General features: G+C 63.1%; 227 protein-coding genes, 2 tRNA genes and 3 pseudogenes (2 of these 232 running past the window's edge). 107 read left to right on the top strand and 125 right to left on the bottom strand.

All coding sequences use genetic code 11. The features are described 5' to 3' along the window. From ACQKI2_RS03305 to ACQKI2_RS03295, 3 genes are all read left to right on the top strand, one after another. A protein-coding gene (locus tag ACQKI2_RS03305; protein ID WP_427378304.1) for a GFA family protein crosses the window boundary here: on the top strand, nt 1–252 show its 3' portion. 198 nt of this gene lie to the left of the window's left edge; 252 of the gene's 450 nt are visible here — the last part of the coding sequence; its start codon lies beyond the left edge, outside the window; it ends in the stop codon at nt 250–252. A gap of 63 nt (nt 253–315) precedes the next feature. Next, nucleotides 316–1,101, top strand: a complete 786-nt coding sequence (locus tag ACQKI2_RS03300; protein WP_427378303.1) for a hypothetical protein — start codon at nt 316–318, stop codon at nt 1,099–1,101. After that, nucleotides 1,098–1,691 carry an NAD(P)H-dependent oxidoreductase gene (locus ACQKI2_RS03295; RefSeq protein ID WP_427378302.1) on the top strand — a complete coding sequence of 198 codons (594 nt, stop codon included), beginning with the start codon at nt 1,098–1,100 and terminating at the stop codon, nt 1,689–1,691. Before ACQKI2_RS03300 ends, ACQKI2_RS03295 begins: the two co-directional genes overlap by 4 nt. Here ACQKI2_RS03295 and ACQKI2_RS03290 read toward each other — a convergent pair. The 4 genes from ACQKI2_RS03290 to rpsO form a co-directional block, all read right to left on the bottom strand. Continuing rightward, nucleotides 1,688–2,515 carry a CAP domain-containing protein gene (locus tag ACQKI2_RS03290; RefSeq protein ID WP_427378301.1) on the bottom strand — a complete coding sequence of 276 codons (828 nt, stop codon included), beginning with the start codon at nt 2,513–2,515 and terminating at the stop codon, nt 1,688–1,690. The genes ACQKI2_RS03295 and ACQKI2_RS03290 overlap by 4 nt on opposite strands. Before the next feature lie 62 nt (nt 2,516–2,577). Next, nucleotides 2,578–3,264, bottom strand: coding sequence for a uridine kinase (gene udk, locus ACQKI2_RS03285; RefSeq protein ID WP_427378300.1), 687 nt, complete (start codon nt 3,262–3,264; stop codon nt 2,578–2,580). Nucleotides 3,265–3,357: 93 nt separating this feature from the next. After that, nucleotides 3,358–5,499, bottom strand: a complete 2,142-nt coding sequence (gene pnp, locus ACQKI2_RS03280; protein WP_427378299.1) for a polyribonucleotide nucleotidyltransferase — start codon at nt 5,497–5,499, stop codon at nt 3,358–3,360. A 72-nt stretch (nt 5,500–5,571) separates the two neighbouring features. After that, complete coding sequence (gene rpsO, locus ACQKI2_RS03275) at nt 5,572–5,841, bottom strand: 30S ribosomal protein S15 (RefSeq protein WP_035601109.1); 270 nt, start codon at nt 5,839–5,841, stop codon at nt 5,572–5,574. A 292-nt stretch (nt 5,842–6,133) separates the two neighbouring features. Between rpsO and ACQKI2_RS03270 the strand changes: the two genes are divergently transcribed. Both ACQKI2_RS03270 and ACQKI2_RS03265 read left to right on the top strand, forming a co-directional pair. Next, nucleotides 6,134–6,502 carry a hypothetical protein gene (locus tag ACQKI2_RS03270; protein ID WP_427378298.1) on the top strand — a complete coding sequence of 123 codons (369 nt, stop codon included), beginning with the start codon at nt 6,134–6,136 and terminating at the stop codon, nt 6,500–6,502. A 23-nt stretch (nt 6,503–6,525) separates the two neighbouring features. Next, nucleotides 6,526–6,999, top strand: a complete 474-nt coding sequence (locus tag ACQKI2_RS03265) for a DUF2721 domain-containing protein (RefSeq protein WP_427378297.1) — start codon at nt 6,526–6,528, stop codon at nt 6,997–6,999. Between the two features lie 456 nt (nt 7,000–7,455). Here ACQKI2_RS03265 and ACQKI2_RS03260 read toward each other — a convergent pair whose 3' ends face one another. The 3 genes from ACQKI2_RS03260 to ACQKI2_RS03250 form a co-directional block, all read right to left on the bottom strand. Next, complete coding sequence (locus tag ACQKI2_RS03260; RefSeq protein WP_427378296.1) at nt 7,456–7,590, bottom strand: hypothetical protein; 135 nt, start codon at nt 7,588–7,590, stop codon at nt 7,456–7,458. A 78-nt stretch (nt 7,591–7,668) separates the two neighbouring features. After that, on the bottom strand, nt 7,669–8,565 hold the full coding sequence (locus ACQKI2_RS03255) for a hydroxymethylglutaryl-CoA lyase (RefSeq protein WP_427378295.1): 897 nt from the start codon (nt 8,563–8,565) through the stop codon (nt 7,669–7,671). A gap of 9 nt (nt 8,566–8,574) precedes the next feature. Continuing rightward, nucleotides 8,575–9,408, bottom strand: a complete 834-nt coding sequence (locus ACQKI2_RS03250; protein ID WP_427378294.1) for an enoyl-CoA hydratase — start codon at nt 9,406–9,408, stop codon at nt 8,575–8,577. A gap of 121 nt (nt 9,409–9,529) precedes the next feature. On the opposite strand from ACQKI2_RS03250, the gene hisI reads away from it, so the two are divergent. Together hisI and ACQKI2_RS03240 are read left to right on the top strand one after the other, a co-directional pair. Next, on the top strand, nt 9,530–9,925 hold the full coding sequence (hisI, locus tag ACQKI2_RS03245) for a phosphoribosyl-AMP cyclohydrolase (RefSeq protein WP_427378293.1): 396 nt from the start codon (nt 9,530–9,532) through the stop codon (nt 9,923–9,925). A 28-nt stretch (nt 9,926–9,953) separates the two neighbouring features. Next, nucleotides 9,954–10,853, top strand: a complete 900-nt coding sequence (locus tag ACQKI2_RS03240) for an N-acyl homoserine lactonase family protein (protein ID WP_427378292.1) — start codon at nt 9,954–9,956, stop codon at nt 10,851–10,853. Here ACQKI2_RS03240 and ACQKI2_RS03235 read toward each other — a convergent pair. From ACQKI2_RS03235 to ACQKI2_RS03225, 3 genes are all read right to left on the bottom strand, one after another. After that, complete coding sequence (locus ACQKI2_RS03235) at nt 10,850–12,490, bottom strand: DUF389 domain-containing protein (RefSeq protein WP_427378291.1); 1,641 nt, start codon at nt 12,488–12,490, stop codon at nt 10,850–10,852. The genes ACQKI2_RS03240 and ACQKI2_RS03235 overlap by 4 nt on opposite strands. Nucleotides 12,491–12,574: 84 nt before the next feature. Further along, on the bottom strand, nt 12,575–14,275 hold the full coding sequence (locus ACQKI2_RS03230) for an acyl-CoA dehydrogenase family protein (RefSeq protein WP_427378290.1): 1,701 nt from the start codon (nt 14,273–14,275) through the stop codon (nt 12,575–12,577). 119 nt (nt 14,276–14,394) lie between these two features. Then, entirely contained in the window at nt 14,395–15,201 is an 807-nt protein-coding gene (locus tag ACQKI2_RS03225) for an SDR family NAD(P)-dependent oxidoreductase (RefSeq protein WP_427378289.1), read from the bottom strand. A gap of 179 nt (nt 15,202–15,380) precedes the next feature. On the opposite strand from ACQKI2_RS03225, the gene ACQKI2_RS03220 reads away from it, so the two are divergent. Continuing rightward, on the top strand, nt 15,381–17,864 hold the full coding sequence (locus tag ACQKI2_RS03220) for a TonB-dependent receptor plug domain-containing protein (protein WP_427378288.1): 2,484 nt from the start codon (nt 15,381–15,383) through the stop codon (nt 17,862–17,864). A 135-nt stretch (nt 17,865–17,999) separates the two neighbouring features. Then, on the top strand, nt 18,000–18,827 hold the full coding sequence (locus ACQKI2_RS03215) for an alpha/beta fold hydrolase (protein ID WP_427378287.1): 828 nt from the start codon (nt 18,000–18,002) through the stop codon (nt 18,825–18,827). A 4-nt stretch (nt 18,828–18,831) separates the two neighbouring features. On the opposite strand, the gene ACQKI2_RS03210 is transcribed toward ACQKI2_RS03215, so the two are convergent. Further along, the gene (locus tag ACQKI2_RS03210) at nt 18,832–19,794 is read right to left on the bottom strand and encodes a cyclase family protein (protein WP_427378286.1); all 963 of its coding nucleotides are present in this window, start codon (nt 19,792–19,794) and stop codon (nt 18,832–18,834) included. 66 nt (nt 19,795–19,860) lie between these two features. Continuing rightward, nucleotides 19,861–20,808: a glutathione S-transferase gene (locus ACQKI2_RS03205; protein WP_427378285.1), complete on the bottom strand. Its 948-nt coding sequence runs from the start codon at nt 20,806–20,808 to the stop codon at nt 19,861–19,863. Between the two features lie 150 nt (nt 20,809–20,958). Between ACQKI2_RS03205 and ACQKI2_RS03200 the strand changes: the two genes are divergently transcribed. The 3 genes from ACQKI2_RS03200 to ACQKI2_RS03190 are packed head-to-tail and all read left to right on the top strand — an operon-like array spanning nt 20,959 to nt 22,832. After that, nucleotides 20,959–21,843: a methylated-DNA--[protein]-cysteine S-methyltransferase gene (locus tag ACQKI2_RS03200; protein ID WP_427378284.1), complete on the top strand. Its 885-nt coding sequence runs from the start codon at nt 20,959–20,961 to the stop codon at nt 21,841–21,843. A gap of 60 nt (nt 21,844–21,903) precedes the next feature. Beyond that, nucleotides 21,904–22,362: a hypothetical protein gene (locus tag ACQKI2_RS03195; RefSeq protein WP_427378283.1), complete on the top strand. Its 459-nt coding sequence runs from the start codon at nt 21,904–21,906 to the stop codon at nt 22,360–22,362. After that, complete coding sequence (locus ACQKI2_RS03190; protein ID WP_035601029.1) at nt 22,359–22,832, top strand: VOC family protein; 474 nt, start codon at nt 22,359–22,361, stop codon at nt 22,830–22,832. Before ACQKI2_RS03195 ends, ACQKI2_RS03190 begins: the two co-directional genes overlap by 4 nt. 12 nt (nt 22,833–22,844) lie before the next feature. Here ACQKI2_RS03190 and ACQKI2_RS03185 read toward each other — a convergent pair whose 3' ends face one another. From ACQKI2_RS03185 to ACQKI2_RS03175, 3 genes are all read right to left on the bottom strand, one after another. After that, complete coding sequence (locus tag ACQKI2_RS03185; protein WP_427378282.1) at nt 22,845–23,747, bottom strand: metallophosphoesterase family protein; 903 nt, start codon at nt 23,745–23,747, stop codon at nt 22,845–22,847. A 1,063-nt stretch (nt 23,748–24,810) separates the two neighbouring features. Further along, nucleotides 24,811–24,887, bottom strand: a tRNA-Arg gene (locus tag ACQKI2_RS03180). Between the two features lie 55 nt (nt 24,888–24,942). Then, the gene (locus tag ACQKI2_RS03175; protein WP_427378281.1) at nt 24,943–26,235 is read right to left on the bottom strand and encodes a cystathionine gamma-synthase family protein; all 1,293 of its coding nucleotides are present in this window, start codon (nt 26,233–26,235) and stop codon (nt 24,943–24,945) included. A gap of 109 nt (nt 26,236–26,344) precedes the next feature. Here ACQKI2_RS03175 and ACQKI2_RS03170 point away from each other — a divergent pair, with 109 nt between their 5' ends. After that, nucleotides 26,345–27,136, top strand: coding sequence for a thermonuclease family protein (locus ACQKI2_RS03170; RefSeq protein WP_427378280.1), 792 nt, complete (start codon nt 26,345–26,347; stop codon nt 27,134–27,136). Nucleotides 27,137–27,140: 4 nt separating this feature from the next. Here the strand turns inward: ACQKI2_RS03170 and ACQKI2_RS03165 are convergent, their stop codons facing one another. Beyond that, nucleotides 27,141–28,028 carry an RNA polymerase factor sigma-32 gene (locus ACQKI2_RS03165; RefSeq protein WP_427378279.1) on the bottom strand — a complete coding sequence of 296 codons (888 nt, stop codon included), beginning with the start codon at nt 28,026–28,028 and terminating at the stop codon, nt 27,141–27,143. 188 nt (nt 28,029–28,216) lie between these two features. Here ACQKI2_RS03165 and ACQKI2_RS03160 point away from each other — a divergent pair, with 188 nt between their 5' ends. Next, nucleotides 28,217–28,702 carry an MmcB family DNA repair protein gene (locus ACQKI2_RS03160; RefSeq protein WP_427378278.1) on the top strand — a complete coding sequence of 162 codons (486 nt, stop codon included), beginning with the start codon at nt 28,217–28,219 and terminating at the stop codon, nt 28,700–28,702. After that, entirely contained in the window at nt 28,699–29,139 is a 441-nt protein-coding gene (locus ACQKI2_RS03155; protein ID WP_427378277.1) for a hypothetical protein, read from the top strand. Before ACQKI2_RS03160 ends, ACQKI2_RS03155 begins: the two co-directional genes overlap by 4 nt. 4 nt (nt 29,140–29,143) lie before the next feature. On the opposite strand, the gene ACQKI2_RS03150 is transcribed toward ACQKI2_RS03155, so the two are convergent. Next, nucleotides 29,144–30,211, bottom strand: coding sequence for a citrate synthase/methylcitrate synthase (locus ACQKI2_RS03150; RefSeq protein ID WP_427378276.1), 1,068 nt, complete (start codon nt 30,209–30,211; stop codon nt 29,144–29,146). Between the two features lie 83 nt (nt 30,212–30,294). On the opposite strand from ACQKI2_RS03150, the gene ACQKI2_RS03145 reads away from it, so the two are divergent. Further along, complete coding sequence (locus tag ACQKI2_RS03145; protein ID WP_427378275.1) at nt 30,295–31,422, top strand: citrate/2-methylcitrate synthase; 1,128 nt, start codon at nt 30,295–30,297, stop codon at nt 31,420–31,422. A 1-nt stretch (nt 31,423) separates the two neighbouring features. Here ACQKI2_RS03145 and tkt read toward each other — a convergent pair whose 3' ends face one another. Next, nucleotides 31,424–33,496: a transketolase gene (gene tkt, locus ACQKI2_RS03140; protein WP_427378274.1), complete on the bottom strand. Its 2,073-nt coding sequence runs from the start codon at nt 33,494–33,496 to the stop codon at nt 31,424–31,426. Between tkt and ACQKI2_RS03135 the strand changes: the two genes are divergently transcribed. The 4 genes from ACQKI2_RS03135 to ACQKI2_RS03120 all read left to right on the top strand — a co-directional run bounded on the left by ACQKI2_RS03135 (nt 33,482) and on the right by ACQKI2_RS03120 (nt 34,981). Then, entirely contained in the window at nt 33,482–33,796 is a 315-nt protein-coding gene (locus tag ACQKI2_RS03135) for a DUF4164 family protein (RefSeq protein ID WP_427378273.1), read from the top strand. The genes tkt and ACQKI2_RS03135 overlap by 15 nt on opposite strands. After that, nucleotides 33,783–34,094 carry a cell division protein ZapA gene (locus ACQKI2_RS03130; RefSeq protein ID WP_427378272.1) on the top strand — a complete coding sequence of 104 codons (312 nt, stop codon included), beginning with the start codon at nt 33,783–33,785 and terminating at the stop codon, nt 34,092–34,094. The genes ACQKI2_RS03135 and ACQKI2_RS03130 overlap by 14 nt, the downstream gene beginning before the upstream one ends. Nucleotides 34,095–34,181: 87 nt before the next feature. Next, nucleotides 34,182–34,391: a twin transmembrane helix small protein gene (locus ACQKI2_RS03125; protein WP_427378271.1), complete on the top strand. Its 210-nt coding sequence runs from the start codon at nt 34,182–34,184 to the stop codon at nt 34,389–34,391. A 17-nt stretch (nt 34,392–34,408) separates the two neighbouring features. Then, a complete protein-coding gene (locus ACQKI2_RS03120) occupies nt 34,409–34,981 on the top strand; it encodes a cob(I)yrinic acid a,c-diamide adenosyltransferase (protein ID WP_427378270.1) in 573 nt (190 codons plus the stop codon). Nucleotides 34,982–34,984: 3 nt separating this feature from the next. Here ACQKI2_RS03120 and ACQKI2_RS03115 read toward each other — a convergent pair whose 3' ends face one another. The 6 genes from ACQKI2_RS03115 to argH form a co-directional block, all read right to left on the bottom strand. After that, nucleotides 34,985–35,947 carry an MBL fold metallo-hydrolase gene (locus ACQKI2_RS03115; protein WP_427378269.1) on the bottom strand — a complete coding sequence of 321 codons (963 nt, stop codon included), beginning with the start codon at nt 35,945–35,947 and terminating at the stop codon, nt 34,985–34,987. Between the two features lie 67 nt (nt 35,948–36,014). Beyond that, entirely contained in the window at nt 36,015–38,669 is a 2,655-nt protein-coding gene (locus tag ACQKI2_RS03110) for a DUF4175 domain-containing protein (protein ID WP_427378268.1), read from the bottom strand. After that, a complete protein-coding gene (gene lysA, locus ACQKI2_RS03105; protein WP_427378267.1) occupies nt 38,648–39,922 on the bottom strand; it encodes a diaminopimelate decarboxylase in 1,275 nt (424 codons plus the stop codon). Before lysA ends, ACQKI2_RS03110 begins: the two co-directional genes overlap by 22 nt. A 12-nt stretch (nt 39,923–39,934) precedes the next feature. Further along, the gene (locus tag ACQKI2_RS03100; protein WP_427378266.1) at nt 39,935–40,165 is read right to left on the bottom strand and encodes a hypothetical protein; all 231 of its coding nucleotides are present in this window, start codon (nt 40,163–40,165) and stop codon (nt 39,935–39,937) included. Continuing rightward, on the bottom strand, nt 40,165–40,404 hold the full coding sequence (lptM, locus tag ACQKI2_RS03095; RefSeq protein WP_427378265.1) for an LPS translocon maturation chaperone LptM: 240 nt from the start codon (nt 40,402–40,404) through the stop codon (nt 40,165–40,167). The genes ACQKI2_RS03100 and lptM overlap by 1 nt, the downstream gene beginning before the upstream one ends. Nucleotides 40,405–40,408: 4 nt before the next feature. After that, nucleotides 40,409–41,806, bottom strand: a complete 1,398-nt coding sequence (gene argH, locus ACQKI2_RS03090) for an argininosuccinate lyase (protein WP_427378264.1) — start codon at nt 41,804–41,806, stop codon at nt 40,409–40,411. Nucleotides 41,807–41,853: 47 nt separating this feature from the next. Here argH and ACQKI2_RS03085 point away from each other — a divergent pair, with 47 nt between their 5' ends. Continuing rightward, nucleotides 41,854–42,447 (top strand): TlpA family protein disulfide reductase, encoded by a 594-nt coding sequence (locus tag ACQKI2_RS03085; RefSeq protein WP_427378263.1) that lies wholly within the window; start codon nt 41,854–41,856, stop codon nt 42,445–42,447. Here the strand turns inward: ACQKI2_RS03085 and ACQKI2_RS03080 are convergent. From ACQKI2_RS03080 to ACQKI2_RS03055, 6 genes are all read right to left on the bottom strand, one after another. After that, nucleotides 42,444–43,187: a hypothetical protein gene (locus tag ACQKI2_RS03080; protein WP_427378262.1), complete on the bottom strand. Its 744-nt coding sequence runs from the start codon at nt 43,185–43,187 to the stop codon at nt 42,444–42,446. The two genes, ACQKI2_RS03085 and ACQKI2_RS03080, sit on opposite strands and share 4 nt — an antisense overlap. Before the next feature lie 73 nt (nt 43,188–43,260). Then, a complete protein-coding gene (locus ACQKI2_RS03075; RefSeq protein ID WP_427378261.1) occupies nt 43,261–43,743 on the bottom strand; it encodes a thermonuclease family protein in 483 nt (160 codons plus the stop codon). A 117-nt stretch (nt 43,744–43,860) separates the two neighbouring features. Further along, nucleotides 43,861–44,739: a 3-hydroxybutyryl-CoA dehydrogenase gene (locus ACQKI2_RS03070; protein ID WP_427378260.1), complete on the bottom strand. Its 879-nt coding sequence runs from the start codon at nt 44,737–44,739 to the stop codon at nt 43,861–43,863. A 105-nt stretch (nt 44,740–44,844) separates the two neighbouring features. Then, entirely contained in the window at nt 44,845–45,600 is a 756-nt protein-coding gene (locus ACQKI2_RS03065) for a TMEM175 family protein (protein WP_427378259.1), read from the bottom strand. Nucleotides 45,601–45,732: 132 nt separating this feature from the next. After that, nucleotides 45,733–46,662, bottom strand: a complete 930-nt coding sequence (locus ACQKI2_RS03060; RefSeq protein ID WP_427378258.1) for an electron transfer flavoprotein subunit alpha/FixB family protein — start codon at nt 46,660–46,662, stop codon at nt 45,733–45,735. Then, entirely contained in the window at nt 46,662–47,408 is a 747-nt protein-coding gene (locus ACQKI2_RS03055; protein ID WP_427378257.1) for an electron transfer flavoprotein subunit beta/FixA family protein, read from the bottom strand. Before ACQKI2_RS03055 ends, ACQKI2_RS03060 begins: the two co-directional genes overlap by 1 nt. 406 nt (nt 47,409–47,814) lie before the next feature. Here ACQKI2_RS03055 and ACQKI2_RS03050 point away from each other — a divergent pair, with 406 nt between their 5' ends. Continuing rightward, nucleotides 47,815–48,009: a KTSC domain-containing protein gene (locus tag ACQKI2_RS03050; RefSeq protein ID WP_427378256.1), complete on the top strand. Its 195-nt coding sequence runs from the start codon at nt 47,815–47,817 to the stop codon at nt 48,007–48,009. A 5-nt stretch (nt 48,010–48,014) separates the two neighbouring features. On the opposite strand, the gene ACQKI2_RS03045 is transcribed toward ACQKI2_RS03050, so the two are convergent. The 6 genes from ACQKI2_RS03045 to ACQKI2_RS03020 form a co-directional block, all read right to left on the bottom strand. Then, on the bottom strand, nt 48,015–49,268 hold the full coding sequence (locus ACQKI2_RS03045) for a bifunctional folylpolyglutamate synthase/dihydrofolate synthase (protein ID WP_427378255.1): 1,254 nt from the start codon (nt 49,266–49,268) through the stop codon (nt 48,015–48,017). Continuing rightward, on the bottom strand, nt 49,265–50,245 hold the full coding sequence (locus ACQKI2_RS03040; RefSeq protein WP_427378254.1) for an acetyl-CoA carboxylase carboxyltransferase subunit beta: 981 nt from the start codon (nt 50,243–50,245) through the stop codon (nt 49,265–49,267). The genes ACQKI2_RS03045 and ACQKI2_RS03040 overlap by 4 nt, the downstream gene beginning before the upstream one ends. A 30-nt stretch (nt 50,246–50,275) precedes the next feature. After that, a complete protein-coding gene (trpA, locus tag ACQKI2_RS03035; RefSeq protein WP_427378253.1) occupies nt 50,276–51,103 on the bottom strand; it encodes a tryptophan synthase subunit alpha in 828 nt (275 codons plus the stop codon). 2 nt (nt 51,104–51,105) lie between these two features. Further along, nucleotides 51,106–51,426: a divalent-cation tolerance protein CutA gene (cutA, locus tag ACQKI2_RS03030; protein WP_427378252.1), complete on the bottom strand. Its 321-nt coding sequence runs from the start codon at nt 51,424–51,426 to the stop codon at nt 51,106–51,108. Beyond that, nucleotides 51,423–52,634 carry a tryptophan synthase subunit beta gene (gene trpB, locus ACQKI2_RS03025; RefSeq protein WP_427378251.1) on the bottom strand — a complete coding sequence of 404 codons (1,212 nt, stop codon included), beginning with the start codon at nt 52,632–52,634 and terminating at the stop codon, nt 51,423–51,425. Before trpB ends, cutA begins: the two co-directional genes overlap by 4 nt. Before the next feature lie 84 nt (nt 52,635–52,718). Further along, nucleotides 52,719–53,360, bottom strand: coding sequence for a phosphoribosylanthranilate isomerase (locus ACQKI2_RS03020; RefSeq protein WP_427378250.1), 642 nt, complete (start codon nt 53,358–53,360; stop codon nt 52,719–52,721). Between the two features lie 217 nt (nt 53,361–53,577). Between ACQKI2_RS03020 and ACQKI2_RS03015 the strand changes: the two genes are divergently transcribed. From ACQKI2_RS03015 to ACQKI2_RS03005, 3 genes and pseudogenes are all read left to right on the top strand, one after another. Further along, a complete protein-coding gene (locus ACQKI2_RS03015) occupies nt 53,578–54,021 on the top strand; it encodes an SH3 domain-containing protein (RefSeq protein ID WP_427378249.1) in 444 nt (147 codons plus the stop codon). Nucleotides 54,022–54,203: 182 nt separating this feature from the next. After that, nucleotides 54,204–55,223, top strand: a complete 1,020-nt coding sequence (locus tag ACQKI2_RS03010) for a DUF2804 domain-containing protein (RefSeq protein WP_427378248.1) — start codon at nt 54,204–54,206, stop codon at nt 55,221–55,223. Between the two features lie 11 nt (nt 55,224–55,234). Beyond that, nucleotides 55,235–55,660, top strand: a pseudogene (locus tag ACQKI2_RS03005) (integrase core domain-containing protein); the annotation flags it as partial. A gap of 109 nt (nt 55,661–55,769) precedes the next feature. Here the strand turns inward: ACQKI2_RS03005 and ACQKI2_RS03000 are convergent. The 9 genes and pseudogenes from ACQKI2_RS03000 to ACQKI2_RS02960 all read right to left on the bottom strand — a co-directional run bounded on the left by ACQKI2_RS03000 (nt 55,770) and on the right by ACQKI2_RS02960 (nt 69,339). Then, nucleotides 55,770–56,474, bottom strand: a pseudogene (locus ACQKI2_RS03000) (IS6 family transposase). Nucleotides 56,475–56,550: 76 nt separating this feature from the next. Beyond that, entirely contained in the window at nt 56,551–57,396 is an 846-nt protein-coding gene (locus ACQKI2_RS02995) for a hypothetical protein (protein WP_427378247.1), read from the bottom strand. A 213-nt stretch (nt 57,397–57,609) separates the two neighbouring features. Then, on the bottom strand, nt 57,610–58,161 hold the full coding sequence (locus ACQKI2_RS02990) for a hypothetical protein (protein WP_427378246.1): 552 nt from the start codon (nt 58,159–58,161) through the stop codon (nt 57,610–57,612). A 41-nt stretch (nt 58,162–58,202) separates the two neighbouring features. Beyond that, nucleotides 58,203–59,507: a hypothetical protein gene (locus ACQKI2_RS02985; RefSeq protein WP_427378245.1), complete on the bottom strand. Its 1,305-nt coding sequence runs from the start codon at nt 59,505–59,507 to the stop codon at nt 58,203–58,205. After that, nucleotides 59,504–60,790 (bottom strand): hypothetical protein, encoded by a 1,287-nt coding sequence (locus ACQKI2_RS02980; RefSeq protein ID WP_427378244.1) that lies wholly within the window; start codon nt 60,788–60,790, stop codon nt 59,504–59,506. Before ACQKI2_RS02980 ends, ACQKI2_RS02985 begins: the two co-directional genes overlap by 4 nt. A gap of 29 nt (nt 60,791–60,819) precedes the next feature. Further along, on the bottom strand, nt 60,820–61,791 hold the full coding sequence (locus ACQKI2_RS02975; RefSeq protein ID WP_427378243.1) for an OmpA family protein: 972 nt from the start codon (nt 61,789–61,791) through the stop codon (nt 60,820–60,822). A gap of 373 nt (nt 61,792–62,164) precedes the next feature. Further along, the gene (locus ACQKI2_RS02970; protein ID WP_427378242.1) at nt 62,165–65,419 is read right to left on the bottom strand and encodes a carboxyl transferase domain-containing protein; all 3,255 of its coding nucleotides are present in this window, start codon (nt 65,417–65,419) and stop codon (nt 62,165–62,167) included. Between the two features lie 5 nt (nt 65,420–65,424). Beyond that, a complete protein-coding gene (locus ACQKI2_RS02965) occupies nt 65,425–67,050 on the bottom strand; it encodes an acyl-CoA synthetase (protein ID WP_427378241.1) in 1,626 nt (541 codons plus the stop codon). Nucleotides 67,051–67,077: 27 nt separating this feature from the next. Further along, the gene (locus tag ACQKI2_RS02960) at nt 67,078–69,339 is read right to left on the bottom strand and encodes a TonB-dependent receptor (RefSeq protein WP_427378240.1); all 2,262 of its coding nucleotides are present in this window, start codon (nt 69,337–69,339) and stop codon (nt 67,078–67,080) included. A 194-nt stretch (nt 69,340–69,533) separates the two neighbouring features. Here ACQKI2_RS02960 and ACQKI2_RS02955 point away from each other — a divergent pair, with 194 nt between their 5' ends. After that, the gene (locus ACQKI2_RS02955) at nt 69,534–70,142 is read left to right on the top strand and encodes a TetR/AcrR family transcriptional regulator (protein ID WP_427378239.1); all 609 of its coding nucleotides are present in this window, start codon (nt 69,534–69,536) and stop codon (nt 70,140–70,142) included. A 116-nt stretch (nt 70,143–70,258) separates the two neighbouring features. On the opposite strand, the gene ACQKI2_RS02950 is transcribed toward ACQKI2_RS02955, so the two are convergent. The 4 genes and pseudogenes from ACQKI2_RS02950 to ACQKI2_RS02935 all read right to left on the bottom strand — a co-directional run bounded on the left by ACQKI2_RS02950 (nt 70,259) and on the right by ACQKI2_RS02935 (nt 73,234). Further along, nucleotides 70,259–70,567: a hypothetical protein gene (locus tag ACQKI2_RS02950; protein ID WP_427378238.1), complete on the bottom strand. Its 309-nt coding sequence runs from the start codon at nt 70,565–70,567 to the stop codon at nt 70,259–70,261. A 47-nt stretch (nt 70,568–70,614) separates the two neighbouring features. Next, on the bottom strand, nt 70,615–71,397 hold the full coding sequence (gene istB, locus ACQKI2_RS02945) for an IS21-like element helper ATPase IstB (protein WP_427378237.1): 783 nt from the start codon (nt 71,395–71,397) through the stop codon (nt 70,615–70,617). Beyond that, nucleotides 71,387–72,953, bottom strand: a pseudogene (istA, locus tag ACQKI2_RS02940) (IS21 family transposase). Before istA ends, istB begins: the two are co-directional and overlap by 11 nt. Nucleotides 72,954–73,146: 193 nt before the next feature. After that, nucleotides 73,147–73,234, bottom strand: a tRNA-Ser gene (locus ACQKI2_RS02935). Between the two features lie 117 nt (nt 73,235–73,351). Between ACQKI2_RS02935 and msrA (ACQKI2_RS02930) the strand changes: the two genes are divergently transcribed. Beyond that, entirely contained in the window at nt 73,352–74,002 is a 651-nt protein-coding gene (gene msrA / locus ACQKI2_RS02930; RefSeq protein ID WP_427378236.1) for a peptide-methionine (S)-S-oxide reductase MsrA, read from the top strand. Nucleotides 74,003–74,025: 23 nt separating this feature from the next. Here the strand turns inward: msrA (ACQKI2_RS02930) and ACQKI2_RS02925 are convergent, their stop codons facing one another. Beyond that, nucleotides 74,026–75,087, bottom strand: coding sequence for a hypothetical protein (locus tag ACQKI2_RS02925; protein WP_427378235.1), 1,062 nt, complete (start codon nt 75,085–75,087; stop codon nt 74,026–74,028). Between the two features lie 80 nt (nt 75,088–75,167). Here ACQKI2_RS02925 and gluQRS point away from each other — a divergent pair, with 80 nt between their 5' ends. The 5 genes from gluQRS to ACQKI2_RS02900 all read left to right on the top strand — a co-directional run bounded on the left by gluQRS (nt 75,168) and on the right by ACQKI2_RS02900 (nt 80,685). Beyond that, nucleotides 75,168–76,013, top strand: coding sequence for a tRNA glutamyl-Q(34) synthetase GluQRS (gluQRS, locus tag ACQKI2_RS02920; protein ID WP_427378234.1), 846 nt, complete (start codon nt 75,168–75,170; stop codon nt 76,011–76,013). Continuing rightward, the gene (locus ACQKI2_RS02915) at nt 76,010–76,942 is read left to right on the top strand and encodes a DMT family transporter (RefSeq protein ID WP_427378233.1); all 933 of its coding nucleotides are present in this window, start codon (nt 76,010–76,012) and stop codon (nt 76,940–76,942) included. Before gluQRS ends, ACQKI2_RS02915 begins: the two co-directional genes overlap by 4 nt. Nucleotides 76,943–77,009: 67 nt before the next feature. After that, nucleotides 77,010–78,596: an alkaline phosphatase gene (locus tag ACQKI2_RS02910; protein WP_427378232.1), complete on the top strand. Its 1,587-nt coding sequence runs from the start codon at nt 77,010–77,012 to the stop codon at nt 78,594–78,596. Nucleotides 78,597–78,636: 40 nt separating this feature from the next. Beyond that, nucleotides 78,637–79,389 carry an alpha/beta hydrolase gene (locus ACQKI2_RS02905; RefSeq protein WP_427378231.1) on the top strand — a complete coding sequence of 251 codons (753 nt, stop codon included), beginning with the start codon at nt 78,637–78,639 and terminating at the stop codon, nt 79,387–79,389. A 195-nt stretch (nt 79,390–79,584) separates the two neighbouring features. Then, nucleotides 79,585–80,685: a Zn-dependent alcohol dehydrogenase gene (locus ACQKI2_RS02900; protein ID WP_427378230.1), complete on the top strand. Its 1,101-nt coding sequence runs from the start codon at nt 79,585–79,587 to the stop codon at nt 80,683–80,685. Nucleotides 80,686–80,810: 125 nt separating this feature from the next. Here ACQKI2_RS02900 and ACQKI2_RS02895 read toward each other — a convergent pair whose 3' ends face one another. From ACQKI2_RS02895 to ACQKI2_RS02885, 3 genes are read right to left on the bottom strand one after another with little or no spacing between them, the layout of a single operon-like run. Then, nucleotides 80,811–81,860 (bottom strand): quinone-dependent dihydroorotate dehydrogenase, encoded by a 1,050-nt coding sequence (locus ACQKI2_RS02895; protein WP_427378229.1) that lies wholly within the window; start codon nt 81,858–81,860, stop codon nt 80,811–80,813. Beyond that, complete coding sequence (locus ACQKI2_RS02890) at nt 81,861–82,202, bottom strand: DUF952 domain-containing protein (RefSeq protein ID WP_427378228.1); 342 nt, start codon at nt 82,200–82,202, stop codon at nt 81,861–81,863. Between the two features lie 44 nt (nt 82,203–82,246). Then, nucleotides 82,247–84,205, bottom strand: a complete 1,959-nt coding sequence (locus ACQKI2_RS02885) for a hypothetical protein (protein WP_427378227.1) — start codon at nt 84,203–84,205, stop codon at nt 82,247–82,249. 175 nt (nt 84,206–84,380) lie between these two features. Between ACQKI2_RS02885 and ACQKI2_RS02880 the strand changes: the two genes are divergently transcribed. Then, nucleotides 84,381–85,622: an argininosuccinate synthase gene (locus ACQKI2_RS02880; protein ID WP_427378226.1), complete on the top strand. Its 1,242-nt coding sequence runs from the start codon at nt 84,381–84,383 to the stop codon at nt 85,620–85,622. Nucleotides 85,623–85,674: 52 nt separating this feature from the next. Here the strand turns inward: ACQKI2_RS02880 and ACQKI2_RS02875 are convergent, their stop codons facing one another. The 8 genes from ACQKI2_RS02875 to rpmB all read right to left on the bottom strand — a co-directional run bounded on the left by ACQKI2_RS02875 (nt 85,675) and on the right by rpmB (nt 94,578). Beyond that, nucleotides 85,675–86,334: a hypothetical protein gene (locus tag ACQKI2_RS02875; RefSeq protein ID WP_427378225.1), complete on the bottom strand. Its 660-nt coding sequence runs from the start codon at nt 86,332–86,334 to the stop codon at nt 85,675–85,677. A gap of 402 nt (nt 86,335–86,736) precedes the next feature. Then, nucleotides 86,737–88,722 (bottom strand): cobaltochelatase subunit CobT, encoded by a 1,986-nt coding sequence (cobT, locus tag ACQKI2_RS02870; RefSeq protein ID WP_427378224.1) that lies wholly within the window; start codon nt 88,720–88,722, stop codon nt 86,737–86,739. Between the two features lie 27 nt (nt 88,723–88,749). Beyond that, entirely contained in the window at nt 88,750–89,733 is a 984-nt protein-coding gene (gene cobS, locus ACQKI2_RS02865) for a cobaltochelatase subunit CobS (RefSeq protein WP_427378223.1), read from the bottom strand. Between the two features lie 189 nt (nt 89,734–89,922). After that, the gene (locus tag ACQKI2_RS02860; protein WP_427378222.1) at nt 89,923–90,741 is read right to left on the bottom strand and encodes a hypothetical protein; all 819 of its coding nucleotides are present in this window, start codon (nt 90,739–90,741) and stop codon (nt 89,923–89,925) included. 118 nt (nt 90,742–90,859) lie between these two features. Beyond that, the gene (locus ACQKI2_RS02855; RefSeq protein ID WP_427378221.1) at nt 90,860–91,669 is read right to left on the bottom strand and encodes a class I SAM-dependent methyltransferase; all 810 of its coding nucleotides are present in this window, start codon (nt 91,667–91,669) and stop codon (nt 90,860–90,862) included. A gap of 84 nt (nt 91,670–91,753) precedes the next feature. Further along, complete coding sequence (msrA, locus tag ACQKI2_RS02850; protein ID WP_427378220.1) at nt 91,754–92,368, bottom strand: peptide-methionine (S)-S-oxide reductase MsrA; 615 nt, start codon at nt 92,366–92,368, stop codon at nt 91,754–91,756. A 100-nt stretch (nt 92,369–92,468) separates the two neighbouring features. Then, nucleotides 92,469–94,130: an amidohydrolase gene (locus ACQKI2_RS02845; protein WP_427378219.1), complete on the bottom strand. Its 1,662-nt coding sequence runs from the start codon at nt 94,128–94,130 to the stop codon at nt 92,469–92,471. Nucleotides 94,131–94,293: 163 nt separating this feature from the next. Next, complete coding sequence (gene rpmB, locus ACQKI2_RS02840) at nt 94,294–94,578, bottom strand: 50S ribosomal protein L28 (protein WP_035597484.1); 285 nt, start codon at nt 94,576–94,578, stop codon at nt 94,294–94,296. A 267-nt stretch (nt 94,579–94,845) separates the two neighbouring features. Here rpmB and ACQKI2_RS02835 point away from each other — a divergent pair, with 267 nt between their 5' ends. Both ACQKI2_RS02835 and ACQKI2_RS02830 read left to right on the top strand, forming a co-directional pair. After that, a complete protein-coding gene (locus tag ACQKI2_RS02835; protein WP_427378218.1) occupies nt 94,846–95,733 on the top strand; it encodes a DUF3108 domain-containing protein in 888 nt (295 codons plus the stop codon). 84 nt (nt 95,734–95,817) lie between these two features. Continuing rightward, on the top strand, nt 95,818–96,435 hold the full coding sequence (locus ACQKI2_RS02830; protein WP_427378217.1) for a glutathione S-transferase family protein: 618 nt from the start codon (nt 95,818–95,820) through the stop codon (nt 96,433–96,435). A 22-nt stretch (nt 96,436–96,457) separates the two neighbouring features. On the opposite strand, the gene ACQKI2_RS02825 is transcribed toward ACQKI2_RS02830, so the two are convergent. After that, nucleotides 96,458–97,486: an RluA family pseudouridine synthase gene (locus tag ACQKI2_RS02825; RefSeq protein ID WP_427378363.1), complete on the bottom strand. Its 1,029-nt coding sequence runs from the start codon at nt 97,484–97,486 to the stop codon at nt 96,458–96,460. 94 nt (nt 97,487–97,580) lie between these two features. On the opposite strand from ACQKI2_RS02825, the gene ACQKI2_RS02820 reads away from it, so the two are divergent. Beyond that, nucleotides 97,581–99,266 carry an alkaline phosphatase D family protein gene (locus ACQKI2_RS02820; protein ID WP_427378216.1) on the top strand — a complete coding sequence of 562 codons (1,686 nt, stop codon included), beginning with the start codon at nt 97,581–97,583 and terminating at the stop codon, nt 99,264–99,266. A 2-nt stretch (nt 99,267–99,268) separates the two neighbouring features. Here ACQKI2_RS02820 and ACQKI2_RS02815 read toward each other — a convergent pair whose 3' ends face one another. The 3 genes from ACQKI2_RS02815 to ACQKI2_RS02805 all read right to left on the bottom strand — a co-directional run bounded on the left by ACQKI2_RS02815 (nt 99,269) and on the right by ACQKI2_RS02805 (nt 101,099). Next, on the bottom strand, nt 99,269–100,027 hold the full coding sequence (locus ACQKI2_RS02815; RefSeq protein ID WP_427378215.1) for an SDR family NAD(P)-dependent oxidoreductase: 759 nt from the start codon (nt 100,025–100,027) through the stop codon (nt 99,269–99,271). 115 nt (nt 100,028–100,142) lie between these two features. After that, nucleotides 100,143–100,310, bottom strand: coding sequence for a YdcH family protein (locus ACQKI2_RS02810; protein ID WP_084324251.1), 168 nt, complete (start codon nt 100,308–100,310; stop codon nt 100,143–100,145). 102 nt (nt 100,311–100,412) lie between these two features. Next, a complete protein-coding gene (locus ACQKI2_RS02805) occupies nt 100,413–101,099 on the bottom strand; it encodes a GGDEF domain-containing protein (protein WP_114106854.1) in 687 nt (228 codons plus the stop codon). 133 nt (nt 101,100–101,232) lie between these two features. Here ACQKI2_RS02805 and purE point away from each other — a divergent pair, with 133 nt between their 5' ends. From purE to ACQKI2_RS02770, 7 genes are all read left to right on the top strand, one after another. Then, nucleotides 101,233–101,727, top strand: coding sequence for a 5-(carboxyamino)imidazole ribonucleotide mutase (purE, locus tag ACQKI2_RS02800; RefSeq protein WP_427378214.1), 495 nt, complete (start codon nt 101,233–101,235; stop codon nt 101,725–101,727). Further along, nucleotides 101,724–102,803, top strand: a complete 1,080-nt coding sequence (locus tag ACQKI2_RS02795; protein ID WP_427378213.1) for a 5-(carboxyamino)imidazole ribonucleotide synthase — start codon at nt 101,724–101,726, stop codon at nt 102,801–102,803. The genes purE and ACQKI2_RS02795 overlap by 4 nt, the downstream gene beginning before the upstream one ends. Before the next feature lie 4 nt (nt 102,804–102,807). Continuing rightward, nucleotides 102,808–103,563 (top strand): creatininase family protein, encoded by a 756-nt coding sequence (locus ACQKI2_RS02790; RefSeq protein WP_427378212.1) that lies wholly within the window; start codon nt 102,808–102,810, stop codon nt 103,561–103,563. A 97-nt stretch (nt 103,564–103,660) separates the two neighbouring features. Next, on the top strand, nt 103,661–104,392 hold the full coding sequence (locus tag ACQKI2_RS02785) for an ABC transporter ATP-binding protein (protein ID WP_427378211.1): 732 nt from the start codon (nt 103,661–103,663) through the stop codon (nt 104,390–104,392). Continuing rightward, entirely contained in the window at nt 104,389–105,147 is a 759-nt protein-coding gene (locus tag ACQKI2_RS02780; RefSeq protein ID WP_427378210.1) for an ABC transporter permease subunit, read from the top strand. The genes ACQKI2_RS02785 and ACQKI2_RS02780 overlap by 4 nt, the downstream gene beginning before the upstream one ends. A gap of 2 nt (nt 105,148–105,149) precedes the next feature. Further along, on the top strand, nt 105,150–107,045 hold the full coding sequence (locus ACQKI2_RS02775) for a Gldg family protein (protein ID WP_427378209.1): 1,896 nt from the start codon (nt 105,150–105,152) through the stop codon (nt 107,043–107,045). Beyond that, the gene (locus tag ACQKI2_RS02770) at nt 107,042–108,097 is read left to right on the top strand and encodes a DUF4340 domain-containing protein (protein ID WP_427378208.1); all 1,056 of its coding nucleotides are present in this window, start codon (nt 107,042–107,044) and stop codon (nt 108,095–108,097) included. The genes ACQKI2_RS02775 and ACQKI2_RS02770 overlap by 4 nt, the downstream gene beginning before the upstream one ends. Here the strand turns inward: ACQKI2_RS02770 and ACQKI2_RS02765 are convergent, their stop codons facing one another. Continuing rightward, a complete protein-coding gene (locus ACQKI2_RS02765; protein WP_427378207.1) occupies nt 108,098–108,748 on the bottom strand; it encodes a DUF1223 domain-containing protein in 651 nt (216 codons plus the stop codon). 104 nt (nt 108,749–108,852) lie between these two features. Next, nucleotides 108,853–111,618: an aconitate hydratase AcnA gene (acnA, locus tag ACQKI2_RS02760; protein ID WP_427378206.1), complete on the bottom strand. Its 2,766-nt coding sequence runs from the start codon at nt 111,616–111,618 to the stop codon at nt 108,853–108,855. Between the two features lie 171 nt (nt 111,619–111,789). Between acnA and ccmA the strand changes: the two genes are divergently transcribed. Genes ccmA through ACQKI2_RS02735 form a run of 5 tightly spaced genes read left to right on the top strand, consistent with a single transcriptional unit; the run spans nt 111,790 to nt 114,469 of the window. Beyond that, nucleotides 111,790–112,371 carry a heme ABC exporter ATP-binding protein CcmA gene (ccmA, locus tag ACQKI2_RS02755; protein WP_427378205.1) on the top strand — a complete coding sequence of 194 codons (582 nt, stop codon included), beginning with the start codon at nt 111,790–111,792 and terminating at the stop codon, nt 112,369–112,371. Further along, nucleotides 112,368–113,033, top strand: a complete 666-nt coding sequence (ccmB, locus tag ACQKI2_RS02750) for a heme exporter protein CcmB (RefSeq protein WP_427378204.1) — start codon at nt 112,368–112,370, stop codon at nt 113,031–113,033. Before ccmA ends, ccmB begins: the two co-directional genes overlap by 4 nt. A 23-nt stretch (nt 113,034–113,056) precedes the next feature. Then, nucleotides 113,057–113,785 (top strand): heme ABC transporter permease CcmC, encoded by a 729-nt coding sequence (gene ccmC, locus ACQKI2_RS02745; protein WP_427378203.1) that lies wholly within the window; start codon nt 113,057–113,059, stop codon nt 113,783–113,785. Nucleotides 113,786–113,789: 4 nt separating this feature from the next. After that, entirely contained in the window at nt 113,790–113,948 is a 159-nt protein-coding gene (locus ACQKI2_RS02740) for a heme exporter protein CcmD (RefSeq protein WP_114106842.1), read from the top strand. Beyond that, complete coding sequence (locus ACQKI2_RS02735; protein WP_427378202.1) at nt 113,945–114,469, top strand: redoxin family protein; 525 nt, start codon at nt 113,945–113,947, stop codon at nt 114,467–114,469. Before ACQKI2_RS02740 ends, ACQKI2_RS02735 begins: the two co-directional genes overlap by 4 nt. Nucleotides 114,470–114,491: 22 nt before the next feature. On the opposite strand, the gene ACQKI2_RS02730 is transcribed toward ACQKI2_RS02735, so the two are convergent. Then, nucleotides 114,492–115,106: a MarR family winged helix-turn-helix transcriptional regulator gene (locus ACQKI2_RS02730; protein WP_427378201.1), complete on the bottom strand. Its 615-nt coding sequence runs from the start codon at nt 115,104–115,106 to the stop codon at nt 114,492–114,494. 148 nt (nt 115,107–115,254) lie between these two features. Between ACQKI2_RS02730 and ACQKI2_RS02725 the strand changes: the two genes are divergently transcribed. Further along, nucleotides 115,255–115,806: an NUDIX domain-containing protein gene (locus tag ACQKI2_RS02725; protein ID WP_427378200.1), complete on the top strand. Its 552-nt coding sequence runs from the start codon at nt 115,255–115,257 to the stop codon at nt 115,804–115,806. A gap of 42 nt (nt 115,807–115,848) precedes the next feature. On the opposite strand, the gene ACQKI2_RS02720 is transcribed toward ACQKI2_RS02725, so the two are convergent. Both ACQKI2_RS02720 and ACQKI2_RS02715 read right to left on the bottom strand, forming a co-directional pair. Next, nucleotides 115,849–116,595 (bottom strand): inner membrane-spanning protein YciB, encoded by a 747-nt coding sequence (locus ACQKI2_RS02720; RefSeq protein ID WP_427378199.1) that lies wholly within the window; start codon nt 116,593–116,595, stop codon nt 115,849–115,851. 70 nt (nt 116,596–116,665) lie between these two features. Continuing rightward, on the bottom strand, nt 116,666–117,526 hold the full coding sequence (locus ACQKI2_RS02715; protein WP_427378198.1) for an EamA family transporter: 861 nt from the start codon (nt 117,524–117,526) through the stop codon (nt 116,666–116,668). Between the two features lie 315 nt (nt 117,527–117,841). Here ACQKI2_RS02715 and ACQKI2_RS02710 point away from each other — a divergent pair, with 315 nt between their 5' ends. The 4 genes from ACQKI2_RS02710 to ACQKI2_RS02695 all read left to right on the top strand — a co-directional run bounded on the left by ACQKI2_RS02710 (nt 117,842) and on the right by ACQKI2_RS02695 (nt 121,395). Then, nucleotides 117,842–118,702, top strand: coding sequence for a hypothetical protein (locus ACQKI2_RS02710; protein WP_427378197.1), 861 nt, complete (start codon nt 117,842–117,844; stop codon nt 118,700–118,702). Between the two features lie 165 nt (nt 118,703–118,867). After that, nucleotides 118,868–120,607: an N-acyl-D-amino-acid deacylase family protein gene (locus ACQKI2_RS02705; RefSeq protein WP_427378196.1), complete on the top strand. Its 1,740-nt coding sequence runs from the start codon at nt 118,868–118,870 to the stop codon at nt 120,605–120,607. A gap of 153 nt (nt 120,608–120,760) precedes the next feature. Beyond that, nucleotides 120,761–121,168 carry a hypothetical protein gene (locus ACQKI2_RS02700; RefSeq protein ID WP_427378195.1) on the top strand — a complete coding sequence of 136 codons (408 nt, stop codon included), beginning with the start codon at nt 120,761–120,763 and terminating at the stop codon, nt 121,166–121,168. Between the two features lie 11 nt (nt 121,169–121,179). Further along, a complete protein-coding gene (locus ACQKI2_RS02695) occupies nt 121,180–121,395 on the top strand; it encodes a helix-turn-helix transcriptional regulator (RefSeq protein WP_427378194.1) in 216 nt (71 codons plus the stop codon). 2 nt (nt 121,396–121,397) lie between these two features. Here ACQKI2_RS02695 and ftsY read toward each other — a convergent pair whose 3' ends face one another. From ftsY to ACQKI2_RS02645, 10 genes are all read right to left on the bottom strand, one after another. Then, nucleotides 121,398–122,642 (bottom strand): signal recognition particle-docking protein FtsY, encoded by a 1,245-nt coding sequence (gene ftsY, locus ACQKI2_RS02690; protein ID WP_427378193.1) that lies wholly within the window; start codon nt 122,640–122,642, stop codon nt 121,398–121,400. Beyond that, nucleotides 122,639–123,928, bottom strand: a complete 1,290-nt coding sequence (gene mtaB, locus ACQKI2_RS02685) for a tRNA (N(6)-L-threonylcarbamoyladenosine(37)-C(2))-methylthiotransferase MtaB (protein ID WP_427378192.1) — start codon at nt 123,926–123,928, stop codon at nt 122,639–122,641. The genes ftsY and mtaB overlap by 4 nt, the downstream gene beginning before the upstream one ends. A 56-nt stretch (nt 123,929–123,984) precedes the next feature. Beyond that, nucleotides 123,985–124,440 (bottom strand): hypothetical protein, encoded by a 456-nt coding sequence (locus ACQKI2_RS02680; RefSeq protein ID WP_427378191.1) that lies wholly within the window; start codon nt 124,438–124,440, stop codon nt 123,985–123,987. A 74-nt stretch (nt 124,441–124,514) separates the two neighbouring features. Then, nucleotides 124,515–125,324 carry a diaminopimelate epimerase gene (gene dapF, locus ACQKI2_RS02675; protein WP_427378190.1) on the bottom strand — a complete coding sequence of 270 codons (810 nt, stop codon included), beginning with the start codon at nt 125,322–125,324 and terminating at the stop codon, nt 124,515–124,517. 54 nt (nt 125,325–125,378) lie between these two features. Then, nucleotides 125,379–125,795: a hypothetical protein gene (locus tag ACQKI2_RS02670; RefSeq protein ID WP_427378189.1), complete on the bottom strand. Its 417-nt coding sequence runs from the start codon at nt 125,793–125,795 to the stop codon at nt 125,379–125,381. Nucleotides 125,796–125,826: 31 nt separating this feature from the next. Continuing rightward, the gene (locus ACQKI2_RS02665) at nt 125,827–126,879 is read right to left on the bottom strand and encodes a MaoC family dehydratase (protein ID WP_427378188.1); all 1,053 of its coding nucleotides are present in this window, start codon (nt 126,877–126,879) and stop codon (nt 125,827–125,829) included. A gap of 48 nt (nt 126,880–126,927) precedes the next feature. Beyond that, nucleotides 126,928–127,248, bottom strand: a complete 321-nt coding sequence (locus ACQKI2_RS02660) for a hypothetical protein (RefSeq protein WP_427378187.1) — start codon at nt 127,246–127,248, stop codon at nt 126,928–126,930. 33 nt (nt 127,249–127,281) lie between these two features. Further along, nucleotides 127,282–127,629 (bottom strand): ArsC/Spx/MgsR family protein, encoded by a 348-nt coding sequence (locus ACQKI2_RS02655; RefSeq protein WP_427378186.1) that lies wholly within the window; start codon nt 127,627–127,629, stop codon nt 127,282–127,284. 164 nt (nt 127,630–127,793) lie between these two features. Then, a complete protein-coding gene (locus ACQKI2_RS02650; RefSeq protein ID WP_427378185.1) occupies nt 127,794–128,495 on the bottom strand; it encodes a hypothetical protein in 702 nt (233 codons plus the stop codon). Between the two features lie 141 nt (nt 128,496–128,636). Further along, on the bottom strand, nt 128,637–129,515 hold the full coding sequence (locus ACQKI2_RS02645) for an HpcH/HpaI aldolase/citrate lyase family protein (protein WP_427378184.1): 879 nt from the start codon (nt 129,513–129,515) through the stop codon (nt 128,637–128,639). 92 nt (nt 129,516–129,607) lie between these two features. On the opposite strand from ACQKI2_RS02645, the gene ACQKI2_RS02640 reads away from it, so the two are divergent. Next, nucleotides 129,608–130,735, top strand: coding sequence for a serine hydrolase domain-containing protein (locus ACQKI2_RS02640; protein WP_427378183.1), 1,128 nt, complete (start codon nt 129,608–129,610; stop codon nt 130,733–130,735). Nucleotides 130,736–130,851: 116 nt separating this feature from the next. On the opposite strand, the gene rarD is transcribed toward ACQKI2_RS02640, so the two are convergent. Together rarD and ACQKI2_RS02630 are read right to left on the bottom strand one after the other, a co-directional pair. Beyond that, a complete protein-coding gene (gene rarD, locus ACQKI2_RS02635; protein ID WP_427378182.1) occupies nt 130,852–131,763 on the bottom strand; it encodes an EamA family transporter RarD in 912 nt (303 codons plus the stop codon). A 130-nt stretch (nt 131,764–131,893) separates the two neighbouring features. Then, nucleotides 131,894–132,895 (bottom strand): TonB-dependent receptor domain-containing protein, encoded by a 1,002-nt coding sequence (locus ACQKI2_RS02630; protein ID WP_427378181.1) that lies wholly within the window; start codon nt 132,893–132,895, stop codon nt 131,894–131,896. On the opposite strand from ACQKI2_RS02630, the gene ACQKI2_RS02625 reads away from it, so the two are divergent. Together ACQKI2_RS02625 and ACQKI2_RS02620 are read left to right on the top strand one after the other, a co-directional pair. Next, entirely contained in the window at nt 132,876–133,163 is a 288-nt protein-coding gene (locus ACQKI2_RS02625; RefSeq protein ID WP_427378180.1) for a sulfotransferase, read from the top strand. The genes ACQKI2_RS02630 and ACQKI2_RS02625 overlap by 20 nt on opposite strands. A 60-nt stretch (nt 133,164–133,223) precedes the next feature. Next, nucleotides 133,224–134,240, top strand: a complete 1,017-nt coding sequence (locus ACQKI2_RS02620; RefSeq protein ID WP_427378179.1) for an aldo/keto reductase — start codon at nt 133,224–133,226, stop codon at nt 134,238–134,240. 138 nt (nt 134,241–134,378) lie between these two features. Here ACQKI2_RS02620 and ACQKI2_RS02615 read toward each other — a convergent pair whose 3' ends face one another. After that, the gene (locus ACQKI2_RS02615; RefSeq protein WP_427378178.1) at nt 134,379–136,886 is read right to left on the bottom strand and encodes a DNA translocase FtsK 4TM domain-containing protein; all 2,508 of its coding nucleotides are present in this window, start codon (nt 136,884–136,886) and stop codon (nt 134,379–134,381) included. Nucleotides 136,887–137,091: 205 nt separating this feature from the next. Further along, nucleotides 137,092–138,450: an ammonium transporter gene (locus ACQKI2_RS02610; protein ID WP_427378177.1), complete on the bottom strand. Its 1,359-nt coding sequence runs from the start codon at nt 138,448–138,450 to the stop codon at nt 137,092–137,094. A 219-nt stretch (nt 138,451–138,669) separates the two neighbouring features. On the opposite strand from ACQKI2_RS02610, the gene ACQKI2_RS02605 reads away from it, so the two are divergent. Then, nucleotides 138,670–139,905: an FAD-dependent monooxygenase gene (locus tag ACQKI2_RS02605; RefSeq protein WP_427378176.1), complete on the top strand. Its 1,236-nt coding sequence runs from the start codon at nt 138,670–138,672 to the stop codon at nt 139,903–139,905. A gap of 11 nt (nt 139,906–139,916) precedes the next feature. Here the strand turns inward: ACQKI2_RS02605 and ACQKI2_RS02600 are convergent, their stop codons facing one another. From ACQKI2_RS02600 to ACQKI2_RS02585, 4 genes are read right to left on the bottom strand one after another with little or no spacing between them, the layout of a single operon-like run. Further along, nucleotides 139,917–140,222 carry a gamma-butyrobetaine hydroxylase-like domain-containing protein gene (locus ACQKI2_RS02600; protein WP_035597392.1) on the bottom strand — a complete coding sequence of 102 codons (306 nt, stop codon included), beginning with the start codon at nt 140,220–140,222 and terminating at the stop codon, nt 139,917–139,919. After that, nucleotides 140,219–140,467 (bottom strand): Trm112 family protein, encoded by a 249-nt coding sequence (locus ACQKI2_RS02595; RefSeq protein ID WP_427378175.1) that lies wholly within the window; start codon nt 140,465–140,467, stop codon nt 140,219–140,221. The genes ACQKI2_RS02600 and ACQKI2_RS02595 overlap by 4 nt, the downstream gene beginning before the upstream one ends. An 8-nt stretch (nt 140,468–140,475) precedes the next feature. Next, complete coding sequence (locus tag ACQKI2_RS02590; protein ID WP_427378174.1) at nt 140,476–141,120, bottom strand: LON peptidase substrate-binding domain-containing protein; 645 nt, start codon at nt 141,118–141,120, stop codon at nt 140,476–140,478. A gap of 41 nt (nt 141,121–141,161) precedes the next feature. After that, nucleotides 141,162–142,049 (bottom strand): tetratricopeptide repeat protein, encoded by an 888-nt coding sequence (locus ACQKI2_RS02585; RefSeq protein ID WP_427378173.1) that lies wholly within the window; start codon nt 142,047–142,049, stop codon nt 141,162–141,164. A 178-nt stretch (nt 142,050–142,227) separates the two neighbouring features. Between ACQKI2_RS02585 and ACQKI2_RS02580 the strand changes: the two genes are divergently transcribed. Both ACQKI2_RS02580 and ACQKI2_RS02575 read left to right on the top strand, forming a co-directional pair. Beyond that, the gene (locus tag ACQKI2_RS02580; RefSeq protein ID WP_427378172.1) at nt 142,228–142,890 is read left to right on the top strand and encodes a LolA family protein; all 663 of its coding nucleotides are present in this window, start codon (nt 142,228–142,230) and stop codon (nt 142,888–142,890) included. A 243-nt stretch (nt 142,891–143,133) separates the two neighbouring features. Continuing rightward, a complete protein-coding gene (locus tag ACQKI2_RS02575; RefSeq protein WP_427378171.1) occupies nt 143,134–143,943 on the top strand; it encodes an exodeoxyribonuclease III in 810 nt (269 codons plus the stop codon). On the opposite strand, the gene ACQKI2_RS02570 is transcribed toward ACQKI2_RS02575, so the two are convergent. Next, nucleotides 143,933–144,619 (bottom strand): response regulator transcription factor, encoded by a 687-nt coding sequence (locus tag ACQKI2_RS02570; protein WP_427378362.1) that lies wholly within the window; start codon nt 144,617–144,619, stop codon nt 143,933–143,935. The genes ACQKI2_RS02575 and ACQKI2_RS02570 overlap by 11 nt on opposite strands. Nucleotides 144,620–144,717: 98 nt before the next feature. On the opposite strand from ACQKI2_RS02570, the gene ACQKI2_RS02565 reads away from it, so the two are divergent. Continuing rightward, nucleotides 144,718–145,224 (top strand): L,D-transpeptidase family protein, encoded by a 507-nt coding sequence (locus ACQKI2_RS02565; RefSeq protein ID WP_427378169.1) that lies wholly within the window; start codon nt 144,718–144,720, stop codon nt 145,222–145,224. Here ACQKI2_RS02565 and ACQKI2_RS02560 read toward each other — a convergent pair. Next, nucleotides 145,221–145,892 (bottom strand): YggS family pyridoxal phosphate-dependent enzyme, encoded by a 672-nt coding sequence (locus tag ACQKI2_RS02560; protein ID WP_427378168.1) that lies wholly within the window; start codon nt 145,890–145,892, stop codon nt 145,221–145,223. The two genes, ACQKI2_RS02565 and ACQKI2_RS02560, sit on opposite strands and share 4 nt — an antisense overlap. Nucleotide 145,893: 1 nt before the next feature. On the opposite strand from ACQKI2_RS02560, the gene ACQKI2_RS02555 reads away from it, so the two are divergent. Continuing rightward, the gene (locus tag ACQKI2_RS02555; RefSeq protein ID WP_427378166.1) at nt 145,894–146,514 is read left to right on the top strand and encodes a thiamine phosphate synthase; all 621 of its coding nucleotides are present in this window, start codon (nt 145,894–145,896) and stop codon (nt 146,512–146,514) included. Between the two features lie 68 nt (nt 146,515–146,582). Here ACQKI2_RS02555 and ACQKI2_RS02550 read toward each other — a convergent pair whose 3' ends face one another. Both ACQKI2_RS02550 and ACQKI2_RS02545 read right to left on the bottom strand, forming a co-directional pair. Then, a complete protein-coding gene (locus tag ACQKI2_RS02550) occupies nt 146,583–147,035 on the bottom strand; it encodes an NtrZ family periplasmic regulatory protein (protein ID WP_035597381.1) in 453 nt (150 codons plus the stop codon). A 73-nt stretch (nt 147,036–147,108) separates the two neighbouring features. Next, a complete protein-coding gene (locus tag ACQKI2_RS02545) occupies nt 147,109–148,302 on the bottom strand; it encodes a porin (protein WP_427378165.1) in 1,194 nt (397 codons plus the stop codon). Between the two features lie 122 nt (nt 148,303–148,424). Here ACQKI2_RS02545 and ACQKI2_RS02540 point away from each other — a divergent pair, with 122 nt between their 5' ends. The 4 genes from ACQKI2_RS02540 to holA are packed head-to-tail and all read left to right on the top strand — an operon-like array spanning nt 148,425 to nt 152,966. Next, on the top strand, nt 148,425–148,847 hold the full coding sequence (locus tag ACQKI2_RS02540) for a DUF3576 domain-containing protein (protein WP_427378164.1): 423 nt from the start codon (nt 148,425–148,427) through the stop codon (nt 148,845–148,847). A 50-nt stretch (nt 148,848–148,897) separates the two neighbouring features. Beyond that, nucleotides 148,898–151,465: a leucine--tRNA ligase gene (gene leuS / locus ACQKI2_RS02535; protein ID WP_427378163.1), complete on the top strand. Its 2,568-nt coding sequence runs from the start codon at nt 148,898–148,900 to the stop codon at nt 151,463–151,465. After that, entirely contained in the window at nt 151,462–151,935 is a 474-nt protein-coding gene (locus ACQKI2_RS02530) for a hypothetical protein (RefSeq protein ID WP_427378162.1), read from the top strand. The genes leuS and ACQKI2_RS02530 overlap by 4 nt, the downstream gene beginning before the upstream one ends. Continuing rightward, entirely contained in the window at nt 151,935–152,966 is a 1,032-nt protein-coding gene (gene holA, locus ACQKI2_RS02525) for a DNA polymerase III subunit delta (protein WP_427378160.1), read from the top strand. Before ACQKI2_RS02530 ends, holA begins: the two co-directional genes overlap by 1 nt. A gap of 20 nt (nt 152,967–152,986) precedes the next feature. Here the strand turns inward: holA and ACQKI2_RS02520 are convergent, their stop codons facing one another. The 9 genes from ACQKI2_RS02520 to hemE all read right to left on the bottom strand — a co-directional run bounded on the left by ACQKI2_RS02520 (nt 152,987) and on the right by hemE (nt 162,674). After that, on the bottom strand, nt 152,987–153,970 hold the full coding sequence (locus ACQKI2_RS02520) for a ParB/RepB/Spo0J family partition protein (protein WP_427378159.1): 984 nt from the start codon (nt 153,968–153,970) through the stop codon (nt 152,987–152,989). Next, entirely contained in the window at nt 153,967–154,773 is an 807-nt protein-coding gene (locus ACQKI2_RS02515) for a ParA family protein (RefSeq protein ID WP_035597362.1), read from the bottom strand. The genes ACQKI2_RS02520 and ACQKI2_RS02515 overlap by 4 nt, the downstream gene beginning before the upstream one ends. Then, nucleotides 154,766–155,389, bottom strand: a complete 624-nt coding sequence (rsmG, locus tag ACQKI2_RS02510; protein WP_427378158.1) for a 16S rRNA (guanine(527)-N(7))-methyltransferase RsmG — start codon at nt 155,387–155,389, stop codon at nt 154,766–154,768. Before rsmG ends, ACQKI2_RS02515 begins: the two co-directional genes overlap by 8 nt. 2 nt (nt 155,390–155,391) lie before the next feature. Then, nucleotides 155,392–157,257, bottom strand: a complete 1,866-nt coding sequence (gene mnmG, locus ACQKI2_RS02505) for a tRNA uridine-5-carboxymethylaminomethyl(34) synthesis enzyme MnmG (RefSeq protein WP_427378157.1) — start codon at nt 157,255–157,257, stop codon at nt 155,392–155,394. A gap of 64 nt (nt 157,258–157,321) precedes the next feature. After that, on the bottom strand, nt 157,322–158,647 hold the full coding sequence (mnmE, locus tag ACQKI2_RS02500) for a tRNA uridine-5-carboxymethylaminomethyl(34) synthesis GTPase MnmE (RefSeq protein WP_427378156.1): 1,326 nt from the start codon (nt 158,645–158,647) through the stop codon (nt 157,322–157,324). A 13-nt stretch (nt 158,648–158,660) separates the two neighbouring features. Further along, nucleotides 158,661–159,950 (bottom strand): transcription termination factor Rho, encoded by a 1,290-nt coding sequence (gene rho / locus ACQKI2_RS02495; RefSeq protein WP_427378155.1) that lies wholly within the window; start codon nt 159,948–159,950, stop codon nt 158,661–158,663. Between the two features lie 142 nt (nt 159,951–160,092). Further along, the gene (locus ACQKI2_RS02490) at nt 160,093–160,536 is read right to left on the bottom strand and encodes a CopD family protein (RefSeq protein WP_427378154.1); all 444 of its coding nucleotides are present in this window, start codon (nt 160,534–160,536) and stop codon (nt 160,093–160,095) included. Nucleotides 160,537–160,550: 14 nt separating this feature from the next. Then, entirely contained in the window at nt 160,551–161,624 is a 1,074-nt protein-coding gene (gene hemH, locus ACQKI2_RS02485; protein ID WP_427378153.1) for a ferrochelatase, read from the bottom strand. Nucleotides 161,625–161,639: 15 nt separating this feature from the next. Beyond that, the gene (hemE, locus tag ACQKI2_RS02480; RefSeq protein WP_427378152.1) at nt 161,640–162,674 is read right to left on the bottom strand and encodes a uroporphyrinogen decarboxylase; all 1,035 of its coding nucleotides are present in this window, start codon (nt 162,672–162,674) and stop codon (nt 161,640–161,642) included. A gap of 341 nt (nt 162,675–163,015) precedes the next feature. Between hemE and ACQKI2_RS02475 the strand changes: the two genes are divergently transcribed. From ACQKI2_RS02475 to dnaQ, 5 genes are read left to right on the top strand one after another with little or no spacing between them, the layout of a single operon-like run. Further along, a complete protein-coding gene (locus ACQKI2_RS02475) occupies nt 163,016–163,858 on the top strand; it encodes a pyruvate, water dikinase regulatory protein (protein WP_427378151.1) in 843 nt (280 codons plus the stop codon). After that, nucleotides 163,855–164,451 carry a Maf family protein gene (locus tag ACQKI2_RS02470; protein ID WP_427378150.1) on the top strand — a complete coding sequence of 199 codons (597 nt, stop codon included), beginning with the start codon at nt 163,855–163,857 and terminating at the stop codon, nt 164,449–164,451. The genes ACQKI2_RS02475 and ACQKI2_RS02470 overlap by 4 nt, the downstream gene beginning before the upstream one ends. Then, entirely contained in the window at nt 164,448–165,260 is an 813-nt protein-coding gene (gene aroE / locus ACQKI2_RS02465) for a shikimate dehydrogenase (RefSeq protein ID WP_427378149.1), read from the top strand. Before ACQKI2_RS02470 ends, aroE begins: the two co-directional genes overlap by 4 nt. Then, nucleotides 165,257–165,865: a dephospho-CoA kinase gene (gene coaE / locus ACQKI2_RS02460; RefSeq protein WP_427378148.1), complete on the top strand. Its 609-nt coding sequence runs from the start codon at nt 165,257–165,259 to the stop codon at nt 165,863–165,865. Before aroE ends, coaE begins: the two co-directional genes overlap by 4 nt. Further along, on the top strand, nt 165,862–166,560 hold the full coding sequence (gene dnaQ / locus ACQKI2_RS02455; protein ID WP_427378147.1) for a DNA polymerase III subunit epsilon: 699 nt from the start codon (nt 165,862–165,864) through the stop codon (nt 166,558–166,560). Before coaE ends, dnaQ begins: the two co-directional genes overlap by 4 nt. A gap of 7 nt (nt 166,561–166,567) precedes the next feature. Here the strand turns inward: dnaQ and secB are convergent, their stop codons facing one another. Continuing rightward, the gene (gene secB, locus ACQKI2_RS02450) at nt 166,568–167,065 is read right to left on the bottom strand and encodes a protein-export chaperone SecB (RefSeq protein WP_035597329.1); all 498 of its coding nucleotides are present in this window, start codon (nt 167,063–167,065) and stop codon (nt 166,568–166,570) included. A gap of 149 nt (nt 167,066–167,214) precedes the next feature. Here secB and ACQKI2_RS02445 point away from each other — a divergent pair, with 149 nt between their 5' ends. The 3 genes from ACQKI2_RS02445 (at nt 167,215) to ACQKI2_RS02435 (ending at nt 169,651) form a co-directional block, all read left to right on the top strand. Further along, complete coding sequence (locus tag ACQKI2_RS02445) at nt 167,215–167,829, top strand: Tim44/TimA family putative adaptor protein (RefSeq protein ID WP_427378146.1); 615 nt, start codon at nt 167,215–167,217, stop codon at nt 167,827–167,829. Between the two features lie 120 nt (nt 167,830–167,949). Further along, complete coding sequence (gene mltA, locus ACQKI2_RS02440) at nt 167,950–169,113, top strand: murein transglycosylase A (protein ID WP_427378145.1); 1,164 nt, start codon at nt 167,950–167,952, stop codon at nt 169,111–169,113. Between the two features lie 4 nt (nt 169,114–169,117). Then, nucleotides 169,118–169,651, top strand: a complete 534-nt coding sequence (locus ACQKI2_RS02435) for a Smr/MutS family protein (protein WP_427378144.1) — start codon at nt 169,118–169,120, stop codon at nt 169,649–169,651. Nucleotides 169,652–169,703: 52 nt separating this feature from the next. Here the strand turns inward: ACQKI2_RS02435 and ACQKI2_RS02430 are convergent, their stop codons facing one another. Both ACQKI2_RS02430 and ACQKI2_RS02425 read right to left on the bottom strand, forming a co-directional pair. Beyond that, on the bottom strand, nt 169,704–170,375 hold the full coding sequence (locus ACQKI2_RS02430) for a DUF1013 domain-containing protein (RefSeq protein ID WP_035597320.1): 672 nt from the start codon (nt 170,373–170,375) through the stop codon (nt 169,704–169,706). Nucleotides 170,376–170,514: 139 nt separating this feature from the next. Further along, entirely contained in the window at nt 170,515–171,489 is a 975-nt protein-coding gene (locus ACQKI2_RS02425; RefSeq protein ID WP_427378143.1) for an NAD(P)H-quinone oxidoreductase, read from the bottom strand. Between the two features lie 93 nt (nt 171,490–171,582). Between ACQKI2_RS02425 and ACQKI2_RS02420 the strand changes: the two genes are divergently transcribed. Together ACQKI2_RS02420 and ACQKI2_RS02415 are read left to right on the top strand one after the other, a co-directional pair. Further along, the gene (locus ACQKI2_RS02420; protein WP_427378142.1) at nt 171,583–171,768 is read left to right on the top strand and encodes a DUF1192 family protein; all 186 of its coding nucleotides are present in this window, start codon (nt 171,583–171,585) and stop codon (nt 171,766–171,768) included. Between the two features lie 66 nt (nt 171,769–171,834). Then, nucleotides 171,835–172,377, top strand: a complete 543-nt coding sequence (locus ACQKI2_RS02415) for a DUF1465 family protein (RefSeq protein ID WP_427378141.1) — start codon at nt 171,835–171,837, stop codon at nt 172,375–172,377. 34 nt (nt 172,378–172,411) lie between these two features. On the opposite strand, the gene ACQKI2_RS02410 is transcribed toward ACQKI2_RS02415, so the two are convergent. Continuing rightward, nucleotides 172,412–173,020, bottom strand: coding sequence for a TetR/AcrR family transcriptional regulator (locus ACQKI2_RS02410; RefSeq protein ID WP_035597307.1), 609 nt, complete (start codon nt 173,018–173,020; stop codon nt 172,412–172,414). 151 nt (nt 173,021–173,171) lie between these two features. On the opposite strand from ACQKI2_RS02410, the gene ACQKI2_RS02405 reads away from it, so the two are divergent. Beyond that, nucleotides 173,172–173,795, top strand: a complete 624-nt coding sequence (locus ACQKI2_RS02405; protein ID WP_035597304.1) for a carbonic anhydrase — start codon at nt 173,172–173,174, stop codon at nt 173,793–173,795. 76 nt (nt 173,796–173,871) lie between these two features. On the opposite strand, the gene ppa is transcribed toward ACQKI2_RS02405, so the two are convergent. From ppa to ACQKI2_RS02360, 9 genes are all read right to left on the bottom strand, one after another. Beyond that, the gene (gene ppa, locus ACQKI2_RS02400) at nt 173,872–174,408 is read right to left on the bottom strand and encodes an inorganic diphosphatase (protein ID WP_427378140.1); all 537 of its coding nucleotides are present in this window, start codon (nt 174,406–174,408) and stop codon (nt 173,872–173,874) included. 131 nt (nt 174,409–174,539) lie between these two features. After that, entirely contained in the window at nt 174,540–175,802 is a 1,263-nt protein-coding gene (locus tag ACQKI2_RS02395; RefSeq protein WP_427378139.1) for a hypothetical protein, read from the bottom strand. Nucleotides 175,803–175,903: 101 nt separating this feature from the next. Further along, a complete protein-coding gene (gene arsC, locus ACQKI2_RS02390) occupies nt 175,904–176,323 on the bottom strand; it encodes an arsenate reductase (glutaredoxin) (RefSeq protein ID WP_427378138.1) in 420 nt (139 codons plus the stop codon). Then, on the bottom strand, nt 176,320–177,351 hold the full coding sequence (gene arsB / locus ACQKI2_RS02385) for an ACR3 family arsenite efflux transporter (RefSeq protein ID WP_427378137.1): 1,032 nt from the start codon (nt 177,349–177,351) through the stop codon (nt 176,320–176,322). The genes arsC and arsB overlap by 4 nt, the downstream gene beginning before the upstream one ends. Nucleotides 177,352–177,357: 6 nt before the next feature. Next, the gene (locus tag ACQKI2_RS02380; protein ID WP_427378136.1) at nt 177,358–177,855 is read right to left on the bottom strand and encodes an ArsI/CadI family heavy metal resistance metalloenzyme; all 498 of its coding nucleotides are present in this window, start codon (nt 177,853–177,855) and stop codon (nt 177,358–177,360) included. Between the two features lie 25 nt (nt 177,856–177,880). After that, the gene (locus ACQKI2_RS02375) at nt 177,881–178,234 is read right to left on the bottom strand and encodes an ArsR/SmtB family transcription factor (protein ID WP_427378135.1); all 354 of its coding nucleotides are present in this window, start codon (nt 178,232–178,234) and stop codon (nt 177,881–177,883) included. A gap of 44 nt (nt 178,235–178,278) precedes the next feature. Further along, complete coding sequence (locus ACQKI2_RS02370) at nt 178,279–178,890, bottom strand: 2OG-Fe(II) oxygenase family protein (RefSeq protein ID WP_427378134.1); 612 nt, start codon at nt 178,888–178,890, stop codon at nt 178,279–178,281. A 204-nt stretch (nt 178,891–179,094) separates the two neighbouring features. Then, a complete protein-coding gene (locus tag ACQKI2_RS02365; RefSeq protein WP_427378133.1) occupies nt 179,095–179,706 on the bottom strand; it encodes a hypothetical protein in 612 nt (203 codons plus the stop codon). A gap of 701 nt (nt 179,707–180,407) precedes the next feature. After that, nucleotides 180,408–181,304, bottom strand: a complete 897-nt coding sequence (locus tag ACQKI2_RS02360; RefSeq protein ID WP_427378132.1) for a class I SAM-dependent methyltransferase — start codon at nt 181,302–181,304, stop codon at nt 180,408–180,410. Between the two features lie 177 nt (nt 181,305–181,481). Between ACQKI2_RS02360 and ACQKI2_RS02355 the strand changes: the two genes are divergently transcribed. Beyond that, on the top strand, nt 181,482–181,967 hold the full coding sequence (locus tag ACQKI2_RS02355) for an Hsp20 family protein (RefSeq protein ID WP_427378131.1): 486 nt from the start codon (nt 181,482–181,484) through the stop codon (nt 181,965–181,967). A 51-nt stretch (nt 181,968–182,018) separates the two neighbouring features. Here the strand turns inward: ACQKI2_RS02355 and ACQKI2_RS02350 are convergent, their stop codons facing one another. Further along, a complete protein-coding gene (locus tag ACQKI2_RS02350) occupies nt 182,019–183,044 on the bottom strand; it encodes a glutathione S-transferase family protein (protein ID WP_427378130.1) in 1,026 nt (341 codons plus the stop codon). Nucleotides 183,045–183,174: 130 nt separating this feature from the next. Here ACQKI2_RS02350 and ACQKI2_RS02345 point away from each other — a divergent pair, with 130 nt between their 5' ends. Beyond that, on the top strand, nt 183,175–184,224 hold the full coding sequence (locus ACQKI2_RS02345) for a glycosyltransferase (protein ID WP_427378129.1): 1,050 nt from the start codon (nt 183,175–183,177) through the stop codon (nt 184,222–184,224). On the opposite strand, the gene ACQKI2_RS02340 is transcribed toward ACQKI2_RS02345, so the two are convergent. From ACQKI2_RS02340 to ACQKI2_RS02330, 3 genes are all read right to left on the bottom strand, one after another. After that, complete coding sequence (locus ACQKI2_RS02340) at nt 184,225–184,674, bottom strand: riboflavin biosynthesis protein RibD (RefSeq protein ID WP_427378128.1); 450 nt, start codon at nt 184,672–184,674, stop codon at nt 184,225–184,227. Then, the gene (gene gpmA, locus ACQKI2_RS02335) at nt 184,671–185,384 is read right to left on the bottom strand and encodes a 2,3-diphosphoglycerate-dependent phosphoglycerate mutase (protein WP_427378127.1); all 714 of its coding nucleotides are present in this window, start codon (nt 185,382–185,384) and stop codon (nt 184,671–184,673) included. The genes ACQKI2_RS02340 and gpmA overlap by 4 nt, the downstream gene beginning before the upstream one ends. Before the next feature lie 78 nt (nt 185,385–185,462). Next, nucleotides 185,463–186,605: an AGE family epimerase/isomerase gene (locus ACQKI2_RS02330; protein ID WP_427378126.1), complete on the bottom strand. Its 1,143-nt coding sequence runs from the start codon at nt 186,603–186,605 to the stop codon at nt 185,463–185,465. A 127-nt stretch (nt 186,606–186,732) separates the two neighbouring features. Between ACQKI2_RS02330 and ACQKI2_RS02325 the strand changes: the two genes are divergently transcribed. From ACQKI2_RS02325 to ACQKI2_RS02275, 11 genes are all read left to right on the top strand, one after another. Further along, a complete protein-coding gene (locus ACQKI2_RS02325; protein WP_427378125.1) occupies nt 186,733–187,311 on the top strand; it encodes a hypothetical protein in 579 nt (192 codons plus the stop codon). A gap of 134 nt (nt 187,312–187,445) precedes the next feature. Then, entirely contained in the window at nt 187,446–189,611 is a 2,166-nt protein-coding gene (locus ACQKI2_RS02320; protein WP_427378124.1) for a prolyl oligopeptidase family serine peptidase, read from the top strand. A 116-nt stretch (nt 189,612–189,727) separates the two neighbouring features. After that, nucleotides 189,728–190,324: a GNAT family N-acetyltransferase gene (locus tag ACQKI2_RS02315; RefSeq protein WP_427378123.1), complete on the top strand. Its 597-nt coding sequence runs from the start codon at nt 189,728–189,730 to the stop codon at nt 190,322–190,324. A 211-nt stretch (nt 190,325–190,535) separates the two neighbouring features. Then, the gene (locus ACQKI2_RS02310) at nt 190,536–191,189 is read left to right on the top strand and encodes a type VI secretion system-associated protein TagO (protein WP_427378122.1); all 654 of its coding nucleotides are present in this window, start codon (nt 190,536–190,538) and stop codon (nt 191,187–191,189) included. A gap of 15 nt (nt 191,190–191,204) precedes the next feature. Then, entirely contained in the window at nt 191,205–192,692 is a 1,488-nt protein-coding gene (ffh, locus tag ACQKI2_RS02305) for a signal recognition particle protein (RefSeq protein WP_427378121.1), read from the top strand. Further along, the gene (locus ACQKI2_RS02300) at nt 192,689–192,976 is read left to right on the top strand and encodes a hypothetical protein (RefSeq protein WP_427378120.1); all 288 of its coding nucleotides are present in this window, start codon (nt 192,689–192,691) and stop codon (nt 192,974–192,976) included. Before ffh ends, ACQKI2_RS02300 begins: the two co-directional genes overlap by 4 nt. Beyond that, nucleotides 192,973–193,284: a chorismate mutase gene (locus ACQKI2_RS02295; RefSeq protein ID WP_427378119.1), complete on the top strand. Its 312-nt coding sequence runs from the start codon at nt 192,973–192,975 to the stop codon at nt 193,282–193,284. Before ACQKI2_RS02300 ends, ACQKI2_RS02295 begins: the two co-directional genes overlap by 4 nt. Before the next feature lie 35 nt (nt 193,285–193,319). Beyond that, entirely contained in the window at nt 193,320–193,721 is a 402-nt protein-coding gene (gene rpsP, locus ACQKI2_RS02290) for a 30S ribosomal protein S16 (RefSeq protein ID WP_203235488.1), read from the top strand. A gap of 160 nt (nt 193,722–193,881) precedes the next feature. After that, nucleotides 193,882–194,736, top strand: coding sequence for a beta/gamma crystallin-related protein (locus ACQKI2_RS02285; protein WP_427378118.1), 855 nt, complete (start codon nt 193,882–193,884; stop codon nt 194,734–194,736). A gap of 45 nt (nt 194,737–194,781) precedes the next feature. Next, entirely contained in the window at nt 194,782–195,285 is a 504-nt protein-coding gene (gene rimM, locus ACQKI2_RS02280; protein WP_427378117.1) for a ribosome maturation factor RimM, read from the top strand. Between the two features lie 96 nt (nt 195,286–195,381). Next, nucleotides 195,382–196,848: a beta/gamma crystallin-related protein gene (locus ACQKI2_RS02275; protein WP_427378116.1), complete on the top strand. Its 1,467-nt coding sequence runs from the start codon at nt 195,382–195,384 to the stop codon at nt 196,846–196,848. Here the strand turns inward: ACQKI2_RS02275 and ACQKI2_RS02270 are convergent. Further along, nucleotides 196,845–197,597, bottom strand: coding sequence for a glycosyltransferase family 2 protein (locus tag ACQKI2_RS02270; RefSeq protein ID WP_427378115.1), 753 nt, complete (start codon nt 197,595–197,597; stop codon nt 196,845–196,847). The genes ACQKI2_RS02275 and ACQKI2_RS02270 overlap by 4 nt on opposite strands. A 150-nt stretch (nt 197,598–197,747) precedes the next feature. Between ACQKI2_RS02270 and ACQKI2_RS02265 the strand changes: the two genes are divergently transcribed. From ACQKI2_RS02265 to cysK, 6 genes are all read left to right on the top strand, one after another. Then, a complete protein-coding gene (locus ACQKI2_RS02265) occupies nt 197,748–199,553 on the top strand; it encodes a monovalent cation:proton antiporter-2 (CPA2) family protein (protein ID WP_427378114.1) in 1,806 nt (601 codons plus the stop codon). 32 nt (nt 199,554–199,585) lie between these two features. Next, nucleotides 199,586–200,341: a tRNA (guanosine(37)-N1)-methyltransferase TrmD gene (gene trmD, locus ACQKI2_RS02260; RefSeq protein WP_427378113.1), complete on the top strand. Its 756-nt coding sequence runs from the start codon at nt 199,586–199,588 to the stop codon at nt 200,339–200,341. After that, the gene (gene rplS / locus ACQKI2_RS02255; RefSeq protein ID WP_427378112.1) at nt 200,328–200,879 is read left to right on the top strand and encodes a 50S ribosomal protein L19; all 552 of its coding nucleotides are present in this window, start codon (nt 200,328–200,330) and stop codon (nt 200,877–200,879) included. The genes trmD and rplS overlap by 14 nt, the downstream gene beginning before the upstream one ends. Before the next feature lie 124 nt (nt 200,880–201,003). Further along, complete coding sequence (gene leuC, locus ACQKI2_RS02250; protein WP_427378111.1) at nt 201,004–202,401, top strand: 3-isopropylmalate dehydratase large subunit; 1,398 nt, start codon at nt 201,004–201,006, stop codon at nt 202,399–202,401. Nucleotides 202,402–202,428: 27 nt separating this feature from the next. Next, on the top strand, nt 202,429–203,391 hold the full coding sequence (bioB, locus tag ACQKI2_RS02245; protein WP_427378110.1) for a biotin synthase BioB: 963 nt from the start codon (nt 202,429–202,431) through the stop codon (nt 203,389–203,391). A gap of 94 nt (nt 203,392–203,485) precedes the next feature. Continuing rightward, on the top strand, nt 203,486–204,469 hold the full coding sequence (gene cysK, locus ACQKI2_RS02240; protein ID WP_427378109.1) for a cysteine synthase A: 984 nt from the start codon (nt 203,486–203,488) through the stop codon (nt 204,467–204,469). A 3-nt stretch (nt 204,470–204,472) separates the two neighbouring features. Here the strand turns inward: cysK and ACQKI2_RS02235 are convergent, their stop codons facing one another. After that, nucleotides 204,473–206,185, bottom strand: coding sequence for a hypothetical protein (locus ACQKI2_RS02235; RefSeq protein ID WP_427378108.1), 1,713 nt, complete (start codon nt 206,183–206,185; stop codon nt 204,473–204,475). A gap of 263 nt (nt 206,186–206,448) precedes the next feature. Here ACQKI2_RS02235 and ACQKI2_RS02230 point away from each other — a divergent pair, with 263 nt between their 5' ends. The 8 genes from ACQKI2_RS02230 (at nt 206,449) to ACQKI2_RS02195 (ending at nt 212,339) form a co-directional block, all read left to right on the top strand. Beyond that, a complete protein-coding gene (locus ACQKI2_RS02230) occupies nt 206,449–207,087 on the top strand; it encodes a glutathione S-transferase family protein (protein WP_427378107.1) in 639 nt (212 codons plus the stop codon). Continuing rightward, the gene (locus ACQKI2_RS02225) at nt 207,084–207,932 is read left to right on the top strand and encodes a VOC family protein (RefSeq protein ID WP_427378106.1); all 849 of its coding nucleotides are present in this window, start codon (nt 207,084–207,086) and stop codon (nt 207,930–207,932) included. Before ACQKI2_RS02230 ends, ACQKI2_RS02225 begins: the two co-directional genes overlap by 4 nt. 11 nt (nt 207,933–207,943) lie before the next feature. Then, nucleotides 207,944–208,573, top strand: coding sequence for a 3-isopropylmalate dehydratase small subunit (leuD, locus tag ACQKI2_RS02220; RefSeq protein WP_427378105.1), 630 nt, complete (start codon nt 207,944–207,946; stop codon nt 208,571–208,573). A gap of 179 nt (nt 208,574–208,752) precedes the next feature. Then, complete coding sequence (locus ACQKI2_RS02215) at nt 208,753–209,004, top strand: hypothetical protein (protein ID WP_427378104.1); 252 nt, start codon at nt 208,753–208,755, stop codon at nt 209,002–209,004. A gap of 63 nt (nt 209,005–209,067) precedes the next feature. After that, nucleotides 209,068–210,120 carry a 3-isopropylmalate dehydrogenase gene (gene leuB, locus ACQKI2_RS02210; protein ID WP_427378103.1) on the top strand — a complete coding sequence of 351 codons (1,053 nt, stop codon included), beginning with the start codon at nt 209,068–209,070 and terminating at the stop codon, nt 210,118–210,120. 81 nt (nt 210,121–210,201) lie between these two features. After that, nucleotides 210,202–211,392: an amidohydrolase family protein gene (locus ACQKI2_RS02205; protein WP_427378102.1), complete on the top strand. Its 1,191-nt coding sequence runs from the start codon at nt 210,202–210,204 to the stop codon at nt 211,390–211,392. A gap of 54 nt (nt 211,393–211,446) precedes the next feature. Further along, on the top strand, nt 211,447–211,809 hold the full coding sequence (locus tag ACQKI2_RS02200; RefSeq protein ID WP_427378101.1) for an ArsR/SmtB family transcription factor: 363 nt from the start codon (nt 211,447–211,449) through the stop codon (nt 211,807–211,809). Next, nucleotides 211,806–212,339: an SRPBCC family protein gene (locus ACQKI2_RS02195; RefSeq protein WP_427378100.1), complete on the top strand. Its 534-nt coding sequence runs from the start codon at nt 211,806–211,808 to the stop codon at nt 212,337–212,339. The genes ACQKI2_RS02200 and ACQKI2_RS02195 overlap by 4 nt, the downstream gene beginning before the upstream one ends. Here the strand turns inward: ACQKI2_RS02195 and ACQKI2_RS02190 are convergent. Next, nucleotides 212,336–212,707: a nuclear transport factor 2 family protein gene (locus ACQKI2_RS02190; protein WP_427378099.1), complete on the bottom strand. Its 372-nt coding sequence runs from the start codon at nt 212,705–212,707 to the stop codon at nt 212,336–212,338. The genes ACQKI2_RS02195 and ACQKI2_RS02190 overlap by 4 nt on opposite strands. A gap of 125 nt (nt 212,708–212,832) precedes the next feature. Here ACQKI2_RS02190 and ACQKI2_RS02185 point away from each other — a divergent pair, with 125 nt between their 5' ends. Beyond that, a complete protein-coding gene (locus ACQKI2_RS02185; protein ID WP_427378098.1) occupies nt 212,833–213,873 on the top strand; it encodes an aspartate-semialdehyde dehydrogenase in 1,041 nt (346 codons plus the stop codon). Here ACQKI2_RS02185 and ACQKI2_RS02180 read toward each other — a convergent pair. Both ACQKI2_RS02180 and ACQKI2_RS02175 read right to left on the bottom strand, forming a co-directional pair. After that, complete coding sequence (locus ACQKI2_RS02180) at nt 213,842–214,417, bottom strand: hypothetical protein (RefSeq protein ID WP_427378097.1); 576 nt, start codon at nt 214,415–214,417, stop codon at nt 213,842–213,844. The genes ACQKI2_RS02185 and ACQKI2_RS02180 overlap by 32 nt on opposite strands. 73 nt (nt 214,418–214,490) lie before the next feature. After that, nucleotides 214,491–214,988: a prolyl-tRNA synthetase associated domain-containing protein gene (locus tag ACQKI2_RS02175; RefSeq protein ID WP_427378096.1), complete on the bottom strand. Its 498-nt coding sequence runs from the start codon at nt 214,986–214,988 to the stop codon at nt 214,491–214,493. Between the two features lie 62 nt (nt 214,989–215,050). Between ACQKI2_RS02175 and ACQKI2_RS02170 the strand changes: the two genes are divergently transcribed. Beyond that, nucleotides 215,051–215,785, top strand: a complete 735-nt coding sequence (locus tag ACQKI2_RS02170) for a DUF6065 family protein (protein ID WP_427378095.1) — start codon at nt 215,051–215,053, stop codon at nt 215,783–215,785. 32 nt (nt 215,786–215,817) lie between these two features. Continuing rightward, nucleotides 215,818–216,246: a hypothetical protein gene (locus ACQKI2_RS02165; RefSeq protein ID WP_427378094.1), complete on the top strand. Its 429-nt coding sequence runs from the start codon at nt 215,818–215,820 to the stop codon at nt 216,244–216,246. A gap of 166 nt (nt 216,247–216,412) precedes the next feature. On the opposite strand, the gene hisE is transcribed toward ACQKI2_RS02165, so the two are convergent. Both hisE and ACQKI2_RS02155 read right to left on the bottom strand, forming a co-directional pair. Further along, nucleotides 216,413–216,775: a phosphoribosyl-ATP diphosphatase gene (gene hisE / locus ACQKI2_RS02160; RefSeq protein WP_427378093.1), complete on the bottom strand. Its 363-nt coding sequence runs from the start codon at nt 216,773–216,775 to the stop codon at nt 216,413–216,415. A 58-nt stretch (nt 216,776–216,833) separates the two neighbouring features. Continuing rightward, the gene (locus tag ACQKI2_RS02155) at nt 216,834–217,574 is read right to left on the bottom strand and encodes an SDR family oxidoreductase (RefSeq protein ID WP_427378092.1); all 741 of its coding nucleotides are present in this window, start codon (nt 217,572–217,574) and stop codon (nt 216,834–216,836) included. A 104-nt stretch (nt 217,575–217,678) separates the two neighbouring features. On the opposite strand from ACQKI2_RS02155, the gene ACQKI2_RS02150 reads away from it, so the two are divergent. Next, nucleotides 217,679–218,535 carry the 5' portion of an AraC family transcriptional regulator gene (locus ACQKI2_RS02150; protein ID WP_427378091.1) on the top strand. 55 nt of this gene lie beyond the right edge of the window, so the window shows 857 of its 912 coding nt (coding positions 1–857); its start codon is at nt 217,679–217,681; the stop codon falls past the right edge of the window.

Below are 218,535 nucleotides of genomic sequence, written 5' to 3'. Positions count from 1 at the left end.
GGCAATCGCGTCACCTATCGCTTCTGCCCCGAATGCGGCTCCACCGTGGCCTATACGATTGAAAACTGGCCGGGCGTGACTGCCATCCCCTATGGCGCCTTTGCCGGAACAGATATGCCCGCCCCCAGATTTTCCGTTTACGATGATCGCCGCCATGGCTGGGTGGAAATCGTGGGCGAAACCATTCAGCGCTCAACCTCCGGCGCGGCCAGGAAACAGCCAAGCCTCGACATTCTCCGAAAGCCGGATTGAACCGGCTTGCCAACCCCGCCCGAATACCGGAGCATCTGCGGGCTGATTGCACAGGGGGCCGGTATGGCGCAGGGACACATTTACCGGATGGGAACATGCCTGCTCTCAGGCGCGCTTCTGCTGGCCGGGTGCGCAACACCCCTGCCGCCGGACAAGGCTTCTCGGCTTTTGGAAACAGATGGCAAACCCTGCCCCGGCGCAGAACAGTTTGATGTTGCCAGCATCAAGGAAAAGAACGCAGCAGAGGCCGCCCAGCGGGAAGCCTGGATCTCTGAATACACACTTGAAACGCCGCTGCCCCCCGGGGCAGACGAAGCCGAAACACGCATCCGCGTGCGCGTACCGCCAACGGGCATGTGGGCACTCGATACACGTGTCACCCTATGGAAATCAGCCGATGGCGCCTGGCAGATTGCAACCAACAATATTGATTTTCGCGCGTCGCCGCCACCTCCTCCGCCGCCGCCGCCGCCGATGGATGCGGACGGCAACCTGCTGCCCGGCTTTGAGGATTGGACACCCGAGCCGCCACCGCCGCCCCGGCCACCCTATATCACCTCAGTGCTGGACGCGGACAATACGGCGACCCTTGAGACCATCCTGGCCGATCCCTGCTTCATCAACGGACCGGACAGCCTGCCCTATTCTGTTCCGCTGAACGAAATCGACGAGTATGGCCGCGAAGAATGGCTCTGCCCGCCGGATTCGGCCTATTATATGGCCGAGGTGAAGCAGGCTGGCCTGCCAACGCGCTATGTCTCCCATTCCTGCTATATGGATTTCGCTGTCTCCAAACTCCTGACAGCAGCTGCCTATATGAGCCCCTCGCCTGATCCGGAGACGGAATGACCGCACGCATCTTCCTCTGGGTCGGCCATCCGCGCGAAACCTCGCTCAGCCATGGCATGGCGGATGCCTATGCGCGCGGCGCTGAGGCCCACGGCGCCGAAATCCGCCGGATGCACCTTGCTGACATGACTTTCGATCCGGACCTCACCGAAGGCTACACTTCCCGCAAGACGCTGGAGCCCTGCCTTGAGGAATGGCGCGAGAACATCCTCTGGGCAAACCATCTCTGCTGGGCCTATCCCCAATGGTGGGGCGGCATGCCCGCCAAGATGAAAGGCGTGATCGACCGGGCCTATCTCCCGGGCTTTGCCATGCGCTATCATGAGAATGATCCGTGGTGGGACAGGCTGCTCGCGGGACGCTCCGCCGATGTGCTGATGACGGCGGATGGCCCAGCCTGGTTTGACCAGCTTGCCTATGGCCGCCCGGCCAAGCTGCAGGTGGAGAATCTCGTCTTAAAGTTCGCCGGCATCAAACCGGTCCGTACCCTGCAGGTCGGAATTGTGAAAACGGCAAAGCCCGAAAAAATCCAGCAGTGGCTGAAACAGGCGGAGGCGCGTGGGCGCGCCGCCGCGAAACGCCTTGCCTAAGGCGTGATCGTCACCGCCGGTCCCGGAAAGCGCATCCAGTAGTAAGACAGCGGATCATCGCCCGGCTGGGTCGCATAGGCGGCCAGGCGCGCATCCCCACCCGGCCGCAAGCCACCGGCAGGCGGCTCCAGCGCGCCCGAGGGCGCCACCATGTCATACCGGATGAACCGCCAACCCTCGAGGCCCACAGGCCGCCCCGTGAGGGCGCGCGCGCCGCTCACCCTCAGTGGCGCGGCTTCCGGCAATGTGCCCGAAACCCGCATGAACAGCTGCGTCACCCAGACACCACTTTCCGTGCGCACCACGCCGAAGGCCACATGCGTTGCCTTGGGATGGAGGATGTTCTCGCGGTGGCTAGGGCTGTCCATCAGGTTCCGGTGCAGGCGCTTGACCGCAAAATTTGCCCCGATACGCGCGCCCGTCCGGGAGACGGTCGCCACATTCTCCGCAGAAAAATCAGCCAGGGCCGTGCGGTCCAGCGCCGCGATCCGCTCGCCCGGCCCCCGTCCATCGGGGCCGACATGGCCAAAAAATCCGTTCACCGCCATATCCAGGCTGTGCAGCCGCGCCGCATCCCGCAGGTCCGTGCGCAGCTTCAGCGCCGGCAAGCCCGCCGCCTTCCGCTCCGCATTGATCAGCTCCAGGAAGCGGCTTTCCAGCGCCTCATCAAAGGCATATCCAGCCGGTGGATTGGCAAGGCAGGGCCGCGCCATCTCGACATAAGAAGCAACCGCCACGGGCCGTCCCTCGATCCGCAAATCACAGGCCAGCGCCGGAAGCGGCAGCAGAAACAGGAAAGCCAGGCTGGCGATCACACGGCGCATGAAGCCTTCCTATCACGGAAGGCTGCCGGCTTCACCCCGGCACTTCACAAGCGCCGCAGCGCTCAGATCACCCCGGCCGTCTGCAGGCGCGAGAGCACGGGCGCCAGCATCCGCTCGATCGCTTCGGCTGACGGCTTCACATGCCCATAGGCGGGCACGCCTTCATCGGCGATCACCAGGTCGGCCTCGAACATCGCCGGATAGGTAAAGCGGTAATGGGCTGCCCGCACGGTGGACATGTATTGCTGCAGCACCGAGTCCACCGTCCGCCCGCGCTCGATCACATCCCGGCGGATGCGGCGGGCCAGGCGCAGGTCGTCCGGCGTGTCGACATAGACCGACAGGTCGATGAGATTGCGGATCTTCGGCATCGACAGGGCATGGATGCCCTCAAGGATCAGCACAGACGCCGGCTCGATCCGGCGCGTCTTCTTCGAGCGGTCATGCCGGTCATAATCATAGATCGGCTGGTCCACCCCCTCCCCTGCCTTCAGCGCCTTGAGGTCCGAGACGAGGTGGTCAACTTCCTTGGATTTGGGGTCGTCATAGTTGATGCCCGCCACCAGCGCCTCGCGCTCGGCCGCCGTTTGCGGCTCACCATAATGGCTCATCGGATGGTAATAGGCGTCTTCCCCAAACATCACCGCCTGGCCCGGCCCCAGCCGCTCCAGCAGCGCCACCGCCAGCGTCGACTTGCCCGAGCCTGACCCGCCCGACATCGCAATCAGGAAATTCTTTTTCTTGGTCATGACAGCGCGCCCTCTTCTATGACCGGTCTTTCCATGAAAAAGGGCCGCCCATCAAGGAGCGGCCCTCATTCAGTCAGCAGAGAGGTGAGAAGATTACTCTTCTTCGCCCTCGGAGCCCGCATCTTCAGCGAGTTCCTTGCCGGTCTCCTGGTCAACGACCTTCATGGAGAGGCGGACCTTGCCGCGCTCATCGAAGCCCATCAGCTTCACCCACACCTTGTCGCCTTCCTTGACCATGTCTTTCGGGTGGCCAATGCGCTTGTTGGCCATCTGCGAGACGTGGACGAGGCCGTCCTTGGGACCGAAGAAGTTCACGAAGATGCCGAAGTCTTTCATCGAGACGACCTTGCCTTCGTAGATCTCGCCGACTTCCGGCTCGGCCACGATGCCCTTGATCATCTTGATCGCCGCGTCGATCGACTTGCGATCAAGCGCGGAGATCTGGACCGTGCCATCATCATCGATGTTCACCTTGGCGCCGGTTTCATCCACGATGCCGCGGATAACCTTGCCGCCCGAACCGATCACATCACGGATCTTGTCGGTGGGAACCTTCATGATTTCCATCTGCGGGGCGTTCTCCGAAAGCTTGCCGCGCGAAGCGGTCAGCGCTTTCGACATTTCGCCAAGGATGTGCATCCGGCCGCCTTTGGCCTGCTCAAGGGCCTTGCCCATGATGTCCTTGGTGATACCAGCCACCTTGATGTCCATCTGCAGCGAGGTGATGCCCTTCTCGGTGCCAGCCACCTTGAAGTCCATGTCGCCGAGATGATCTTCGTCGCCGAGAATGTCGGAAAGCACCGCAAACTCGCTGCCTTCCAGGATCAGGCCCATGGCGATGCCCGAAACCGGACGGGTCACCGGCACGCCGGCATCCATCATCGCGAGCGAGCAGCCGCAGACCGTTGCCATCGAGGACGAGCCATTGGACTCGGTGATCTCGGAGACAAGTCGGATCGTGTACGGAAATTCTTCATGCTTGGGCAGAACAGCCTGCAGCGCGCGCCAGGCGAGCTTGCCATGGCCGATCTCGCGGCGGCCTGCGCCACCCATACGGCCCGTCTCCCCGACCGAATAGGGCGGGAAGTTGTAGTGCAGCATGAACTTTTCTTTTTTCGTGCCGTCCAGGCCATCGACATATTGTTCGTCGTCGGAGGTGCCGAGCGTGGCAACGCAGATCGCCTGCGTTTCGCCGCGCGTGAACAGCGAGGAACCGTGCGTACGCGGCAGGAAGCCAGCTTCCGCTACGATCGGGCGGATCTGGTCCAGCTTGCGTCCGTCGATGCGCTCGCCGGTTTTCAGGATATCGCCGCGAACCACAGAGGCTTCGGCTTCCTTGAACACGGTTTTGAACACTTCGCCGGTCATCACGCCGGGGGCTTCCTCGGTGCCGAGAAGAGCAGCTTTCGCCTTGTCCCTGGCCGCGCCGATAGCAGCATAACGCTCGCCCTTTGCGGTGATCTTGTAGGCTTTCGAGAGGTCAGCGCCGACCGTGTCGAGCACGGCTTTCAGGGCAGCCGAATGATCCGGCGGCTCATAGGCGAAGGGCTCTTTGGCGGCTTTTTCGGCCAGCGCGATGATCGCATCAATCACCGGCTGCATGGCTTCATGGCCGGCCACAACAGCGCCCAGCATCACGTCTTCGGAAAGTTCGTAGGCTTCCGATTCCACCATCATCACAGCGTCGGCGGTGCCGGCGAGCACGAGGTCAAGCTCGGACTCTTCAACTTCCGCCACGGTCGGGTTGATGATGTACTGGCCATCCTTGTAGCCAACGCGCGCAGCGCCGATCGGGCCCATGAAGGGCGCGCCGGAGAGCACGAGCGCAGCAGAAGCGCCGATCATGCCGACGATATCGGCATCATTTTCGAGGTCATAGGACAGGGTCGTGACGACCACCTGAACCTCATGCTTGAACCCATCGACGAACAGCGGGCGGATCGGACGGTCGATCAGGCGCGAGGTCAGTGTTTCTTTTTCGGTGGGGCGGCCTTCGCGCTTGAAGTATCCGCCGGGGATCCGGCCGGAGGCGAAGTATTTTTCCTGGTAATTCACGGTCAGCGGGAAGAAGTCCTGACCCGGTTTTGCTTCCTTCGCGAACACGGCGGTCGCGAGGACAATGGTGTCGCCGTATTGCACCATCACGGCGCCATCAGCCTGACGTGCCACCTGGCCCGTCTCGATTGTCAGTGTGCGGCCAGCCCATTCCAGCGACACGGATTGCTTGTTGAACATTCGTCTTGTCTTTCTTTCACATACGAAAAGCCCGCCGCGGCCCCAATGCCCGGCGGGCTTGTTTTTCGGAGCCTAGCGGCGGATGCCGAGCTCCGTGATGAGTTTCGTGTAACGATCCTCATTCTTGCCCTTGACGTAGTCGAGGAGCTTCCGGCGCGTGGCAACCATGGTCAGGAGGCCGCGGCGGGAGTGGTTATCTTTCTTGTTGGTCTTGAAGTGATCGGTCAGGTTGTTGATCCGCTCTGTGAGGATCGCAACCTGCACTTCCGGGGAGCCGGTATCGCCTTCTTTGGTGGCGAACTTCTTGATCAGCTCCTGCTTCTTTTCAGCAGTAATCGACATCGGCATAGCCTTCTGGTTCAAGCATCCCAAAGGGATGCGGGTTTCAATAAACGCCTGAATTGGCGGGTTTTTTGGGAACGGCCCTTGTCAAGTTGGCCACGGCCGGGATGTCGTCCAGCAGGGTCAGCAGGCAGGCCTCCGCCCCAAAAACGGGCTTATGACCTATTTGAAGGGGAATGGAAAGTGGCGATTGTGCAAGCATTTGCCCTGCCGGGGCGCCTCTGCGGGCAAATTCCGCTGGATGCCAGCCATGCGGCGCATTAGCGTCGCTGCATCGAATCGGAGGTTATGAATGAAAATCTGGTCCCTGGCGGCGCTGGCCGCTCTTTTTACTGTCTCCGCCTGCGAAACCCTGAGCGAAAGCTATTTGATCGAACGGGACGACCTGATCAATGACAGCGGCATTCACGTCTATAGCGACCTGATGGAAAGCCCCTGGGATGGCAGCCGTTACTGGCAGTTCCGGGCATCCAATTCCGCCAGCTTACCCTTCTGTGTTCAAACCGCGCTTGAGAGCGTCAGCTACTCCAACGGGTACGACATGGGCCAGGTCTATTATTTGGCCCCAGGCACCAGCATAGACATCGGCTATGTCCATGCGCCGGCTGACTTCCAGTTGCACACCCGCACCTGGGATCCCGATGTAAACGGCAATTGCTGAGCCCTGCCGGCGAGCGAACCCGAATGACCCCCACGCCCCTCCCCGAAGAAGTCGCCCACATCATCCAGCTCGCCATTGCCCCGGTGTTCACGCTGGCGGGTATCGGCGCGCTGCTGAATGTGATGGCAAACCGGCTTGCCAGGGTGGTGGACCGCTGGCGCGCGCTCGAGGCCGCCCTGCCGGAGACCGAACCGCTCACCCGCAGCCTCTACCATTCCGAGCTCTCCGTGCTGGACAAGCGTATGGAGCGGATCCACCGCGCCATTTCGCTCTCCACGGCGGCCGCGCTGCTGATCTGTGTGGTGATCATCCTGCTGTTCACCGGCCAGCTGGTGCCGATCCCGGTTGCCCAGGCTGTCTCTATCCTGTTCGTCACCTCAATGCTGCTTCTCTCGGTGGCGCTCATTTCCTTCCTGATGGAAGTCCGCATCGCCAGCCGCACCCTCCGCGTCACCCGCGCGGTTCTGGAAGCGGGAAAGCCTGGAAAACGGGGATAGGCACCGCGCCTATCCAACACGCCCCGCCCCCCATGTCATCCCAGCCAGGGCCGCGCAGCGGCCGCAGAGCCGGGACCTTCTCTCCGCTCTGGCGCCATCCTCCAGAAGGTCCCGGATCGGCCCTCCAGGCCCTCCGATGACACGGAACAAGGGAACCTTATCCAACCGGGTACGCATCCGGCCAAACTCCCCCACATCTTCCCCACAGGGGCCGGACAGACCCAGGGACAGCGCCCGCCAGTCCGGACACTGACATTCCAGGAGACACGCCCATGGCGAGACGAAAACGCGAGCGCCGGCTGGACTATGCGCAGATCAGCCATCCCGAGGACCGCGCCGCCCTCCTGAGGCTCAGCGGCGCGCCCGCCTGGCTGATCGCCCGCGCGCAGCGGGAGGATCGTCCAAACGCCCTGCGCGCCCTTGGCAATCCCCAGCGGCGCCGGAAAAAGGCGTGCCCTATTTCTCGCCGGCGGCCTTGCCCATCTGACGCAGGATCCAGACCGTGATCCCGATCATCACCAGCACCAGAGCGCCAAAGCCTGCCAGCGCGCCCACCGCCAGGGGATCAATCGTCAGATTACCGATCTGCATGTGAGGCCTCCTCCTGCATCCAGGTTCTGATGGGAGGATACGGAAAGCCTGCCTCTCGGGAAACCCGCGTAAAACTACCTAGGCTGGGAAAACCCCCGCCCGGCTGAGCGCGCTGGCAACAGGATGGCCCAGCACGCCTTCGAGCCATTTTGCCGTCTCGATCAGACAGGCCAGATCCAGCCCCGTGTCAAATCCCGCGCGCTCCAGCATCCAGACGACGTCTTCGGTGGCCACATTGCCCGTCGCTGCCGGCGCAAAGGGGCAGCCGCCAATGCCGCCGCAGCTGGCATCGACTACGTCAATGCCCGCCTCCACAGCGGCAAACACATTCGCAAGGCCCGCCCCGCGCGTATCGTGGAAATGCATCCGCAGGAACACATCGGGCGCCTCGATCCGCACCCGGTCAATTGCGCGGCGCACGTCCCAGGGCGTGGCCGCCCCGATCGTGTCGCCCAAGGCGAGTTCGGCGACGCCAGCCCTTTGGGCCTGCGCGGCGAGGCTGCCGACGACGGCGATATCCACATCGCCCGTATACGGATCGCCGAAAGCCACCGAAATGGTTGCCGTCAGCGGGAGGCCCGCCTCATGCGCCAGCGGGGCGCACTTCGCCAGCATATCGGCGCTCTCCTGCGGGCTCATGCCCTGATTGCGGCGCCCGAAAGCCTCGCTGGCCACCAGCACGAAATTGATCTCATCGGCCTTCGCCTCGATCGCGCGGCGCATACCGGTCTCATTCAGCGCAAGGGCGATGTGGCGCGTTGGCCGTGTCCGGTCGACCCCGGCGAATACGGCCGGGGAATCGGCCATCTTGGGCACGGCCTTGGGGCTGACGAAGCTGCCCGATTCCATCCGCCGGACACCCGCCGCCTCCAGCCGCGCAATGAATTCCAGCTTCTGCGCGACGCTCAGATTGGCCGGATCATTCTGCAGCCCGTCACGCGGGCCTACTTCCACAATGTCGATACGGCGGGTCATCACGTGTTCCTATCTGCCTGTAAATGCCGGGGCGCGGCACTCCACAAAGCTCGCCACCCCTTCCTTGAAATCATGCGTCGCAAAGCTTGCTTCCATCTCGCCATCTGCCACTTCCAGCGAGGCGGCGTAAGACTGGAAATAGCTCTCGCGCACCTGCCGCTTCATGATCGCCACGGAGCGCGGCGACACCTGCGTGGCCAGATGCCGGGCAAGATCGTGGACATACCCCATCAGCTCATCCCCCGGCATCGCCTTGTTCACCAGGCCAATCCGCTCGGCCTCCGCCCCGTCAAACTTGCGCGCCGTGAACAGAAGATCGAGCGCGTTGGCCTCCCCCACAAGGCGCGGCAGCTGCCAGGCAATGCCATGTTCGGCAATCAGGCCGCGCTGGGCAAAGGCGGTGGTAAACTTCGCGTCGCTTGCCGCATAGCGCATGTCGGCAAACAGGGTGAGGATGAGGCCAATCCCGGCGCAGGGCCCATTGATCGCCGCGATGATCGGCTTGGGGCAGGCAAACATATGGCCAAAGCGGCCGGGGAACATCTTCTCCAGCTCTGACGGCGCCTGAGGCTTCGGGGCGGCAGGCCGGGTCTCGTTATAGTCCGCCCCGGCGCTCGCCTGGATCGACTGGAGCCCGTTCATGTCAGCCCCCGCGCAGAAGCCGCGCCCGGCGCCCGTCAGGATGATCACACGCACGCCCTCGTCCGACCCGCCGGCCCGGATGGCCGTCTCCACCTCAACCTGCATCGTGCCGGTCCAGGCATTCAGCCGCTCCGGACGGTTCAGCGTGATGGTCAGCACACCGTCCGACAGCTCGCTGAGAATCTCCTGATATGCGCTCATGACTTGTCTCTCCCCTGTGGTCTTTGTGCCAGTCTAGACACCTATCCCACGAATGGGCAGACGCAAAACCGCCTTCGCCTGCGCCTTGACTTGCGCGCTGCCATGAGCGACCGCTGCGGCGATGACCGCCTTCCCTCCCCCCCTCTCCGGCAGCGCGCAGGACGAAACCGCCGAGCTGCGCCCGCGCTTCGACGAGAGCGGCCTCATCGCCGCGATTGCGCAGGACGCGGTTACAGGAGAGGTGCTGATGCTCGCCTGGATGAATGCCGAGGCGCTGCAGAAAACCATAGAGACCGGCCGGGCCACCTACTGGTCGCGCTCACGCGGCGAAATCTGGGTCAAGGGCGAAACCTCTGGCCATATTCAGGAAGTCACCGAAATCCGCGTCGATTGCGACCAGGATGCCGTGCTGCTGAAAGTGCGCCAGACCGGCGGGGCCTGCCACACCCACCGGGAGAGCTGTTTCTACCGGCGCGTGGACGGGTCTGCGCTATCCTTCCCCGGCGAGGCAGACTAGGCTTCCCCGAAAACCGGAGGAATTCGCCATGCCCCTGCCCACATCGCTCACCCAATTCCTGCTTGCCGGCACGGCCGCAGCCATCCTCTCCGCCTGCGCCCCACCTGCCGAAGCCCCGGCAGCAGAGGCGCCCCCGCCCGCCGCCGAAACCGCAGAGGCAGCCGCCCCGGCGCTCTATGTCGATGTGCTCGATTGCGGCACCATCGCGATCTCCGATCTCGATGCCTTCTCTTCAGCGGGCGACTATGCCGGCCAGGCCGACGAGTTCACCAACACCTGCTATCTGGTCAACCACCCCGATGGCCGCCTGCTCTGGGACCTTGGCTTGCCCTCCCAGCTCGTCGGCCAGCCACCCTTCACCCAGCAGATCTTCACTGTCTCGGTCGATCGCTCGATCACGGATCAACTCGCTGATCTTGGAGTGGCGCCGTCAGAGCTCACCTATGTCTCGATCTCGCATGCCCATTTCGACCATATCGGGCAGGCTGATCAGGTCCAGGGCGCCACCTGGCTCGTGAACCAGACCGAGTATGACTACATGTTCCCGGCCGATGGCTCGCCCCCTGCAGACCCCTCACTGACGGCGAACTTCGCCCTATTCCAGGCGATGAACAAACAGATCATCAGCGACGGTCATGATGTCTTCGGCGATGGCAGCGTCGTGATCTTCGAAACACCCGGTCATACGCCGGGGCACACGTCCCTGCAGCTGACCCTGCCGGAAAGCGGGCCGGTGCTGCTGACGGGCGACCTCTATCACCGCTCCGAAAGCCGCGCGCTGGGCCGCGTGCCGCGCTTCAATTCCAATGAAGAGAACACGCTGGCCTCAATGGCCATCTTCGAAGCCCGCGCCACAGACCTTGGCGCCAAGGTGATCATCCAGCATGAGCCGGCGGACATCGACGCGCTCGGCGGCGTTATTCGCTAGGGCGCGGGCTCTTCCTCCGCAGGCAGAGCAGCGGGCCGGATGAAAATCCGGTCCTCCCGGGCGGCAAACTCGCCCCGCCGGAACTCGCCGGCGATGCTTGCCGTCAGGCCGGCCTCCTCCAGCACAGCGGTAATCCGCGCTGCGCGGCGATGCCCCAGCGCGCGCTCGTCAAAGGTCTGGGCGGCCAGCGCGTTCGGCAGATAGGCTACCACCTCCACCTGGCCCGCCCCCCAGCGCTGCAGGGCCCAGACCTGATCGGCCAGCATATCGGCAGCGCGCGGGGCGAGCGCATCGTCATTAGGCGCAAACGGAATGGGCAACAGCGCCAGCGGGGGTGGCACAACAGAGATCGTCCAATCGGCATAATTCCGCGTCAGCCCGTCCTCAAGGCTGCGCCAGGCCGGCAGGGTTACGCCTTCGGTCGGCGCAGCCGCGAACACGGCGGAACGCGCCTGCGCGTCGATGTCTGCGGCGGAGAGGTTGAAGGGAAAGGCCGCGCGCAGCTCCCGCTCGGTCCGGCGTTCCTGGGCCAGCGCTTCGAACTGGGACATCTGCGCCCGCAGCGGCGCGCCCAGCGAAGACTCCGCCGCCTGAAGGAACCGGGCTGTCGCCGTATTATTGTTGTCGTCCACCTGAATCTGGTCGATCGACACTTTCACCGTCCGGCGAAACCGCTCTGCCAGCCGCTCTGCCAGCGCCGCTTCGGCGCCCGCCACACGGTCATTTGTCAGCACGGTCGCCTGCAGCACGATCTGATGCTCCCCACGCCGGGGGAACGCCACATCCATATCGGAAAGCCGCGCTTCCCTCCCCTCGAACGGGAGCAGCACTATATCCCGCGCCACATCCCGCACGCGGGTCTCATAGGCAATATCGCGCAGGGCAAGGCCCAGCGGGATCGACAGGGCGACGAACACGCCGACGATCAGCCCCGTCTGCCAGAAATTGTGCTTTGGGCTATGGCGCTCGCCAAACCCGTAAAAGCGGGACAGGACCGTCACCGACAGCGCAATCGCCAGAAGGTTTGTCATGTAGAGAAAGAACGCGCCGCCCGCCAACTGGAACTGCGCCGTTGCAAGGCCATACCCCACCACGGCAAGCGGCGGCATCAGGGCGGTGGCAATCGCCACGCCCACAATCGTCTCGCCCTTGCGGTGGATCACGGCATAGCCCCCGGCCAGCCCCGAGAACACGGCAACCAGAAGATCAAAGAAATTCGGCCGCGTCCGCGCCAGGATCTCCGGCGTCACATCCGTCAACGGAGAAAGAAAGACGATCAGAAAGGACGTTCCCAGCGCCAGACCCGTACCGATAGCCAGCGACACAATCGCCTCGCGCAGCGCCTTCAGTTCCAGGATCGAGAGCGAGAAGCCCATCAGCATGATCGGCCCCATCAGGGGAGAGATCAGCATGGCGCCGATGATGACCGCCGGGGAGGACAGAAGCAGACCCAGAATGGCGATCCCGCAGGACATTGCCGTCATGAAGAGGTAACGCCCGGAGACGCCGCCTTCCTCATGGACGTGATCGACCACTTCCATATGATCGATGCGGCGGATGCCCCGCCAGCGGGCAACTCGCAGACGGCGATACCATTCCGGGCGCCGGGGCGGCTTGTGCTCAGCAGTATCGGTCATATCCCGTCCTCGTCAGAGAGTCCGCCCAGGCATGGTTTGCGCTAAGGCCGCCGGCACGCTCAGTGCGTGGCGGCAAAAGCAGGTTCAGTTGCCACCCTCGACCAGGCGGCGGGCGATGACCATCGCCTGCACTTCGCCCGCGCCCTCGAAGATGTTCAGAATACGTGCGTCCTGCAGAATGCGGCTGATCGTGTATTCCAGCGCAAAGCCGTTGCCGCCATGGATCTGCACGGCATTGTCCGCCGCCGCCCAGGCAACCCGCGCGGCCAGCAGTTTTGCCATACCGGCCTCAAGGTCACAGCGCTTGCCGTTATCCTTCTGGCGGGCGGAGAAATAGGTAAGCTGGCGCACGCCGACGAGTTCGGCCGCCATCATCACCAGCTTGTTGGAGACGCGCGGAAACTTGAAGATCGCCTGGCCAAACTGCTGCCGGTCCAGCGCATAGCGCAGGCCCGTCTCGAAGGCGTTCTGGGCCACGCCCACAGCGCGCGCGGCCGTCTGGATACGGGCGCTCTCGAAGGTGGCCATCAGATGCTTGAAGCCCTGCCCTTCAACGCCGCCCAGCAAATTCTCGGCCTTCACCTTGAACCCGTCAAAGCCGATCTCGTATTCCTTCATCCCGCGATAGCCGAGCACTTCGATCTCGCCGCCGGTCATCCCCTCCGCCGGGAACGGGTCGGCATCGGTGCCGCGCGGCTTTTCGGCCAGCAGCATCGAGAGGCCCGAGAAATTATTCGTCGCCGGATCAGTCCGCGCCAGCAGCGTCATCAGGTCGGCGCGCACAGGATGGGTAATCCAGGTCTTGTTGCCCGTGACGATATAGTCGGCGCCATCGGCAGACTTCACCGCGCGTGTGCGCAGCGAGCCAAGGTCAGACCCGGTATTGGGCTCGGTAAACACCGCCGTCGGCAGGATCTCGCCGCTGGCGATCTTCGGCAGCCATTTTTCTTTCTGCGCCGGCGTGCCCCCGATCAGGATCAGTTCAGCAGCAATTTCCGACCGCGTACCGAGCGAGCCTGTGCCGATATAGCCGCGCGAAAGTTCCTCGGAGACAACGCACATCGCCGTCTTGCCCATGCCAAGGCCGCCAAACTCTTCCGGAATCGTCAGCCCAAAGACGCCCAGCTCCGACATCTCCTCAACCACATCCATCGGGATATAATCGTTGCGCAGGTGCCAGCCATGGGCATGCGGCTTGATCCGGTCAGCGGCGAACTTCGCGAACTGATCGCGCACCATTTCCATCGTCTCGTCGAGACCGGTCGCCTCTACCGTATTGCGCGACAGGGCGTCGGGCAGCAGCGCCGCCGCCGCCGAGAGAACCGCCTGGCTCTTCCCCTCGATGATCAGCTTGCGGATGACGGGCACAGCGAACAGCGCGTCGGCCGCCTCCAGGCTGCCGAGTTCATGTGGGCGGATCGTCTCGCCCTGGTTCATCGGAATGCCGCCGATGATCTGGGCGCAATACTCGCTGAACAGGATCTGGGAGAGCAGCGCCTCGGCTTCGCCAAACTTGCCGTCTGCCTCCAGCCGCGCGGCCCATTCGGACACCTGGCGCAGCGTTTCCACATAGGTGACGAGCCAGGAGAGGCCATGGGCCAGGTGCTGGTTGCGCTCGAAGGCGCCGCGATCGGGTTTCCCGTCAGCGCCGGCCAGCAGGCCCCGCGCGCCAGCAATTGCGGCGGCCGCATAGGTGTCCAGCGCGGTGACCGCTTCGGCCAGCACGCCCACGAGCCCCCGAAAAACCGTGCCTTGGCCCTGTTCCAGCGTATCTGTTGCACCCATCGCGTCTCTCCCTCAAATCTGTTGCCGCCTCATGTCGCCGAATAGGATAGGGCGGCAAGCGCTTTCTGGCATATCCATGTTGTGCGGCGCAACATCGCGCCGGAGTCCATCTCCCGGCCTCAGCCTTCCAGTTTACGGTAGCGCGCGGTCTGGGAATGCGCCAAGGCCCGCCCTGCCGGCTCCGGCAGCAGGCGTGTCAGCGTCGCCACCGCCTTGTTGAACAGGCCGGGCACCACCACCGGCTGCCCCCGGTTGACGGCATCAATCCCGGCTTTCACTACAGGGGCGGCCTCCATCCACATCCATTTTGGCATCTTGTTGGTCGTCTCCCGCATGCCGTTCACATCGTGAAACTCACTCCAGGTGAAGCCGGGACACAGCGCCGTGCAATGGACATCCTTGTGCCCCAGCGTCTGGCATTCGGCCGCCACGCTTTCGGAAAACTTGATCATCGCGGCCTTCACGCTGCCGTATAGCGTGTGTCCGGCGCTGCCGGGCGCATACCCGGCGAGCGAGGCGACATTGATGATCCGCCCGAACCCGCGCGCCGCCATGCCCGGCAGTACCCGGTGCGTCAGCTCAACCGGCGCCAGATACAGAACCTGCAGGAAATCGGCCTGATCGGCCCATGTCGTGGAGAGAAACGTGCCGGGAAGTCCATAGCCGGCATTGTTCACCAGCGCGTCGATCTCCCGGCCCTGCAGCGCGGCAATGATCCGGGGCGGCGCGCCGGGATTGGACAGATCCTCCGGAATGACCTCCACCAGCACGCCGTAACGGGCATGCAGCTCGGCCGCCAGAACCTGCAACCGGTCCGCCCGCCGCGCCGTCAGCGCCAGATTCCAACCCAACGCTGCGTACTGCGTCGCAAACTCAGCACCTATGCCGGAAGACGCACCCGTGATGAGGCAAAGTCGCCTATTCATGCCCATTTTTAATGCTCGCCTCGTGAGTTGTGTCAGAAATGCAACAAAAGCATAACTAAAGCATGGCGTTAGCGCGGCCTGCTTGTTGATTCTGCGCCGCCCTCACCTTACGGTCAGTTCAGGTTTCCACAACCGCCCGCCGGCAAGCCGGCACACACGCACACGGAGTGACCAATCCCATGCAATTCAAAGCAGCTCTTTCGGCGGCCGTTGCCGTCCTCGCACTTTCCGCTGCTGCCGCGCCGGTCTGGGCGCAGGAGCAGGAAGGCGAATCCGCCCGCACCCTCGATACCGTCGTCACCGTCGGTACCCGCGTTGCCAACCGCTCAGCCCTCGACACCGCCTCCGCGGTAGACGTGGTGTCTGCAGAGACGATCCAGAATATTGGCGTCGGCGAGCTTAACCAGGCGCTCTCTGTCAACCTGCCTTCCTACAACTTCCCCCGCCCGGCCCTCACCGACGGCACCGACTCTGTCCGCCCCGCCGCCCTGCGCGGCCTGGCGCCCGACCAGACCCTCGTACTCGTCAATGGCAAGCGCCGTCACTCGGCCGCCCTCGTGAACGTCAACGGCTCGATCGGCCGCGGCGCTTCGGCGGTTGACCTCAACACGATCCCGTCGCTGGCTGTCGGCGGCGTGGAAGTTCTGCGCGACGGTGCCTCGGCCCTTTACGGCTCTGACGCGATTGCCGGCGTGGTCAACGTCCGCCTGCGCGAAGCCAATACCGGCGGCGCGATCCAGGCGAGCTATGGCTGGCGCGAAACCGAATACACCGTGCCCGTCATCGCCCCCACCGCTGCCGGCGTGCCCAACCCCGGCACCACCGCCACCCGCGAACGCTCGGACGGCCATGTGCTGACCGTCGCCGGCTGGAAAGGCTACACCCTCGGCGAGGACGGCTTCCTCACCATCACCGGTGAATATAAAGACCAGAACCACACCGAGCGCTCCGGCTATGACAGCCGCCAGCAATATCCCACGGTGTTCCCGGAGGGTGAGGCGATCATCAATCGCTGGAATGGCTGGACCGGTGAGCCCGACCTCGAACAGCTGAGCTTCTTCGCCAATGCCGGCTACACGCTTGCCAATGGCGTCGAGCTTTATGGCTGGGGCAGCTTCCAGGACCGCGAAACGGTCTCCGCCGGCTTCTTCCGCCGCGCCAATGATGCCCGCAACGTCATCGAAATCTATCCGAACGGCTTCCTGCCCAAGATCAACCCGACGACTACGGACTATTCTGCTCTCGGCGGCGCCCGCTTCAACTGGGCTGGCTGGGATGTCGATGCCTCGCTCGGCTATGGCTCCAACAAGATGGAGTTCCAGATCATCGACACCCTGAACCGGTCCATCGGGCCTACATCGAAAACATCCTTTGATGCCGGTGGATTTGAGAGCTCACAGCTGGTTGGCAACATTGGCTTCGTCAAAGGCTTTGCCGTGGACGGCCTTGCCTCCGATCTCAACGTCGCCTGGGGTGTGGAAGCCCGCCGGGAAACCTATGAGATCTTTGCCGGCGAGCCCGACTCCTATCGCAATGGCGGCGTGCTGCTGAACGGCTCTCCGACGGCATCGGGCGCGCAGGTGTTCCCCGGCTTCCGCCCGGAAAACGAGCGCGATGAAGACCGCACCGCGGTCGGCGTCTATCTCGACCTTGAAGCCAACGTCACCGACAAGCTGCTCGTCTCCGGCGCCATGCGCGGCGAGTCCTATTCGGACTTCGGCGAAGCCCTCACCGGCAAGCTGGCCGCCCGTTATGATCTGACCGAAAGCTTCGCGGTCCGCGGCTCGATCCAGAACGGCTTCCGCGCCCCGTCGCTCCAGCAGCAATACTTCACGACCACATCGACCAACTTCATCAGCGGCGTGCCCTTCGACATCACCACCTTCACCGTGGACGATCCGGTGGCTGTGGCTCTGGGCGCAACCCCGCTCGACGCTGAAAAATCGGTCAACTATGCCCTCGGCTTCGTATTCCGGGCCGGCGCCTTCAACCTTACCGTCGATGGCTACCGGATTGATGTCGAAGACCGCATCGTGCTGTCGGAAAACCTCACCGCAACCAACGTCCAGGCTTACCTGCAGGGGCTCGGCTTCGTCGGTTCGGGCGGCGGCCGCTTCTTCCTGAACGGCGTCGATACCGAAACCACGGGCGTCGACATCATCGCCAACTATGCCTTCCCGGAAACAGAAATCGGCACCTTCCGCGGCACGCTCGGCGCCAACTTCAACAAGACCGAAGTGACGAAAGTTCCGGCCGTTCCGCAACTGGCGGCGCTTGATCCGGCACCCGTCCTCTTTGGCCGCGTCAACGTGCTGACGCTCGAAGAAGGCGCGCCGAAGGACAAGTTCACCGGCCAGCTGGACTGGGAACGCGGCCCGTTCGCCGCAACGCTCCGGGCGATCCGCTATGGGGAAGTGCTTGTTCCGGGCACCACGGCAGCAACCGATTACACGCTGGACCCGAAAACGGTTGTGGACCTGGAAGCCCGTTACAACTGGAACGACCGGGTCACCCTGGCCCTCGGCGCAGATAACATCTTCGACGAGTATCCGGATGCAGCGCCCGCTGCGCTCAACAGCACCGGCAACACGCCCTTCTCCACCTACTCGCCCTTCGGCTATTCGGGCCGCTTCGTCTACACGAAAGCCACCCTGAAGTTCTAAGGCGCGATCCTTCCGCTTACCAACAAACGCCGCCCTTCGGGGCGGCGTTTTTCATTGCCCTGAGGGCAGCGCTTGATCTCTTCAGGCCCGCCCCTACTGTCCGGCGCCAGCACACCAGTCTCGGGGGAAGACAGCATGGCCCGCATTCGCGCCAACGGCATTGAACTGGAATATGACACGCTGGGAAATCCCGCCGATCCGGCCATCCTCCTGATCATGGGCTTTGCCTTCCAGATGACACGCTGGCCCGATGCCTTCCGCCAGGGGCTTGCCGATGCCGGTTTTCACGTCATCCGCTTTGACAACCGGGATATTGGCCGTTCCCAGGAAATGGGCGGCTTTTCCAGCTACACCCTGAACGATCTTGCCGCCGATGCCGCCGGTCTGCTCGGGGCTCTCGGGATCGGCCGTGCGCATATTGTCGGCATGTCGATGGGCGGCATGATTGCCCAGCTGATGGCGCTCGACCATCCCCACAAGGTTTCCAAACTGGTCGCCATGATGACCTCCTCCGGCGCGCCCAACCTGCCCCCGCCCACGCAGGAAGCGCTCGCCGCGCTGACCGCCGTGCCCATGCAGCGCACCCCCGAGGCCATCGCCGACATTGCCGTAAAAGCCCAGCACGCCATCGGCTCGGCGCCCCACCTGCGCAACAGCGCAGACACCATCCGCCGCGCCGCGATTGAAGACTTCCACCGCTCAGACCGGCCCTTCGGCGTCATCCGCCAGTTCACGGCCATTCAGGCCCAGCCGCGCTGGCATGAGCGCCTCGGCGCCGTCTCCCACCCCACGCTCGTGCTGCATGGCGCGAACGATCCGCTGGTGCGGCCCGCTGCGGGCGAAGACATTGCCCGCCGCATTCCCGGCGCCCGGTTCAAGGCCCTGCCCGGTTGGGGCCATGATCTCGCCGACGCCATGTCGGAAACTCTCGCCGCCGAGATCACGGCCTTTCTGAAGGAATAATCCGTCAGCGGATGGCCACCGGATTGATGATCGCCTGCACCGCGCCTTCCAGGCGCGGCGTGCCCAGCGTGAAGAAAAACTCCGTCACGCCGTCTTCGGCCAGCTCATGCGTCACCATGTTTTCGAGGATGTAGACCCCGTTCTTGGCCAGCAGTGTCAGGTGAACATCAAACGGCCGGGCTTCCTTCTCGAACGGGATCACTTCCAGCGCCCAGGTGTCGGCCCCCACCGCCACCGCGCCCAGATCGGCCAGATATTGCGCGCCCTCCACTCCGGGGCCCGGCTCCACCGGAGAAAGCTCTGCAGAGCCTTCCTGCGATTTCATCGTGCCGGTATGGAAGAGGACCACATCCCCCTGCGTGATCGTAACGCCCGCAGCGGCCATCGCCGCATCAATCTCCGCCTTGTTGAAGGCCGTGCCCGCCGGCACCGGATTGCCAAACTGCTTGGTCATGTCCAGCAGCACGCCCCGCGTTGCCATCGGCGGCAGGTCATGCGTGCCGAACTGGGTGAGGCCGGCGGTGGTTACAAAGTCCGCCACCGGAACACCGTTATAATAGCGATGGTCGATGCCCATATGGCCAAGCCCGTCTATCTGGCTGCCGATGCCGATATAGGTGTTGACGAGATCATCATTGCCAACAGCCTTGTTCTCGCCCAGCGGCGTGCCCGAACCGTCCGACAGCTGAAGGATCGTCATGGAGAAGCTGCGCGGGCCATAGGCCGGTGTCTTGCGCCCGGTCACCTGCCCCAGGGCATAGGTCTTGCCCGTGGTGATCAGCTTGGCCGCCTCGGCCGTCTTCTCCGGCGAGAGAAGGTTCATCGCCCCGATCCGGTCCTCCGCGCCATAGCGGGAGGGATACCAGACTTCTTTCGCATCCGCCTGCGCGCCCGGCGCGGCCTCGTCCGCCGCCATATGCCCACACGCGGCCACCAACAGCACCGACGCCATCAGGAACTTCTTCATCGCTTCCTCCCGTTATGAAATCTTTGGGAGAAAGCCTAGCGCCGGATCGCGCCTGCGCAACCCGTATCAGGCCCGGCGCACCAGGAAGCCCGCCCGGGGGAAATGCACATGCGTTGTCTCGGTTTCCGGGGTCACACGCTGCAGGATCACGCGCTGGCTGTCAGCATGCACCAACTCGCCCTCCACCCAGTCCTGGCCATAATCGTCGGGCGCCACCGCCACCCGCTCGCCCGGCGCAAAGCCCTGCGGCTCGTTGCGCGTGGTTGCCGCCACAAGGCGCGGGGCGGCATCCTTGGCGATCGCCACGGCCTGGGCCGGCGTAATCGTCTCTGGCGTCTGCCCTTCCACTTCGGTCAGCCGGTCATACCAGGCCCGCGTCAGCGGCGCGCTCTCGAAACAGGCGTCGGCAAAGGCAGGCACGGCCTGCTTCATCCACCACACATTCATATACGCATGTACGTCCACAAAGCCGGGCTTGGCGCCGATCAGGTAAAGCCCGCCCCCTGCGCCCTTGGCGCCCGCCAGCCGCTCCTCCAGCAGCATCAGCCGCGCCCGCCACTGGTCGCGCATCATCGGCGCCACCGCCTGCATCGCCGGAATATTGAACGGCCGCCCGGAAAGCTGCTCCCGGTCCTTGATGAACGCCTCGGGCACATTGTCCCCGATCTCGCCGAAGATCACCGCCACGGAAGACTGGAACCAGCGCCCATCCGTCCACCCGGCCACCATCTGGGAGAGGCCCTCATGGCCCGGCAGTTTCAGCGCTACCATCGGATAGCGGATATCCAGCTCCCGCAAGATGATCGCCGTATCGCAATAGATATCCGCGCCGATCTGCAACACCGGAATGCGCCGGTATCCGCCCGTCAGCGGGATCAGGCCGGGCTTGGGCATGATCGAAGGCTGCTCAACCCGCGCATAGGCCAGGTTCTTGAGGCGAAGCGTCAGGCGCACCTTCTCGGCATAAGGCGATGCAGGATATTCGTGCAGGATAATGCTGCGGGCGTCCGCCATGATAACCGTTTGCCTCCCGAGGCTGTTTTTAGGGCGCACTCTGCGCGCGTTCCTGTTTACAGAAAAGTGTAAATTCCGCCCTTAACCCGGCGATAGGAATCGGCAAGAATCGGGTGGCGCCCCCGCCGCCCCTCCGTCAAACTCTCCGCCATGGCTGACACGCTCTCCCCCCTCGACGACCGCGCCCGCGCCTATGCCCGGATGGCCAAGGCCCTGGAATGGCTGGGCGATACCTGGCAGGATTGGCCGGGCCTTGACGCGGCTGCCCGCGCCATGGGCCTCTCCCCGCATCACTTCCAGCGCGAGTTTACCCGCTGGGCCGGCATCAGCCCCAAACAGTTCCAGGGCGCCCTTGCCCATGCCGCTGCCGGGGATCTCCTGCGCCAGGGCGCCAGCGTACTGGACGCAAGCCTTGAGGCTGGCCTCTCCGGCCCCGGCCGCCTGCACGATCTGTTCATTGCTCATGAGGGCCTCACTCCCGGCGAGGCCAAGGCCGGCGGCAAGGGCGCAGACCTCATCCTCGGCAAGGCGCCCACCCCCTTCGGCATGGGCGCCTGGCTGATCGGCCCGCGCGGCCTCATCGCGCTCGGCTTCATTGACGAGGACGCCGCCCCCCGCACCGGCTTTGAGCATCAGGGCCGGCGGGAAGAAGACGCCTTCGCCAATCTCGCCGGCCGCTACCCCGCCGCCTCGATCCGCCGGGATGATGCCACCGCCGAGCGGATGGCGCGCGACGTGTTCGAGGATGGCGCCCCCCTGCCCGTCTGCCTCTATGGCACGCCCTTCCGCCGCCAGGTCTGGCGCGCGCTGCTGGATATTCCGGCCGGCGAAACCTGCACCTATGGGCGCCTGGCCGCCGCCATCGAGGCGCCAAAGGCCTCACGCGCGGTCGGCGCAGCGGTCGGCGCCAACCCGATCAGCTGGTTCATCCCCTGTCACCGGGCCCTTGCAGCCGATGGCCGGCTACATAACTATCATTGGGGTGTGGCGCGAAAGCGCGCCATGCTGGTATACGAACGCGCCCATCTGGCCTGATCCTCAACGGGGCCAGCCAGCTTCGGGCGCCCAATTCTGGCCCTGAAGCGGACCTGACCCATGTGGCTCTACTTTCTTCTGATCTTTGCCATCCTGGCCTGGGGCGCCCACCTCGGCTGGCGGTGGAAACAGACGCGGGAATTTGCGCCCCAGCTGCTCGCCCTGCGCCAGCAATCGGGTGAGTTGCCCCCCGGCATTGACGAGAAAGAGTTCACCGATCTCTATCTCCGCGCCGAGGGCCCCCGCGCCGCCACCTATATCTATGTCTGCGCCGCGCTGCTGACCCTCGGCCTCGCCCCGCTGATCGCCGTATTCAACATGATCTGGGACACGTTCTGGCAGCTCTCAGGCACCTCCCCGGTCTTCGAGCGCGGCACTCTGATCCACACCTTCAGCACCTTCCTCGCCTTCATGGGAGTAACCGTGCTGCTCCTCGCCGCTGCCCTGCGCCGCTACTACACCCTGACACCGCCAAACCTCCGGCAGGTCATCCGTAATCTGAAGGACGCTTATTCATGAGCCCTGAATTCCTCCACACCATGATCCGCGTCGGCGACATTGACGCGGCCAAGCGCTTCTTCTGCGACGGGCTCGGCCTGACAGAGGTGACCCGCTACGACAATGAAGCAGGCCGGTTCACCCTCGTCTTCCTCGCCGCCCCGGCAGACATCGAGCGGGGTGGCGGCGTGCCCGAAGGCGCCTCGCCCACCTCGCTCAATATCCCGATGGTGGAACTCACCCATAACTGGGACGAAAAGGAATATTCCGGCGGGCGCAATTTCGGCCACCTCGCCTATCAGGTGGAGGACATCTACGCCGCCACCCAGCGCTTTGCCGATCTTGGCGTCACGATCAGCCGCCCGCCCAGAGATGGCCGCATGACGTTCATCCGCTCGCCCGACGGCATTTCCGTGGAACTGCTCCAGAAGGGCAAGCCGCTGGCCCCGCAGGAGCCCTGGGCCAGCGCGCCAAATATCGGGGCCTGGTAGCGCCCCCGAGGCCTATTCCGCAGCCGGAAGATCAAAGCTGTAGGCGTGACGCGCCAGCGGCTGCAGATTGCCCACCTCATAGGTGTCAACGACAACCCGGCCGCCTTCGGTCACCGTGAACACGCGGTACATCGGCGTATGGCGGGTTTCGTCCGGAATCTTGGTGCGCTCCAGGGCCGGAATGTGCAGATAGTGCACATGGCCGATCTGCTTTGAATGGTCCACGCGGTCCATATCCATATGCAGATCGCCGGAGATCACCGCCGCCAGGTTCGGCTCTGCCACCACCTCGGCAAAGCGGGGATTGGCGATGCCCTTGTCGGCATTTTCCGGGTACACACCCACTTGCGCGCCATGAACGATCAGCATCACCGGCTTGGGCGCTGCGGCCTGCACCGCCCCCAGCATCCAGTCGATGCCCTCATCGGTGAACTCCCGGCTGAAATCAGGCGAAGCGTAAACCATTACAACCGGCCCCTGATCCTGCACATAGCGGCGGCTGTCGAATGTGGCCTTGCCTTCGTTCCAGAGATTGGCAAATTCCAGGAAACGCTCTTCGGTCGAGCCGTATTCCTCATTCCCCATGATCGGATAGAAAGGCAGCGTCAGCGCCTGCAGCACGGGCGTGGCGGCCTCATACTGCAGCAGCGTTCCCTTATGCGCGATATCGCCCACGCCGACGACAAAATCCATCCGCTCACGGCCCGCCAGCGCGTTCACATCCGCCACCGCGCCCGCCATATTGGGAAACTCCGCCAGCGGCTTGGGCTCAGCATCCCCAAGCACCGCAAAGCGCAGCGCCACAGCCTCCTCTGCGGCCGGCACCGGCGTCGCGCAGGCGGCCACCAGTGACAGCGCCGCCATCTGCGCGGCGACAAGAAGATGCCTCAGGGGCTGCGTGCGGAATCGGATCATCAACTCTCTCCCGAAAGATTGGCCTGGCAGGCAGTGGGCCCACCCGGCAAACTTCAAACCCGTCCCATGCCCCATCGCGACGAAGGTTTTATGACATTTGCCGCCAATTAAGATGACGGTTTTGTGTCAATCCCATCCGCCCAGGGACAATCCCCTTCGCTCCCCCACGAGCGGGAGAGGCGGCGGAGGATCCGCGTTTGCCCCGCAAACGCCCGGCGCGGGCCATTGCGGAGCAATGGGAGGTGAGGGCCTGCAACATTGGATAAGCGCGCGCCCTATCCAACACGCCCCGCCCCCTCCGAGAGACCGCGCAGCGATTTGTACGTGCCTCTCACACCCCCCATGTCATCCCGGCCAAGGCCGCGCAGCGGCTGCAGAGCCGGGACCTTCTCTCCGCTCCTGCGCCATCCTCCCCAAGGTCCCGGACCGGCCCTGCGGGCCGTCCGGAATGACACGCGCGGAGAAAACTTATCCGCCCGGGTCCCCGCCTCCCCCACATTACACGCATCCTTCCCTTGAGGAGCCGCGCCGGTACCGTTCGGTTTGGGGGGAGGTCGCCCCGGAGGATGGGGAGTGTGGGAGTTTACGGCCCACGCTTCTCTAGGGACGTTGATCCAGGCAAGCCGGACCAAAAAGCCGGTAGAGAATCCCGACTGGCCCGCCTTGGTGTTTATCCAAGGTCACGAGAGTGAGGGTAAGTGGTCAAGGCCTGGCAGCGCCGAAGTCATCCCGAAAACTGCCCGAAACTCCGGGGGCAGTGCGCGGCGGGCGAGGTGCCCACACCGCAAACATCTTTTCTATCCGGGCGCCGCGGCGCCCGCCGCGCAGGCTCCACCTTGAGGGCCACCCGAACCACCCCAACCCCGGATGGCCCCGCCAGTCCGGATACAGACGTATGGAGTCAAGACCCCACATCCTGCCCCTTCGTCACCCTCGATGGCCTTCAGCCATCGAGGGTGACGAATCATAACCAGCGCCCAAGGCCAGACGCCCTCACAAGCAACGCGAAGGCGCAGGTGCCCCGGCCCGCAGGCCGGGATCAGCACCGAGCAATGAAAGAAGATGGTGATCCCGGCGCGATTCGAACGCACGGCCTACAGATTAGGAATCTGTCGCTCTATCCTGCTGAGCTACGGGACCAGCCGATGCCTCCCCTATCCGAAAATGCTGGCGCGTTGAAGCGGAAATGCGTGGGTCAGGCATGTTCCAGCGCCTGTTGCAGGTCAGCCAGAAGGTCATCCGGGGCCTCGATACCCACCGAAAAGCGGATGAGCCCGTCTGTAAAGCCGATCCGGGCGCGCACATCGGCGGGCACGGCCGAATGCGTGGTCGAGCCGGGATGGCACATCAGGCTCTCGGTGCCGCCCAGGCTGACCGCCAGCTTGATCAGCTTCAGATGGTCCAGAAGGCGGAAGGCCGCCTCCTTGCCGCCCTTCACATCGAAGGAAAAGGTCGCCCCGGCCGCCTCGCACTGCTCATCGAACACGCGCTTCTGGGGGTCGCCCGCCTCCAGGAAGCCCGGATACATCACCTGGGAAACCTTCGCATGACCCTTCAGATAGTCCGCGCAGACCCTGGCATTGGTGAAGGCCCGCTCCATGCGCAGCTGCACCGTCTCCAGAGACCGCGTCAGCAGCCAGCAGGTATGAGCGTCCAGCATCGTTCCGAGATAGTTCCGCATACGGCGGATCTTCGTCAGCATCTCCTCATTCCCGACAATCCCGCCGGCAATGAGATCGGAATGCCCGCCGACATATTTCGTCAGCGAATAGAGCGCCAGGTCTGCCCCATGCTTCAGGGGCTTATGGCCGATCGGGCCCATCATGGTGTTGTCGCACATCAGGATCGGGCGGCGGCCGGTCTCCGTTTCGAGGATACCTGCCACGCGGGCGCAGGCGGCGATGTCCACAAGCGCGTTTGTGGGATTGGCCGGAGACTCGGTGAAGATCACGGAGACGGGGCCATGCCGGCGCACTGCCTCGCGGGCCGTGGCCAGGATCTGTTCCTGCGTCGACCAGGCGTCAAACTCGGCCGATTGCACGCCCCACCCCGGCATGAAGCTCCGGACAAAGACTTCCGAAGCCCCGTAAAGCGGGCTGGAATGCAGGATCGTGGTTCCCGGTTCGGCGCAGGCAAACAGCGCCGTGGTGATGGCCGACATGCCGGACGAAAAGGACAGCGCCGCCTCCCCGCCATCATAGAGGGTCAGCCGGTCCTCCAGCACTTCCATATTGGGATTGTTGAAGCGGGTGTAGATGAGGTCGGCCTCCTCCGGGTCCCCCTCCTCCCACCGCCCGGCGAGCCGGCGGAACAGCGCCTCCCCATCGCGGGCAGATTTGAAGGCGAAGGTCGAGGTCATGAAGATCGGCGGCTTGATCGAACCTTCAGACATGAAAGGGTCATAGCCAAATCCCATCACCAGAGATTCCGGGCTCAGCGTGTGGCCGGCGATCTCCCGCTTGCGATAGGGCTTCAGGGGCTTTGACATGGGGTTCCTCCCGTATACTTATCGTAGGGGAAAGCTTACCGGCGAGAAGTCTGCCTTAGCAAGGCGAAGTCACTTGCCTCCCGCCTGCCTGCCGGGTGATAGTTGGCCGATGGACGAGGCAGGGCGACGGACGCCGATCCGCAATTTCGTGATCTTCGCCGCCGCGCTGATGGTGGCCGCTTGCGGCCGCGCGCCCTCTGATCCCCTCGACGGGCTGGCGGTGGGCGAGCGGGGCCGCGTCGTGCGGGTGATCGATGGCGACGCGCTGGTGCTCTCGACCGGGCAGAGCGTTCGCCTGATTGGCATCGAGGCGCCGGCCGGACCCAGCCGGGGCCGCGACGGCGAGGCGGGCTTTGAGGAGTCCAAACGGGTGCTGGAAGATCTGGCCCTCGGCCGTGAGGTGGAGCTGCGCTATGGCGGCCTCACCCGCGACCGGTATGACCGGGCCCTCGCGCATGTCGTCACCACAGATACGCTGGGGCCAAAATACTGGCTGAATGCGGAGATGGTGAAACGCGGCGCCGCGCGGGTGCGGGTCTATCCTGATACGGCGGCGGCAAACGACCTGCTCCTGCCGCTTGAAGTTGCTGCGCGCGAGGCGAAAGCCGGCCTCTGGAAAGCGCGCCTCTGGGCCATTATCGAGGCCGGCTCGCTGCCCGATACGTTCCAGGGCTTCCAGGTGGTAGAGGCGGTCACCAGCGGCATGCAGGGCTCCGATTTCCGGGGCGTTTCCTGCGACGTGCTGCTGGAACGCTCCCTGCTGGTGCTGGAAATAGAGAGCGCCGCCGCCGCGCTTTGCCAGATGGACCCGGAGACACGTATCCGCGCAAGAGGGTATGTCCGCAACCTCCGTATGGAGATCACTCATCCGCTGAATGTGGAAATACTGGAGGAACCCTGACAGGTCAGGCGTCGGGAACGAGACCGGCAGTTTCCGGATCGCCCGCAATCTCTTCCAGCGCGCGCTTCAGTTTCAGGAGAGCAGTATGCTCGATCTGGCGCACGCGCTCCTTGGAAACACCAATCTCCTCGCCCAGCGCCTCAAGCGTCATCGGCTCATCCGAGAGGCGCCGGCGCGTGATGATGTAGGTCTCGCGCGGCGTCAGCGTCTTCATGGCCTCATCGATCCAGCCATGCCGGCGCTCTGTGTCGCGGCTGCGCATCACGGCCTCTTCCGGCGGCAGACTTTCATCGGCGATCATGTCCTGCCACTGCGCGTCCCCGTCCATCGTCAGGGGCGCATTGAGAGAGCGGTCTGATCCCGAAAGGCGGGCGGACATTGTCTCCACATCCCGCAGCGGCACGCCCAGATGGCTGGCCACCCATTGGCGGTTCTCGGCCGTCATCGTCCCGTCGCCAAGATCGGAGATACGCGCCCGTAGCCGGCGCAGGTTGAAGAACAAGGATTTCTGCGCAGAAGTCGTCCCGGTGCGGACGATAGACCAGTTGCGCAGCACATAATCCTGAATGGAAGACCGGATCCACCAGCTGGCATAGGTGGAGAAGCGCACTTCGCGCTCGGGTTCAAACCGGGCCGCTGCCTGCATCAGGCCGACATTGCCCTCCGATACCAGATCGGCCATCGGCAGGCCGTAATGGCGAAACTTCGCGGCCATGGAGATGACGAGGCGCATATAGGCCGTGGTCAGCTCATGCAGCGCAGCCTCGTCTGCCCCTTCGCGCCAGCGCCGGGCGAGCGCAGCTTCATGCGCCGGATCGAGCAACGGTGCTTTCATCGCCGTCTTCACGAACTGCCGGTCCGCCGGGCTTGTCGATGAATATGCATTTGGCACGCGAAACCTCCTGCAGGCCGGATATGCTTCTCTCCCCGGCCTCTACGTCCCGCATTACCGGCTGGATCACTGGCGGGCCTTGATTTTCGCCCATTCCGCCCAAGCAGGCCTGCGGCCACCTCCGCTTGACGGCAAAACCCTGCCGGGCATAGGGTGCCCAAAAAGGAACAATACCGGAACGCGCCGCCATGGCCGATACCTCCAATGAAGAGCTGCCCCTGCGCCGCGCCGCCGAAATCTGCCGCGGCACGCTGCGGCTGATGGCGCAGCTGGGCTATTACGGCGTCACGGAGATGACCCTGGCCAACAATCGCCGGGCCGATATCGCCGCGATTGGCCCGGCCGGGGATATCTGGATGATCGAGATCAAATCCAGCGTTCAGGACTTCAAATCCGACGCCAAATGGCGGGAGTATATGGAGTATTGCGACCGGCTGACCTTCGCGGTTGGCGCAGACTTCCCCCAGGAGCTGATCCCGCCCGACACCGGCCTGATCATTGCCGATGCCTTCTATGGGGCGGTAATCCGGGAAGCACCGGAAACCCGCCTTGTGCCGGCCCGGCGCAAGGCGGTGACCCTGCGCTTTGCCCGTCTGGCCGCTGCCCGGCTGACCAGCGCCGCTGATACGGGCTGGACGCCGGGCGAGGACACGCTTACCTCGCCCGTGTCATGAGCCTTGCCTATCCCGTTGCCCGCTCCCTTGAAGATGCCCTGAAGCCTGGCGCGCCCACTGCGCGCAGCCGGCGGGAAGCAATGGTCCTGGCCAGAGGGCTCGCACTGGAGGGGCTGGAGACCAGCTGGCTGCACCTGGCCGAGGCCGAAGCCGATGCTCTGTTCAAGGCTATCGGCGCCGATGGCCCGGCCGGCCATCTGCAGCGCTATGAAGATACCTCCGGCCACACCGTCGTGGCGGTGAATTGGTGGAAGCTGGTGGACCCTAGCGATGTCCGCCCGGCGGAGAAGCGCGCCTTCGAGCCCTCCCCGCCGCCACCGGCGGAAGAAGATCACACCGACGACCTCTATTTCCGCCGCGGCCGCACCAAGACCCGCCGCCCCAAGCCAGCCGATCCCAATCAGCTGGACCTGTTCAGCAAGAATCTGAAGGGCTGATGGCTCAGGCCGCCGCCGGCACCGGGCCCCGATAGACAGAGCGCGGGCGCACCAGCCGCCCTTCTCCAATCTGCTCGCGCGCATGCGCCGTCCAGCCCAGCACCCGGCCGCAGGCAAAGACCGCCGTAAATGCTTCGCGGGGAAGGCCGAGCGCTTCCAGCAGCAGCGCCGTATAGAACTCCACATTCGTTTCCAGCCGCCGCTTGGGATATTTCGCTGCCAGCCGGCCAAGTATGGCCTGTTCAATATGTTCGGCAAATTCGAGCCGGCCAGTCGTTCCCGGCAGGCGCGCGACAGCCGCTTTGAGAGCATCCGCCCGGGGATCGCGCACCCGGTAAACCCGGTGGCCAAATCCCATGAGCCGGTCGCCGCGATTGAGCGCGCCCTCAATCCAGCGCTCCGCATTGGCCGGCGACCCGATGGCGTCTATCATGTCCAGCACCGGGCCCGGCGCGCCGCCATGCAGCGGGCCCTTGAGCGCCGAGATGCCGGCAACGGCAGCCGAGACAAGCCCGGCTCGCGTTGACGCGACAACGCGCGCCGCAAATGTAGACGCATTCAGCCCGTGATCGCAGACCGTCACAAGATAGGCATCCAGCGCGCGGGCCTCGGCCTGCCCGGCCTGATTTCCCGTCAGCATCCGGAGGAAATCGGCTGACTGGGACAAGCCTTTGTCTGGCGCGATAGCGCCTTCTCCCCTTCTCCGCCGGACCGCAGCGGCCGTCAGCACCGGCCCGGCGGCGGCCAGCCGGATGGCGGTTTCAAGGCTCTCATCGTCTGGCAATAGCGCCCATCCCGCGCGAAGATATGACACCACATCCAGACCAGCCGGAAGATCAGCCACCAGATCAAAAACCTCTTCGCGCGCAGCGCCAATCCGCGCGCCAAGTTCCGCAACATCCGGCAGATCGTCAAAGAACCCCTGCCACAACAGATGCGCCACATCTTCAAACGCCATGGACGCCGCGAGCATCTCAACCGGCCAGCCGCGAATGATCAGGCGACCGTTCTGTCCGTCCACATCTGACAGGACGGTCTCGGCCGCAACAATATTTTCAAGCCCGGAATCCATGACGGGATCTCCCTCTACATCTATAAACCCATTTCGGCAGGGATCTTGGCATCGTCAATCTTGATCAATATAATCAACATATCATGTGGATTGCACGCACGGACGCTCTGAGCCTTCTGGGGGTAAAGCCCCAGACCCTGTATGCCTATGTCAGCCGGGGTTTGATTGCGTCCAGGCCGGATGCGGATGATCCCCGCGCCAGCCTCTATTCTGCCGCCGATATAGAAACATTGCTGAAGCGCCGCCGCAGCGGACGGGGCCGCGAGGCCATTGCCCGCGCAGCGATTTCCTGGGGCGAACCGGTGATGGAGACGGCCATCACCACAGTGCGCAGAGGCAAGCTGATTTATCGTGGCCGCGACGCGGTGCGCCTCGCGGCAGAGGCAACACTTGAAGAAGCCGCCGCCCTTCTCTGGGATGCCGGCCCCCTGCCGGCCCAGCGCGCCGCAGAGACGCGGCCAGCAACCCTATGCGGAAAGGCCGGCGCGCTGGCATTTCTGGCGGCCCGCGCCGCCGCCGACCCACCGAGTTTTGGACGCGGCCCCGCAGCATTGGCCACTGAGGGCGCGGCGCTCCTCTCGGGTTTCTGCAACGCGATTACCGGCACAGGCGGGCGCGGCTTCTTCCATCAGCGGCTTGCCCGGCATTGGGGCCTCTCGCCGGGCGGGACGGACATGCTGCGGCGGGCTCTGGTGCTTGTCGCCGATCATGAGCTCAATCCGTCCACCTTCGCAGCGCGCGTTGCCGCCTCAACGGGCGCGCCGCTGGCTGCCTGCGCGCTCGCCGGCTGCGCCACCCTGACAGGGCCGCTGCATGGCGAAGCCTCCGCGCGCGCCCTTGCCTATCTGAAACGCGCCCTTGAAGCCGGGCCAGATGCTGCGCTCACGGATATTTCAGCACGCGGCCAGCATATCCCCGCCATGGGGCACGCCCTCTATCCGGAGGGAGATCCGCGCGCAGCCGCCCTGCTCCGATGGATGAAGCCGGCGGCGGAGCTTCGCCGCGCCATCCGCGCAGCCGAAGCCACAGCGGGCGACGCAGCCAATATCGACATGGCGCTGGCCGCGCTGACCGTTCATCTGGTCCTGCCGGATGACGCGCCGTTCCTGATCTTTGCCAGCGGCCGGATGGCCGGATGGATTGCGCATGCCATGGAGCAGCGCGCCAGCAATCGCATCATCCGCCCACGGGCAAATTATACCGGCGGCTAGATCAGAGACGCTCTTTGATCGCGGCGACGGCAGCTTCCGCCGTGATGCCGAAATGCTGGTAGAGTTTCTGGTAAGGGGCGCTCGCGCCGAAGCTGTCCATGCCGACAAAACCGCCCTCGGCGCCGATCCAGCGGTCCCAGCCGAAACGGACCCCTGCCTCGATGGCAACCTTCGGCAGATCCTTACCCAGCGTTTCGGCGCGGTAGGCGGCGTTCTGCAGGCCGAACAGCTCCATCGACGGCATCGAGACAACGCGCACGGCGATCCCCTCTTCGGCCAGCAGAGCCTGCGCCTTCAGCGCAATCTCGACTTCCGAGCCGGTCGCGATCAGCACGCCGCGTTCCTTGCCCTTACCGGCGGGCGACAGCACATAGCCACCCTTCGCGGAGAGATTCTCGTCCGTATGCGTCTTGCGGGCGGGGGCAACGTTCTGGCGGGTCAGCGCCATGGTCGAGGGGCCTTCATTGCGGTGCAGCGCCAGTTCCCAGCACTCGGCGGTCTCCACCCCATCGGCCGGGCGGAACACCACCATGTTCGGCATCGCGCGCAGCGAAGCAACATGCTCCACCGGCTGGTGCGTCGGGCCGTCTTCGCCAAGGCCGATGGAATCATGGGTCATCACATGGATGACCTGCGTGCCCATCAGCGCGCCGAGGCGGATGGCGGCGCGGCTGTAATCGGCAAAGACCAGGAAGGTGCCCGAATACGGAATGATGCCGCCATGCAGGGCCATGCCATTCATCGCTGCGGCCATCGCATGCTCACGCACGCCGTAGTGGATGTAGCGGCCATCCCAGCTTTTCGGCGTCATCGGCGCAGTGTGGCTGGTCTTGGTATTGTTGGAACCGGAAAGGTCTGCCGAACCGCCGACCATTTCCGGAACAAGGCCGGTGATCACTTCGAGCGCTTCACCGCTCCACACGCGGGTTGCCTTGGAGGCGCCGCCCTCGGCCACGGCCTTCTTGTGCTTGATCACGGCCTTGCCGAGATTCTTCGGCAGACGGCCTGTGATCGCGGCATTGAACTCGCCCTTGTGGGGGCTCGCCGTCAGGCGCTTCTTCCAGGCGGCATGGTCAGCCTGCGAGCGCTCGCCCGCTTTCGCCCAGGCTTTCTCGATCGCTTCAGGCACTTCAAACGGCGCATGCGGCCAGTTCAACGACTTGCGGATGCCGCCGATTTCGTCAGCGCCGTAAGGGCCGCCATGGGCCTTGCCGGTGCCGGCAAGCTTCGGCGCGCCGAAACCGATGATCGTTTTGACCGCCAGGAAAACCGGTTTCTTCTGCTTGGTGGCCCATTTCAGAGCCGCTTCGACGTCTTTCTCATCATGGCCGTCCACGCGGCGGCTGACCCAGCCGGAGGCTTCAAACCGGGCGCACTGGTCGGTGGAGTCCGACAGGTCGGTCGAGCCGTCGATGGTGACGGCATTGTCGTCAAACAGCACGATCAGCTTGTTCAGCTTCATATGGCCGGCCAGCGTGATCGCTTCCTGGCTGACGCCTTCCATCAGGCAGCCGTCCCCGGCAATCACCCAGGTGCGGTGATCGACCAGATCATTGCCAAACCGGGCGTTCAGGTGGCGCTCGGCAATGGCCATGCCGACGGCGGTGGCGATCCCCTGCCCCAGTGGGCCGGTGGTCGTCTCGACGCCGGGGGTGACGAAATTCTCCGGATGGCCCGGCGTATTGGCGCCCAGCTGGCGGAAATTGCGGATGTCATCGCGGCTGACCGAGGCGTAGCCCGTCAGGTGCAGCAGGGAATAGATCAGCATCGACCCGTGGCCGGCCGAAAGCACAAACCGGTCGCGATCTGCCCAATTGGGGTCTTTCGGATCAAACTTCAGGAATTTGCGGAAGAGGACGGTCGCAGCGTCCGCCATGCCCAGCGGCAGGCCGACATGGCCTGATTTGGCGGCTTCGACGGCGTCCATGGACAGGGCTCGCACGGCATTTGCCATGTCGCGATTGGTGACAGCCATTCTGCTGATCTCCCGAAGTTTTGAGTTCGAGGCTGCTAGGCCAGACTTGCTGGCCTCCGTCAAGGCGCTTGGCGGCGCAAACCAATGCAGATACTTCATAATCTGATGAATGACATGGACTCGGCAGCCACGCGCCTGGATGCGGCCCTGAAGCGCCTTGAAGTGGCGCTCGAAGCCCATTTGACCCGTGCTGGCGATCCAGCCGCCCTGAAAGCCGAGATAGCGGCCCTGGTTGAAGATCGCGCCCGTCTGGCCGAAGAACTCGACAGGACCCTGGCACGGGAGCAGGAACTTCAGACGCTCGCCGATGAGGCGAGTGACGCCCTCGGCGCCGCCATCCTGGAGGTGCGCGCCGCCCTCAGCCCGGAGGAAGAGGAGGCCGGCGATGGCCAAGGCTGACATCCGCATCCGGGGCCGCAGCTTCTCCATCGCCTGCACGCCCGGCCAGGAAATGCGGGTTCAGCGCCTGGCCGAACAACTTGATGTGCGGCTGGCCGGCATTTCCTCGGCGGTCGGCGATATCGGGGATGACCGCCTGCTCTTGATCGCGGCCCTCGCCTTGCTGGATGAGCTGGACGCAGCCCGCCAGGCGGCGCCATCTTCAGCCGCTGATGCACGGGCCGCAGGGTTGATTACCGCCATGGCGGCCAAGGTGGAGGCGCTGGCCGCCCGGCTTGAGAGTGGCGGCCCCCTATGACCCAGGATACCGCGACCCGATGCAGCAGGGCGCGCCCGCGCCAAGCGGACTAGTATCCATCCCACCTAGGATGAAAGGCGAAACGCCATGCAACAATTCCTGACCATCGGCTTCTATGCCGCCTTGATCGCCGTCGCCGTGGTTCTGGTAATCGGTGTCGCCAATCTTGCCCGCCGGGATGGCAATCAGGTGAGCCGGTCCAACAAGCTGATGCGGATGCGCGTCATCTTCCAGGCCATTGCCATTGCTTTCCTGGTCCTCATCGGTATCGCTGCCGGCGCCATCAAGTTCGGTTGAACAAGGAGAGCCAGGCCATGGTTCGCATCGACAAGATCTACACCCGCACCGGGGACAAGGGCGAAACCCGCCTTTCCACGGGCGAACCGGTTGCGAAATGGCACCCCCGCGTGGCCGCCTATGGCACCGTCGATGAGCTGAACGCCGCGCTGGGTGTTGCCGCGCTGGAAGCAGAAGGTGAGATGCTGGCGCGCCTGCGCCGCATACAGAACGATCTTTTCGACCTTGGCGCAGACCTTGCCGCGCCCGACCGGGGCCGCGTTCTGGAATGGACCCCGCTGCGCATCATCGCCACCCAGGTCACCCGGCTTGAAGAAGAGATTGACGCGATGAACGCCTCAATCGCCCCGCTCGACAGCTTCATCCTCCCGGGCGGCTCGCGCCTTGCTGCGCAGATGCATGTCGCCCGCACGCTCTGCCGCCGCGCCGAGCGCGCCATTGCCGAGCTCGGCAGCCTTGAAAACGAGCCGGTGAACCCTGAAGCCCTCGCCTTCATCAACCGGCTGTCGGACTGGCTGTTCGTGGCGGGCCGTGCCGCCAATAATGACGGCGCCGATGACGTCAAATGGGTGCCGGGCGCCAACCGCTAGGCGTCAACGCCGCTGCGCGTCCCGCACCTCCGCCATCAGGGCAAACAGGTCCATCACCGGTGTCACCTTGCCGTCGCCGCGATATTCCCGGTAGAGACTGTCCACATTGACCGCAATCCGCTCCGCGTCGCCCCAGCCGGCATAGTCGCCCAGCGCAATATCCAGCGCCGCTTCCCGTGCGCTCAGGCCCGCATCAAAACGCGCCCGCGCTTCGCGGTCCACATAGGCGAGGTACTCCGCCACGCGCCGCACACCCGCCTTGTCCGTTACCGGACCATGCCCCGGCACGATCACATCAACATCCATCGCAATGATTTCGTTACAGGCGCGGATCCAGTTTGCCACAGGCCCCGCCCACATCAGCGGCGTGCCATTGATGAAGAGAATGTCCCCGGTGAACACCGCCCTGTCTCCGGGCACATGCACCAGCACATCGCCGCCCGTATGCGCCGGGCCCACCTCGATCAGGCGAACCGCCTTGTCGCCCACCTTCAGTTCCATGGCGCCGGAGAAGGTTTGCGTGGGCCCACGCTCATCGACATTCTCGAAATCGAACGGGGCGAATATGTCTGCGAAATAAGCGCCGGCGGGCCCCAGCTGCGCGCCCATCTTCTTGATCTGCGCCAGCATGGCGGGCGGCACTTCTGCCATTTCCCGGGCACTCGCCTCACTCGCGATAATCTCCGCCTGCGGACAACAGCCATTGCCATGGCAATGATCGCCATTGGCGTGCGTGTTGACGATCGTGCCAATTTTCTCCGCGCCAATGCCCGTGGCATCAGCCATCGCGTCCAGCATCTCGCGCGTCAGCGCCATGTCGAACAGCGTATCGACCAGAAGCGAGGCCTCCCCATCCCGGATGAGCCCGGCATTCGACCAGCCCCAGCCCCCGTCCGGCTGCAGCCAGGCATAAAGCCCGTTGCCGATGTCCTTGAGACCCCTGGTATATTCCCAACGCGCCGCCATTGTATTTCCTCCCGGCCTTGTTTTGCCGGAAGCAGACCATGGCCGCCTCGCCGCGGCAAGCGCCCGATCAGAAACGCTCCAGCAGCCGGCGGAGATATTCGCGTTCTTCCTCATCCTCTGCCTCGCCATAGCGGCGGCGGAGTTCATCGAGAATATCCTTGGCGCGCTGACGTTCGGATTCGGACGGTATCTCGACGCCCTGCCCGTCATTGCCTGCGCCCGTCAGCGGCCGCCCCAGCGGGTCGTTGGAGTTTTGCCCCTGCTCGCCCCGCCTGTTTGCCCGCATCTGGTCAATCTGCTCGGCCATCTCGCGGGAGAGTTCCGAGAGCATCTGCGTGGCCCGTTCCTGATCCATCACCGCGCGGCCTTCATTGCCGCCCTGAAGGGCGCGCTCGGCGCGGCGCTGCGCTTCCAGAATTGCGCGCAAGGCGTCTTCATCCAGGCCCGCGCCGGGCTGGCCTGCCCCGTCTTCGCCCGTCTGGCCACTGTTCCCGCCGCGCCGGGCCAGTTCTTCCACCAGACGGCCAAGTTCAGCCTGACGCTCCGCCAGCGTGCCGCCCCGGCCAGCGCCGGGTGTGCCATTGCCTTGACCTGGGCCGCCATCCTGCTCCTGCCCTTCCCCTGTGCCTTCCCCCTGATCGGTGCCTTCGCCGGGCTGTTGCCCGCTCTGGCCCTGCTGCTCACCGCGCTGCTGGGCAAGGGTGTCATCATTGAGCTGACGTTGCTCGCGGAGGATTTCAGACAGGCGCCGCATGGCGTCGGTCAGTTCCTGTTCTTTAGGCGGAAGGTCGCTATCCTCGCCATCGGCCTGCTCGCCCGGCATCCCATCGCCCTGGCCTTGCCCCCGCTGGAATTCGAGATTTTCGAGCAGGTTGGTGATGTCGGAGAGAAGCTGGCGCGCTTGTTCGGCGGCGCCCGTTTCGGTCAGATCCTGCAGCGCATTCAGCATGTCCTCGAAATCCTGCCCGCCAAGGGAATCGCCGCCCGCCTGCGCCTGGCCATCCTGCTGCTGCTCCGGCGCGTCCAGCCCGCCAGCCATCGCCTCGGCCATCTTCGCGGCAAGATATTCGTTGGCGGCGTCGCGGAAGGCTTCCATCAGCCTGCGGATTTCCTCTTCCGGTGCCCCTTCCCGCAAGGCCCGCTCAAGCGCCGCGCGGGCTGCTTCCAGCCGCGCCCGCGCATCAGCCACACTGCCATGCTCCAGCTTCAGCGCGATAGCCCAGAGCAGCGGCTCCACCGCGTCTGCTTCCGCCTTCGTGCCGGCCGTCTGCAATGTGCCAAGCGCCATGCGCAGACCCATGAAGGCACCCAGGTCATTGATGAACATTTCGCCGCGATAGGTCACCGAATCCAGCATCAGCGCGGCCTGGCGCACGCCCTCCGGCGCCGCGTCCAGCCGCCCGGTGGCCGCCGTGTTGATCGCGCCATCGGTCAACGCCTGATCATTCCTGGGCATCTCGGCATATGGGCGGGGCTCGCGCAGCACGGTTACGCGCGCCTCCTGCGCCGCCTGCGCCAGCGGATCAAGGAACAGCTTCTCGGGCAGGATAAACGGCAGCGACTCGCTGAAACCCTCCTGCCCCGCCCCATCCCTGGCAACCAGCCGCACATCCACCGGCAGGCCCGCCCAGCGGTGACGGGTAAGATCCAGCTGCGCGGTAGCCGACAGCTCCCTGGCGCCCGGCGCGCCCGGCATCGGCACGGGCACACGGTCCTCCGCCTCCGGAGCAGCCGGGTGCGGCACGCGCAAGCGGATCGCCAGTTCCACAGCGGTCACGCCATAATCATCGCCCGCCTTCCATTTGAACTCCACCTGATCCCTCTGGCCGGGTGCAGGCGGGCTGTCGAAAGCGATCAGCGGAACTTCATCGGGCAGCACAATGAAATTCCACCGTGCCCGCTCGCCCCACCAGTTCACAGTCAGGCGCGTGTCACCTTCTATCCGGGCGCGGGCCTCGAAAGCGCCCTCCGGCGTCTGGGCAAAACGCATCGTCTTGCGCTTGTCGCCGCGCAGAATGAGTTTCGGCGCCGAGGGCGCCTGCGTGCGCAGCGTAATTTCAGAGCCGACCGGCACGCGCACATCCTTCATGCCCGCCTGCAGGAAGACCGGCGCCCGGCCTGTATGTTCGGGCGGCGTCACCCAGGCTTCTACAACCATTTTGTCGGCGCCCGCCAGCGCGCCAAGATCCGGGCTCAGCGCCCGTGAAATCCGCCCCGGCGCCGCCGGTCCCGCAACCAGTGCCAAGGCCACCACAACCACCGGCACGATATAGCGCACGCGGTAAGGATCGAGCGCCGCCCATTCCGCCGCCAGACGCGGCAGACGAAGATTTCCGATTTCCGCAACCAGCCGCGCCCGGTGCGCCCGCCAGAGGCTTGCCGGCCCCGCAGATGGGTCAGCTGGCCGGTCGGTCAGCGAGGAAACGGGCCGCAACTCAGACTGCCCGTCGAGCGCGCGGATCACCTCGGCCTCAGCCGGCCGCCGATACCGCCGCCAGGACATCCAGCAAAGACCAATGCCGGCAAGGATCAGAAGCGGCAGGATCACCGCCGCCAGAAAACTGCTCAGCTGGTCAAAGCCGCCCGCCAGCGCGATGGCCAGAAAGCCGGCAATAAAGACAAAGGCTGGCCACCAGGCGCGGCCCAGCGCCAGAAGCGTCAGCCGGCGGCGCGTCGCCGCCAGCTTCTTCCCCAGCGTGTTCAGGCCTTCGCCTTGATCCAATCGGGCACCTCTTCCAGCATCGTCATTTCGTCGAAATCCGGCCGCCGGCGCACCACGCTATAGTGATCGCCACTGACCAGAACTTCCGGAACCAATGGACGGGCATTGTAGGCCGAAGAGAGCACAGCGCCATAGGCGCCTGCAGACATGAACGCCAGCCGCTCGCCTGGCGCCACCTCCGGCAGGTTGCGGGCAGTGGCAAATTTGTCGGTCGACTCGCAGATCGGCCCCACCACGTCATAGGTCGTTTCCGCAGTCCCTGGTGCAGGTTCGGCCAGGGGGCGGATGTCGTGATGCGCCCCGTAGAGCGCCGGCCGGATCAGGTCGTTCATACCCGCATCAATGATCAGGAAAGTCCGGTCCGGGGCCTGCTTTTCATAGAGGGCGGTGGTCAGCAGCACGCCCGCATTCCCGGCAATCACCCGGCCCGGCTCCAGGATCACCTCAAAACCATGGCCTGCCGTGACGTCTGAAATCATCGCCGCATAGGCCGACGGCGCCGCCGGCGCGTCGGTTTCGCGGTAAGGGATGCCCAGCCCGCCGCCCACATCAATGCGGGCGATGTCATGCCCCTGCTCCCGCAGGCGCAGGGCGAGGCCAACAACTTTCTCGAACGCTGCCCGCATCGGGCCAAGCTCGCCGATCTGGCTGCCGATGTGCACGTCAACCCCGACCACACGAATGCCCGGCAGCTTGCCCGCTTCAGCATAAAGCGCTTCGGCCTCGCCCCAGGGCACACCGAACTTATCGCCGGATTTGCCCGTCGAAATATTCGGATGCCCGCCAGCCGCCACATCAGGGTTCACGCGCAGCGCAATCGGGGCCGTGCGCCCCAGATCACTCGCCACCTTCGACAGGAGGCGAAGTTCACCCGCGCTCTCGACATTGAACTGGTGAATGCCCGCTTCGAGCGCCAGCTTCATCTCAGCCGCCGTCTTGCCGACGCCGGAGAAGACGATGCGCGCGGCCGGAATGCCCGCCTTCATCGCCCGCTGCATCTCGCCGCCGCTGACCACATCGGCCCCGCAGCCTTCCGCCGCCAGCGTTGCCAGAACGGCCAGGTTGCCATTGGCCTTCACCGAATAGGCAATCAGCACTTTCTGACCGCTGAACGCCTCGGCGATCACCCGCGCATGGCGCTCCAGCGTGGCATTTGAGTAGACATAAACCGGTGTGCCCACCTCGTCCGCAATGCGGCCAAGATCGACGCCCTCACAGTGGAGGCGGCCTCCGGCATAATTGAAATGATGCATATAGGCTCCAGGTCAGGAGAGGTCGCCAAGTCCGCCTTCGTCGACATCCCCGGCAGGCTTGTTCTCGGGAACTTCGCCGCCCCACTCGTTCACGCGGGGCTCGTCTGGCGATGGCGGTGGCGGCACATCGACCACCGGCAGTTCCTCGGCAACCGGTTCGGGCTCAGGCGCGGCAGGCGCGGTCTGGCAGGCCGTCAGGAACGCGCCGGCGATTGCCGCCAGCAGGAATGCTCTGGTCTTCATCAGCCGCCTCCCGGCCCGCCGAGGAGTTCATCCTCTGCTTCAGGCGTCTGTTGCTGCGAAGGGCGGTCGGGCAGCTGCGGCAGGTCGCGCGTTTCCCCATCGGGAAGCGTGGCGGGGTCCATATCGCTGGAAGGATTTCCAATCAGCGGGCCGGGCCGCTGAAGCGGGCCCTGCAAGCCGCAGGCCGACAGGCTGGCCGTGAGAAGGGCAATCGCCGCGAGGGCAAGAATACGTTTCATGGGACTACTCCACTCGAAGTCTCTGTTTCCACTGTGCCACCTGTTCGGCCACGCGAACAGGGCTTGTGGCGCCATATGAGGTACGCGAAGCAGCTGACGCTTCCACGCTGAGCACGCTGAAGATTTCCTGCGTGATGGCACCATGCACCGCCTGCATCTCCTTCAGGGGCAGGTCGGCAAGATCAACCCCCTCTGCCTCGGCCCGCGCCACGATACGGCCGGTGACATGGTGCGCGTCGCGGAACGGCATCCCGAGTTCCCGCACCAGCCAGTCGGCCAGGTCCGTCGCCGTAGAAAAGCCCTTCGCCGCCGCCGCCCGCATCACATCGGGTTTGAAGCTGATGGTTTCGATCATGCCGGTCATTGCCCGGATGCACAGATTGAACGTGTCAAAGGCGTCGAAAGTGAGGCGTTTGTCGTCCTGCAGATCCTTGGCATAGGCCAGCGGCAGCGCCTTGATGGCACCCTGCAGCGCCGCATACTGGCCGGTGATCAGCGAGGCTTTTGCCCGGATCAGTTCGGCCGCGTCGGGATTGCGCTTCTGCGGCATGATCGAAGAGCCCGTCGACCACTGGTCGCTGAGGCGCGCAAAGCCGAATTGCGGGCTGGTCCAGAGCACAATTTCCTCGGCCAGGCGCGAGAGATGGGTTGCCGCGATCGACAGGCTCGCAAGGGCCTCCAGCGCGAAATCGCGCGCCGAAACGGCGTCCAGCGAGTTGGCCATCGGCCGGGCAAAGCCCAGCGCCTCGGCCGTCATGTCCCGGTCAATCGGAAACCCCGTCCCGGCCAGCGCCGCCGCCCCCAACGGGCATTCGTTGAGGCGCACCGCGCAATCATGCAGCCGCGACCGGTCCCGCTCCAGCATCTCGACATAAGCCAACAGGTGGTGGCCGAGCGTCACCGGCTGGGCCGTCTGCAGATGGGTGAAGCCGGGCATGACCGTGGCGGTGTTCTCATCCGCCCGGCGCACCAGCGCCGCCTGAAGCCCCGCCACCAGCTGCCCCGTCTCGTCCAGCGCCCGGCGCGTCCACAGGCGGAAGTCGGTGATCACCTGATCATTGCGGGAGCGCGCGGTATGCAACCGCCCGGCCGGCTCGCCGATCAGCTCCTTGAGGCGCGCTTCGACATTCATGTGAATGTCTTCCAGCTCGCGCCGGAAGGGGAACGTCCCTGCCCGCATCTCTTCCAACACCTGATCCAGCCCCGCCTGGATCGCCTCATTGTCGGCAACGCTCAGGATGCCCATTTCGGCCAGCATGTCGGCATGCGCGCGGCTGCCCGCCACATCCTCTTCCGCCATCCGCCGGTCGATATCCAGCGAGGCGTTGATCTCTTCCATGATGGCCGAAGGTGTCGCGGCAAATCGCCCGCCCCACATCATCTGGCCTTTGTCATCCGCCATTGCCATATCCTCGTATCTGTAACTGACGCCAGTGAGGGGCCCATCCCATGACCCGCTACGCCTATATCGGCCTCTTCTTGGTCGGCCTTGCAGCGATTGTCTACGTGCTGATGAGCGCTGCGACAGGAAAGCCTGCCGGAAACCCCTATCAGGGCTTCGCCAAAGGCGAGATGGCGAAGCTGGATTTCGGCAGCGCGGGCCAGCCAATCCCTGCCGGCACCTTCACCGATACCGACAATACGCAACAGACGCTCGAAATCTTCAAGGGCAAGACCATCCTGGTCAATTACTGGGCCACCTGGTGCCCGCCCTGCGAGAAGGAGATGCCCGCCCTCGGCGCGCTGCAGACCGCCCGCGCCGGTGACACGTTCGAAGTCGTCGCGCTCAGTGTCGATTCTCCCGAAGACGCCGAGTATGCCAAGCGCCGCCTGACAGAGCTTGGCGCTGCCAACATCGCCTTCCGGCACGCCCCGATGGATAATGGCGACGTGATCTATGGCGCCGGCGTTCGCGGCTTCCCCACCACGATCCTCTACGGCCCCGACGGGATCGAGATCGCCCGCCTGGCAGGCGATGCCGACTGGGCATCGGCTGAAGCCGTGCAGTTCATCGATGCGGCCATCAGGAACGCGGCCCGCTAGGGCAATACCGCCAAGGCGACTTTCACCCGCGCAAACTGCTCGGACATCCGCACCTCCGGCGGCGGCGTGCGCCCGGGCAGCGGGCCAACGGCGGGCCACATCAGCACCAGAATATCGAGCTCCAGCCGCAGATCGCCATACACCGTCTCATCCAGCGGCGAGATCAGGTCTCGCGCGGCCAGCGCATAGCCATAGGCGGCCTGATAGGCCTCCAGGTCGATGATCTCACCATATTTCACACCGGCCTCATACGCCTCCGCAGAAAGCCGCATCAGAAAGGTGACGGTCTCCTTCGGCGCCACGCCAGACACCTCGATCACGCCGGCAAGATTGGATTCTGCCCCGGCAAACAGCGGCGTGATTTCCTCCTCCGGCAGATCAAGATCCAGCGCGCCCTGGATTGCCTCGATCCGTGCGGGCTCAAATCCCAGCGACTGCAGCGCGCCGGAATCAAGCGCCGCCATCTGCTGTCTGAGATCGCCAAGCTGCATCTTGGCTGCGTCCCGCTCTCCGGCCCGGAACACCCTGTCGGCGGCGATCAGGCGCCCCGCCAGGAACGCGGCCTGCTGCGGCGGCGACCAGCCTGCCGCCTCATCGGCCTTCACCGCCTTTTGGGTGGCCGGATTGGCCACCATCGGATCGAAAGCCGCAGGCCTGCCTTGCGGCGGTTGCTCGTCACACGCCACAACCATCAATGCCAGCCCGGCCCCTGCCGTCAGCCTCAGCAAACCTTGAATCATTCGGTGCCTCGTCCTTGCAACCGCCTGCGAGGCTAATCGCGGGCCCGGTGTTTACAAGTGCCTTGAGAAAAGTTCACGGAGCCGCGCCGCTACCCCGCCCGCCACACCAGTCGGGCTTGGGCGCGCCGCCATCATAATCCCAGGCTTTGTGGGTCCCGCTCGCCACCAGCAGCCTGGCAAGGTCTTCGCCGTCCAGCGAAAGGGTCACCACATTGCGCCCATACCTGTCCCGGCCCATGATCCGGCTGACGCTCACCGCCCGCCCGCGCGTCAGTTCCACAGCCGCCGCCTTGGCATCGTAGCCAAGCTCCCGCTCGGCTTCGCATTTCGCTCCACCTCGCTGTTTCATGGAACCTGTCTCCGGCGCGTCCACGCCGTGCAGGCGGAACTTCGTGCCGTCTGAAAGGCGTCCGGAATCTCCATCCGACCAATAGACCGTTCCGCCAAGCTCGGTGGCGGCCTGCGCATTCTCGGACGCAAACCGCGCCCCGAGCAGCGCCATCAGGATGAACACCATCGCCCCGGCAATCGGCACAATACGTGTGCGGACAAACATAACTCAGCCTCCGGAATACCCGAAGCAGAGCCTGCCGAAAGGATGTTAACCGGACGTTTAGAAACCTGTCCGGAAAGCTGGGATCTCTAACAAAAACGGTTAATCTGGTAACCAGATCTACCGGCTGGGCACCGGGGCATCGCCCGAATAGTCATAGAAGCCTTTGCCGGACTTCTTGCCAAGCCAGCCTGCTTCCACGAACTTCACCAGCAGCGGGCACGGGCGATACTTCGTATCGGCAAGCCCGTCATGCAGCACCTGCATGATCGACAGGCAGGTATCGAGGCCGATGAAGTCCGCCAGTTGCAGCGGGCCCATCGGATGGTTGGCGCCCAGCTTCATCGCCGTATCGATGGACGCCACCGAGCCCACCCCTTCATACAGCGTATAGACCGCCTCGTTGATCATCGGCATCAGGATGCGGTTCACGATGAAGGCCGGATAGTCTTCGGCATTGGTCGTCGTCTTGCCGATGGTCTTGGTGTAACCGATCACGGCTTCATAGGTGTTCTGCTCGGTGTTCAGGCCACGGATCACCTCGACCAGCTTCATCAGCGGCACGGGGTTCATGAAGTGCAGGCCGATGAACCGCTCCGGGCGATCCGTCACGGAAGCCAGGCGGGTGATGGAGATCGAGGAGGTGTTCGTCGCCAGTAGCGCATGGGCAGGCACCACCTCGCAGAGCGCGCGGAAGATCTGCTCCTTCACTTCCCGCTTCTCGGTGGCCGCCTCGATCACCAGGTCAGAGGCTTCATGGGCTTTCACCGAAGCCGACGGGCGAATGCGTTTCAGCGCCGTCTGCATCTGGTCCAGGGTGATCATCTCGCGCGCCACCTGGCGCGACATGTTGCGCTCGATGGTCTCCATCCCGGCTTTCAGCGCCGTTTCGGAAACATCGCTCAGCACGACATCATAGCCTGCAAGCGCGCTCACATGGGCAATCCCGTTGCCCATCTGGCCTGCGCCGATCACGCCGACTGTCCGAATCTCTGTCATATCCTGCTGCATCCCTGATTTTGATTTTTGCGAATGGTTATACCCCATTGTGCAGTGCGTCAAAGTCTGCACGCAGACTTGGCATTCCGCGCAAACTCTACAGGGTCAGCCTTCGGCGGGCGGAGCGGAGGGGGTATTGGGCTCCCCTGCCCCGTCTGCTGGCACTTTGATGCGGCTCTGTACCAGAAATACCAGCGGGCCGATCAGCATGAACAGGAAGCCAGCAGCCGGCCCCGCGGGGGTCAGCCATGCGACAGCTCCGGTAAGAACCGCCACACCCGCCTGACATCCATAATGCCAGATCGACTGCCGGGTTATCACCTTCTCCAGCTCCGAAAGGCCTAGTTGAGGGGCGCGGGAGAGCGCATGGAAATACATCAGGCTGATAATGACGAAGATCAGCCCGTATCCGAACGCGAAGTAGGACATCAAGCGGCCCGCTTCGTGAAACCCTATTCCCGCGGCCTGAAGCGCGCTCCAGTCGCCCGACAGGCTCAGCAGGAAGCCGAAGAGGCTGTCGAAGACGAACCGCAGAGGATAGGCAACAAACAGAACCAGAAGAAGCAGAACACAATTCAAGAAGATGATCCTGCCATCTGCCACCCCGTACCGCCGGAAAAAGGTAAAATGGGCATTCCAGATCAGCACGAGTAACGCAAAACCCGCCGCAACGGGGATGATCGTCAGGAGATGCGCCGAAACCTCGGAGAAGGTCGTCGGCCGGGTTGCGGTCGACACAAGCATCCCGAAGGCCAGCGCAAAAACGATATCCGACAGGTTTTCGATCCGGGTGACCGGGCCGCCGCGCCAGCGAAACCTCGGATCATGGTCCAGATCCCTCCCAACAAGTTCCCGGATCATCAGGCGCCCTCCAAGATTACCGGGAGAGTGAGGCAGAACTCTGGAACGATCAATGGCCGCCTGCCCAAAGAAAACGCCCCGGACCATCAGGCCAGGGGCGTTTGCATTTGTCTGGGCCTGCTCGAGGCCGGATCAGAGCGCGTTGGTCAGTTCCGGAACGAGGGTGAAGAGATCGCCCACCAGGCCATAATCGGCCACCTGGAAGATCGGGGCTTCTTCGTCCTTGTTGATCGCCACGATGATCTTGGAGTCCTTCATGCCAGCAAGGTGCTGGATGGCGCCCGAGATACCGACGGCAATGTAGAGTTCCGGGGCAACGATCTTGCCGGTCTGGCCGACCTGATAGTCGTTGGGCGCATAGCCCGCGTCCACAGCCGCGCGCGAAGCGCCAACAGCGGCGCCCAGCTTGTCGGCCAGCGGGAAGATGACTTCCTGGAATTTCTCGGACGAGCCGAGCGCGCGGCCACCGGAGACGACGCGCTTGGCACCGGCGAGTTCCGGACGATCCGACTTGACCATCTCTTCGGAGACGAACTCGGATTTGAACGGGCCAGCCGGGGCGGCCACGTCTTCCACCGAAGCCGAGCCATCATTGCCGGCCGCCGGGAAAGCTGTGCCGCGCACGGTGATGACTTTCTTGGCGTCGGCCGATTTCACGGTCTGGATGGCGTTACCGGCATAGATCGGACGCACAAAGGTCGAGGCGTCTTCGATGCCGATGATCTCGGAGATCTGCATCACGTCGAGTTTCGCGGCGATGCGCGGGGCGACGTTCTTGCCCGTGGTGGTCGCGGCCAGGAACACGGCGTCATAGCCCGCCATCAGCGGCACAACGAGGGCTTCCATCGCTTCGGCGGTCTGCTTGCGCAGGCTCTCGCCTTCGGCTTTCAGCACCTTGCGCACGCCGGAAATCTTGGCGGCTTCCGGGGCAACGGCGCCGGCGTTTTCACCGGCCACCAGCACGTCCACATCGCCGCCGAACTTGGCAGCGGCGGTGACAACCTTGTGCGTCGCGTCGGACAGCGCGCCATGGCTATGTTCTGCAATTACGAGGACGGCCATTACACAGCTCCCGCAGTCTTGAGTTTCGAAACCAGCGTTGCGACGTCTTCAACCTTGATACCGGCGCTGCGCACCGGCGGCTCGGACACTTTCACAACCGTGAGGCGCGGCGAGATATCGACGCCGTAAGCGTCCGGCGCTTTTTCGTCGATCGGCTTCTTCTTCGCCTTCATGATGTTGGGCAGCGACGCATAGCGCGGCTCGTTGAGGCGCAGGTCAACGGTGACAACTGCCGGCAGGGTGAGTTTCACGGTCTGCAGGCCGCCATCGACTTCGCGGGTCACTTTCAGCGCGTCGCCGTCTTTCTCGACCTTGAACGCGAAGGTGCCCTGCGGCCAGTCGAGCAGCGCGGCCAGCATCTGGCCGGTCTGGTTGGAATCGTCGTCGATCGCCTGCTTGCCGACCAGAACGAGGTCAGGCTTTTCTTCTTCGGCGACCTTGGCCAGCAGCTTGGCAACGGCCAGCGGCTCAACCGTGGCGTCGGTCTTGATCAGGATGCCGCGGTCAGCGCCCATGGCGAGGGCGGTGCGGATCGTTTCCTGTGCCTGCTGGGGCCCGATGGAGACAACCACGATCTCGGTGGCAACGCCTGCTTCTTTCAGGCGAACAGCCTCCTCGACGGAGATTTCGTCGAAGGGGTTCATGGACATCTTGACGTTGGCGAGATCGACCCCGGTCTGGTCCGGCTTCACGCGGACCTTCACGTTATAATCAATCACGCGCTTGACGGGCACGAGGACCTTCATGCGGGCGCTCCCAGGTTGGCTACGGTTCTTGGCACTTTAAAGTGCGCTGTCCCTACATATAGGGCGCCCTCGGCGCAAGGCTTGACGCTTACGTCAGGGTCAAATTGGCGCGGCCGCATAGGGGTGAGTCGTCATGACTCATTGACATTGGTCGCCTGAGTTGAACTTGAGCGCGAATCATTCCACCCTACCCTTACGTAAATGGAGGCCAACATGGCAAAGAATACTGGAAGCGGGCATCGCAAAGGGGCCGTCACCGCAAGAACACAGTACCAACGGCCAGACGGACAATGGCAAAAACGCGACGAGCGAACAGGCCATTTTATGGAAACGAAAAGTTCCGAGGGTCCATTCAAAGGCGTCGCCAAGGAACCAGATGGGCGCGACACGCCCAACTCGTAGTTAGATGCCTTACCTCAATTCCACTGCCATAAGACACGTCTCTTACAACGCTCAATTGAGGCGAATGACAATTACATTCACCTCGGGAAGTTCCTACGACTATTGTGGCGTGCCAGAGCAAATCTATCTCGGTCTGATAAGTGCAGCATCAGCCGGGCGATATTTTAATGACCACATTGATGGTCGCTATCACTGTTAGCTGCCCTACTCCGGCGCTTCCCCATTCGCGCCGAGCACTTCGCCCGCCAGGTAGAGCGAGCCGCAGATCAGCACGCGGTCTGCCCCGCTTGCGCCGGCGGCGCGCAGGGCGTCTTCAAGGCTCGCGCAGGCAGTCACCTTCAGCCCCGCTTTTGAGGCGGCCTGCGCCAGTTCGGCGGGCGGCGAGGCCTGGTGCCCTGGCGCGTTCGGGCAGGTGAAAACGTCCACCCCCAGCGGCGCAAACGGCACGAAAAATCCCGCCGAATCCTTGCTCGCCAGCATCGCCGTCACCAGCGCGGTCTTGCCGCCCAGAGCGGAGAGATAAGCCGCAATCGCCCGCGCCGCATGCGGATTGTGCCCGCCATCGAGCCACACGGGCCGCCCGCCGGCCAGCGCCGTCACCGGCCCATCCTTCAGCCGCTGCATCCGCGCGGGCCAAACCGCCTTGCGCGCACCCTCAAAGATCGCCGCCTGGCTGATCCGCGTGGAATTCCCGAAAAGCTGCATCGCCATCGCCGCCAGCGCGGCATTGGCCCGCTGGTGGGGCCCGGTCAGCGCAATGTCTTCCGGCATCGCGTCAATAAAGTAGGGCTGCAGCCGGTAAAGCGGCGCGCCCACTTCGGCGGCCCGCGCGGCAATCACGGCGCCGGCCACATCCTGCTGGATCGCCGTCAGCGCCGGGCGGCCCGCCTTGATGATGCCCGCTTTCTCCCCCGCGATCCCGGCAAGGTCGGTTCCCAGGAAGGCGGCATGATCATAGTCCACCGGCGTAATCACCGAGAGCGCCGGCGCGCCGATCACATTCGTCGCGTCAAACTTCCCGCCCAGCCCTACTTCCAGGATCAGCAGGTCTGCCGGCACTTCGGAAAAAGCGAGCAGCGCGGCCGCCGTCGTCGCCTCGAAATGCGTGATCTCTCCGCCCTCGATCGCCGCATAGGTCCGGTCCAGCCAGCCGATCAGCGCCGCGTCCTCAACCAGCTTTCCCGCCAGCCGGATGCGCTCATTGAACCGCACCAGATGCGGCGAAGTGAACACATGCACGCTCAGGCCAGCGGCTTCCGCCATCGCGCGCATAAAGGCGCAGGTGGACCCCTTCCCGTTCGTGCCCGCCACATGGATCACCGGCGGCAGGCGGTCCTGCGGACGGCCCAGCCGCTCAAGCGCACGTTCAATGCGCCCGAGCGAGAGCTCGATAACATCTGGATAAAGGCCTTCGAACCGCTTCAGGGCCGCGTCGAGGGCCGGCGAATTGCCGCTCAATCAGCTTTGCCCTTTGCCTCGGGCGGCTTTTCCGCATGCGTGCGCGGCGGTGTCAGCTGCAGGGCCGAGCGATCCTCCCGGCGGCGCGACATCGGCAGCAGATGGCCCAGCACGCGCGCCACAGTCGCCTTCAGCTTGCGCCGGTCGACCACGATATCCACCTGGCCTTTTTCGCGCAGGAACTCCGACCGCTGGAAGCCCTTGGGCAGGCTCTCGCGGATCGTCTGCTCAATCACGCGCGGCCCGGAAAATGCAATCATCGCGCCCGGCTCGGCAATGTGCACATCGCCCAGCATCGCATAGGAGGCCGACACGCCGCCCGAAGTCGGGTCCGTCAGGATCACGACATAGGGCAGTTTCGCATCGGCCAGATCATTGATCGCCAGCGTGGTGCGCGGCATCTGCATCAGGCTCAGCGTGCCTTCCTGCATCCGCGCCCCGCCCGAAGCGGTACACACGACAAAGGCCGACTTGCGCGCCAGGGCGAGCTGCGCCGCAGTGATGAAGGCCTCACCGGCCGCCATGCCGAGCGATCCGCCCATGAAGTCAAAATCCTGCACCAGCACGACCGCGGGCACGCCGCCAATCTTGCCATAGGCGGCCACCATGCAGTCTTCCTGCAGCAGCGGCGCCCCGCCCTCTTCGGTTTCCTTCAGGTCTCGATTCTGGACTTTGGCCTTGGCCGCCTTCAGGCGCGCGGGATAGGGCTTGTCATCCTTGAATTTCAGCGGGTCCAGCGGCACAGGCGGCAGCGAGATCGGCTCCCAGCGCTCATCATCAAACAGGATACGGAAGCGCATGCGCGGCGAAATGCGCAGATGCGCGCCCGCCGGCGTCACATACCAGCTCTGCTCAAGATCGCTGCGATAGATCAGCTCGCCCGATGCGGGACATTTAACCCACAGATCGTCCGGCGTGTCCTTCTTGGACATCATCGTCTTGAGGCCGGGCGGCGTTACCTTGTTGATCCAGTTCATCTGAAGATGTCTCCCGATTTCCCGGCGGTATCAGCCTTTGGCCACGCTCGCGAGCGCTTGGCGCAGTTCTCCGGCAAGCTCGCCCATTGCGGGCGCTGCCGTCTCAAACTTTCCAGTTTCATGCGCATCCTGCGCCTTTTCCACAAAAGCCGAACCAACCACCACCCCGTCGGCGATCTTAGCCATTTCTGCGGCTTGCGCACCATTTTTTACACCGAAGCCGACACAAACCGGCAATCCGGAAACCCGGCGCACCATGGCCACCTTCCCTGCAATCGCTGCAGGATCGGCGCTTCCAGCCCCGGTCACGCCGGTGACGGCAACAAAGTAAATGAAGCCCGAGGCACCGTCGGCCACCTTCGCGGCGCGGCCCTCATCGGTCGTCGGCGTCGCCAGGCGGATCACCGAGAGGCCGAGGCGTCCATAGATTTCCCGCAGGCTGGCATCCTCTTCCGGCGGCAGGTCGACAATGATCGTGCCATCGATGCCGGCTTCTGCGGCCGCCTTGGCAAAAGCCTCATAGCCCATTGAATGGATCGGGTTGGCATAGCCCATCAGGATCAGCGGGGTCGTCTGATCATCCTTCCGGAAGCGCGCAGCCAGCGCCAGCACATCGGTCAGCTTCGTTCCATTCGCCAGGGCGCGCAGCCCGGCCCGCTGGATCGCGGGGCCATCCGCCATCGGATCAGTGAAGGGCGCGCCCAGCTCGATGATATCGGCGCCCTTGTCGCGCAGCGCGCAGAGCGCCTTGAAGCTCTCCTCAAGGCTCGGGTCGCCCGCCATCAGATAGGTGACAAGCGCAGCGCGGTTTTCGCCCTTCGCCCGTGCGAAGGCGGCTTCAATTCTTTCCCGGCCCATGGTCAGCTTTCCGTATTCTCAATCGCCCACGCTTCGTAGGCGGAACTTACATGTGACAGCGGCATCGCCACGATGGCCGGCACATCATAGGGGTGCAGGCGCTGGACCATATCGTCGATCTTCGCCCAATTGGCTTCTGGCGCCTTGAGCCAGAGGATGAATTCGAAAGACTGCTCGATCACGCCCTTCCAGCGATAGGAGGACGTAACCGGCCCCTCCAGGTTTGCGCAGGCCGCCAGGCGCGCCTCAAGCGCTGCATCGGCAATATCCTCCGCCACACGCCGGGAAGGACAGGTAATCCGGATAAGGAGCAGCTTGCTCATACATCCACCCCCAGCGCCTTCGCCACGGAGAACACATCCTTGTCGCCACGCCCGCACATATTGAGGATCAAGAGGCCATCCTTGCCCAGCTCTTTCGCCACCTCGCCCACGCGCGCAATCGCGTGCGAGGGCTCCAGGGCCGGAATGATGCCCTCAAGCCGCGTGCAGAGCTGGAACGCGGCAAGCGCCTCATCATCCGTGCACGACAGGTATTCTGCCCGGCCCATATCGCGCAGGAAAGCATGCTCCGGCCCGATGCCGGGATAGTCGAGGCCCGCAGAGATCGAATGCGCATCAATGATCTGGCCGTCATCAGTCTGCAGCAGGTAAGTGCGGTTGCCATGCAGGATGCCCGGCTTGCCGCCATTGAGGGCCGCAGCGTGTTCGCCCGTCTCGATGCCATGGCCAGCCGCTTCCACGCCGATCAGGCGCACGCCTTCATCCTCAATGAAGGGATGGAACAGGCCAATGGCGTTGGACCCGCCCCCAATGCACGCCATCACGGCGTCCGGCAGGCGCCCTTCCCGCTCCAGGATTTGTGCGCGCGCTTCCTTGCCGATGATCGACTGGAAGTCGCGCACCATCTCCGGATAGGGGTGGGGACCAGCGGCCGTGCCGATGCAGTAGAAGGTGTCGTCCACATTCGTCACCCAGTCACGCAGGGCTTCGTTCATCGCGTCCTTGAGGGTGCCCGTTCCGGAAGACACCGGAACAATTTGCGCGCCCAGAAGGCGCATGCGGAACACGTTGGGCTTCTGACGCTCAACGTCCGTCTCGCCCATGAACACCACGCAGTCGAGGCCAAAGCGGGCGCAGATGGTCGCCGTCGCCACGCCGTGCTGGCCCGCGCCCGTCTCGGCAATGATCCGCTTCTTGCCCATCCGCCGCGCCAGCAACACCTGCCCCAGGCAGTTATTGATCTTGTGCGCCCCGGTGTGGTTCAGCTCATCGCGTTTGAAATAGATCTTCGCCCCGCCGAAATGCCCGGTCAGGCGCTCCGCGAAGTAGAGCGGTGATGGGCGGCCCACATAATGGGTCCACAGGTCGTCCATCTCTGCCTTGAAGGCCGGGTCCTGCTTGGCCGCGCGATATTCCCGCTCCAGGTCGAGGATCAGCGGCATCAGCGTCTCGGCCACATACCGCCCGCCAAACTCGCCAAACCGGCCATTTGCATCCGGCCATTGATCCCAGGTATTGCGCAGGTCCATCACTCTATCCTTTGATCCCCGCTGCGCGATGGATCGCGCTCAGGGCATTCCGCTTTTGGTCCCCCGCTGCGCGATGGGACGCGCTCAGGGCTGTTCCGGTAGTCCCTTCGCCGCGCGGATGAACGCGCGGACGAGTTCCCTGTCCTTTAGCCCCCGGATACGTTCAACACCAGAGGACACATCAACGCCCGGCGCCCCGGTCTGCCGAATGGCTTCGGCAACGTTGTCAGGCGTCAGGCCGCCCGCCAGCAGCCAGGGCTTCGGCGCCGTCCAGCCCTTGAGGATCGACCAGTCGAACGCCTGTCCATGGCCGCCGCCAAAAGCGGCCCCGTCTGGCGCCTTGGCGTCCACAAGCAGTCCGTCAATGTCCGGAAATGTCCCGATCTGTCCAAGATCTGACCGCGCGCGCACCCCGAACGCCTTCCAGATGTCCCGTCCCGTCAGGCTTTTGATCTCTTTTGCCCGCTCCGGCGTTTCCTGCCCGTGCAATTGCAGGATCGGGAAGCCCAGCTTGGCAATCTGCATCACCAGCGCGTCATCGGGATCCGCCATCAGCGCCACCGGCACCGCCCTCCCCAGCCGCAGCATCAGCGTCGCTGCCGCCTCCGGCGTCACATAACGCGGGCTTTGCGGCACGAAGTTGAACCCGATCCAGTCCGCCCCCTCGCGGGCCGCGAACGCCACCATATCCGGGTCCCGAAGCCCGCAGATCTTCACCGTCACCATAAGAGCCCGTTACGCCAGCGCGCGCCTCCCGTCCACGGGCCTCTACGCCGCCCCGCCTTACTTATGCCCGAGATATGTCAGCGCGCGCTGCACTTGGTCAGCCCGCAGCAAAGCCCTGACATGGCTCACCCCTAGGCCTTTCCCTGCTGGCCTTATCCCCAACGGAAGCCAGATCACATGGCCACATTCCCGGCCCAGACTGACAGGAGTTATCCCCATGCTGACACGCCGTCTCAGCGCCCGCCTCGCGGCCAGCACCCTGGCCGCCCTCATCGCCTTCAGCGCCGTTGCCCATGCCCAGCCCGCTCAGCCTCCCGAAGGGCCACGTTACATCAAGTCGGAAAAGGTCAATGTTCGCGGTGGCCCCGGCACCGGCAATTCGGTTATCGAAGTCCTGCCGCTCGGCGCCGAAGTCCAGATTTATGCCGTCACCGGCGACTGGGCCCGCATCTCCCCGCCCGGCAAGCCGGAGAAATGGGTTTACTCCCCCCTTCTTCAGCCGGAGAAACCCCAGCCGAAGCCCCAGAAAGGCCAGCCCCAGCCGGAAAAGGCCAAGATGGGACCCGACCAGAAGGAACAGTCCGGCCCCAAGGGCCAATCCAAACCCAAACAGGACGAACCTTCCAAGGACTCCAAGGATCAGCCCTCAAAACCGCGCTGATCCCCCCAATACGGGGAGGCAGACCGCAACACGGCGCGTCTGCCTCCCTCTTGCCTGACACAGATCTCTTTCCAGCACCGGCACGCAATCTGCGCTCTCATCTGGACCTGGCCGCAGGGCCGGCTCAGAAGAAGAGCCGCAAAATCAATCCGCACAGCGGAAGACCGGGGGATAAATCGATCATGCAGTACAGGATGCAGGAAGGACCGCTTCTGGACGCGCGAGGCCATCTGGCCGAATGCGGCTGGGCCACAAGCGAAGTGCGCCGCTATGACCGCGCCGCGATCCGGGCCAGCCGCCTGCGCATCAAGGAATGGGACTATTACTGCATCCTCACCCCCGATTACGGCCTTGCGCTGACCGTCGCCGACAATGGCTATCTCGGTTTCCTCGGCGTTTCCTGGATGGACCTGAAAGCGGGCACGGCTGTCAATGAAGCCGGCGTGATCCCCTGGCCGCTGGGCCGCATGCGCATGCCGGCCAGCGCCGATGCAGGCGACATTCTCCAGCAGACCGCTGCCGTCAAACTCGCCTTCCGGCATGAACCCGGCCGGCGGCGGCTAACGGTAGACGCTCCGAAATTCGGCGGCGGCGCGAGCCTGAAGGGAGAGCTCTGGCTGGACCAGCCCCCGATGGACCGGATGGTCATCGCCACGCCTTTTCCCAAAGCGCCCAAAGCCTTCTATTATAACCAGAAGATCAACTGCCTGCCCGCCACGGGCGACATCACAATCGGCGGCAAGGCCTACCGCTTCGAACCGGAAACCGCCTTTGGCTTGCTCGACTGGGGCCGCGGCGTGTGGACCTACAGCAATACCTGGTATTGGGGCTCAGCCTCCGGCAACGCAGGCGGGCGCACAGTCGGTTTCAATATCGGCTATGGTTTCGGCGACACCTCGGCCGCTTCGGAGAATATGCTGTTCGTGGACGGAGTGGCCCACAAGCTGGACCAGGTGACCTTTCACATGCCCCCCGGCGCGCCTGACTCCGGGCCCTGGACCTTCACCAGCAATGATGGCCGCTTCACGATGGACTTCCAGCCCATCGTCAACCGCCATCACACCACTGATCTCGGCCTCTTCAAGACCGCTCAGGATCAGGTGTTCGGCCTGTTCTCCGGCCAGGCCATCCTCGACGATGGGTCCGTCCTGCGGATCGACGCCCTGCCCGGCTTTGCCGAAGAAGTACGCAATCGCTGGTAAGCGGGCGCGCCCGCCACGAACGCATGCATCTCACCCTGAAGAATGAAACGACAAAGCCGGCCGCCGCCAATCATCTCCAGCAGCAGGACCGCTTCGATCACTTCATCCAGGAGTTCAACACCGAACGGCCCCATAAAGGGCTCGCCATGGCTTGACCGGCGAGCGTCTAAACCCCGTCGCCGCGCCCCTTTAAAGGCCCGCCTGACATCGGCTACCCATTCCACGATCACGATGCGATGATCACTGCCTGCGGACGCCTCTGCATGCACCGGAAGAAGATCAACATCTCCTCCGTCCTCGCCGGTCAGCGCGTCGGCCTGAAAGAAGTCGAGGACGGCATCTGGCTCGTCTCGTTCATGCAATACGACCTCGGATACGTTGATCTCGAGGCAAGGACACTACAAACTGTAGACAACCCGTTCGGGGCGAGAGTGTAACCTATCTCTCCGGAACGGTCTGTTACCGATGTCTCCGGGTCGGACACAAATAGCTGGCGGTGCTGTCAGACAAACTCGAACCGGTCTCCGGAATTCGCGCGAGCGGGTGTCAAGCAACAAGGAGATTCCGGCATTCACTCAGCGCGGCATCACGGCGGGCCTTGAAGTTTTTCCGGCAGTAAAGGTACCTTTCGAGGTTGAAGTGATTGTGTGCGGAGGAATGAGCAGCGGCGAATTTCTGCAGACTTCGCATTCGCCGGAACCGCGACATCGCGCGCTCGCGTCGTCGGATTGGAAGGTGTGAGTTCTCGGCGCGGTTGTTCAGGTGCCGGCCTTTCTCCTAACGATCGGAGTTGCCGATCTCCTTCATGGCAGCGCCATAGGATCGTAGCTTGTCAGTAACAATCGCTTCAGGATTTCCATACCGCTTCATCGCTTTTCTTAGGAATTTCAGAGCCGCGACCTTGTCACGCTTCTTTGTAACGTAGGCTTCAAGCGCCTCGCCCTCATGGTCCACAGCGCGCCACAGGTAGTGCGTCTCGCCCCGGATTTTGACGAAGACCTCGTCCAGAGGCCACCGCCATTGCCGCACCTGACACATGGCTTCAGATCTCCGCCTGCGGATCGTCCGGGCGAAATATGTTCCGAACCTGTCGACCCAGAGGCGCACACTTTCGTGGCAGACGTCGATCCCGCGCTCGTGAAGCAGGTCTTCGACATTCCGCAGCGAAAGCGGAAATCGAACGTACATCATCACTGCAAGCTGGATGACTTCGGGCGAGGTCTCGAGGTAGCGGAAAGAGGATCTGGCCATTTTCAAAGGCTACGCCTCGAAATGCCCCTCCTCAACCCCCGTTCCTTTGACAACAATACCACGCGGGCTGTTACCGCTAGTCTGACGGGGCTGACGCGTCCTCGCGGGACCGTAATTTGCGGGGTTCTTCGTCCGGTGGTGCGGGGACCGGATCAAAGGATTGCGCCGCCGCCGGCGGTGTCTTGCCGCTCCTTAGGGGTTCAGGGCAGACAGGTATGGGGTACAAGTGCGCCTCGGGTGAGCGGGCGAGACGCTTGTTATCAGCAGTAAACTTAGGGACCGGAACGCTTGATGGCATGTAGGCTTGGAAACGGTGGGCGGCGTCGCGTTCGGTCGCGGGGAGACTGCCTTCAAAAATTATTCCAGCTTCGCCTAGGGTGCCGGGGGCGGGAAGCCAGAAATCGAGGGCGGATAGGATATCTATAACCCGCTCGCCGCTGACACTATGCGTGCCGCGGGGACGAGTGCAGATCGTATCAATACGGACCTGAGGCTCGTAGAGCAGGCTGAAGCCCACACCCTTAGTGAGATAGAGCTGCCATTCGCGGCTGGCCCGGGCAAGAATGGGCGCGAAGCCGGAGGGTGCGTCATCGTCCAGTGATCGCAGGCCGAGTAAGGCCGCGGAAGATGCGGTATTGTGAAAGCCCAGAATGCCCGCGCTGGTCACAACTCGCCGGTTGCCGGCGATGAAGACGAAGGCGGCGCAACCCGAAAAGCACGGACCAACGACCTCAACGTCCAGCCCACGTGCGGCAACAAGTTCGGCGAGGCGAACCGGGGAATCAAGCTCTCCGCCGAAGCTCGTGATGACAAGCGCGATATCCGTATCGCTGATCAGGTCTTCGACCGCGCGCACACCGGCCGCATTGATCTGGCCACAGTATCGAAGCGCGGACTCATGGCCGCGATGCAGACGGGTCACAATAGGCGCGCCGTCCGGCGGGCATTCTTCGCCTGGCATCAGGGGGCGGACGGGCGGCGGCGGTAGTTTCTCCGGTCCGGGCTGCGTGGGCGCCGGAGGAGAAGGTTCTGCGGTATCGCCCCTATATTCTATGGGAGGCGCCTTCGCTGCTGCGGCCGGCACGCACAAGGCCGCGAGGCAGAGAGCAGCGAAGACCCTCTTCATGCAACTACATCAGATCTGGGCGACAACCATGACTTCATTGGCCTTGGCCCAGTCGCCGGCGTCATTCCGGCACCAGATCTCTTCCATCGTCTCCGAGTTGCCGGCAACCGTGGCGGTCGTGGAAACCGGACGGCAGATGCGTGGTGCCGGTGCGCCCGTCTCGCTGGAGGCGGCTGCCGGAACATAGGACGTCTCGGTGGACGGAACGACAGTGACCGTACGCGGACGATTGTCATCGCCGATCCAGGTGTCGGTATAGGTTTGGTTTTGCTGGATTGCGGCGAGCTGCGCTTCTGCCATACGCCGCTTGTCCTTTTCATTCTCGAAAGCGAGCCAGACCGCACAGGTAGCGCCACCTGCAGCAGCCCCCCAGGCGGCTCCGCGGCCAGCATCACCACTGCCTGTATTGTTGCCCACCACAGCACCGATCAGCGCGCCGGCGGCAATGGTTGCCACACAGCCTGCGATCTTCTGCTCTGTCGTCAGCGGCGTGTTCGAATTCATGGTTGCGCATCCGCTCACAGTGAGCGTTGCGGCCATTACGACAGATGTCAGTGCCATCCCCAGTCTCATGTCTTGCACTCCTCTTGCGTTGACATTCTTCAGAAGTTTGCGTCCGCCTGCAGGCGGGCGTCGAGTTTGATGGAATCCATCTCCGATCCCGGCGGGCCGATGCGATCGACCGAGGGATCAAACAGTTTGCCCTCAAGTGTGTCGGGGCCCGCCGTAAATTCGAAATCGCGCAAGCCCGAGAAAGGCATGTCGGGATGAAATTCCGGCTCGCCGCCGGGAGACAGAGACCAGAATTGCGAGAACCCGCCCTCATCGCTACGGATGACGCAGGTCTGCGGCGTCTCGCACAGCGCGCTGCCTGTCATCGGCACCGACTTGTCGGGGCGGCCACGCAGGATAAGCCAGGAATTCACCAGCCGGCCGCTGCGGTCCATTGCGACGCGGATCTGCACGGTGTCTTCGCCGTTCGGATAGGAGGCTGTGCCGACATAGCGGGCGATACGGCTCGGTGCCGTGGGCAAGGCGCCGACACGTTCGTTGCCCCAGTAGACCAGCTTGCCATGCTGGGCGAGCAGGAAGGCATCGATGTACTCGCGCTGGTTCTCGTTGCCCCCGTTGGACTGAACCACGACGACGTCTGCGCGGCTGAAATCAAGTGCCGCATCGCTTCCGGCCGCGAACGCGGCTTCGCGCAGCTTGTCTCGGCCTTCGGCTTCGGGGAGCTGTGTCGAGGAAAGGTCCGTGACCAGGACGACACGCGGCACGCCCAGGTCGGAATTAATGACCCGGCCGGAGGCGCGGATGCTCTGGAAGGCGCTTATCTCGTTGACCTTGCCGGTCTGCGGACTGGCCGGACCTTTTGCCGAGCGGGCAGCATTCTGCAATGAGCCGACGAGCTTGGCTATGAAGTCCTCTGAATCATTTCGTATCTGTTGCTGGACACCGCCGGTGAAGAAGTCATTCACGGCCGAGCCCTGTTTGCGTGAGTCAATCAGTTCCTGTGGTGAGAGGCCGGGGATGCAACCGGAGAAGACCCTGTAACTGGCCGAGCCGTCGGTGGGCAGGATGTGGATCGAAATGCGCTCGCGATAGTCGCTGGTGCCGGAGGAAAGCGCACGGTCGGGATCGGCGAAGGTGAGCACCACGTCGCGAATACGCCCGTTCAGACCGACGAAGTCTGCCGGCGTCTCGGTCTTTGACAGGACTTTCTCGTCGATCATCACATAAGTATGACGCAGCGCCGGGTCGAGACCATCGACGGCGCAGAAGGTTTCGGCCCTGAGTTCGCTACCTGCCGAGAGACCGGAGGCGGAAGGCGCTGACGGCGCACCGCACGCGGAGGCGATGAGGCAGGTTGCCAGTGCGGTTGGGATTATCTGCCGTGTCCGGATCATTTATCGCTCCACAGAAGCTGAGGATTCATCGAAGCATAGCTTGAGAGTTTGACATTCTCGGAGTCGATGGACGCCCCGGCGACAGAATGCCGTTTCTCGAACGCGAAGTTAGGCTGGCGCTTTGCAATCGTATCGATCAGGGCTTGCTTGTACTGACTGAGGACGCCTGCAACTTCGCTGTCCTTGCCTTCAATCGCCTTGATATTGCTCCGCAGGTTGGCGTGGCCGGGCAGGTTGGACATCTGCGATGTGATGCGCTGGACATCCTCCTCTTTTTCCTTCTTGCTGCGATCAAGATCAGCAAGTTTGGCGACCACTTCGCGCTTGTTCAGCGCGTCCCACTTGTCCTGAAGCTTCTTCAGCCTACGCGCCTTGTCGGAGAAATCCGGGTTGGGATCGTGCAGCAGGAATGTCAGGCCGACACCGATCAGGAACACAACCATGTTCCCCCCCAGGAGGCCGCCGGTCTGCGCGAGAATGTTCGGCGGCGACCGGCCAAGGATGATCGCCTGTTCGGCCAGCGGCAGGAGGTATTGGTAACGGGCATAGGCGACAACGCCGAGCGCAACCATGAGAAGGACAGAGCCGATGGACCAGAGGGGCCAGCCGGCGCGGTTGGAGCGCTCATCGTCAGACCGCATAAAAAAGCTGAACTGCCGGATGAAGCGTCCGATCAGATGCGCCGCAATGGCGATACCGATACCGACGATGATGGTCACGCCGAGAGCCTGGAAATCTGACTGGATGATCGGTGCGCGGCGGAAGCTCTCGAAGTTCAGCAGACCTTCCGGGATCATGATCAGTGGCAGCAGGAGGCCCCACTCGATGTAGTGGTTGGGCACTTTCGCATCACGACCGCCTTCGCGGACGCGCAGACGATCATGTTCCGTTTCGACCTGATCAAGGCTTTTGATGAGGGGTCCGTGCTTGGAGCGGAAGGCGGAATGGATTTCAGCCTGCCGGCGGGCTCGATGGCGCTTGCCCTCGTCAAGTTTGACACGCTCGACAATACCGGGTGTTCCCTTGCCGACAGTGATGTCGCTGGCAATGTTTTCACAGGCCGAAATCGCGGCGGAGCGGCGGGAAGCGATGTGGGATTGGTACCAGGAGAGCATGGCCGGCGTGAGGTTCGCTGACGGCGCTTCGCTGTCGGCCTCTGTCGTGATCGCGATCTCACGCAGAGCGCCTTCATGCTGGGCCCGGTCCATGAGGGACTGTGTCAGCTGAGGCAAATCCAACTCGGCATAGGCCTGAACTGCAGGATCAAGATTAATTTCCGCCACCGTCTATGCTCCGCTTTTCAATTCTGAATTCAGTTGGATTCGATTTCGCCAACCCGCCGGTTGGCAGGATCAATGAAGATCTTGCGCTGTGGCTTGATCTGGATCGTGGTTTTTGTGTTGCCGGTTTCGACGCCGCTGCTGTCCTTTCCGGGATCAATTGCCGTCTTGGTACCAGCTGTGCCATCAACACCGTTCTTGTCGTCTGTCGGGAAGACCGTTTGTTTACCCACTACGACTTCGACGGCCTCGTAGCCCTTCTTGAAGTCGAGCTGCTTCTTGCATTTGCTTGTTTCTTTGGCCGTCTTGCCCTGACAGAGCATTTCGACCTGCTGGTCGGCGAGCCACACGGCTACAGGCTCAGGCTTGGCGGCGAATAGGAATTCGATGCGGCGGTTCTGTCCCCAGGCGACCTCGTTGGAGCCGGCAGCGAGCGGCATGTCCTCCCCAAAACCGATGCGCCAGACGCTTGCAACATTCACACCATAGCCGAGGATCGCTTCAGCGAGCGCGTTGGCGCGGTCAATCGAGAGGTTCTGATTGTAAGCGCTCTCGCCGCGTTCATCAGCATGGCCGGCCACGAAGACGACGACATCCGGCAGCTCATGCTGAAGGTTTTCGGCGACGATGCGGGCGACCCCCCAAGCTTCGGGGCGCAGCCTGCTGGAGTCCGTGTCAAAAAACACGCGCTCGGGAAACACGACGCGCAGCAAGGGGATGCGTACGCCGATATTCTGGGGCAGACGGTCAGCAGCGATCGTGGCGTCGTAGAATTGCGGCTCGGCGCCGAGCGTCAATTCGCTGATACGTTGTAGGCGTTTGATACGGTCGCAATGCTCAACCTCAACCATGTCGCGCCAGTCCATCAGCCCCGATGAGCTGGCAGCGTTCAGGTATTCAAGGCAGTCGGCAGGGGCGTAGGCGCGCCGCATCGGCTCAGCAACTCCGGCTTGCGCCGAAATTCCAAACACAAGCGCAAGCAAACCCAGCAATCGAAACGCCATCGATTTTCCCCTACAGGTAAGGTTAACTGCCCGGGCGTGATCGTGCAAGTTGCTTTTGCCCACCGGGTGCATTGGGGTCTACGCAGCGCGCTGCGGTCACGGCGAGCCTAAGCATTTCGCTTGCACCATCCACTGGCCTCCGATGTGTCACACGCGACGGTAACTCCAAAAGCGCGGGGGAGCATTTTATCTAAAAATAACAACGATATAACAGTGTCGTTCAATATATGGCGGTGCTGTCAGACAAACTCGAACCGGTCTCCGGAAATCGCGGGCGAGCCGGCGTCAGGCAATAAGAAGCTCTCGCCATTCGCTATCTCCCTCCTCAACCGGGGTTCCTTTGACAATATCCTGCGCGGCGAGGCCGCCTCCATCAGCGACCCGAAGAATGTAATCCTTTCAGGATCCAGTCGCGTGTGTCTTTCGGGTCAATAACGGCATCGATTTCCAGAAGCGACGCAACGTTCAGCGCGCTCCCGGCTTCGTATGCCTTCTGCACAAGCTTATCGACTAGGATCTGACGCGCGGCGAAGTTTGGTTCAGCATCGAGCTCTTTCTTGTAGCCCAGCTCGACGCTGCCCTCGAGGCCCATGGCACCGAATTCGCCGGTCGGCCAGGCAATCGAGAACAATGGTGCCGCGAAGCTCCCGCCTGCCATGGCCTGTGACCCGATACCATAGCCCTTGCGCAAGCAAACAAAGAAGATCGGGGTCTGAATATTTGCCCCGGCGGCCATGAACCGGCATGCCTGACGAACACCCCCATCCCGTTCACTCTCGGGCCCGACCATAAAGCCCGGTGTGTCGCAGAGTGATAGAACAGGCAAATTAAACCGTCCACAGAGGGTGAAAAAGTCCGCCCCCTTCTCTGAAGCGCGAGCATCGATGGCTCCACCGAGATGCATTGGATTGTTGGCGATCAGCCCCATGGCGCGCCCTCCCACGCGCAGAAATCCCGCTACGAGCCCGGCCGCAAAGTCTCGTCTGATTTCGAGGAAACTCCCTTCATCTGCGATGAGTCTAATTACGGACCTTATATCATAGACACGCTTACGGTTCTCGGGAATTGCATGACGCAGAAGACGCTGATCGCCTGCGCGCCCACTGTCAAGTTCGCCTTGAAAATAAGACAGAATCTGCCGAGCTTTCAGGGTCGCGTCTACTTCATCATCGGCAAGGACATCGACCAGTCCGTTTTTCGCTTGGACAGACGCAGGACCTAGTTCTTTGGGACTAAAAGTCCCCAAGCCGCCCGCTTCCACCATGGCTGGCCCACCCAAGCCGATCCATGAATTGCGCGCTGCGATGCGGATGTCGCAGGTACCGTAGATCGCCGCATTGCCGGCGAAACAGAAGCCCGAATTCACGCCAATGCGCGGTGCATGTAGCTTTGCAAATTCGTTGAATGTCGTAATGTTAAGAGCGCTACTGACGATGTGCGCAAAATCATCGTCATTCGGACGTCCACCGCCACCTTCGGTATAATAGACTACCGGAAGGTCTTGTTCGTGTGCGACCTCGATGAGACGGTCAGATTTCTTGTGGCCAAAGATGCCCTGCGTTCCCGCCATGACAGTGGCGTCGTAGGCCAGCACTGCGACGCGAGCGCGCTCACCGAACTTATCGCCATTGACGGTGCCGATGCCCGTCACAATCCCATCAGCTGGTGAGCTGCCGACGAGATCGTCAACACCACGTTTGCGCCGCTGACCGGCGATAACCAGCTGGCCATATTCAACGAAGGAACCGGGATCGCAAAGATCAGCAACATTTTCCCGTGCTGTACGTTGTCCGCGTGAACGACGGCGCTCTACAGCCTCAGGACGAGCTTCATCCAGTGTCAGCGAGATGCGGTCACGCAACGCCGAAAGATCGGGACGAATATAATCTGGGTCGACCGCAGACTTCTCAGTTCCGCCTGTACCCGTACCTTCGCATTCTTCCACTAGCAAAACGGGCTGGTGAGCCCCGACGACCTCGCCAGCACTTACCAGCACACGGAGAATTCGGCCGGCGGTGGCGGCACGCACTTCGTGCTGCATCTTCATCGCCTCAATGACCGCCAATTCGTCGCCGACATCATAGGTATCACCTTCAGCAACCGCTATGGATGTGACCAATGCCTGAATCGGTGCCAGGATCGGAACCGCCCCCTCCGGGAAATCCTCCTGTTCGTGACGATCCTCACCCTGAGAGGACGCAACGTCAGCAAAGAATCGTTTTCGCAGAACGGCGCCGTCAGAAGACAACTCACGTATTAGCTCGCCAATGCTGCGGATGGAAAAGCTCCACTCGCGAACTTCCGGTGAGCCCAGCAAGCCGCTCAGAAGGCTGATGTTCGTTCCGAAACCGGAGACATGGAATTCTTCAAGTGCGCGGCATGCCTTTTCAAGGACGGGACGCAGCTCCCCACCCCTGGAGTGAACAATGAGTTTTGCAAGCAGCGAGTCGAAATTGGGGTTTGTCCGGTAGCCCGTATATCCGTAGGTGTCGACCCGGACGCCAGGACCGCCAGGAGGCTGAAAGACCGACAGAACCCCGCCGGTTGGTACAATATCGCCGGCCTCCGAAACTGTCTCAGCATTGATCCTCAATTGCACGGCATAGCCTGCCGGCGAGCCGATGGTCGCCTGATCGAGCCCCAGTTCCCGCAGCGTCTCGCCACCAGCAATACGTAATTGCAACTCGACGAGATCGAGGCCGGTAATTTCCTCGGTGATCGTATGCTCAACCTGGATACGTGGGTTGGTCTCGATAAAGTAGTAGCCTTCATTCCCATGCGCGCCGACATCCACAAGGAACTCGACAGTTCCGAGTCCCTTGTAGCCGCTCGCTTTACCGATCCGCACGGCCGCAGCCAGCAAGCTCTGGCGCACTTCCTCATCCAGGTGCGGCGCTGGAGCCAGCTCTATGATTTTCTGATTACGACGCTGGATCGAGCAATCACGTTCCCAAAGATGAATAACATCGTCGCCATCGCCGAGAATTTGGACTTCGATGTGCCGGACCGAAGGCAGGTATTGTTCCGCATAAAGCGCGTCCTCGCCGAATGCTGCGAGTGCCTCAGCCTTGCAGTGAGCGAATGCGCTTTCAACGCCCGATTCCTCGTGCACAATGCGCATTCCGCGCCCGCCGCCACCATTGACGGACTTGATCATGATTGGACCGCCACCCGCGGCCCGGAAGAATTTTTTTGCTGCAGCAGCGGATTTCAGCTCGTCGATACCACTGATGATGGGCACGCCCGATCGAACGGCAAGGGCACGCGCCGCAACCTTGTCGCCCTGCATCGACATGGTGCCAACACCGGGGCCGATGAATACGAGGCCGCTGGCCTCGCAAGCCGACACGAAGTCCGTACGCTCACTGAGCAAGCCATACCCGGGGTGTATCCCGTCGCAACCGGTTTCCAGTGCAATCCTGACGATCTGGTCGATGTCGAGATAGGCCCGCACGCCGGTACCTTTCAGTTCGACGGCTTCGCTAGCATGGCGAACATGAAGGCATTGCGCGTCATCTGGCGAATGGATCGCAACGGTCTCAATCCCGAGGTCCGACGCGGTACGCGCGATACGGATGGCAATTTCGCCACGGTTGGCGATGAGTATTTTTTTAAGAGTGGAAGGCATGGAGATCAATTGGGCTCGATGAGGTCGGATGCCGTCTGGCGCAGGACTGGTTTCAGAACCTTACCGGTAGCGTTTCTCGGCAACGCCTCGACGGTCAGCAGGTGAGCGGGGATCTTGTACTTTGCCAATTTCGACTGGCAAAATGCATGAAGTTCCTCAAGCGTCAGGGTTTCTTGTGATTTAAGCGCGACGATGGCACACCCAACCTCGCCCCATTTGCTGTCTGGAACACCGATCACGGCAACCTCTGAAATCGTCTCGATGTCGTACAAAATATTCTCAACTTCAGCCGGGTACACATTTTCACCTCCCGAAATATACATGTCCTTCAGGCGGTCTTCGATATAAATGAAGCCCTCCTCATCGATCTTGCCTATGTCTCCCGACCTGAGCCAACCATCGACGAACGCATCTTCATTTGCATCCGGACGGTTCCAATAACCAGGCGTCACATTTGGGCCGCGCCACCAGAGCTCGCCAAGTTCTCCCGGCTCTGCCTGCTGACCATCAACTCGCATTACACGCACTTCGGTGTGCAGTGTCGGCTTGCCTGCAGAACCGATCTTTCTCGGAACGTCACTTTTAGGAAGAAGGCAGCAGCAAGGCGCCTCGGTCATGCCGTACCCTTCCTGGAGGCGCACACCTCTTTCGAACCAGGCAAGCACGAGAGGATCGGGCACTGTCTCCGCCCCGGTTACAGCAAGTTCAAGCCGGGAAAAGTCCGTGGTCTCCATTTGCGGATGCACCAATAGCGCATTGAAAATAGCCGGCACGCCAAGGAAATGCGTTACAGAAATATTGCGATCATTGAATACACGTAGGGTTTCGCCTGCATCGAAGGTGCGTTGTATAATATTGAGGCCACCCGCATATGTTACCGGGAATGTGAATGTATTGATCGCCCCGATGTGAAAGAGCGGCATGGACGCAAGAAAAGTGCTCCGGCTCGTCAGTGCAGCGGCAATACCTGCATTGATCGCAGCAAACAGCATGACTTCATGCGTGATGACGACTCCCTTAGGCCGACCCGTCGTCCCCGATGAGTACATCAACATGCACATATCGCTTACAGACTGGCGCACCCCTTTCTTCAGAAGTGGACTGGCGTCGGCAAGCGCCCGCTCATAGGGCGTATCACCGCCGAGACCATCCGTAATCAGCCAGTGTGATACGTCAGTGATCTCACGCAACTCCTCGACGACACCGGAGAACTCCTGATCGGCAATAATCACATCTGCGCCGGCATCACCGATGATGAATGCCAGCTCCTGCGCCGTCAGCCGATAATTGAGTGCGAGACTGACAGCGCCAAGCCGCCATGTCCCAAATATCATTTCGGTCACATCTGTGGAGTTCATCGCAAGATACCCCACCCTGTCACCGGGCTTTAAACCGAGTTTCGCAAGGTGGGCCGCAACGCGGCCCACCCTTTCATTCATTTCCGTATACGTATAACGGCGTCCACTGGCGAGATCGATCTGCGCGATTGCTTCCGGCGAGATCAGGGCATGACGCTCGATCCAGTCGATCGCTTCCAGTTGTCCTTTACGCCGGATGGCCGGCGCCCCGGAATCCTGCATTGTCGTCTTTGCGGCATCGGCTTCCGGCATGTTTGACTTACGGTTGAACATGTTCACGATCTCTCTGCATTGTCCGCACTAATACTCGTAGGAAATTTCAAGACCGATCCGGCGCCCCTTAGACAAAGGCGAGAACGTACCTGCAGCCGGATAAGCACCAAACGGTTGATTGACGCCATTGCTCAGCGGACCACCGAAGGGCACTTGGGTGTCTCCACCCGCAGTCACCTCATCAAGAAGATTTTTGCCATAGAGCGATACCGACAGACCGTCATACGGCGTGTTCCAGGTGATGTTTGCATCCACCATATCCGCAGCCTGGATCCATCCAAAATTGTTGTCGGAGTATGCAAACTCGTCACGATGCTGGAAGTTGGCACGGCTCACCAGCGATCCCCTGTCTCCCAGGTCGACATCCCAGATAAAGCCGATCCCCCATGTCGTTTCGGGCACACGCGGAAGGGCGAGGGCCTTGTCTGCTGCATCCACCTGACCATCGCCCGAAATATCGAACCTCACCTTGTCATATTGCGCATCGATCAGGCCGATGTTGGCGGTGACAAGGAAATGCTCGGTGAAAGCATAGCGTCCCTCGATCTCCAGCCCAGTGATCCCGGCATCGGCCGTGTTCAGAATAGTCTGCACCACGCCGGCAGCCGGATCGGAGAGGTTGAGCTCTCGCTGCATGTCTTTGATCGAAGTATAGAACAGGGCCCCATTGATTTGTGCCCGGCCATCCTGCGTCTGATGCTTTACGCCGACTTCATAGCTGTCGACCGTTTCCTGATCGAAGGAGCGCGGCTTGTCTGACGGAAAAATTACCTCAAACGCGGCTGGTGCCGTAATGCGGAAGTTATAACCGCCCGAACGGAAGCCACGCGTATAATTCCCGTAAATCTGTGTCGCATCAGCAGGCGTGTACTGAAAACCGACTTTAGGGGTCCAGTTGGACCAGCTGTCGGAATCCGTGAATCCATTATTCTCCGTGGGAATATAAGGGTTCTTTCCGGTCGCCAGACAGGTTCCATCCACAACGGAACACTCTGGGCGTGGACGGATATAGGTAACGGCAACGTCTTTCTCTTCATTCGCATAGCGCAGGCCGAAAATGCCGGTCAACTTGTCGGTCAGGGCGTATTCTATCTGCCCGAAAATACCGTACACGGTATGGTCTTGCGATCCACCACCATAGAATGTGAGCGGGCTGAGCGGCGGAAGGTCACGCACCTCATCATAAGCAACATCCTGATTGAAATAGTAGACGCCGGTCGTAACAGCGGCGCGGCCGAAAGTCCCCGAATAGCGTAGCTCGTTCGATATCTGATCCTGGTTCGTTGCCGCTCCCGCATGGAAGCCAAAGAAAGGCAGTGAATCGATATCGCTCAGAGCTGTGCTTACAAAATCACGGTATCCCAGAATGTTCGTGATCGTCCCGTTGCCAAAATCGACGTCGAGATCGGTGCGCAGCGTCGCAAACCAGGATTCCGTATCCGAATAGCCAGGCGCATCAAGTGCAAGATCAAAACTGTCGCGCTCAAAAAGGCCGCGATTCTGCGCGGCCGGGCCATCGCTGCGGGAGTTGAAATACTCGACTTTGCCGATCATTGTGAACTGATCGGAAGGCAACCATTCTAAGGCCCCTCGCAGGATCGTCGTCTGCGCTTCGCCTTGATTGTCGCCATTGTAGAGGTTCTTAAAATAACCGTCGTCGGTGTTGTAATAGGCACCGAGCTTGCCATTCAGCTTGCCTTCGACGATTGGGCCGGTGACGACTCCCTGCACCGTGGAGTTCGGGCCGCCACGACCATCATCGACAGGCGTCTCGACCGATGCTTTCAGTTTGTATCCGAACTCGTCCCGAGGATTGCCGGTGTTGATCAGGACGGCGCCGCCCGTCGTGTTCCGGCCGAACAGGAGTCCTTGGGGGCCCCTCAGGACTTCGATACTGTCCATATCGAACAGGTCGAAGATAACGCCGTTGTTGATGCCCAGATAAACGCCATCCACAAAAACACCGACGGCAGGATCGATTGACGGAATGGAGGAGTTAATCCCTAGGCCGCGGATCGCGAAATTGGCTGTCCCGCGTGTGGTTCCGACATCGTCCATCGAGACATTGGGTATACTGTAAGATAGATTGGTTAGGTCGCGTGCTTTCAACGCTTCGATCGAGTCCGAGTTAAAGGCCGTGACGGATAGGGGCACATCCTGAATGTTCTCGGCATCCGCCTTTTTGGTCGCCGTGACCGTAACGGTCTGAAGAACGCGCGAAACCGCGTTCTTTTCGTTGTCGCCAGCTTCCTGAGCTGTCGCAGGCATTGCGACAACCAGCACGCTCACGCACGCACATCCACACAGCAGAGATTTAAGAACCATATTTTCCTCCCGGTGTTGACCTCTCGAGGCGATGCCGGAACGGCACCTTTGAACGGGGTCACTATTCCAAAAGGTCTGAACATTTTCTATTTGGTCTGTCAATTGACCCTTTGTTCAAATCCATTGACATTCGGTCGATGTTGACAAAAGTGTCGGTCATGAACGAACTCAGCGCCTTTCCTACCCAAGCCGAATTGTGGGAGATGAAACGCAACGAGATCCTGCGCTGTGCGGCGAGGATCTTCAGCGAGAAAGGCTATGAAGGCACATCCCTGTCCGCCATCGCCTCCGAGCTCGGCGTGACCAAGACCGCGCTCTATCATTATGTGTCGAACAAGAAGCAGTTGCTGGTTGACTGCTACCGCCAGAGCATGGACCGGGCACTGGCAACGACTAACGAAGCTGAAACACGAAATGTCCCCGCCCTCGATAAGCTGAAATATGTGTTGAGGGGCTATGCCATGATGGCGACGTCCGGAGGCTACCAATATCTCTGGCGTGACGTCAGGATCGTACTTGAGAATGACAAGGAAAATTTCCTTCAGGCAGAACGCGACGAAATTGACCGTCGCTTCCGCAGCATTCTGAAAGCCTGCATCGACGAAGGGTCCTTGCGAAAGGATACCGATCCGAAGCTGGCCTATCTTCACATCATCGGCGCTGTAAACTGGATGGCCGTATGGTTCGATCCATCTGGCCCATGGAGCGCTGAATTCGCGTCGGACCAAATGGTCGAGAACGTTCTCCGGGGCTATCTCGCGGACTGAAGGTGGAGGGCGGTAGTCTCAGGCCAGTACAAACCGGTCTCCGGAGTTCGCGGCCGAGTAAGTGTTAAGCGAACCCAGCGTGAACGGAGTACGACATGAGGGAAAGCAGCAGCAACTCATATGTCATGGAGCATGGTCAGCAGTTCTCTGATAATCTGCTCCGCTCTCCTGATGCGGATTGCGTTTGAAAGTCCCTCTCGCCCCGAAAGCTCCAAAACAGCCTGCAGCACATCGTCCGAGTGTCGCATCAGCCCGACGAGATGCTCCCCGCTCGGCCCATACTTTCCCGAAAACCAATTCTTGACTGTCCGCTCGTTGGCGCCGCTCCAGCCCGCCGCGACTTTGATGCGCGCCCGGCTCGTACCGAGCGAACGTTGCAACGCCTCTGTGTTGATTTCTGCTGAGAACTGACCCGGGATTTCCATCGAGAAGTGACCCGCCTTTTGACTATCTTTCGGGTTTCATTTCCGGGTCAAGATGATGCCTTCTCCTTTTTCGATTTCGGTTTCTGCGCCGAGCTGTTCTTGAACCGGAAGCTGTCATTGCCGGTTTCGAGGATGTGGCAGTGATGGGTGAGGCGATCGAGCAGCGCGGTTGTCATTTTCGCATCGCCGAACACGCTGGCCCATTCGCTGAAGCTCAGATTGGTCGTGATGACGACGCTGGTGCGCTCGTAGAGTTTGCTCAGCAGATGGAACAGGAGCGCACCGCCTGATGGGCTGAACGGCAGGTAGCCCAGCTCGTCGAGGATCACGAGATCAGAGTGGATCAGGCGGTTCGCGATCTGACCGGTTCTCCCTTGAGCCTTTTCCTGTTCGAGCGCGTTGACCAGTTCAACGGTTGAGAAGAACCGGACGCGGCGCCGATAGTGCTCGATCGCATGCACGCCGAGCGCCGTTGCGATATGCGTCTTGCCGGTGCCCGGCCCGCCGACCAGGACGATATTGTCGGCCACATCGATAAAGTCACACCGATGAAGCTGGCGGACGAGGGCTTCATTGATCTCGCTGCTGGCAAAGTCGAAGCCCGCAAGGTCGCGGTAAGCGGGGAACCGGGCGCTCTTAAGCTGGTAGGCCACGGACCGCACCTCGCGCTCCGCTGTTTCGGCTTTCAGGAGCTGGGACAGCATCGGGATTGCGGACTCGAACGCGGGCGAGCCCTGAGCCATGAGATCACTGACGGCCTGCGCCATTCCGTGCATCTTCAGACCGCGCAACATGACGACGATCGCGCCGCTGGCTGGATCATGACGCATGACGGGTCTCCCCGGCCGCACGCAGCGTGTCGTAACGATCAACGTTGGCCTGCGGCTCACTGGCCAGGCGCAACGCCTGCGGCGCCGTCACAGGCGGTGTACTGATGGGTTTGCCATCGACCAGCCTGTGCAGCAGATTCAGGATATGGGTCTTGGTCGCAACGCCCGCTTCCAGCGCCATCGACACGGCCGTCAGAACCGCGTCCTCGTCGTGCTGCAGCACCAGCGCCAGGATCTCGACCATTTCCCGGTCACCGCCCGGCGTGCGCAGAAGTTGCTGCTGAAGCCGCCGGAAGTCGTCTGGCAGCTCCAGGAACGGCGCGCCATTGCGCAGCGCCACTATCTTGCGCTGGACCACCGCAAGATAGTGGCGCCAGTCGTAGATTGTTCGCCCGGGACCATCGTGAGATCGCTCAATGACGCGCCGGTGTTCGCACACGACCTGGCCCTCGGCGGCGACGACGAAGTGATCCGGATAGACCCGCAGGCTCACAGGACGATTGGCGAACGACGCCGGGACACTGTAGCGATTGCGTTCCAGATGCACGAGGCAGGTGGGAGAGACCCGCTTGCCATACTCCACGAAGCCATCGAACGGCCGGCCCGCCGGCATCAGGCTGCCCGCTTCATCAGCCCAGGCATCAGCAACAGAACCGGGCTGGGTGCCATGCGGGATGTCCTGCCACAGCGCACGGCATCTCTCCTCAAGCCAGAGGTTCAGGGCGTCCAGACTCTCCGCATGCGGTATAGGCTGCCAGAGTCGATGGCGTGCATCCTGAACGTTCTTTTCGACTTGGCCGCTCGCCAATGGTGCTCGAACCATTGGCGCACCAAGGCGAGCCCCAACCGGCCGCCGGATTGCAGAACTCGGCCTCGAACATGTAATGGCTGACCATCGCCGCAAACCGCGCGTTGACGGTCCGGACCTTGCCGCGTCCGACCTTGTCGATCGCCGTACGCATATTGTCGTAGATCCCGCGCCGCGGCGCGCCGCCCAGCACACGGAACGCATGGTTGTGCGCGTCGAACAGCATCTCATGGGTCTGAAGGATATAGGCGCGCACGAAGAAGGCGCGGCTGTAGCTGAGCTTGAAGTGCGCGACCTGAAGCTTGGTGCAAACACCGTCAATGATCGCCCAGTCCTCGCTCCAGTCGAACTGGAACGCCTCGCCCGGCGCGAACGAGAGCGGCACAAATGTTCCGCGTCCGCTCGTCTGCTGCTGGACGCGGTACTCGTCTTGCCAGGCTCGTGCAAACGCCGCCACACGGCCATACGAGCCGTCATATCCAAGGCTCACCAGATCGGCATGCAACTGCTTGATCGTGCGCTTCTGCTTACGCCGCCGTGTCATCTCCCGCCTCAATCAAGCCGACAGCCGGTCCGCGTAAGGATCTAGCTTGCTCGGCCGGTCCGGCGTCCGGAAACGCGGTTCGACCACTTCGGATCGCAGGTACTTGCGTAGCGTGTTTCTTGAAAGGCCCGTCCGCCGGGAAATCTCCCGGATCGACATCTGGTCGCGGTGATACCACAGCCGGATAACGCTCAATAATGCCATGTCCAACACTCCATGGTCCCCCGCTCGCCAAAGCTCGGGACCGGTTCAAACATGGGTCATTTCTCAGTGGAAATTTGTGCCCTCCCAGGGTCAATTCTCAACGGTAATCAACAACGCGACACGGCTGCGAAAGCCCGCACATCGCGGGGGTTCTTGCTGAAAAGCTGACCTCTGCTCCGGGTGGGAAAATAGCTGGCGGAGAGACAGGGATTCGAACCCTGGAGACGTTGCCGTCTACACACTTTCCAGGCGTGCGCCTTCGACCACTCGGCCACCTCTCCATTCCGCCCGTAAGACGGAAGCGAGCCAGATAACGGATGACCCGCCGCCCCGCAAGCGTGTGATTGCCAGAAAACGCATCAATCCCCATATCCGGGGCCAGAGAAGGAACCCGGCCCATGTTCTTCATGAAGAAAAACCTCGACCTGCCGACCGCCGAAACTGCCCTGAAGGGCCGCGCGGCCGCCATTCCCACGGCAGAGACGCATTTCGTTTCCGGCCGCCCGCTGACGGCTGCGCCGCCTGAAGGCTTTGAAACGGCAATCTTCGGGCTGGGCTGTTTCTGGGGTGCCGAGCGAATCTTCTGGAAAACCCCCGGCGTATGGCTGACCCGTGTGGGCTATGCGGGCGGCGTCACCCCCAACCCCACCTATGAAGAAGTCTGCTCCGGCCGCACCGGCCATACCGAGATCGTGGAGGTGCAGTTCGACCCCAAAGAGGTCAGCTTTGCCGCCCTCGTCAAACTCTTCCTGGAAAACCACGACCCCACCCAAGGCATGCGTCAGGGCAATGACATCGGCACGCAATACCGCTCGGCGATCTACGTCCTCTCCCCCGAGCAGGAGGCGACCGCCAGGGAGATGATTGCCGAATATGAAAAAGCCCTCGCCGTTGCGGGCCACCGGGAAAAGGTCACCAGCGAGGTCAAACCGCTCGATACTGTCTATTTGGCCGAGGACTATCACCAGCAATATCTGGCGAAGAACCCCAACGGCTATTGCGGCATTGGCGGCACTGGCGTCAGCTGTCCCCTGCCCCAGAGGGCCTGACCCTGCACCTTTGAAGTTTCAGATCAGGAGCCGAAGTTCAGTGAGAAACGCTTGCGCGACTCGATCATCGACTGGGCCTTGAACAGGGCGTCAGACGCTGATTGAGCGCGCAGGATCATCGGATCGGCCCGCAGGCCCTCAACCGCCTGAGACAGCTGGGCGATCGCCTCGCGCACGATGTTCTGGTCGAACTGCTTCTCGGCCCGCACGATCAGGGCGCGGCCCAGTTCCAGCCGGGCCTGGATCACCCGGCCGGTATCGGCCGTCTCGCTGGCCGCTTCCAGATGCTTGCGGCGCATGACGATCACCTTGTCGAGGGCCGTCACATCGCCCAGCTCCTCGGCCACGCGCACACCGGAGGCGCAGAAATCTGCCTCGATCTCGGCCCGCAGCGTTGGCGAAATCGGCGGCTCGCCGCCAAGAAGGCTATCCAGATCATTCGCAAGCTGGCGGATCTTCTCGGCGCGGAAGGCCTGCGGATCACTCAGCGCAGGCTGCAATTGCTTGGCAATCAGATAGGCGGCCGCGCGGGCGAGATCATCGTCGCGAACCTTGCGGGCGCCCGGAAGGGCTATGGTAAAGAGGCGGGCTTCCGCCGGAGAGAGACCGCCGCCACGGCTGAGGCCATGCAGTTCCAGCCCCCGCTCACCATTCCCGGCGCGGCTGGCCCAGAGGAACATGTCAGCGTCAGCGGTGGCCATGCGCTTGCGGGCGCGGGCAACCGACCGGCTTTCAAGGCCGCCCTTGATCGGGCCCATCGCCACCAGGCTGAACGGCGCCCCAAAACTGAAAGTGGGCAGATATTGCGACAGGGCCGCCTGCAACCATTTGCCGGCCGTGCGGTCCTTGACGGGCGGGGCAATCAGGATGCGGAAACCCGGCGCCTTGCTGAGGCGCGCGGCGCGGGCCTTGCCCTCATTCGAGAGTGTGTTGATGGCGCGGCTTGCCAGCCGCAATACCCAGGCGAGCACAAGCAAGGCAGTTACAACGGCCATGGCCGCGCCAAACAGCATTAACCAGTCGGCGCCCGGCACATGCGTCATGAGCCAGGTTTCTGCAGATTTCGCCCACGCTGAGATCGACATCAGAGTTTACCTCATCTGGTTCAAGGCGATACGTTTCCTGCCAGTTTCTTGCAACAGGGAAACACCGCTACAAGCCGCCGATGCCCGACTATATCACGCGATTTGCCCCCTCGCCCACTGGCCGCCTTCATCTTGGGCATGCCGTGTCGGCTTTCAATGTCTGGGCTGCTGCAGCCGAGGCAGGCGGCAAGGTTTATCTCAGAATTGAGGACATTGACCAAACCCGCTGCCGGCCCGAATACGAAGCTGGCATCCTGGAAGACCTCTCCTGGCTGGGCCTTGACTGGGAGGGGCCGGTGCGGCGGCAATCGGATCATTTTTCCGGCTACCGTGCCGATCTGGACACACTTCAGGCCCGCGGCCTCATCTATCGCTGCTTCCGCACCCGGCGCGAAATTGCCGCCAGCCTGCCCGCCGGGGCAGACCCGGACGAGGCGGGCTTTGTCAGCCGCCCGCTTTCGCCGTTTGATGAGGCCGAACGGCTCTCCCACAACGCGGCTTTCGCCTGGCGCCTGTCTCTGGAAGCGGCGCGATCTGCCCTGGGCGCGCGCTGGGAGACGCTCTCCTACCGGGAACAGACCGCCGGGGGCATAAGGCACGTACCCGCCGACCCGTCGCGTTTCGGAGATGTCGTGCTCGCCCGCAAGGATACCCCGGCCAGCTACCACCTCGCCTGCTGCCATGATGACGCCCTGCAGGGCATCAGCCATGTCATCCGGGGGGAGGACCTGCGCGAAGTAACGGCCGTTCACGCCCTGCTTCAGGCCCTCATGGGTTGGCCTCAGCCTGTCTACCGCTTCCACCCGCTGCTTCTGGGCGCGGACGGAAAGAAGCTTTCCAAGCGCAATGCTGATAAAAGTCTGGCCGAGTACCGCGCCGAGGGGATGACGCCGGAAGATATTCGGGCCATGACAGCGCCCGCATGACACAAACTCCTCTGGCCGCTGCGCCCACTCCCGTTTCCCTGCCCCCTGCGCGCAGCTGGCTTGGCCCGCTTATGGTGCTTGGCGGTGGCGTTGCCATCGGCTTTGCGCCCATCGGCCTGCGCATCGGCATCCAGGAATTCGGCAACGAGCTTGGCCCCCAGGCCATCGCCATGTGGCGCTATATCTTTGCCACGCCGATCCTGTTCGCCCTGGTGCTGCTGATCCACCGCCGCCTGCCCCGGCCCCCGAACACCTTCATCCTGCTGGCGGGCACCTTCTTCGCCATCGACATCGCCCTGTGGCACTGGGCCCTGACGATGACGAGCGTTTCCAACGCCACCTTCATCGTCAATCTGGGCAATATTGGCGTCGGGGTGGTTGCCTGGCTGTTCCTGAAGGAGCGCCCCGGCATGCACTGGTTTGTCGCCGCAGCGCTGGCCATTGCCGGAGCCGCGGCCCTCTCCCTTGGCGGCAAGGCGCTGCACACTGGCGGCCTCAAGGGCGATCTCTTTGCGCTCGGCGCAGCCTGTTTCGTCGCCGGCTACATGATGTTTTCCAAGCTTGGCCGCCGCAATCTCAGCGGCATCGAAGCCATCTTCTGGCTGAGCGTGGTGGAATCGGTTGTCGCCTTCCTGATTGTGAACCTGGCGGGCGAGCGGGTGCTGCCGGTGACCGCAAATGGCTTCATCGTGCCGCTGGTCCTCGCCCTCGTCGCACATGTCATGGGTCAGGGCCTGATCGTGTCCGGGCTCGGCTGGACCAATACCGCCGTTGCGGGAATCCTCGTGCTGGCCCAGCCCGTAGTCGCCGCGGCGATCGCCTGGAGGCTGTTTGATGAGCCGCTGACAGCGCTGCAGGCGGCAGGCGCAGCCACGATCCTCGTCGCCGTCTGGCTGGCGCAGCGCGAAAGAACGCCGCGCCCGGCATAACATCTCGCAACTGTCATATGTTTGGGCTAAGCGCGAGGAATGTGATCATCGCCTGAAGGAGCCGCTCATGCGCCTCGCCATTGTTGCCCTTGTCTCCACACTTGCCCTCGCCGCCGCCTGCGCTGCTGCGGTCGCCACCAGCGCCGCACCGTCCACCCGCGCCTCTTCCGGAAACAAGCCGATCCTGCCCATCCAGGCCGATGACGGGTATTACAAATCCGCCGCCACCACCGTTGACACCCGCATCGCCGAGCGCGGCCTCAAGCCGGCCAGGAATGTGATTCTCTTCATTGGCGATGGCATGGGCATCTCCACCATCACGGCCGCGCGCATCTATGCCGGCCAGTCTGCCGGTGTGGATGGGGAAAGCTTCCACCTCGCGATGGAAACCCTGCCCTGGTCGGCGCTCTCCAAGACCTACAGCCACGACTATCAGGTGGCGGACTCGGCGGCGACCGCCACCGCGATGAGCTCCGGCCTGAAAACCAAATCCGGCTTCCTGGGCGTCTCCAGCGCCGCCAACTATGGCAATTGCGCCAGCGTGCCGGGCACCGAAGCCGATACGCTGTTCGAGATCGCCCAGCGCTCAGGCCTGGCCACCGGCCTCATCTCTACCGCCCGCATCACCCACGCCACGCCGGGCGCTGCCTATGCCAAGGTGCCCCATCGCAACTGGGAAGCCGACAGCGACATGCGCGGAGCGTCTTCCGACACCTGCAAGGATATTGCCCGCCAGTTGATCGAAGGCGCGGCCAGCGACTTTGACGTGATCCTCGGCGGCGGCCGCTCCAAATTCCTGCCCAAGGAAACGCCCGACCCGGAATATACCGACCAGACCGGCGACCGCGCCGATGGCCGCAACCTTATGGAAGAATGGGCCGCCAAAGGCGGCGCGCGCGTGACAATGGTTGACCGCGCCGGCTTTGACGCGGCGGACTTCACCTCCAATGTCAAAGTGCTTGGCCTCTTCGAGCCCTCCCACATGCAATACGAACTCGACCGCGAGCAGGACAAGGCCGGCGAGCCTTCGCTCGAGGAAATGACCCGCGCCGCCATCACCCGCCTTTCTCAGAACCCGGACGGTTTCGTGATGATGGTGGAAGGCGGCCGCATCGACCATGCCCACCATGCGGGCAATGCCATCCGCGCGCTGGAAGATACCCTCGCCTTTGATGCGGCCATCGCTGCCGCGCTGGAAATGACCAGCCGCGAAGACACGCTGATCATCGTCACCGCTGACCATTCCCACACCCTGACGATCAACGGTTATCCCCAGCGCGGCAATCCGATCCTCGGGCTCGTCACCGCAGGCACATCGGCCGAAGGCGGATCGCTCGGCGCAGACGGGATGCCCTACACCACCCTCTCCTACGCCAACGGCCCCGGCGCCTGCCGCGAAACCGGCACCGATGCCGAGGGCAAGCCGGTCTTTGATTGCAAGCGCTATGACCTCACCAATGTCGACACGATGGCCGCGGACTTCCGCCAGCAATCCCTCGTGCCGCTGTATTCGGAAACCCATGGCGGGGAAGACGTTGCCGCCTTTGCCTCGGGCCCCGGCGCAAACCTTGTCTCCGGCGTGATCGAGCAGAACGAACTCTTCCACATCATGGGCCGCGCCATCGGCCTGATCCCGGCGCCGGACGCAGACTAAATCCGGCCCGCAGAAGACAAATAGAACGAGCAGAAACCCCATGCCGTCTCCTCAGTCTCTGGCTATTCTGTTTGCGCCCATCCTCCTGCTCCTTCTCTCCTGCGCCAGCCGTGAGACCGGCGCACGGGCGGCGCCAGCGCTCCACCCAGTTACCCGCGACTATACCGATCCCACCAATAACCGGCTCATTCCCACCGTGCTGTTTGGCACCGGGGCCGGAGATCCGAAGCCTCTTGCCATCCTTGCACACGGCTATGGGAATCTGGGCACTGACTATTCATTCCTCACGGGCGAGTTGGTCAGCATGGGATATGTGGTCGCCGCGCCGCAGTTTGATCTGCCGGACGACCCTCCCCTTGCTCGCGATGGAGACATCGTAGCAGGCCGTATGCCTGCCTGGGAACGTGGAGCCTCTGGTATTCTTCAAGTGGCACAGGCTCTGCGGCAGGAGGGGGTTGCAAGTGAAACGCCCATCCTCCTGGTGGGACATTCCAATGGCGGGGATATCGCCATGCTCCTGGTGAAACGACACCCGGAGGCCGCCGCCGCTGTGTTCACCCTCGACAACCGGCGGATGGCCCTCCCCCGGACCGCTCTGACGCGCGTCTGTTCCCTTAGGTCTTCGGATTTCCCTGCTGAGCCCGGCGTGCTGCCCACTGCTGCAGAGCAGACCGAGTTCAACATGCTGATCCGGAAGGCGGACAATCTGCGCCATGATGAAATGTGGGATGGCGCAAACGCCGCTCAAAAAGCGATGATGATTGGCACACTGCGCGATTGTCTCGACCGTTGATCAACCCGCCCCTCAGCGGCCAGCGGGGCGCAGGGCGCCGCTGGCCAGCACGGGTACCAGATATGCCAGGGCCAGCGCCGTGCGGGCGCCCGCCAAATATGGAGGGCTGATCCCCTCCCCTCGCGTCACTCTGGCCAAAACGCCTGCCTTGCGCGACACTTGGCACAAACAAGAAGACCGGGAGGAAACCAGACCATGAAAGCCGCCGTGATGCGGGCGCCGAAAGCGCCATTGTCGATTGAAGACGTGACGATCTCCAAGCCGGGACCGCGCGAAGTGCTGGTCCGGCTGAAGGCCATCGGCGTTTGCCATTCTGACGTTCACTTCTGGGACGGCGCCTTCCCGGCCGAACTACCCGTGATCCTCGGCCATGAAAGCGCCGGCGTGGTCGAACAGGTCGGCTCGATGGTCACGGCCGTCAAACCCGGCGACCATGTAATCTCGATTCTCTCGCCCTTCTGCGGCACCTGCGAGTATTGCCTCACCGGGCATATGTCCGTCTGCCACACGGTGAACCGCGAGCTGTTCCAGCGCAGCGTCACCGAACATCCGCGCCTCTCCATCGGCGGGGAAAAGGTCGGCCAGTTCCTGAACCTCTCCTCCTTTGCCGAACAGATCCTGGTGCATGAGAACACCCTTTGCGCCATCGACAAGGACATGCCGATGGACCGCGCCTGCCTGATCGGCTGCGGCGTGATCACCGGGGTGGGCTCGGTCTTCCATTCGGCCCAGGTGGAGCCGGGCTCGACCGTCGCCGTGATCGGTTGCGGCGGGGTTGGCCTTGCCGCCATCAACGGCGCCGCGATTGCCGGGGCCAGCCGCATCATCGCGGTGGATCTGTCGGACCAGAAACTCCAGCTCGCCACGCGCTTTGGCGCAACGGATGTGGTCAACCCCTCCAAGGGCAACGCCATCGAGGCAGTGAAGGAGCTGACCAAAGGCGGCGTCCACTATTCCTTCGAATGCGTCGGCGCCAAGCAGACCGCCGAGATGGCCTATCACATGCTGCGCCCGCGCGGCGTCGCCACCGTGATCGGCATGATCCCGCCCGGCGTGAACATCGAGATCCCCGGCATCGAGCTTCTCGTCACCGAGAAACGCATTCAGGGCGCCGTGATGGGGTCCAACCGCTTTCGGGTGGACTTCCCGCGCCTCATCGACCTCTACAAGCAGGGCAAGCTCCACCTCGATGACCTGATCTCCGACCGCATCGGCCTTGAGGGTATCACCGGGGCGATGCAGAATCTTCTGGACAACAAGGGTTCGGTCGCCCGCCAGGTGGTTGTCCTGAACTGATCCGTATACTCATGGCGCCATCAGGAAGATAAAATCCTGCGGCGATCCGTCTTTATACGGAAACATTGAACAGCCCCCATACCACTCTCTACGTTGGGGGCTGGTTAGCCGCGCAGAACTGCACGCTAGAGATCTTTCCCCACAGCATCGGCAATGGCGGAGAAACCATCTTCGGCCAGGCAATGGGAAAGCTCCCGCGCAACGCGGGCCGCAATGCCGGGACCATCATACACCATCAGGGAATAAAGCTGCACCGCTGACGCGCCGGCGCGGATCTTGGCATAGGCGTCCCGCCCTGTTGCAATACCGCCCGCGCCAATCAGATCGAACGCGCCTTCCAGCTTGCGGGCAAACTTCAACAAAACTTCCGTAGACGGCTGAAGCAGGGGCGCGCCGGAAAGACCGCCCGCTTCGGACTTGTCTTCACTGCGCAGGCTCGGCGGCCGTGCCAGGGTGGTGTTGGAGATGATGAGGCCGGAAAGCCAGCCCCCTTCGGCGTTCAGCACGCTGCAGATATCGGCGATTGCCTCGCTATCCAGATCCGGCGCCACCTTCAGGAAAACCGGCAGTTCCTTCCGGTCCGCAGCGCCACACCGCGTCAATAGCTGGATCAGAGAAGCGCGGTCCTGCAGGCCGCGCAGGCCCGGCGTGTTGGGCGAGGAGATATTGATGGTGATATAATCGGCATACGGCGCAACTGCCTCAATGCCGGCCACATAGTCGCCAATCCGGTCTTCACTGTCCTTGTTGGCACCCACATTGGCACCAATCGGCACGGCATGGGAGTATTTCTCCAGCCGGCGGACAAAATAATCGAGTCCGAAATTGTTGAACCCCATCCGGTTGATCACGGCGCGGTCTTCACTGAGACGGAAAAGCCGCGGCTTCGGATTTCCCGGTTGGGGCTTTGGGGTGACCGTTCCGCATTCGACAAAACCGAAGCCGAACTTCGCCATCGCCTCGGGAACTTCGCAATTCTTGTCAAAGCCTGCCGCCAACCCGACCGGCGAGCAGAGCCGTAGGCCAGACTTCGGCAACTCCACCCGCGTGGAGACCGGAAGCTGTGGCGCATGCAAGGGAACGCCCGCGCCATATGTCAGCATCCGGAGGGTCAGCGTATGCGCCGTTTCCGGCGGCAACATGCGGGCGATGCGGGCACCGGCTGATGCAATCATTCAGATGTCCTCCGGCAGAAGCGGCGCGCCGTCCGGCCCGGGCTCAAGCCACCAGGCCGCCTGCGCGCGCGCGATTTCAAGGGGCGCATAGAGATGCGGAAAGAGATCGCCGCCCCGGCTTGGCTCCCAGCGCAGCGGCGCAAGCGCCCCGCTGTCAAACTGCAGCAGCTTGACCCGCCCCTTCCCTGAAAAATGCCGCGCGGCCGTTTCCGGCAGCTGCGCGCGCGTGGAAAGATGCACATAGCCATCGGCAATATCGATCGCGCTGACGGTATGGCCGGCCGCTTCGGCGGCACGCCAGTCTTCTTCCGTCAGCAATTTATACACCGGGACATTCTGCATGATGTCTGCTTTTGCAGGCTTTCCGCCGGCAGGCAACCGCCCCGTCAGGCGCCCTGTCCAACAGATGGATCACCCGTCCGGGCGAGCATCCAATGTCCGTCTGCGCCCCGGCAGGCAGAGAAGCGGCCGCGTTCCTGGCCCGGAATGGCGTAAGCCACATCCCGGCACATGACCGAGACATTCACCACCGGCTGCTCGGCATAGCCGCGCGTCACAGGCGCCGCGTCATCGGCCGCGTAACCAATCGTCCGCACGTTTGCGGCGCCAGCCTCTACCAGCTGGGTACGTTCAAACGTGATCTCGATCTGGCGCCCATCCGGCGCTGCCATCTGATGGGCGGCGCCGTCCGGACTGACGGCGACAAGGCGCACAAACTCCGCCTGAAGGCCGGACATGGCCTCGACACTGATCGTCTCTCCGGATGTCAGCGCCACGCGCTCGGCAACGAATACGTCTGCGCCGCGCCGCGCGTCTGCGGGGCCGGCAATGAACGGCCGCACTTCCGGGGCGCGCGCCGTAAGGATTGCGGGCGCCTGGCGGGTGATCGGCGCCGGTTCCGGCGTCGCCAGCGGCTGGATGCTGGCACGGTCCGGTTTCAGCGACGCCGGCCGGGGCGGCGCCACCGGTTTGACAACGGCCGGTGCGGGCGGCGCGACAACGGCCGCGGCCAGCGTGATGGCCGACTCTTCGGCTTTGCGCGCCGCGAGCCTCTGGGCTTCGATATCTGCCAGACGCTGGGCTTCCAGATCCGCCAGGCGGCGGGCCTCGGCAGCAGCAGCCGTTCGTTTGGCGTCCAGCGCAGCCAGACGGCGCGCTTCCTCTTCGGCCGCGCGTCTTGCTGCCAGATCGGCAAGGCGCTGTTGTTCGGCCTGCGCGGCGGCGCGCTGCGCCTCCAACTCGGCCAGGCGCTTGGCTTCCGCTTCAGCGGCCACCCGGCGGGATTCGATTTCGGCGAGGCGCTTTGCCTCGGCAGCGGCGGCGCGTTCGGCCTCCAGCTCAGCCACGCGGCGCTGCTCGGCCAGCGCGGCAGCAGCTCGCTCAGCCTCCAGCTTTGCCAAACGGTCTGCCTCAGCCCTGGCGGCGGCATCTGCCTCTGCCTGGGCGGCCAGACGGGCAGCTTCCTCATTTGCGATCCGCTCGGCCTCTTCGCGTGCCAGGCGCTGGCGCTCTGCGTCGATGGCAGCGTCACGGGCGGCCAGCGCGTCGGCCTCAGCCTGAGCCGCAGCCGCCAGACGGCCAGCTTCGGCGTCCGCAATCGCGGCAGAAGCCAGGCGCTGGGCTTCTTCCTGCTGGCGGCGGGCGGCGTCGCGCTCAGAGGCTTCAAACGCATCGACACGTGTTTTCAGATAATCGGCAACGCCGCGATAGTCGAACCAGGGCTGGGGCTCAGCGCCAAGCGGGGTGGCCGCTTCCTGCACCGCAACGGCAGAGACGGAGGCAGGCAATACGGCCGGGCCGGTATCAGCCGCAGACCGGCGGGCGGCGTCATCGCCCTCTTCCGGCGCGCCAGGCTTGCCCTTCAGCGAATGGTCGATCGCCAGCAGCGACAAGCCAGCCAGGCCGAGCACAGCGAGACCGGCAAAGGCGAGCTGTGAATATTCGCTCAGCCAGCCGAGGCCGGCGGCGCGCTCTTCCTTTTTACCTGCATCCGTGGCGGGCTCTGCCGTCTCTTCAGCCGGCGGCACGATGACCAGCGGCGGGCGGCGGATTTCCTGGCGGGGAGGCGCTGGCTCGGGCCGCGCGGGCGGGGCCCAGGCTTCCGGCCGGCCAGCCGGCGGAACACGGCGCGGTTCAGGCCGGGTCTGCGCCACTGGGGCGGTCACCGCGACAGGGCGCGGGCGGCGCGGCGCGATGGCGGCCAGTTCAGCCGTTTCGCCATCCTTGGGCTCATACCCCGCCAGGATCGCCAGCGTCGATTGCGGCCGGCGGCCATCGCGCGCGCGCAGGCGGGCACGAAAAGGCGCATCGGCGGCCTCGGTCGGTTTCAGCGGCTCCTGCAGCATCAGCCCATCCTCCTGAGCGCAAAAGGTTAACAAGCGCCCTGTCCAGCGTTTACTATAACCAACCTATGCGGCGGAAACCATAAAATTCCCTGTAAGCCGCCGCCTTGTCAGGGCGGGTGCGGGACTTTAAGGCAACAGTTTCCCGTTTGCGCCCCAGAAAGACGACGTAAATCCCATGTCCAAAGCTGCTTCTGCCCCGAAAAAGGTTGTTCTTGCCTATTCCGGCGGCCTCGACACTTCGATCATCCTGAAATGGCTGCAGGTTGAGTTCGGCTGCGAGGTTGTCACCTTCACCGCCGATCTTGGCCAGGGTGAGGAGCTGGAGCCGGCGCGCAAGAAGGCGCTGGCCGCAGGGGTGAAACCGGAGAACATCTTCATCGAGGATGTGCGCGAAGAGTTCGTGCGCGATTTCGTCTTCCCGATGTTCCGGGCGAACGCCGTTTATGAGGGCGTCTACCTGCTGGGCACCTCGATTGCCCGGCCGCTTATCGCCAAGCGCCAGATCGAGATTGCCGATATGGTCGGCGCCGACGCCGTTTGCCATGGCGCCACCGGCAAGGGGAATGATCAGGTCCGCTTTGAGCTGGGCTATTATGGCCTCAACCCGGACATCAAGGTGATCGCGCCCTGGCGCGACTGGGCGTTCAAGAGCCGGACCGACCTTCTGAAATTTGCCGAGGAACACGGCATCGAGATCGCCAAGGACAAGCGCGGCGACGCGCCTTTCTCGGTGGATGCGAACCTGCTCCACTCCTCCTCCGAGGGCAAGGTTCTGGAAAACCCGGCCGAGCCGGCGCCCGAATTTGTCCATATGCGGACGATCAGCCCGGAAGAAGCGCCCGACCAGGCCGAAGTGATCACCATCGGCTTTGAGAAGGGCGATGCCGTTTCGATCAATGGCGAGGCGCTGTCCCCGGCAACGCTGCTGACCAGGCTCAACGAATACGGCAAGAAGCACGGCATTGGCCGGCTCGACCTTCTGGAGAACCGCTTCGTCGGCATGAAATCGCGCGGCATTTACGAGACGCCGGGCGGCACGATCCTGCTGGTGGCCCATCGCGGCGTTGAGCAGGCAACGCTCGACCGGGGCGCCGCGCACCTGAAAGACGAGCTGATGCCGCGCTATGCCGAGCTCATCTATAACGGCTTCTGGTGGAGCCCCGAGCGCGAGATGCTGCAGGCCGCCATCGACCATTCGCAGCGCTTTGTGACCGGCGAAGTGACGATCAAGCTCTATAAGGGCAACGCCTATCTGATCGGCCGCTCATCTCCCTACAGTCTGTACTCGGAGAAGATCGTGACCTTCGAGGACGATCACGGCGCCTATGACCAGAAAGATGCCGCCGGCTTCATCAAGCTGAACGCGCTGCGTCTGCGCCTGCTGGCCGGGCGGGACCGGAAGTTCGGGAAGAACTGACGCCAGCGCCCCTATCCTCCCCCGGCATCAGCGGGGGAGGCGCAGGCCCGTTTCACCCGCAGAGAACGGGTGGGCCCTGGGCGGTGATCCCCGCCCAGGACTCTGGCCGCGCGGCCTCATCGAGGCGGCAGAGCAGCGCGTCGATCCAGGGCGGGAGGCGGCGGAGGATGTGGCCGGGGACGGGCAGATCCTTCAGGACACGGCCTTTCCGCCTGCGGAGCATGCGGGCGAGACGCAGGGCGTGTTTTTCCGGATGGTTCAGCACCAGCGCAAGGCGCCGGGCGGCCTCCATCATCAGCGCCCATTGCACGAAGGGGGTGTCGGCCCCGTCTGATTTTGCGGCGTGGCGGGCGGGGCGTGTCTCCTCGATGAGGCAGAAGAGGGCCTCGCGGCGGCGTTGGATTTTTCCTGGAGTTTCGTTGGAGAGCTTGCGAGAAACGCCAACGGGGCGCGGCTCAGGCAGGGTAATTTCGCCGGCGAGCGCATGGATATAGCGGCGGACGAGCGCGGTGGCGGTGATGAGCTGGAGGCGGGCCCCGGCGGCGATGCTGGCGAAGTGTTCCGGCACCGCCTGACGCAGCAGGGTCCGCAGCGCGCCGAGCAGGGCGGCGATGCGGGTCCAGAGTTCCGGGCGGGGCGCGGTGATGTCCATGGCGCCGAGAATGGGGGCGGCGGGAACCAGGGCGGATAAGGGGTTAGAACTCCGTGTCATCCCGGACAGCGCGCAGCGGTGATCCGGGAGCTTCTGGCGGCTGGCGCAAGAACCGTGAGAAGGTCCCGGCTCTGCAGCGGCTGCGCCGCTTTGGCCGGGATGACACGGGGGGGGGTGATTGAGCTTTCTGGGGCCAGGAGACTTGCTTGGCCAGTTCTGGGGCGACCATCCGGGTTCGCTGGAGTGTTGGATAGGCTGGCGCTTATCCACTTATGTTGCTGCCCTCACCTCCCATTGCTTCGCAATGGGCCCCTCCTCTCCTGCACGCGGGAGAGGGATGAGTTGCATCCCGCCTTGCGGGACCATGAGATGGCGCTGTGAAACCCCTCTCCCTCTGGGAGAGGAGGGGCCCGCGGCCGCAGGCCGTGGGAGGTGAGGGATCTGGGGCATGCCGGAAGAGGCTCAGCTCTTCTTCTTCACATCCTGCAGCGTGGTCGTCTTCACGTCCCTGCCCGTGCTGACTTTGCGGCCGTAGCTGGGTGCTCCGGCGGAGGCGCCGCTGACGGCGCCGCGGACGGTGCGGTCCGTGAGCGGAGGGATGGCCATGGCTTTGGGGTTGGGCTCGTTCTCGTCGAAGAGGGAGGCGAGTTGTTCGGTCATCGCGCCGCCGAGCTGTTCGGCGTCCACAATCGTTACCGCGCGCTTGTAATAGCGGGTCACGTCATGGCCAATGCCGATGGCGATCAGTTCCACCGGCGAGCGGTTTTCGATCTCGTCGATCACCTGGCGCAGATGGCGTTCGAGGTAGTTGCCGACGTTTACGTTCAGCGTGGAATCGTCGACCGGGGCGCCGTCTGAGATCACCATCAGGATCTTGCGCTGCTCCGGCCGGCCGAGCAGGCGGTCATGCGCCCAGAGCAGCGCTTCGCCGTCGATATTCTCCTTGAGCAGACCTTCGCGCATCATCAAGCCGAGATTGCGGCGCGCGCGGCGATACGGCGCGTCGGCCTGCTTGTAGATGATGTGGCGGATGTCATTCAGGCGGCCGGGCGCCTGGGGCTTGCCCGCCTTCATCCAGTCTTCGCGGGAGAGGCCGCCTTTCCACGCCTTGGTGGTGAAGCCGAGGATTTCGGTTTTCACCGCGCAGCGCTCCAGCGTGCGGGCGAGAATATCCGCGCACAGAGCGGCCACCATGATGGGCCGCCCGCGCATCGAACCGGAATTATCCAGAAGCAGGGTGACGACCGTATCGCGGAACTTGGTATCGTCTTCCTGCTTGAAGGAGAGCGGCGAGGTGGGGTCTGTGATGACGCGCGTAAGGCGGGCGGTGTCCAGCACGCCCTCTTCCAGATCAAAGCTCCAGGTGCGGTTCTGCTGGGCCATCAGGCGGCGCTGCAGCTTGTTGGCAAGCTTGGCGACCGCGCCCTGCAGGCCCTGAAGCTGGTGGTCGAGATAGGCGCGCAGGCGCGTCAGCTCTTCGGCGTCGCACAGGTCTGGCGCATTGGCGACCTCATCATGGGCGCGGGTGAAGATCTGATAGTTGAAGCGGTCCTTGTCGTCGCCCGCCTGGAAATTGGGGCGCAGCGGCTTGGTGCCTTCGTCTTCCTCGTCCGGCGTATCGTCCGCATCCAGATCAGCGTCCTGGTCAACGGAGACGTTGGCCTCCTCCCCTTCCAGGTCTTCGGTGTCGCCCGCTTCCATCTGCTCGGCAGAGGCGCCCATTTCCTCTTCGGTGGAGGTGTCGTCCTCACCGGTCTGGTTCTGCTGTTCTTCCTGCTCCTCGGAGGGCGCTTCGTCTTCGGCCTCGGCCTCATCGCCGGGCAGATCAGACGCTGTCAGATCCCGGATGATCGAGCGGACGGTGCGGGCAAAACCCGCCTGGTCGTGGAGCTGGCCGGTGAGCATTTCGAGCGCGTCGCTGGCGTTTTTCTCAACCTTCTCGCGCCAGACATCGGCGACACGCTGCGCGCTTTCGGGCAGCGGGCGGCCGGTCAGCTTCTCGCGCAGCAGGAATTCCAGCGCCGGGGCAAGCACAGCCTCGGGATCTTCCGAGCCGAGGCCGAAATTGGTGGACCGGCAGCGGAAATCGAGCACGGCTTCGAGATTTCCGGCGGTGCCTTCCATCGCATTGGCGCCGAGGCTTTCGATACGGGCAGTTTCAGCCGCTTCATAGACCCGGCGGGGAAGATCCCCCTGCGGACGGTTGGCGATATGGGCGGCGGCGTCATGATGGGCGCGGCGCAGGGCGAGCGCGTCCGCCTCGCCCCGGATGCGGGCGGCCAGTTCCGGCGACACCTCAACCGGCGGCGGGCGCAGCACCAGGCGCGTGCCCTGATCGCCAACATCGGGGCCGAAACCGACCTCGATCTCGCGCTCACCGCTCATCGCCTTGGTGGTCGCGGCAAGCGCGGCCTTAAAAAGTTCCTGAGGGGTCGTGTCCTTTGCCATCCGTTGACCGCGCGGGCGGCGCCTTTCCTATGCCACCTTCACCATCAGCGGGCTTTCGGGCAGTTCGACGCCGAAGCAGCGCTGATACATTTCCGCGACCAGCGGACGCTCCAGCTCGTCGCACTTGTTGAGGAAGGTCATGCGGAAGGCATGGCCGAGATCGCCGAAGATGGCGAAGTTTTCCGCCCAGGTGATGACGGTCCGCGGGCTCATCACGGTGGAGAGGTCTCCGGCCATGAAGGCGTTCCGCGTCAGGTCTGCCAGGGTGACCATCTTGGCGATGGTGGCTTCGTCCACGCCCGTGGCCTTCGCCTTGATGATTTCGACTTCGGCGTCATGGGTGAGATAGTTCAGTGTGGTGACGATGCTCCACCGGTCCATCTGGCCCTGGTTGAGCTGCTGGGTGCCGTGATAGAGGCCGGTCGTATCGCCGAGGCCGACGGTGTTGGTCGTCGCGAAGAGGCGAAAATACGGGTTGGGCGCGATCACGCGGTTCTGGTCGAGCAGGGTGAGCTTGCCGCTGGCTTCCAGCACGCGCTGGATCACGAACATCACGTCCGGGCGGCCGGCGTCATACTCGTCGAACACGATGGCGACGGGGCGTTGCAGCGCCCAGGGGAGGATGCCTTCGCGGAATTCGGTGACCTGAACGCCATCCTTCAGGACGATGGCGTCCTTGCCGACCATGTCGATCCGGCTGACATGGCTGTCGAGGTTTACCCGGATCATCGGCCAGTTGAGACGGGCGGCGACCTGCTCGATATGGGTGGACTTGCCCGTGCCGTGATAGCCCTGGACCATGACGCGGCGGTTGTGCTCGAAACCGGCCAGGATGGCGAGCGTCGTCTGCGGATCGAAACGGTAGGACGGGTCGATCTCCGGCACATATTCGGTGCGCGTCTTGAAGCCGTGGACGATCATGTTGGTGTCGAGGCCGAACACCTTTTTGACATTCACTTTTTCGGTCGGCTTCAGGCCTTCGAGGGCATCGGTGTCGGACATAACGGTCATGGGGTATCAGCTCGCCAGCGGGAGAAATCAGGTCAGACTCTGGGTTCTAGCACGGGATGGCCGCGCGCCTAGTGCGACGCAACGTAAATGGAAGATTTCGCATATAGCTTGCCCCCCCATTCCGTTAGAAAGGCTCTTTGGATGATCCTGATATGAACTAGCTAAGTTTTATGGCGCTCAGTGGTGAGCTTATCCGTGAGCGTCCATTACAGCCGTAGCTACTTGATTGACGAGCACCAAAAGGAGAAACAAAGCAGCAACAAAAATTAGATAAGTGGCTAACCCCTTAAGAAGCCGGGCCTGGAAAAGTTTGCTCATGGAATCGAAAGAATGCTGAAAGGAAACTGCCGAGTCATATGTTTCCAGAACTAGCTGCTTCTTCGTGATCTCTAAATCGTGGTTTTCGATTGTTTTTCGTCGGCGCCCAAACTCAAACCAGCTTAGAGTGGTATCCCACTTATCGCCAAGACGAAGAATAATCACCAACGGATAGGAAAACGCCAATGCGCTTACGCTCACTAAGAGCGCCATGATGGCCGATCTCATTATGGTGCGATAAGTAATGATCCGCTTTCCAAGACTTTCAACAAAGCTCTTCTCGGTCTCCGAAAGCGTCAGGCCAGCGTTAGATACCTTTTGCTCGATACTGGCGGGCACTCTGGCCAGCACACCCTTCCCCACCGTGTAGTCAAGGATGTTTGTTTTTATGTACTGGATTAGCGAGCCGAGTGTCGCTGATCCGATAGCTGAATTTGCGCTCGAAAGACCCCATAACAATGCAACGCTGAAGATCGCGTTCAAAGTCATGTGATCAGATACCCAGGGCGGCAAATCCAAATCAAAAAACTGGAACAAATTTCCCCACAATAAATCCCGAATAGAGCGGTACGAGTCCACCATTTCCTTAATGAAACCGACCCACCGAATAATGGTTTCAGCAATGCTGGCCAGGGAGAGAATCGCAAGAATAGTTGAAATAAAAATCCAGCCCTTAACGAGCAAAGACATGGGATTGCTTTTGTTCGGTTGCATCGCTTCTTCAAGCTTTGGCTAGTGTCGCATCCCCCCAAACATTACTTAAGATTGTGTTTTTTACAATCCAAAATTAATAGAAAGACCTTTGAGGTCAAGGCCGGGTGAAGATCAGGATGGCCTGGTCGGTCTTGCCGCGGATGGCGGGGTCGAAGACGTTGGTGAGGCCGTCATCCTCCGGATTGCGCAGGAGATCAGCGCTCTCGCGGAAAGTGAGACCGGCGCCTTCTGCCAGCTGGCGGATGATCGCCGGGTCGATGCGGTGGGTATCGCCGCCCGTGCTGGGCGGGGCGCCTTCCGGGGCAACATGGTCGATGGCGACAAAGACTCCGCCCGGCTTCAGCACGCGGGCAATCTCGGCAAAGCTCGCCTCCGGATCGCCAAAGCCTTCCGGGGCGCCTTCGGGGCGATACCAGAGCTCGTGAGGGCCCTGAAACCAGGTGACGATATCGGCGGAAGCGTCCGGCAGGCCGAAACTGTCGAAATCGGATTTCACATAGGTGACGTTGGTGAGGCGGCCCTCAAGGCGTTTGGGAACGGAATCGCCGAGGAACGCATCAAAGGCGGCCGGGTTCTGCATGTAGACTTTGCCTTCCGGACCGACAGAGCGGGAAAGAAGCTCTGTGAAATAGCCCCCGCCTGCCTCGATCTCGAGAACCGTGTCGCCCGCCTTTGGCGCCACCAGCGCGAGCACGGCGGTGGGCTGGCGGTTGATGTCGTTTTCGCGGTCCGCCTCGGGGCGGCCGGCGCTGGCGACCACCGCGGAGTAATCAGCAGCCACCGGCGCGGCGGTCTCAGCATCCAGGGTTCCGGTGGGCGGGGTGTCCGCAGGCGCCGAGCAGGCTGCCAGAAGGAGCCCGAGCGCCAGAACGCTGCTGCTGAACCCATACTTCGCGCGGATCATGATCACGCCCCCCTCATGCTTCTTTGAGCTGCTGAAGGCGGAAGTATAGGCGAAACCGGCAGGCTTGTCGCGGCCTCGGCCAGCCTATTCCTGCCAGACCTTCTTCAGCGTCTCCTCGCGCCGGCTGCCCTTCTTGTAGGCCTCGTAGCGTTCGGGCTCCTTCAGGTAATAGTCCTGATGATACTCTTCTGCCGGGTAGAAGGCGGTGGCGGGCAGGACCGCCGTGACGATGGGCTGTTTCAGGCGTTTGGCATTGGCCTCGAGCGACTGTGTGGCCGCCGCTTTCTGAGCCTCATCGAGCACGAAGATGGCTGTGCGATACTGGCTGCCCCGGTCGTAGAACTGGCCGCCTTCATCGGTGGGGTCGATGTTCGACCAGAAGACTTCCAGAAGCTGCTCATAGCTGACCTTGGCCGGGTCAAAGATCACTTCGACGGCTTCGGCATGGTCGCCCATATGGCGGTAGGTGGGGTCTGGCGCGGTGCCGCCGGTATAGCCGGAGAGGACGGTGCGCACGCCGGGCACTTCTTCAAGCTCTGCCTCGATGCACCAGAAGCAGCCTCCGGCGAAGATCGCGATCTCTTCATGCGCAGCGGCCTCGGGCCGCTCAATGGGGGCAGCTTTGGCGCTGGCCGGCAAGGCCGCGTTGCTGCAGGCGGCGAGGCCGAGGGCAAGAGCCGCTGTCAGGGCAAGGCGCATGGCGGGTGTTCCTTCCGTTATTCCTGTCTCCGGAAAGTATGGGCGCGCGGGCGAAGGTCCACCCCTCCCCGCTTTCACAATGCGGGGAGGAAGCGGAGCGTTACCACTCCGCCTGCCAAACCACCTCTCCGCCCACCACAGTCATCACCGGCCGGGCTTTCAGGATCTGCTGTTCGGGGATCGTCATGAGATCAGCATCAAACACCGTAAAATCGGCGATTTTCCCGGCTGCGATGGTGCCGAGGTCGTTTTCCTGGAAGGCGGCATAGGCGGGGCCTGTGGTGAAGAGGGCAAGCGCCTGCTGGCGCGTGAGCGCTTCTTCTGGATGCCAGCCCTCGCCGGAAAAACCCGCCAGATCCTTGCGCGCCACGGCGGCATAGAATTCGATTGTTGGCGAGCCGACTTCCACCGGCGCGTCGGAGCCCCCGGCAATCATCGCGCCTGCCCTCAGGAGGCTGGCCCAGGCATAGGCGCCGCGCAAGCGGTCGATGCCCACACGGGCCGGGGCAAAATGCAGGTCGCCGATGGCATGGCTGGGCTGCATGGAGGCGATGAGGCCGCTTCTGGCAACGCGGTCGATATCATCCGGGTGCAGCATCTGGGTGTGTTCGATGCGCCAGCGCAGGTCTGCGCCATAGCCTAGCTCTTCGAACTTCTCGAGGATACGGCGGTTGGCAAGATCCCCGATGGCATGGATTGTCAACTGTACGCCCTCTTTCTGAGCGTCCATCATCAGATTGTGCAGCTGTTCGGGCTCCAGCAGGGCCAGACCGGAGGTTTCGGGCTGGTCGGCATAGGGCGCAATCAGAAGGGCGCCCCTGCTGCCGAGGGCGCCGTCCATATAGAGCTTCACGGCGCGGTTGGTGATGCGGGCGGTTTCAAATTCGCGGCGTTTGGCAATATCGAAGCCGCGCTCGTCAAAGGCGTTATAGACGCGCAGCGGCAGGCGGCCCTCCTCATCGAGCGCCTTCAGAAGGCGGGCATGATCGGTGGCCGCGCTCATATTGTGGATGCCGGTCCAGCCCCGGCGGGCATAGGTCTGCGCGCCAACCTCGAGGGCTTTGCTCATATCGTCATAGGTCGGGTTCTCGATCAGGGCGAGGACGGGCATCATGGCATTGTCGATGACGATGCCGGTGGCCTTGAAATTCCCGTCGCGCTCCGTGCGGCCGCCGGGCGGATCGGCCGCGATATCGTAGATCCCGGCGGCTTTCAGCGCCGCCGTATTGGCCACCAGCGCATGCCCGTCAGAACGCACCAGGATGACGGGATTATCCGGGCTGACGGCATCGAGATCCGCCGCCGAGGGCATGCGGCCTTCCGGCCAGCCAGTTTCGATCCAGCCCCGGCCAAACAGGATGGCGCCGGGGGCAAGGCCCTGCAGCTCGGCTTCGATGCGGGTGACGAGTTCATCAATGGAGGCGGTGCCTTCCAGGTTGAGGATCAGCTCCCGCTCGCCAATGCCCTGCAGGTGGGCGTGGGCGTCTGTGAAGCCGGGGAACATGACCGCGCCGGCCAGGTCTATGATCTCCACCTCATCCTCGCTCCAGTCCTGCGACAGGGGCGGGGCGGTGCCGATGATCCGGCCATCGGGGCCAACGATGACTGCCTCCACCGTGGCGGGGTCAGCCAGGCCCGTATAGATGGTGCCGCCGGTGAAGACGCGGATCTTGCCTTCCGGGACAGGCGGCGCCTCAGGCGCCGGGTCTGTGCAGGCCGTCAGGGCGGCAATGGCCAGCGCGGCGATGGCGATGAGACGCATGGGGTTCCCCTTCCCTCTGTTGCGCCCTGTCATGAACCGGTTCCGGGGCTCTGGCCAGTCCCGAGAGAGGGGGCGCGCCAACTCCGAACAAGCGAAAACGCCGGACCTGCGGGAGGTCCGGCGTGAACTTTTGTCTGCGGCGGGAGCCAGAGAAAGAGGCCGCTTAGGCGACAGCTTTCTTCGCGATGTCGCGCTTGATCTTGAGGGCCTTGTCGGAGAGGCCGTCTTCCTTCGCCTTGGCGAGGAAAGCGTCGAGGCCGCCGAGCTTATCGACCGTGCGCAGGGCTTTGGCCGCGATGCGCAGTTTGAAGTCCTGGTTCAGGGCTTCAGAGTGCAGCGTAACCTGCACGAGGTTCGGCAGATAACGACGCTTGGTCTTGATCTGCGAGTGGCTGACGATATGGCCAACCATCGGCTTGGTGCCAGTGAGTTCACATTCGCGGGACATGGGCCTCGCTCCGAAAAAGAGGTGTTCTTTGATCTGAAGGCGCGCGTCTACAGTCTGCGGGGGCGCCCTGTCAACCGCCGCAATCAGGCTTGCGGGCGGAGAATTGCGCTCCCATGTCACGCTCTGTCACTTTATGTCAGTGGGCGAGGCCTGAAGAATGCGGCATCCTGGGGGCCGGTTCGTTCAGGCGGCGTTGGGACAAGGCGACTATATATACCCGCTAAGCAGGCGTTTGCGCCCGCCCGACCAGAAGGATCGACCCCTCCCATGAAGCGCCTCCTCCTTGCCGCCGCTGCGACATTTGCCCTTGCCGGCCTCTCAACAGCCGATACGGCCCCCGCCGCGCCGAAAACCAATCTCCTGGCCAATGTGAAGGCGGGAGAGCCCATGCGCATGGTGTATGAGCTGGACGCGCGGGCAATGATCCTGATCATCCCAGCTACCGGCCGGGCGAGTTTCGATGTGGAACTGAAGCCCAACACCTACACGATCAAATCCAGGGTGCGCACGACGGGGCTGGCCGATGTGTTCGTCAACTACAATATGGAGCTGGCCTCTTCCGGCTTTGTCCGCGCTAAGGAATTGAAGACCTCCGGCTATGTCTCGCAGAACCGCGACGGGAAGAAGAACCGCCGCGTGGAACTGTCGATGAAGAAGGACGGCTTCACCATGACGGCCAATCCGCGCTTTGGCGATCTGGGCGACCCGGCCGCCACGCAGGAACAGGCGATCCTGGCGAATGACCCGCTGACCGCGCTGATCACCTTCGCGCTGGAACCGCGCGCCAAGGGCGCCGATCCGTGCGGCGGGCCGATCCGCGTGTTCGACGGCAAGCAGCTGACCTATCTGCACCTGGAGAACAAGGGCACCGCGAATGTCAAAAGCCCGGCCTGGAGCGGCCAGGCCATTGAATGCCATGTGACCATGGACAAGATCGCCGGCTACAAGGCGGGCGAAGTGAACAAGGACACGCTGACCGGTATTGATGGCCCGCTGCGCATGTATCTGGCGCCGCTGGAAAATGGCAGCCATGTGCCGGTGCGGATCGTCGCCGACACCGACAAGATCGGCAAGGTGACCCTGCAGGCCCGCACCCTGCGGTTTGAGCCGTTGCAGACGGCCTCTGCGCAGGCCGGCGCGGGCGGCGGGAAATAGGGGTGCTTCCAGTCTATGTACCTGTGCGTCCGGGGAGAACCGGGATAGGACACGTTGGCGAAACAAGGACAGGAAACAGTACACATGAAAATCTGGGGGAGAATAAACTCCACCAATGTCCGTAAGGTTCTCTGGGCCGCGGAAGAACTTGGTATTTCTTATCAGCAGATAGATGCCGGCGGTGCATTTGGCGTGGTTTCAGAACCTGGCTATCTTGCGCAGAATCCCAATGGTCTGGTGCCATGCATTGACGATGACGGGTTCATTCTCTGGGAATCCAACTCAATCGTCCGCTATCTGATAAACACGTATGGTGCACAGCCCTTCCGCATAACCGATGGCAGGGATTTGGCCCTTGCCGACAAATGGATGGACTGGGCCTCGCTTTCCTTTGCGGCGCCTTTCCGTAACTTGTTCTGGAACCTGGTCCGGCAACGACCTGAACTGCGGAATGAGGACGAGATCGCTCTCGGGAAAGCAGGTTGCGAACACCTAATGCACATTGCGGATACAGCGCTGAAAGATTCGCCATTCCTCTCAGGCGAGCATCTCGGCATGGGGGACATTCCCCTCGGCTGTATCGCCTATGCCTGGTTTTCCCTGCCCATAGAGCGCCCTGACTTACCAAACCTGTCGGCCTGGTATGAACGCCTTCAACTGCGTCCTGCCTATCAGAAAGCCGTAATGACCCCTTTGACATAACACACAGTGACCATGCCGGTGCCTAATCCACCGGCAGCTTGCGCAGGGCGGTGATGAGCCCGGCCATGTCTTCCGGAAGGGGCTGCTCGAAGCGGAGGGTTTCGCCGGTGATCGGGTGGACGAAGCCGAGCACGGCGGCGTGCAGCGCCTGGCGCGGAAAGGCCCGCGCCGCCGCAAGCGCGGCGTCATAGTCTGCCTCCGGCGCGGCGGGCGATTTCCACGCCATGATGCCGGACTGGCGGCCATAGACCGGATCACCGATGAGCGGGGCGCCTACATGCGTCATATGGACCCGGATCTGATGCGTGCGGCCGGTTTCGAGGCGGCATTCGATCATCGCGGCAGCGGGCAGGCGCGTGGCGCGGTCTTTATAGCCATAGGTTTCGATGGCCCGGTAATGGGTGACCGCATGGCGGGCGGCGGGGCTGTCGGGGTTCTTGTGAACCGACATTTTCTTGCGGTCATTTTCAGAGCGCGCGATGGGCGCGTCGATGGTGCCCGACAGGGGCCGCGGAGCGCCGCGCGTGATGGCGCGGTAGAGCCGGTCGATGTCGTGCCGCTCGAAAAGAGCGGCGAGCCCGGTATGGGCCGCTTCTGTCTTGGCAGCGACCATGACACCGCTGGTCAGCTTGTCGAGCCGGTGAACAATGCCGGGACGCTCTACCCCGCCAATGCCGGAAAGCTGGCCCTTGCAATGATAGAGGAGGGCGTTGACCAGCGTGCCGGTTTCACTGCCGGGCGCGGGATGGACGGCGAGGCCCGCCGGCTTGTTGAGGATCAGCAGGTGAGCGTCCTCGAACAGGATCTCCAGTGGGATATTCTCCGCCTGAGGCGTGGCGGGCACCGGCGCGGGCAGCGCCACAGCATAGACCAGGCCCGCCTTTACCGGCGCGCGGGGATTTGTTTCCACGGCGCCGCCAACCGTGACCGCACCCTCCTCGATCAGGGCTTTGGCCCGCGAGCGGGAAATGCCCTCGGCGCGGGCGCCCAGAAACGCATCGAGGCGCTGGCCGGCATCGGCTGCCTCAGAAGTAATCACAATCATGCTCATCGCCGCCTTATAGACGAAGCTTTCAGCGCGCGTCATGCTGGTGTCGCAAATTCGCGCCATGAGAGCGCCACGCAACTGGGGAGTTCCAGACAAGATGACACAGGTTACACGGCGCGGCCTGCTGGGCGGCGCAGCATTGGGCACGGTGGCTTTGGCCGCCTGCGGCCAGACGGGTCCACAAACCTATAAGGGCGAGGTGGCCTTCCAGCACGGGGTTGCCTCTGGCGATCCCCTGCCTGACAGGATCATCCTCTGGACGCGCGTGACGCCCCTTTCGGGCGCCGGCGCCATCCCCGTGCGCTGGGAAGTGCTGCGCGCGGGCCAGGAAAGCCCGGTTGCCGCTGGTGTGACCGAAGCAAGCGAAGCGCGCGACTACTGCGTGAAGGTGGACGCTGCCGGCCTTCAGCCAGGGTCTGACTATACCTACCGCTTCACTGCGCTGACCGATCATGGCGATGTGGTTTCCCCCACCGGGCGCCTGCGCACACCCGCCGCCAGCGGCACAAGCGCGGTGAACCTTGCCGTGGTCTCCTGTTCCAACTGGCAGTTCGGCCTGTTCAACGCCTACAAGGCACTGGCCGCCGAACCCAACCTCGACGTGATCGTGCATCTGGGCGACTATATCTACGAATACGGTATCGACGGATATGGCGGCGACATCGCCGCCAAGCTGGACCGGATGCATGAACCGTCCACGGAGATTGTGACCCTGGCTGACTATCGCCAGCGTCATGCTCAATACAAGACCGATCCCAACCTGCAGGCGGCCCATGCCGCCGTGCCCTGGATCTGCACCTGGGACGATCATGAAAGCGCCAATGACGCCTACCGCACCGGCGCGCAGAACCACAATCCCGAGGATGGCGAAGGCGAATGGAGCGACCGGAAGATGGCCGCGGTTCAGGCCTATTTTGAATGGATGCCCGTCCGCGACATCAAGCCCGGCGAGATCACTTCGGCGGCCTGGCGCAGTTTCCGCTTTGGCGATGTGGCAACGATGCACGCCCTGGAAACGCGCCTGACGGGGCGTTCGGAAAGCCTGAGCTGGGCGAGCGCACTGGGCAACGCCGCTTCGCCGCTGGAAGCGGGCGGCAAGGCACGCGAACTGCTGCAGACCGCCGCCGATCCGGCCCGCACGATGCTGGGCGCCGAGCAGGAAAGCTGGCTGGACGGGGAGCTTTCCAAATCCGTTTCATCCGGCGCTGCCTGGCAGGTTCTTGCCAATCAGGTGATCATGGCGCGCGTGGCATTGCCCAATTTCACCCAAACGCTGACACCCGAACAGGTGGCCGCACAGGACATGCCCGAGGTGCGCGCTTTCCTCGCCTTTACCGCGCTGGGACTGCCCTGGAACCTGGATGCGTGGGACGGCTACCCGGCTGCGCGCGAGCGTCTTTACCAGAGCGCAGCAGCGGCCAATGCCCGGCTCGTGACGCTGGCAGGTGATACGCATACGGCCTATGCCAACGAACTTTACGATGCATCCGGCGCGCGGCGCGGGGTGGAGTTTGGTTGCACGTCCATCACCTCTCCCGGCATGGGCGCGTATGTGAAGAACGTGCCAGACCTCGGCCAGCAGATTGCCGATGCCAACCAGGAAGTGGTGTGGCATGATCCCTTCGGCCATGGCTACACGCTGGTGACGCTGACGCCGTCTACGGCGCGGGCGGTGTTCCGCAAGGTGTCGGACATCTATACCGAGACCTTCAGCACAGAGACGGTTGCGAGCTTTGAGGCCGTGGCAGAGGCCGGCGGCGTCTCGCCGCTGAAAACTCTCTAGCGCTAGTCCAGCACGCCCGAAAGCGTGGCGCGGCCGCCATCCATGATCAGGCTTTGCCCGGTCATGAAGGCCGCGTCCCGCGAGGCGAGGAAAAAGGCCGCGCCAGCGATCTCATCGGCGAGCACCGCGCGGCCAAGCGGCACACGCCCGAGCGACCAGGGCGTTGCCCGCTCCTCGCTGGGGCGGAGGGACACAATCGCATTCACGCGGATGGCATGTTCGGCAAGCTCCAGCGCGCCGGCCCGCATGACACCCTGCACGGCAGCCTGGGCGACCGTATCGGTGAAACGGCCCGGCATGGAGGCCTGCGCGGCATAGCGCAGAACGAAGGTGACCGAGCCCTTCTGGCGTTTGCGCTCCACGCCGGTTTCGGGAAGGTCTTCCTGTTCCAGCAGGCGTTCTGCCACGACCCGCAGGGCCAGCGCCGCGCCGCGGGCCGACCTGCCAAGCGCTTTTTCGAACTTCTCCTGGGCAAGATCAAGCAGCGTGTCGGGGTCTTCATAGGGGGGCACGATGACGGCATGATCTATCCGGCCGAACGCCTCGATTGCGGCGGTGACAGCGTTACGCAGGCCGAGCTTGGTCGATAGGTCGCCATGATAGAACTGGATCGCTTCGTCCAGCGTGTCGCGGGCGGCCTCGATCCGCTCCAGCGACGGGTCTGCCACCAGAACCCGGTGGCCTTCATCTTCGAAGCGGCGGGCAATCGCCTCTCCGGTTTCACGGCCAAGGCCAAGAACAAGCGTTACGGGCTGGGCCATGGTTCAGGCAGCCACGGGGAGAGAAAGGCTGGCTTGTGGGTGTGGGGTGGAGGGCATGTGTCCCGTTCCTTCTGAGGCCCTGCGGCCCCCCAGGAACGGGACTGCCGGAACAGGGCTAGCTGACTTTGAGGTGTCGCAGCTGCTCCTTAATCCTGAGTTTCTGTCGCTTCAAATCCTTGAGGACCAGGCCATCGGCAGAGGGGCGTTTCTGTTCGGTGGAAATCTGTTCGTCCAGATTGCGGTGCTTTGCAGCAAGTTCACTGATGCGACCGTTGAGCGACATAGGCAGTCTCCTTTACGTCTCCGGTCCGGTTTGACCGGTGATGCAAGAATGCCACACTCGTGTAGGTGAGTCATGGGTAGAACCACGTATCTTGCCGCATTTTCACCTTAATGTGCGCCCTTCGCCCTTCCGGCGCGCTTTTTCGGCAAACATGGCCTGATCTGCCCGCGCAATGAGCGCCGCCGGGCTTTGGCCCGCACTCCATTCGACCACACCGCAGGACGCGCCGATCTGGACCGGAGGCAGAGACGAGCCCTCCTCCCCCCGCACTTCCAGCGCATCGATTGCGCCGGCGAGCTGGGCAGCCTTGCGGCGGCTGTCCTCAAGGCTGGCATGGGCCAGCACGATGCCGAACTCATCTCCGCCAAGACGGCCGACAATGTCTGTCTCCCGTGTGCGGGCCAGCAGAATGTCAGACACCTTCAGAAGCACGCTGTCGCCAGCGGCATGGCCGTAGACGTCATTAACCGTCTTGAAGTTGTCCAGATCGATGAAAATCAGGGTCAGCGGCGTCTGGAACCGGCCGGAAAGCGCGATTTCGCGGCGCACTTCCCGCTCGAAGGCCCGGCGGTTGAAGACCGGGCAGAGCGCATCATTGTCGGCCAGCAGGGCGGCGTCTGCCAGGCTTGCCCGCAGCGTATCGGCCTCTTCGCGCAGGGCGATCACTTCTTCGGCAAGCGCCTCGATGGCGGCGCGGGCGCGCAGGTCCAGCCGCGCCAGATCAACCCCGAGCGCATCGATCAGGGCACGCTTTTCGGCATCAGTCAGCGGGGGCAGCTCTGTCGGCATCTGTTAACACTAACCCTGTTCGCAGCGCTTGTAGAGGAAATCTGTAGTCCCCGCCGCTGGTTTCCCCTCACAGGACCGGTTGACCGGAGGCCGCGCATACTTATGGTGCGCGCTTTCCAGCGGCGAGGCAGGCATGGACAAGGCGCGCTCCCCGGTTGTGGGCATCATCATGGGCAGCCAGTCTGACTGGCCAGTGATGCGCGAGGCCGCGAAGATACTCGAGGATATGGGCGTCGCCTTCGAGGCGAAGATCGTTTCGGCGCACCGCACCCCCCAGAGGCTGGTCGACTATGCCACCACGGCGAAAGAGCGCGGCCTGAAGGTGATCATCGCGGGCGCAGGCGGGGCAGCCCACCTGCCCGGCATGGCCGCCTCGATGACGCCGCTGCCGGTGCTGGGCGTGCCGGTGCAATCCAAGGCCCTCAAGGGACTCGATAGCCTGCTTTCCATCGTGCAGATGCCCAAGGGCATTCCGGTGGGGACGCTGGCGATTGGGGAAGCCGGCGCGGCCAATGCGGGGATTCTCGCCGCCTCCATCATTGCGCTGGAAGACAAGGCCGTTGCTGCAAAGCTGGACGCTTTCCGCGCGGCGCAGACGGCAGCGGTGAAAGAGGTTCCCGAGGAATGAGCCCGCTTCGCCCCGGCGCGACGATCGGGATATTGGGCGGCGGGCAGCTTGGCCGGATGATGGCGAGCGCCGCAGCGCAACTCGGTTTCGATGTTCTGATCTATTCTCCCGAGGATGACCCGCCCGCAGGCCGCGTGGCCGCAGGCGCGTTCCAGGCCGACTGGGATGACGCCGACGCGCTCGCCGAATTTGCCGCCGCCTGCGATGTCGTCACGCTGGAATTCGAGAATGTGCCGGTGGCCAGCGCCGAGATCATCGAGCGGGCGGGCAAGCGCGTGCTGCCGGGGGCAAAATCGCTGTCGGTGTCGCAGGATCGCCTCACCGAGAAGACCTTTCTCAACGCGCACGGCATCCCGACCGCGCCCTTCCGGCAGATCGATACGGCGGGCGACATTCCCGCCGCGCTGACAGCGCTCGGCGGCAAGGGCGTGCTGAAGACGCGCCGCGAAGGCTATGACGGCAAGGGGCAGGTCTGGCTGCATGACGCTGCCGAAGCGGACGCCGCCTGGCAGAAGATCGGCGGGGCGCCAGCGATTCTGGAAGGCGCCATTGCCTTCCAGTGTGAAATCTCCGTGCTGGTGGCGCGCAGCCTGACCGGCGAGACGACAAGCTGGGCGCCGCCGCGCAATGAACATGAGAACGGTATCCTTTCCCGCTCCACCGTACCCTCTGGGCTTGCGCGGTCTGTGGAAGATGAGGCGCGCGCCAAGGCGATGCATCTGGCCGAGGCGCTGGGCCATGTGGGCGTGCTGGCGCTGGAATTTTTCGTGCTGCCGGATGGCACGTTGCTGGCCAACGAATTTGCCCCGCGCGTGCATAATTCCGGCCACTGGACGCCGGAAGCCTGCCAGACTGGCCAGTTCGAGCAGCATATCCGCGCCGTGGCCGGCTGGCCGCTGGGCGATACGCGGCGCCTGTTTGATGCCGAGATGCTGAACCTGATCGGAGACGCAGGGCTTGTTGACCCGCAAACGCTCGGAAAGAATGATATTCTGACCCTCTACGGCAAGCGTGAGGCCCGGCCCGGACGCAAGATGGGCCATATCACCCGCCGCCTTGCCCCGCGAAAGGACTAGTCTCATGCGCCTTCCCGTTTCCACCTGGCCCGACATCGAAGGCTGGCTGAAGAAATCGAAAACCATCGTCATCCCCATCGGCTCGTTCGAGCAGCACGGGCCCAACGGTTTTATCGGGACGGATGCTCTGTGCCCGGAAATCATCGCCAACCATGCCGAAAGCCTGGCGCCGGACGACATCCTTGTGGGGCCGACCTTCAATGTCGGCTGCGCGCAGCATCACCTTGGCTTTACCGGCACGATCACCATGCGGCCTTCAACCATGATCGCCGTGATGACGGACTGGACCGAGAGCCTGATGCGGCATGGCTTTGAGCGGATCTACTGGCTGAACGGGCATGGCGGCAACATTGCCACCATTGAGGCCGCCTTCTCCGAAATCCATGCCCGCCGCAGCTTTGACCCGCACGGGGAGACCAATCGCCCCGGCCTCAGCCTGAAACGCCGCGACTGGTGGGACTTCAAGGAAGTGATGGGCATCTGCAATGAGCTTTACCCCACCGGCCATGGCAGCCATGCCACGCCGTCTGAGGTCTCCGTCACCTATTGGGGCTATCCGGAGCGCGAGCGCAGCAAGACCGCGATGAGCCCGAAGGTTGCCCCTTCGGGGACGATTGGCGACGCCATCCAGTATCGCCGCGACTTCCCCGATGGCCGGATCGGCTCGGACCCCACGCAATCGAGCGTCGAAGATGGCGGGAAGATTGTCGCGGTGGCGGCCAAATGCGTGATCGAAGAGGTCGCGCGGTTTTCTGCTTGACCCTTTTGACATGAAACGCCCGTAATCTCTGAGCCTACGGCTTTGACCTTCAGGCGACGCCCGCTATCACGGGGGCACGCTGAAGTGCGGGACATTCATGCTGGACGTCAGATCGCTCGAAAAAGCCTATGGAGCCAAGCAGGCCGTGCGCGGCATATCCTTTGCCGTGGAGAAAGGCACCGTGCTGGGCTTCCTGGGGCCGAACGGGGCGGGCAAATCGACCACGATGCGGATGATTGCCGGCGTGCTGGAGCCGGATGTCGGCGATGTGCTGATCGACGGGAAGTCCATCATCACCGACCGGCGGGCGGCGCAAGCCGCGCTGGGATACCTGCCCGAAGGCGCGCCGCTTTATAATGACATGACGCCGCCGGAATTCCTGGCTTTCCTCGCCAGCGCCCGGCAGATTCCGAAAGCGCAGCGCAAGGACGCCATAGAGCGCACGATTGCCGATGCGCGGATTTCCGGCGTGCTGGGCCAGCGGATCGGCGCGCTCTCCAAAGGCTATCGCCGCCGGGTGGGCCTTGCCGGGGCCATTCTGCACGACCCGCCCGTGCTGGTGCTGGACGAGCCGACCGATGGCCTCGACCCCAACCAGAAGCGCGCCGTGCGCGCGCTGATTGCCCGGATGGCGCCGACCAAGGCCATTATCATCTCCACCCATACGCTGACCGAAGTGCCCGCGATGTGTCACCGCGCGGTGCTGGTCAGCCGGGGGCGGATCGTGGCCGATGACACGCCCGCAGGCCTGGCCAAGCGCAGCGATGACGGCACGCTGGAGAGCGCCTTTGCCCGCCTCACCGATCAGGTGGAGGAGGAAACGCTGTGATCAGCGCCGTCCGCCAGCAGATGAGCGGGTTTACCGCGACCTACCGGCGTGAACTTGGCGCCTATTTCGCCACGCCCATGGCCTATGTGTTCCTGGCCGTGTTCCTGCTGGCGCTTGGCCTCTTCACCTGGGAAGCCGCGCGCTTCTTCGATTCCGGGGTGGCCGATCTTCAGCCCTTCTTTGCCTGGCACCCCTGGCTCTACATGATTTTCCTGCCCGCCCTTGCCATGCGCCTCTGGGCCGATGAGCGCGCGGCGGGGACGGATGAACTGCTTCTCTCCCTGCCGCTTGGCCTGCCGGGGCTGGTGCTGGGAAAACTCTGCGCGGCCTGGACCGTGGCGGGCACGGGCCTCCTGCTGACCCTGCCGATGTGGGTCTCGGTGAACTATCTCGGCAATCCGGACAATGCCGCCATCGCGCTCACCTATTTCGTCAGTATCCTGATGGCGGGGGCCTATCTCTCCATCGGCGCGGCGGTCTCCGCGCTGACGGGCAGCCAGGTGACGGCGTTCGTTATCTCCGTGGTCGTCGCTTTCATCTTCACAGCCGCAGGCTGGCCGCTGGTACTCTCCACCGTGCAGACCCTCTTCGGCACCGGCTTTGCCGACCTGATCGCGCGCTTTTCCTTCATCACCCAGTTTGAAAGCGCCCAGCGCGGTGTGCTGGAGCTGCGCGTCGTGGCCTATTTCCTGGGCTTTACCGCCACCTTCGCCTTCCTCAACTGCCTCTGGGCGTCGCGCCGGAGGCTTGGCTAGGCATGCAGGCGCGGCGCTATATTGTGATCATGACCCTGCTGGCCGGGGTAATCCTGCTGGCGGGGAATATCGCCGCGCAGAAGCTGCTGGCCGGCGCGCGCCTCGATTTTACCGAGGGCAAGCTCTACACGCTGTCGGATGCGACCCGCGTGACGCTGCGCGATCTGGCCGAGCCGGTGGAGCTTACTTACGTCTATTCCCGCCGCGTGGGGCAGGATTATCCGGCGATCCAGGCCCATGCGGCCCGGGTGCGTGAGCTGCTGGCGACCTACGCCGCCGAATCGGGCGGCAATGTCCGCGTGCGGGAGATTGACCCCAAACCGTTCTCCGAGGCCGAAGACGAAGCCCTCGCCGCCGGCATCAGCGCCATTCCCGCCGCAGGCAGTGACCCGCTCTATTTCGGCATCATAGGCCGCAACACGATCGATGATCTGCGCCTCATCCCTTTCCTCGCGCCCGAACGCGAGACGACGCTGGAATATGACCTTACCCGGATGATTGCCCGGCTGGACAATCCCACGCCGCCGAAAGTCGGCATTCTCAGCTCTCTGCCCGGTATGCGGGCGCTGGGCGGGGAAAGCGGCTATGTGGTGCTGCAGGACATTGGCCGCAGCTTCACGGTGGACCAGATACCGGAGGATTTCCACTCCCTGCCCGAGATGGACGTGCTGCTGGTGGCCCATCCGGGGCCACTGACGGTCCGGCAGGAATGGCTGATCGACCAGTTCATCCTGCGCCAGGGGCGGGCGATCTTCGTGGTCGACCCCGCCGCCAAGACGGCGCTTTCCGGGGCCATGTTTTCGGCGACAGACTCGCTTGCCCGCTCGGGTCTCGGGCGGCTGGGGGCGGCCTGGGGCGTGGAACTGGCCCCCCAGGCGGTGGCCGACGCGGCCAATGCGCTGACCGTGCCGGTGGACTCCTTCGGCGGGCGTATCGAGGAGATGGCCCACCCCCTGTTCGTGGGGGTGCCGGCCGAAGCGATGAGCCGGGAAGATCCGATCACGGCTGATCTGATGCGCGTGATCAATTTCGGCGCGCCGGGCGCGCTGATCGTAAAAGACCTGCCGGCAGGCGAGACCTTTGCGCCGCTGATCATCACGGGGCCGAGCCCTTCCTATATCGACCCCGCCCGCGCGGCGCGCGATATGGGCCCGAACGAAGTACTCCAGAGCTATATGACCGAGCCCGCACCGCTGGTGATTGCCGCGCGGCTTTCCGGAAACCTCTCCACTGCCTTTCCAGGCGGCCCCCCGCCGATGGATCAGCCCGCTGACCAGGCAGAGGCGGAAGCCGCCCGCGCCGAGGCGGCAAACCTGCCGCCCCATATCACGGCCAGCCAGACGCCCGCCGAGATGGTGCTGATTGCCGACGCGGATTTCCTGGCCGATGATTTCTACGTCGTGCCGGGCAGCGGCATGGTGGTGGCGGACAATGGCGCCCTGCTGCTCAATGCGCTCGACGCGCTGGCCGGCCGGGGCGAGCTTTCCCGGCTGCGGTCCCGCGCAGCGAGCCTGCGGCCGATGGACCGTATAGATACGATGCGGGACGCTGCCGAAGCCCAATATTTCCGCCAGCAATCAGCCCTGGAATCCCGCCTTTCCACGGCGCAGGCACGCCTGGCGGAGCTTCAGTCCGCCGCCTCCGGGGACGGTTTCTTTGCGGGCGATCCGGAAGCGGAGCTGACCGAGGACGAACGCCGCGAGCTGACCACGCTGCGCGAAGACATCCTCTCCATCCGTGCCAGCCTGCGCGACATTGAACGCGATTATCGCCGCGACATCGACCAGCTGGAATCAACGCTCAAGGCCATCAATATCTGGGGCGGGCCACTGCTGGTGACGCTGGCCGGCATTCTCGTCTGGCGCCGGCAGACCAAACGGCGGAGGGGCAAGGCATGACCGCCCGGCGCAGCCAGCAACGCACCTTCCGCGTCAAGATCATGGCCGCTCTGGCGGGTGGGCTGGTTGTGGTGGCGATCGCCAGCCAGTTTATCGGCAGCGCCCCTCCCCCGCGCAGTGATCTGCAGGGCCAGCCTGTTTTGCCCGGTTTTGCCCAAGTGCGCGCAGACGCGAAAGAAATTCGCGTGACCCTTGCGGATGAAAGCTACACGCTGTTTGCCACGCCGGGCGGTTGGCGCCTGTCGGGTACGGATGGATATCCGATCCGCGCCGACCGGCTGAACGAGCTGGCAGGCGGGCTGGAAACACTGGTATGGGACGCGCCGCGCACGCGCGATCCGGCCAAGATGAACGCCATCGGCCTCGGCGATCCGCGCGACGGCGGCAATGGCGCGCTGGTGGAGGTGATCGGCCAGGATGGGGAGGTTGAGGCTTCCCTGCTGACCGGGCGCAAGGACGAGCATATCTATGTGCGCCGCCCCAGCGAGATGCAGGCCTATCGCGTGACCGGCGCCCTGCCCCCGCTCTATTCCGCGCAGGCTTGGCTGGACCTCGACATCATCGACTTGAACGGCGACGCCGTCGCCGCTGTGCGCCTGACCGACGCGGCCGGCGCTTCGCTTTATCTTCAGCGCACGATCGGATCGAGCGACCGGGCCTTTATTCCCGCGCCGCCCTATCAGGATTATCAGCTGGTCAATCGCCTGGTGACGACCGGGCCCGCCCTGGCGCTGACACGGCTGCAGCCGGTGGGCGTGCGTCCGGCAAGCGCCCTGCGGACGCGGCCGGTGGGCACGCATATCACCCAGACGCATGACGGGCTGGAGGTGGAAGTGCGCCCCTATCGGGAAGCAGACGGCTTCTTCATCACCCTGCGCGCCATAGAAGCTGGCGAAGGAGCCCATCGCGCGGCCGCCATCAATGAGCGCGCCAGGGGCTGGGCTTTCCAGATTTCTCAGATCGACTGGATGGACTTTGCGCCCGCCATTGCATCCATCGCGCAACCGCCCGGCGGGGAAGCGCCGGACGAGCCGGCACCCGAAGAAGAATGATCAGCGCACGTCCATGACGGCGAGGACAGGGCCGAAACCCGCCTCCTGAACGATCAGCATACAGCCGGATTCGCAGGCTGGCAGCTCGATATCCGCGCGCCCGCCGAGCCAGGGGCCGATCTGCCGGACAGATGTGACCGGGTTGGGCATCGTGGTCTCGTTGTCCTCATCCTTGAGGTAGGCGACCCACCAGAGATCGGCGAGGCTGGCGGTTTCGCCTTTCAGGGAAACCTTGCCGGTCTTGCGAACGATACGGATGCCGGATTCGGGCTGGGCGAGCGCCTCCTCCAGCGCCGCGTCGACCTTGCTGGACTTGTTGCCCGCCGCCTGTTTCACGCCGTTGAACACCGCCTGAGGCGTATAGGGCCCGCGCAGCGAGAAGCGTTCGACATAGCCGCGCTGACGGTCTTTCGACTCCGGCAGCGCCATTTTTTCCTTGCTGCCAAGATAGTCCCAGTAATCAACCGGCCAGGTGAGCACCCGGACATCGCCGCGCTGGGCTTCCAGCTCGTCCATCGCCTTGTAGGCCGCCGGGCAGGAGCGGCAGTTCTTGGAGGCAAAAAGTTCCACCAGAACCGGGCCTTCGGCATGGGCCAGCGGCGCTGCAAAGGCAGCGGCAAGGAAGGAAAACAGGATAGCCAGTCGCTTCATCACAACCCGCTTATATGCGCTGGGGCAGAATGCCGACAGTAACAGCCGCGTGAGAGGCTGCAAAAACCCCGCCGCAGGCGATCTGAGGCGGGGTTTTCAAAGTCTTACGAGGCGCGGGCAAGGTTGCGCAACACATAGTGCAGGACGCCGCCATGCTTGACATAATCGACCTCGATCTCGGTATCGATCCGGCATTTGATCTGGATCGTCTTCACCGTGCCGTCGGCATAGGTGATCTGGCACGGCACCATGGAGAGCGGGCGGATGTCATTGCCGAGGCCTTCGATGTCAAAGACTTCGGTGCCCTTGAGGCCGAGCGACTTGCGGTTGTCGCCGCCGGTGAACTCGAACGGGATCACGCCCATGCCGACGAGGTTGGAGCGGTGGATCCGCTCGAAGCTCTCGGCGATCACGGCTTTGACGCCCAGCAGGTTGGTGCCTTTGGCGGCCCAGTCACGGCTGGAGCCGGCGCCATACTCAATGCCGCCGATGACCACGAGCGGAACGCCCTGATCGATCCAGGCCATGGCCGCATCATAGATTGAAGTCTGCTCGCCATCCGGGCCGAGGGTGTAGCCGCCCTCGACGCCATCGAGCATCTCGTTCTTGATACGGATGTTGGCGAAGGTGCCGCGCATCATGATTTCATGGTTGCCGCGGCGCGAGCCGTAGGAGTTGAAATCCTTCACCGGAACCTGACGCTCGGTGAGGTATTTGCCTGCCGGGCTGTTGGCCTTGAACGAACCGGCCGGAGAGATGTGGTCGGTGGTGATCATGTCACCCAGAAGCGCGAGGACTCGTGCGCCTTTGATCGGATTGATGTCGCCTTTCTCTGGCGACATGCCGCGGAAGTAAGGCGGGTTCTGAATGTAGGTAGAGCTGACCGGCCAGTCATAGGTTTCAGCGTCGGTGGTTTTGACGCCCTGCCACTTCGTATCGCCTTTGAACACGTCGGCATATTTGGAGATGAACATCTCGCGGGTGACGACAGCATGGACCATGTCGGCGATCTCTTTGGTCGTCGGCCAGATGTCCTTGAGATAGACCGGCTGGCCGTCTTTCGACGTGCCGATCGGATCCTTGGTGATGTCGATGTTCATATCGCCGGCGATGGCATAGGCAACGACCAGCGGCGGCGAGGCGAGATAGTTGGCGCGCACGTCGGGGCTGATACGGCCCTCGAAGTTGCGGTTACCCGACAGCACCGAGACGGCCACGAGATCGTTCTCGTTGATCGACTTGGAGATTTCCGGGGCCAGCGGACCGGAGTTACCGATACAGGTGGTGCAGCCATAGCCGACCAGGTTGAACCCGATGGCGTCGAGATCTTCCTGCAGGCCGGCGGCGTTGAGGTATTCGGAAACGACCTGCGATCCGGGCGCCAGCGAGGTTTTCACCCAGGGCTTGCGGGTAAGGCCCAGCGCGCGGGCCTTGCGGGCCACGAGACCGGCGCCGATCAGAACGTAGGGGTTCGACGTGTTGGTGCAGGAGGTGATCGACGCGATGACCACAGAGCCGTCACGCAGCATGTAGTCCTGCCCTTCGACCGCGCCTTCATTGGCGCCGGGCGCGTCACCGGGGATGGTTTTCGGGGCAGGCGCGCCGCCCTCTTCCGTCATGTCCGACTTCTGCTGCTGCGGGGCGACGGCAGGCTTGCGGATGCCTTCGATATATTCGCCGAAGACCTTGGCAGCCGCGTCGAGCGCGACGTGATCCTGCGGGCGCTTCGGGCCGGAGATGGCGGGAACGACATCGCCGAGATCGAGGTGCAGCGTCGAGGTGTAGACCGGTGCATAGTCTGCGCCGCGCCAGAAGCCGTTCTGTTTGGCGTAGGCTTCCACGAGGGCGATGCGGTCTTCCTCGCGGCCGGTCTGGCGGAGGTAGCGGATCGTCTCGTCATCGATCGGGAAGAAGCCGCAGGTGGCGCCATATTCCGGGGCCATGTTGGCGATGGTGGCGCGGTCGGCCAGCGGCATGTTGTCGAGGCCGGCGCCGTAGAATTCGACGAACTTGTTCACAACGCCGTGCTTGCGGAGCATCTGCACCACTTTCAGCACGAGGTCGGTCGCGGTGACGCCTTCTTTCAGCGCGCCGGTGATCTTGAAGCCGACGACTTCCGGGATCAGCATCGAGACCGGCTGGCCGAGCATGGCCGCTTCCGCTTCGATACCGCCCACGCCCCAGCCGAGAACGGCGAGGCCGTTGACCATCGTGGTGTGGCTGTCGGTGCCCACCAGCGTATCGGGATAGGCAAGGATGGAACCGTCGGTGTCGGTATCGGTCCACACTGTCTGGGCGAGGTATTCGAGGTTCACCTGGTGGCAGATGCCGGTGCCGGGGGGAACGACGCGGAAATTGTTGAACGCCTTCTGACCCCATTTGAGGAAGGTGTAGCGCTCCATGTTGCGCTCATATTCCAGATCGACGTTGGCCTGGAAGGCGCGCGGGGTGCCGAACTCGTCGATCATCACCGAGTGGTCGATCACGAGATCGACCGGAACCAGCGGGTTGATCTTCTTGGCGCTGCCGCCGAGGCCCATGATCCCGTCGCGCATCGCGGCAAGGTCGACCACAGCCGGAACGCCGGTGAAGTCCTGCATCAGCACGCGGGCCGGGCGATAGGCGATCTCGCGGGGGTTCTGGCCGCCCTTGTCGGCCCATTCGCCGAAGGCGCGGATGTCGTCTTCAACAACCGTCAGGCCGTCTTCAAACCGCAGCATGTTCTCCAAGAGAACCTTCAGCGAGGCGGGCAGGCGCGAAACATCGCCCAGGCCTGCATTCTTCGCCGCCGCTTCCAGCGAGTAGTAAGTGTACGTCTTGCCAGCTGCTGTGAGCGTGCTTTTCGATTTGAAGCTGTCCTTTGACGGCATGTCCGACCCTTGCCTCCTGGTAAAGGGCCTCACGGCTGGAGGCCCGCTTTCGTCGCTGCGGCCCTCATATAGGCCCTGCCCTTCCGGCGCAATTGGGACAAAGGGTCAATGCGTTAATAGCGGCGCAAGGCCCCGTTTGCAGGCGGAGGCGAACAGGCTAAGCCTGCGCCGGTGACAAGCCCGACCGCGCCCCTGATTCAAGCCAGCGGCCTCGCTATCCTGCGGGGGGAGCGGGTGCTGTTCCGCGGCGTTGGCCTGACCTTATCCCCCGGCGAGGCCATCGTGCTGCGCGGCGCCAACGGGGCAGGCAAGACAACACTGCTGCGGATGCTGGCGGGGCTGACCCGGCCCGAAGCGGGGGATATTGCGCGGGCAGCGCCCCATCACTGGATCGGCCATAAGGAAGGCATCAAGCCGCAGGAAACACCGCGCCAGCACCTCGCGCTGTGGTCGCAGGCCTGGGGATCGAGCGCGAACATCTCTGAAATCCTTGAGAAAATGGCGCTGACACGGGCCGCCGATGTGCCGGGACGCTATCTCTCCGCCGGGCAGCGGCGGCGCACGGCCTTTGGCCGCCTGCTGCTGGAGGACCGGCCGGTCTGGCTGCTGGATGAGCCCTACACCGCGCTGGATGCCGCCGGCAGGGCGATGCTCGACGCGGTCATTTCCGGACATTTACGGACAAAAGGTGCCCTCATTGCGTCCATGCATGACACTGCCGGCTTTCCGGTGACAGCCGAGGTGACGCTTTGAGCGCCGCCCCCATCCTTGCCGCTTTCCGGCAGGCGTTCGCCGAAGCCTGGGCCGGGGGCGCGGGCGCGCTGCTGCCGCTCGGCTTTCTGGGCGGGGCAGCCGTGCTGGTGCCGCTGGGTATCGGAAGTGATACGCAGACCCTGAAGGCAGTGGGCCCCGGCATTATCTGGGTCTCTCTGGCATTATCCAGCCTTGTTACTCTGGAACGCATCTTCCAGGCGGATGTGGAGGACGGCACGCTGGACCTCTGGCTGCAGACCGGGGCGCCGATGGCGGCTATTGCGGCGGCCAAGACGCTGGCCCACTGGCTGGCGGCGGGCTTGCCGCTGGCGTTGGCTTCTCCCCTGCTGGCGTTGATGTTTCAGGCCCAGGCGAGCCTGGACCTGCTGGTCCATCTGGGCTTCTACACCCTCGGCGGGCTTGCCTTTTTCTTCTGGGGCGGGGTGGGCGCGGCGCTTTCAGCCACGGTGCGCCGGGGCGGGCTGCTGATCTCGATCATCGCCCTGCCCCTTTATGTGCCGACGGCGATTTTCGGCGCCATCGCCATGACCGGGGGCATCGGATCGGACGGGGCGCCGATGCTGCTGGCGGCCTCCACCCTCTTTGCCTGCGCCATTGCGCCCTATGCCATGGCAGCCGCCCTGCGCTTGGCGGCGGACTGAGGGGAGGCTATTGCGTTAGTCCCATGTGGTCTGCCTTCGCCAACCCGCACAAGTTTCTGAAATTCTCCGCCGTGGCGGCGCCCCTTTTCTATGGGGCGGGCGCGCTCTGCATCCTGTGGGGCCTGTGGCAGGGCCTCTGGATCGTGCCGAAGGACGAATATCAGGGCGGCGACATCATGCGGGTGATGTTCATCCATGTGCCCGCCGCCTGGCTGTCGATGGCGAGCTATTCGGCCCTCGCAGTGGCCAGCTTCGTCTGGTTCATCTGGCGCCATGAACTGGCCGACATAGCCGCCAAGGCGATTGCCCCGCTCGGCGCGGTGTGGACGGCGCTATGCCTGGCCACCGGCTCGGTCTGGGGCAAGCCCACCTGGGGAACCTGGTGGCAATGGGACGATGCGCGGATGATGTCCGTCCTCTTCCTGCTGTTCCTGTTTCTGGGATATATGGCCCTGCGCGCCTCGATGGATTCGCGCCAGAAGGCCGCCCGCGCCGGGGCAATCCTGGCCATGGTGGGCGCCATCAATGTGCCGTTGATCAAATTCTCCGTAGACCTCTTCACCTCGCTGCATCAGCCCGCCAGCGTGATTACCGCAGAGGGGCCGAAGATGGCGGCGGTTTACCTCACCCCGCTTCTGGTATCCGGCCTTGGCCACGCCCTGCTGTTTGGCGGGCTGGTGATGACGCATATGCGGACGGAGATCCGTCAGCGGCGGATTGCGCGGCTTACCGCCAGCGCATTGGAGGGCTGAACAGATGCCGGAATTTGACAAGAACGCCGCTTATATCTGGGCCTGCTATCTGATCGGCGCGCTGATGATTGGCGCAGCCTGCCTTCAGGCCTGGCTGGCGGCGCGGGCGGCCAGAAAACGCCTCGACGCGCTGGTCGCCAATGACGAGGATCTGCGGGCATGAACCGCTGGCTCTACGCCTTGCCGGTGGCGGCGCTGGTGGTCGTGGCCGGGTTTGGCGGCTGGCAGATGATGCGCCCCTCAAAGGGCGAGTTCGAGCGGATTTCGCGGGCGGCGCCGGAACACGTCTTTCCTCTGATGGACGGAAGCGGCGAGATTTCCTTTGCCCCTCCCCCCGGCGGGCAGCCGGTGGTGGTGAACCTTTTCGCCAGCTGGTGCGCGCCGTGTGAGGCCGAGCATAAATACCTTGTGGCGCTGGGCGAGAAGCATCCCGGCCAGGTTTACGGCGTTCTTTACAAGGACAAGGTGGCCGACGGGGCGAAATTTCTGGAGCGTCTGGGCAACCCCTACACCCAGGTGGCGCTGGACCCGGAGGGGCGCGGCGGGCTGGATTTCGGCCTGACGGGTGTTCCGGAGACGTTCGTGATCTCTGCCGAAGGCGAGATCATCCTGCATATCGGCGGGCCGCTGGACGATGCCCTGACCCAAAAAGTAAGCGGGGCGCTTGGGGCGCCCCGCTCATGACCTTCTGACGAAGGAAGAAGGCTTACTTCTTCTTCGCAGCGGCTTTCTTGGCAACCGGGGCCTTCTTCACAGCGACCGGAGCTTTTTTCACTTCAGCTTTGGCAGCCTTTTTCTTGGCAGGCGCTTTCTTGGCTTTCGGCGCAGCAGCTTTGACAGCTTTCGGGGCTTTGGCAGCCTTCGGAGCTTTCGGCGCGGCCGGAGCAGCTTCTTTCTTCTCGGCGTCGTCAACGAGGCCGGTCAGACCTTGCAGCAGGGCGTCCTGCTTGGCTTTTGCCAGGGTGGAGAAGAGAGCGTCGTCAGCCTTGGTGACAGCCGGGAGAGCCTTGTCATAGGCTTTCTTGCCTTTTGCCGTCAGGCTGACGGATTTGGCGCGGGCGTCGGTTTTGGAATCGGCGCGCTTGATGAGGCCGGCGGTTTCCATACGGGCAACCATGTCGGCGAGGGTGGAGCGGTCGATGCCGGTGGCATTGACAAGATCAGACTGGCTGACACCTTCATTGCCCGAGAGGGCAGCGAGGACAGAAAACTGACGCAGCGTGACGCCTGCAGACTTCAGAGCAGCGGCCGAATGGTTTGCGGCGATCTGCTGGGCGCGGTGCAGGAGGTGGCTGGGCGAAGCGTTGAGATTGAAGCTCATGACTGGGTTCCTTGATTGGTTAGTGTATTGTTAGGTGTCCGGGGAGGACGGGACTGGGAAAGGGGCCGATCCGTGTTCCGGGGCGTTAACAAGAGGCCCGTAGGCGGATCAAACACATTCTCCATATAGGCGACAGGATAAAGATTGGATGACTGATCAATTGCCAACTCCTTTCCAGAACACAGATTTTCGCCTTGATGTGCCAGATGGGGACGATCGAGAGCGGAGAATCTGCAATCGCTGTAATTTTATTGATTACGTGAATCCTAAGATTGTAGCCGGGTCGGTCGTTATCAAGGACGACCTTATCCTCATCTGTAGGCGTGCAATCGAACCCCGCAAGGGGTTCTGGACCCTTCCGGCCGGATTCATGGAAGAAGGTGAGAGCGTGGAAGAGGCCGCGCGGCGGGAAGCGCGCGAGGAAGCGATGGCCGAAATCGAGCTGGAAGGCGTTCTCGGCGTCTACTCCGTGCCCCGCATTTCGCAGGTTCAGATCATGTTCCGCGCAAAACTGTTGTCAGACATCGCGCCAGGACCGGAAAGCGAAGAGGTGAAACTCGTCCGATGGTCCGAGATCCCCTGGTCACAGATGGCCTTCCCCACCGCTGTATGGGCTTTGACGCATTTTGCCCAGACCCGGCATATGAAGATATTCCCGCCATTTGGTAACCCGCCGGGTACGGATAAGGTGACGCGGTAGGCTGCGGCAGCCTGTCTCAGGCGGGTTGATCGCCGCGGAGCGTCAGGCAGCCTCGGGGCGCACTTCGTCGGTCCGCAGATGCTTGAGCGTGTAGGGCGTGTTGAGGGCGCCGAAGAGGAAGACGATCACCATGTTGCCGAGCTTCCAGTTGGCCCAGACATCTTCGGCATTCTTCGCGCCGAATGTCAGGCCAAGGAATTCGTAGGAACCCGCAGGTGCCACCGGAATACCGGCCAGCACCAGAGGGCTTTCAAATCCGGGCGCATACATGCGCCAGAGATATTCGTTCCACACCGCCATCGCGATGAAGAAGAGGCCCCAGCGGATGGCCAGCGTGCGCCAGGCAAAATCGGGCAGATCGAACACTTTGGAGAAAAGCGACTTCCAGAGGTTTTTCCCAAACAGCAGCGGAATGAAGATCATGCCGGCCATGAAGATCTGCTGGATGGTCGGCTTCACATAGATGAAAGCCTTCTCCTGAAGCAGGATGCCGATGAGGCCGAAGCCGCCAACGATGGCAGAGGAGAACACCATCATCTGCGAGACGGGCTTGCGCGCGATGATCTGCTTGCCGAGGAAACCGAGCATCAGGACGATCAGCACACCGGTCGCCCAGTAGATGGCGGTGTCCTTGTTGATCAGCCCATCCAGCAGCTCCACGCGGCGGAACACATTATATGTGAGAATGAAGCCGATCACGGGGATGAAGTCGCCCCAGATCTGATTTGCCTTGTCGGCGGCGGTGCCGATGCCATTGGCGGGCGAAGGCGGCGGGGTCATCTCGGTCATGGCATTCCTTACGCGCGGGAGCAGCTTCCGGTTCAGCTCGCTACCGTCTTCTCATGAATGAAAGGTTCCGTCAGCCTGCCGCCTGCATCAGCACAAGACCTGCCGCGAGCGTTGCTGCTGCAGCTATACGGCGTCTGCCGAAACCTTCCTTGAGCAGCCAGGCCCCAAACGCGGCGGCGAAGACCACGGATGTTTCCCGCAGAGCCGTCACCATGGCCGCATCTGTCAGCGTGTAGGCATAGATCGCCATGCCATAGGAGAGCGAGCCTGCTATGCCACCGATGGCGCCGGCGCGCGCCTCCTTGCGCAGGCAGGCGATCACCCTGCCCTTGCGCTGCCAGAGGAGGACCAGCGTGACGCCGATCCAGTCGAGCAGGAACAGCCAGACAACGAAGGTCAGCGGGGTTTCCATGGCGCGGGCGGCGCGCGTATCGGCCACGGCATAAAGGCCAACGCCGATGGCCGTCATCAGCGCCCAGAAGAGCGCGGCCCGGTCAAGACGGCGGGCCGCTTCGGTCAGGCCCGTCGGCAGGGCAAAGACAAGGATGGACAGCGAAGCCACGATCAGGCCCGCAATCTGGATGGGGGAGAGGCTTTCGCGCAGCCAGATGGCGGCGAGCACCGCAGTGGCCAGGGGCCCGAGCCCGCGCATCACCGGAAAGACGAGCGAGAGCGCGCCCCGGTGCAGCGCCCGGATGGCCGAGAACTGATAGAACCAGTGAACCACGACCGACACGGCAATCAGCGGCCAGGTTTCCGGCGGCGGCAGGGGCGCAAAGGGCAAGAGCGGCAGGACGCTGAGCCCCATCACGATGGCGACGATGGCGCGTGCGGTCAGCACATCGCCGCCGCGCTTCACCATGACATTGGTGATCGCGACCGTCAGCGCAGAGAAAAGACAGAGAACAACCGGGAGGAGCGAAGCAGACATGCGCGCCCCGATTAGGATGGTTTGCGGGGCGAGGGAAGCTGCGCCGCAGGGGCCCGCGAGGCGTTCTTTCGCACGCCGCGCCCTGCATTTCCTCCTTTGGCGGAGGAATCTGCCCGATTGCGCTGCAAACGCCCGCCCACCCGCAGCGCGGAACCTAACGGAGAGCGGGGCGTTACCTTTCGACGAGACGTGGCGGGCGTGGGTCATTCACAGGAGGAAACACCCATATGGGCAAGGGCATTTTACTCTGGTTTCTCGGGGTTCCGATCCCGCTGATCCTTCTCATTCTTCTCATCTTCTAAAGAGGCGCTCATCATGACCGATGCATCCATACATGCGCCTGCGGGCGCAGCCCCTTCCCGCTGGGAAGGCCCAGCGATCTGCTGGTCTGCCATCTTTGCCGGCGCCTTTGCGGCGCTTGGGCTGACCATTGTTCTTGTCGTCCTGGGCTCTGCCTTTGGCTTTGGGGCCATGTCGCCCTTTGCCGATGACGGCCTGTCACTGACAACGATCGGCGTGGTCACCATCCTCTGGCTGATCTTCACCCAGATCTTCGCGTCGATTGCCGGGGGCTATCTCGCCGGCCGCATGCGCCGCCGCTGGGCGATCCACCAGGATGAAGTTTTCTTCCGGGACAGCGTGCACGGCTTTCTCACCTGGGCCGTGGCCAGCGCTTTCATGTTTGCCGTCGCAGGCATTGCCGCTGCAGGCGGATCGGCGGTAGCCGCCGCTGTGACCACAGCCGCCGTGGCCTCCGAGGAAGACGCGCTCGCGCCGCCGAATGTCATCACCGACCGGCTCTACCGCGTGGCAGGCGGCAATCCGATCACGCTGGACAGCGCCCGCGACCAGGCTGGCCGTCTGGTGATCCGCGCGATTGCCGATGAGGAAGCCGTAACTGCGGAAGACCGCGCCTGGCTTACCGCTGACGTGATCGAATGGACCGGCATGAGCGACAGTGAGGCCGAGGCCCGCGTGCAGCTGGCCTTCACCGAAATCGCTGAAGCCCGCGAGGCAGCGAAAGACGAGGTGGATGCCGCCCGCGCGGCGAGCGCCACCCTGGCCATTGCCACCGCGCTGGCGATGATGATCGGTGCCTTTGTGGCCGCTGGCGCAGCCGTGTTCGGCGGCCGGGAACGGGATGGACTGGAAGACCGGCTGATCCGCGCGCCCTGACGGCGCTGGTCTGAGGCCCATATCGTGCGGAGTGGCTTCAAGGCTGCTCCGCACTTTTTGTTTCCAGCGCCTGTTTTGACAGAGGGGGTCGCGGCGTCAGGGTTTGACACCCCCTGCCCTTGAGGCATCCTGAACGAAGATAAAGACCACCGGAGGACGACGCCCATGGCAACCCACGATCTGATCATTCGCGGCGGCACCATCATTGATGGCAGCGGCGGGGCGGCGTTCGAAGGCGATGTGGCCGTTTCCGGCGGCGTCATCACGCAGGTGGGCAAGGTGAGCGGCAAGGGCATCGAAGAGATCGACGCGAAAGGCCAGATCGTCACGCCCGGCTTTGTGGACCTGCACACCCATTATGATGGCCAGGTGACTTGGGGGCGGGCGATCAGCCCATCCTCCCTGCACGGCGTTACAACGGTTGTGATGGGCAATTGCGGCGTGGGCTTTGCGCCCTGCAAGAGCGAGGACCATGACCGGCTGATCCGCCTGATGGAAGGCGTGGAGGACATCCCCTTCCCGGTTCTGGCGCAGGGCCTTCCCTGGACCTGGGAAAGCTTTCCGGACTATCTCGATTTCCTTTCCACACGGCCCTTTGACACAGACGTGTGCGCGCAGCTACCTCATGCGGCGCTGCGCGTGTTCGTGATGGGCGACCGGGGCGCAAACCGGGAAGATGCGACCCCGGACGATATTGCTGCCATGGCAAAGCTCGCCAAGGAAGCCGTGATGGCCGGGGCGATGGGCTTTTCCACGTCGCGCACGCTGAACCACCGCACTTCCGATGGCCAGCCGACCCCGACGCTGACCGCTTCGGAAGCCGAACTCACCGGCATCGGCATGGGCCTTGCCGAAGCGGGCCGGGGCGTTCTGCAATTCGTCTCGGACTTTGACGATCCGCAGAAGGAAGCGGCGATGCTGCGGCGGATCGTCGAGAAGACCGGGCGGCCACTCTCCGTCTCTCTGGCGCAATCGGATGTGGCGCCAAATGGCTGGCGCCTGCTGCTCGGCGCGATTGAGACGGCGGCGGCCGAAGGCGTGCCGATCCGCGCGCAGGTTGCCCCGCGCCCGGTGGGCGTGCTGCTGGGGCTGGAGCTGACGCTGAACCCCTTCAGCGCCCACCCCACCTATCGGGAGATTGCCGATCTTCCGCTGGCGGAGCGTGTGGCGCGCCTGCGCGATCCGGAGTTCCGCGCGCGCCTGCTGGCCGATGCGCCGCAGACGGATAATCCATTCCTGAAATCGATGGTGCGCAATTTCGGCAAGATCTTCCAGCTCACCGATCCGGTAAACTATGAGCCGGGGCCAGAAAGCACGCTGGCGGCGATGGCAGAGGCGCGCGGGGTATCGCCCGAAGCTGTTGCCCTTGACCTGATGCTGGAGCGGGACGGCAGCGGCGTGCTCTACCTGCCCTTCCTCAATTATGCCCAGGGCAGCCTCGATCCGATCCTGGAGATGATGCAGAGCCCGGCCACCCTGCCCGGCCTCTCCGATGGCGGGGCACATGTCGGCATGATCTGCGATGGCTCCTTCACCTCCACCATGCTGACCCATTGGGTGCGCGACCGGAAGAAGGGGCAGAAACTCAGTGTCGAGAGCATCGTACATCGCCAGGCGCGGAAGACCGCCGAATGGATCGGCCTCTGGGACCGGGGCCTGATCGCGCCGGGATACCGCGCAGACCTCAACGTGATCGACCTGGCCAATATGAAGCTGCACCTGCCCAACGTGGTGCGCGATCTGCCGGCCGGCGGGCGCCGCCTGATGCAGCGCGCCTCGGGCTATACCGCGACCATTCTAAAGGGCGAGATCACCCATCGCGACGGCGACCCGACCGGCAAGCTGCCCGGCCGCCTTGTTCGCGGCGCGCGGGCCGCACCCGCCAGCGCCATGGCGGCGGAATAGGTCTCCTCGTCCCTTCAACATTCTGCATGTCCCGGCCGGCCTTAGCTGCGCCGGGATTTGGTATGCGCGGAGCTCAAAAATGTCTGTAAAGGGTCCTTTACAAGACAAGTTTCCTTGTCATATAGACAAGGAAACTTGACATGGAGCTTTCCCGTGACCCAACCCAAAGGCTTTCGTACCGCCAATAAGCGCTACATGAGGATCTTCGTGCCGATGATGGCGTTCTATTGTGTTGCCATCGCCGTGGCGTTCACCTTCATTGACATAGACACGGCCTCAACCGGCGTGCGCATGGGCGCGGCCATAGCGATCGCCCTGCCGCTGATCGCCATTCTGATGGCCATCCTACGGCTGGTGCGGGAGACAGACGAATACACACGGATGCGGCAATTGCAGGCCCTGTCGGAAGGCGGCGTGATGTTGACGGGGACCATCTTCATTCTGGGCTTCCTTGAGCGGTTCAACGTGATCCCCGACATTCCGCTCTTCCTGTTCGGACCAGGCTTTTTCTTCTTTTATGGCCTGGCCCATCTCCGCCAGTCTCTTGGCAAGACCGTCTGAGGGGACGCGCCATGGAAAACAATATCCGTGCCCTGAGGGCTGAACGCGGCTGGAGCCAGCAGCAATTGGCTGACCTGCTGGACGTATCCCGCCAGTCGGTCAACGCCATCGAGACCGGCAAGTATGACCCTTCCCTGCCGCTGGCCTTCGCCATCGCCCGATTGTTCGAGAGACATATCGAAGCGATATTTGACGATGGCCGGGGCGTGGCAAAGGCCGCCGAGTAAACCTAGGGCGCCTTGATCCCGACCAGCGCCTTTGCGAAGGCCTCCGCACTGAACGGGCGGAGGTCTTCTGCTTTTTCGCCGATGCCGATGAAATGGATGGGCAGGTCGTGCGCTTCGGCAATCGCCACCAGCACGCCGCCCTTTGCAGTGCCGTCGAGCTTGGTCATCACGAGACCGGTGACGCCGGCCGTGTGCCGGAAGGCCTCGACCTGGGAGAGCGCGTTCTGACCCACGGTGGCATCCAGAACGAGGATCACATCATGCGGGGCATCCGGATCAATTTTCCTCACGACGCGGACGACTTTGGCAAGCTCTGACATCAGTTCCGCCTTGTTCTGAAGACGGCCTGCGGTGTCCACCAGCACAAGATCGAGATCCTGGGCTTTTGCCCGCTCCACGGCCTCATAGACGAGGCCGGCAGCATCCGCGCCGGTCTCCTTGGCGAGCACCGGAATATCCGCGCGCGCGCCCCAGACCTTGAGTTGTTCCACGGCGGCGGCACGGAACGTATCACCCGCCACCAGCAGCGCCCTGGCGCCCTGATCTTTCAGCTTGGAGGCGATCTTGCCGATCGTGGTCGTCTTGCCTGAGCCATTGACGCCGACGAACAGCACGATGCGCGGGCGCGGGCCGTCCGAAAAGTCTACGACCTTTTCGCGGGGCTTGAGGATGTCTTCGATCTCTTCAGCCAGGGCGAGGCGGATTTCGTCGCCGGAAATTTCCTTGTCGAACCTGCCCTTGGCGAGCCCCTTGGTGACGCGGGCGGCGACCTTGGCGCCCATATCGGAGGTGATCAGCAGGTCCTGCAGCTCCTCCAGCGTATCCTCATCCAGCTTGCGGCGGCCGAGCGCGGCGATGCCTTCGGTGAGCTTGGCCGTGGAACGGGCAAGGCCTTCACCCAGGCGCCCGAAGAGGCCCGGATCATTGGCCTCGGCCTCTGCGGCAAGGCGCGCGGCTTCGGCAGCTTCGGCGCGCAGGCGCTCATGCTCGCGGCGTTCTTCGAGAAGTTTGAGTTCCGCCGCCGCCTTGGCGCGGACGGCTTCATCCTCCGCCTCCTGAGCTTCCCGGCGCTGGCGTTCTTCCCAGGCGCGGTTGGCCTCAGCGACCTTGCGCTCGATCTCTTCCTTCTCGCGCGCGGCCGCTTCCTGCGCGGCGAGCTCGTCCGCCGTCAGTTCCGGCGCCTTCATGGCTTCGCCAGCGGCCTTGGCCTCTTCGAGTTTCTTTTTCTTGCCGAACCAGAGGATCATGAGAGGGGTGTTCCAAGAAGCTGTTTGCCGTCATGGCCGGTTATCTGCACGGGAAGGACACGTCCAGCCGCGTCGCCCCCAGCGCCATCGGGCCAGCTGAGTTTTACCTGAGTGAAGTCTGAAAGGCGGGCCATGCTGCCGCGCTCGACGAGGACCTCGCGCACCTGCCCGGTATGGCGGGCGAAATGGCGCAGCAGCGCCGCCTCCCCCACCTCTCGCAGGCGCGCGGCGCGCTCCTTGATCAGCGGCTTGGCGAGTTGGGGCATCCTTGCTGCCGGGGTTCCGGGGCGCGGGCTGTAGGGGAAGGCATGCAGGAAAGAGAGGCCGCATTCTTCCACGAGGCGGAGGGAGTTTTCAAAATGCGCCTCGGTTTCCGTCGGGAAGCCGGCGATGATGTCTGCCCCCAGAGCAATATCCGGCCGCAAGGTCCGCAGACGTTCCGTAAGCTGAATGGCGTCTTCGCGGCTATGGCGGCGCTTCATCCGCTTGAGGATGAGATTGTCTCCATGCTGCAGCGAGAGGTGAAGATAGGGCGCAAGGCGCGGATCTGTCATCGCCTCCAGCAGGGCTTCGTCCATCTCGATGGCGTCGATGGAGGATATGCGCAGCTGGCGGAGCTCCGGCACGAGCTTCAGGAGGCGCTGAACCAGATTGCCAAGCTGCGGCGTGCCCGGAAGGTCTGCGCCCCAGCTGGTGAGGTCCACGCCGGTCAGCACCACTTCATGGTGCCCGCTGGCGACGAGGGCGCGCACTTGGGCGACCACCTCCCCTGCCGGAACCGAGCGGGAGTTTCCGCGGCCATAGGGAATGATGCAGAAGGTGCAGCGATGATCGCAGCCATTCTGGACCTGCACATAGGCGCGGGCGCGGCCTTCCATCCCGTCGATCAGATGGGCGGCGGTTTCGCGCACGCTCATGATGTCGTTCACCCGGACCTTCTCTTCCCCGCCGAGCAGGTCTGCCGGTTTCCAGGTTTCGGCTTTCATCTTGTCATGATTGCCGATGACGCGGGTGACCTCCGGCATGGCGGCGAAGGTGCCGGGGTCTGTCTGGGCGGCGCAGCCGGTGACGAGGATCGGCGCGCCGGGATTTTCGCGGGCGGCCCGGCGGATGGCCTGGCGGGCGCCGCGCACGGCTTCGGAGGTGACCGCGCAGGTATTGATGATGACCGCATCGCTGAGGCCTGCCGCCTGCGCATGGCGGCGCATCACCTCGGACTCGTAGGTGTTGAGGCGGCATCCGAGCGTGATGACGGTCGGGCCGGAGGGTGGGGCGGTATCAGCCATGAGCCCGTCAGATCGCGCCGATGGGGCCAAATTGCAAGCGCGCCGCAGCCGATTGCTCAGTTCGGCGCTGTGCAGGTGCCGCTATTGTGGCCGATCATCAGAGCCTCGGCTGTCACTTCGGCTCCATTCTCTGAGCCAGATAGAAACATCCGCCCGGAGAAGCTGCCGCCGCCCTTGCTGACGGCGAATTCGGCTGAGCCTTCCATCGGGACGCCATCAAAGTCACAATACAGGATAATGTCGAAGGAATAGGCCGTAGCGACGCTGTCCCCAGCAGTGCATTCACCCATATAGCTTGCGATATTCTCGTCGATCGTGACCTCTTCATCCGTCGACCAGCATTCATCAATCGCGGAGTGCTCGGACGGGACTTCGACGGCCTCCCCGTAGACAAGGACGGACATATAGATGTCGGAGGTCACAGACCACATACCCTTGGCAAGTTTTAGGGGCTCGGCCTGGGCTGTAGCGGCAGCCAGCAGGAAGGGCGCAAGGATCAGGATTGGGCGCATGGTGGGGTTCCTCGTTATCTGGCCCGCCAGATTGGGCGCGGGAGTGATCCGGCGCAATCCCCCGAGCCGGGGGCTCAGATTTCGGCTTCGAATTCCAGCTCGACCGGGCCAGTCATGTAGACATGGTCATCGGTTTCGCGCCAGTCGATGAAGAGATCGCCGCCATCGAGGATCATCCGCGCCTTGCGCCCGGTGAGGCCGGCGCGGGCGGCGCAGACAAGGGCGGCGCAGGCGCCGGTGCCGCAGGCTTTCGTCAGGCCGGCGGCCCGCTCCCAGACGCGCAGGCGGATGGTTTCCCGGTCAATCACCTGGGCAAAGCCGACATTCGTGCCTTCGGGAAACAGAGGATGCCATTCGACCAGCGGGCCGATGGCCGGAATGTCGTAAGCGCTGACATCCTTCACGAAAAAAACAGCGTGAGGATTGCCCATCGAGACGACTGCCGGGCGCGACAGGATCGGCGCGTCGATTGGACCGATCTTCAGGTCAACCCCGCGCACATCCATCTTCTCGGACAGGGGAATGTCTTCCCAGCCCATCTGGGGGGAGCCCATATCCACCGTGATCAGGCCGCCTTCGGCGCGGGAGGCGCGCAGCATGTCGGCCTCGGTCTGGATGGTCACGCGGTCTTTCCCCGTCTCGTCCAGCATCAAGAGGCCAACACAGCGGGTGGCGTTGCCGCAGGCGGAGACCTCCGACCCATCGGAGTTCCAGATGCGCATGAACACATCCTTGGTGGCATCGCGCTCCATCGCGATCACTTGATCGGCCTTCAGATCCGCCGCGATTTTGCGGATCTGCTCCACAGTTGGGGTGAATGCCGCCGAGCGGGCATCGAAAATGGCAAAGGCATTGCCCGCGCCGTTCATTTTCCAGAGCTTCATGGACCGCTTCCTAGATTTCCCCACATGCGCGAAACCGCGCTCCCCCCCTGCCCCTTATTTCGGAACGCGGGCCGACACAATCCAGCCCGCCGCCTGTACCCCCAATGCGACGAGCAAAAGCAGTGGAACGAGCCAGTAGTTTATGGCCATGCCGATGAACGCTGCCAGAATGCAGGCATAGTCCACAAGATCGCTGGACATCAGCCAGCCAGCCGGTGTGCGGGCGCGGCGGATGTCCAGCAGGGTGACACTGCGCCAGACCCGGCCCATATCCGGCGGGCCGAAAACCGCGAGAAGCTGTTTCGGGTCCAGAATCCCCGTCATCTCGGAGAGATCCTGCAGGCGGGCCTCCCCCAGCGCAATCATGCGCTTGCGGCTGGAGGTGCCGAGCAGGCTGACAATGGCCGAGAGGATCACGCCGAGCGCAATCGCAAATTCGGTAAAACCCGCATATGGAGGATAGCCGCCCATCGGACGAATATAGGGTGGCCGTGGGCGTGCGCTAGCGGGCGCGGGGGATGGCGGCCCAATAGTCAAAGTCCAGCAGCACGCGCGGGTCGTGCTTTCCGGCCTCGTCCTTGTGGATGAAGGCGCCGGGATCGGCATCTTTCACAGCAACAAGGCGCAGACGCAGGGCGCCGCAGGTTTCCGACAGCTCCGCCTTGGCCAGCACTTCGCTCCAGGCATAGATCGTGTCTCCGGCAAAGAGCGGGTTCACATGCGTGCCCGCATTGATGGCGAGGATCTGACCGGCATTTTCAAGCCCATTAAAGGCGAGCGAGCGGGCAATCGAGATGACAACCCCGCCATAGATGAGGCGTTTGCCGAAGCGGCTGGCCTTCTGGCCATGGGCATCGAAATGCACCTTGGCCGTGTTCTGGTAGAGGCGGGTGGCGATCTGATGCTCGGCCTCTTCCACCGTCATGCCGTCAACATGGCTGATCTTCTCGCCAACTTCGTAATCCTCGAAGACATGGCGGCTGCCGGACTGGGCGAAGGGCCAGGATTTCATTTCGGGGAAACCGGTGAGGTCTGCCGGAGCGACCGCCGATGGCAGGCTGGGGACGATTTCTTCAGGCGCAGGCGAGGCCGCATCGCGCTTGTTGATCATCACCCAGCGGACATAGGAGATGACTTCCTCGGCGCGCTGGTTGACGCCCTTGGTGCGGACCCAGACCACACCCGTCTTGCCATTGGAGTTTTCCTTCACCCCGATCACCTCGGAGCTGGCGCGGAGGGTATCACCGGGCTCTACCGGGCGCAGGATGCGGCCATCGGCATAGCCGAGATTGGCGACGGCATTGAGGGAAATATCCGGCACGGTCTTGCCGAAAACGATGTGGAAGGCGTGCAGCGGGTCTGCGCAGAGGCCCGGCAGGCCAGCCGCCTTGGCGAATTCGGCGGAGGAATACTGGGCGTAGCGATTGCCCGTCAGCGCGCGGTAGAGGGCGATATCGCCTTCGGTGACGGTTTGCGGGGTGGCGTGGATCAGCGTTTCGCCGGGTTTGAAATCTTCAAAGAAGTTGCCCGGATTGGATTTCGTGCTGGTCGCCATGGCTTGCCCTCATCTTCTGATGGGCGAGGCTTTAGCCGCTTCCGGCGGTTAACTCCAGAAGCGTTCCGGCACAGCCAGCACCGTCTCTGCGAAGAGTTGCAGCTGCGGGCTGACGGCGGCAAGGGCCGAGCCGAGCAGCGGCATGCAGGCGAGGCAGATGGCCGTGGTGGCCAGCATTCCGGCCATCACGTGTTGATCGCGCCGCTCGGGGAACTCCTCAAAAGCCCGGTTCCCCATGACAAGCCAGGGCAGCCCGAAAGCGGCGAAGGCCGAAAAGGCAAGGAGGAGACCGGCAGTTGAGAGGGCGATGAACAACATGGGGCCGTTATCGCCCATCAGGGCTGAGAAACCGCGAAGCCAATCGATCAAATTTTAACGAATCCGGACCGAACGGCAGCCCAATCACACAATCTCGAGCAGTTTCTCATTCGGGCGGCCGAGGGCAGCCTTCTTGCCATTGATGCCGATGGGCCGCTGGATGAGCTTCGGGTTCTCCGCCATGGCGGCATAGACCGCTTCATCGGAGGCGGTTTCAGGCAGACCGGCGGCGGCAGCGTCCTTCTCACGCAGGAAGGCGCGGGGGGATTTGACGCCCATCTTTTTGGCGATGTCCTTGAGTTCCGCGGCGCTGAGTCGTTCGGCAGCGCTCATGTATTTGCGCACCTTCGGCTCGATGCCATTGGCCTGCAGAAGCTCCAGCCCCTTCTTCGAGGAGCCGCAACCGGGATTGTGAATGAGGATGTAGGTCATGGGGGGCCTCCTGAGCTTGTCTGGGGTTTGACTTAGGGGGCTTTGGCGGCGTGTCGAGGGGGGCGAAGCGGGGCACTTTCGGTTGATGGCGGCGAAACGCCCTTATCCTCCCCTGCGCTGTGCGGGGGAGGCGGTTTCCAGCCTGGCGGGCAGTTTCTGGCGGGTCAGGAGGTGTTGGGCGTGAGGGTACGCAGGGCGGCGTCTGTCAGCTCCCGGAGGAGCGCCTGCGCGTCCGGCCCGAGGGCGCGGCGCATGCCGGGGATTTTCCCCGAGATGACCGGCGCAGGGCGCTGGGCGGGGGCAGCGTTGCGGCGCAGCCAGCGGCGGGCTTCGCGCCGGGGATCGTCATAAGCCTGGCGCAGGGCGGCAAGCCGCCGGAAAAAACGCGCGCCCGGATCGCGGGCAGCAGGCACGGGCAGCGGCGGCGGCGGAGCGCTCAGCACGTCATCGGTCAGCGGACGAATACGGGGGAAAAGATGTTCAGGCAGATATTCCGCCTTTGGAGGGGCACCTTCTGTCTTTGCCGCGCGCGGCGGGGGTTCGTTCATCCGGAAGACGGGCGCGCGGGCGCCGGAGGCTTCCTTGCGGAGCAGCGGCGCAGCCGGGCGCGTGGATTTTGCCTGCGGGGCGCGGGGGACCGGCAACTCCATCTCGCTGGCGATCAGCAGGATGGCGCGGCGCAGGGCAGCCTCTGCCGGAAGCAGCGCGCGGCGGGTGAGATAGGCGATGACCTGGCGCGAGGGAGAGGCCGGCTGCCGGGCAAGCGCGGTATCCATGAAATCGATCAGATTAAGGATGAACCACCGCGCCCGGCCGAGCAGGTAGCTCAGGGCATCTTCTGCCGGGATCTGATCTTCGGTGTCCATGGCGCAGAAAATACCATGGGCGCACAGGGGGTGGATAAGATGACCCTGTTTTTCTGATAACCCTCTGGTGAATCAGCGTTTTTACTGCGGAAAAACGGGGGACAAGGCGGCCTTACGGACGCCCCTCCCCCACCAGCTCTCTCAGGCGAGGGCGCGGATCGCCTCGTCCATCTCCACCACGCGGCGGGCTTCTTCCAGGTGGAGCAGCTCGGTCATCTTGCCGTTGACTTTCAGCACGCCCTTGCCGGCATTGGCGGGGTCGGCGAAGGCTTCGATGACGGCTTTGGCCTGTTCGACATCATGCGGGCTGGGGGCGAAGATGCGGTTGGCTTCATCGACCTGGCTGGGATGGATCAGTGTCTTGCCGTCAAAGCCAAGGTCGCGGCCCTGCTCGCACTCGTCGCGGAAGCCGGATTCGTTCTTGATGTCGTTATAGACGCCATCAATCGCGGTGAGGCCATAGGCGCGGGCCGCCGCGATGGTGAGTTGCAGCGCCGCCTGAAAGGCGAGCCGGCCGGCCGTCATCCGGGCGCGGTATTCCTTGGCCAGATCATTCGTGCCCATGACGAAGGTGGAAAGGTGGGTGCCGATGGCGGCGGCGGCGATGTCCTTGATGTTGAGGATGGCGAGCGGGGTTTCGATCATCACCCAGAGGGCCATCGTGTCGGGCGCGCCGGCATCCTTCAGGAGCTGGCTGAGACGCTCAATGTCGCGGTGGCCGGTGACCTTCGGGGCGAGGACGGCATGGGCGCCGGACGTGGCGATGGCCTTGAGATCCTCATGGCCCCAGGGCGTGTCGAGGCCGTTCATGCGGATGACGATCTCGCGCTTGCCATAGCCGCCCTGGGCGACGGCAGCGAGGATGGCGGCGCGGGCCTCTTCCTTGGCTTCCGGGGCAACGGCGTCTTCCAGGTCCAGGATCAGCGTATCGGCCGGAATCTCGCGGGCCTTTTCAAGCGCGCGAGTGTTGGCGCCGGGCATATAGAGGCAGGAACGGCGCGGACGGTGCTTGGTGGACATGGGGCATTGCCTCCTTGACGGTATGGGGTCTCTTGCGGTCGAAGGGGTGGCCTGTTTCCGGGCCGAAATCAATGTGACAGGGAGCCCGACGCATGACTGATACGCCCATTTCCGGCCATGTTGCGCCCGGCTTTGAGCCGGTACGCGAGGCATTCGAGGCGAATTTTGCCAGCGGCGAGGAGCATGGGGCGAGCTTTGCCCTGCGCATGGGAGGGGAGACGCTGGTGGACCTGCGCGGGGGCTGGGCTGACCGGGGCAAGGAACGCATCTGGGACGAGACAACGATTGTGCCGATCTATTCGGCCTCCAAGGGCATCTCCGCGCTGGTGCTGGCGATGGCGGTGGAAAACCTGCCCGCAGGCTATGAGACACCCGTTGCCGATGTGTGGCCGGAATTCGCCGCCGAGGGCAAAGGCGAGGTGACGATTGGCCAGATGGTGAGCCATCAGGCGGGCCTGCCGGGCTTTGAGAAGGAAATCGACCCCGCGCTGTGGCTGGACCCGCCCGCCTGCGCCGCCGCGATTGCCGCCCTGCCCCCGATGTGGCCGCCGGGCAGCGCGCATGGCTATCACCCGCTGACCTGGGGCTACATGCTGGGCGAGGTGGTCAAACGCATCACCGGACGCAGCGTGGGCACGATCCTGAAGGAAGACATCTGCGGGCCGGCGGGCATCGATTTCCAGATCGGCCTTCCGCAAGCCGACGAGCCGCGCGTGGGCGACATGCTGCGGCCCAAGGCGCTGGCCCCGCTGGGCGAGATTACCCCGCCGCGCCGGGCGGCGTTCGTGTCAAAATGGTCTTCGCCGGACCGGGCAGGCCGCCCGTGGCGGGAAATCGAAATCCCCTCCGCCAACGGGCACGGGGCGGCCCTGGCGGTGGCGAGCCTTTACGAGGCCTATGCGCGGGGCGGGCAGATTGCCGGGGGCAAGACGCTGATGCGGCGGGAAACGCTGGAGGCGCTGACGCGGCCGCGCGTGGACGGGCCGGACCTGGTGTTGCCGATGCATACGATGTTTGGCGCCGGCATCATGATCAATTGCCATGGCAAGTTTGGGCCAAATCCGGAAACGCTCGGCCATTCGGGATGGGGCGGGTCGATGGCGATTGCCGATCCGGCGCGGGAGCTGTCTGCGGCCTATGTGATGAACCGGCAATCGGCCTCGCTTGTGGGCGATCCGCGCGCTGTGGCGCTGGTGGAAGCGGCTTATGGCTGCCTCTGAGCGAAGACTGGCACGGCAGTTGCAACGTCAGGTTTGGAACTGGAAGGGTCCATTTCCGTCATGCACTTGACCTTACAGCGGCGCCCGGTTGGACGCCGCTGTTTTCTTTTCCGGCGTCAGGCAGGCCGGGCGGTGCGCGCGAGGCGCCGGGCCTTGGCGTCCCCCATCAGGCTGTCGGCGGTAAACACGATCAACGCCGCCCAGATGAAACCGAAGGCAATGGCATGGGACATCCCGAAACCCTCCTTGAAAACCAGAACGGCGATCAGGAACTGAATGGTGGGGCCGATATACTGCATCATGCCGATGGTGGAGAAACGCAGCCGCTTGGCGGCCAGCGCATAAAGGATGAGCGGAATGGCCGTGATCGGGCCGGCCGCCATCAGCAGCGGAATGTCCCATCCCCCTTCCCCGAGCCAGCGGCCGCCCGGCTGCGTCGTGGCAAACCAGGTGAGCCAGCCAAGCGCGACGGGCGCGAGCAGCGCGACCTCCACCAGGAAGCCCGCGCGGCTGTCGATGGCGACCTTCTTCCGGATAACCGAATAGCAGGCAAAGGTGATGCAGAGGATCAGCGCCACCCAGGGCACACGGCCGAAGGCGAGGGTCATCACGCCCACGCCGATGGCAGCGATGGCAACGGCAACCCATTGGGCCGGGCGCAGCTTCTCCGAAAAGATCAGCATACCGAACAGCACATTGACCAGCGGGTTGATATAATAGCCGAGGGAGGCCTCCATCGTACGCCCCGCATTGACCGCCCAGATATAGATGGCCCAGTTCGCCCCGATCAGCAGGCCGGAAACGGCAAGCCATTTGAGATTGCTGCCGCTGAAAGCGGCGCGGACGTCGCGCCAGTTGGCGGCAACCGCGATGAACAGGATGGCCGTGGGCACCGACCAGAGCACGCGGTGGGCGAGCAGTTCCAGGGCGCCGGTGTGCTGCATGGCACGGATATAGAGCGGCAAGCTTCCCCAGATCAGGTAGGAGAGGAAGGCGGCGGGAAAACCAAGGCGAAGGGCGGGGCTCATGGCGGGGTGCTATAGGCCCGGCCGCTGCCTTTCACCACCCGGATTTTGCTCAGCCGCCCTGAAGCAGAACTCAACAAGAAAAGTCGCGCCATGGAGGCGCGGCTTTCCCGTCAGGCCTTGCCCTCCGCCCCTACTGGCCGAACTTGTAAGTGGCCCGGATGCCGATCGCCCGCGGGGCGCCGACATAGGTGTAGAAAGAGCGGATATAGACCGGGTCTCCGTTGGCATCCGCCACAATCTGGTTGGAGAGCGGCGAGGAAACCACACCGGTCTCGTAATACTCATCGAACAGATTGTTGACGAACAGGGTCGCCTGCCACTTGCCGGCATCATAGACCGCCGAGGCATTGGCCACCCCGTAGCTGTCCAGTGTCAGCCCGCCGCCCCGGCCACCGGTCCGGCTGAGCACATCGCCCTGCCAGGAATAGCTGCCATTGAAGGTGAGCGTCCGGCCAGAGGCGAGCTGGTGAACATATGAGCCGAAGACCGAGAACTGATCTTCCGGAGACCCAGGCAGCCGGTCTCCGTCCTGTCCATCGAGAAGGATCGTGCCGAAGCCTGGCGGGGAAATCGTGCCCACAAGGCCGGGCGCCAATGCGGTCAATGACGCTTCGGTGTGGCTATAGCTTCCGCGCACGGAGAAGGCATCTGTCACCAGCCAGTTCCCGGAAACTTCAAAGCCCTTGGTTTCAGCGCCTTCGGCGTTCACTGTGATCGGAATTGACGCATTGATGGTGGCCGAGGTCAGCTGCGGATCTTTCCACTCGATATAATAGACCGCGCCGTTGAGGATGAGCCGGCCATTGGCCAGGGTGGACTTGAAACCCAGCTCATAATTGATCGTCTTGTCCGGCAGGTACTGGCTCTCATCCCGCGTGGAAACATCCCCTGCGCCGGGCCCGTATTGCTGGCCGGGAAGCAACGCGCACGCCCCCTGCTGAGTATCGTCAGGGTCATAGTCCGGGCAGACCGCAATGCCGTTCTGGTTCCCGATCCGGTAGCCCTCGGAAATTGTGAAATAGCCGAGAATATCGTCCGTTACCTGATAGGACGTGTTGATCTTGAACAGCGTGCCTTCATCCGACCGGCTGGTGCGGGGGTATGAAAGGGCGTTGCCCGCAGACCGGTTCACGGTTGTGCATTATGAGAGCGTGGTAACCGATCAGGAAGCGGAAACACGGCGGGTTCTGGCATTCTGCGGTCTGCCCTTCGAAGAGGATTGCCTGGCCTTTCACCAGAATGCCGCGCCGGTTGCCACGGCCTCCTCGGCGCAGGTGCGTGAGCCGCTTTACAGTTCCGCGCTTGGCCGCTGGCGCCGGTATGAGGCGGGCCTCCAGCCCGCTCTGGACATACTGGAAGCTGAAGGCTGCCTTACGCCCGGAGAGCGGAGGCGGGGGTGACTGGCGCTTGGCGTGGGGGGCGTTAGGGTGTCTGGTGACAAGCCTTATGGGAGAAACGCCATGCAACACCGCCGCCTTGGCAAAAGCGCCATCTATGTTTCCGACATCTGCATGGGCACGATGACTTTCGGCACCCAGACCGACGAGAAGGAAGCCTTCCGTATTCTGGATGCAAGCCTGGACGCGGGGATCAACTTCTTCGACACAGCCGAAAACTATCCGGTGCCGCCCGACCTCAAATATGGCGGGCTGACCGAGGAAATCTTCGGACGCTGGATGAAAACCAAGGACCGGGACGCGATCATCCTGGCCACAAAAGTGTGCGGGCCCTCGCATGGCTGGATCAAGGGATCGCAGCGGGCCGGCATGACGGCGCTGGACCGGCACAATATCCGCCGCGCGGTGGAAGCGAGCCTGACCCGTCTGCAGACCGACTATATCGATCTTTACCAGACCCACTGGCCCGACCATGGCACAGGCTTCGAGGAGACGATGGAGACCCTCGATGATCTGGTGCGCGAAGGATATGTCCGCATTGTGGGCTGTTCCAACGAAGACGCCTGGGGGCTGATGAAGTCGATCGAGACATCCAGCCGCCTTGGAACAGTCCGTTACCAGACGATCCAGAACAATTTCTCGCTGAACAATCGCCGCTTCGAGGACGCGCTTTCAAAGATTTGTGAGCGTGAAGGGGTAAGCCTTATTCCCTATTCCCCGCTGGGGGGCGGCGTGCTGTCTGGCAAGTATCAGGGCGGCGCCTTCCCGGAAGGCGCCCGCTTCTCCGCCTATGCCAACAGGGGCGGGCGCCACACGGCCATGACGCAGCGCTTTATTAATGAGAAGACCCTGGCGGCGACAGCCCGCTATATGGAGATTGCCAAACAGGCCGGCATGAGCCCGGTGACGCTGGCGACCGCCTGGTCCAAGCAGCACAGCTTTGTGGCCTCCACGATTGTCGGCGCGTCGCGCTTTGATCAGCTGGCAGATATTCTGGCAGCGGCTGATCTTGTGTTGCCCGAAGATGTCATGAAGGCGTGCGACAAGGTTTCCCGGGAAATTCTCTATCCGATGGGATGAGGCCTTCCCGCTGGCCGGCCGGGCCTCTCCCTGAGGGAAGCGAGCTGGTGGGTAAGAATGAAAACCCAAATGGCCCCCGCCTCCTTCTGTGGAAGGCCGGGGGCCGCCCTTGGGGGCCCACCATGGCTGGGGATTCTGTCAGGCGGCGCTGGCCTTGCCATTACCCCCGCCCCCGGCGAGGACTTCGCGCTTGCCGGCATGATTGGGGGCCGAGATGACGCCTTCTTCTTCCAGACGGTCGATCAGACCAGCGGCTTTGTTATAGCCAACCTTCAGACGGCGCTGGAGATAGGACGTGGAAGCCCGCTGATCGCGCACCACGATCTGGACGGCCTGAGAGAAGAGGCCTTCATCATCATCGCCGCCGCCGCCGGTGCCAAGGATGGCATCCATGACGGCCGAGCCGGTGGAGCCGTCATCGGGCGATTCCAGAATGTCCATCACATAGTCAGGCTCGCCCTGCTCGCGCAGCCAGTCTGCCACGGCGCCTACATCCTCGTCAGCCACAAACGGGCCATGCAGACGCTGGGATTTCTTGCCGGGGGCCTGGTACAGGAGGTCGCCCATGCCGAGGAGCTGTTCGGCGCCCTGCTCATTGAGGATGGTGCGGCTGTCGACCTTGTTGGTGACCATATAGGAAATTCGGGTTGGGAAGTTTGCCTTGATCGTGCCGGTGATGACGTCCACGGACGGACGCTGCGTGGCGGTGATCAGGTGGATGCCGGCGGCACGCGCCATCTGGGCGAGACGCTGGACGCAGCTTTCCACTTCCTTGCCGGCAACCAGCATCAGGTCTGCCATCTCGTCGATCACGACGACGATGTTGGGGATATGGTCCACGGGCAGAACTTCAGTTTCATAGACCGGCTTGCCGCGATCATCGAAAGCGGTCTGCACCTTGCGGGTCATCTCTTCACCGGCGGTGCGATACTTCGCGGCCTTCTCGTTATAGCCGGCCAGGTTGCGGACGCCGGCCTTCGACATCAGCTCATAGCGGCTTTCCATTTCGCGCACGGTCCATTTCAGCGCGTTGACGGCCTTGTCTGCCTCGGTAACGACCGGCGCGAGGAGGTGCGGGATCCCTTCATAGACGGAGAGTTCGAGCTTCTTCGGGTCGATCATGATGAAGCGGCACTGTTCCGGCGTATGGCGATACAGCAGCGACAGGATCATGGCGTTGACGCCGACCGACTTGCCCGAGCCGGTGGTACCGGCGATCAGCAGGTGGGGCATCTTGGCGAGGTCGACCACGGTGGGCACGCCGCCAATATCTTCCCCCAGAGCCATGGGGAGGCTGGCGCGGTTGGCGGTGTAGGCTTCGGACTCCAGCAGCGAGCGCAGCCAGACGGTATCACGCTCTTCATTGGGCAGCTCGATACCGATTGCGTTCTTGCCGGGCACAACGGCCACGCGGGCGGAGACGGCGCTCATCGAGCGGGCGATATCGTCTGCCAGCGAGATGACGCGGGAGGATTTCACGCCGGGCGCCGGTTCCATCTCGAACAGGGTGATCACCGGGCCGGGGCGGACTTCCTTGATGCGGCCGCGGATGCCGAATTCCTTGAGAACTTCGGACAGGCGCGCGGCCTTGGCGATGAGGGCGTCCTCATCAATGGTCTCGCGGCGGGCTTCGGGTTCCTGCAGCAGATCGATCGACGGCAGGCGGGTGGCGGCGGCGCGGCGGCGCTCAGGCTGGGAGACCTTCGGCACAGAGGCCGAGCGCGGCGCCTGGGCCGGCTTTGAGAAGGTGAAGCGCGGCGGACGGGGGGCGTCTTCATCCTCGTCATTTGCAGCTTCATAGCCGTCGTCTTCGTCTTCATCGTCCCAACGGTCGTCGTCCTCGTTGCGGGCGTAGTCTTCGTCCTCGTCATCAAGGTCGCGCAGATAGCGCGAGGTGGGGATGTAATCCTCGTCCGACTTGATGATGAGGGTGCGCTCTTCGCGTGTGGCGGCAGGCGCGGCCGTTTCGTGCGGCAGGCCGGGTTCGCGGGTGACGAGCTTCTGGCCGATGCGCAGCAGCATGCCCCCTGCCCCCCGCGCCTGGATGGCGGCGTGACGCCCGCCGCGGGTGGCGGTTTCCTGGAGCAGCTGAGCATCCCGGCGGCCGAAGCCGAGCGCGGAAAGCGCCGTCCACAGCGCCAGACCGCCCATCAGGAAACCCGCCCAGACCTGCGGCGAGGGCAGCATCAGCACCCGGAAAGGCAGGACGGTGAGATTGAACAGGCCATCGCCCAGCATGCCGCCGAGACCGGCGCTGAGCGGCCAGGATTCCGGCACGGGCCAGGAGGCAAAGCAGGCGGCCGACAGCGGAACGGAGATGGCCCCCATAATCCAGCGGCGCACACGCGGCTTGCCGACGAGCACGGCGCGCATCGCGCCGCCGATCATCAGGGCAAGGCCGGCAATCCAGCCCGACCAGCCAAGCGTCTGGCGCGCCAGGTCTGCGAAGACAGCGCCGGTAGACCCAAAGAGGTTTTGCACGGCTGCGCCTGTGGCCGCATTCCAGCTGGGATCGGTGGGCGTGTAGGAACCCACAGCGCCGCACACGAAAACCCCTGCCCCAAAGGCGGCAGCGCCTGTCAGAATTCTCCAGACGGGGTCACTCACCGTGCGGAGTTCTGAATCGCGGCTGGCGTAATCTGTCATCGGGGAGGACGCTCCGTATTGGACTTTGGTGCGGGCCTCCACCATGCCTCCGTTAGGCTTAACGCCCTGCAAACGGATCGCCTGAAATTTCAAAGAATCTGCAATTCAAGCAGGGGTTTCATCCGGGGATGGAATGTGAAAGACCCCGGCGGATCACTCCGCCGGGGCCCAAGGTCTGTGGAATTCTATCCTGATTAGCGGCCGATTACCGGTTCGAGAATTCCGGGTAGGCTTCCAGGCCGATTTCTGCCCGGTCGAGACCCATTTCCTCGTCTTCCTCGCTCGGACGCACGCCGATCGTGAATTTGAGGGCGAGCCAGACGATGGACGAGGCAACAACCACGAACACACCGGTCAGCGCCACGCCGACGAGCTGGCCGAGATAGCTGGCGTCGCCATTGGAAAGCGGAACGATCATCGTGCCCCAGATGCCGCAAACAAGGTGGGCCGGGATGGCGCCGACCACGTCATCGATCTTGAACTTGTCGAGCAGCGGCACGGAGACCACCACGAGGACACCCCCGACGGCGCCGATCAGAACCGAGAGGCCCATCGACGGCGCGAGCGGCTCAGCGGTGATCGAGACGAGGCCACCGATGGCACCGTTGAAGATCATCGTGGCATCGAGCTTGCCCTTATAAAGGATAGCCGTCGTCACCATCGCCGCCAGCACGCCGCCAACAGCGGCCATGTTGGTGTTGGCGAAGATCTGGGCGACCGAGTTGATGTCGGCGGCAGTGCCGGCAGCAAGCTGCGAGGCGCCGTTAAAGCCGAACCAGCCGAACCACAGGATGAAGGTGCCCAGCGCGGCGAGCGGAATGTTGGAACCGGGCATCGGGTTCACATGGCCGCCGGAGTATTTGCCTTTACGGGCGCCGATGATGATGGCGCCGGTGAGGGCTGCCCAGCCGCCGGTGGAGTGAACGAGCGTCGAGCCGGCAAAGTCGGAGAAGCCCCACTCGCTGTCGAGATAGCCGCCGCCCCACTCCCAGCTGGCCACGATCGGGTAGATGAACGCGGTCAGAACCGCGGTGAAGGCCAGGAAGGGCCAGATCTTGATACGCTCGGCCACGGTGCCCGAGACGATCGAGGCAGCGGTGGCAACGAACACCATCTGGAAGAACCAGTCAGATGCCGGGGCGTAGCCGCTATCGGATTCGACGGAGAGATCGCCGCCGCTCCAGGGGCCAGGCGTGGTGCCGAGGAGGCCCATCAGCGTGGTCGCGCCCGGATAGGCCATGTTGTAACCAACGACCCAGAACATGAGACCGGCAACGGCAAACAGGGTGACGTTCTTGGTGGCCTGCATGGCGGCGTTCTTGGACCGCACGAGGCCTGCCTCCAGCATACAGAAGCCGGCCGCCATGAACATGACAATCAGGCCCCCGATGAGGAACAGGTAGCTGTTATCCACATAAGCGCTGGCGCTGCCGCTCACCGCTTCTTCCAGCGCGGCCAGACGTGCCGCCACATCGTCTTCCTGCGCATATGCAATGCCTGCCGTGAGCAGTGCCAGCGGCGCGAGTGTCGCCCCGCGGATCCATCGTCCAATCAGTTGGCCCATTGGCCCCTCCTTACTTGCCATCTTCATCACGCAGAGCCCGGTGACCCCCAGCGCTCTCCCACCGCGATATGATTGTGCCTGCCCGGAAAAGTCGCACATGACGCAAAGGCGGGCTTCGATTCTGCCCTGGCGTGGTCAGAACTTGTGCAGAGATGCGGCCAATCGCCCAAACGGGCGCCATCGCTGGACCAGACGGCCTCTCAGGGCTACCTCAGTCACATGGTTGAAACCGTGTTTTCCGCTCCCTTGGACGCAGACCTTGCGGTGATCGGCGCCGGCCCTGTCGGCACCGCGCTCGCCGTGCTGGCGGCGAAGGCCGGCCTGCGCACCGCGCTGGTAGACGTGCGCCCCGAAAGTGCAGCCCCCGCTGCAGATACGCGCAGTTTTGCGATCGTGCGCGGCAGCTGGCGATTGCTCGGCGCGGCGGGAGTTCATGGCGATCTCAAGGGCCTGACCGAACCCCTCAACGGGCTTGAGGCTGTCGATGGCGGCACCCATTGGTTTGGTGCGCCCTGGGCGGCGTTTTCCAATGACGATCTGCCCGAAGGTGACCGCGAAGCCCTGGGCGAATTGGTGCCTGCTGGCGCATTGCAGACTGCGCTCGACCGGAAGGCAGGCGAGACCGAAGGCCTTGTCTGGAAGCGGGGCGCCCGTTTTTCAGGCTATGAAGCAGGCCCTTCGGGCGCGCGGGTGCATCTGGAAAGCGGAGAGAGCTTCCGCTGCGCCGTGATTGCCGCCTGTGACGGCATCCATTCCGCCGTGCGCCAGGCAGCGGGGATCGGCACCGAGGGGCGCAGCTATGGCAAGTCTGTTTTCGCGGCAGACGTCAAACTCTCCCGCCCGCATGGCGGCATTGCCCGGCAACTGTTCACGCCGGAGGGGCCGTTTGCCACCCTTCCCCTGCCCGATAACCGGGCAAACCTCGCCTGGTATATGAAAAGCGGCGCGGCCGAGACGCTGGCGAAGATGCCGAAGGAAGCGATCGAGGCCGAACTCAATGCGCGCTTTGCCGAGTTTGCCGGGCCGATGACGCTGGACGGGCCACCGCTGGCCTATCCGCTGGTGATGCAGATTGCCCGCGACATGACCGGCCCGCGCGCCGCGCTGTTGGGGGACGCTGCCCGGCGGATCAACCCGCTGGCAGGACAAGGCCTCAATCTTGGCTTCAAGGACGCTGCCGCGCTCTATGACGTGATCCTTGAAGCGCGCGAAGTGGGCCTTGATCCGGGCAGCGAAACCGTGCTGGCGCGCTACCGCGAATGGCGCCGGTTCGACTCGGCAGCCACGGCCCTGTTCATGGACGCGGTGGACCGGACCTTCTCAAACGACAATCTGTTGCTGAAGCCGCTGCGTACCCTCGCGCTGACAGCGGCCAACAAGGTGGGCCCCATCCGGCAAGCCCTTGCCCGGCAGGCGAGCGCCGATCAGGAAAGTCTGCCCAGCCTGATGCGCTGAAGGCGCAATTTCTAGTCTCCGACCGTCAGGGACCGGAGAATATTCCAGGTGTAGAGCCCGCTGGAGTGGCCATCGGAAAAGAAGAGGCGCACAGCATAGCGCCCGACCGGTTCTGCCTTCAGGACACGGATGTCTTCCGGCACCACAGGCGGCGGCGGTTTGGGGCCCCGGCCATGGCCCTGGACTTCCGCAGACGGACTTTCAAGCCGCAGGGTGCGATAATCCACCCGGCCGGCGCGGCCATCTTCAAACTCGGCAACCAGTTCCTGGGCGCCGGCGCGAAAGGTGAGTTTGACCGGCCAGGGCTGGGCGCTCATGGCTCGGCTGCCTCTTCGGCCTCATCCAGATCGCGGGCCTCTTCCGGCAGCATGATCGGGATGCCGCCGCGAATGGGATAAGCGAGGCGCGCGTTCTTCGAGACCAGCTCATTCCGGGCGCGGTCATAGGCGAGCGGCTGGCGCGTCAGAGGGCAGATCAGGGTTTCGAGCAGGCGCGGATCGACGCCATTATGCTCGAAGGGGACGATCTCATCTTTTGGCTCATTGCCCGGCAATTGGCTCATGTCTGCTCCTACTGGATGGGGCCTGCCCCGCCGGGGGCACTGCCGAACTCCAGAAGGGCCGTCAAGGCGCTGGCGCGTTCAGCGAGGCTCGGCGCCTCCAGCAATGCCTGTTTTTCCATCGGCCCGAACGGGCATCCAGAAGCGAGCGCATGGACAAGCGTTTCGAGCGAGGCTTCCTGCAGGGCAGACCAGTCCGTCTCCAAGCCATTGGCGGCGGCATAATGGCGGAAGGCAGCGATCAGCGCTTCGCGCTCTTTCCCCTCCCCTTCCGGCGGGGGGACAAGATCCCCGGCGAAGCGTTCCCAATCCGGTTGCACCTGCCGGTAAGGCGTGGTGACATCCAGTTCGCGCGCGACGCCGAAGCGGCACACGCCGGTGAGCGAGATCAGATACCGGCCATCGGGAGTTTCGGTATAGCTGGTGATGCGGCCCGCGCAGCCGACCTCGGCAATCAGCGGCTGATGGCGCGGCCCACCGACGGTCTGCACCATGCCTATAAGGCGCGAGCCGCTCATCGCATCATCAATCATGTTGAGATAGCGCGGCTCAAAAATGTTGAGCGGCAGCTGCCAGCGGGGGAAGACCAGCGCGCCGGGGAGCGGAAACACGGCGAGCGTCGCAGGCAGGTCAGCTGTCTTGCGATACGGCGCCATGATCTTTTCCTTTCGCCCGGCGCGGGCTGTGCATCAGAAGGTCAGGCAAACATCAGCGACGAGAGGCGGCGGCGGCCTTCGATGGTGACCGGCTCGGTCGGGCCAGCAGCCTCGAAGATTTTCAGCAGCTTGTCTTTCGCCTTGCCGCCTTCCCAGTCGAGCTTGGCGGAGAGGATGATCAGGAGATGATCCGCCGCGTCCTGGTATTTGCCGAGAGCGGCATACTGCTCGGCGAGCTCGAAGCGTTTCTCATGATCACCGGGATTGGCCATCACGGCCGAAAGGGCTGCGTCCAGCTCGCTGGGCGGGGGGGCGTCAGCCATCATCTCGATGGCAAGGCGCACGCTCTTGATGGCGCTGTCATTCTTCTTGGCTTCGGGCACCATGGCGAGGGTGGCCTCGGCACGCTCCTTGTCCCCTTCCGCCAGATAGCAGCGGGCAAGGCCCGCAATCGCCGCAATGTTCTCCGGCTCCTGTTGAAGGATGGCGGCATAGATTTCAGCGGCGAGGGCAATGTCACCCTGCTGGCTGGCGGCTTCGGCCTGGGAGATGGCTTCGGCGATCATCTGCGCGTCATCGGTGCCCGACAGCAGCTTTTCCACGAAGGCGCGGACCTGGCTTTCCGGCAGCGCGCCGAGGAAGCCATCCACCGGGCGGCCCTTGTCAAAGGCATAGACGGCGGGAATGGAGCGCACGCCAAGCTGGCCGGCATAGGCCTGGTGCTCCTCGGTGTTGATCTTGACGAGCTTGACCGCGCCCTTCTTGCTTTCGACCACCTTCTCAATGATCGGGCCGAGCGTGCGGCAGGGACCGCACCAGGGGGCCCAGAAATCGACGATCACCGGCTGGGTCATGGAGGCTTCCACGACATCGGCCATGAAGCCCTGGTCAGTGCCTTCCTTTACGTGCTGGAGTTCAGCGTTGCTCATTGCAAGAATCCCTTTGTTTCGGGCGCAAAGATGGGACTGCGGAAAGACGAGCGCAAGCGGGCACGCCATGCCCGCCGCAGCCAGTTGATGAAAATCTGCCATGCGCCCTGTTTAGGCCCGGTTCAGCCCCTTAAGTGTAGGCGTGATCCCGTATGGTCATATAAAGGAGGCCAGAACGATGATGAATTTCTTTGCTCCGCTTGCTGCTGCCGCGATGATTGCCGGGGCCTCTCCCCTGCTGCCGGCGTTGAAACAGGCGCCCGTGAGCCCGTCGATTGCCGCCCCGGCCGCCGCTGCGCAGCTGACCGGAGCCGAGCGCGCCACCTTGCTGAAAGAAGCGTCCCAGGCGCTGGCCAGTGTGAAGACCGCGCGCGGCCGCTTCGAGCAGACATCGCCGGAGGGCGCCTTGTCGACCGGCCAGTTCGCGATGCAGCGCCCCGGCAAGGTGCGGTTTGACTATGACGACCCGGTGCCGCTGTTGATGGTGAGCGATGGCACCACCGTTGCCCTGCAGGACAGTGATCTGGAAACCACTGACCGCGTGCCGCTGAAATCGACCCCTCTGTCGCTTCTGCTGAGCGACCGGCTGGATTTCGAGAGCCAGGCCGATGTGATTGATGTGCGCCGCGCCAATGGGCGGACCAACATCACTGTTCAGGACAAGAGCGGCGACATGGAAGGGACGCTGACCCTGGTGCTCGCCGCGGCGGACAATTCACTGGTCGGCTGGCAGACCACCGATGCCAATGGCGGCAACACCTCGGTTCTGCTGAGCAATGTGGAGACCGGCGCCCGGCTCAATCCGCGCCTGTTCATCCTGCGGGACTTCGACAATAACTGAGACACAAAAGCGTGATTGCTGTTACGTCGAGTTAATTTGAGATTTTCCGCTCGGCGTGACATAAAAGACACATCGACGGACAGGAAGCCGCGTAGCACCGACCCCCCGCTGCGATACCTTCCGCCCGCTCGACACCGGATACACGATGTCCGGACATCAAGACGCTGAACTGCGTCCGGCGCGCCCGAACTCCCCGCGTTCGGGCGCGTTGACGTTTAAGGGGCAGGTGTTAGCCAGAGGCGCATGACCCGCCCGATCAAGATCACCACCTGGAACATCAACTCCGTCCGCCTGCGCGCGCCGAATGTCGAAGCCTTCGTGGCCGCTGAAAAGCCCGACGTGGTGTGTCTGCAGGAGACCAAATGCCAGGACGGCGAATTTCCGCTGAAAGCCTTCAAGGAGATGGGCCTGCCGCATCTGGTGATCCGCGGCCAGCGCGGCGGCCATGCTGGCGTCGCGATTGCCTCACGCCTGCCGCTGCAACAGGTCGACGTGCCCGACCTCTGCCGGGAAAACCATGCACGGGTGATTGCCGCCCGCCTGCCCTCCGGCCTGGAGATCCACAATATCTACCTGCCCGCAGGCGGAGACGTTCCCGACCCGCATGTGAACGTCAAGTTTGACCACAAGCTGGATTTCCTCGAGCGGCTCGGGCCTGGCTACAAGAAACTGAAAAAGGGCGCGAAACGCATTCTCGTCGGCGATCTCAATGTCGCCCCGCATGAGAATGACGTCTGGTCCCACAAACAGCTCCTGGGGATCGTCTCGCACACGCCGCAGGAAACTGAGCGGCTGGAAGAGTCGCGCAAATCAGCCGGTTTTGAGGATATTGCCCGCCTGGCCGTGCCCGAGGAGCAGAAACTTTATACTTGGTGGAGCTACCGCGCCGCAGACTGGGCCGCTTCCAACCGGGGCCGGCGGCTGGATCATATCTGGGCCAACAAGGCGGCGATGGAGGACGTGGATGTCAGCTCCTTCCGCATCCATCCCGCCTGGCGCAGCGGCTGGAAGCCGTCAGACCATGCACCGGTGACTGTGAAAATCAGGGCCTGAGGCGATAGCCACCGGTATCCGTGAGCAAGAGCTGGGCGTTGGAGGGATCAGGCTCGACCTTCTGACGCAGACGGTAGATGTGGGTTTCCAGTGTGTGGGTGGTGACGGCGGCGTTATAACCCCAGACTTCTGACAGAAGCGTCTCGCGGGCGACCGGCTTGCCCCCTGCCCTGTAAAGGAATTTCAGGATTTCGGTTTCCTTCTCCGTCAGGCGGATGCGGCGGCCTTCCTTGGTGCGCAGCAGTTTCATCGAGGGGCGGAATTCATAGGGGCCGATGTCGAAGGTGGCGTCTTCGGTCTGCTCGAAACTGCGCAGCTGGGCCCGGACACGGGCCAGCAACACGGCAAAGCTGAACGGCTTGGCGACGTAATCATTGGCGCCGGCCTCAAGGCCCGCCACCGTATCGCTCTCCCCGGAACGCCCGGTGAGCATGATGACGGGGACGCGGTTTCCCGCCTCGCGCAGCTTGCGGGAAACGTCCCGGCCGCTCATGCCCGGCATGTCGACATCCAGAATCACAAGGTCGACGCGGTCTTCGGCCAGCCTGGCGAGGGCCTCTTCGCCGGTGGCGGCGGTCAGCGGGGTGAAACCATCGGTCAGGGCGAACTGTTCGCCGAGCGTTTCCCGCAGGTCTTCCTCGTCATCAACGATAAGAATGAACTTCTTGGCCGTCATCTGCGTGTCTCGCTTGATCTGCGCGCCATTCGCGCCTGCCGCTTGCATAGAAAGGTGGCGCCTGTTTATCCAATAACAAGAACGGGAGGCGCAGCCAGGTGACGCATTTCATTGCGTTTTCAGACGGGCGGCTGGAAGGCGGCGGGCTTTCCCTGCGCTGCGCGCTGGGCAAAGGCGGCGTTATCGGGGCGGCGGAGAAACGCGAAGGCGACGGGGCCTCACCCGCAGGGGTCTGGCCGATGCGCCGGGTGTGGTACAGACCGGACCGGGGCCCGGCGCCGGAAACAGGCCTTCCGGCGATTGCCCTGCATCCTGCCGATGGCTGGTGCGACGCGCCGGGAGACGCCCGGTATAATCGATGGGTGCCCCTGCCCTACCCCGCGCGTCACGAGCGGCTGTGGCGGGAGGACGGTCTCTACGATCTGATTGTGGAACTGGGATATAACGACGATCCGGCCGTGCCGGGCAAAGGCAGCGCGATCTTCCTGCATGTGGCGCGGCCAGGATACCCGCCAACGGAGGGGTGCGCGGCGCTGGCGGAGGCTGACCTGCGCGAAGTGGTGAAGCGGCTTCAGGGCGCCTCAACCCTCGAGATCCGCGCTTAAGCGGCGCCGCGATCCCCAAACAGGGCGGTTCCAACACGCACATGCGTGGCGCCGTAACGGGCGGCGAGTTCATAATCGCTGCTCATGCCCATGGAGAGAATGCCGAGCCCATAATCGCGGGCGATCTTCTTCAGCAGAGCGAAGTGCGGACCGGCCGGCTCGTCCGCGGGCGGGATACACATGAGGCCGGCAACCTCCAGTCCCGCCTGCTGGCGTGCATATCGCAGCAAATCCCCGACTTTTGACGGAATAACGCCGGCTTTCTGGGGTTCTTCCCCGGTATTTACCTGAATGAGAAGCTGCGGGCGGCGGCCTTCTTTTTCCATCGCGTTGGCCAGCGCATCGGCGAGCTTTTCCCGGTCGAGCGTCTGGATGACATCGAACAGGCGTACGGCATCGGCAGCCTTGTTGGTCTGCAGGGGGCCAATCAGATGCAGAACAAGATCCGGATAGGCTTCGCGGCGGCTTTCCCAATGCGCCTGCGCTTCCTGGACGCGGTTTTCCCCGAACACCCGCTGACCAGCGGCGAGAACCGCCTCGATGGCGGCGTCAGACTGGGATTTGGAGACAGCGATCAGCTCCGGCACGCGCGCACGGGCGGCAGCAAGTGCGGCGAGGATCCCGGCGCGGCGGTTGGCAATGTCCTGGTTCAGGCTATCAGTGCTCATGATGAGCGAGAAACCCCAATCCAGTTCGAGGCGCAAGGCGCGGATGGCCGCGCGGGTGGCCGCCCGCCACCTGCCCGAGGGGTTGCCGCCAGCGTTTTTCCTCACCGATCTAGCGCGGACGCCTGACCCGGACGCCATTGTGGCCGGGCTTCCGGAAGGCTGGGGGGTGATTTATCGCCATTTCGGGGGCCCGGACCGGGAAATCGTTGCGCGGCGGCTGCTGAAACTCTGCCGGGCGCGGAAACTTCTTCTGCTGATCGGCGCCGATGCCGAACTGGCGGCAAAGATCGGGGCGGACGGGGTTCACTGGCCGGGGCGGATGGCCGGGGCCTCCCGCAAGTGGCGCGGGCGGTTCAAATTGCAGACAATGAGCGGACACAGAGGGGACAATTTCGGACATTTCCGGACACTGCCGGTCAAGGCGGTGCTGTTTTCGACCGTTTTTGCGTCCCGCAGCGCGAGCGCCGGGACGGCTATCGGCGCGCAGCGGTTCCGGCGGCTGGCCACGTCCCTCCCCTTCCCTGTCTATGCTCTGGGCGGGGTAACTCCTGATAATGGACTCTGCATTGCGGATTCAGCTGGGCTAGCCGCTATCGACGGCTGGAACTGTTTCAAAGTCTGACCTCAACACGCAGAAACGCAGGCAACGCCCGCAAAGGCGCCGCACGATCTTTCATCATTTTCAGATTATCAGAACTTGAAGGCCGACTTCAGACGGATGCCGGCTTCGACATCCTGGTTTTCCCAGCGCTTGGACGAATCAAATTCATCTGCGCCGATGCGCACTTCGCCGCCGACAGAGAAGCGGGGGGTGACGCGGAAGGTGGCGCCAGCCTGGACTTCTTCGCGCGGAAGATAGGTTTCACCCGGACGGGTGACCTTATCGAAGTTCAGCTGCCAGCGGGAATCCTTGCCGATCTGGACCGAGAAGTCCTGATTGGGCTCCGCCTGCCATTGCAGACGGGATTCGGCAGGCTTGCCTTCGGAGAACTGGCGATACCATTCGGAGCGTGCCGAATTGGTTTCCGACAGGGTGGGTGCCTCAACACGGATCGCATCACCTGCCACACGTTCCTGTGCCACAGCCGGCAGCGTGAAGGCTGCGGCCGCAAGGGCAAAAGAAAGAATAAGGTCTGCGCGCATGTTAACTCCCAGCCACTAATGATAGTGAGGGGACCCGCTTAATGAAAGATTAAGTTTCTGATAAAGCGAGGAATTAGAAGGAACGTGTGATTTCGATCACAATGCCGTCGCGACTCCCCCCTGTGGCGGGAACCTGCGCGCCGGAATTCAGGTATGCAGTATCCACATCCCGCCAGCCCGAGGCAAGCCGCCAGTCTGCACTTGGCTTCCAGACAAGGCCGATCTGCCAGCTGTCGCTGGTGAGGCCAGCAAATTCATCTTCCGCGCCGGAGACTTCCGCCACCGCTTCGAACTTGCCGAAAGGCACGGCCGCCGAAACGGCCCAGGCCGAATAATCTCCCGGCCCGGCGGCAATACCATTGTTCGATTCCAGATAGCTGCCGCCAAGGCGCAGGCGGGAGAATTCTGCCGAGGCACCCGCAGACCAGGTTTCAACGGTGCCATAGAGGCTGGGATCGGGCGCAAAGCGCGCTTCGGCCTGGCTGTAGGCCGCCGCCGCGCGCAGGCGCACCCCGCTTTGCGGCAGGCGGCGGGAAAGATTGAGCGCCACTTCGAAAGCGTCTTCGATTTCCGGGCGCGACGCCCCCGGGAAATCGCTTTCGGTGTCCCGGTCCACGCCCCGGCGGTCTGCGGTGGGGGTGTAGGAGACGCCGCCCCGCAGACCCAGGATGCGCGGGGTGGCGTAGCTGATCTTGGCGGCGGGGCCGGTGAGATCATGATCGGTGCGGGCGATGATCTGGCCTGTGGGATCGAGCGCCGGATTGACGAGGCCGGAATGGGCAAAGAGCGCGGGGCCGCCCTCAAAGAAGCGGGTGGCGATCCCCTCATCTGCGCCCAGGCGGGCGTCGCCATAGCCCCCCTCTATATAGATGTAAGCGGTTTCCAGGCTGATCCGCAGATCCCGGTCTGCCGGAGTATCGCCGCGCGCCAGACCGCTGAACGCGCCGCCCGAAGAGGCCCCTGCCCCGGCCGCAGGCGGGAAAACGCCGCTGAAGCCGGCGCGGGCGGGATGGTCACGCTGAAGCTCCACGCCGCCAACCGCGCCGATCTCGGCCCCGTTCATCAGCACATAGTTGATCGCCATACGTGCCTTTGCGAGGCCAAGCACTGCCTCATCCGCGTCGGGCGCAGCGACCAGCGCGAGCTCGGCGCTTGCCTCGCTTTCAACCCCGCCCGGATCGTCCCACACATCCTGCGCTGCCGCCGCAGGAACAAGCGCCACCATCGGCGCGGCAAGGGCAAAGACAATCCGGCGGGTGTTAAGCATCACGGGCGGCTCCATCACAGGCGCTGCGGCTGACTCAGCCAAGCGCATAACAATACTGGCGAGGCCAGAACCCGCTTGTTATACATGCCGGGTCAACAAGGAATTGCATGCGGAAAATGAACATGATCAAGCCGATCCTCACCGCCGCCTTTGCCGGCCTGCTGCTCGTCTCGGGCTGCCAATCGCGCGGTAAAGCCAATGATGGCCCGCTTGTGGTCCAATCGGTCGGCGCATCCAACCCGTTTCTGTGGCGCGCGACGCTGGATACGCTGTCCACGCTGCCGCTTCAGTCCACCGATCCGATCGGCGGGATCATTTCCTATGACTGGAAGAGCTTTCCGGACGCCCCGAATGAGCGCGTGAAGGCGACCGTGTTCATTCTGGACTCGCGCCTGCGCGCCGATGGCGTGAAGGTAACCGTTCACCGCCAGGTGAATACCGAAGGTCAGTGGGCCGATGCGGCCGCCGACCCGGAAACGGCGATCCAGCTCGAAAACAAGATTCTTGAACGGGCGCGACTTCTTCGGACCTCGCAGATCGGCTAAAGCGCCGATACAAGCCTGTAACACTTCGATTCCATTCAAGGGAGCCCAGGATGGCCACCCGTTATGATCCGCAGAGCGCGGAGCCCCGCTGGCGTGAAGCCTGGGAGAAGGCCGACATTTTCCGGACCAAGGCGCCAAGCGAAGCGCCCGGCGCGCCGAAGGCGTTTGTCCTCGAAATGTTCCCTTACCCTTCCGGCCGTCTGCATATGGGCCATGTGCGCAACTATGCGATGGGCGATGTGGTGGCCCGGCATAAGCGGGCGAAGGGTTACAATGTGCTCCACCCGATGGGCTGGGATGCGTTTGGCATGCCGGCCGAAAACGCCGCCATGGAGCGCAAGGTTCACCCTGGCAAATGGACCTATGCCAACATCGAATCGATGAAGGCACAGTTCCGCAAGCTCGGCCTGTCACTCGACTGGAGCCGGGAGTTTGCGACCTGCGACCCGGAATATTACGGCGCCCAGCAGGCCCTGTTCCTGAAGCTGATGGAAAAGGGGCTGGTCTATCGCAAAGCCTCAAAAGTGAACTGGGACCCCGTGGACAATACCGTGCTCGCCAATGAGCAGGTGATCGACGGGCGCGGCTGGCGCTCGGGCGCGCTGGTGGAACAGCGCGAGCTGACGCAGTGGTTCTTCAAGATCACGGCGTATGCAGATGATCTGCTGGAAGCGGTTCAGAAGCTGGACCGCTGGCCGGAGAAGGTCCGCACGATGCAGGCCAACTGGATTGGCCGGTCCGAAGGGCTGGAGATGACCTTTGCCTTTGAGGGGGCGGCGCCTGCCGGCTTTGAAGATGGCATCACCGTTTTCACCACGCGGCCGGACACGCTGTTCGGCGCAAGTTTTGTTGCTCTGTCTCCGGATCATCCGCTGACGATCCAGCTGACGGAAAAGTCTGATGAGCTGAAAGCCTTCCGCGCAAAATGCGCCCAGGTGGGCACCAGCGAGGAAGCGATCGAAAAGGCCGAGAAGCTGGGCTTCGATACCGGCCTGACGGTCGCCCATCCGTTCGAACCCGGACGGACGGTTCCGGTCTGGGTCGCGAATTTCGTGCTGATGGGATATGGCACCGGCGCCATCTTCGGCTGCCCGGCGCATGACCAGCGTGACCTCGACTTTGCGCGCAAGTTTGGGCTGAACGTCTATCCCGTGGTGCTGCCACCGGGCGCGGACGCGGCTACGTTTGAGGTCGGCACCGAGGCGTATACCGGACCCGGACATATATATAAGTCAGGTTTCCTGGACGGCCTCTCCATCGAGGACGCCAAGCGCGCCGCAATTGCGAAGATTGAAGCGGCTGGCCAGGGCGAAGGCAAGGTGAACTATCGCCTGCGTGACTGGGGCGTTTCGCGCCAGCGCTATTGGGGCTGCCCGATCCCGGTGATCCATTGCGAGGATTGCGGGGTTGTGGGCGTTCCGCAGGCGGATCTTCCTGTGCGCCTGCCGGAGGATGTGACCTTTGACGTGCCCGGCAACCCGCTGGACCGCCACCCGGCCTGGAAGCATGTGAACTGCCCGAAATGTGGCAAGCCGGCGCGCCGGGAAACCGACACGCTGGATACGTTCGTTGACAGCTCCTGGTATTATGCCCGCTTTGCAAGCGCAGCCGATCCGGCCGAGCGCGCCTACTGGCTGCCCGTAGACCAGTATATTGGCGGGGTGGAACATGCCGTGCTGCACCTTCTCTATTCGCGCTTCTTTGCGCGCGCGATGCGGGATGTGGGCGAGCTGGACCTGCCTTCGGGCGAACCGTTTGCCGGCCTCTTCACGCAAGGCATGGTGACGCACGAGACCTACAAGTCCGAGGCCGGAACATGGCTCGAACCCTCCGCTATCGAACGGAAAGACGGCAAGGTTTTCGAGATCGCCACCGGGCAGCCAGTGAAGGTCGGCGCCATCGAGAAGATGTCGAAGTCGAAGAAAAACACGGTCGACCCCGATGCCATCGTCGCCACCTATGGCGCCGATGTCGCGCGCTGGTTCGTGCTGTCTGACTCCCCGCCCGAGCGCGATGTGGAGTGGACCCAGTCAGGCGCGGAGGGCGCAGCGCGCTTTGTTCAGCGGGTCTGGTCATTCGTTGATGCCTTGCCCGAAACGGGCCCCTTCCCTGCCCCCGGCAGTGAGGACACCTCAACCGCGCTGCGCAAGGCGAGCCACAAGGCCGTCGCCAGCATCGACAAGGCCATCGAGGAATTCCGCTTCAACTCCGCCATCGCCACCGTTCATGAATGGGTGAACACGTTGAAGAAGGCCGAGAGCGACCCGGCAACAATTGGGGCGCGCGCCGAAGGGGCTGACATGCTGGCGCGCTGCCTTGTGCCGTTCATGCCGCACCTGGCCGAAACCTGCTGGGAACGCCTGCGCAGGCCGGGCCTCGTTTCACAGGCGATCTGGCCAGAAGTCGATGCTTCGCTGGTGGTGGATGATACCGTAACGCTGGCGGTTCAGGTGAACGGGAAACGCCGCGCCGAAATCGTTGTGGCAAAGGATATGGCCAATGATGCCGTCGAGGCAGCGGCCAGGGCCTTGCCCGAAGTGGCCACCTTCATCGAAGGCAAGAGCGTGAAGAAAACGATTGTTGTGCCGGGCCGGATTGTGAATATCGTGGTCGCATGAAGCATTTTCTCGCCGCCCTGCTGCTCGTCGCCACCGCCGCGTGCGGGTTTCAGCCGGTCTATGCGCCGGTCAACGGGCAGTACGCCGAATCCGGGCTGATCACTGTTTCGCCCATCGAAGGCCGCCAGGGACACATGCTGCGCCGGGCCCTGCAGGAAGAACTGGCCGTCGGCATGCCGGGGCTGACGGAGAAGGTTACACTGACCGTCAACCTACAGAGTGATCTCACCCGGTTGGCCTTGTTGCCGGATGGTGCAGCATCCCGCTCCAGCATCATGGCGAGCGGCAGCTATCGTCTTGAAGGCGAGAATGTACAGGTGACGGGACGATCCGACGTCGAAACCAGCTTCCTTGTGCCGGACTCGCCCTATGGCGATATCGCCGCCCAGACGGATGCGGGTGACCGCGCGATGCGGGTTCTGGCCAAACAGATCGCCGACGATATCCGCCTGAAATTTGCGAGCCCCTGATGCTGCACAAGGGACGCGCGGCGGAAGGTTTCGCCCGGCGGCCTGATCCGGAAGTCTGGGCCGTGCTCGCCTTCAGCGAGGATGAAGGACTTTCCTTCGACGCCGGCCAGGCGCTGATCGCCAGCTGGGGCGGCAAGCAGGGCATGGATGTGACCGTGCTGGATGACGATGCCATCAAGAAAGAGCCCGCCCTCCTGTTCGACGCGCTCGAGGCCGTCTCGCTGCTCGGCGACGCGCGCGCTGTTCGGGTTCGCACAAGCGGCGACAAGATTGCCGCTTTGCTGGCCGAAGCCATCGAAGCGGGCGACAAGGATCCGAAGCGCTTTGCCGCGAGGCTGGTGATCGAAACGGGCAGCCTGCAGGCCCGGTCCAAACTCCGCGCGGCTGCTGAGAGCGCCAAACGCACGGCCTGCCTTCAGCTTTTCGCGGAAGAGGAGGCTGATGTGGCGAGCCGGGTGAAGACCGCCCTGCTGGCCGAAGGCGCGGTGATAGACCCCCCTGCCCTCGACGCTTTCGTGGGCGACCTGCCGGGAAACCGGGGGCTTGCCAATTCCGAGATCGAAAAGCTCGCCCTCTATGCACGCGGGCTCGGCCGGCCGTTGACCCTTGAAGATGTGCGCGCGCTTTCGGCGACGGATGTGAAACAGGCGATTTCCGGCATCGTCTCCGCCGCGCTCGACGGGCGGCCGGGTGACGCTCAGACCGCCTTCGACAAACTTTCCGAGAACGGAACGAGCGGCATCTCGATCCTTCGCTCTCTCCAGATGGAAGTGCTGCGTATGCTGAGCGCGCATGAGAAGATTGCGGGCGGCGACGGAAACCCCGGCAAATATCTGCGCCCGCCGGTATGGCCGAATGAATGGCCGGCCTTCCGCGCGCGCCTTGGCAAATGGCCAGCGCGCCGCCTGATGCGGGTGATGGAGCGCATCCATGACGCCGAGCGGCAGACGAAGCTGGCGGGGCCGACGGGGGACCCCATGATCCGTCTGCTGATTAACGATCTGGCAAGGGCTGCCGAGAACGTTCGTTAACGGATTATTTAGCTGGAAAGTTAGTCCGGCGCGCGGCGCTTGGCCGTCAGACGGCGGCACACTTCATCGAGCTGTTCCAGATCGCGATACTTGATGCGGATCTCGCCGCCATTCTTGCCATGACGGATATCCACATCCAGGCCCAGCGTGCGGCTGATATCCGCTTCGAGGGCTTCTGTGTTTATGTCCTTCACCGGCGGAGTGAGGCTGTCCATCGACTTGGTTTCGATCGGCGCATTGCTGCGGGCGTCCCGCGCACGGGCCTCAACCTCACGAACGCTGAGGCCCTTCTCCACCGCGATCTCGATCAGGGCTTCAGGATCCGGCGACCCGAGCGCGGCGCGGGCATGGCCGGCACTGATCCGGCCTTCCCGGACATGGGTGCGCGCGCCATCGGGAAGCTGAAGCAGGCGCAGCGTGTTGGTGATATGGGCGCGGCTCTTGCCGACGCTGGAGGCCAGGCTCTCCTGCGTCCGGCCAAAGCGCTTCATCAGGGCTTCATAGGCCTCGGCCTCCTCAATCGGATTGAGGTCGGACCGCTGGACGTTTTCAATGATTCCGATCTCGAGCAGTTCAAGTTCATCGGCATTGCGAACCACGGCCGGGATGGACGTAAGGCCCGCCATACGCGCGGCGCGCCAACGGCGCTCCCCCGCGATGATCTGATACTTGCCTTCTTCCTTCGGATCGGGGCGCACAAGGATCGCCTGAAGGACACCCTTGGCTTTCAGCGAGTCGGCGAGCTCCCGCAGGTTTTCCTCGGTGAAGGTCCGGCGCGGCTGGGCCGGGTTGCGCCGGATGAGATCGATGGCGATCTCGGTGGCCCCGCCCTGGCCAGCGGGCGCGACGCCCGGCGCGGCAGGCGCGGCCACACCCGGAGCCGCAGGCGCGGAGGGTTGAGCCGCCGGGCGAACATTCATCGCCTCGACTTCGCCGATCAGGGCCGAAAGCCCCCGGCCAAGCCGGCTGGGGCGTCCGCGATTGTCTTCCGCCGGATCGCTCATGCCGCCCTCGCCTTTTCACGCTGCAGTACTTCGGAGGCGAGGCGGATATAGGCCTCACTGCCGGGGCAACGATAATCATAGAGCAGCGCGGGCTTGCCGAAGGATGGCGCCTCCGACAGGCGGACGTTACGCGGAATGACCGTGTTATAGACCTTCGAGCCGAAGAAGGCGCGGACCTCATTGGCCACCTGGTCTGACAGGCTGTTGCGCCGGTCATACATGGTGAGCACCACGCCCTGGATTTCGAGCGTCGGATTGAGGCCGGAGCGGACCACTTCGACCGTACGCAGAAGCTGGGTCAGACCTTCCAGGGCGAGGAATTCACACTGGAGCGGGACGAGCAGCGCGTCCGAAGCTGTCATGGCATTGACCGTCAGCGCCGAAAGCGAAGGCGGGCAATCGATCAGCACATAGTCATACTTGACGAGACCGCCCTGTTCGACCCGGTCGATATAGGAGTGCAACGACTCCTTCAGCCGGTATGACCGGTGGGCATCCCCGGCGAGTTCGGTTTCGACCCCGGAAAGGTTCTCGTCACCCGGAACAATGTCGAGGCGCGGAACGATGGTCGAGAGGACAGCCTCTTCGAGCGGTACCCTGTCGACCACCAGATCATAAGAGGTCATCAGGCGCTCGGCACGTGAAATGCCAAGGCCGGTGGACGCATTCCCCTGAGCATCGAAATCGACGATCAGGACGCGGCGGCCGACGGCGGCAAGCGCGGTCCCGAGATTGATGGAGGTGGTCGTCTTGCCGACACCCCCTTTCTGATTCACCACAGCGAAGATTCTCGGCCTAGTCATGACGACGTAAGACCTCCCTGACAATCAAAATGACGCCTGACCCACCACTGCGACTTGGAATCGCTTCATAAGCGAAATTCCACCTTTGGCGGGCTTCAGTCAATTCTTCTTTCCAGCGTTCGCCCTTTGGGAAAACCCCCGTTGCGCCTTTTCGGAGCCAGGGAGATGCGTATTCCAGAAGTTGTGGCATCGGCGCAAAGGCCCGCGCGGTGACGATATCAGCCTTGATCGGCGGCGCTGCCTCGATCCGGCCCTGATAGACAGAAGCGCTCAGACCCGCCGCTTCGATGGCCGCGCGGAGGAAAGCGCATTTCTTGCCGACCGATTCCATCATCGTGACATGAGCCTCCGGGCGCGCCGCCGCGATGATGAGGCCAGGAAAGCCGGCCCCCGATCCGAGATCAACCACGCGCGCCGTTTCCGGAATGTGATCCAGAAGCTGCCAGGAGTCGCCGACATGGCGCGTCCAGATCTGGGGCCATTCTTTCGGGCCGATGAGATTTGACTTCTGCCGCCAGACATCGAGTTCCGAAATGATCTGGTCGAGCCGGTCCAATGTTTCACGTGAAACATCGTTGGCGGCCAAAAAGGCCGCGCGGTCATCCTGCGCGCTCATTTTCACCCCGCTTTGCGGATGCGGCGGACATGCCCGAGTAGCGCTGTCAGTGCCCCCGGTGTGACGCCTTCAATCCGCGCGGCCTGACCGAGTGTGCCCGGACGGACCGCTTTCAGCTTCTGGCGCACTTCGTTCGAAAGGCCGCCGATCAGGTCATAGTCGAGATCACCCGGAAGGGTCAGTGCCTCATCGCGGCGCAGCGCGGCGACGTCTTCGGCCTGACGATCCAGATAGGCAGAATAGAGCGCTTCGATTTCGATCTGCGCCACAATGTCTGCGGGCACCTCGGATAACTCCGGCCAGACGGCCGCCAGATGTCCGAAGCTGATCTCCTTATAGGAGAGATACTCCCAGGCGGAACGCACGCGGCCATCCTGGTTGACGGTCCACCCATTCCGCGCGGCCGCCGCCGGGCTGAGATTGAGGCTTTTAAGAAGATTCCGGGCCGATTCCAGAGCCCGATGTTTCACGTGAAACATTGCGGCGCGTTTCTCGCCCACAACACAGGCCTCGACGCCTTTTCCGGTGAGACGCTGATCGGCATTGTCCGCACGGAGCGCAAGGCGGTATTCGGCCCGCGAGGTGAACATCCGGTAGGGCTCGGTCACGCCGCGGGTCACAAGGTCGTCAATCAGAACGCCGATATAAGCCTCAGCCCGGTCAAAGATGACCGGATCTTTCCCGGCGGCGGCGCGGGCCGCATTGAGACCGGCCATCAGCCCCTGGGCGCCGGCCTCTTCATATCCCGTCGTCCCATTGATCTGCCCGGCGAGATACAGGCCGGGCATAAGTTTGACTTCCAGCGCGGGGCTGAGCGCGCGTGGATCGACATAATCATATTCGATGGCGTAGGCGTGCTGCAGGATGGCGACATCCTCAAGGCCAGGGATCGTCCGGATGAATTTCTCCTGGACCTCTTCGGGAAGCGAGGTGGAGATGCCGTTCGGATAGACGGTGTGATCGTCGAGGCCTTCGGGCTCAAGAAACACCTGGTGCCGGTCGCGGTCGCCGAAGCGGTTCACCTTGTCTTCGATCGAGGGGCAATAGCGCGGGCCGCGTCCAGAAATGGCGCCGGAATAGACCGCCGACTCCTCCATATGCGCTTCGATGATCGAATGGGTTTCCGGTGTCGTCCAGGTGATGCCGCATTGAACCTGCGGGACGGTGATCTCCGAAGTGAGGAAGGAGAACGGGATCGGCTGCTCGTCGGCCGGCTGCATCTCGAGCCGGTCCCAATGAATGGTGCGGCCGTCCAGCCGGGCCGGGGTTCCGGTCTTGAGGCGGCCCATCGGAAGGCCAATGGCATAGAGCCGGTCCGACAAGCCAAGGGCAGGCGCTTCGCCAATCCGGCCGGCGGGAATGCGTTTGGCGCCGATATGGATAACACCCTTCAGGAAGGTGCCCGTGGTGATGACGACCCGGGCCGCCGGATAGCGTGTGCCGGTGAGGCCAATCACGCCGCAGACCTTGCCGTCCTCGACGATCAGGTCCTCGGCGCCGTCTTCGATCAGGGTGAGGTTTGGATAATCCGCCAGCTCGGCCTGCATCGCTTCGCGGTAAAGCTTCCGGTCGATCTGCGAGCGGGGCCCCCAGACGGCGGGGCCTTTGGACCGGTTGAGCATCCGGAACTGGATGCCGGCCTTGTCGGCCATACGTCCCATGACACCATCGAGCGCATCGATCTCGCGAACAAGGTGACCCTTGCCGAGACCACCGATCGCGGGGTTGCAGCTCATCTCGCCAATGGTCGAGAGCTTGTGGGTTATGAGCGCCGTGCGCGCGCCAAAGCGGGCAGAGGCCGCCGCCGCTTCGCAGCCGGCATGGCCGCCGCCAATCACAATCACGTCGAAATCCGGGAAGTCCGGCATTAACCAACCCTTAAGCGCTGCTTGAGGCGGCTATATAACGCCGGGCGCCCTCAAACCCTAGGGGTCATTTTCCGATGCAGAATTTGGAGAAGACGGCGCCGAGAACATCTTCCACATCGACCGTGCCGATGACCGAAGAGAGGTGCCGCAAAGCCATGCGGACATCTTCAGCGGCCAGTTCGGCGCCGATATCCTGGATGAGCGCTTCGCGGGCGGAGACCAGGCTGGCAAGACCGGCGGCGAGCTTTTCGCGGTGGCGCGCGCGGGTGATGACCGGGGCTTCAACCGAAGCGGCGCGCTGGGAGACAAAACCGGCAATCCAGGATTCGAGCGTATCGATGCCTTCGCCGGTGACCGCCGACACAGGCAGCGCGCCATCTGGCGCAAGAATGGTTGGCCGCGCGTCCGCCTTGTTGAAGACGACAATATCCTGCGCCTCGATGGGGCCGGGGGGAGGGGAGGGGGCCGCCCCATCAATGACATGGATGCGGAGGTCCGCTTCGGCCGCCGCCCGGCGCGCGCGGCGCACGCCTTCGGCCTCGACCACATCTTCGGTTTCGCGCAGGCCCGCCGTGTCCGCAATCCAGACGACCTGTCCGCCAAGGATCACCCTCACCTCGACAATGTCGCGCGTCGTGCCGGCGATGTCGGTGACGATGGCCGCCTCCCGCCGGGCCAGGCGGTTGAGGATGGAAGACTTGCCCGCGTTCGGCGGGCCGGCAATGGCAATCCGGAATCCGTCCCGGATGCGTTCGCCCACGCCCCTGTCTCCAAGCCCCGTCTCTATTTCCGCAATCACCTTGCTGAGGCGCTCAAGGATGGGGGCGGCGGTATCTTCCGGAACGTCGCCTTCATCGGGAAAATCGATCATCACTTCGAGGAGGGCGAGCGCGCCGGTCAGCTCCTCGCGCCAGGTGTCATATATTTCGGTTAGGCCGCCGCCGAGCTGGCGAAGGGCCTGGGATTTCTGCGCGGTGGTTTCGGCCTCGATGATGTCAGCGACGCCTTCGGCCTCGGTAAGATCCAGTTTACCATTTTCAAAAGCCCGGCGCGTGAACTCCCCAGGTTCCGCCAGCCGTATTCCGGGCACGGACGTCAGCGCACGGAGGGCATGATCGATGACCGCCGGCCCGCCATGCAGGTAGAGCTCAAGTGTGTCTTCGCCGGTATAGGAATGTGGGGCGCGCGCGTAGAGGGCGATCCCCTGGTCAATCAACTCGCCGGCGGCGTCATATATATATGTGAGGGCTGCGCGTTTCGGCTCCGGCAGACCGGAGGCCAGAAACCGCTGTCCAACCTCGGCAACTGCCGGGCCGGAAATGCGGATGATGGCAATGGCCGACGGCGGAGGGCCTGAGGCGAGCGCGCAGATTGTATCTTGCGCGCCCATCGCGCCAGGCTCCCTAGTTCTTCATCGCTTCGAAGAATTCTTCATTGGTCTTCGTCTGTTTCAGCTTGTCGAGCAGGAACTCGACCGCATCGGTCGTGCCCATCGGCCCGAGGATACGGCGAAGGATATAGATCTTCGAGAGCTGATCGTGCGGCGTGATGAGTTCTTCTTTCCGCGTGCCCGACTTCATGATGTCGATGGCCGGGAAGGTGCGCTTGTCTGCAATCTTCCGGTCGAGCACGACTTCGGAGTTACCGGTGCCCTTGAACTCTTCGAAGATCACTTCGTCCATCCGGCTGCCGGTATCGATCAGGGCAGTGGCCACAATCGTCAGTGAGCCGCCATTTTCGACATTCCGCGCCGCGCCGAAGAAACGCTTCGGGCGCTGAAGGGCGTTGGCGTCCACACCGCCGGTGAGAACCTTGCCGGAGGAAGGAACGGTGGTGTTGTAGGCCCGGCCAAGGCGCGTGATCGAGTCCAGCAAGATCACAACGTCGCGCTTGTGTTCGACAAGGCGTTTGGCTTTCTCGATGACCATCTCGGCCACCTGGACGTGGCGGGTCGCCGGCTCGTCAAAGGTGGAGGCGACGACTTCGCCTTTCACCGTGCGGCGCATGTCGGTCACCTCTTCCGGGCGTTCATCGATCAGCAGAACGATGAGGTAGCATTCCGGATGGTTTTCTTCGATGGCGGCCGCAATGTTCTGCATCAAGACCGTCTTACCCGTACGCGGCGGGGCGACGATCAGGGCGCGCTGGCCTTTGCCGATGGGCGCGACGATATCGATGACCCGGCCCGAGCGGTCTTTCTTGGTCGGATCGCGGCTCTCCATCTTGAGGCGCTTTTCCGGATAGAGGGGGGTGAGATTGTCGAAGTGAACCTTCTTGTTGGCCTTCTCCGGTTCCTCGAAATTGATGCGGCTCACATCGGTCAGCGCGAAGTAGCGCTCGCTGTCCTGCGGCGCAACAATCGGACCCTCGACCGTGTCACCGGTGCGGATGTTAGCCTTCTTCAGCACTTCCGGGCTGACATAGATATCGTCCGGGCCGGGCAGGTAGTTCGATTCCGGCGAGCGCAGGAAACCGAACCCGTCGGTGAGGACTTCCAGAACGCCCTGGCCGGTGATCTCGACTTCGCTATCAGCCAGTTCCTTGAGGATGGCGAACAGCATGTCCTGCGTCCGCATCGAGGAGGCGTTCTCGATCTCGAGCTCCTCGGCATAGGCGAGGAGTTCTTCAGGCGACTTCGCCTTGAGTTCGCGCAGAGTCACACTGGTAAGGTTGTCGAGCATCGTGGAAGCCATTCGGGCAGTATCCGGACTGGAAAAGTCAAAAGGGGAGGGGCCGGGCGAATATACATCGCGGCGCCAAAGGACTTGGCGGGCCAGCCCGTGCCTTATCCGTCACAAACCAGCCACCCGTCAAGCGATTGTGGCCGTGGCCTGGTCAGAAAGGCTTAACGATCACCAGGATCACGATGATGATCATCAGCAGGAACGGCACTTCGTTCATCATCCGCAGCGTCTTTGCCTGAACGGTGCCCGTTACCCGGTCCACCTTCTTGCCAAGCCCTATGAAGTAGCCATGCAGGCCGGAAATGATCAGCACGAGCAGAAGTTTCGCGTGAAACCATCCCTCAAGATAAAGCTGGCCGCCGCGTTGCCAGTCGACATAGACCATGGCGAGGCCGAAAACCCAGACGAGAATAAGGCTGGGATTGAGGATGATCATCCGGAGCTGGCCGGATGATTTCTTCATCGTCTCGAACAGCGGCTCGCCGGGCTGGCTGGAAAGCTGGTGGATCTTGTAGCGCGGATAGACCAGCAGGCCCGCCATCAGCGCGATGACGAAAACGACATGCCCGGCCTTCAGCCAGTTGTAGAGGTCCATGTCTGCGCTCCCCGTTAAACGGCGTTTTCCGTGATACGGACGCCGGCTTTCTGTTTTGTTTCTGCATGGGGGCAACCGCTCCAGCCGGAAGGGCAGAGGCGGCCTCCGGCGCAGGAGCGGATGGCCTCCTTCATCGAGAGCGCCTCAGTCACTTCGCCCGCCATGGTCGAGATAAAGCCGGGATGGGTGCCCAGCGCTTCCACCCGGGTATAGCTTGCCGCGCCATGCTTCTCCGCAACGAGGCGGTACTCTTCGCCAAGTTCCACCAGTGTTTCGATATGCTCAGACACAAAGGCAATCGGCGCGATCAGAATATTTCCGCCCTGATCAGAAATCCGGGCGATCTCTTCCTCAGTTGCCGGGCCGATCCATTTCATCGGGCCGACACGGGACTGGTAGCAGACGCTGACCTCCCAATGGGCAGGCACGCGCCCGGCGACCATTTCGGCCAGCGCCTCGCACTGCCACTGATACGGATCGCCCGCTTTGATAACACTTTCCGGCAGGCCATGGGCCGAGAGGAGGAGGTTTACCTTATCCGGCCGGCCGGCCCGTTCCCAGGCTTCCATGATCCGGTCGATATGGGCGGAAACGAAATTTTCCTCGAAGGGATAGCAGCAGACCGTGCGGCTCTTGCCCTTGTACGCCTTGTTCCAGGTGGTGAGGGAAGAGCCCGTCGTGGTCGTGGAGAATTGGGGATAAAGAGGCAGGAGGACGACCTCATCAGCGCCCCATTTCTGAACTTCGGCTGCGGCTTCCTCTGTGAAGGGATGCCAATAGCGCATGGCGATGAAGCAGCGAACCTCATCCCCCGGAAGCCGCTTTGCCAGTTCTGCCTCAAGCGCAGCGGACTGTTTCTTCGTCTCGCCGAGCAGGGGAGAACCGCCGCCGGCATCCATCAGGGCATAGTTTTGCTTCACCATAGGGGCGCGCCGGGAAGAAATTATCCTGGCAACCAGCCATCTGATCGGAAGATGTGCCCGGATGATGGCGGGATCACGGAATAGATTTTTCAGGAAGGGCTGAACATCGTCGCCAGTATCCGGGCCACCCAGATTGAACAGCACAACAGCGATCCGGCGGCCCATCTCGGCCCTCACTTTCTATTCGGTTCTGATCAGTTCCAACACGCGCTCGACATGCGCAATCGGGGTCTCGGGGCGGATGCCATGACCGAGATTGAAGATATGGGGCCGGCCCCGGTAGGCGTCCAGCAATTGCCGGACCCGTGCGTCAAGTCGCCCACCCCCTTCGATCAGCAGCAGGGGATCGAGATGCCCCTGAACCGGAAAGCCAGCCGGAAGCTGGGCATTGACGAAAGCGGGGGAGGCCGCCGTATCGAGGCCAACGGCGGTCACCCCGGTTTCGCGAACATATTCGGGCAGCATGACGCCTGCGCCGCGCGGAAAGCCGATCACCGGCACCGTAATGCCCATCTCCCGAAGCCGGGCGACCAGCTTCTTCGTCGGTTGGATCACCACTTCGCGGAAGATGTTGTCAGGCAGACCCTCAGCCCAGCTGTCGAACAGCATCAGCGCGTCGGCCCCCGCCTCAACCTGGCGGGAAAGATAATACGCCGTTGCTTCGGTGACCTGGTCCATCACCGCGGCCAGATCCTCCGGCCGGCCATGGGCCCAGCGCCAGGCGGTGGACTTGTCGGTCTTTCCGCGCCCTTCGACCGCATAAAGGCTTACCGTCCAGGGGGACCCTGCAAATCCGATCAGCGTGGTGGAGGAGGGCAGGGCCGCTTTGACGCGGGAAACGGTTTCATAAACAGGCGCCAGCCGGTCAGCCGCCTTCTGGGGTGTAACCCTTCCCAGATCAGACGGGCCGGAGATCTGCTCGACCAGGGGGCCTTCCCCTTTCTCGAAAGCCACTTTCAGACCCATCGCATCCAGAATCAGCAGGATGTCTGCGAACAGAATTGCCCCATCCATGCCATAGCGGCGGATGGGCTGAAGGGTGGCTTCGGTGGCCAGAGAAGGCGTGTAGCAGAAGTCCAGGAAATCCTTCGCTCTGGCTCTCGTCTCCAGATATTCGGGCAGGTGGCGCCCAGCCTGGCGCATCATCCATACCGGAGGAACTTTCACAGCCTCGCCTGACAGCACAGCCAGCAATTTCTTAACGGACGTTGCCACGCAGTCCCCTTCCCGATCTCATCTAAAAGCCCGTCAGGGCGCTTATGATTATAACCCCGAGGGATTCAGGGATAACCCGTCTGTTAACGCTTTATCCCGCCAAATCCACAGGCGAGTCACAGAATGGTCCGCGACGCTTTGGCGTTTCAAATCCGAAATGAGTCAATGGTTAACAGGGTGTAAATGTCCGTGTTGGAATCACAGAGGAGAACGCAGCGTGACTCTCCAGAGGTGAGAATCCTGCAATTGTGAGTCGCCTGTGAATCCGTGTGTGTGATTTGAAATTCCACATGGGAGTCACACCCCTTGTGAAATCGCCGCCAGACCGGCAAGAGACGTTCGTGACCCAGCCTCAACGCCCCAGCATCTATTTCAATGTGCATCTCGTGTCCGACAGTACGGGCGAGACGCTCAACGCCGTCCAGCGCGCGGCCTGTGCCCAGTTCGAGAATGTGCAGCCGCTGGAACACAACTATTACCTCGTTCGCTCCGAACGTCAGCTTGAAAGAGTGATGAAGGAGATCGAGGCGGCCCCCGGCGTGGTGTGGTATACTATTTCAGATGGCGCCCTGCGTGGGCGGCTGGAAGCCTTCTGCCGTGAGCGGAGCATTCCGACCCTGCCGGTGCTGGACCCGTCCATCGCCATGCTGAGCCGCCACCTGGGTGTAGCGCCGAATAATCGGGTCGCTGGCCAGCACGCGCTGGACGAGGACTATTTCGAGCGGATGGAAGCCATCAACTTCACTCTCGCCCATGATGACGGGCAGAATGTGGAAAGCCTGATCGGCGCCGACGTTATCCTCCTGGGGGTCAGCCGTACCTCGAAGACGCCCACCTGCGTGTATCTGGCTAACCGGAAAGTGAGGGCAGGGAACATCCCGCTGGTGCCGGGCGTGCCGCTGCCAGAGTTCATGGAAAAGCTCGGCGACAAGGGCCCGCTGGTTGTGGGCCTCAAGATCTCCGCTGAACGCCTCGTGCAGATCCGCCGCCAGCGCCTCATCTCGCTGAATCAGGACGAGGTGACTGAATACGCCGACGAGGAAGCCGTCCGTGACGAGATCACCCAGGCCAACCGCCTGTTTCAGCGCAATGGCTGGAAAACGATCGATGTCTCCCGCCGCTCCGTGGAAGAGACGGCCGCCGGCATTCTCAACATGCTGCACGAACGCTGGGGACATTCATGAGCCTGGCCGTCACGCTTGCGTCCACCAGCAAGAGCCGGCGCGCGCTGCTTGCTGCCGCAGGCGTCGAGGCAGAGAGCGCCGCGCCAAATGTGGATGAGGAAGCCTTCCGCAACACGATGCGCGCCAACAAGCTGCCCGTACGCGAGCAGGCCATGCAGCTAGCCGAACTCAAGGCGATGCGTGTGTCTTCCAAACGCTCCGGCCTGGTGATCGGCGGCGACCAGATGCTCGCCCTTGGCGACCAGGCCTTTGATAAACCGGCTGATATCGAAGCGGCCAAAAATCATCTGCGCCAGCTTTCGGGGAAATCCCATACGTTGGAAACCGCTATTGTGGTCTGTGAAGATGGCGCGCCGGTATGGCGCCACCTCGCCCGGCCGAAACTGACCATGCGCCCGCTCACGGAAGAATATATCGAGAATTATGTCTCGGCCTGTGGCGACGCGCTTCTCTCGACTGTGGGGGCTTACCAGCTCGAGGGTCTGGGCGCGCAGCTGTTTGCGCGGATCGAGGGAGATTATTTCTCCATTCTCGGCCTGCCGCTGCTGCCGCTCCTGGATTACCTCCGTATCCGGAAAGTGCTTCCTACATGACACATCTTCTCGGCGTGGTGGGTGATCCCATCGCCCACTCGCTTTCGCCCTTCATTCACAATGGATGGCTTCGTGCCCACCAGATTGATGCGGTCTATTCCGCCTTCGAGGTAAAGGCAGGGGAGCTGGCCGCCGGGCTCGACGGCCTTGCCCGTCAGGGGGTCATCGGGCTCAACGTCACCCTTCCGCACAAGGAAGACGCGCTGCGCCTCTCCGCATCTGTAAGTGAAACTGCGCAGCGGCTTGGCGCGGTGAATTTTCTTGTCCACCGCGACAATGGCTGGATCGGGGACAATACAGACGCAGGCGGGTTTGCCCTGACACTGGACTATGGCGATATAGATGTCTCCGGCCGCGCCGTTTTCCTGCTCGGGGCAGGGGGCTCAGCCCGGGCGGTGGCGTCGGTTCTGGCCGAGCGGGGCGCGCGGCTGACGATTTGTAACCGGACCGTCGAGCGGGCAGAGGCCCTGGCGCGGGATCTGGCGCCCGGCGCGCGCGTGCTCTCGCTGGAAGAAGGCCTGTGCCAGCTTCCCTCCGCCGCTCTCGTCGTCAACACGCTTAGCCTCGGCCATTCGGGCGGAGAACTTGAGCTGCCGGAGGCGGCCGGCGGCATTTTCTATGACATCAGCTATGGCAAGGGTGCTGCGGCCGCGCTGGCCGAAGCAAAAACCAAGGGATGGCGCACGCTGGACGGGCTCGGCATGCTGGTGGCCCAGGCCGCCATCAGCTTTGATCACTGGTTCGGCATCATGCCGGACATGGCCGAAGCCCATGTCCGCTGCCGCAAACTTGTGGAGGCCACCTCATGATCATCCTCGGGCTGACCGGTTCCATTGGCATGGGCAAGTCTGCCACGGCGAGCCTTTTCCGGGATGGCGGCGTGCCGGTCTATGATGCCGACGCAGCCGTTCATGCGCTGTATGCCGAAGGCGGCGCAGCGGTGGCCCCGATCGAGGAGGCTTTTCCCGGCGTTGCCGATAAGGGTGCCATCGACCGGCAGAAGCTGCGCGCCCGCGTGCTGGATGACGCCGCCGCGATGAAGCGGCTGGAAGGCATCGTCCATCCCCTCGCCGGAGAAGCCCAACTCGATTTCCGCCGCCGCGCGAAGGAGCAGGGGGCGCCGTTCGCGGTGCTGGATATTCCGCTGCTGTTTGAAACCGGCGGAAACCGGCATTGCACCTACACGCTGGTGGTTACCGCGCCGGCCGATGTGCAGCGCGCCCGCGTGCTCGCCCGGCCGGGCATGACGGAAGAGGCGTTCAAGGCCATTCTCGCGCGCCAGATGCCAGACGCCGACAAGCGCGCCCGCGCCGACTTTATCCTGTCGACAGCCCATGGTTTCGACTTTGCACGCGACCAGGTCCGCGCCATCATTGCCCTGATGCAGCGAATCGCATCGGGAGAGGCGCCATGACAGACCGTATCCGCGAAATCGCGTTCGATACCGAAACCACCGGCCTCAATCCGAATGAGGGCGACCGCATCATCGAGATCGGTGCGGTCGAGATGATCAACCACATTCCCACAGGCAAGACGTTCCGCCGCCTGATCAATCCCGGCAAGCCGGTGTCGGAAGCCACGATCCGCATCACCGGCATCACGGATGATCACCTGCGCGACAAGCCGCCGTTCGAGCATCCGGACATTATAGAGGCTTTCCTGGACTTTTTGGGCGACGCCACCATCGTGGCCCACAATGCCAGCTTCGACCGCGGCTTCCTGAATATGGAATTGCAGCGCTGCGGACGGGACATCATTCCGGAGGCGCGCTGGGTTGATACGGTGCAGATCGCGCGCAAACGCTATCCCGGCGCCCCGGCCAGCTTGGACGCGCTCTGCAAGCGCTTCGACATTTCCCTTGAAAGCCGCACCTTCCACGGCGCGCTGCTCGATAGCCAGCTTCTGGCGAGTGTCTATCTGGAGCTGCTCGGCGGGCGTGCTCGCGCCTTTGCGTTCGAACCGGCTTTTGACAGCAGCAGTTACAAGCGTCCCGCAGCGCAACAGCGGCCGCAGCCGCTGGGGTCTCTGATCACCGAGGCAGAGCGCGCCGCCCATGCCGCGCTTGTGGAGAAGCTTGGGCCGGACGCGCTCTGGAAGGCGTATACCTGACGGGCGATCAGTTCGCGCCGCCATTCCCATTCTGCCGCTCTGCGGCGCGCCGGTATTGCGCTTGATACAGCGCGACAAAATCGACCGGATCGATCAGCAGGGGCGGGAAGCCGCCTTCACGGGTGATCTCGGCGATGATCCGGCGGGCAAACGGGAACAGGAGGCGGGGGCATTCGATGAGCAGCATCGGCTCCACCTGGTTTTCCGGAACGCTCTGCAGCTGGAACAGGCCCGCATAATCGAGTTCGGAGATGAACAGGACGGTGTCGCCAGCCGTCGCCTTGGCCGAAAGTTTCAGGGAAACCTCGAACAGGCCGTTGCCATCGGCATGCGGCGTGGCGCCCACATCGATCCCCAGATCGATATTCGGCTGGGTTTGAACCGGTGCATGGCCCGGGTTCTCGAAAGAGAGATCCTTCACATACTGGCCGAGCACGCGAAGGCTCGGCGGATTGGCGGGCTGCTGACCGGGGGTGGGGTTTCCGGGGGCGCTCGTATCTGTCATTATCCACCTCTGAAGTTAGGGCCTCGCGCCTAGCATGCAGCCCCGTCAGGTGCAACGCATGGGCTGGCAACGGGGCGGTACTGGCACTATGTGTGCCTGAGAGCCTGTACTTGAGACCCTGGAATGCACTGAAGGATTTCGCCGCTAAAATGTCCAACCCGCTGATTGAAGTCCTTATCCTTGCGGCTGTCGCCCTGTTCGTTCTGTGGCGCCTTTATTCCGCGCTTGGCAGGGGCGGGGATGAAGGCCCGATGCAGCGTCCTGCGCCAACGCCGGAAAAGCGCGCCCCGCAGGGAGAGGCGCCGGTTCCCATGCAGCGCCGCGTGGACAATGAGCGCCCGATCTTCACCGGCCCGGCCGCCGCTGGCCTGGAAGACATTTATAATGCTGACCGGTCCTTCCGGGCTGAAGAGTTCATGCGCGGCGCCAAGGCCGCCTATCAGATGATTGTGGCCGCCTATGCCAAGGGCGACCGCAACGCCCTGCGCCCGCTTCTGGATGATGATGTTTATGAAGCCTGGGATGCGGCGATTGCAGAGCGGGATGCCAATGGCGCCCGGCCGTTCGAATTGCTGCGCATCAAGAAGGCGGAGATTGAACGCGCTGAACTCGACGGCACTATGGCCAGGGTGATGGTGCGCTACGAGGCGGAACTGGGCGATGGCGAGACCACGCGGATCGCCAGGGAAATCTGGACCTTCATGCGCAACGTGTCCTCCAGCGACCCGAACTGGCTGCTGGACGATGTAGATGTTGCCGCCTGACATATCTCTCAGATGACATGTTAAGAGGTTTCGCGGCATAACCGGCGGGCCATGATCCGTCTTGTCTCCCTTCTTTGTGCCGCCTTGTTTCTGGCTGGATGTCAGTCAACCCCGCGTTCCGTGCCGCCACCTGCACCGCCGCCCGGCCAGCAGGTACCCGGCCTGTTTACGCCCCCGCCGGCCTCCAGCCCGGCAAGCTACCGCGATCTGCCCGGCTGGCAGAGCGCTCCGCTGGCCGCCTCGCTCGAGGCCTTCCGGCGCACTTGTGACCGGTTCTCGCGCCGCGCCTGGGACGCGCCGCTTTCGCGCAACGCCGCCTGGGCCGGAACGGCAGAAGACTGGGCCCCCGCCTGCGCCTCGCTTTCCACCCCGCTGGATGACGCGGCCGCCCGGCGCGTGTTTGAATCCCTCTTCGTCCCTGTCGAGATCATCGACCCGGAAGGCAAGCCGCGCTTCACCGGCTATTTCGAGCCGATGTATGAAGCCCGCCGTTCGCCCGAACCCGGTTTCACTGAGCCTGTGCTTGCCCTGCCGTCAGATTTTGTCGCCAATGGAGACAGCCCGCTCCAGCGCCTGCCCAATGGCACAACCCGTCCTTATCCTCCGCGGGCTGAGATCACTTCCAACGTCTCTGCGCCGGTTATCGCCTGGGCCCACCCCTCGGATGTGTTTTTCCTCCAGGTGCAGGGCTCAGGACGCCTCGTCTTTCCGGATGGCCACACGATGCGCGCCGCTTATGCCGCGCATAATGGCCAGCCTTTCAAATCTGTCGCCAACTGGCTGATCGAAACCGGCCGCATCACGCGGGGGGAGGGGTCGATGCAGGGCATCCGCGCCTGGATGGACCGTGCGTCCCCGGATGAAGTGCGCCTGGCCATGAACATCAATCCGCGCTTTGTCTTCTTCCAGGCACTGCCTGAAGGGGATGTTACGCTTGGTCCCAACGGCGCACACAATGTACCGCTTACCCCGCTCGGTTCGATGGCGGTGGACCCGTCCTTCCATGCGCTGGGCGTGCCAATGTTTGTGCAGACCACCGCGCCCGGCCTCGGCGGGGTCTGGTCCGGCCTGCTGATCGCGCAGGATACCGGCGGCGCCATCAAGGGGCCCGTGCGCGGCGACATCTATTTCGGCACCGGCTTTGACGCGGGCCAGCGCGCAGGCACGATGAATGCGCAGGGCCGTCTCTGGGTGCTCCTGCCACGCAAGGTGGCCGAACGCCTCTATCACACTCTGGGTGCCCGTCCCGTCGCGGCGCTCGAAACTGCGCCGGGCATGGGGTAAGCCGGTGAAAGGCCGCCGGCTCAGCGAAGAAGAGGCCCGCGCCTGGGCGAAAGTTGCCTCGACAGTGAAACGCATCGGCCCGCGCGAAGCGTCGCTGCCGGATTTTCAGGCCGCGCTGGAAGCAGGCGAAGCGGAGCTGCGCGAAGAGAAAAAGCCTGCGCGCAAAACACTCCCCCGCGCTGCTGTGCCCGAACCGCCGGTGCCAAGAGCGCCGGCCTCGCCGGCAGACCGCGGCCGCGAAAAACGGGTGCGGCGCGGCAAGCTGGATATCGCCGCCACTTTTGATCTGCACGGCCATACGCAGATCAGCGCGGCCCGCGCGCTGCCGGTCTTCCTGATGGCTCAACAAGGAGACGGCGCACGCTGCGTGCTCGTCATCACCGGCAAGGGGCGGGAAGGGCAGGGCGTGCTGCGCCGCAACTTTCTGCTCTGGCTGGAAAGCCCGGAGGCGCGGGCGCTCGTTTCAGGCTATGCCGAATCCCATCCCAAGCATGGCGGCAGCGGCGCCTTCTATGTCTTCCTGAGACGGATGGAATAAAAAAGCCGGGCCCTGAAAGGCCCGGCTCTCAAAATTGTCTGTTGCCAGAGGATCAGTCGAAGTCGCGGAACACGTCGGCGGCCGACACGTCCTTCTTGCGGATATCCTCTTCCTCGGCCTCATAGGCGTCAGCGGTATCCTTGGCCGGGGTGAGGCCGGGGCCTTCTCCGCGCGCGGCGCGTTCGGCGTCCATCTTGCGGCGGCGGTCAGACGCCTTGGCGATCACCTCGTCCAGTTCGATCTGGCTGCAGAGGCCCAGCGTCACCGGGTCAACCGGGCGGATGTTCTGGGCGTTCCAGTGAGACTTGTCGCGCACATTGTTGATCGTCGTCTTGGTGGTGCCGATCAGCTTGATGATCTGCGCGTCGGTCACTTCCGGGTGGTTGCGGATGAACCAGGCCACGGCGTCGGGCTTGTCCTGGCGGCGGATCACCGGGGTGTAGCGGCTGCCCTTGCGCTTGGGCTGGGGAATGTGGGCAATCTTCGACTTGGCCACCTGCAGATCATAGTCCGGGTTTTCCTCACCCTTGGCGATCTCTTCGCGCGACAGCATGCCCCCGGCGATCGGGTCAACGCCGCGCATGTTCTCGGCCACATCGCCGTCAGCAATGCCTTTGACCTCAAGATGGTGCAGGCCGCAGAATTTCGCGATCTGCGCGAAGGTCAGCGTCGTGTTGTCGAGGAGCCAGACGGCGGTGGCGCGGGGCATCAGGACATCGGCCATGGAAGTCTCCTGTATCTTTCCAAATCTGGGGCCTGAAATGCAGCCGCCCGGCACGCGAGTGCCGGGCGGGATGAGGTTTCAGGCAAACTGTGAACCTTGAACGGGTTTATAGGGCAAATGCGCCCCCTTGGGAAGCAGTCTATACCTTCAGCAGGATTTTCCCCGAATGGCCGCCCTTGTCCATGTGGGCGAGGGCCACTTCCGCCTCGGCCAGGGAGTAGACCGTATCCAGCACCGGGCGGATCTTCCCGCTGGCCACATGCGGCCAGAAATCCTTCTCCACAGCCGCGCGGATGCGGGATTTCTCCGGCACCGGCCGCGCCCGCAGGGTGGTGGCCATGAGGGAGAGACGCTTCATCAGCACGAGCCCGAAATTCACCGTCGCCGTCATGCCATTCTGATAGGCAATGTTGATGATCCGCCCATCCGCCTTGGCCGCGCCGATATTCTTCTGGATGTAATCGCCGCCCACCATGTCGAGGGTCACATCCGCCCCGGCGGCGGCTTTCACCACCTGCTCGAAATCCTGCGTGCGGTAATTGATGGCAATGTCGGCGCCCAGATCCCGGGCCAGCGTGCATTTGTCCTCTGATCCGGCCGTACCGAAAATCCTGGAGGCGCCGTAAACCTTCGCCATCTGGATCGCCATCACGCCGATGCCGCTGGTGGCGCCGTGGCAAAGGAACGTCTCGCCGGGTTTGAGGCCCGCCCGGTCAAACACATTGGCCCAGGCCGTCATCATCGCTTCGGGGAAGCAGGCCGCCGTCACAAGGTCGATGCTTTCCGGCACCGGCAGCGCAGAGCCTTCATCCACCACCACATGGCTGGCATAGCCCCCGCCCGCCAGCAGCGCGCAAACCCGGTCTCCCGTCTTGAAGCGTGATGCGCCCGGCCCGGCCGCCGCAACGACCCCGGAAACCTCCAGCCCCAAAATGTCCGACGCGCCCGGCGGGGGCGGATAGCGGCCCGCCCGCTGGGCAAGGTCCGCGCGGTTGAGGCCGGCAGCGGCCACCTCGATCAGGATTTCGCCAGGGCCGGGCACGGGCCGGGGCCGCTCGATCAGCGTCAGGGGCGCGCCGGGTTCGCCATGGGCGGCGGTCATGAGTGCGGTCATCGGGATAACTCCTTGCGCAGGTTTTAAGGCTCTCGGAGTCGCTTCTAGCCCGGCTTTCTGCTTTGATGAAACCAGTGAGACGGAGGCATCCCCATGGCACTCAATGATGAAGAGCCCGTCCTGGTGCGCAAGGCGCAGGGGCTCGACCAGATGTCGATCGATGAACTGGAAACGCGCATCGGCGAGCTGAAAGCCGAAATTCTGGCCTGCGAAGCCGAGATTGAAAAAAAGAAAGCGCAGAAACGCGCCGCAGATGCGCTGTTTGGTGGTAACAGTTAAGCGGGCCGAAACGGCTTGCGGGTTAAACTCGCAGAGATATGCCGCGAGAATGCGTGGAGAGATGTGATGGCAGAGCGCGATTTTGTTCCTCCGCAGCCGCTGGAGCCGTTCACGGGCGGCAAGCTTTTCGACACCGTGTTCACGCGCGGCATGGCCCTGGTTGAGGAAACCGCCGCCTATCTCGATGGCCCTGGCCGCGAGCAGTCCAAAAGCCTGCCCCGCGAAGCCAGCCTCACTTATTCGGCCTGGAGCATGGAGCTGACCACGCGCCTGATGCAGGCGGCATCCTGGTTGGTGATGCAGAAGGCCGTGCGCGACGGCGATATGCTCCGCGAAGATGCCAGCGCCCGGAAATATCGCATCCGCCGGGACGAGCCCGCGCTTGATCCGGCAATGCAGGAGGGCAGGGGCCTGCCGCCCCGCTTCCTCGAACTCGTCGGCCGGGCCGAAGCCCTGTTCGAACAGATCTGCCGCCTGGATGAAGCGCTCTACCAGCCCGGCCACGGGGCCCCGTCAGCCAATCCGGTGTCCCAGCAGATCGCCGCGCTTCAGAAAGCGGCCGATACCGGCGCATTTGATCCGCTGATGATCTGGCGCCGCGCCAAGTAAGTTCCGGCGCCAGAACCGTTCAGCCTTCAGCCTGTCAGAATTGCGCGTAGGTCCGCAGGAAGGCAGTTGCCTGTTCGGCGCAGAAGCCTTCCTTCACCGGCGCGCGCGAGATGGTCAGGCGGTGGAAGATCGGCCCGAGCAGCTGTTCAAGCACATCATCCAGTTCGAAATCGCGGCGGATCACCCGTTTGGCCGCCAGTTCCGCCAGCAACATTCGCAGCGGCTGGCGAATGTCGCGGCCAACCCAGGCGCGCCAGACTTCGCCGGCATCCTTGTCATCGGCCGCCGCCAGCAGCGCCACCCGCAGAACGGCATGGCCATGGCCGGTGCGCGCGGCCGCTTCCAGCGGGATGATCAGCGCGGTGATGCGCTCCTGCGGGTCGCGCCCGCCATCCGGGGCGTCGGGGATCAGTGCAAGGGCGGCGTCCACGCACATTGCGCCGATGGAGGGCCACCAGCGATAGATCGTCTGTTTTGAGGCGCTGGCCCGCTTGGCGACCGAATCGACACTGAACCCGCGCCAGCCATTCTCCGCCATCTCGTCGCGCGCGGCTTCCAGAATGGCCGCTTTCGACACTTCGCTGCGCGTCGGGCCTTTGCGGGAGCGTGAGGGCGTGCTCGGGGTCTCGGTCGGCGTGCTCATCTCTGGTTCTCCATGGCGGCCTGCCTTGATAAACCGGATTCGGCCCTCAGGCGAGACTGACCGTTCCGTGTTAACGAGGATTCGTTTCAAATTTGCTTGCGCCGCAGCAATTTTTGGGCGATCCGCGCGTCCGACAGCTTGGAGAACTGGGATGAAAACCGTTGATGACATGATCACCGGCTACCGGCGCTTCCGCTCCGGTGCCTATGCCGAGCAGGTAGAACTCTATCAGCAGCTGAGCCAGGGTCAGGACCCGGACATCATGCTGATCGGCTGTGCCGATAGCCGCGCAGAGCCTTCGGACATTTTCAATGCGGCCCCCGGACAGATGTTCGTGGTGCGCAACGTGGCCAATCTGGTGCCGCCCTATCAGCCCAATGGCGGGCTGCACGGGGTTTCGGCGGCGCTCGAATTTGCCGTCAACATTCTCAAGGTGAAGATCATCGTGGTGATGGGCCATGGCGGTTGCGGCGGTGTCACCGCCTCCCTTACCAAGAATGACAGCCCACTGATCGGCGAGTTTGTGGCCCCTTGGGTGAAGCTGCTCGATGAAGCGCGGGAGCGCGTGCTGGCCAGCCAGCCGGTAAACCCGCAATTTGCCCTCGAGCTGGAAGGCATTGAAACCTCCATCGAAAACCTGATGACCTTCCCTTTCGTCCGCGAGAAGGTCGAGGCCGGCACGCTGGAAATCCACGGCGCCTGGTTTGCTATCCGGCATGGCGAACTGCATTGGCGCAACCCGCGCTCGAAGCGCTTCGAGATCGTCGCGCCGTAACCCCGCCAGGCGGTAAAAACAAAACGGCCCGGAAGGATTTTCCCTCCGGGCCGTTTTCGTTTCTGAAGGCGAAGCCTTACTTGGAGTTTGCCTGCTCGCGGACCACGGCTTCGCGGATCAGTTCGCGCGCCTTTTCGATGCCCTGCCAGCCGTCGATGCGGGTCCATTTGCCCTTCTCGAGGTCTTTGTAATGCTCGAAGAAGTGCTGGATCTTGTCGCAGAGGGTCTGCGGCAGATCATGATAGGTCGAGATCTTGTCGTAATAGCCCGTCAGTTTCGGGTGCGGCACAGCGAGGATCTTCTCGTCCGGGCCCTTGTCGTCGGTCATCAGCAGCACGCCGACCGGGCGCGCGCGCAGCACAGAACCGGGCACCAGCGGACGGTTGCCCACCACCATCACGTCCACCGGATCACCATCCAGGCTCAGCGTGTGGGGCACAAAGCCGTAATTACAGGGATAGCGCATCTCGGTGTAGAGGAAGCGGTCAACGAACATCGCGCCGGAGGCCTTGTCGATCTCGTATTTGATCGCATCGCCGCCCAGGGGAACCTCGATCAGAACGTTGATGTCGTCGGGCGGATTTTGGCCGGCGGATATTTTGGAAAGGTCCATGAGCGCGTCGCGTCCTTCGCTGTGGGAGGGCAGGAAAGTTCGGCGCTCCGATGAACTGCAGATGGCTTCAGGTCAAGGCCCGGATCGTTAACTAAACGGGTTATCGGCGCATAGAGCCGGGCCTGACGGGCTCAAAGCGATTCCCGAAACCAGCCGGCGATTTGCTCTCCCTCGCGCTCGGCCATAAGCGTCAGAAAGCCCTCAAGCGTTTCTGTTTGCTGCTCATAGGCGGCGCGAAGAAGGCCGTCCATGGCGTCCTCGCCGATAGAGTCCTGCAGTTTCCACAGCAGGGAAGGGCCCTTCTCGTAAAGCAGGCTGTGCCGGGCGGCGCCAAATCCGTTGAGGGTCAGGATCGACCCCTCCGCTTCGGCTGCAGCCTCATCAAGAGCGGCGCGGCGCGTTGCCAGCCAGTCTTTTCCCCAGGCGGCTTCTCCGCGCCGCATGGCCAGATATTCGGCAAAAGATTCTGACAGAAACTCGTCTGCCGTCCCTGGCTGTCCGGCCGACCACCACAGATGCGCGACCTCATGGTTGAGCGTGTCGAGCTGCACCGCCAGATCGGAGAGGTTCATCACGATAAAATCCCCCGCCGTGGCATAGGCCTGGTTGGGATAGACGAGGCCGGGGTCGATATTGGGATAAAGCAGCGTGATCGCGGACTTGTCCGTGCGTGGCGGGCCAAACATCCCGGCATAATAGCTGTAGGCGTCACCCACGGTGCCCAGAATGTCGTCTGCCTTCGGCTCGGGCACAACGCTGTAGAGCCGCGCCGAGAGCCCGCTGCCCAGCTCGCGTGTCTCCATCACCCAGCTGTCCGACATCGCAAAGGTAATCCGGCCGCCCACCGGCCCGCCCGGATCGAGCGTCCAGCGGCCCGGCGCCGTCTGCACGGCTTTCCCCGGTCCGGCCACTTCATACGCTTCGGGCACTTCCAGCGTCAGTTGAGACCGCACCAGCGCCTCTTCCAGCCAGACCGGATACCACAAGGTTTCCAGCGTCATCTCTGTCCAGCCGGGCGAGACCACACCCCGGCCAATGAAGATGTCGTCCGTCGTGATATGGCCATCATACGCAAAGGCCATCTCCAGCCTGTCGCCCTTCTGCAGCGGGCGTTCCGGCGTCACGATAATCGCCTGCGTTTTCTCCAGCACCTCTCCGCCAAACATCGCCACCGGCTCGATGCGCGCGGCTTCTCCGCCGCCAAAGGTGAACTGGCTGATCGTCACCCCCGAATTCAGCAGCAGGCGGATTTCCGCCACATCCCCATCGGCAACTACGGTGAATGTTCCGTGAGCGGATATCGCCCCGCTGGCCGGATCAAATCGGGCGGCAAGGTCATACTGGTTTGAAAGATCCTCGGCCGCCGCGGTGGCCTCGATAAGAAGGACTGCCAAGGCGGAGAGCACCGGGCGGATTGCGCGATTCGGGGAAAGGCCAGTAAGCATCCCGCTCACGCTAAAGTCTTCTGGTCTTGCGCCAACCCTGAAAATTCAGGTCAGCCCATCCTGCGCCCTTCGGCGTCGAGGATCATCTCGCCGTCTTCCTTGTAGATCGGGCCGGGTGGCATCGTCTCCAGCAGGTCCAGAACCTGCTCGCTCGGGCGGCAGAGGCGCACGCCCTTCGGGCTGCACACGATGGGCCGGTTGACGAGGACTGGATGCTCCAGCATCGCCGCCAGGATTGTCGCGTCGCTAACACCGGGCTCCAGCAGGCCGAGCTCCCTGGCCGGAGACTTTGTTTCGCGCAATGCGGCGCGCGGCGTGAGGCTCGCCGCGGCGAAAAGACCGAGCAGCTGAGCCCGGCTCCAGCCTTCTGTCAGATATTCGATCACCACGGGGGTCTCACCGCTCGCCTCGATGATGGCGAGTACATTGCGCGACGTGCCGCAGTCAGGGTTGTGATGGATGACGATCATGCCGTTTCCTCCTCCTTGAAGGCGCTGCGGGTGCGGTTGGCGAAGGCGACAAGCGTCAGCATCACCGGTACTTCCACCAGCACGCCGACCACCGTTGCCAGGGCGGCGCCGGAGTTGAGCCCAAACAGGCTGATCGCGACGGCCACAGCCAGCTCGAAAAAGTTCGACGTGCCGATCAGCGCGCAGGGCGCGGCCACTTTGTGCGGTACTTTCCAGGCCCAGGCCGCCGCATAGGCGAGGGCGAAGATGCCATAGGACTGGATGAGGATCGGCACGGCGATCAGCCCAATGACAAGGGGGGAGGCGAGGATTGTCCCGCTCTGAAATCCGAACAGAAGCACCACCGTCGCCAGAAGGCCGATCACGGAGAGCGGCTTTATCCTCTGCGTGAAACGTTCCACTTCCCCGGCGCCACCCCGCTTCATCAGCCCGCTGCGCATGATCACGCCAGCAATCAGCGGGATCACGACATAGAGCAATACTGACAGGATCAGCGTCTCCCAGGGCACAAATATGTCCGTCACGCCGAGCAGCAGCGCAACAATCGGCGCAAAGGCAAACACCATCACCGCATCATTCACGCTCACCTGAACCAGCGTATAGTTTGGGTCGCCTCTCGTCAGTTGAGACCAGACAAACACCATCGCCGTACACGGCGCCGCGCCCAGCAGGATAAGGCCGGCGATGTAACCTTCGGCATCCTCCGGCGGGATCAGCCCGGCAAATACATGCCGGAAGAACACAACACCCAGAAGCGCCATGCTGAACGGCTTGATCAGCCAGTTGACCACCAGCGTGATGATCAGGCCCTTCGGCCGCTCGCCCACGCGCCGCATGGCGGAGAAATCCACCCCGATCATCATTGGCCAGACCATCGCCCAGATCAGCACGGCAACGGCGAAATTCACATTGGCATATTCCAGCGCCGCCAACGCCTGAAAGGCGCCCGGCACAAGCAGGCCAAGACCGATCCCCGCAAGGATGCAGAGACCGACCCAGACCGAAAGGTATTTTTCAAACGCCCCCATTGATCCTTACCCGCAACAACCGGCAGGGGTGGTTTCGGCCTTCGGGGCCGGGGCGGGACAGCAGGCCGTCGCCGGAATGGCCATGCCGGTCGGCGTCGCGGCCAGGCGCGCGCCTTCAATCTCCGGCCCGCCGCCATACACGGCGCTTTCGCCAACGGTGTGGAACACTTCCCAGGGCACGCCCGCCGGATCATTCACCCAGCTCTTTTCGGACTGGGCGTAGCAGCACACCGTCGCGCCCTCTTCCAGAACCGGCGCATCGGCCGCTTTCAGCCTTGCATACACCTCGGCCAGTTCCTCGCCCGTTTCTGCCTGGATGCCCAGATGCTCCACGCCCGGCGCTGCGCCCCGCGCGCTGATCGCCAGGTTCACCCGCGGATCCTCCAGCATCCATTTGGCATAGTCGTCCTTCAGCACCGTAGGCTGGGCGGCAAACAGCGTCGAATAGAACGCCACCGAGCGTGGCAGATCTTCCACCGCAATGTGAACATGCAGGCGTTTCATGGGATGTCCTTTCTTCCCGGAATTATCAGCAGCAGCGCGATTGCGCCGCCTCCAGCACAGGCGTGCAAATCTCGCTGCGCCCCTGGCAGCAATCTTCCATCAGGAACACGATCAGTCCGCTGATGGCCTCATACTGGGCTTTGTAGATGATGGAGCGGCCCTGCCGCGTACCTTCGATCAGGCCGGCATTGGACAGCAGCGTCAGCTGCGCCGAAAGCGTATTGGGCGGCACGCCAAGCGCGGCGGCAATCTCCCCGGCGGGCAGGCCGTCAGGCCCCGCCTTGATCAGCAGGCGGAACAGCGCCAGCCGGTTTTCCTGAGCCAGGGCGGAAAGCTGCGCCAATGCAGCCGATTGAGAGAGGGCGGTCTTCGTTTCCATATTTCCAATATCGTGGAAATATGGAAAAGGTCAAGCAGTGATTTTCATCCCCGCCGCTTCAGGCCGTAATTGAAGCTGACGGAGATGCGCGCCTCCTCCGTCCGGCTCGGCATCACCTCATGCCGCAGCCAGCTTTCCCAGAGCAGGCAATGGCCTTCGCGCGGCTGCACATACACAAACCGGCGTGCCTCTTCCGGCGCATCCTCGCGCAGTTGCGGGGCCGCCATCATCATCGCCAGGCGCGGGTCTTCATACTTGATGCGCCCCGCGCCTTCGGGAACGGCCACATAAAAGGTGCCCGAGATCACACTCCCAGGATGTATGTGCCCGGAATGATGCCCGCCTTCGCCCAGGATATTCACCCAGATCGCGTCCAGCGTGAGCGCCAACCCCTCCATGTCCCAGGAATGATCGCGCGCAAATTTCGCCGCCGCCTTGTCCAGATGCTTCTTGAGCTCGGCAAATTCGGGAAACCGCTCCGGCAGGTCGTCCAGCGAGGCATAGGACGTATACCCATCATACCCCTCCGCCTCGCACCAGGCGTTGCCCGCCGTGTCTTCCTCTTCCAAGAGCCAGGCGCACCGCTCCAGCCCCTCGCGCAGCGCGTCGCTGCCAATCTTCAATTCCTCGATCCGGGTGGCAAACAGAACGCGCATGGGCAGGGCCCTCCAAAGCTTCCTGCGCCCTTACAAGGCCGGGGCGAGAGCTTCAAGCAGGGCGGGAGCATCCAGCCGGCTGGCAACCCGTAGGGCGGATAGAGCAAAGCGAAATCCGCCATCCCCAAACACAGCGCCCGTGTGCGTCGGATTTCGGCTTCCCAGCCTCTATCCGACCTACGAGTCGCGATGTGACTCGGTACTTCAGAAGCCTTCTGCTTCTCGGATCAGTTCGTCGATATATGACAGAGCGGCCTCCGCAACAACGATGGGGTCACGCTCTGCGTTTGCGAACGGTTTGCCCAAATGCTGGGTTGGTGGAGAGTAGGTGGTTTTGTGGTCGCGATCCTTTACCGGCATCAGCTTCAGGCGCGGCGGTATGACTTTTAGGGAGGGGTCGAAGTTTTCGTTCTTGCCAGACCAGTTAATGTTGATGACGCCGCCCTTTGAGGAAATGCTTAAGTTATCGATACGCATTGGCTTCGAAGGGTCAATTGGACGACCAAATGATATGCCACCAGGTTCGCGTTTGGTTGTGCGAGTAAGCCCGTGCTCGTCGTCGTTGCGCGCTTGGAAAACATACTGAAGCAGCTCGTCTTTTCTGCGGAAAGAGTTCCGCTGGCCGAACCACATCGTTGCTTTAGCGTCACCTTTCACAGCTTGTTCAAGCGCCGTGTAAATGCCCTTCCATGCCCGCAGAAAGGTGAACCACTCATCCTCTTGCCCCTCAAGTGAAGATTCTTTCTTCATGCGAGCCAGCGCTTTTGATGCGATGCGATACCTATCTTTGGCTTTTTCTAGTATGGCGCTGTCCATGCTTCGCACCGACAAAAGAAGCTCAACGATACCCCCGGCGACTGATCAAACAGATACCCAAGGCGCGGACGGAAGGAAGAGAGGGCGCGCAGTGCTGGCGCCCTCTCTATTTCAGAAGATCACTTCTTCTTGGTCGGAGACGGTTTTACTCGTTCCTCAACCGTTGTCTTCGGGCTGCGCTTTGCATGTGCCTTCGTGACGTAGCGGCCAGAAATAGCGCTTCGTGCGCGGGTTCCCTGTGTCATTCGCATTCACCTCCTTTCTAAGAGGCCGGAGCGAGCGGTCGAGTTGACTGAGGCAAACAATTGCGATTCAAAAGAACCGCTGCACTTAGCCTTGGTCTGGCCTCGACCTCTCTAATAGGTTGCCAGACTTCGAATGAGGCCCGCCTGATGTGGTAGTTGGGCGGGCCGATTCGCAGACCCTAATAGGCTGTAACGACTCGTGTTTTTCGGCAACCGATAAGATTCCCTTTGGAATCCGGGCTATCCGAAGAGCCATGGATTCCACTAGAGCGATTCTGTCGGCGGCGAGTCTCGTGGGGAGCTTCTCATCTGCCGGAGACCGTTGAAGCCCCGTTGGAGTTTTTGCCTCGCTCCTTGGAGTTTCCGTTGGAGTTTTTTCCGGGCGCTTGTCCCCCAAAATCAAAGCCCGCCACGGGGGGGCCGGGCGGGCTTTGGGTGGGGAAGGGGGCAGGGCCCTTATTCCGGCTTGCGGAATTTCAGGGTCATCCGGTCGCTCTCGCCGATGGCCTTGTATTTCTCCGGGTCAAAGCCCTCAATGGTCACTCCGTCGCGGCCAGAGGTGGCGCTGTTGGGCGGCAGGGTCCACACGCCGAAGGGGTGGTCGGCGGTGTCGGCCGGGTTGGCGTTGATCTCGCTGCCTTCCACGAATTCAAAGCCGGCGGCGGTGGCGAGGCCCTTCACGAAGTCCTCGTGAACATAGCCGCTGGAAGCGGTCGGGTCCTGCATCGCGGTCGAGGGCAGGCGGTGTTCCACCACGCCCAGGGTGCCGCCGGGCTTCAGCGCCGCATAGGCATCGGTGAAGAATTTCTCGGTATAGCCGCCCGCCATCCAGTTATGGATGTTGCGGAAGGTCAGCACGGCATCGGCCGTGCCCGCCTCGGTCAGCGGGCCGGAGGTGGCAGAAAACGCTGAATATTCAATGGTTCCAAAGCGCGGATCGGCATAGGCGGCCTGGAATTCGGCCAGGCGCTCCTCCATCCGGGCGCGCCGCTCAGCGTCTTCCACGGAGGCGGTGTCAAAGCCAGCGGCCACCAGCGTGCCACCGCCAGACGCCAGCCAGGGTGCCAGGATGTTGGTATACCAGCCCCCGCCCGGCCAGATCTCGACCACCTTGTCACCGGCTTCGACGCCGAAGAATTCCAGCGTCTCCACCGGGTGGCGCCATTGGTCGCGCGCCTTTTCCTCGGGCGAGCGCAGGTCGGAATTGACGATGTCGGCCAGGCTGGCCGCCGGCGCGGCGTCGGGCGCTGCGGTTTCGGCGGCGCCGTCTGCGGGGGCTTCGGCCGGCGGGGCGGCCTGGTTACAGGCGGCCAGCATCGCCGCCGAAGCGGCCATCAGCATCAGTTTTTTCATCAAACGTCTCCATCCCAAGGGGTCTTGATACCCCTCCTACGCTACCCACATAGGGCTTGTCACGGTGCCGCAAAGCGGGCCGGGGCCGGAAGAAGTGCCAGCGCCATGTGAACGGGCTGGAGTTTCGCTTCCCCTCCGAAAAACTCCAACCACAGTTGCTTTTGAGAGGACTGTAAAATGAGCAATATCGATCTCACCCCCCTGTATCGCACCATGGTCGGCTTTGACCGTCTCGCCGGCATGATCGATCAGGCCTCCCGCCTCGACGGGACGCAGGGCTATCCCCCTTATAATATCGAGAAAGTCGACGAAAACGCCTTCGCCATCGAAATCGCCGTCGCCGGGTTTACCGAGGCTGACCTCGAAATCGAAACCAAGGAAGGCCTGCTGACGGTCGCCGGCAAGAAAGGCGAAACCGAAGACGGCAATGGCCGCAATTTCCTCCATCGCGGCATCGCCCAGCGCAGCTTCATCCGCCGCTTCCAGCTTGCCGATCACGTTCTCGTGACCGGGGCCAGCCTTGAGCATGGCGTGCTGCGCATCGACCTCATCCGCGAGATCCCGGAAGAGAAGAAAGCCCGCAAGATCGAAATCGGCACGGGCACCTCTGCCAAGGGTCCGAAACTGATCGGCAAGAAGTCCGCCACAGACAACGCAGCTTAAATCAGCTTACAGCGTTTGCCGTGAGGCGACGGAACGGAAGGCCCTCGCAGCTCAGGCTGCGGGGGTCTTTTCCTTTGCGCGCGGCTCGGCGAAGTGGTCGCCCGCCCCAGCTTCGGCCAGAAAGGCAGCAAGGCCCTCGGCCTCTTTCGCCCCGCGCACACGGTCGCGCAGCTTCTGGAAAGAGCGCCCGGCATAATTCTGCGTCGCCTGCTCGAACACGCCGCCTTCCAGCGTCACCGAAAACCGCTTGGCCTGGCGCCCGGCGCTCGCCGCATTGGCAGCCGCCCAGGGCAGATAGGCGCGGGCCACATCGCCCTCGAACAGTGGCAGCAGCGTGGGTTTCAGCGCGTCCAGTTCGGCAAACGGCCCGCCTGCCTTGGGATCAGCCATATTCTCGCACCATGCCACCACGAAAGGCGCCCGGTCGTTCAGCCAGGCCGCCGGCGTCGGGTCGGTCAGCATCTGCTGGAACTGCGCGGCCAGCGCGAAGTCCGCCGCCGATGGGCGCCCGCCGAGCAGGAACAGATGCTCCTTCAGATGGTCGTTAAGGCGAAGGGCAAAGTTGCGATAAGACGCCTCCAGCGCCCGGGCATTTTCCGCTTCTGCGCCCACCAGTGGCAGACGCGCCAGCATCCGCTCGGCAATCTGCTTGGCCGGGGTCTTGTAGGCGCGCGGGCGCTTGCCGCCGTTCAGCTGTACCAGAACGCGGATGGAGGCTGCATCCCGGTCAGGCATCTGGCCCCAGCGCTGCTGGAACATCGCCTTGTTCAGCCATTCGTCCGCATAGTCCTCAAGGATCAGCGAGATAAGGGCCAGCGTGGCATCTTCCGGCTGGATCGCGGGGTCTGGATGGGCCTTGTCCAGGATCGACAGGATCTGCGTGGAATCCTGGTTCACCTTGCCTTCGGGCGAGACCAGCAGCGGCACTGTCGGCGCCTTGGCCAGTTCGCGGAACTCGGCGTCATTGGCGCTGCAGCGGGCCACCCATTCGAAGTCTAGCCCCTTGTAACGCAACGCCGCGCGCACCTTGAAAGAGTAGGGCGACGTGTCAGCGCCAAAGAGTCTGTAGCCGGCCATCAGAAAAATCTCTCGGGAAACATGGGGTCTCTCTAGGCAGTTCACTTCCCGCTGCCAAGCATAGTTTGCCGCAATCACTGTTCCCCGGTATGCGCTGTTGCAACAGGAATACGGTTCCGGGAGATGAAAAATGCGGGTGATGCATGTTATGGCAGGCGCGGTTGAAGGCGGCGCAGAGAACATCATGCTGGAATCGGTGCTGGCCCTCGCCGAGGCCGGATACACCCAGCATGTCGTGACGCGCCCGGACAATCAGTTCCGTATCGGCAAGTTCAAGGACGCCGGCATCGGGGTTGATACCGCCAGTTTCAACAATGCCTGGCCATTCCCGACACGCAGCGTTCTTGGCCGCGCGATCAAAGCGTTCAAGCCAGATGTGATCGAATACTGGATGGGCCGCGCCGGTCAGTTTGCGCCCAAGGCTTACCGCAACCGGTCGGTTGCCTGGTATGGCGGCTATTACAAGCTCGCCCGCTTCACCAATTGCGAATGGCATGTGGGCCTCACCATAGACCTTCTGCGCCATATCCGCGAGCAGGGGGTGCCGGAGGATCGCTCGGCGATCATTCATACGTATGCGGATTTCACCGGATCAGCCCCGGCAGACCGCGCCGCCCTCAACACACCGGCCGATGCGCCCGTTGCCCTCGCTCTGGCGCGCCTGCATGAGAAGAAGGGCCTCGATACGCTGCTGGACGCGACCGCCAAGGTGCCCGGCCTTTATGTATGGATCGCAGGGGAGGGGCCGCTCGAGGCCGAACTCAAAGCGCATTGCACACGCCTTGGCCTTGATGACCGGGTCCGTTTCCTCGGCTGGCGGAATGATCGCGGCGCGCTGCTGGAAGCCTGCGATGTGGTGGCCTTTCCCTCCCGCTACGAGCCCTTTGGCACGGTGACGGTGGATGCCTGGGCGGCCTCACGTCCGCTCGTCGCTGCCGATGCGGCCGGCCCGGCCGCCTATGTGAAGGACGGCGTCAATGGGCTGCTCATTCCGAAGAATGATGTCGATGCGCTCGCCAATGCGCTCACCCGCGTGATCACCGACAAGGCGCTCGCCGCAAAGCTGGTCGAAGGCGGGCGCGCCAGTTATGAGGCGCAGTTCAACAAGGCCGCGTTCCAGCGCGACTCGGCCGCCTTCTATGAGCGCGTCCGCGCCCATGCCGGGCCATTTGCCGGCTGATCAGTGTTCCTGAGACGCCGCAAAGAACCAGCGATAAAGCCGCGCGGCAGCGTGTTTTCCAAGGCCGGTTTCGACGCGCACGCCACCCTCCCGGAGGATCGCCAGCCCGTCCCGCGCAGTGGGGTGGGGGTCTTCGATGGCCACAACCACGCGCGCAATCCCGGCATCCACCAGCTTGCGCGAGCAGGACGCCGCCCCGCTGGAGCGTTCCCGGCAGGGTTCCAGCGTCACATAGGCTGTGCCGCCTTTGGCTTTTCCGGCGGCTTCCTCCAGCGCGATCTCTTCGGCATGGGGGCGCCCGCCGGTGCCGGTAACTCCGGCGCCGACGATATGCCCGGCGGCGTCCACTAATATACAGCCTACGGACGGGTTCTTGCCGGTCAGGCCATGATTGAGGCGGGCAAGCTGAAAGGCCCGTCCCATCATCCGCCGGTCGCGCCGTTTGCTCATGGCAGCGGTGGCAACGGCTGGGCCCGGCTTTCGTCGAGATAGCGCACCGAAACCGGCTTGAGATTGGTGTCGAGTTCGATCAGCAGCGGGTTACCCGTGGGGATCTCGACGCCGGTGATCGACTCGTCGGGCACCCGGAACAGATGTTTCACAAGCGCGCGCAGCGAGTTGCCATGCGCAGCAATCAGCGTGTCCTTGCCAGCAATCAGCTCGGGCGCGATACGCTGTTCCCAATAGGGCAGCACGCGCTCCAGCGTCGTTTTCAGGCTTTCCGTGTTCGGAATGTCGATGCCTTTGTAACGCGGATCGGGCGTGAGGTCGTAGGTGCTGCCTACTTCCAGCGGCGGGGGCGGAATGTCATAGCTGCGGCGCCAGACGTGAACCTGCTCTTCGCCATGCTTGGCGGCGGTCTCAGCCTTGTCGAGCCCGGTGAGGCCGCCATAGTGGCGTTCGTTGAGGTGCCAATCCTTCTCGATCGGCAGCCATACGCGCTTCATTTCGGTAAGGGCCAGCCACAGCGTGCGGATGGCGCGGGTCTGCACGCTGGTAAATCCGGCGCGGAAATCGGCGTCGAGCGCGGCCAGCATCTGGCCGGCTTTGCGCGCTTCGGCTTCGCCTTTCTCCGTCAGGTCTGCGTCCCACCAGCCGGTGAAGCGGTTTTCAAGGTTCCAGGCAGACTGGCCGTGCCGGATCAGGACGAGCTTGGTCATGGCATTCCTCAATTTTTGGGCAGCCTGGCTCAAGGCTGCCGGGTTTGGCCGCTCTCTTTCCTGTAAATTGCCCGAATATCAAGCGCCCATCACGCGGATCAGCTCTGCAAAGGCGAGCACCACATGATAGCCGGTGGAGGCAGGCATGTTGGAAGAAAGGATGGCCCCGTCAGCGCCGAAATGGTCGATCCAGCCGCCATCTTCGGTGAGATATTCGTCCATCAGGATGTCAAAGCTGCGGCAGGCGGCCGCGGCGTAGCGTTCGTCTCGCCGGGCTTCCAGCATGGCAAGGTGGGCTTTGAGGGCTTCGGTCTGCGGCCAGGTGCGGCGCGAAGCGTCTACCGGTGCGCCGCCGCGCGCCGCCGTCTGGATCGCCCGTCCCTCCACGTCCAGGGTGGTCAGCGCGTAGGCGTAGAGGCGCTCGGCAGATGCAGAGACCGCCTCTCCCCGCGCGCGGGCATAGGCATGCAGCAGCCACACCCATTCGAACTGATGGCCGGGCTCCACAATCCGGCTGGCGTCGCCGGGCAGGGGCGACCAGTCCGGCGCGAAGAATTCGCCCAGCAGCCCCTGATCCCCGGCGGTGAATCTCGTTTCGAACAGTCCGGCCAGCTCATCGGCCCGGGCCAGATGGCCCCCGTCTGGCTGGAGTGCGTGCAGCGACAGGCACGCTTCCAGCAGGTGCATGTGCGGGTTCTGCTGCCGCTGGGCCGGTGGGGGCAGGGCTTCGGCGTATCCGCCATTCACCCGGTCGCGCGCTGCCCGCTCCAGGTGGGCGAGGATGCCATTGGCTGCGGCCAGCGCGGGCTCTGCAGGGCCGGGGCCGCGCGCCGCTTCTGCCAGGGCAAACAGTGTAAAGGCGGTATCGTAAAGATCGAAGGCCGGGTCGGTCAGCTGGCCGGTGGTGTAGGAAAGCGCCCGCCCTGTCAGCCCTTGCGCATTGAGGGCCGGGCCGGCCAGCGTTGCCACGCCGGCATTCACCAGCCGGGCGGCCGTGTCGCGCTTCCAGCCCATCCGCCAGGCTTCGGCGAAAACATAGGTCTGCCGGGCCTGCACCCGCACGCGCGTGGTATCGAGCGTCGCATCATCCAGAGACGTCGTCAGCGCTTCGGGGAAGAGGCCGGCTTCATTTACGCCGTGATCCGCCCAAAGCGGGAAGCAGCTGTCAAACAGCCAGCTTCTGGCCTCACGGGCCCGCCTCTGAAGCGCCGATACAGACATAAGGTGTTGCCTTCCCCCCGGACTAACGCTGCAATTGGCTCGCCAATATCTGCGTCCACCTGCTAACAGGAGCCTGACAGATTGGCCAGCGCCTGACCGGCATTCGGCAGGCAATGCAGGAGCGCCGATGCGCGACAAGATTTTCTTCCCCCTCGCGGCGCTGCTGACCGTGTTGATGGTTCTCCTGGCGATCCAGCCGGGCATTGGCCGTCTGCCCACAGGCGCTGTGGCCGGGGATGGCTTGAACTATTCGCGCATCGTGATTGATGACACCTATCTCAACAAGATCGTGCAGGGCAATGACGCCACTGCCCAGCTGATCCGGGACCGGGGCACCTATTTCCTTCATATCGAAGGCGCTGCAGATGAGTTGGTTGCCGCCCCTGAACTCAACCCGCATTTCCGGATCGCTGCAGATGTGGAGATGCAGTTCGCGGGGCGGCGCATTCGCGTGACCGCGCGTGTCCGCCCCGCAGATGTCAGGGGCGCCAGCCAGGTCGAGATGAATTATTCGGCCGGCCGCTTGGGGGATTCCGGCTGGCAGACGCTTGATCTGGGGCAGGGCTTCACAGAGGTCAGCTTTGAATATGATGTGCCCCCGCTTCAGGGTGAGCAGGGGGTCGATTACATCGCCATCCGCCCGGCAGTTCCGGAAGGGTCGCGCGCCATCATTCTGGAAAGCATCGTGCTGGAGCGTCTGCCTTGAGCGGGCTTCACGAGGTTGCGAAGCCGGTTGCACAGCTTTCTCCCTGCCGGTATCAAACTTTATATCTTGAGAGGATCCGGGGGCATTCATATGCCCGGGCTGCCGGTCCATAGACTTCAGAAATAGGAGAATTCATGCGCACCATTTTCGTGTCGCTGAGCGCCTTGCTTCTTGCCGCCTGTGCTTCAGGCACCCCATCGGAGACCAATTTGACCGCTGACACTTCCCCCGCCGCTGTTCCCTTTGATGAAACCTCCCATCTCTGGCTGGAAGAGGTTGAGGGCGCAGAGGCGCTTGCCTGGGTGACCGCGCAGAATGAGCGGACGCTGGCCGAGCTTCAGGCCGATCCGCGCTATGCCGGGTTTGAGGCGGAGGCCCTTGAAGTGCTCAACTCGTCCGAGCGCATCCCCTATGGCAGCGTGCGCGACGGCTATGTCTATAATTTCTGGCAGGATGAAAAAAACGTCCGCGGCCTCTGGCGCCGCACGCCTCTGGCCAGCTACGCCACCGAAACCCCCGCCTGGGAAACGATTGTCGATTTCGACAAGCTGTCCGCCGATGAAGGCGCCAACTGGGTCTACAAGGGCGCCAACTGCCTGCGCCCGGCGCCGGGCGGGGAATGGCGCTGCCTGGTCTCGCTGTCGGATGGCGGCAAGGACGCGGTGATCAACCGCGAATTCAATCTGGCAACCAAGCAGTTCGTCGAGGGCGGCTTCGTCACCGCTGAAGCCAAGCAGGGCCTCGCCTGGGCCGGGCCCGATACGCTGCTGATCGCCACGGACTGGGGCGAAGGCACGCTGACGGAATCGGGCTATCCCTCCATCGTCAAACGCTGGCAGCGCGGCACGCCGGTGGAAGAGGCGGTTGAACTTTTCCGCGGCAAGGAAACCGATGTCGGCGTCTGGCCGATGACGATGAAACTGGAAGATGGCCGTGTCCTGCAGGGCGCCGTGCAATCGGAAACCTTCTTTACCCAGAAGTATTTCTGGTTCCCGGAAGGGGAGACCGAGGGTGTCCGCTGGCCGCTGCCGCTGAAAGCCACGCCCAATGGCATCTATAAGGGCCAGTTCCTTTTCACCATCGAGCAGGACTGGACGCCTGAAGGCCAGGAAGCCTTCAAAGCCGGAGACCTTCTCTCTTTCGAACTCGGCGCGTTCCTCGAAACCCGCTCCCTGCCGCCGGTCACGCTCGCTTTCCGCCCGTCGGAAGCCCAGGCGGTCAATGGCGTGGCCATCGCCAAGGGCGCGGCGCTTCTCTCCATCAGCGACAATGTCGTGGGCAAGGTGCTGCGCATCGAGCCGTCGGCTGGCGGATGGGCCACATCGCCGGTGGAACTCCCCGGCACAGGTCAGGTCGGTATCGCCTTCGCCGATGAGGATGAAACCGCCGTCTTCCTCAACTATGAGGATTTCCTCACGCCCAGCTCACTGCTGAATTATGATGTCACCAGCGGCGCTGTCACGCCGCTGAAATCCCTCCCCGCCAAGTTTGATGCCACCGGCCTCAAGGTGGAGCAGTTCTTCGCCACCTCGAAAGACGGCACCCGCGTGCCCTATTTCATCATTCACCGCGAAAACATGCCGCTTGATGGCACGACGCCGACGCTGCTCTATGGCTATGGCGGTTTCCAGGTGTCGATGACGCCGGGCTACAGCCCGGTCAGCGGCCGTCTCTGGCTGGAAGAGGGCGGGGCGTATGTCCTCGCCAATATCCGGGGTGGCGGCGAATTTGGCCCCAACTGGCACCAGGCGGGCCTGAAACAGAACCGTCAGCGCATCTATGACGACTTCATCGCCGTCGGCGAAGATCTCATTGAACGGAAGATTACCAGCCCCGAACATCTCGGCATCATGGGCGGCTCCAATGGCGGCCTCTTGATGGGCGTGATGCTCAATCAGCGCCCGGATCTCTGGAACGCGGTTGTCGTGCAGGTGCCGCTGCTCGACATGCTGCGCTACCATCTCCTGCTGGCGGGCGCCTCCTGGGTGGATGAATATGGCTCTCCGGATGTGCCGGAGGAACGCGCCTTCCTCGAAACCATCTCGCCCTACCAGAATTTCGATGCGTCGAAGCCTTACCCCACGCCCTTCTTCGTCACCTCGACGAAGGACGACCGGGTGCATCCGGGCCATGCCCGCAAGATGGCCAAGCGTTTTGAAGAGGCAGGCCTGCCTTTCCTCTATTTCGAAAACATGGACGGCGGCCACGCCGCGGCGGCCGACCAGACGGCCCGTGCCAAACGCTCGGCGTTGGAATACACTTATCTCTCCCGCCAGCTTTTCCCGAAAGCGGCGGAATAGTCAGGACAGGGCGCAGGCCCTCCGCGCAGATATGCAGGAACGGGCCGGTTATTCCGGCCCGTTTCTTTTTTGGCTTTCTTTTGCCGGTGGGCGCCGCTTAGGGCATAATGAATGCCATGAAGCTCGATGCGCCCGGATTGGTGGTGGCAAATGTGCGCCTGGACCCTGTCACGCAGGCGCACCGGGAAATCCTTGCGGCCTCAGGCGCCATCGAAGCGATGTGGAACTGGATGCCGCTGATGGATACCGGCACCAGTTTCAATGCCTATTTTGACCAGACCCTGCAGGACGCCCGGGAAGGCCGGATGGTGCCCTTCGCCATCACGCGGACCACCGACGGCGCGTTTGCCGGTGTGGTTTCCTATATGAACATCGCCCGCCTGCACCGGCGCCTGCGGATCGGATACCGCTGGCAACCGCCGGAAATGCGCGGCGGCCTCGTCTCGGCAGCGACATCCCTTGCCCTGATGCAGCGGGCAAAGGATTGCCGCTTCCAGCGCATCGAATTTCTGGTGAATGTGGCCAACAAGGAGGCCATCGCGTCGGTGGAACGCTTTGGCGCAGCCCGGGAAGGCACGCTGCGCCACTATATGCGCACGGCCAATGGCCTCTGGGCCGATGTGGCGGCTTTCTCCCTGATCGGCCCGGAAATAGACCGCACGATCGCCAGCCTCCGCCAGCATGTGGAGGCCCTGGAGGCTGCCGAAGCTTGACCTGTGGATTACCCCGTGCTTTAGGCGCCCCAAATTCCGCGCAGTCCATAAGCGCGCCCTGACCGGCACATGTTCCTATATAGAAGGAACGGGAGGCCAGCGGGGCCCCCCGCCCGGCGAAGTTTCGCTCAGCGGGGCTTTTGCGTTTTGCTCGGTTGGAGTTTGTAGGTAAGTAGCAATCTTGGATTGTATTGGTGAGAAAGGACCAGTTATGAAGTTTTCCGGGCTTGTTACTATTGCTGTTGCGACTTTCGGGATTTCCACGTTTTCGGCAACGGCGCAGACAGTACCTGACAAAGACCTGAAAGAATGCGCTTCGAAATCAAACGTTGTTTCACGGATTTCCTGTTACGACGCGCTCGCTGCGAAGCATAAGTTCACCACTGAAACAAACACGACCGTTAGACGGCCTTCTAAAAACTGGACCGTATCCGATACTACAAATCCTCTGGACGACACCCGGACAGTTATAATTTCGACAACCTCAACGTCTGGGAGGTCCAGTTATGGTAATAGCATTACGCTCATTGCTCGATGTAAGTCGAATGAAACTGAGCTTTATATCAATTGGAATGACTATCTCGGCGATGATAGTTCGAACGTTTATTCGGAATACAAATATGTAACCACTCGCATAGGCTCTGCGAAAGCAGAGACCAACAAGTGGTCTGTTTCTACCGACAGCAAAGCCACTTTTGCTCCGGGCTGGGCAGGAGAATGGATCAAAAGAATCTCGAAAGAGAATGAGCTAGTTGTTCAAACGACTCCCTACGGCGAAAATCCTGTGACTGCGGTATTCGATGTTTCCGGGCTGCGTACCGCTGCAGAACCGCTCGCGGAAACTTGCGGATGGTCTTTTGAATAGCAATAGGAGCCTACCTTGTTCGATGCACTGAGCGAACGCCTTGGCAGTATTTTCGACGGCCTGACGGGCCGTGGCGCGCTGTCCGACAAGGACGTCAGCGAAGCCCTGCGCGAAATCCGCGTTGCCCTGCTTGAGGCCGATGTGGCCCTGCCTGTCGTCAAGGAATTCGTCGAAAAGGTAAAAACCCGCGCCGTTGGCGAAGAGGTTATCCGCTCGGTGAAGCCGGGCCAGCAGGTCATCAAGATCGTCTATGACGCCCTGGTCGACATGCTCGGCGCCGATGAGCAGGAAAGCCACCTGCGCGTTGATACCCCTCCGGCCGTGGTGATGATGGCGGGCCTTCAGGGCTCGGGTAAAACCACCACCACCGGCAAGATCGCCAAGCGCCTGGCTGATCGCGGCAAGAAGAAAGTCCTCCTCGCCTCGCTCGACGTGCGCCGCCCGGCGGCCATGGAACAGCTCGCGATCCTGGCAAAGCAGGCGGGCGAAACGGTCAGCTCCCTGCCGATCATTCCGGGCCAGTTGCCCGCAGACATTGCCCGCCGCGCCATGCAGGCTGCCAAGATCGGGGGCTATGATGTCCTGATCCTCGATACCGCTGGCCGCACCTCGATTGACGAGCAGATGATGGCCGAGGCGGCAGAGATTGCCGCCATCGCAAACCCGTCTGAAGTGCTGCTCGTGGCCGATGCGCTCACCGGCCAGGACGCGGTGGAAACCGCCCGCCGCTTTCACGAGCGCCTGCCGCTGACCGGCCTCGTCCTGACACGGATGGACGGCGATGGCCGGGGCGGCGCCGCGCTGTCGATGCGCGCGGTCACCGGCCTGCCGATCAAATTCCTCGGCGTTGGTGAAAAGCTTGATGGGCTCGACGCCTTCGATGCCAAGCGCGTTGCGGGCCGCATCCTCGGCCAGGGCGATATTGTCAGCCTCGTCGAAAAAGCCGCCGAACATTACGACGCCGAGAAGGCCGAGCGTATGGCGGCCAAGCTCAAGAAGGGCGAGTTCGATCTTGAAGACCTGGCTGAACAATTGCGCCAGATGCAGCGTATGGGCGGCCTCGGCGGCATCATGGGCATGATGCCCGGCGTGCGCAAAGCCAAGGAAGCGATGGCGAGCGCCAATGTCGATGACCGTATCCTGAAACGTCAGGAGGCGATCATTTATTCGATGACGCGCGAGGAGCGCCGCAAGCCGGCCATCCTCAATGCGTCCCGCCGCAAGCGGATTGCCGCCGGCGCCGGGGTTGAAGTGTCAGATGTCAACAAGCTGCTGAAGATGCACCTTCAGATGGCCACCATGATGAAGAAGATGCGCACCAAGGGCGGCATGAAAAACCTGCTCGGCATGGCGCAGCAGGCGGGCATCTCCACGTCTGATCTTGCGAAAATGGGCGGCGGCGCGCTGCCCCCCGGCGGTCTTCCCGGCCTCAGCGGCAATGGCCTTCCGGGCCTGCCCGGCAGTGGCCTCCCCGGTCTTCCAGGGGCCTCGAAAAAGAAATGAAGCTCTGGGCTGAAACATTTACCTGTCCAAACTGCTCAGCAGCAACGTCGATCTATGGCGGAGTTTGTTGTGGTTGCGAGGAACGGCTGGGACGTAATCTCCTGGGCATGATCGCCATCGGACTTTGGCTGGCATTTGTTATCGGCGGCATTCACTTTCTGCTTCGTGATGCTGCAACTCTTAACCCGATTGCTATTGGTGCGTCGCTCGCCTGGGTAACTTTGGGAGCAGCTATCCTGAACATGATCTGCCGGCTCAGTTGGACTTGGAAAATCTTGAAATGACAAATCCTGATCAGGCCCTCGCCCAGTTCCAGCTCGGCCAGCTGCGCGCGTCCATCGACAATATGGATTCGATCCTCATCCACACGCTCGCTGAGCGCTTCAAGCTGACCCAGCAGGTTGGCAAGCTGAAGGCGCTCTACAATATGCCGCCTGCGGACAAATCCCGCGAGGCCCAGCAGATCGAGCGCCTGCGCCGTCTGGCAAATGAATCCGGGCTTGATCCGGCCTTTGCCGAAAAATTCCTCAATTTCATCGTGGCGGAAGTCATCCGCCATCATGAGCAGATCCGCGGCCAAGAGGCCGAATAAGAAACCCCGAGAGACAAGACTTACAGGAGATCCCCATGTCACTCAAAATCCGGCTCGCCCGTGGCGGCTCGAAAAAACGCCCCTTCTATTCGATCGTCGTTGCCGACGCGCGCGCCCCGCGTGATGGCCGCTTCATCGAAAAGATCGGCACCTATGATCCGCGTATCGCCAAAGACTCCCCGGACCGCGTGAAGGTCGATGCCGAGAAAGCTGCCGACTGGATCAAGAAAGGCGCCCAGCCGACCGACCGCGTCGCCCGCTTCCTCTCGAAAGTCGAAGTTGACGGCAAGCCGGTCGCCAAATGGACCGCCGGCAACAACCCGAAGAAAGCCGAGCCTGGCAAGAAAGCCCAGGAGCGCGCGAAAGAGCGTGCCGAGAAAGCCGCTGCCCGCGCCGCTGCTGCTGAGGCCCCGGCCGAGGAAACCAGCGAAGGCTAAGCCTTTCTGGCGCGAGCCATCTCCTGAAACGACCGGTGTCCCTCTGGGGCGCCGGTCTTTTCTTTTGTGCTGATCTGAACGCCGGCCAACGCCGGTTGCACAGACTGTTCAGATCATCCATGCGAAGTCTGGGCCCGAAGATCAAAAGGAGCCTGGCTTCATGTTCACGACCGCCTTTTCCCGCCTGCTTCTGGCCGCCGGCCTTGCCGCCGCCGCGATCAGCCCCGTGGCTTTTGCCCAGCGCGGCGGCGGCGCCCCCTCCGGCCCGCCGGGTATCACGCTCTATTCGGATACGAACCTGCGCGGTGAAGCGGTGGAGCTCACTGGCGACCAGCCGAACTTCAACCTCCTCCGCTTCAACGACAAGGCCCGCAGCATCGACGTGCGCGGCGGCGTCTGGATGGTCTGCGCCGACGGCAATTACAAAGGCCGCTGCGAGTATATCGATCGCCCGGTGCGCAATCTCGGGGAGATCGGCCTCTCCGGCGCCATCTCCTCGGCCAAGCGCGTGCCCTATGACAAAGGCCCCCGCAGCTATGACATCGCCCTTTTTGCCGATGGCAATTATGGCGGCGCCTTTGTTGGCTTTGACGAGGGCGTGGCAGACCTCTCTCAGTACCGGTTCAACGACACGGCCAGCTCCATCATGATCACCCGGGGCGACTGGCTTGTCTGCGAACATGCCGATTATCGCGGCCAGTGCGAACTGCTGGATGCGTCCACCGGGAACCTCTCCTCGATTGGCCTCAACGACAAGATCACCTCTTTCCGCCGCTATGATGTGCGCCGGGAAGGCCCGTGGCGCCGCCCCATCCCGCCGGTCACCGGCCCGGTGCAGGATACGCGCGGCGGTTTCCAGGGCGAGCAGACGGTGTTTTTCCCCACGCCGACCACCAATGGCCGCCGCATCAATGACGGCTCCGGCGCCGCCACCCGCTTCTGCCAGAGCATGGGCTTCCAGGAAGCGGTCTATAAAGCACCTGGCCCCGTTCTCTCCGACGTGGTTTGCCGCTAACAAGCGCGCATGAGCGCAAAAATAAAGACTGACAGACTTATTCCCATGGGCGTCCTGAAGGGCGCCCATGGCGTTCGGGGCGAGGTGCGGGTGAAAAGCTTCACCGCCGACCCGGACGCCCTCTTCACCTATGGCCCCCTGATGGACGAGGCGGGCAAGGTGCTGGTGACGCCGCTATCGGCCCGGCCCGGCAAGGACCATTTCATCGTGCGTCCGAAGGAAAACCTGCAGAAGGAAGAATGGGACGCGCTGCGCGGCTGTCTCGTTCATGTCTCCCGCGACCGCCTGCCAGAAGCCGATGAAGACGAGTTCTACTTTGAAGATCTGATCGGCATGCCCGTCTATACTGTCGGCGACACGCCGGAGGGCCGTGTCCGCGCGGTGCAGAATTTCGGCTCGGATGATCTTCTCGAGATCGAGATCCCCGGCGCCCCGGCCACCGTCTATGTCCCGTTCACCCGCGCCGATGTGCCGGTCATCGACATGGCTGCCAGGCGCATCGTCATCCCGGAGCTCTCCCTCTGGGCAAACCCGGACGAAGACGCCTGAGCTTGTAACAGCAGATTGCAGTTATGTTGCAGTTTGTTGCGGGCCATTCAGGCGGCCCGTGTCATTCTGAGGGCGTAATGGACGAAAGGAGCCCTCATGCGGGTCTCGATCCGGTATTTCGCGCTCGTCTTGTCGCTTCCGGCGGCTGCTGCCCTCCCGGCGCTTGCGCAGGATGGCTATTATGATGACTATCAGCCCCCGGCGGCCATCGCGCTGTTCTCCTCCCAGAATTTCCAGGGCGATGTGCGCGAAGCCTTCGACCCCTTCGGCTCCCTGCACGACCTTGCCTTCAACGACCGCCCCCGCTCGGTCGCGGTTCTGGCCGGGCAGTGGGAACTTTGTGAGCATGCAGACTTCACCGGCCGCTGCGTATTCATCCGCGAAGACGTTCCCGATCTCGGCTGGTTTGACCTTAACGGCCGCGTCTCCTCCATCCGCCCGATCTTCGAATATACCGAGGCCCAGCATGGTCTCATGTTTACACGCGACAATAACGGCTACATCCGCTACGCGCACAACCAGTCCTATGGCTACGACACCTGGAATTACGGCTATTCCAGCACGGTCCGCATAAGTGTCCAGCATTACGGCTATTCGCCCGACTATTGGCGCTTTGGCTATTATGATCCGCGCTGGGGGTATGATCCCTATGGCTTTGCCTGGCGCCCCGTCGGTGGCCCGCGTTATGTGTCCTACACCTACCGCGTTCATCCGCGCCCAGTCATTATCAACACCTACTGGAAAACCCATTGGGGCAAGAGCCACAAATACTGGGACCGCAGAGGCCACAGGGACGACTGGCGCCGCAAGCCGGACTGGCGTGGAGATCCCGGAAAGGGGCCGGGCGGCGGCAGGGATGGCTGGGACCGGGATCGAGGCGGCCGTGACGGATGGCGTAGCGATGGACCGCGTACGGACGGGTCCCGCAGAGATGGTCCTCGCGCAGGTACTCCCAGGACTGACGGTCCGCGGACAGGGCCTGGACGGTCCCCGCGCCCCGATGCTGGCACAATCCCCACAGATCCCCGTCGCGGCGACAGGGGCAGAAGCGGCGGCGTCCGCGATGGCGGCGCTGCCATTGTAACGCCGCCCCGGGATGACAGAGGCCCGCGCGGTGATAGCGGTGGCGGGGGCCGCGGAGACGCAAGAGGCGACTGGCGCGGCAACCGCGATGCGGGGTCGGCAGCGCCGCCCTCGCCCCCGGTGGTCAGCCCTTCGGCCCCTTCCGGCCGTCCGGATCGCGGCGGCGCGCGCGGCGAAGGCAGCAGGCCTGGCGGCGATGGCGCCCTTCTGGGCGCGCCCGGTGGTGGCGGCGCCCGCCCGGTTGCCGATACACCCCGCCGTGGCGGCGGGGGTGATAGCGGCTGGCGTGGAGACGGTGGCCGGCGCGGTGGCAGCCCTACGCCTGCCCCTGCGCCGTCAGTCTCACCGCCCCCGGCTCCTCCGCCGACAGCGGTATCCCGGCCTGCGCCGCCTCCGCGCATTGAACGGGGTGGCCGTGGCGGAGAAGGCCGGGGTGGCGGTATCTCCAGCAGCGACGGCCCGCGCCGCGATCAGGACTAACCGTTCGCGCGCGGATCATTCCACTCGGCGGCGATGCCATAGCCGCCGCGCCGGATCAGCCAGAACATGCCGATCAGGTCGAATATGCCAGCGCCCAGACGGCCGAGGAATCCGTATTTGGATTGCCCGGCCAGGCGCGGGCGGTCGTTCACCAGCTCCTCGCGCACCTCCCATCCGGCCCGTTTGATCAGGGCAGGGAGGAAACGGTGCATCGAGGCAAAGAAGGGCAGGTCTCTGAACGCTGAGGTGCGGATCAGTTTCCAGCCGCAGCCGGTATCCTTGGCATCATCCTGAAGCACAAACCGGCGCACGCCATTGGCGATGCGCGATTGCACCCATTTGAAGCCTGAATCATTCCGGCTGTTGCGTTTGCCGGCAATGATGCCGAGGCGCGGCGGCGCGCCCGGCGCAATGATCTCGCGCCACAGGCGGGCTGTGTCAGCCGGGTCGTTCTGCCCGTCCCCGTCTAGTAGTTGCACCCATTCTCCGCGCGCGGATTTGAGGCCGGTAAACAGCGCGGCCGATTTCCCCCGGCGCTGCACATGGGTCAGCACGGTTACCGTGCCCGGATGGCGTGCCCTGGCTTCGGCCAGTTCCGCCCCGGTCGCGTCGGCTGAGCAATCATTGACGCAAACAATCTCGAAATCGATCCCGGCAAGGGCCGAATGCACCTCATCGATCACCGGATGGATGTTGCCGGCTTCATTGAAGAAGGGGATCAGGACGGTAAGCTGAGGCGCTGTGCTCATGGGTCGGCCTTGTGGAGACCCCGCCTCATAGCCGCAAATCGGGGCGCCTGCCACCCATGCTGCGCGGGCAGGCCACCGGGCCAGCCAATCGTTGCGCCTGCCGCCAATCCCTCTAAAACTGAGCATCAGGCTGACCGCAAGGGGAACCAGATGGCTACTGAAACGCACGCCGCTCATGCGGTGGATCTCGCCCCGGTCGTCATTTTGCTCGGGTCTGCCGTGCTGGCCGTGCCCCTGTTCAAGCGCATCGGCTTCGGGTCCGTGCTCGGATATCTTGCCGCCGGCCTCGTGATCGGCCCCTTCGGCTTCCGTGTATTCACCGAGCCGACGGCCATCCTGCATGTCGCCGAACTCGGCGTGGTGATGTTCCTCTTTATCGTGGGGCTGGAGATGCAGCCCTCCCGTCTCTGGTCCATGCGCAAGGAAATCTTCGGTCTCGGCTTTGCCCAGGTCGGCCTCTGTATCCTGCTCTTGTCCTGGGTCGGGATGGCGCTTGGCTATTCCGCGCAGACCTCGCTGATCGCCGGCACGGGTTTTGTCCTCACCTCCACTGCCATCGTGATGCAGATGTTGCAGGAGCGGGGAGACCTCGCCAAGCCGCGCGGCCAGAAGATGGTTTCCATCCTGCTGTTTGAGGATCTCGCCATCGTGCCGCTTCTGGCGCTCGTCGCCTTCCTCGCGCCGGGTGGGGAAGAGGTGACGCTTGCAGACCGTTTCATGGGCGTTGTCATCGGCCTTGGCTGTATTCTCGGCCTCGTTCTGGCCGGGCGCTATCTGCTGAACCCGATCTTCCGCGTGCTGGCGGCAGCCCGCGCCCGCGAAGTGATGACCGCCGCTTCGCTGCTTCTGGTCCTGGGCGCGGCCTGGTGGATGCAGCTTGGCGGTCTCTCCACCGCCATGGGCGCCTTCCTGGCCGGTGTGCTGCTGTCAGAATCGTCTTACCGGCACGAGCTTGAGGCCGATATCGAGCCCTTCCGGGGCGTCCTGCTCGGCCTCTTCTTCCTCGCCGTCGGTATGTCGCTGGATCTCAATGTGGTCGCGGCCAACTGGCAGGTCATCGCCATCAGCGTGGTGGCTTTCACCCTGCTGAAGGCCGCCGGCGTCTACGGCGTCGCCCGCCTGTTCAAGGCCGGCCACCGGGAAGCTATCGAACGCACCGTGCTGATGACCCAGGGCGGGGAGTTTGCCTTCGTTCTCTATGCCGCCGCCCTCGCGGTGGGCATCATTGATCCGGAAGGCAGCGCCATGCTCACGGCCATCATTATCGTGTCGATGCTGATGACGCCGCTGTTCGTTCTGGTCCATGACCGGCTGATGCCGGAAGTCGAGGTCGATGCTTCGGGCGTTGAAACCCCGCATGACGCGCGCGGCACCGCCCTGCTGATCGGCTTTGGCCGCTTCGGCCAGGTGGTCAGCCAGCCGCTGCTGGCGCGTGGCTACACCATCACCCTCATTGATAATGACCCGGACATGATCCGGGCAGCCGCCGATTTTGGCTTCAAGGTCTGGTATGGCGATGGCGCCCGGCTCGACATTCTCCACGCCGCCGGCGCCCACCATGCCAGCCTCATTCTCGTCTGCGTCGATGATCAGGCCGCCGCCACCAAGATTGTGGAGCTCGTCCGCCACGAATTTCCCGGCGCGCTCCTCCTGGCGCGCGCTTATGACCGCGATCATGGCCTCCAGCTTGTCCGGGCAGGGGCAGACTATCCCGTCCGCGAAACCTTCGAATCCGCCCTCAAATTCGCCCATGCTGCGCTGGGCCGTCTCGGAGAGCCCGAAGACGCGATCACCGACGCCATCGAAGAAGTCCGCCGCCGCGACGAGGAACGCTTCGCCCTCCAGCTCACCGGCGGCACCTTTGCAGGCCGCGAACTGATGTTCGGCAATGGCGGAGGCAATGTGCCGCTGAATGCGAAGGCGCCGGATGTGGACCCTGAACCAGCGAGCGGGTGACGTGAGCGCCGCCCCGCGCTAAAGGGGCGTCCATGTTCAAGGCCACTGCCATCACCCTCATCCCGGAAGCCTGGCCGGGGCCGCTCGGCGCTTCGATCCTCGGACGCGCGCGCGCCGAAGGCATCTGGGATCTGGAAACGGTCGATCTGCGCCAGTTCGGTCTCGGCAAGCACCGCAAAGTGGATGACACGCCCGCCGGGGGCGGGGCAGGGCTGGTTTTGCGTCCGGATGTGGCCGCCGCAGCGGTCGATAGTGTCCGGAATTGTCCGGAATTGTCCGAAACGGTCCAGCCAGTGTCCCGGCCTGTCATCTATTTGTCCCCGCGTGGACGCCGGTTTGACCAGAAAATGGCCCGCGATTGGGCCGCCGGGCCGGGTGTCATCCTTTTCTGCGGCCGGTTTGAGGGTCTGGACGAACGCGCCATAGAAGCGCGGGATATGCAGGAAGTGTCCCTCGGAGATTTCGTTCTGGCGGGCGGGGATGTTGCCGCAATGGCCATGCTGGAGGCGGCGATCCGTCTCCTCCCCGGTGTGGCGGGAAATTCTGCTTCAATTACAGGGGAATCTTTCGAGAATGGCCTCCTCGAATATCCCCAATATACCCTCCCCAGAGAGTGGGAAGGCCACAAGACACCGGAAGTTTTGCTGTCCGGCGACCACAGGCGTATAGAAGAGTGGCGAATCAGCCGCTCAAAGGCGTTGACTTTTGAGCGCCGCCCCGATTTATACGCCGCTTACTCCGAAACCCCGACCTCTAATGCGCCGGAGACTGGCGATGAACCTGATTAAAGAGCTTGAGACCGCCGAAATGGCCCGTGTCCTCGGCGACAAGAAAATCCCGCAATTCTCGCCCGGCGATACCCTCGCCGTGAACGTGAAGATCAAGGAAGGCGACCGTGAGCGCGTTCAGCGCTATGAAGGCGTGTGCATTGCCCGCTCTGGCGGTGGCATCAATGAGAGCTTCACGGTCCGCAAGATTTCCTTCGGTGAGGGCGTTGAGCGCGTTTTCCCGCTGGTTTCGCCGCTGATCGACTCGATCGAAGTGCTCCGCAAAGGCCGCGTGCGCCGCGCGAAGCTCTACTATCTGCGTGACCTGCGCGGCAAAGGTGCCCGTATCGCCGAGCGCACCACAGGCCACGGCATCGAAGTGCAGGAAGTTGCTGTCTCGAAAACCGAGCGCCGCCGCCAGAAAGATGCCGAAAAGGCAAACCGCAAGGAAGCTGCTGCCCAGGCCCGCGCCGACAAGGCCAAGGCTGATGCCGCCGCTGCCGAAGCAGCTGCAGCAGCGGCCGCCGCTGAAGCTCCCGCCGAGGGCGGTGAAGCGTAAGCTTCTGGCTGAAACATATCAGCTATGTGAAACGCCCTCCCTTCGCGGAGGGCGTTTTCGCATGGGCAAGTCTTCCCTATGTGCACTTCAGCGTTATTGTGCGCCGCGAAAGTGAGAGGCCGAAATGTCCCCTAAGACACTCTACGACAAAATCTGGGATGCCCATGTCGTCCACACCGACGCGCAATCGGGGGAGAGCCTTCTCTATATCGACCTTCACCTCATTCATGAGGTGACGACACCTCAGGCGTTCGCAGGTCTCAAATCTGCGGGCCGCAAGGTGCGCCGGCCGGAACTGACGCTGGCGGTTGCCGATCACAACACTCCGACCGAGAATCAGGCCCTCGGCCTTGCCGGTGTGAAAGACCCCGAAGCGCGCAACCAGCTGGAAACGCTGACGCGCAACGTGGCCGAATACGGCATCGAATTTTTCCCGATGGGTGACATCAATAACGGCATCGTCCATGTCGTCGGCCCGGAGCAGGGGCGTACTCAACCGGGCATGACCATCGTGTGCGGTGACAGCCATACCTCCACCCATGGCGCCTTCGGCGCGCTGGCCCATGGCATCGGCACCTCGGAAGTCGAACATGTGCTGGCCACGCAGACCCTGCGCGCGCGCAAGATGAAGAATATGGTGGTGGACGTCTCCGGCCGCCTGCGCGACGGGGTGACGGCCAAGGATCTTGCCCTGCACGTCATCGCCATCACCGGCACGGCCGGCGGCACAGGCCATGTGATCGAATATCGCGGCGAGGCTGTCCGCGCGCTGTCGATGGAAGGCCGCATGACGCTCTGCAACCTTTCCATCGAGGGCGGTGCCCGCGCAGGTCTCATCGCGCCCGATGAGGTGACGTTCGAATACATGAAAGGCCGCCCGTCCTCGCCCAAGGGCGGCGCCTGGGAAGTGGCCGAGAAATACTGGCGCACGCTGTTCACCGATGAAGGCGCCGTGTTCGATACGGTGATCCGCATCAAGGGCGAAGAGGTTGAGCCGACCGTGACCTGGGGCACCAGCCCGGAACAGGGCATTCCGCTCTCCGGCCTTATTCCGAAGCCGGAAGATTTTGCCGATCCGGTCAAGCGCGCCGCCTGCGAGCGGGCGCTGGAATATATGGGCCTTGAAGGCGGCAAGCCGATTGCCGGGACGCCGGTGCAGCGCGTGTTCATCGGTTCGTGCACCAACAGCCGGATCGAAGACCTGCGCGCGGCCGCCGAAGTTGCCAGGGGCAACAAGGTGGCGCCGGGCGTGCGCGCCATGGTCGTGCCGGGCTCTGGCCTCGTGCGCGCCCAAGCCGAAGCTGAAGGGCTCGACATTATTCTGATGGAGGCCGGCTTTGAATGGCGGGAGCCGGGCTGTTCCATGTGCCTTGGCATGAACCCGGACATTCTCTCTCCCGGTGAGCGCTGCGCCTCCACATCCAACCGCAATTTCGAAGGCCGGCAGGGCAGGGGTGGGCGCACCCACCTGATGAGCCCCATGCTGGCCGCCCGCGCCGCCATCAACGGCGTACTCGGATAATCCGTTAACTGATCAGGAAATCACCTCATGACTTCTGCTGACCTTACCCCCCGTCAGAACTGGACCCGCGAGGAAATCGCAGCGCTGTATGATCTGCCGCTTGATCAGCTGTTTGCGCGCGCCCTTGCGGTCAAGGCCGCCAACTGGCCGGATGGGAAGGTGCAGAAATCGCAGCTCTTGTCGATCAAGACCGGCGGCTGCGCCGAGAATTGCGGCTATTGCAGCCAGTCGGCCAGCTTCAAGACGGGCCTCAAGGCTGAAAAGCTGATGCCGGTGGAAGAGGTGGTCGATGCGGCCCGCCGCGCCAAGGCAAATGGCGCGGACCGTTTCTGCATGGGCGCCGCCTGGCGCTCGCTGAAGGATCGCGACCTGCCGAAAGTGGCCGAGATGATTTCCGCCGTGAAGGCAGAAGGCCTCGAAACCTGCGTCACGCTCGGCATGCTCGAAGAAGGCCAGGCCGAAGCGCTTAAGGAAGCGGGCCTCGACTATTACAACCACAACCTCGACACCTCGCGCGAATATTACAGCACCGTCGTCACGACACGGACGTTTGATGACCGCATCGAGACGTTGGGCCGTGCCCGTCAGGCGGGTATCAAGCTCTGCTGCGGCGGCATTCTCGGCATGGGCGAGTCGCGCTCTGACCGGGTCGGCCTGATCCATGAGCTCTCCCTGCTTAGCCCGCATCCGGAAAGCGTGCCGGTCAACAAGCTGGTGCCGATCGAAGGCACACCGCTGGCAAACAGCGAAGAGCTCGACACGCTGGAACTCGCCCGGGCCATCGCTGTCTGCCGCATCGTGTTCCCGAAAAGCTGGGTACGCCTTTCCGCAGGCCGCGAAACCATGAGCCCGGAAGGCCAGGCGCTCTGCATCCTCGCCGGCGCCAACTCGATCTTCGTGGGCGACCGCCTGCTGACCACCGCCAATCCCGCGATGGACAAGGACGCGCGTCTTCTGGAGTCCGTTGGGGGCAGCTGCGCCACCTGCTGAGCAGGGTTTAGGTCTGCTAAACGCTGCCTCGGTTGCTATTGCGGCTGCGCGGCCCGATATTCTCCCTTCAGAAAAGATCTGAAGGGAGAAAGTCATGACCGATACTGTAAAGCTCGACGGCGGCGTAACGCTGGATGGCCCGCGCGGACGGGTCTATGGCTCAATCCTGGAGACGGTGGGCTCCACGCCGCTGGTCCGCGCCGAGAAGTTCGCCAAGGCAGAAGGCGTCGGCGCCGATCTCCTGTTCAAGCTCGAATTCTTCAATCCGCTCGCCAGCGTGAAAGATCGGATCGGCCTTGCCATGGTGCTTGGCCTGGAGGCTGAGGGCAAGCTGAAACCCGGCGGCGTGCTGATTGAACCAACCTCCGGCAATACCGGTATTGGTCTCGCATTCGTGGCGGCCGCGCGGGGCTATCGTCTCATCCTCACCATGCCAGAATCTATGTCGATCGAGCGGCGCAAGATGCTCGCTTATTTGGGCGCAGAGCTGGTGCTCACCCCGAAAGAGAAGGGAATGGGCGGCGCCATCGCGCGCGCCAAGGAACTGCTGGCCGAAATCCCCGGCGCGGTCAGCCCCAGCCAGTTTGACAATCCGGCCAATCCCGCCATCCACGAAAAGACCACAGCCGAAGAAATCTGGGCTGACACGGCGGGCGCGGTTGATGCCATCGTTTCGGGCATTGGCACGGGCGGGACGTTTACCGGTGCCGGCCGTGTCCTGAAGCCGCGCAAGCCCAGCCTGAAGATGTTCGCCATCGAGCCGGAAGCCTCGCCCGTACTCTCGGGTGGCCAGCCCGGCCCGCACATGATCCAGGGCATCGGCGCGGGCTTTGTGCCAGGCAATGCCGACACGAGCCTGATCGACGAGATCGTCAAAGTGTCGAACGAAGACGCCTTGGCCACCGCCCGCAAGCTCGCCAAGATCGAGGGTATTCCGGGCGGGATCTCGTCCGGTGCAGCGGCGGCCGCAGCCGTCCGCATCGGCCAGCGCCCGGAGATGGCAGGCAAGACCATCGTGGTGATCCTGGCGAGCTTTGCCGAGCGGTATCTGTCTACATCGCTGTTCGAAGGCGTTTGATCCTCAGCCGGGAGTGCCGCCGACGCGATCATGGTCTATCCGGTAGATCGTGACCCGCGAGGGAGTGCTTCGGGCGATTTGCTCAAGCCCTGTCGGGGGCTGGCCGCGGCGCAGGTCACGCAGGAGCGGCATATCGTCGAGTGGCACCGCTGTATTGCTGCTGCAAACAACAACATAGTCGACGCCTGCCAGCGCCGCGCGCAGTTCGGCTGGCTCTTCGGTGGTGAAGGCCGTTGCAAGCTTCCGGATTCCCGGCGCTGAGCGATAGAAGGAAATGGTCGAAAGCGTGTGAGGGGTCTCTGCTTCGATGATCGCGTAATGGAGGCCGAATGGCGCCATGATCACGCCTGGCGCGAGGCGATGCAGCGCTGAAAAGTCTTCGCCGGCACAGCTATCATACCGGAAGAGGTGATAGCTGGCACTCACCTCGGCATGCGGTCCGCGGGGCAGGGCAAAGCCTGCGACGAAGAAAGCTGCGCTACCGGCGAGTGCCGCAGCTGTCCACCGGCGCCGCCCGCCTTCGCCCTCGGCAGATCGCTGGAGGAGCGTGCTGACCGCCAACGGCGTTGCGAGAGCGGCAAGGAAGAAGGTGATGCGCATGTATCGGATGGCGAAAAGGCTCATCACGATACCCGCCGCGACGATGGCGACGAAAATGATCGTCTCTGGCCTGCCCTGCTGCCAGTCACGCAGGCCCGCAGCGGCGCACGGGCCGCAGATCGCGATCGCCGCTGCGAGCAGGACGGCAAGCGGCAGGCCCGCTGGTTGGGGCACAAGGGTGTGTGCCGGCGCGTCTTGCGGAACATTGTCCAGCCAGAAGCTTTGTGTGACCGGATCGATCATATGAAGCGGGCCTGATCGGCAGTCTGGAAATACGTTCCAGAGCAGGATCATCAGAACAGTTAAAGCGGCGGCCAGCAATGCAACCCTTGGCAAAGCGGAGCCGGTTCCGGCGAGTTGCCACGCAGCTCGCGCGCCCGTGAGGATCAACCCTGCACCGGCCAGGGCTAAGATCCAGGGCGCAGAAATCGCATCGCAGTGCGTTTGTATGAAGTCGGAAGGACCTGCGAATATGAGTGCGGCCAGAGGCGCAAAGACTGCGAGGCCAATTCCGGCAGATTGCATGCGCGTTTCCGCGCCTGGCTGCTTGAAGACTGCGGCAATCGCCACGCCTGTCAAACCGATGATCAGCATCGGAACGGCTTCCAATCCAACCGTGATCGAGAGCGTGGCCGCGCCAGCCATAACCAGCCCCGAGGCCTGGGGATTTTCAATCGTCAGGCCCCGGATAAAAAGGGCAAGAAGCAGGATCTGGAAATTATGGTGGTCGATCCGTCCCGGCGCGAACTCCACCGCGGCCTGGATCAGGAATAAGCCGACTAGCGCGGCATCTAGTGCGTTCAGCGACCGGCCTAACAGTCGCTGCGCCGCGCCGCAGGAAAGCCAGATAAGCGGCGCCAGCAATATTGGCGGCCAGACAAGGCTTGCAAGGTCCAGGGCCTGTTCGCGTGGCATCCCTAGTTCGAATAGTCGCGTCAGCAGGACGTATGGCGCGTCAACCAGCCGGGACCAGGGCGATTCATAGGGTGCACCCGGTGTGACGAACGGCAATATCCGGTCGTGCCAGTCATTGTCGGCGAGAAGGTCTTCGATCTGCAACCGCCTCAGTGTGTCATCGATATCGATGACGGCGGAGTGCGGCCGCAATCGGTCCATAAGCGCTGCGACGAGACATGCTGCGAATAAGCCCAATGCAGGCCAGTCCGCAGATCTGGGGAGGAAGCTGGAAATTTTCGCCAACGTTTTCAACCCGAATCGCAACCTTGAGGAGTAAATCCTGAGGAACATCAGTTGACAACTTAAAATTACCAACAGTTCGTTGGCCGGCGGGCACCGCACCGGCGCCCCCTTACGTCAGGCCTCGCCATCTGCCTGTGCATGGTGAATAAGGACCGCAGAGGAACGATCTGAGGAAACCAATGGCCCGATTTACCCTGCATGGAATGTGGCCTTCGGGGCCGACCTACAAAGTCGGCCTGATGCTGCGCCTGACGAACACTCCGCATGACTACGAACATGTCGATCTGCGGGCCGGCGCGCACAAGGCCGACGCCTTCCTGGTGAAGAACCGCTATGGTCAGGTGCCGGTGCTGGAAGATCATGAGAAGGACATCTGCCTTTCCCAGTCTTCGGTGATCCTTGATTACCTCGCCGATGAAACCGGCCAGTTCGGCGGCAAGGACCGGTCAGAGCGCCTGCGTGCGCGGGAATGGCAGTTCTGGGGCGCGGGCCCGCTTGCCACTGGCATTTATCGCACGCGGGCGGTGAAGCTGGGCTTCTTCAAATTTCCGGAGGAGGTTCAGGCGGCAAACCTGCAATCGGCTCTCGGCGCACTGAAGGAACTCGACGGCCTGCTCGCCGGGCGCAGCTGGCTGGTGGGCGGCGGGGCAACGATCGCTGACCTCGATATCTATGGCATCGCGGCTTATGCCGGCCAGGCGCAGATCGACCTGCAGGCGTTCGGCAATGTCCGCAAATGGATGGGCCGGGTGGAAGATCTGGCTGGGTTCAAGGGTCCGCAGGACTGCCTGCCGCAAGCCAGCGTGAAAGCGCCGTGATTACCGGGCTCGACCATCTGGTTCTGCTCTGCCCGGAGATTGTCTCCGGTGTGGCGGTGTATGAACGGCTCCTCGGCCGCAAGGCAGACTGGCGGGCGGATGTGGAAGGGGGCGGTGCCTCGGCGGTGTTCCGGCTCGGCAACACCTCGCTCGAACTGCTGGCACCGGCCGGAGAGGGCCCGCTGGGCCAGCGGCTGGCAGAGCTGATTGGGGCGAATGGGCCGGGGCTCACCACGCTCGCATTTGGCAGCGACGGCCTGGTGGCAGACCGCGAGACATTCATCCGCCGGGGGCTCGAGCCGGGCGCCATGACGCCCGGACAGTCCAGACACGCCGAAACCGGCGCGGAACGCCGCTGGCAGAGCCTGCGTGTCCCTGATGAGAAAGCGGGTGGCATCAAGGTTTTCGTTGTCGAGCCGGGGGAGGGGGCGCTTTCATCGGCGCCGGCGGCGGCAGATGCGGTCCACGGGCTCGATCACGCGGTGGTCAACACGGCAGCGCCGGACCGGGCACTCGCTTTCTATGGCGCAAAGCTCGGACTGCGGCTGGCTATGGACCGGACCAACCCAGACTGGGGTGTGCGCCTGATCTTTTTCCGCACGGGCGGGCTGACAATCGAGATTGCCCGGCGCCTGTCAGAGCCCGAGGACACCGCCCGCCCGGATACCTTCTGGGGGCTGACCTGGGCGGTCAAAGACATCGAAGCGGCGCACAAGCGCCTCTCCGCCAGCGGCTTTGACATTTCCGAGATCCGCAAGGGCCGCAAGCCCGGCAGCCGGGTCTTCACCATCCGCAACGGTACTATGAATGTGCCGACCTTGTTCATTGCCCATGAGACGGTTTAGAAGCTCTCCCCATGACCCCGTTCACACGCCTTGATGGAACCGCCGCGCCGCTCATGGACAAGGGCAAGCCCATGTCCAATGTCGACACAGACATGATCATCCCGAAACAGTTCCTGAAGACGACCGAGCGCACCGGTCTGGCCAAGGGCCTCTTCTATGAGCTCAAAACGCGCGCTGATGGCTCCGAAGACCCGAATTTCGTTCTGAATCGCCCGCAATATGCCAAGGCGAGCATCCTGATCGCAGGCGAAAACTTTGGCTGTGGCTCCTCGCGGGAGCATGCGCCCTGGGCGCTGGCCGATCAGGGCATCACCTGCATCATTGCCCCCTCCTTTGCGGATATCTTCCACAATAACTGCTACAAGAACGGCATTCTTCCGGTTCGTCTTCCGGCAGAGGTTTGTGAAAAGCTCGCGGCGGAAGCGGGTGGCCCGAACCATGTGTTCTCGGTGGATCTGCAAGCTCAGACCGTGACGACCCCCTCGGGCGAAGTGCATCACTTCGACGTTGATCCAGGCCGGAAGTCGAATCTCATCGCCGGCCTTGATGAAATCGGCGCCTCGCTGACCGCGGGCACCCAGATTGACCTGTTCGAAGAGCAGCGGCGCCTGACCACGCCCTGGCTCGAGCGGGCGCGCTGATATTTCCCTACCGGGCGTTTAGCGGAAGCTGGCATCTTTCTGGTGAAAATTCCGGCAATCCAGCATCCGGATGAGGCCGGTATTATTTTCCAGATAATAAAACGAGCGCGGCAACAATTATTCGTTGCCTTGCGCAATCGGGCTTTCTAGAAATTGCGATATACAGAAAGCGGGGAATTATGGTTCGTTCTACACTGCGCAGTTTGCCACTCATCGCCATGCTCTCACTGGTTGCCTGCGTCGGTACGCCAGAAGGCATGGCCGCAAATGAGGAGCGAGAGTGCCGCTCGCTCGACATCACGGGTTCGAAGATCGCCAAGCGTGAATGCCGGACGGTTTCCGCTTGGGCAAAGTGGGATCAGGAGCAAGCCGCTCAGGCCGAAGCCGCAACTGCTGGCGCCAAACAGAATGTTGAGCCGAATTCTTTTTGATTAATCGGTAGTCTGGCAGTAAGACGCGCCGCAGTGTTGAAACATTGCAGGCGTTGATCTCCCATGAAACAGACCCTCCTTCTGCTGCCGGGTGACGGTATTGGCCCCGAAGTTGTGGCTCAGGCGCGGCGTATTGCTGAAGCGCTTGTGCCTGATGTGCAGATAGAAGAGGGCCTCGTTGGTGGTGCCAGCTTCGATGCGCATGGCACGCCGCTGACCGATGAGACGCTGGAACGCGCCCGCAAGGCGAGCGCGGTTCTGCTGGGTGCTGTGGGCGGTCCTAAATGGAACGGCGTGGGGCGCGACAAGCGCCCGGAGGCTGGCCTGCTTGCCTTGCGCAAGGGGCTGGACGTTTTTGCAAATCTTCGCCCGGCTTTCTGTTTTCCGGCGCTGGTGGAAGCCTCCAGCCTGAAGAAGGACCGCGTCGAGGGCCTCGACATCATGATCGTCCGGGAACTGACGGGCGGGGTCTATTTCGGCCAGCCGCGCGGCATTGACGAACAGGGTGGCCTGCGCCGGGGCTATGATACGGCCGTCTACACGCATCCGGAGATCGAGCGCGTTGCGCGCGTGGCCTTTGAAATTGCCCGCGGCCGCAATGCCCGTGTCACCTCGGTCGAAAAATCCAATGTCATGGAATCGGGCCTCTTCTGGCGCCAGGAAGTGACGCTGGCCCATGCCGAACTCGGCGGCGGTGTCGAGCTATCCCATATGTATGCCGATGCTTGCGCCATGGAACTCGTCCGGGCGCCCAAACAGTTTGACGTGATCCTGGCGGACAATCTCTTCGGCGATATTCTCTCCGACGCGGCTGCGATGCTGACAGGGTCCATCGGCATGCTGCCATCGGCCTCGCTTGGCGCGCCGGGTGTGCCGGGGCTTTATGAGCCGGTCCACGGATCGGCGCCCGACATTGCCGGCCAGGGAATTGCAAACCCCTGCGCTGCGATCCTGTCGCTGGAAATGGCGCTGCGCTGGTCGCTCGGCAAGGAAAAGGCAGCCGACACGCTGTTTGCGGCTGTTGGCAAGGCGCTGGACCGGGGCGCCCGCACGCGCGATCTCGGCGGCGACCTGACGACACGCCAGATGGCGGACGCAATTCTGGCGGCGCTCTGATCATCCCTTTCCGTCCGGATTTGGACATTCGATCTGCCTTGTGACATCCTCCGCTCAAAAGAAGAGCGGAGGAAACAAGCAATGTCATACGCTGCCGGGCGGCTGATCCATGATGCCGACAGTCATCTGATGGAGATGACGGATGTGCTCGATCCCTATTTCGAGCGCCGCCTGCTGGAGCGCTATCACGCGCTGCCGGTCTACAAATGGAAGCACTCCCACGCCCACTGGATGAATGAGGAGCGCGCCCGGCACGAGGACGCTGCCTATCGCGCCGCAGCCGGGGAAGCGATTCTCCTGAAGAAGAATTATGAAGCGCTCGGCGCTTTCCGCCGTGAAGACCGGCCCGCCGCGCTCGACCGGCTGGGCTTTGCCAGCCAACTCGTCTTCACCACTTTCTGTCTGGGCAATTTCGGGCTCGACCAGTCAGACGACATGGAACTCTGCTACGCAGCCGCCGACGCCCACAACCGGATGATTACGGATTTCTGCGCCATCGACCCGCGGCTTCGGGCGGTGGCTTATGTGCCGCTGGAAGATTTTCAGAGGGCGGAGCAAACAGCGAGACTCGCCATTCGGCTCGGCGCAAAGGCGCTGATGGTTCCCTCGCTCTGCCCGCAGAAGCATTCGCCCAGCCACGCCGGTCTGGGTCCGGTCTGGCGCATGGCAGAAGAGGCGGGTCTGCCGATCCTGCTGCATGTGGGCGGCGAGGAGAAGATGAACCCGGTTTACAAGGAGAACGGGCTTTCGCCTGTGCCGGATTTTCATGGCGGTGACGACAACTTCACCTCCGTATCCTACATGCCCATTCCCAACGCGGCGATGCAGACGCTGGCAACCCTGATTTTCGACGGGGTGTTTGACCGCTTCCCCAAACTGAAATGGGGCGCCATCGAACTTGGTGCGTCCTGGGTTCCCGGATGGATGCGCGCGATGGATTCGGCGGCGCATGCCTTCGTGCGCAATGAAGAGCGCCTTCAGAAACTCTCGGCCAAACCCTCAGAGATCGTCCGCCGTCAGTTTCGCGCAGCGCCCTATCCGCATGAGGATGCCGGCTGGATCATCCGGAATGCGGGCGACGAGATCTGTCTCTTTTCGTCGGACTATCCGCATGTGGAAGGCGGACGAAATCCCCTAAAGCGGTTTGATGAGACGCTGCAGGGCTGCACGCCATCGCAGATCACAGGCTTCTATTCGGAAAACTTCATCGATCTGATGGGCGAAGGGCTCAGCCCGGAATTGCGCCGGCCCATGCTGAAAGCGGCGGGCTGATAATAATTCAACCAAATGGTTGACTATTCGGGGGCGCGGTCTATATTCAACCACATGGTTGAACTAGATGCCCCCCGCCTCGACGCCGTGTTCCATGCTTTGGGAGACGCCACCCGCCGCCATATGCTCCGTGATCTGACCGAAGGTGCCCGCACCGTCAGCCAGCTTGCCGAGCCTTTCGAGATGTCGCTTGCCGCAGCCTCGAAACACATCAAGGCGCTGGAAGGGGCGGGGCTTATCCGCCGCGAAGTGCGCGGGCGCACCCATGTCTGCCATCTTGAGGCCGGCCCGCTCGCGGACGCCTCATCCTGGCTTGCCTTCTATGAACGCTTCTGGACTGGCCGCCTCGACACTCTCGAACGCCTGCTGCGCGAGGCAGATGCCAGCGCTTCACCCCCCAAAGGAAAGAAATCATGACCCAGACCACGAAATCCTCCGCCTACGGCCAACTTATCGAGCCGACGGTTCTGAAACTTGAGCGTCTGCTGCCTGGCCCGGTGGCCCGCGTCTGGGACTATCTCACGCAGAGCGAGCTGCGCCGGCAATGGCTCGCCTCGGGCGTTATGGATCTTTCTCCCGGCGCCGAGTTTGAATTTGTCTGGCGCAATGATGAACTGACCGATCCGCCGGGCGCGCGGCCAGAAGGCATGGGCGCAGAAAACCGCATGACCTGCAAAATCCTCGACGTAGACCCGCCGCGCCGTCTCTTCATCAGCTGGGGCGTGCAGTCGGACGTTCTGTTCGAACTGGCCGAGAAGGGCGAAGACACGCTGCTGACCATCACCCACCGCCGCCCGCCGACGCGCGATGTCCTGCTCAGCGTCTCCGCCGGCTGGCATGCGCATGTGGATGTTCTGGAAGCGAAGCTCGCCGGAACGAAGCCTGGGCCCCACTGGGACAATTGGGTGCGCCTGCGCAGCGAATATGATCGCCGCTTCTCTGCCTAGCTGTAATCGGCAATCCGGCAGAGCAGGGGGCCGCGGAATTCGAAGAAGCTTGCCCCGCGCACCTTGACCGACTGGCCGGCTTTCACGCCGGTCGGAAGGTCAACGGCCGCGCGGCCTTCAAACTCGATTTCGGCGGCGGCCTTGCCGGCGCCGGAGACGAGGTTGATCAGCCGCTGGCGGCGATAGGAGAAGGCATTGCCGGAAACCTCAGCTACCTGGCGCATCATCTCCTTGCCTTCCAGGCGCATTGATTGGCCGGTATTGGAGATGTTCTCGAACACCACATCCTCGGTCACATAGGACAGCATTCCGTCAATATCGCGCTCATTATACGCCGCGATATACTTGCGGATTATCTCGTCGAGCATGATCCCAGCTCCGCCCTGTTAAGCCCGGGGCAGTCCTGCCCGACGCGGGGGAATTGCACAAGCCGCTTTAAGATGCGGTCGAGATGGGCCATATAGCCCGCGAACAAGCACAAGAGGAGATTATCATGGGCACACGCATTGCGGTTGTCGGCGCCACAGGCAATGTCGGGCGGGAACTCCTCAATATTCTCGATGAGCGGCTGTTTCCGGCGGATGAAGTCTACGCTGTCGCCTCGCGCCGCTCCATCGGCAAGGAAGTGTCCTATGGCGACCGCACGCTGAAATGCCATGACCTCGAACAGTTTGACTTCAGCAAGGTTGATCTGGTCCTGATGTCGGCTGGCGGGTCTGTTTCGAAGGTCTGGTCGCCCAAGATCGCCAAGGCCGGTGCCATCGTGATCGACAACTCCTCGCAGTGGCGGATGGACCCGGATGTGCCGCTGGTCGTTCCGGAAGTGAACGCAGACGCCGTGCTCGGCTATGAGAAGAAGGGCATTATCGCGAACCCCAACTGCTCGACCGCCCAACTGGTTGTGGCGCTAAAGCCCATCCATGATGCCGTGGGCATCAAGCGCGTCGTTGTGGCCACCTATCAGTCGGTTTCCGGCAAGGGCAAGGACGCGATGGACGAGCTGTGGAACCAGACGCGCGGCGTGTTCGTGAACGATGAGCCTACCCCGGAAGTCTTCCCGAAAGAGATCGCCTTCAACCTGATCCCGCAGATCGATGTGTTCATGGATGACGGTTACACGAAGGAAGAATGGAAGATGCGCGTCGAGACGAAGAAGATCGTCGACGAAAGCATCGAACTGGTCGCCACCTGCGTGCGCGTGCCGGTGTTCGTTGGCCATTCCGAAGCTGTCCATATTGAGACCATTGGCCATATGACGGCCGATGAGTGCCGCGCCCTGCTGCGCGAAAGCCCCGGCCTGATGGTGGTCGATGATCCCAAGGAAGACCTCTATATCACGCCGAAAGAGTGCGTGGGCGAGTGGGCGACGTATATCAGCCGCATCCGCAACGACCCCACCACGGAGAACGGCCTCGCCTTCTGGTGCGTGTCGGACAATCTGCGCAAGGGTGCTGCGCTTAACGCCGTGCAGATCGCCGAGGAACTGCTCAATCGCGGCATCATCAAGCCGGAAACGGCGAAGGCGCTTTCCTGACATCTTCGCGCAGCTGAAGCCGGAGGGCGGAGAGGCGGGCATAGATGCGCGCCTTCTCCCGCATCGGTCTCCAGTCATACAGGAACGCCGCGACGGGGCGCCAGTTTGCGACCCATCCGATGATGATCAGCCCTTCGCTGATGAGGGCCGTACTCATACTGGGCCCCAGCGCGCGGACCAGCTGGCTGCCGGCAATGCAGGCGATCAGGAAGAGAAGGCCGACCAGCGCGTCCCGGCGGCTTTCCTTCAGGAATAGCCTGAGCTGCCGCGTCTGCCGGGCTTCCAGAAATGAGAAGTAGTTGGTGATCGACTGCTCCAGCGCGGCCGGGTCAAGGCCGCTCAGATGGCCTATGGGCAGATGGAGGACCAGGGAGATCTGCGCGCCGCGCGGAGCCTCCGGCACGGAATCCACGATGAAATCCTCGATGGCATCGTCGATATCGCGGTCTACGAGGGGGGAGGGGTCGAGCGAGTTGAAAAGTTCGTCCAGCGACCGCAGGCGAATGTCGATTTCGAACGGGGATGCAGGCTCTTGCGGCTTCATGGCGAGGCTCAAACAGGCAGGGCGTATGCGCCAGCCTGCGCGCCAAGCGGCCATGGGGTCAAGCGGGGCCGGTTCAGAGCTCGGAAAAATCCAAGATTTCAAAGCTGTGCCCGGTCGCTTCAACGAAGCGGCGGAAATCTGCCTGGCTGATGGCCGTTGTTCCGGTGTTGGTCAGCGGGTGGAAGTTCACGATGTCCGCGCCGGCAAGGACTGCATCGACGAGGAACCGCACGCGGGCCGGGCGGTCGTTCATCAGGGCAAAGGCGGTGACCGAACCGGGCGTGACACCGAGCACTTCGGTCATCAGATCCGGGGCGCCGAAGGAGAGGCGTTTTGTGCCGATCTTCCGGTGCAGCTGGTTGAGCTTCAACTGATTATGCGCTTCGGCGGCGATCAGGACGAGATCGCCATCGGCGGCTTTCAGGAAGAGGTTCTTTGTGTGGGCGCCCGGCATGTCGGCCTTCAGCGCGGCGGATTGCTCGACGGTGAACATGGCCTCATGCCAGGTGGTCTGGTGGGCTATGCCGAGGCTGTCGAGATAGGCGAAGAGGTCATCAGGGCTTGCAGGCATGGGCTCCTTTGGGGCAGGACTTTGCCTTGCCGTCAAGCAGCCAGGAAGCGGAAACCCAGCCCATGCGCCTTGAATGTTATAAGATTTACGATGTGGCGCCCGAGATCGTGCCCGGCCGGTCTGACCGGGAGTGGATGGACGCCTTCACCGATCGCCACCCCTACCGGTGCCTGCCGCTGACGATGGCGAACTCCACGGGCTGGGAAATTCTCTGCCCGATGGACATCAAGATCAAATGGAATGGCGGGCCGCGGAATGAAGACATCCAGCTTCTGACGACGGGCGATCCGCGCGCGATTCCGAGCTTTGCGGACGCCCATTTCATGCGCGGGATCGTGACGTTCCATACCGGGCACCTCTTCCGCACGCCGCCCGGCTGGGGCGTGTGGGTGACCGGGGCGCCCAACTGGCCGAAGGACGGGATCGCGCCGCTGACGGGCCTGGTGGAGACAGACTGGCTGCCCTTTCCCTTCACCATGAACTGGCAGATGACGCGGCCGGGTGAGGTGATCTTCAAAAAGGGAGAACCCTTTGCTTTCATTACACTTATGGAACACAAGCGGCTGGAAGAGATCACCCCGGAGCGCAAGCTGCTGAAAACCAATCCGGAGCTGGTGAAGGAATATGAAGGCTGGCGGGAAAGCCGGGCGGACTTCAACACGCGCCTCAAATCTGGCGAGGAAAACGCCATGAAGGAGCGCTGGCAGCGCCATTACATGCGCGGCGAGAAGCCCGATGGCGAGAAGGCCGATGCCCACCAGACAAAACGGCGCCTCAAGCCCCCGAAGGAGTTCTAGTGAAGGGCGTGCCCCCCCCGCTAAAACTCCCAATGGCAGCTTTGCTCTGCATAGTGGCTTGCAGCGGCGGAAAGGACAGTATTCCGGAGGCTGCGCCATCCGATGACACCGTTTCCGGGGGAAACGCCAGTCAACACATTGCGGAGTTTGAAGGGCTCTATGCATCAAGTTTTGAACGTAGCGCTTTCAAACCCTGTGATGTGGATGAGCGATGGTGGGCGGAATTCTGGACAGACGATCCAGATGCGATGGGCGTGGCAATGGGCGTTGACCTCAATGATCCGGCTTGGCTGGATTTGCAGGCCGCCAATCGATACCTCCGTGTGCGCGGAGGCGTGCAACGTGCGGACAATCTGATGGAAGATTTTGGCCATATGGGGAAATATAGGGGGCGCCTTTTTATTACGGAGATCCTTGAAGCCCGCGATGCCAGTGAGCTTGAAATTGAGCGTTGCAGGTGAACTGACGTTCGCTGCCCGCAGGCGCGGCGCAGCGGTCCAGAAGGCCATTTAGCCCAGACTGACAGGCATGCGGATACCGCTGGTCCTATCCCGTGGATAAGGGCGCAAAAAACTCCAAGAAAAACTCCAACGGCGAGGCCAGAAACTCCAACGCCGTTGGAGTTTTTCAGCTCCCGGAGGGCCGGGAAGACTTTTCGGCGATGCCGGACGTGCCCTGGCGTTTTTCGAGGGCGGCGGCCACCGCATCAAGGGCCACCCCGCGCGACCGGAGCGCGACGAAGACATGGTAGAGGACGTCCGCCGCTTCACTCGCCACGCGCTCGTCACTCTCGCGGCGAACGGCCTCGGCCAGCTCGCCCCCTTCCTCGGCGACTTTCGCGGCGGCGGCATCCGGGCCCTTGGCCAGGAGCTTCGCCGTCCAGCTTGAGGCGGCGTCGCCCTCAAGGGCGCGTGCATCGATGGTTTCGGCAAGATGCGTCAGGGCAGCGGCGAGGCGCGCAGGCGAGGCGAGGGGGGCTTTGGCAGTCATAGTCTTCCTCTAACCCCTTCTCCCTGCCGGGAGAAGGGGCGGGAAGGCGCATTGCCGGTCAGGCTGCGGCGAGGGCCACGGCATCCGGGCCAGCGGGGAAGCGGAGCTGGCCGGTGAGATCGCCCGCGGCGCGCCAGATGGCCTCGGCAACGTCCTGCTCCGTTGTGATAAAGGCGGGGGTGGCAAAGCCTTCAAGGATGGGCCCTGCAAAGCCGGCATAGCTTTCCGGAATCAGGTCTTCGAGGCGCACTTCGGTATTCTGCGAGAAGCGTGTCGTTGGTGCGTAGCCGGGTTCCACCAGTTTGGCGCGGACCCCGAAATAGGCAAGCTCATGGGCGAGCGAGCCGGTGAAGCCTTCAATCGCTTGCTTGCTGGCTGTGTAGGCCGCAGCCAGCGGCATCGGGGCGAGGGTCACGCTGGAGGTGACGTTGACGATCACTCCAGACTTCCGGGCCCGGAACATCGGTATCGCTGCCTGGCACATGGCCATGACGCCAAAAGTGTTGGTCTCGAACACCTTGCGGATATGCGCCATGGGCGTTGCTTCGAAAGCGCCGACAACGCCGACACCGGCATTGTTCACGAGAACATCAATCGGGCCGGCCATCCCCAGCGCGTCTGCAATGCTCTCCGGCCGGGTCACATCCAGAGGCAGAACGCGCATGTGGGCGGACGGGGGCAGGATCCCTTCGCGGGGCGTGCGCATGGTGGCGATAACGTTCCACCCCTGGGCATGGAAGTAGCGGGCCGTTTCAAGGCCATAGCCGGACGAACAGCCGGTGATGAGGACGGTGTTCATGGTGAGAGTTCCTTTCCTGTCTGTGCTTGACAGGAGAGAGAATAAGGTGCGTGATCAGGACTATCATCAATCAATAGTCTCAATTTCATTTGCAAAAGTCCGGAATGATCGATCCCCTTTCTCAAATGATCCGTTTGCTGCGGCCCAGCGCGATGTTCTCCAAGGGCATCAGCGGCGCCGGAAGATGGGCGGTCAGTTATTCCGAGTTCGGACATCCGGGCTTTTGCGCGGTGCTCGAAGGGCGGTGCCGGCTGGCCGTTGCCGGCGAGCCCGCAATCACCCTGGAGGAAGGTGACTTTGTGCTTTTGCCTTCCACGCCGGCTTTCACGATGTCTGGCTTCGAGCCTGCGGCTGCAAAGCGGATCGATCCAAGGAAAGCGATGCGTTCCGGTGAAGAAGTGCGGCACGGCCGTGCGTCAGGCCCGCCGGATGTGCGGTTGCAGGGCGGGTATTTTCTCTTTGACTCGCCCGACGCCGCCCTGATCGTGTCGCTTCTTCCGCGCTTGATCCATATTCATGGCGACAGCCGGCTTTCGGCGCTCGTGCATCTGTTCGGGCAGGAAGCCAGCGGTGAGAGAGCCGGGCGTGACCTGGTGCTGGAGCGCCTTGTGGAAGTGTTGCTGATCGAGGCGCTGCGCGCATCGCAAAGTGGCGATGCGGCGCCAGGGCTGCTCCGGGGGCTGTCAGATGCCCGCATCTCGGAGGCGCTCCGGCAGATACATGAGGGCCCGCAGAAGCCCTGGACGATTGATGAACTCGGCCGGGAGGCGGGCCTCTCCCGCTCTGCTTTTTTTGACCGGTTTACCCGCACGGTCGGCCTGCGGCCCATGGAATACCTGCTGGCCTGGCGGATGGCCCTGGCCAAGGACCTGCTGCGGCGGGAGGATTTGCCGATGGATGAGGTCGCCCGCCGGGTGGGCTATGGATCGGCCAGCACGTTCAGCACCGCGTTCAGCCGCCA

Origin of the sequence: Hyphomonas sp. NPDC076881 (assembly GCF_050269995.1) — a bacterium.
Lineage (GTDB): Bacteria > Pseudomonadota > Alphaproteobacteria > Caulobacterales > Hyphomonadaceae > Hyphomonas.
The sequence above is the reverse complement of the archived record's forward strand: the minus strand, read 5'-3'. Positions and strand labels throughout refer to the sequence as shown.

What these genes read in the sequence shown, in the direction of transcription:
- ACQKI2_RS03300 (WP_427378303.1), top strand. Translation starts at nt 316, where the DNA reads ATGGCGCAGGGACACATTTACCGGATGGGAACATGCCTGCTCTCAGGC.
- ACQKI2_RS03295 (WP_427378302.1), top strand. Translation starts at nt 1,098, where the DNA reads ATGACCGCACGCATCTTCCTCTGGGTCGGCCATCCGCGCGAAACCTCG.
- ACQKI2_RS03290 (WP_427378301.1), bottom strand. Translation starts at nt 2,515, where the DNA reads ATGCGCCGTGTGATCGCCAGCCTGGCTTTCCTGTTTCTGCTGCCGCTT.
- udk (WP_427378300.1), bottom strand. Translation starts at nt 3,264, where the DNA reads ATGACCAAGAAAAAGAATTTCCTGATTGCGATGTCGGGCGGGTCAGGC.
- pnp (WP_427378299.1), bottom strand. Translation starts at nt 5,499, where the DNA reads ATGTTCAACAAGCAATCCGTGTCGCTGGAATGGGCTGGCCGCACACTG.
- rpsO (WP_035601109.1), bottom strand. Translation starts at nt 5,841, where the DNA reads ATGTCGATTACTGCTGAAAAGAAGCAGGAGCTGATCAAGAAGTTCGCC.
- ACQKI2_RS03270 (WP_427378298.1), top strand. Translation starts at nt 6,134, where the DNA reads ATGAAAATCTGGTCCCTGGCGGCGCTGGCCGCTCTTTTTACTGTCTCC.
- ACQKI2_RS03265 (WP_427378297.1), top strand. Translation starts at nt 6,526, where the DNA reads ATGACCCCCACGCCCCTCCCCGAAGAAGTCGCCCACATCATCCAGCTC.
- ACQKI2_RS03260 (WP_427378296.1), bottom strand. Translation starts at nt 7,590, where the DNA reads ATGCAGATCGGTAATCTGACGATTGATCCCCTGGCGGTGGGCGCGCTG.
- ACQKI2_RS03255 (WP_427378295.1), bottom strand. Translation starts at nt 8,565, where the DNA reads ATGACCCGCCGTATCGACATTGTGGAAGTAGGCCCGCGTGACGGGCTG.
- ACQKI2_RS03250 (WP_427378294.1), bottom strand. Translation starts at nt 9,408, where the DNA reads ATGAGCGCATATCAGGAGATTCTCAGCGAGCTGTCGGACGGTGTGCTG.
- hisI (WP_427378293.1), top strand. Translation starts at nt 9,530, where the DNA reads ATGACCGCCTTCCCTCCCCCCCTCTCCGGCAGCGCGCAGGACGAAACC.
- ACQKI2_RS03240 (WP_427378292.1), top strand. Translation starts at nt 9,954, where the DNA reads ATGCCCCTGCCCACATCGCTCACCCAATTCCTGCTTGCCGGCACGGCC.
- ACQKI2_RS03235 (WP_427378291.1), bottom strand. Translation starts at nt 12,490, where the DNA reads ATGACCGATACTGCTGAGCACAAGCCGCCCCGGCGCCCGGAATGGTAT.
- ACQKI2_RS03230 (WP_427378290.1), bottom strand. Translation starts at nt 14,275, where the DNA reads ATGGGTGCAACAGATACGCTGGAACAGGGCCAAGGCACGGTTTTTCGG.
- ACQKI2_RS03225 (WP_427378289.1), bottom strand. Translation starts at nt 15,201, where the DNA reads ATGAATAGGCGACTTTGCCTCATCACGGGTGCGTCTTCCGGCATAGGT.
- ACQKI2_RS03220 (WP_427378288.1), top strand. Translation starts at nt 15,381, where the DNA reads ATGCAATTCAAAGCAGCTCTTTCGGCGGCCGTTGCCGTCCTCGCACTT.
- ACQKI2_RS03215 (WP_427378287.1), top strand. Translation starts at nt 18,000, where the DNA reads ATGGCCCGCATTCGCGCCAACGGCATTGAACTGGAATATGACACGCTG.
- ACQKI2_RS03210 (WP_427378286.1), bottom strand. Translation starts at nt 19,794, where the DNA reads ATGAAGAAGTTCCTGATGGCGTCGGTGCTGTTGGTGGCCGCGTGTGGG.
- ACQKI2_RS03205 (WP_427378285.1), bottom strand. Translation starts at nt 20,808, where the DNA reads ATGGCGGACGCCCGCAGCATTATCCTGCACGAATATCCTGCATCGCCT.
- ACQKI2_RS03200 (WP_427378284.1), top strand. Translation starts at nt 20,959, where the DNA reads ATGGCTGACACGCTCTCCCCCCTCGACGACCGCGCCCGCGCCTATGCC.
- ACQKI2_RS03195 (WP_427378283.1), top strand. Translation starts at nt 21,904, where the DNA reads ATGTGGCTCTACTTTCTTCTGATCTTTGCCATCCTGGCCTGGGGCGCC.
- ACQKI2_RS03190 (WP_035601029.1), top strand. Translation starts at nt 22,359, where the DNA reads ATGAGCCCTGAATTCCTCCACACCATGATCCGCGTCGGCGACATTGAC.
- ACQKI2_RS03185 (WP_427378282.1), bottom strand. Translation starts at nt 23,747, where the DNA reads ATGATCCGATTCCGCACGCAGCCCCTGAGGCATCTTCTTGTCGCCGCG.
- ACQKI2_RS03175 (WP_427378281.1), bottom strand. Translation starts at nt 26,235, where the DNA reads ATGTCAAAGCCCCTGAAGCCCTATCGCAAGCGGGAGATCGCCGGCCAC.
- ACQKI2_RS03170 (WP_427378280.1), top strand. Translation starts at nt 26,345, where the DNA reads ATGGACGAGGCAGGGCGACGGACGCCGATCCGCAATTTCGTGATCTTC.
- ACQKI2_RS03160 (WP_427378278.1), top strand. Translation starts at nt 28,217, where the DNA reads ATGGCCGATACCTCCAATGAAGAGCTGCCCCTGCGCCGCGCCGCCGAA.
- ACQKI2_RS03155 (WP_427378277.1), top strand. Translation starts at nt 28,699, where the DNA reads ATGAGCCTTGCCTATCCCGTTGCCCGCTCCCTTGAAGATGCCCTGAAG.
- ACQKI2_RS03150 (WP_427378276.1), bottom strand. Translation starts at nt 30,211, where the DNA reads ATGGATTCCGGGCTTGAAAATATTGTTGCGGCCGAGACCGTCCTGTCA.
- ACQKI2_RS03145 (WP_427378275.1), top strand. Translation starts at nt 30,295, where the DNA reads ATGTGGATTGCACGCACGGACGCTCTGAGCCTTCTGGGGGTAAAGCCC.
- ACQKI2_RS03135 (WP_427378273.1), top strand. Translation starts at nt 33,482, where the DNA reads ATGCAGATACTTCATAATCTGATGAATGACATGGACTCGGCAGCCACG.
- tkt (WP_427378274.1), bottom strand. Translation starts at nt 33,496, where the DNA reads ATGAAGTATCTGCATTGGTTTGCGCCGCCAAGCGCCTTGACGGAGGCC.
- ACQKI2_RS03130 (WP_427378272.1), top strand. Translation starts at nt 33,783, where the DNA reads ATGGCCAAGGCTGACATCCGCATCCGGGGCCGCAGCTTCTCCATCGCC.
- ACQKI2_RS03125 (WP_427378271.1), top strand. Translation starts at nt 34,182, where the DNA reads ATGCAACAATTCCTGACCATCGGCTTCTATGCCGCCTTGATCGCCGTC.
- ACQKI2_RS03120 (WP_427378270.1), top strand. Translation starts at nt 34,409, where the DNA reads ATGGTTCGCATCGACAAGATCTACACCCGCACCGGGGACAAGGGCGAA.
- ACQKI2_RS03115 (WP_427378269.1), bottom strand. Translation starts at nt 35,947, where the DNA reads ATGGCGGCGCGTTGGGAATATACCAGGGGTCTCAAGGACATCGGCAAC.
- lysA (WP_427378267.1), bottom strand. Translation starts at nt 39,922, where the DNA reads ATGCATCATTTCAATTATGCCGGAGGCCGCCTCCACTGTGAGGGCGTC.
- ACQKI2_RS03100 (WP_427378266.1), bottom strand. Translation starts at nt 40,165, where the DNA reads ATGAAGACCAGAGCATTCCTGCTGGCGGCAATCGCCGGCGCGTTCCTG.
- lptM (WP_427378265.1), bottom strand. Translation starts at nt 40,404, where the DNA reads ATGAAACGTATTCTTGCCCTCGCGGCGATTGCCCTTCTCACGGCCAGC.
- argH (WP_427378264.1), bottom strand. Translation starts at nt 41,806, where the DNA reads ATGGCGGATGACAAAGGCCAGATGATGTGGGGCGGGCGATTTGCCGCG.
- ACQKI2_RS03085 (WP_427378263.1), top strand. Translation starts at nt 41,854, where the DNA reads ATGACCCGCTACGCCTATATCGGCCTCTTCTTGGTCGGCCTTGCAGCG.
- ACQKI2_RS03080 (WP_427378262.1), bottom strand. Translation starts at nt 43,187, where the DNA reads ATGATTCAAGGTTTGCTGAGGCTGACGGCAGGGGCCGGGCTGGCATTG.
- ACQKI2_RS03075 (WP_427378261.1), bottom strand. Translation starts at nt 43,743, where the DNA reads ATGTTTGTCCGCACACGTATTGTGCCGATTGCCGGGGCGATGGTGTTC.
- ACQKI2_RS03070 (WP_427378260.1), bottom strand. Translation starts at nt 44,739, where the DNA reads ATGACAGAGATTCGGACAGTCGGCGTGATCGGCGCAGGCCAGATGGGC.
- ACQKI2_RS03065 (WP_427378259.1), bottom strand. Translation starts at nt 45,600, where the DNA reads ATGATCCGGGAACTTGTTGGGAGGGATCTGGACCATGATCCGAGGTTT.
- ACQKI2_RS03060 (WP_427378258.1), bottom strand. Translation starts at nt 46,662, where the DNA reads ATGGCCGTCCTCGTAATTGCAGAACATAGCCATGGCGCGCTGTCCGAC.
- ACQKI2_RS03055 (WP_427378257.1), bottom strand. Translation starts at nt 47,408, where the DNA reads ATGAAGGTCCTCGTGCCCGTCAAGCGCGTGATTGATTATAACGTGAAG.
- ACQKI2_RS03050 (WP_427378256.1), top strand. Translation starts at nt 47,815, where the DNA reads ATGCCTTACCTCAATTCCACTGCCATAAGACACGTCTCTTACAACGCT.
- ACQKI2_RS03040 (WP_427378254.1), bottom strand. Translation starts at nt 50,245, where the DNA reads ATGAACTGGATCAACAAGGTAACGCCGCCCGGCCTCAAGACGATGATG.
- trpA (WP_427378253.1), bottom strand. Translation starts at nt 51,103, where the DNA reads ATGGGCCGGGAAAGAATTGAAGCCGCCTTCGCACGGGCGAAGGGCGAA.
- cutA (WP_427378252.1), bottom strand. Translation starts at nt 51,426, where the DNA reads ATGAGCAAGCTGCTCCTTATCCGGATTACCTGTCCTTCCCGGCGTGTG.
- trpB (WP_427378251.1), bottom strand. Translation starts at nt 52,634, where the DNA reads ATGGACCTGCGCAATACCTGGGATCAATGGCCGGATGCAAATGGCCGG.
- ACQKI2_RS03020 (WP_427378250.1), bottom strand. Translation starts at nt 53,360, where the DNA reads ATGGTGACGGTGAAGATCTGCGGGCTTCGGGACCCGGATATGGTGGCG.
- ACQKI2_RS03015 (WP_427378249.1), top strand. Translation starts at nt 53,578, where the DNA reads ATGCTGACACGCCGTCTCAGCGCCCGCCTCGCGGCCAGCACCCTGGCC.
- ACQKI2_RS03010 (WP_427378248.1), top strand. Translation starts at nt 54,204, where the DNA reads ATGCAGTACAGGATGCAGGAAGGACCGCTTCTGGACGCGCGAGGCCAT.
- ACQKI2_RS02990 (WP_427378246.1), bottom strand. Translation starts at nt 58,161, where the DNA reads ATGGCACTGACATCTGTCGTAATGGCCGCAACGCTCACTGTGAGCGGA.
- ACQKI2_RS02985 (WP_427378245.1), bottom strand. Translation starts at nt 59,507, where the DNA reads ATGATCCGGACACGGCAGATAATCCCAACCGCACTGGCAACCTGCCTC.
- ACQKI2_RS02975 (WP_427378243.1), bottom strand. Translation starts at nt 61,791, where the DNA reads ATGGCGTTTCGATTGCTGGGTTTGCTTGCGCTTGTGTTTGGAATTTCG.
- ACQKI2_RS02970 (WP_427378242.1), bottom strand. Translation starts at nt 65,419, where the DNA reads ATGCCTTCCACTCTTAAAAAAATACTCATCGCCAACCGTGGCGAAATT.
- ACQKI2_RS02965 (WP_427378241.1), bottom strand. Translation starts at nt 67,050, where the DNA reads ATGTTCAACCGTAAGTCAAACATGCCGGAAGCCGATGCCGCAAAGACG.
- ACQKI2_RS02955 (WP_427378239.1), top strand. Translation starts at nt 69,534, where the DNA reads ATGAACGAACTCAGCGCCTTTCCTACCCAAGCCGAATTGTGGGAGATG.
- ACQKI2_RS02950 (WP_427378238.1), bottom strand. Translation starts at nt 70,567, where the DNA reads ATGGAAATCCCGGGTCAGTTCTCAGCAGAAATCAACACAGAGGCGTTG.
- istB (WP_427378237.1), bottom strand. Translation starts at nt 71,397, where the DNA reads ATGCGTCATGATCCAGCCAGCGGCGCGATCGTCGTCATGTTGCGCGGT.
- msrA (WP_427378236.1), top strand. Translation starts at nt 73,352, where the DNA reads ATGTTCTTCATGAAGAAAAACCTCGACCTGCCGACCGCCGAAACTGCC.
- ACQKI2_RS02925 (WP_427378235.1), bottom strand. Translation starts at nt 75,087, where the DNA reads ATGTCGATCTCAGCGTGGGCGAAATCTGCAGAAACCTGGCTCATGACG.
- gluQRS (WP_427378234.1), top strand. Translation starts at nt 75,168, where the DNA reads ATGCCCGACTATATCACGCGATTTGCCCCCTCGCCCACTGGCCGCCTT.
- ACQKI2_RS02915 (WP_427378233.1), top strand. Translation starts at nt 76,010, where the DNA reads ATGACACAAACTCCTCTGGCCGCTGCGCCCACTCCCGTTTCCCTGCCC.
- ACQKI2_RS02910 (WP_427378232.1), top strand. Translation starts at nt 77,010, where the DNA reads ATGCGCCTCGCCATTGTTGCCCTTGTCTCCACACTTGCCCTCGCCGCC.
- ACQKI2_RS02905 (WP_427378231.1), top strand. Translation starts at nt 78,637, where the DNA reads ATGCCGTCTCCTCAGTCTCTGGCTATTCTGTTTGCGCCCATCCTCCTG.
- ACQKI2_RS02900 (WP_427378230.1), top strand. Translation starts at nt 79,585, where the DNA reads ATGAAAGCCGCCGTGATGCGGGCGCCGAAAGCGCCATTGTCGATTGAA.
- ACQKI2_RS02895 (WP_427378229.1), bottom strand. Translation starts at nt 81,860, where the DNA reads ATGATTGCATCAGCCGGTGCCCGCATCGCCCGCATGTTGCCGCCGGAA.
- ACQKI2_RS02890 (WP_427378228.1), bottom strand. Translation starts at nt 82,202, where the DNA reads ATGCAGAATGTCCCGGTGTATAAATTGCTGACGGAAGAAGACTGGCGT.
- ACQKI2_RS02885 (WP_427378227.1), bottom strand. Translation starts at nt 84,205, where the DNA reads ATGCTGCAGGAGCCGCTGAAACCGACCGAGGCCGCCGATGCGCCTTTT.
- ACQKI2_RS02880 (WP_427378226.1), top strand. Translation starts at nt 84,381, where the DNA reads ATGTCCAAAGCTGCTTCTGCCCCGAAAAAGGTTGTTCTTGCCTATTCC.
- ACQKI2_RS02875 (WP_427378225.1), bottom strand. Translation starts at nt 86,334, where the DNA reads ATGACACGGAGTTCTAACCCCTTATCCGCCCTGGTTCCCGCCGCCCCC.
- cobT (WP_427378224.1), bottom strand. Translation starts at nt 88,722, where the DNA reads ATGGCAAAGGACACGACCCCTCAGGAACTTTTTAAGGCCGCGCTTGCC.
- cobS (WP_427378223.1), bottom strand. Translation starts at nt 89,733, where the DNA reads ATGACCGTTATGTCCGACACCGATGCCCTCGAAGGCCTGAAGCCGACC.
- ACQKI2_RS02860 (WP_427378222.1), bottom strand. Translation starts at nt 90,741, where the DNA reads ATGTCTTTGCTCGTTAAGGGCTGGATTTTTATTTCAACTATTCTTGCG.
- ACQKI2_RS02855 (WP_427378221.1), bottom strand. Translation starts at nt 91,669, where the DNA reads ATGATCCGCGCGAAGTATGGGTTCAGCAGCAGCGTTCTGGCGCTCGGG.
- msrA (WP_427378220.1), bottom strand. Translation starts at nt 92,368, where the DNA reads ATGCGCCTTGCCCTGACAGCGGCTCTTGCCCTCGGCCTCGCCGCCTGC.
- ACQKI2_RS02845 (WP_427378219.1), bottom strand. Translation starts at nt 94,130, where the DNA reads ATGCGTCTCATCGCCATCGCCGCGCTGGCCATTGCCGCCCTGACGGCC.
- rpmB (WP_035597484.1), bottom strand. Translation starts at nt 94,578, where the DNA reads ATGTCCCGCGAATGTGAACTCACTGGCACCAAGCCGATGGTTGGCCAT.
- ACQKI2_RS02835 (WP_427378218.1), top strand. Translation starts at nt 94,846, where the DNA reads ATGAAGCGCCTCCTCCTTGCCGCCGCTGCGACATTTGCCCTTGCCGGC.
- ACQKI2_RS02830 (WP_427378217.1), top strand. Translation starts at nt 95,818, where the DNA reads ATGAAAATCTGGGGGAGAATAAACTCCACCAATGTCCGTAAGGTTCTC.
- ACQKI2_RS02825 (WP_427378363.1), bottom strand. Translation starts at nt 97,486, where the DNA reads ATGAGCATGATTGTGATTACTTCTGAGGCAGCCGATGCCGGCCAGCGC.
- ACQKI2_RS02820 (WP_427378216.1), top strand. Translation starts at nt 97,581, where the DNA reads ATGACACAGGTTACACGGCGCGGCCTGCTGGGCGGCGCAGCATTGGGC.
- ACQKI2_RS02815 (WP_427378215.1), bottom strand. Translation starts at nt 100,027, where the DNA reads ATGGCCCAGCCCGTAACGCTTGTTCTTGGCCTTGGCCGTGAAACCGGA.
- ACQKI2_RS02810 (WP_084324251.1), bottom strand. Translation starts at nt 100,310, where the DNA reads ATGTCGCTCAACGGTCGCATCAGTGAACTTGCTGCAAAGCACCGCAAT.
- ACQKI2_RS02805 (WP_114106854.1), bottom strand. Translation starts at nt 101,099, where the DNA reads ATGCCGACAGAGCTGCCCCCGCTGACTGATGCCGAAAAGCGTGCCCTG.
- purE (WP_427378214.1), top strand. Translation starts at nt 101,233, where the DNA reads ATGGACAAGGCGCGCTCCCCGGTTGTGGGCATCATCATGGGCAGCCAG.
- ACQKI2_RS02795 (WP_427378213.1), top strand. Translation starts at nt 101,724, where the DNA reads ATGAGCCCGCTTCGCCCCGGCGCGACGATCGGGATATTGGGCGGCGGG.
- ACQKI2_RS02790 (WP_427378212.1), top strand. Translation starts at nt 102,808, where the DNA reads ATGCGCCTTCCCGTTTCCACCTGGCCCGACATCGAAGGCTGGCTGAAG.
- ACQKI2_RS02785 (WP_427378211.1), top strand. Translation starts at nt 103,661, where the DNA reads ATGCTGGACGTCAGATCGCTCGAAAAAGCCTATGGAGCCAAGCAGGCC.
- ACQKI2_RS02775 (WP_427378209.1), top strand. Translation starts at nt 105,150, where the DNA reads ATGCAGGCGCGGCGCTATATTGTGATCATGACCCTGCTGGCCGGGGTA.
- ACQKI2_RS02770 (WP_427378208.1), top strand. Translation starts at nt 107,042, where the DNA reads ATGACCGCCCGGCGCAGCCAGCAACGCACCTTCCGCGTCAAGATCATG.
- ACQKI2_RS02765 (WP_427378207.1), bottom strand. Translation starts at nt 108,748, where the DNA reads ATGAAGCGACTGGCTATCCTGTTTTCCTTCCTTGCCGCTGCCTTTGCA.
- acnA (WP_427378206.1), bottom strand. Translation starts at nt 111,618, where the DNA reads ATGCCGTCAAAGGACAGCTTCAAATCGAAAAGCACGCTCACAGCAGCT.
- ccmC (WP_427378203.1), top strand. Translation starts at nt 113,057, where the DNA reads ATGTGGTCTGCCTTCGCCAACCCGCACAAGTTTCTGAAATTCTCCGCC.
- ACQKI2_RS02740 (WP_114106842.1), top strand. Translation starts at nt 113,790, where the DNA reads ATGCCGGAATTTGACAAGAACGCCGCTTATATCTGGGCCTGCTATCTG.
- ACQKI2_RS02735 (WP_427378202.1), top strand. Translation starts at nt 113,945, where the DNA reads ATGAACCGCTGGCTCTACGCCTTGCCGGTGGCGGCGCTGGTGGTCGTG.
- ACQKI2_RS02730 (WP_427378201.1), bottom strand. Translation starts at nt 115,106, where the DNA reads ATGAGCTTCAATCTCAACGCTTCGCCCAGCCACCTCCTGCACCGCGCC.
- ACQKI2_RS02725 (WP_427378200.1), top strand. Translation starts at nt 115,255, where the DNA reads ATGACTGATCAATTGCCAACTCCTTTCCAGAACACAGATTTTCGCCTT.
- ACQKI2_RS02720 (WP_427378199.1), bottom strand. Translation starts at nt 116,595, where the DNA reads ATGACCGAGATGACCCCGCCGCCTTCGCCCGCCAATGGCATCGGCACC.
- ACQKI2_RS02715 (WP_427378198.1), bottom strand. Translation starts at nt 117,526, where the DNA reads ATGTCTGCTTCGCTCCTCCCGGTTGTTCTCTGTCTTTTCTCTGCGCTG.
- ACQKI2_RS02710 (WP_427378197.1), top strand. Translation starts at nt 117,842, where the DNA reads ATGACCGATGCATCCATACATGCGCCTGCGGGCGCAGCCCCTTCCCGC.
- ACQKI2_RS02705 (WP_427378196.1), top strand. Translation starts at nt 118,868, where the DNA reads ATGGCAACCCACGATCTGATCATTCGCGGCGGCACCATCATTGATGGC.
- ACQKI2_RS02695 (WP_427378194.1), top strand. Translation starts at nt 121,180, where the DNA reads ATGGAAAACAATATCCGTGCCCTGAGGGCTGAACGCGGCTGGAGCCAG.
- ftsY (WP_427378193.1), bottom strand. Translation starts at nt 122,642, where the DNA reads ATGATCCTCTGGTTCGGCAAGAAAAAGAAACTCGAAGAGGCCAAGGCC.
- mtaB (WP_427378192.1), bottom strand. Translation starts at nt 123,928, where the DNA reads ATGGCTGATACCGCCCCACCCTCCGGCCCGACCGTCATCACGCTCGGA.
- ACQKI2_RS02680 (WP_427378191.1), bottom strand. Translation starts at nt 124,440, where the DNA reads ATGCGCCCAATCCTGATCCTTGCGCCCTTCCTGCTGGCTGCCGCTACA.
- dapF (WP_427378190.1), bottom strand. Translation starts at nt 125,324, where the DNA reads ATGAAGCTCTGGAAAATGAACGGCGCGGGCAATGCCTTTGCCATTTTC.
- ACQKI2_RS02670 (WP_427378189.1), bottom strand. Translation starts at nt 125,795, where the DNA reads ATGGGCGGCTATCCTCCATATGCGGGTTTTACCGAATTTGCGATTGCG.
- ACQKI2_RS02665 (WP_427378188.1), bottom strand. Translation starts at nt 126,879, where the DNA reads ATGGCGACCAGCACGAAATCCAATCCGGGCAACTTCTTTGAAGATTTC.
- ACQKI2_RS02655 (WP_427378186.1), bottom strand. Translation starts at nt 127,629, where the DNA reads ATGACCTACATCCTCATTCACAATCCCGGTTGCGGCTCCTCGAAGAAG.
- ACQKI2_RS02650 (WP_427378185.1), bottom strand. Translation starts at nt 128,495, where the DNA reads ATGGACACCGAAGATCAGATCCCGGCAGAAGATGCCCTGAGCTACCTG.
- ACQKI2_RS02645 (WP_427378184.1), bottom strand. Translation starts at nt 129,515, where the DNA reads ATGTCCACCAAGCACCGTCCGCGCCGTTCCTGCCTCTATATGCCCGGC.
- ACQKI2_RS02640 (WP_427378183.1), top strand. Translation starts at nt 129,608, where the DNA reads ATGACTGATACGCCCATTTCCGGCCATGTTGCGCCCGGCTTTGAGCCG.
- rarD (WP_427378182.1), bottom strand. Translation starts at nt 131,763, where the DNA reads ATGAGCCCCGCCCTTCGCCTTGGTTTTCCCGCCGCCTTCCTCTCCTAC.
- ACQKI2_RS02620 (WP_427378179.1), top strand. Translation starts at nt 133,224, where the DNA reads ATGCAACACCGCCGCCTTGGCAAAAGCGCCATCTATGTTTCCGACATC.
- ACQKI2_RS02615 (WP_427378178.1), bottom strand. Translation starts at nt 136,886, where the DNA reads ATGACAGATTACGCCAGCCGCGATTCAGAACTCCGCACGGTGAGTGAC.
- ACQKI2_RS02610 (WP_427378177.1), bottom strand. Translation starts at nt 138,450, where the DNA reads ATGGGCCAACTGATTGGACGATGGATCCGCGGGGCGACACTCGCGCCG.
- ACQKI2_RS02605 (WP_427378176.1), top strand. Translation starts at nt 138,670, where the DNA reads ATGGTTGAAACCGTGTTTTCCGCTCCCTTGGACGCAGACCTTGCGGTG.
- ACQKI2_RS02600 (WP_035597392.1), bottom strand. Translation starts at nt 140,222, where the DNA reads ATGAGCGCCCAGCCCTGGCCGGTCAAACTCACCTTTCGCGCCGGCGCC.
- ACQKI2_RS02595 (WP_427378175.1), bottom strand. Translation starts at nt 140,467, where the DNA reads ATGAGCCAATTGCCGGGCAATGAGCCAAAAGATGAGATCGTCCCCTTC.
- ACQKI2_RS02590 (WP_427378174.1), bottom strand. Translation starts at nt 141,120, where the DNA reads ATGGCGCCGTATCGCAAGACAGCTGACCTGCCTGCGACGCTCGCCGTG.
- ACQKI2_RS02585 (WP_427378173.1), bottom strand. Translation starts at nt 142,049, where the DNA reads ATGAGCAACGCTGAACTCCAGCACGTAAAGGAAGGCACTGACCAGGGC.
- ACQKI2_RS02580 (WP_427378172.1), top strand. Translation starts at nt 142,228, where the DNA reads ATGATGAATTTCTTTGCTCCGCTTGCTGCTGCCGCGATGATTGCCGGG.
- ACQKI2_RS02575 (WP_427378171.1), top strand. Translation starts at nt 143,134, where the DNA reads ATGACCCGCCCGATCAAGATCACCACCTGGAACATCAACTCCGTCCGC.
- ACQKI2_RS02570 (WP_427378362.1), bottom strand. Translation starts at nt 144,619, where the DNA reads ATGACGGCCAAGAAGTTCATTCTTATCGTTGATGACGAGGAAGACCTG.
- ACQKI2_RS02560 (WP_427378168.1), bottom strand. Translation starts at nt 145,892, where the DNA reads ATGAGCACTGATAGCCTGAACCAGGACATTGCCAACCGCCGCGCCGGG.
- ACQKI2_RS02555 (WP_427378166.1), top strand. Translation starts at nt 145,894, where the DNA reads ATGAGCGAGAAACCCCAATCCAGTTCGAGGCGCAAGGCGCGGATGGCC.
- ACQKI2_RS02550 (WP_035597381.1), bottom strand. Translation starts at nt 147,035, where the DNA reads ATGCGCGCAGACCTTATTCTTTCTTTTGCCCTTGCGGCCGCAGCCTTC.
- ACQKI2_RS02545 (WP_427378165.1), bottom strand. Translation starts at nt 148,302, where the DNA reads ATGCTTAACACCCGCCGGATTGTCTTTGCCCTTGCCGCGCCGATGGTG.
- ACQKI2_RS02540 (WP_427378164.1), top strand. Translation starts at nt 148,425, where the DNA reads ATGATCAAGCCGATCCTCACCGCCGCCTTTGCCGGCCTGCTGCTCGTC.
- leuS (WP_427378163.1), top strand. Translation starts at nt 148,898, where the DNA reads ATGGCCACCCGTTATGATCCGCAGAGCGCGGAGCCCCGCTGGCGTGAA.
- ACQKI2_RS02530 (WP_427378162.1), top strand. Translation starts at nt 151,462, where the DNA reads ATGAAGCATTTTCTCGCCGCCCTGCTGCTCGTCGCCACCGCCGCGTGC.
- holA (WP_427378160.1), top strand. Translation starts at nt 151,935, where the DNA reads ATGCTGCACAAGGGACGCGCGGCGGAAGGTTTCGCCCGGCGGCCTGAT.
- ACQKI2_RS02520 (WP_427378159.1), bottom strand. Translation starts at nt 153,970, where the DNA reads ATGAGCGATCCGGCGGAAGACAATCGCGGACGCCCCAGCCGGCTTGGC.
- ACQKI2_RS02515 (WP_035597362.1), bottom strand. Translation starts at nt 154,773, where the DNA reads ATGACTAGGCCGAGAATCTTCGCTGTGGTGAATCAGAAAGGGGGTGTC.
- rsmG (WP_427378158.1), bottom strand. Translation starts at nt 155,389, where the DNA reads ATGAGCGCGCAGGATGACCGCGCGGCCTTTTTGGCCGCCAACGATGTT.
- mnmG (WP_427378157.1), bottom strand. Translation starts at nt 157,257, where the DNA reads ATGCCGGACTTCCCGGATTTCGACGTGATTGTGATTGGCGGCGGCCAT.
- mnmE (WP_427378156.1), bottom strand. Translation starts at nt 158,647, where the DNA reads ATGGGCGCGCAAGATACAATCTGCGCGCTCGCCTCAGGCCCTCCGCCG.
- rho (WP_427378155.1), bottom strand. Translation starts at nt 159,950, where the DNA reads ATGGCTTCCACGATGCTCGACAACCTTACCAGTGTGACTCTGCGCGAA.
- ACQKI2_RS02490 (WP_427378154.1), bottom strand. Translation starts at nt 160,536, where the DNA reads ATGGACCTCTACAACTGGCTGAAGGCCGGGCATGTCGTTTTCGTCATC.
- hemH (WP_427378153.1), bottom strand. Translation starts at nt 161,624, where the DNA reads ATGGGCCGCCGGATCGCTGTTGTGCTGTTCAATCTGGGTGGCCCGGAT.
- ACQKI2_RS02470 (WP_427378150.1), top strand. Translation starts at nt 163,855, where the DNA reads ATGAGCCTGGCCGTCACGCTTGCGTCCACCAGCAAGAGCCGGCGCGCG.
- aroE (WP_427378149.1), top strand. Translation starts at nt 164,448, where the DNA reads ATGACACATCTTCTCGGCGTGGTGGGTGATCCCATCGCCCACTCGCTT.
- coaE (WP_427378148.1), top strand. Translation starts at nt 165,257, where the DNA reads ATGATCATCCTCGGGCTGACCGGTTCCATTGGCATGGGCAAGTCTGCC.
- dnaQ (WP_427378147.1), top strand. Translation starts at nt 165,862, where the DNA reads ATGACAGACCGTATCCGCGAAATCGCGTTCGATACCGAAACCACCGGC.
- secB (WP_035597329.1), bottom strand. Translation starts at nt 167,065, where the DNA reads ATGACAGATACGAGCGCCCCCGGAAACCCCACCCCCGGTCAGCAGCCC.
- ACQKI2_RS02445 (WP_427378146.1), top strand. Translation starts at nt 167,215, where the DNA reads ATGTCCAACCCGCTGATTGAAGTCCTTATCCTTGCGGCTGTCGCCCTG.
- ACQKI2_RS02430 (WP_035597320.1), bottom strand. Translation starts at nt 170,375, where the DNA reads ATGGCCGATGTCCTGATGCCCCGCGCCACCGCCGTCTGGCTCCTCGAC.
- ACQKI2_RS02425 (WP_427378143.1), bottom strand. Translation starts at nt 171,489, where the DNA reads ATGACCGCACTCATGACCGCCGCCCATGGCGAACCCGGCGCGCCCCTG.
- ACQKI2_RS02420 (WP_427378142.1), top strand. Translation starts at nt 171,583, where the DNA reads ATGGCACTCAATGATGAAGAGCCCGTCCTGGTGCGCAAGGCGCAGGGG.
- ACQKI2_RS02415 (WP_427378141.1), top strand. Translation starts at nt 171,835, where the DNA reads ATGGCAGAGCGCGATTTTGTTCCTCCGCAGCCGCTGGAGCCGTTCACG.
- ACQKI2_RS02410 (WP_035597307.1), bottom strand. Translation starts at nt 173,020, where the DNA reads ATGAGCACGCCGACCGAGACCCCGAGCACGCCCTCACGCTCCCGCAAA.
- ACQKI2_RS02405 (WP_035597304.1), top strand. Translation starts at nt 173,172, where the DNA reads ATGAAAACCGTTGATGACATGATCACCGGCTACCGGCGCTTCCGCTCC.
- ppa (WP_427378140.1), bottom strand. Translation starts at nt 174,408, where the DNA reads ATGGACCTTTCCAAAATATCCGCCGGCCAAAATCCGCCCGACGACATC.
- arsC (WP_427378138.1), bottom strand. Translation starts at nt 176,323, where the DNA reads ATGATCGTCATCCATCACAACCCTGACTGCGGCACGTCGCGCAATGTA.
- arsB (WP_427378137.1), bottom strand. Translation starts at nt 177,351, where the DNA reads ATGGGGGCGTTTGAAAAATACCTTTCGGTCTGGGTCGGTCTCTGCATC.
- ACQKI2_RS02380 (WP_427378136.1), bottom strand. Translation starts at nt 177,855, where the DNA reads ATGAAACGCCTGCATGTTCACATTGCGGTGGAAGATCTGCCACGCTCG.
- ACQKI2_RS02375 (WP_427378135.1), bottom strand. Translation starts at nt 178,234, where the DNA reads ATGGAAACGAAGACCGCCCTCTCTCAATCGGCTGCATTGGCGCAGCTT.
- ACQKI2_RS02370 (WP_427378134.1), bottom strand. Translation starts at nt 178,890, where the DNA reads ATGCGCGTTCTGTTTGCCACCCGGATCGAGGAATTGAAGATTGGCAGC.
- ACQKI2_RS02365 (WP_427378133.1), bottom strand. Translation starts at nt 179,706, where the DNA reads ATGGACAGCGCCATACTAGAAAAAGCCAAAGATAGGTATCGCATCGCA.
- ACQKI2_RS02360 (WP_427378132.1), bottom strand. Translation starts at nt 181,304, where the DNA reads ATGAAAAAACTGATGCTGATGGCCGCTTCGGCGGCGATGCTGGCCGCC.
- ACQKI2_RS02355 (WP_427378131.1), top strand. Translation starts at nt 181,482, where the DNA reads ATGAGCAATATCGATCTCACCCCCCTGTATCGCACCATGGTCGGCTTT.
- ACQKI2_RS02350 (WP_427378130.1), bottom strand. Translation starts at nt 183,044, where the DNA reads ATGGCCGGCTACAGACTCTTTGGCGCTGACACGTCGCCCTACTCTTTC.
- ACQKI2_RS02345 (WP_427378129.1), top strand. Translation starts at nt 183,175, where the DNA reads ATGCGGGTGATGCATGTTATGGCAGGCGCGGTTGAAGGCGGCGCAGAG.
- ACQKI2_RS02340 (WP_427378128.1), bottom strand. Translation starts at nt 184,674, where the DNA reads ATGAGCAAACGGCGCGACCGGCGGATGATGGGACGGGCCTTTCAGCTT.
- gpmA (WP_427378127.1), bottom strand. Translation starts at nt 185,384, where the DNA reads ATGACCAAGCTCGTCCTGATCCGGCACGGCCAGTCTGCCTGGAACCTT.
- ACQKI2_RS02330 (WP_427378126.1), bottom strand. Translation starts at nt 186,605, where the DNA reads ATGTCTGTATCGGCGCTTCAGAGGCGGGCCCGTGAGGCCAGAAGCTGG.
- ACQKI2_RS02325 (WP_427378125.1), top strand. Translation starts at nt 186,733, where the DNA reads ATGCGCGACAAGATTTTCTTCCCCCTCGCGGCGCTGCTGACCGTGTTG.
- ACQKI2_RS02320 (WP_427378124.1), top strand. Translation starts at nt 187,446, where the DNA reads ATGCGCACCATTTTCGTGTCGCTGAGCGCCTTGCTTCTTGCCGCCTGT.
- ACQKI2_RS02315 (WP_427378123.1), top strand. Translation starts at nt 189,728, where the DNA reads ATGAAGCTCGATGCGCCCGGATTGGTGGTGGCAAATGTGCGCCTGGAC.
- ACQKI2_RS02310 (WP_427378122.1), top strand. Translation starts at nt 190,536, where the DNA reads ATGAAGTTTTCCGGGCTTGTTACTATTGCTGTTGCGACTTTCGGGATT.
- ACQKI2_RS02300 (WP_427378120.1), top strand. Translation starts at nt 192,689, where the DNA reads ATGAAGCTCTGGGCTGAAACATTTACCTGTCCAAACTGCTCAGCAGCA.
- ACQKI2_RS02295 (WP_427378119.1), top strand. Translation starts at nt 192,973, where the DNA reads ATGACAAATCCTGATCAGGCCCTCGCCCAGTTCCAGCTCGGCCAGCTG.
- rpsP (WP_203235488.1), top strand. Translation starts at nt 193,320, where the DNA reads ATGTCACTCAAAATCCGGCTCGCCCGTGGCGGCTCGAAAAAACGCCCC.
- ACQKI2_RS02285 (WP_427378118.1), top strand. Translation starts at nt 193,882, where the DNA reads ATGTTCACGACCGCCTTTTCCCGCCTGCTTCTGGCCGCCGGCCTTGCC.
- rimM (WP_427378117.1), top strand. Translation starts at nt 194,782, where the DNA reads ATGGGCGTCCTGAAGGGCGCCCATGGCGTTCGGGGCGAGGTGCGGGTG.
- ACQKI2_RS02275 (WP_427378116.1), top strand. Translation starts at nt 195,382, where the DNA reads ATGCGGGTCTCGATCCGGTATTTCGCGCTCGTCTTGTCGCTTCCGGCG.
- ACQKI2_RS02270 (WP_427378115.1), bottom strand. Translation starts at nt 197,597, where the DNA reads ATGAGCACAGCGCCTCAGCTTACCGTCCTGATCCCCTTCTTCAATGAA.
- ACQKI2_RS02265 (WP_427378114.1), top strand. Translation starts at nt 197,748, where the DNA reads ATGGCTACTGAAACGCACGCCGCTCATGCGGTGGATCTCGCCCCGGTC.
- trmD (WP_427378113.1), top strand. Translation starts at nt 199,586, where the DNA reads ATGTTCAAGGCCACTGCCATCACCCTCATCCCGGAAGCCTGGCCGGGG.
- rplS (WP_427378112.1), top strand. Translation starts at nt 200,328, where the DNA reads ATGAACCTGATTAAAGAGCTTGAGACCGCCGAAATGGCCCGTGTCCTC.
- leuC (WP_427378111.1), top strand. Translation starts at nt 201,004, where the DNA reads ATGTCCCCTAAGACACTCTACGACAAAATCTGGGATGCCCATGTCGTC.
- bioB (WP_427378110.1), top strand. Translation starts at nt 202,429, where the DNA reads ATGACTTCTGCTGACCTTACCCCCCGTCAGAACTGGACCCGCGAGGAA.
- cysK (WP_427378109.1), top strand. Translation starts at nt 203,486, where the DNA reads ATGACCGATACTGTAAAGCTCGACGGCGGCGTAACGCTGGATGGCCCG.
- ACQKI2_RS02235 (WP_427378108.1), bottom strand. Translation starts at nt 206,185, where the DNA reads ATGGACCGATTGCGGCCGCACTCCGCCGTCATCGATATCGATGACACA.
- ACQKI2_RS02230 (WP_427378107.1), top strand. Translation starts at nt 206,449, where the DNA reads ATGGCCCGATTTACCCTGCATGGAATGTGGCCTTCGGGGCCGACCTAC.
- leuD (WP_427378105.1), top strand. Translation starts at nt 207,944, where the DNA reads ATGACCCCGTTCACACGCCTTGATGGAACCGCCGCGCCGCTCATGGAC.
- ACQKI2_RS02215 (WP_427378104.1), top strand. Translation starts at nt 208,753, where the DNA reads ATGGTTCGTTCTACACTGCGCAGTTTGCCACTCATCGCCATGCTCTCA.
- leuB (WP_427378103.1), top strand. Translation starts at nt 209,068, where the DNA reads ATGAAACAGACCCTCCTTCTGCTGCCGGGTGACGGTATTGGCCCCGAA.
- ACQKI2_RS02205 (WP_427378102.1), top strand. Translation starts at nt 210,202, where the DNA reads ATGTCATACGCTGCCGGGCGGCTGATCCATGATGCCGACAGTCATCTG.
- ACQKI2_RS02200 (WP_427378101.1), top strand. Translation starts at nt 211,447, where the DNA reads ATGGTTGAACTAGATGCCCCCCGCCTCGACGCCGTGTTCCATGCTTTG.
- ACQKI2_RS02195 (WP_427378100.1), top strand. Translation starts at nt 211,806, where the DNA reads ATGACCCAGACCACGAAATCCTCCGCCTACGGCCAACTTATCGAGCCG.
- ACQKI2_RS02190 (WP_427378099.1), bottom strand. Translation starts at nt 212,707, where the DNA reads ATGCTCGACGAGATAATCCGCAAGTATATCGCGGCGTATAATGAGCGC.
- ACQKI2_RS02185 (WP_427378098.1), top strand. Translation starts at nt 212,833, where the DNA reads ATGGGCACACGCATTGCGGTTGTCGGCGCCACAGGCAATGTCGGGCGG.
- ACQKI2_RS02180 (WP_427378097.1), bottom strand. Translation starts at nt 214,417, where the DNA reads ATGAAGCCGCAAGAGCCTGCATCCCCGTTCGAAATCGACATTCGCCTG.
- ACQKI2_RS02175 (WP_427378096.1), bottom strand. Translation starts at nt 214,988, where the DNA reads ATGCCTGCAAGCCCTGATGACCTCTTCGCCTATCTCGACAGCCTCGGC.
- ACQKI2_RS02170 (WP_427378095.1), top strand. Translation starts at nt 215,051, where the DNA reads ATGCGCCTTGAATGTTATAAGATTTACGATGTGGCGCCCGAGATCGTG.
- ACQKI2_RS02165 (WP_427378094.1), top strand. Translation starts at nt 215,818, where the DNA reads ATGGCAGCTTTGCTCTGCATAGTGGCTTGCAGCGGCGGAAAGGACAGT.
- hisE (WP_427378093.1), bottom strand. Translation starts at nt 216,775, where the DNA reads ATGACTGCCAAAGCCCCCCTCGCCTCGCCTGCGCGCCTCGCCGCTGCC.
- ACQKI2_RS02155 (WP_427378092.1), bottom strand. Translation starts at nt 217,574, where the DNA reads ATGAACACCGTCCTCATCACCGGCTGTTCGTCCGGCTATGGCCTTGAA.